This window comes from Pseudomonas sp. NA-150 (assembly GCF_044336365.1).
Taxonomy (GTDB): Bacteria; Pseudomonadota; Gammaproteobacteria; order Pseudomonadales; family Pseudomonadaceae; genus Aquipseudomonas.
This window is the reverse complement of sequence record NZ_CP172305.1, coordinates 1150096-1378974: the sequence shown is the minus strand read 5'-3', so window position 1 is coordinate 1378974 and position 228879 is coordinate 1150096. Positions and strand designations below refer to the sequence as shown.

Annotated in this window: 210 protein-coding genes, 7 pseudogenes and 1 riboswitch (2 of these 218 cut by a window edge); of the genes and pseudogenes, 82 read left to right on the top strand and 135 right to left on the bottom strand. The window is 56.6% G+C overall.

All coding sequences use genetic code 11. The features are described 5' to 3' along the window. A protein-coding gene (locus tag ACF0H7_RS06620) for a response regulator (RefSeq protein ID WP_397451988.1) crosses the window boundary here: on the top strand, positions 1-1098 show its 3' end. Its footprint begins 1221 nt before the window's first position; 1098 of the gene's 2319 nt are visible here — the last part of the coding sequence; the start codon falls outside the window, past its left edge; its stop codon occupies positions 1096-1098. A 99-nt stretch (positions 1099-1197) separates the two neighbouring features. Here ACF0H7_RS06620 and ACF0H7_RS06615 read toward each other — a convergent pair whose 3' ends face one another. Together ACF0H7_RS06615 and msrB are read right to left on the bottom strand one after the other, a co-directional pair. Continuing rightward, on the bottom strand, positions 1198-1683 hold the full coding sequence (locus tag ACF0H7_RS06615; protein WP_397451987.1) for a glutathione peroxidase: 486 nt from the start codon (positions 1681-1683) through the stop codon (positions 1198-1200). 108 nt (positions 1684-1791) lie between these two features. Continuing rightward, positions 1792-2187, bottom strand: coding sequence for a peptide-methionine (R)-S-oxide reductase MsrB (gene msrB / locus ACF0H7_RS06610; protein ID WP_397451986.1), 396 nt, complete (start codon positions 2185-2187; stop codon positions 1792-1794). Positions 2188-2379: 192 nt separating this feature from the next. On the opposite strand from msrB, the gene ACF0H7_RS06605 reads away from it, so the two are divergent. The 3 genes from ACF0H7_RS06605 (at position 2380) to ACF0H7_RS06595 (ending at position 5456) form a co-directional block, all read left to right on the top strand. Continuing rightward, positions 2380-3591, top strand: coding sequence for a pyridoxal phosphate-dependent aminotransferase (locus ACF0H7_RS06605; protein ID WP_397451985.1), 1212 nt, complete (start codon positions 2380-2382; stop codon positions 3589-3591). Between the two features lie 252 nt (positions 3592-3843). Next, the gene (gene htpX / locus ACF0H7_RS06600; RefSeq protein ID WP_397451984.1) at positions 3844-4731 is read left to right on the top strand and encodes a protease HtpX; all 888 of its coding nucleotides are present in this window, start codon (positions 3844-3846) and stop codon (positions 4729-4731) included. A 74-nt stretch (positions 4732-4805) separates the two neighbouring features. Next, positions 4806-5456, top strand: coding sequence for a DUF2959 domain-containing protein (locus tag ACF0H7_RS06595; protein ID WP_397451983.1), 651 nt, complete (start codon positions 4806-4808; stop codon positions 5454-5456). Here the strand turns inward: ACF0H7_RS06595 and ACF0H7_RS06590 are convergent. After that, positions 5433-6098 carry a thiopurine S-methyltransferase gene (locus ACF0H7_RS06590; protein WP_397451982.1) on the bottom strand — a complete coding sequence of 222 codons (666 nt, stop codon included), beginning with the start codon at positions 6096-6098 and terminating at the stop codon, positions 5433-5435. The genes ACF0H7_RS06595 and ACF0H7_RS06590 overlap by 24 nt on opposite strands. Before the next feature lie 102 nt (positions 6099-6200). Here ACF0H7_RS06590 and ACF0H7_RS06585 point away from each other — a divergent pair, with 102 nt between their 5' ends. Next, positions 6201-6968 (top strand): DODA-type extradiol aromatic ring-opening family dioxygenase, encoded by a 768-nt coding sequence (locus ACF0H7_RS06585; protein ID WP_397451981.1) that lies wholly within the window; start codon positions 6201-6203, stop codon positions 6966-6968. A gap of 254 nt (positions 6969-7222) precedes the next feature. Here the strand turns inward: ACF0H7_RS06585 and ACF0H7_RS06580 are convergent. Further along, positions 7223-8939, bottom strand: a pseudogene (locus ACF0H7_RS06580) (DEAD/DEAH box helicase). A gap of 385 nt (positions 8940-9324) precedes the next feature. On the opposite strand from ACF0H7_RS06580, the gene ACF0H7_RS06575 reads away from it, so the two are divergent. Further along, positions 9325-10116 carry a crotonase/enoyl-CoA hydratase family protein gene (locus ACF0H7_RS06575; protein WP_397451980.1) on the top strand — a complete coding sequence of 264 codons (792 nt, stop codon included), beginning with the start codon at positions 9325-9327 and terminating at the stop codon, positions 10114-10116. 93 nt (positions 10117-10209) lie between these two features. Here ACF0H7_RS06575 and ACF0H7_RS06570 read toward each other — a convergent pair whose 3' ends face one another. After that, complete coding sequence (locus ACF0H7_RS06570) at positions 10210-10971, bottom strand: spermidine synthase (RefSeq protein ID WP_397451979.1); 762 nt, start codon at positions 10969-10971, stop codon at positions 10210-10212. Between the two features lie 127 nt (positions 10972-11098). Between ACF0H7_RS06570 and ACF0H7_RS06565 the strand changes: the two genes are divergently transcribed. Beyond that, a complete protein-coding gene (locus tag ACF0H7_RS06565; protein ID WP_397451978.1) occupies positions 11099-12445 on the top strand; it encodes a class II 3-deoxy-7-phosphoheptulonate synthase in 1347 nt (448 codons plus the stop codon). 30 nt (positions 12446-12475) lie between these two features. On the opposite strand, the gene ACF0H7_RS06560 is transcribed toward ACF0H7_RS06565, so the two are convergent. The 3 genes from ACF0H7_RS06560 to ACF0H7_RS06550 form a co-directional block, all read right to left on the bottom strand. After that, the gene (locus tag ACF0H7_RS06560; RefSeq protein WP_397451977.1) at positions 12476-13726 is read right to left on the bottom strand and encodes a winged helix-turn-helix domain-containing protein; all 1251 of its coding nucleotides are present in this window, start codon (positions 13724-13726) and stop codon (positions 12476-12478) included. Between the two features lie 49 nt (positions 13727-13775). Then, positions 13776-13994 carry a DUF1127 domain-containing protein gene (locus ACF0H7_RS06555; RefSeq protein WP_397451976.1) on the bottom strand — a complete coding sequence of 73 codons (219 nt, stop codon included), beginning with the start codon at positions 13992-13994 and terminating at the stop codon, positions 13776-13778. Positions 13995-14103: 109 nt separating this feature from the next. Further along, the gene (locus ACF0H7_RS06550) at positions 14104-14322 is read right to left on the bottom strand and encodes a DUF1127 domain-containing protein (RefSeq protein WP_397451975.1); all 219 of its coding nucleotides are present in this window, start codon (positions 14320-14322) and stop codon (positions 14104-14106) included. 71 nt (positions 14323-14393) lie between these two features. Between ACF0H7_RS06550 and ACF0H7_RS06545 the strand changes: the two genes are divergently transcribed. Beyond that, complete coding sequence (locus ACF0H7_RS06545; RefSeq protein ID WP_397451974.1) at positions 14394-15275, top strand: LysR substrate-binding domain-containing protein; 882 nt, start codon at positions 14394-14396, stop codon at positions 15273-15275. Here ACF0H7_RS06545 and ACF0H7_RS06540 read toward each other — a convergent pair. Further along, the gene (locus ACF0H7_RS06540; protein WP_397451973.1) at positions 15265-16011 is read right to left on the bottom strand and encodes a sulfite exporter TauE/SafE family protein; all 747 of its coding nucleotides are present in this window, start codon (positions 16009-16011) and stop codon (positions 15265-15267) included. The genes ACF0H7_RS06545 and ACF0H7_RS06540 overlap by 11 nt on opposite strands. A gap of 204 nt (positions 16012-16215) precedes the next feature. Here ACF0H7_RS06540 and ACF0H7_RS06535 point away from each other — a divergent pair, with 204 nt between their 5' ends. Together ACF0H7_RS06535 and ACF0H7_RS06530 are read left to right on the top strand one after the other, a co-directional pair. Then, positions 16216-16686: a MarR family winged helix-turn-helix transcriptional regulator gene (locus ACF0H7_RS06535; protein WP_397451972.1), complete on the top strand. Its 471-nt coding sequence runs from the start codon at positions 16216-16218 to the stop codon at positions 16684-16686. Positions 16687-17223: 537 nt separating this feature from the next. Next, positions 17224-18243, top strand: a complete 1020-nt coding sequence (locus ACF0H7_RS06530) for an alpha/beta hydrolase (RefSeq protein WP_397451971.1) — start codon at positions 17224-17226, stop codon at positions 18241-18243. A gap of 68 nt (positions 18244-18311) precedes the next feature. On the opposite strand, the gene ACF0H7_RS06525 is transcribed toward ACF0H7_RS06530, so the two are convergent. Beyond that, positions 18312-18881, bottom strand: a complete 570-nt coding sequence (locus ACF0H7_RS06525; protein WP_397451970.1) for an elongation factor P — start codon at positions 18879-18881, stop codon at positions 18312-18314. Positions 18882-18928: 47 nt separating this feature from the next. After that, positions 18929-20062 carry an elongation factor P maturation arginine rhamnosyltransferase EarP gene (gene earP, locus ACF0H7_RS06520; protein ID WP_397451969.1) on the bottom strand — a complete coding sequence of 378 codons (1134 nt, stop codon included), beginning with the start codon at positions 20060-20062 and terminating at the stop codon, positions 18929-18931. A gap of 118 nt (positions 20063-20180) precedes the next feature. On the opposite strand from earP, the gene ACF0H7_RS06515 reads away from it, so the two are divergent. From ACF0H7_RS06515 to ACF0H7_RS06500, 4 genes are all read left to right on the top strand, one after another. Further along, positions 20181-20558 (top strand): hypothetical protein, encoded by a 378-nt coding sequence (locus tag ACF0H7_RS06515; protein ID WP_397451968.1) that lies wholly within the window; start codon positions 20181-20183, stop codon positions 20556-20558. 6 nt (positions 20559-20564) lie between these two features. Then, entirely contained in the window at positions 20565-21059 is a 495-nt protein-coding gene (locus tag ACF0H7_RS06510) for a GreA/GreB family elongation factor (RefSeq protein ID WP_397451967.1), read from the top strand. A 123-nt stretch (positions 21060-21182) separates the two neighbouring features. Next, positions 21183-21380: a hypothetical protein gene (locus tag ACF0H7_RS06505; RefSeq protein WP_397451966.1), complete on the top strand. Its 198-nt coding sequence runs from the start codon at positions 21183-21185 to the stop codon at positions 21378-21380. A gap of 113 nt (positions 21381-21493) precedes the next feature. Then, the gene (locus tag ACF0H7_RS06500; RefSeq protein ID WP_397451965.1) at positions 21494-22033 is read left to right on the top strand and encodes a DUF1003 domain-containing protein; all 540 of its coding nucleotides are present in this window, start codon (positions 21494-21496) and stop codon (positions 22031-22033) included. Positions 22034-22200: 167 nt separating this feature from the next. On the opposite strand, the gene ACF0H7_RS06495 is transcribed toward ACF0H7_RS06500, so the two are convergent. Continuing rightward, positions 22201-22611, bottom strand: coding sequence for a YciI family protein (locus ACF0H7_RS06495; RefSeq protein ID WP_397451964.1), 411 nt, complete (start codon positions 22609-22611; stop codon positions 22201-22203). A gap of 209 nt (positions 22612-22820) precedes the next feature. Between ACF0H7_RS06495 and ACF0H7_RS06490 the strand changes: the two genes are divergently transcribed. Together ACF0H7_RS06490 and dkgB are read left to right on the top strand one after the other, a co-directional pair. Next, positions 22821-23366 carry a PaaI family thioesterase gene (locus tag ACF0H7_RS06490; protein WP_397451963.1) on the top strand — a complete coding sequence of 182 codons (546 nt, stop codon included), beginning with the start codon at positions 22821-22823 and terminating at the stop codon, positions 23364-23366. A 165-nt stretch (positions 23367-23531) separates the two neighbouring features. Beyond that, positions 23532-24335: a 2,5-didehydrogluconate reductase DkgB gene (dkgB, locus tag ACF0H7_RS06485; protein WP_397451962.1), complete on the top strand. Its 804-nt coding sequence runs from the start codon at positions 23532-23534 to the stop codon at positions 24333-24335. Positions 24336-24432: 97 nt separating this feature from the next. Here the strand turns inward: dkgB and mgtA are convergent, their stop codons facing one another. From mgtA to ACF0H7_RS06470, 3 genes are all read right to left on the bottom strand, one after another. After that, the gene (gene mgtA, locus ACF0H7_RS06480) at positions 24433-27048 is read right to left on the bottom strand and encodes a magnesium-translocating P-type ATPase (protein WP_397453845.1); all 2616 of its coding nucleotides are present in this window, start codon (positions 27046-27048) and stop codon (positions 24433-24435) included. Between the two features lie 598 nt (positions 27049-27646). Then, positions 27647-28924, bottom strand: a complete 1278-nt coding sequence (locus ACF0H7_RS06475; RefSeq protein WP_397451961.1) for a serine/threonine transporter — start codon at positions 28922-28924, stop codon at positions 27647-27649. Positions 28925-29385: 461 nt separating this feature from the next. Then, the gene (locus ACF0H7_RS06470; RefSeq protein WP_397451960.1) at positions 29386-30117 is read right to left on the bottom strand and encodes an aspartate/glutamate racemase family protein; all 732 of its coding nucleotides are present in this window, start codon (positions 30115-30117) and stop codon (positions 29386-29388) included. 339 nt (positions 30118-30456) lie between these two features. Between ACF0H7_RS06470 and ACF0H7_RS06465 the strand changes: the two genes are divergently transcribed. Further along, on the top strand, positions 30457-31902 hold the full coding sequence (locus ACF0H7_RS06465) for an NCS1 family nucleobase:cation symporter-1 (protein WP_397451959.1): 1446 nt from the start codon (positions 30457-30459) through the stop codon (positions 31900-31902). Here ACF0H7_RS06465 and ACF0H7_RS06460 read toward each other — a convergent pair. Together ACF0H7_RS06460 and ACF0H7_RS06455 are read right to left on the bottom strand one after the other, a co-directional pair. After that, positions 31893-33218 (bottom strand): ATP-binding protein, encoded by a 1326-nt coding sequence (locus ACF0H7_RS06460; protein ID WP_397451958.1) that lies wholly within the window; start codon positions 33216-33218, stop codon positions 31893-31895. The genes ACF0H7_RS06465 and ACF0H7_RS06460 overlap by 10 nt on opposite strands. Beyond that, the gene (locus ACF0H7_RS06455) at positions 33215-33904 is read right to left on the bottom strand and encodes a response regulator (RefSeq protein ID WP_397451957.1); all 690 of its coding nucleotides are present in this window, start codon (positions 33902-33904) and stop codon (positions 33215-33217) included. Before ACF0H7_RS06455 ends, ACF0H7_RS06460 begins: the two co-directional genes overlap by 4 nt. Positions 33905-34082: 178 nt before the next feature. Here ACF0H7_RS06455 and dsbD point away from each other — a divergent pair, with 178 nt between their 5' ends. From dsbD to dsbG, 3 genes are read left to right on the top strand one after another with little or no spacing between them, the layout of a single operon-like run. Then, on the top strand, positions 34083-35825 hold the full coding sequence (gene dsbD / locus ACF0H7_RS06450) for a protein-disulfide reductase DsbD (RefSeq protein ID WP_397451956.1): 1743 nt from the start codon (positions 34083-34085) through the stop codon (positions 35823-35825). Continuing rightward, a complete protein-coding gene (locus ACF0H7_RS06445) occupies positions 35825-36664 on the top strand; it encodes a prolipoprotein diacylglyceryl transferase family protein (RefSeq protein ID WP_397451955.1) in 840 nt (279 codons plus the stop codon). Before dsbD ends, ACF0H7_RS06445 begins: the two co-directional genes overlap by 1 nt. Next, positions 36661-37428, top strand: a complete 768-nt coding sequence (gene dsbG, locus ACF0H7_RS06440; RefSeq protein WP_397451954.1) for a thiol:disulfide interchange protein DsbG — start codon at positions 36661-36663, stop codon at positions 37426-37428. Before ACF0H7_RS06445 ends, dsbG begins: the two co-directional genes overlap by 4 nt. Positions 37429-37555: 127 nt before the next feature. On the opposite strand, the gene ACF0H7_RS06435 is transcribed toward dsbG, so the two are convergent. Beyond that, positions 37556-38488 carry a CorA family divalent cation transporter gene (locus ACF0H7_RS06435; protein WP_397451953.1) on the bottom strand — a complete coding sequence of 311 codons (933 nt, stop codon included), beginning with the start codon at positions 38486-38488 and terminating at the stop codon, positions 37556-37558. Positions 38489-38517: 29 nt separating this feature from the next. Then, positions 38518-40104, bottom strand: a complete 1587-nt coding sequence (locus ACF0H7_RS06430; protein WP_397451952.1) for a RimK family protein — start codon at positions 40102-40104, stop codon at positions 38518-38520. Between the two features lie 140 nt (positions 40105-40244). Between ACF0H7_RS06430 and ACF0H7_RS06425 the strand changes: the two genes are divergently transcribed. Then, the gene (locus tag ACF0H7_RS06425) at positions 40245-41366 is read left to right on the top strand and encodes a peptidase C39 family protein (RefSeq protein ID WP_397451951.1); all 1122 of its coding nucleotides are present in this window, start codon (positions 40245-40247) and stop codon (positions 41364-41366) included. A gap of 111 nt (positions 41367-41477) precedes the next feature. Here the strand turns inward: ACF0H7_RS06425 and ACF0H7_RS06420 are convergent, their stop codons facing one another. The 5 genes from ACF0H7_RS06420 to ACF0H7_RS06400 form a co-directional block, all read right to left on the bottom strand. Continuing rightward, entirely contained in the window at positions 41478-42257 is a 780-nt protein-coding gene (locus tag ACF0H7_RS06420; RefSeq protein ID WP_397451950.1) for a 1,6-dihydroxycyclohexa-2,4-diene-1-carboxylate dehydrogenase, read from the bottom strand. 142 nt (positions 42258-42399) lie between these two features. Further along, on the bottom strand, positions 42400-43410 hold the full coding sequence (gene benC / locus ACF0H7_RS06415; protein WP_397451949.1) for a benzoate 1,2-dioxygenase electron transfer component BenC: 1011 nt from the start codon (positions 43408-43410) through the stop codon (positions 42400-42402). A 15-nt stretch (positions 43411-43425) separates the two neighbouring features. Beyond that, complete coding sequence (benB, locus tag ACF0H7_RS06410) at positions 43426-43914, bottom strand: benzoate 1,2-dioxygenase small subunit (protein WP_397451948.1); 489 nt, start codon at positions 43912-43914, stop codon at positions 43426-43428. Then, positions 43914-45281, bottom strand: coding sequence for a benzoate 1,2-dioxygenase large subunit (benA, locus tag ACF0H7_RS06405; RefSeq protein ID WP_397451947.1), 1368 nt, complete (start codon positions 45279-45281; stop codon positions 43914-43916). The genes benB and benA overlap by 1 nt, the downstream gene beginning before the upstream one ends. A 305-nt stretch (positions 45282-45586) precedes the next feature. Further along, positions 45587-46540: an AraC family transcriptional regulator gene (locus ACF0H7_RS06400; protein WP_397451946.1), complete on the bottom strand. Its 954-nt coding sequence runs from the start codon at positions 46538-46540 to the stop codon at positions 45587-45589. Positions 46541-46744: 204 nt separating this feature from the next. Here ACF0H7_RS06400 and ACF0H7_RS06395 point away from each other — a divergent pair, with 204 nt between their 5' ends. After that, positions 46745-47314, top strand: a complete 570-nt coding sequence (locus tag ACF0H7_RS06395; protein ID WP_397451945.1) for a TetR/AcrR family transcriptional regulator — start codon at positions 46745-46747, stop codon at positions 47312-47314. Positions 47315-47435: 121 nt separating this feature from the next. On the opposite strand, the gene fabF is transcribed toward ACF0H7_RS06395, so the two are convergent. The 3 genes from fabF to ACF0H7_RS06380 form a co-directional block, all read right to left on the bottom strand. After that, positions 47436-48710 (bottom strand): beta-ketoacyl-ACP synthase II, encoded by a 1275-nt coding sequence (gene fabF, locus ACF0H7_RS06390; RefSeq protein WP_397451944.1) that lies wholly within the window; start codon positions 48708-48710, stop codon positions 47436-47438. Positions 48711-48737: 27 nt separating this feature from the next. After that, positions 48738-49535: an SDR family NAD(P)-dependent oxidoreductase gene (locus ACF0H7_RS06385; RefSeq protein WP_397451943.1), complete on the bottom strand. Its 798-nt coding sequence runs from the start codon at positions 49533-49535 to the stop codon at positions 48738-48740. A gap of 217 nt (positions 49536-49752) precedes the next feature. Beyond that, positions 49753-50088 carry a ComEA family DNA-binding protein gene (locus ACF0H7_RS06380; RefSeq protein ID WP_397451942.1) on the bottom strand — a complete coding sequence of 112 codons (336 nt, stop codon included), beginning with the start codon at positions 50086-50088 and terminating at the stop codon, positions 49753-49755. A 307-nt stretch (positions 50089-50395) separates the two neighbouring features. On the opposite strand from ACF0H7_RS06380, the gene ACF0H7_RS06375 reads away from it, so the two are divergent. The 7 genes from ACF0H7_RS06375 to rffA all read left to right on the top strand — a co-directional run bounded on the left by ACF0H7_RS06375 (position 50396) and on the right by rffA (position 56584). Next, a complete protein-coding gene (locus ACF0H7_RS06375; RefSeq protein ID WP_397451941.1) occupies positions 50396-51091 on the top strand; it encodes a WbqC family protein in 696 nt (231 codons plus the stop codon). A gap of 135 nt (positions 51092-51226) precedes the next feature. Next, the gene (locus ACF0H7_RS06370) at positions 51227-51859 is read left to right on the top strand and encodes a class I SAM-dependent methyltransferase (RefSeq protein WP_397451940.1); all 633 of its coding nucleotides are present in this window, start codon (positions 51227-51229) and stop codon (positions 51857-51859) included. Then, positions 51859-52524 (top strand): acetyltransferase, encoded by a 666-nt coding sequence (locus tag ACF0H7_RS06365; RefSeq protein ID WP_397451939.1) that lies wholly within the window; start codon positions 51859-51861, stop codon positions 52522-52524. The genes ACF0H7_RS06370 and ACF0H7_RS06365 overlap by 1 nt, the downstream gene beginning before the upstream one ends. Beyond that, positions 52521-53444, top strand: coding sequence for a hypothetical protein (locus ACF0H7_RS06360; RefSeq protein WP_397451938.1), 924 nt, complete (start codon positions 52521-52523; stop codon positions 53442-53444). The genes ACF0H7_RS06365 and ACF0H7_RS06360 overlap by 4 nt, the downstream gene beginning before the upstream one ends. Then, positions 53444-53818: an EamA family transporter gene (locus tag ACF0H7_RS06355; protein ID WP_397451937.1), complete on the top strand. Its 375-nt coding sequence runs from the start codon at positions 53444-53446 to the stop codon at positions 53816-53818. The genes ACF0H7_RS06360 and ACF0H7_RS06355 overlap by 1 nt, the downstream gene beginning before the upstream one ends. 133 nt (positions 53819-53951) lie before the next feature. Next, the gene (locus ACF0H7_RS06350) at positions 53952-55454 is read left to right on the top strand and encodes a hypothetical protein (protein WP_397451936.1); all 1503 of its coding nucleotides are present in this window, start codon (positions 53952-53954) and stop codon (positions 55452-55454) included. After that, positions 55451-56584, top strand: coding sequence for a dTDP-4-amino-4,6-dideoxygalactose transaminase (rffA, locus tag ACF0H7_RS06345; RefSeq protein ID WP_397451935.1), 1134 nt, complete (start codon positions 55451-55453; stop codon positions 56582-56584). The genes ACF0H7_RS06350 and rffA overlap by 4 nt, the downstream gene beginning before the upstream one ends. A 205-nt stretch (positions 56585-56789) precedes the next feature. Here the strand turns inward: rffA and ACF0H7_RS06340 are convergent, their stop codons facing one another. After that, positions 56790-57560 (bottom strand): class I SAM-dependent methyltransferase, encoded by a 771-nt coding sequence (locus ACF0H7_RS06340; RefSeq protein ID WP_397451934.1) that lies wholly within the window; start codon positions 57558-57560, stop codon positions 56790-56792. 198 nt (positions 57561-57758) lie between these two features. On the opposite strand from ACF0H7_RS06340, the gene ACF0H7_RS06335 reads away from it, so the two are divergent. Further along, the gene (locus ACF0H7_RS06335; protein ID WP_397451933.1) at positions 57759-58694 is read left to right on the top strand and encodes a glycosyltransferase family 2 protein; all 936 of its coding nucleotides are present in this window, start codon (positions 57759-57761) and stop codon (positions 58692-58694) included. Continuing rightward, the gene (locus ACF0H7_RS06330; protein ID WP_397451932.1) at positions 58681-59502 is read left to right on the top strand and encodes a phytanoyl-CoA dioxygenase family protein; all 822 of its coding nucleotides are present in this window, start codon (positions 58681-58683) and stop codon (positions 59500-59502) included. The genes ACF0H7_RS06335 and ACF0H7_RS06330 overlap by 14 nt, the downstream gene beginning before the upstream one ends. Positions 59503-59980: 478 nt before the next feature. On the opposite strand, the gene ACF0H7_RS06325 is transcribed toward ACF0H7_RS06330, so the two are convergent. Further along, positions 59981-61198, bottom strand: coding sequence for a hypothetical protein (locus ACF0H7_RS06325; RefSeq protein ID WP_397451931.1), 1218 nt, complete (start codon positions 61196-61198; stop codon positions 59981-59983). Between the two features lie 479 nt (positions 61199-61677). Here ACF0H7_RS06325 and tnpB point away from each other — a divergent pair, with 479 nt between their 5' ends. Both tnpB and tnpC read left to right on the top strand, forming a co-directional pair. Then, positions 61678-61947, top strand: coding sequence for an IS66 family insertion sequence element accessory protein TnpB (gene tnpB, locus ACF0H7_RS06320; RefSeq protein ID WP_397451930.1), 270 nt, complete (start codon positions 61678-61680; stop codon positions 61945-61947). An 18-nt stretch (positions 61948-61965) separates the two neighbouring features. Continuing rightward, the gene (tnpC, locus tag ACF0H7_RS06315) at positions 61966-63495 is read left to right on the top strand and encodes an IS66 family transposase (protein ID WP_397451929.1); all 1530 of its coding nucleotides are present in this window, start codon (positions 61966-61968) and stop codon (positions 63493-63495) included. Positions 63496-63514: 19 nt separating this feature from the next. Here tnpC and ACF0H7_RS06310 read toward each other — a convergent pair. Beyond that, positions 63515-64119: pseudogene (locus tag ACF0H7_RS06310) on the bottom strand (transposase); the annotation flags it as partial. Between the two features lie 313 nt (positions 64120-64432). Here ACF0H7_RS06310 and ACF0H7_RS06305 point away from each other — a divergent pair. Both ACF0H7_RS06305 and ACF0H7_RS06300 read left to right on the top strand, forming a co-directional pair. After that, entirely contained in the window at positions 64433-66046 is a 1614-nt protein-coding gene (locus ACF0H7_RS06305; RefSeq protein WP_397451928.1) for an MBOAT family O-acyltransferase, read from the top strand. A gap of 11 nt (positions 66047-66057) precedes the next feature. Beyond that, positions 66058-67473: a hypothetical protein gene (locus ACF0H7_RS06300; RefSeq protein ID WP_397451927.1), complete on the top strand. Its 1416-nt coding sequence runs from the start codon at positions 66058-66060 to the stop codon at positions 67471-67473. Positions 67474-67507: 34 nt separating this feature from the next. Here the strand turns inward: ACF0H7_RS06300 and ACF0H7_RS06295 are convergent, their stop codons facing one another. From ACF0H7_RS06295 to mtnA, 29 genes and pseudogenes are all read right to left on the bottom strand, one after another. Continuing rightward, positions 67508-67663, bottom strand: coding sequence for a hypothetical protein (locus ACF0H7_RS06295; protein WP_397451926.1), 156 nt, complete (start codon positions 67661-67663; stop codon positions 67508-67510). Between the two features lie 137 nt (positions 67664-67800). Next, positions 67801-69447 (bottom strand): hypothetical protein, encoded by a 1647-nt coding sequence (locus ACF0H7_RS06290; RefSeq protein ID WP_397451925.1) that lies wholly within the window; start codon positions 69445-69447, stop codon positions 67801-67803. 169 nt (positions 69448-69616) lie between these two features. Beyond that, entirely contained in the window at positions 69617-71614 is a 1998-nt protein-coding gene (locus ACF0H7_RS06285; protein ID WP_397453844.1) for a polysaccharide biosynthesis protein, read from the bottom strand. 103 nt (positions 71615-71717) lie between these two features. Continuing rightward, a complete protein-coding gene (locus tag ACF0H7_RS06280) occupies positions 71718-72896 on the bottom strand; it encodes a DegT/DnrJ/EryC1/StrS family aminotransferase (protein ID WP_397451924.1) in 1179 nt (392 codons plus the stop codon). A gap of 17 nt (positions 72897-72913) precedes the next feature. Continuing rightward, positions 72914-73780 carry a 3-hydroxyacyl-CoA dehydrogenase NAD-binding domain-containing protein gene (locus tag ACF0H7_RS06275; protein WP_397451923.1) on the bottom strand — a complete coding sequence of 289 codons (867 nt, stop codon included), beginning with the start codon at positions 73778-73780 and terminating at the stop codon, positions 72914-72916. A gap of 12 nt (positions 73781-73792) precedes the next feature. Continuing rightward, entirely contained in the window at positions 73793-74437 is a 645-nt protein-coding gene (locus tag ACF0H7_RS06270) for an acetyltransferase (protein ID WP_397451922.1), read from the bottom strand. A 56-nt stretch (positions 74438-74493) separates the two neighbouring features. Further along, positions 74494-75087, bottom strand: a complete 594-nt coding sequence (locus tag ACF0H7_RS06265; protein ID WP_397451921.1) for a sugar transferase — start codon at positions 75085-75087, stop codon at positions 74494-74496. A 15-nt stretch (positions 75088-75102) separates the two neighbouring features. After that, positions 75103-76329 carry a glycosyltransferase family 4 protein gene (locus tag ACF0H7_RS06260; protein WP_397451920.1) on the bottom strand — a complete coding sequence of 409 codons (1227 nt, stop codon included), beginning with the start codon at positions 76327-76329 and terminating at the stop codon, positions 75103-75105. 4 nt (positions 76330-76333) lie between these two features. Beyond that, positions 76334-77464 (bottom strand): non-hydrolyzing UDP-N-acetylglucosamine 2-epimerase, encoded by a 1131-nt coding sequence (wecB, locus tag ACF0H7_RS06255; RefSeq protein ID WP_397451919.1) that lies wholly within the window; start codon positions 77462-77464, stop codon positions 76334-76336. After that, entirely contained in the window at positions 77461-78606 is a 1146-nt protein-coding gene (locus ACF0H7_RS06250) for an NAD-dependent epimerase/dehydratase family protein (RefSeq protein WP_397451918.1), read from the bottom strand. Before ACF0H7_RS06250 ends, wecB begins: the two co-directional genes overlap by 4 nt. Before the next feature lie 3 nt (positions 78607-78609). Next, positions 78610-79644 (bottom strand): polysaccharide biosynthesis protein, encoded by a 1035-nt coding sequence (locus ACF0H7_RS06245; protein ID WP_397451917.1) that lies wholly within the window; start codon positions 79642-79644, stop codon positions 78610-78612. 74 nt (positions 79645-79718) lie between these two features. Next, positions 79719-80930: a glycosyltransferase family 4 protein gene (locus ACF0H7_RS06240; RefSeq protein ID WP_397451916.1), complete on the bottom strand. Its 1212-nt coding sequence runs from the start codon at positions 80928-80930 to the stop codon at positions 79719-79721. Then, positions 80927-82156, bottom strand: coding sequence for an oligosaccharide flippase family protein (locus ACF0H7_RS06235; RefSeq protein ID WP_397451915.1), 1230 nt, complete (start codon positions 82154-82156; stop codon positions 80927-80929). Before ACF0H7_RS06235 ends, ACF0H7_RS06240 begins: the two co-directional genes overlap by 4 nt. Beyond that, on the bottom strand, positions 82157-83344 hold the full coding sequence (locus ACF0H7_RS06230) for an EpsG family protein (RefSeq protein WP_397451914.1): 1188 nt from the start codon (positions 83342-83344) through the stop codon (positions 82157-82159). It abuts the gene before it with no gap. A gap of 156 nt (positions 83345-83500) precedes the next feature. Next, entirely contained in the window at positions 83501-84034 is a 534-nt protein-coding gene (locus ACF0H7_RS06225) for a transcriptional activator RfaH (RefSeq protein ID WP_397451913.1), read from the bottom strand. A gap of 373 nt (positions 84035-84407) precedes the next feature. Next, positions 84408-85496 (bottom strand): LPS O-antigen chain length determinant protein WzzB, encoded by a 1089-nt coding sequence (locus tag ACF0H7_RS06220; protein WP_397451912.1) that lies wholly within the window; start codon positions 85494-85496, stop codon positions 84408-84410. A 201-nt stretch (positions 85497-85697) separates the two neighbouring features. After that, complete coding sequence (locus tag ACF0H7_RS06215; RefSeq protein WP_397451911.1) at positions 85698-86765, bottom strand: Wzz/FepE/Etk N-terminal domain-containing protein; 1068 nt, start codon at positions 86763-86765, stop codon at positions 85698-85700. Positions 86766-86884: 119 nt separating this feature from the next. Beyond that, positions 86885-87124 carry a lipopolysaccharide assembly protein LapA domain-containing protein gene (locus tag ACF0H7_RS06210; protein ID WP_397451910.1) on the bottom strand — a complete coding sequence of 80 codons (240 nt, stop codon included), beginning with the start codon at positions 87122-87124 and terminating at the stop codon, positions 86885-86887. A gap of 24 nt (positions 87125-87148) precedes the next feature. Beyond that, entirely contained in the window at positions 87149-87445 is a 297-nt protein-coding gene (ihfB, locus tag ACF0H7_RS06205; RefSeq protein WP_002554561.1) for an integration host factor subunit beta, read from the bottom strand. Positions 87446-87643: 198 nt separating this feature from the next. Beyond that, entirely contained in the window at positions 87644-88315 is a 672-nt protein-coding gene (locus ACF0H7_RS06200) for an aspartyl/asparaginyl beta-hydroxylase domain-containing protein (protein WP_397451909.1), read from the bottom strand. 248 nt (positions 88316-88563) lie between these two features. After that, positions 88564-88845: a hypothetical protein gene (locus ACF0H7_RS06195; protein WP_397451908.1), complete on the bottom strand. Its 282-nt coding sequence runs from the start codon at positions 88843-88845 to the stop codon at positions 88564-88566. A gap of 178 nt (positions 88846-89023) precedes the next feature. Next, the gene (gene rpsA, locus ACF0H7_RS06190) at positions 89024-90715 is read right to left on the bottom strand and encodes a 30S ribosomal protein S1 (RefSeq protein WP_397451907.1); all 1692 of its coding nucleotides are present in this window, start codon (positions 90713-90715) and stop codon (positions 89024-89026) included. A 122-nt stretch (positions 90716-90837) separates the two neighbouring features. Next, positions 90838-91527 (bottom strand): (d)CMP kinase, encoded by a 690-nt coding sequence (cmk, locus tag ACF0H7_RS06185; protein ID WP_397451906.1) that lies wholly within the window; start codon positions 91525-91527, stop codon positions 90838-90840. After that, positions 91524-93747, bottom strand: a pseudogene (locus ACF0H7_RS06180) (bifunctional prephenate dehydrogenase/3-phosphoshikimate 1-carboxyvinyltransferase). Before ACF0H7_RS06180 ends, cmk begins: the two are co-directional and overlap by 4 nt. Positions 93748-93775: 28 nt before the next feature. After that, a complete protein-coding gene (hisC, locus tag ACF0H7_RS06175; RefSeq protein ID WP_397451905.1) occupies positions 93776-94888 on the bottom strand; it encodes a histidinol-phosphate transaminase in 1113 nt (370 codons plus the stop codon). Between the two features lie 15 nt (positions 94889-94903). Beyond that, on the bottom strand, positions 94904-95998 hold the full coding sequence (pheA, locus tag ACF0H7_RS06170) for a prephenate dehydratase (protein WP_397451904.1): 1095 nt from the start codon (positions 95996-95998) through the stop codon (positions 94904-94906). After that, positions 95998-97083 carry a 3-phosphoserine/phosphohydroxythreonine transaminase gene (gene serC / locus ACF0H7_RS06165; RefSeq protein ID WP_397451903.1) on the bottom strand — a complete coding sequence of 362 codons (1086 nt, stop codon included), beginning with the start codon at positions 97081-97083 and terminating at the stop codon, positions 95998-96000. The genes pheA and serC overlap by 1 nt, the downstream gene beginning before the upstream one ends. 145 nt (positions 97084-97228) lie before the next feature. After that, positions 97229-99892, bottom strand: coding sequence for a DNA gyrase subunit A (gyrA, locus tag ACF0H7_RS06160; RefSeq protein WP_397451902.1), 2664 nt, complete (start codon positions 99890-99892; stop codon positions 97229-97231). Between the two features lie 395 nt (positions 99893-100287). After that, positions 100288-101364, bottom strand: coding sequence for an S-methyl-5-thioribose-1-phosphate isomerase (gene mtnA, locus ACF0H7_RS06155; RefSeq protein WP_397451901.1), 1077 nt, complete (start codon positions 101362-101364; stop codon positions 100288-100290). 122 nt (positions 101365-101486) lie between these two features. On the opposite strand from mtnA, the gene ACF0H7_RS06150 reads away from it, so the two are divergent. The 5 genes from ACF0H7_RS06150 (at position 101487) to ACF0H7_RS06130 (ending at position 106295) form a co-directional block, all read left to right on the top strand. After that, positions 101487-102818, top strand: coding sequence for a TRZ/ATZ family hydrolase (locus tag ACF0H7_RS06150; RefSeq protein WP_397451900.1), 1332 nt, complete (start codon positions 101487-101489; stop codon positions 102816-102818). Positions 102819-102881: 63 nt separating this feature from the next. Further along, positions 102882-103580 carry a bifunctional 2-polyprenyl-6-hydroxyphenol methylase/3-demethylubiquinol 3-O-methyltransferase UbiG gene (gene ubiG, locus ACF0H7_RS06145; protein ID WP_397451899.1) on the top strand — a complete coding sequence of 233 codons (699 nt, stop codon included), beginning with the start codon at positions 102882-102884 and terminating at the stop codon, positions 103578-103580. Between the two features lie 4 nt (positions 103581-103584). Continuing rightward, positions 103585-104256, top strand: a complete 672-nt coding sequence (mupP, locus tag ACF0H7_RS06140) for an N-acetylmuramic acid 6-phosphate phosphatase MupP (RefSeq protein WP_397451898.1) — start codon at positions 103585-103587, stop codon at positions 104254-104256. Positions 104257-104407: 151 nt separating this feature from the next. Next, the gene (locus ACF0H7_RS06135) at positions 104408-105148 is read left to right on the top strand and encodes a YciK family oxidoreductase (protein WP_397451897.1); all 741 of its coding nucleotides are present in this window, start codon (positions 104408-104410) and stop codon (positions 105146-105148) included. Positions 105149-105368: 220 nt separating this feature from the next. Continuing rightward, positions 105369-106295, top strand: coding sequence for a GGDEF domain-containing protein (locus ACF0H7_RS06130; protein ID WP_397451896.1), 927 nt, complete (start codon positions 105369-105371; stop codon positions 106293-106295). A gap of 48 nt (positions 106296-106343) precedes the next feature. Here the strand turns inward: ACF0H7_RS06130 and ACF0H7_RS06125 are convergent, their stop codons facing one another. The 7 genes from ACF0H7_RS06125 to ACF0H7_RS06095 all read right to left on the bottom strand — a co-directional run bounded on the left by ACF0H7_RS06125 (position 106344) and on the right by ACF0H7_RS06095 (position 114354). Then, a complete protein-coding gene (locus ACF0H7_RS06125; RefSeq protein ID WP_397453843.1) occupies positions 106344-107096 on the bottom strand; it encodes a TenA family transcriptional regulator in 753 nt (250 codons plus the stop codon). Between the two features lie 71 nt (positions 107097-107167). Beyond that, complete coding sequence (locus ACF0H7_RS06120) at positions 107168-109642, bottom strand: EAL domain-containing protein (RefSeq protein WP_397451895.1); 2475 nt, start codon at positions 109640-109642, stop codon at positions 107168-107170. A 232-nt stretch (positions 109643-109874) separates the two neighbouring features. After that, the gene (locus ACF0H7_RS06115; RefSeq protein ID WP_397453842.1) at positions 109875-111614 is read right to left on the bottom strand and encodes an ABC transporter ATP-binding protein; all 1740 of its coding nucleotides are present in this window, start codon (positions 111612-111614) and stop codon (positions 109875-109877) included. Between the two features lie 70 nt (positions 111615-111684). Then, positions 111685-112287 carry a DsbA family protein gene (locus ACF0H7_RS06110; protein ID WP_397453841.1) on the bottom strand — a complete coding sequence of 201 codons (603 nt, stop codon included), beginning with the start codon at positions 112285-112287 and terminating at the stop codon, positions 111685-111687. A gap of 36 nt (positions 112288-112323) precedes the next feature. Further along, positions 112324-113262 carry a rhodanese-related sulfurtransferase gene (locus tag ACF0H7_RS06105; protein WP_397451894.1) on the bottom strand — a complete coding sequence of 313 codons (939 nt, stop codon included), beginning with the start codon at positions 113260-113262 and terminating at the stop codon, positions 112324-112326. Positions 113263-113505: 243 nt separating this feature from the next. Next, positions 113506-113805 carry a BolA family protein gene (locus ACF0H7_RS06100; protein ID WP_397451893.1) on the bottom strand — a complete coding sequence of 100 codons (300 nt, stop codon included), beginning with the start codon at positions 113803-113805 and terminating at the stop codon, positions 113506-113508. 9 nt (positions 113806-113814) lie between these two features. Further along, positions 113815-114354: a DUF2059 domain-containing protein gene (locus tag ACF0H7_RS06095; RefSeq protein WP_397451892.1), complete on the bottom strand. Its 540-nt coding sequence runs from the start codon at positions 114352-114354 to the stop codon at positions 113815-113817. Positions 114355-114528: 174 nt separating this feature from the next. Between ACF0H7_RS06095 and ACF0H7_RS06090 the strand changes: the two genes are divergently transcribed. Continuing rightward, complete coding sequence (locus tag ACF0H7_RS06090; RefSeq protein ID WP_397451891.1) at positions 114529-115923, top strand: class II fumarate hydratase; 1395 nt, start codon at positions 114529-114531, stop codon at positions 115921-115923. A 98-nt stretch (positions 115924-116021) separates the two neighbouring features. Here the strand turns inward: ACF0H7_RS06090 and ACF0H7_RS06085 are convergent, their stop codons facing one another. Then, positions 116022-116984, bottom strand: a complete 963-nt coding sequence (locus tag ACF0H7_RS06085; protein WP_397451890.1) for a DMT family transporter — start codon at positions 116982-116984, stop codon at positions 116022-116024. A 203-nt stretch (positions 116985-117187) separates the two neighbouring features. Here ACF0H7_RS06085 and ACF0H7_RS06080 point away from each other — a divergent pair, with 203 nt between their 5' ends. Then, a complete protein-coding gene (locus ACF0H7_RS06080; protein WP_397451889.1) occupies positions 117188-117400 on the top strand; it encodes a DUF6316 family protein in 213 nt (70 codons plus the stop codon). Positions 117401-117403: 3 nt separating this feature from the next. On the opposite strand, the gene ACF0H7_RS06075 is transcribed toward ACF0H7_RS06080, so the two are convergent. Together ACF0H7_RS06075 and ACF0H7_RS06070 are read right to left on the bottom strand one after the other, a co-directional pair. Beyond that, entirely contained in the window at positions 117404-118015 is a 612-nt protein-coding gene (locus tag ACF0H7_RS06075) for a tRNA-uridine aminocarboxypropyltransferase (protein WP_397451888.1), read from the bottom strand. Between the two features lie 12 nt (positions 118016-118027). Continuing rightward, positions 118028-118924 carry a LysR family transcriptional regulator gene (locus ACF0H7_RS06070; protein ID WP_397451887.1) on the bottom strand — a complete coding sequence of 299 codons (897 nt, stop codon included), beginning with the start codon at positions 118922-118924 and terminating at the stop codon, positions 118028-118030. Between the two features lie 318 nt (positions 118925-119242). Between ACF0H7_RS06070 and ACF0H7_RS06065 the strand changes: the two genes are divergently transcribed. From ACF0H7_RS06065 to ACF0H7_RS06045, 5 genes are all read left to right on the top strand, one after another. Beyond that, entirely contained in the window at positions 119243-119671 is a 429-nt protein-coding gene (locus ACF0H7_RS06065; RefSeq protein WP_397451886.1) for a hypothetical protein, read from the top strand. 173 nt (positions 119672-119844) lie between these two features. Beyond that, positions 119845-120795, top strand: coding sequence for an agmatinase (speB, locus tag ACF0H7_RS06060; RefSeq protein ID WP_397451885.1), 951 nt, complete (start codon positions 119845-119847; stop codon positions 120793-120795). A gap of 234 nt (positions 120796-121029) precedes the next feature. After that, a complete protein-coding gene (locus ACF0H7_RS06055; RefSeq protein WP_397451884.1) occupies positions 121030-122409 on the top strand; it encodes a sodium:solute symporter in 1380 nt (459 codons plus the stop codon). Between the two features lie 76 nt (positions 122410-122485). Continuing rightward, positions 122486-123211, top strand: a complete 726-nt coding sequence (locus tag ACF0H7_RS06050; RefSeq protein ID WP_397451883.1) for an MBL fold metallo-hydrolase — start codon at positions 122486-122488, stop codon at positions 123209-123211. 191 nt (positions 123212-123402) lie between these two features. Next, positions 123403-123681, top strand: a complete 279-nt coding sequence (locus ACF0H7_RS06045; RefSeq protein ID WP_397451882.1) for a hypothetical protein — start codon at positions 123403-123405, stop codon at positions 123679-123681. Between the two features lie 100 nt (positions 123682-123781). Here ACF0H7_RS06045 and ACF0H7_RS06040 read toward each other — a convergent pair whose 3' ends face one another. Together ACF0H7_RS06040 and rmuC are read right to left on the bottom strand one after the other, a co-directional pair. Next, on the bottom strand, positions 123782-123913 hold the full coding sequence (locus tag ACF0H7_RS06040; protein WP_397451881.1) for a PA1414 family protein: 132 nt from the start codon (positions 123911-123913) through the stop codon (positions 123782-123784). A 228-nt stretch (positions 123914-124141) separates the two neighbouring features. After that, positions 124142-125506: a DNA recombination protein RmuC gene (gene rmuC / locus ACF0H7_RS06035; protein WP_397453840.1), complete on the bottom strand. Its 1365-nt coding sequence runs from the start codon at positions 125504-125506 to the stop codon at positions 124142-124144. Positions 125507-126735: 1229 nt separating this feature from the next. Between rmuC and ACF0H7_RS06030 the strand changes: the two genes are divergently transcribed. From ACF0H7_RS06030 to ACF0H7_RS06020, 3 genes are all read left to right on the top strand, one after another. After that, on the top strand, positions 126736-126960 hold the full coding sequence (locus ACF0H7_RS06030; RefSeq protein WP_397451880.1) for a hypothetical protein: 225 nt from the start codon (positions 126736-126738) through the stop codon (positions 126958-126960). A gap of 342 nt (positions 126961-127302) precedes the next feature. Then, positions 127303-127782: a hypothetical protein gene (locus ACF0H7_RS06025; protein WP_397451879.1), complete on the top strand. Its 480-nt coding sequence runs from the start codon at positions 127303-127305 to the stop codon at positions 127780-127782. Between the two features lie 151 nt (positions 127783-127933). Further along, on the top strand, positions 127934-129205 hold the full coding sequence (locus ACF0H7_RS06020) for an OmpP1/FadL family transporter (protein ID WP_397451878.1): 1272 nt from the start codon (positions 127934-127936) through the stop codon (positions 129203-129205). Positions 129206-129271: 66 nt separating this feature from the next. Here ACF0H7_RS06020 and ACF0H7_RS06015 read toward each other — a convergent pair whose 3' ends face one another. The 12 genes from ACF0H7_RS06015 to cobO form a co-directional block, all read right to left on the bottom strand. Further along, a complete protein-coding gene (locus tag ACF0H7_RS06015) occupies positions 129272-129397 on the bottom strand; it encodes a hypothetical protein (protein WP_397451877.1) in 126 nt (41 codons plus the stop codon). Next, positions 129394-130593 (bottom strand): MFS transporter, encoded by a 1200-nt coding sequence (locus ACF0H7_RS06010; RefSeq protein WP_397453839.1) that lies wholly within the window; start codon positions 130591-130593, stop codon positions 129394-129396. The genes ACF0H7_RS06015 and ACF0H7_RS06010 overlap by 4 nt, the downstream gene beginning before the upstream one ends. A 207-nt stretch (positions 130594-130800) precedes the next feature. After that, positions 130801-131538 (bottom strand): adenosylcobinamide-GDP ribazoletransferase, encoded by a 738-nt coding sequence (locus tag ACF0H7_RS06005; protein ID WP_397451876.1) that lies wholly within the window; start codon positions 131536-131538, stop codon positions 130801-130803. Beyond that, on the bottom strand, positions 131535-132104 hold the full coding sequence (cobC, locus tag ACF0H7_RS06000; protein WP_397451875.1) for an alpha-ribazole phosphatase family protein: 570 nt from the start codon (positions 132102-132104) through the stop codon (positions 131535-131537). Before cobC ends, ACF0H7_RS06005 begins: the two co-directional genes overlap by 4 nt. Then, entirely contained in the window at positions 132101-133153 is a 1053-nt protein-coding gene (cobT, locus tag ACF0H7_RS05995; RefSeq protein WP_397451874.1) for a nicotinate-nucleotide--dimethylbenzimidazole phosphoribosyltransferase, read from the bottom strand. The genes cobC and cobT overlap by 4 nt, the downstream gene beginning before the upstream one ends. Next, positions 133150-133671, bottom strand: a complete 522-nt coding sequence (gene cobU / locus ACF0H7_RS05990) for a bifunctional adenosylcobinamide kinase/adenosylcobinamide-phosphate guanylyltransferase (RefSeq protein ID WP_397451873.1) — start codon at positions 133669-133671, stop codon at positions 133150-133152. The genes cobT and cobU overlap by 4 nt, the downstream gene beginning before the upstream one ends. A 1-nt stretch (position 133672) precedes the next feature. After that, a complete protein-coding gene (locus ACF0H7_RS05985; RefSeq protein ID WP_397451872.1) occupies positions 133673-135133 on the bottom strand; it encodes a cobyric acid synthase in 1461 nt (486 codons plus the stop codon). Next, on the bottom strand, positions 135130-136137 hold the full coding sequence (gene cobD, locus ACF0H7_RS05980; protein WP_397451871.1) for a threonine-phosphate decarboxylase CobD: 1008 nt from the start codon (positions 136135-136137) through the stop codon (positions 135130-135132). The genes ACF0H7_RS05985 and cobD overlap by 4 nt, the downstream gene beginning before the upstream one ends. Continuing rightward, the gene (gene cbiB / locus ACF0H7_RS05975) at positions 136130-137038 is read right to left on the bottom strand and encodes an adenosylcobinamide-phosphate synthase CbiB (RefSeq protein WP_397451870.1); all 909 of its coding nucleotides are present in this window, start codon (positions 137036-137038) and stop codon (positions 136130-136132) included. Before cbiB ends, cobD begins: the two co-directional genes overlap by 8 nt. Beyond that, positions 137035-137685 (bottom strand): 5,6-dimethylbenzimidazole synthase, encoded by a 651-nt coding sequence (gene bluB / locus ACF0H7_RS05970; RefSeq protein WP_397451869.1) that lies wholly within the window; start codon positions 137683-137685, stop codon positions 137035-137037. Before bluB ends, cbiB begins: the two co-directional genes overlap by 4 nt. Next, complete coding sequence (locus tag ACF0H7_RS05965) at positions 137682-138977, bottom strand: cobyrinate a,c-diamide synthase (protein WP_397451868.1); 1296 nt, start codon at positions 138975-138977, stop codon at positions 137682-137684. The genes bluB and ACF0H7_RS05965 overlap by 4 nt, the downstream gene beginning before the upstream one ends. Before the next feature lie 10 nt (positions 138978-138987). Continuing rightward, positions 138988-139599, bottom strand: a complete 612-nt coding sequence (cobO, locus tag ACF0H7_RS05960; RefSeq protein WP_397451867.1) for a cob(I)yrinic acid a,c-diamide adenosyltransferase — start codon at positions 139597-139599, stop codon at positions 138988-138990. 98 nt (positions 139600-139697) lie between these two features. Continuing rightward, positions 139698-139924: riboswitch (cobalamin riboswitch) on the bottom strand. A 158-nt stretch (positions 139925-140082) separates the two neighbouring features. Between cobO and ACF0H7_RS05955 the strand changes: the two genes are divergently transcribed. Further along, on the top strand, positions 140083-141423 hold the full coding sequence (locus ACF0H7_RS05955) for a PQQ-dependent sugar dehydrogenase (protein WP_397451866.1): 1341 nt from the start codon (positions 140083-140085) through the stop codon (positions 141421-141423). 118 nt (positions 141424-141541) lie between these two features. On the opposite strand, the gene ACF0H7_RS05950 is transcribed toward ACF0H7_RS05955, so the two are convergent. The 6 genes from ACF0H7_RS05950 to ACF0H7_RS05925 all read right to left on the bottom strand — a co-directional run bounded on the left by ACF0H7_RS05950 (position 141542) and on the right by ACF0H7_RS05925 (position 146769). After that, positions 141542-142087: a C40 family peptidase gene (locus tag ACF0H7_RS05950; RefSeq protein WP_397451865.1), complete on the bottom strand. Its 546-nt coding sequence runs from the start codon at positions 142085-142087 to the stop codon at positions 141542-141544. A gap of 90 nt (positions 142088-142177) precedes the next feature. Further along, on the bottom strand, positions 142178-142825 hold the full coding sequence (locus tag ACF0H7_RS05945; RefSeq protein ID WP_397451864.1) for a C40 family peptidase: 648 nt from the start codon (positions 142823-142825) through the stop codon (positions 142178-142180). A 75-nt stretch (positions 142826-142900) separates the two neighbouring features. Beyond that, entirely contained in the window at positions 142901-143665 is a 765-nt protein-coding gene (locus ACF0H7_RS05940; protein WP_397451863.1) for an NAD-dependent deacylase, read from the bottom strand. Further along, entirely contained in the window at positions 143659-144363 is a 705-nt protein-coding gene (hda, locus tag ACF0H7_RS05935; RefSeq protein WP_397451862.1) for a DnaA regulatory inactivator Hda, read from the bottom strand. Before hda ends, ACF0H7_RS05940 begins: the two co-directional genes overlap by 7 nt. 219 nt (positions 144364-144582) lie before the next feature. Continuing rightward, positions 144583-145656: an AI-2E family transporter gene (locus ACF0H7_RS05930; protein WP_397451861.1), complete on the bottom strand. Its 1074-nt coding sequence runs from the start codon at positions 145654-145656 to the stop codon at positions 144583-144585. Positions 145657-145713: 57 nt separating this feature from the next. Next, positions 145714-146769: a DUF2066 domain-containing protein gene (locus ACF0H7_RS05925; protein WP_397451860.1), complete on the bottom strand. Its 1056-nt coding sequence runs from the start codon at positions 146767-146769 to the stop codon at positions 145714-145716. Between the two features lie 350 nt (positions 146770-147119). Here ACF0H7_RS05925 and purM point away from each other — a divergent pair, with 350 nt between their 5' ends. From purM to ACF0H7_RS05910, 3 genes are read left to right on the top strand one after another with little or no spacing between them, the layout of a single operon-like run. Beyond that, complete coding sequence (gene purM, locus ACF0H7_RS05920) at positions 147120-148178, top strand: phosphoribosylformylglycinamidine cyclo-ligase (RefSeq protein ID WP_397451859.1); 1059 nt, start codon at positions 147120-147122, stop codon at positions 148176-148178. 23 nt (positions 148179-148201) lie between these two features. After that, positions 148202-148852: a phosphoribosylglycinamide formyltransferase gene (purN, locus tag ACF0H7_RS05915; RefSeq protein ID WP_397451858.1), complete on the top strand. Its 651-nt coding sequence runs from the start codon at positions 148202-148204 to the stop codon at positions 148850-148852. 8 nt (positions 148853-148860) lie between these two features. Beyond that, complete coding sequence (locus tag ACF0H7_RS05910; protein WP_397451857.1) at positions 148861-149577, top strand: DUF3108 domain-containing protein; 717 nt, start codon at positions 148861-148863, stop codon at positions 149575-149577. A gap of 63 nt (positions 149578-149640) precedes the next feature. On the opposite strand, the gene ACF0H7_RS05905 is transcribed toward ACF0H7_RS05910, so the two are convergent. Beyond that, positions 149641-151110 carry an ArnT family glycosyltransferase gene (locus tag ACF0H7_RS05905; protein WP_397451856.1) on the bottom strand — a complete coding sequence of 490 codons (1470 nt, stop codon included), beginning with the start codon at positions 151108-151110 and terminating at the stop codon, positions 149641-149643. Positions 151111-151390: 280 nt separating this feature from the next. Between ACF0H7_RS05905 and ACF0H7_RS05900 the strand changes: the two genes are divergently transcribed. Beyond that, positions 151391-151570 (top strand): hypothetical protein, encoded by a 180-nt coding sequence (locus ACF0H7_RS05900; RefSeq protein ID WP_397451855.1) that lies wholly within the window; start codon positions 151391-151393, stop codon positions 151568-151570. Between the two features lie 78 nt (positions 151571-151648). Here ACF0H7_RS05900 and ACF0H7_RS05895 read toward each other — a convergent pair whose 3' ends face one another. The 5 genes from ACF0H7_RS05895 to cysM all read right to left on the bottom strand — a co-directional run bounded on the left by ACF0H7_RS05895 (position 151649) and on the right by cysM (position 157771). Further along, complete coding sequence (locus ACF0H7_RS05895) at positions 151649-152188, bottom strand: DUF2058 domain-containing protein (RefSeq protein ID WP_397451854.1); 540 nt, start codon at positions 152186-152188, stop codon at positions 151649-151651. Further along, the gene (gene mazG, locus ACF0H7_RS05890) at positions 152185-153009 is read right to left on the bottom strand and encodes a nucleoside triphosphate pyrophosphohydrolase (protein ID WP_397451853.1); all 825 of its coding nucleotides are present in this window, start codon (positions 153007-153009) and stop codon (positions 152185-152187) included. Before mazG ends, ACF0H7_RS05895 begins: the two co-directional genes overlap by 4 nt. Before the next feature lie 99 nt (positions 153010-153108). Continuing rightward, complete coding sequence (gene relA / locus ACF0H7_RS05885) at positions 153109-155352, bottom strand: GTP diphosphokinase (RefSeq protein WP_397451852.1); 2244 nt, start codon at positions 155350-155352, stop codon at positions 153109-153111. Between the two features lie 161 nt (positions 155353-155513). Further along, entirely contained in the window at positions 155514-156869 is a 1356-nt protein-coding gene (gene rlmD / locus ACF0H7_RS05880; protein ID WP_397451851.1) for a 23S rRNA (uracil(1939)-C(5))-methyltransferase RlmD, read from the bottom strand. Then, positions 156869-157771: a cysteine synthase CysM gene (gene cysM / locus ACF0H7_RS05875; RefSeq protein WP_397451850.1), complete on the bottom strand. Its 903-nt coding sequence runs from the start codon at positions 157769-157771 to the stop codon at positions 156869-156871. Before cysM ends, rlmD begins: the two co-directional genes overlap by 1 nt. A 283-nt stretch (positions 157772-158054) precedes the next feature. Here cysM and ACF0H7_RS05870 point away from each other — a divergent pair, with 283 nt between their 5' ends. From ACF0H7_RS05870 to ACF0H7_RS05855, 4 genes are all read left to right on the top strand, one after another. Then, positions 158055-160808, top strand: a complete 2754-nt coding sequence (locus tag ACF0H7_RS05870; protein ID WP_397451849.1) for a response regulator — start codon at positions 158055-158057, stop codon at positions 160806-160808. Between the two features lie 143 nt (positions 160809-160951). Beyond that, on the top strand, positions 160952-161941 hold the full coding sequence (locus tag ACF0H7_RS05865; RefSeq protein ID WP_397451848.1) for a 2-hydroxyacid dehydrogenase: 990 nt from the start codon (positions 160952-160954) through the stop codon (positions 161939-161941). A gap of 34 nt (positions 161942-161975) precedes the next feature. Next, positions 161976-162413, top strand: coding sequence for a hypothetical protein (locus ACF0H7_RS05860; protein WP_397451847.1), 438 nt, complete (start codon positions 161976-161978; stop codon positions 162411-162413). Beyond that, the gene (locus tag ACF0H7_RS05855) at positions 162410-162814 is read left to right on the top strand and encodes an META domain-containing protein (protein WP_397451846.1); all 405 of its coding nucleotides are present in this window, start codon (positions 162410-162412) and stop codon (positions 162812-162814) included. The genes ACF0H7_RS05860 and ACF0H7_RS05855 overlap by 4 nt, the downstream gene beginning before the upstream one ends. Before the next feature lie 123 nt (positions 162815-162937). Here the strand turns inward: ACF0H7_RS05855 and ACF0H7_RS05850 are convergent, their stop codons facing one another. Continuing rightward, the gene (locus ACF0H7_RS05850) at positions 162938-163405 is read right to left on the bottom strand and encodes a TlpA family protein disulfide reductase (RefSeq protein WP_397451845.1); all 468 of its coding nucleotides are present in this window, start codon (positions 163403-163405) and stop codon (positions 162938-162940) included. Positions 163406-163532: 127 nt separating this feature from the next. Between ACF0H7_RS05850 and arsC the strand changes: the two genes are divergently transcribed. The 3 genes from arsC to ACF0H7_RS05835 are packed head-to-tail and all read left to right on the top strand — an operon-like array spanning position 163533 to position 164900. Then, on the top strand, positions 163533-163886 hold the full coding sequence (gene arsC / locus ACF0H7_RS05845) for an arsenate reductase (glutaredoxin) (protein ID WP_397451844.1): 354 nt from the start codon (positions 163533-163535) through the stop codon (positions 163884-163886). After that, a complete protein-coding gene (gene wrbA / locus ACF0H7_RS05840) occupies positions 163883-164488 on the top strand; it encodes an NAD(P)H:quinone oxidoreductase (protein ID WP_397451843.1) in 606 nt (201 codons plus the stop codon). Before arsC ends, wrbA begins: the two co-directional genes overlap by 4 nt. Continuing rightward, positions 164481-164900 carry a DUF2069 domain-containing protein gene (locus ACF0H7_RS05835; protein WP_397451842.1) on the top strand — a complete coding sequence of 140 codons (420 nt, stop codon included), beginning with the start codon at positions 164481-164483 and terminating at the stop codon, positions 164898-164900. Before wrbA ends, ACF0H7_RS05835 begins: the two co-directional genes overlap by 8 nt. Positions 164901-164987: 87 nt before the next feature. Here ACF0H7_RS05835 and ACF0H7_RS05830 read toward each other — a convergent pair whose 3' ends face one another. Then, complete coding sequence (locus ACF0H7_RS05830) at positions 164988-165659, bottom strand: DNA-3-methyladenine glycosylase I (RefSeq protein ID WP_397451841.1); 672 nt, start codon at positions 165657-165659, stop codon at positions 164988-164990. Positions 165660-165677: 18 nt separating this feature from the next. Then, entirely contained in the window at positions 165678-166502 is an 825-nt protein-coding gene (ttcA, locus tag ACF0H7_RS05825) for a tRNA 2-thiocytidine(32) synthetase TtcA (RefSeq protein WP_397451840.1), read from the bottom strand. A 307-nt stretch (positions 166503-166809) separates the two neighbouring features. Here ttcA and ACF0H7_RS05820 point away from each other — a divergent pair, with 307 nt between their 5' ends. Together ACF0H7_RS05820 and ACF0H7_RS05815 are read left to right on the top strand one after the other, a co-directional pair. Beyond that, a complete protein-coding gene (locus ACF0H7_RS05820; protein WP_397451839.1) occupies positions 166810-167412 on the top strand; it encodes a Yip1 family protein in 603 nt (200 codons plus the stop codon). 149 nt (positions 167413-167561) lie between these two features. Beyond that, the gene (locus tag ACF0H7_RS05815) at positions 167562-168056 is read left to right on the top strand and encodes a SprT family zinc-dependent metalloprotease (RefSeq protein ID WP_397451838.1); all 495 of its coding nucleotides are present in this window, start codon (positions 167562-167564) and stop codon (positions 168054-168056) included. Between the two features lie 117 nt (positions 168057-168173). Here ACF0H7_RS05815 and ACF0H7_RS05810 read toward each other — a convergent pair whose 3' ends face one another. Further along, complete coding sequence (locus tag ACF0H7_RS05810; protein ID WP_397451837.1) at positions 168174-169355, bottom strand: CaiB/BaiF CoA transferase family protein; 1182 nt, start codon at positions 169353-169355, stop codon at positions 168174-168176. A 156-nt stretch (positions 169356-169511) separates the two neighbouring features. Next, on the bottom strand, positions 169512-170861 hold the full coding sequence (locus ACF0H7_RS05805; protein WP_397451836.1) for a dicarboxylate/amino acid:cation symporter: 1350 nt from the start codon (positions 170859-170861) through the stop codon (positions 169512-169514). Between the two features lie 342 nt (positions 170862-171203). Between ACF0H7_RS05805 and ACF0H7_RS05800 the strand changes: the two genes are divergently transcribed. Beyond that, on the top strand, positions 171204-172202 hold the full coding sequence (locus tag ACF0H7_RS05800; protein WP_397451835.1) for an AraC family transcriptional regulator: 999 nt from the start codon (positions 171204-171206) through the stop codon (positions 172200-172202). A gap of 105 nt (positions 172203-172307) precedes the next feature. On the opposite strand, the gene ACF0H7_RS05795 is transcribed toward ACF0H7_RS05800, so the two are convergent. The 3 genes from ACF0H7_RS05795 to ACF0H7_RS05785 form a co-directional block, all read right to left on the bottom strand. Beyond that, a complete protein-coding gene (locus ACF0H7_RS05795; protein ID WP_397451834.1) occupies positions 172308-173654 on the bottom strand; it encodes an ATP-binding protein in 1347 nt (448 codons plus the stop codon). Further along, positions 173651-174328 carry a response regulator gene (locus ACF0H7_RS05790; protein WP_397451833.1) on the bottom strand — a complete coding sequence of 226 codons (678 nt, stop codon included), beginning with the start codon at positions 174326-174328 and terminating at the stop codon, positions 173651-173653. Before ACF0H7_RS05790 ends, ACF0H7_RS05795 begins: the two co-directional genes overlap by 4 nt. 126 nt (positions 174329-174454) lie before the next feature. Beyond that, positions 174455-174718: a hypothetical protein gene (locus ACF0H7_RS05785; RefSeq protein WP_397451832.1), complete on the bottom strand. Its 264-nt coding sequence runs from the start codon at positions 174716-174718 to the stop codon at positions 174455-174457. A gap of 184 nt (positions 174719-174902) precedes the next feature. Here ACF0H7_RS05785 and ACF0H7_RS05780 point away from each other — a divergent pair, with 184 nt between their 5' ends. Next, on the top strand, positions 174903-175694 hold the full coding sequence (locus ACF0H7_RS05780; RefSeq protein WP_397451831.1) for a dienelactone hydrolase family protein: 792 nt from the start codon (positions 174903-174905) through the stop codon (positions 175692-175694). Positions 175695-175833: 139 nt separating this feature from the next. Next, a complete protein-coding gene (locus ACF0H7_RS05775) occupies positions 175834-176559 on the top strand; it encodes a 4'-phosphopantetheinyl transferase (RefSeq protein ID WP_397451830.1) in 726 nt (241 codons plus the stop codon). A gap of 1 nt (position 176560) precedes the next feature. Here ACF0H7_RS05775 and ACF0H7_RS05770 read toward each other — a convergent pair whose 3' ends face one another. Together ACF0H7_RS05770 and ACF0H7_RS05765 are read right to left on the bottom strand one after the other, a co-directional pair. Beyond that, positions 176561-178171 carry an ATP-binding protein gene (locus ACF0H7_RS05770; protein WP_397451829.1) on the bottom strand — a complete coding sequence of 537 codons (1611 nt, stop codon included), beginning with the start codon at positions 178169-178171 and terminating at the stop codon, positions 176561-176563. Next, positions 178168-178905, bottom strand: a complete 738-nt coding sequence (locus ACF0H7_RS05765) for a response regulator (RefSeq protein ID WP_397451828.1) — start codon at positions 178903-178905, stop codon at positions 178168-178170. The genes ACF0H7_RS05770 and ACF0H7_RS05765 overlap by 4 nt, the downstream gene beginning before the upstream one ends. A gap of 716 nt (positions 178906-179621) precedes the next feature. On the opposite strand from ACF0H7_RS05765, the gene ACF0H7_RS05760 reads away from it, so the two are divergent. Next, the gene (locus tag ACF0H7_RS05760; RefSeq protein ID WP_397451827.1) at positions 179622-182531 is read left to right on the top strand and encodes a ribonucleoside-diphosphate reductase subunit alpha; all 2910 of its coding nucleotides are present in this window, start codon (positions 179622-179624) and stop codon (positions 182529-182531) included. 173 nt (positions 182532-182704) lie between these two features. Here the strand turns inward: ACF0H7_RS05760 and ACF0H7_RS05755 are convergent, their stop codons facing one another. Further along, complete coding sequence (locus ACF0H7_RS05755) at positions 182705-184324, bottom strand: MFS transporter (RefSeq protein ID WP_397451826.1); 1620 nt, start codon at positions 184322-184324, stop codon at positions 182705-182707. Positions 184325-185080: 756 nt separating this feature from the next. Here ACF0H7_RS05755 and ACF0H7_RS05750 point away from each other — a divergent pair. Beyond that, on the top strand, positions 185081-186328 hold the full coding sequence (locus tag ACF0H7_RS05750) for a ribonucleotide-diphosphate reductase subunit beta (protein ID WP_397451825.1): 1248 nt from the start codon (positions 185081-185083) through the stop codon (positions 186326-186328). 68 nt (positions 186329-186396) lie between these two features. Next, on the top strand, positions 186397-187926 hold the full coding sequence (locus tag ACF0H7_RS05745; RefSeq protein WP_397451824.1) for a hypothetical protein: 1530 nt from the start codon (positions 186397-186399) through the stop codon (positions 187924-187926). 169 nt (positions 187927-188095) lie between these two features. Here ACF0H7_RS05745 and ACF0H7_RS05740 read toward each other — a convergent pair whose 3' ends face one another. The 6 genes from ACF0H7_RS05740 to ACF0H7_RS05715 all read right to left on the bottom strand — a co-directional run bounded on the left by ACF0H7_RS05740 (position 188096) and on the right by ACF0H7_RS05715 (position 197180). Further along, positions 188096-189517 carry an AIPR family protein gene (locus tag ACF0H7_RS05740; protein ID WP_397451823.1) on the bottom strand — a complete coding sequence of 474 codons (1422 nt, stop codon included), beginning with the start codon at positions 189515-189517 and terminating at the stop codon, positions 188096-188098. A gap of 12 nt (positions 189518-189529) precedes the next feature. Then, the gene (locus ACF0H7_RS05735; RefSeq protein WP_397451822.1) at positions 189530-190180 is read right to left on the bottom strand and encodes a hypothetical protein; all 651 of its coding nucleotides are present in this window, start codon (positions 190178-190180) and stop codon (positions 189530-189532) included. Positions 190181-190204: 24 nt separating this feature from the next. Further along, complete coding sequence (locus ACF0H7_RS05730) at positions 190205-191137, bottom strand: PD-(D/E)XK motif protein (RefSeq protein WP_397451821.1); 933 nt, start codon at positions 191135-191137, stop codon at positions 190205-190207. Further along, entirely contained in the window at positions 191130-193868 is a 2739-nt protein-coding gene (locus tag ACF0H7_RS05725) for a Z1 domain-containing protein (RefSeq protein ID WP_397451820.1), read from the bottom strand. The genes ACF0H7_RS05730 and ACF0H7_RS05725 overlap by 8 nt, the downstream gene beginning before the upstream one ends. Further along, on the bottom strand, positions 193865-195331 hold the full coding sequence (locus ACF0H7_RS05720) for an ATP-binding protein (RefSeq protein ID WP_397451819.1): 1467 nt from the start codon (positions 195329-195331) through the stop codon (positions 193865-193867). The genes ACF0H7_RS05725 and ACF0H7_RS05720 overlap by 4 nt, the downstream gene beginning before the upstream one ends. A gap of 226 nt (positions 195332-195557) precedes the next feature. Further along, a complete protein-coding gene (locus ACF0H7_RS05715) occupies positions 195558-197180 on the bottom strand; it encodes a DNA cytosine methyltransferase (RefSeq protein ID WP_397451818.1) in 1623 nt (540 codons plus the stop codon). Positions 197181-197208: 28 nt separating this feature from the next. On the opposite strand from ACF0H7_RS05715, the gene ACF0H7_RS05710 reads away from it, so the two are divergent. The 7 genes and pseudogenes from ACF0H7_RS05710 to ACF0H7_RS05680 all read left to right on the top strand — a co-directional run bounded on the left by ACF0H7_RS05710 (position 197209) and on the right by ACF0H7_RS05680 (position 203790). Continuing rightward, on the top strand, positions 197209-197634 hold the full coding sequence (locus ACF0H7_RS05710; protein ID WP_397451817.1) for a very short patch repair endonuclease: 426 nt from the start codon (positions 197209-197211) through the stop codon (positions 197632-197634). A 351-nt stretch (positions 197635-197985) separates the two neighbouring features. Then, positions 197986-198516 carry a Bro-N domain-containing protein gene (locus ACF0H7_RS05705; RefSeq protein WP_397451816.1) on the top strand — a complete coding sequence of 177 codons (531 nt, stop codon included), beginning with the start codon at positions 197986-197988 and terminating at the stop codon, positions 198514-198516. Between the two features lie 101 nt (positions 198517-198617). Beyond that, positions 198618-198923: a DUF2845 domain-containing protein gene (locus ACF0H7_RS05700; RefSeq protein WP_397451815.1), complete on the top strand. Its 306-nt coding sequence runs from the start codon at positions 198618-198620 to the stop codon at positions 198921-198923. A gap of 71 nt (positions 198924-198994) precedes the next feature. Beyond that, complete coding sequence (locus tag ACF0H7_RS05695; protein WP_397451814.1) at positions 198995-199918, top strand: restriction endonuclease; 924 nt, start codon at positions 198995-198997, stop codon at positions 199916-199918. A 71-nt stretch (positions 199919-199989) separates the two neighbouring features. Beyond that, positions 199990-200118: pseudogene (locus ACF0H7_RS05690) on the top strand (DUF1016 N-terminal domain-containing protein); the annotation flags it as partial. Between the two features lie 221 nt (positions 200119-200339). Next, positions 200340-202907, top strand: coding sequence for an autotransporter domain-containing protein (locus tag ACF0H7_RS05685; protein WP_397451813.1), 2568 nt, complete (start codon positions 200340-200342; stop codon positions 202905-202907). A gap of 67 nt (positions 202908-202974) precedes the next feature. Beyond that, positions 202975-203790, top strand: coding sequence for an alpha/beta hydrolase (locus tag ACF0H7_RS05680; RefSeq protein ID WP_397451812.1), 816 nt, complete (start codon positions 202975-202977; stop codon positions 203788-203790). Between the two features lie 102 nt (positions 203791-203892). Here ACF0H7_RS05680 and ACF0H7_RS05675 read toward each other — a convergent pair whose 3' ends face one another. The 4 genes and pseudogenes from ACF0H7_RS05675 to ACF0H7_RS05660 all read right to left on the bottom strand — a co-directional run bounded on the left by ACF0H7_RS05675 (position 203893) and on the right by ACF0H7_RS05660 (position 207924). Beyond that, complete coding sequence (locus tag ACF0H7_RS05675; protein ID WP_397451811.1) at positions 203893-205083, bottom strand: hypothetical protein; 1191 nt, start codon at positions 205081-205083, stop codon at positions 203893-203895. Positions 205084-205260: 177 nt separating this feature from the next. Then, entirely contained in the window at positions 205261-206016 is a 756-nt protein-coding gene (locus ACF0H7_RS05670) for a methyl-accepting chemotaxis protein (RefSeq protein ID WP_397453838.1), read from the bottom strand. 102 nt (positions 206017-206118) lie between these two features. Then, a pseudogene (locus ACF0H7_RS05665) lies at positions 206119-206850 on the bottom strand (cache domain-containing protein); the annotation flags it as partial. Positions 206851-207021: 171 nt separating this feature from the next. After that, positions 207022-207924, bottom strand: a complete 903-nt coding sequence (locus ACF0H7_RS05660; protein WP_397451810.1) for a LysR substrate-binding domain-containing protein — start codon at positions 207922-207924, stop codon at positions 207022-207024. A 114-nt stretch (positions 207925-208038) separates the two neighbouring features. Here ACF0H7_RS05660 and ACF0H7_RS05655 point away from each other — a divergent pair, with 114 nt between their 5' ends. Next, the gene (locus ACF0H7_RS05655) at positions 208039-209247 is read left to right on the top strand and encodes an MFS transporter (RefSeq protein ID WP_397451809.1); all 1209 of its coding nucleotides are present in this window, start codon (positions 208039-208041) and stop codon (positions 209245-209247) included. Positions 209248-209403: 156 nt separating this feature from the next. After that, the gene (locus tag ACF0H7_RS05650; RefSeq protein WP_397451808.1) at positions 209404-210483 is read left to right on the top strand and encodes a diguanylate cyclase; all 1080 of its coding nucleotides are present in this window, start codon (positions 209404-209406) and stop codon (positions 210481-210483) included. Positions 210484-210492: 9 nt separating this feature from the next. Here ACF0H7_RS05650 and ACF0H7_RS05645 read toward each other — a convergent pair whose 3' ends face one another. The 15 genes and pseudogenes from ACF0H7_RS05645 to ACF0H7_RS05575 all read right to left on the bottom strand — a co-directional run bounded on the left by ACF0H7_RS05645 (position 210493) and on the right by ACF0H7_RS05575 (position 224545). Continuing rightward, on the bottom strand, positions 210493-211395 hold the full coding sequence (locus ACF0H7_RS05645; protein WP_397451807.1) for a hypothetical protein: 903 nt from the start codon (positions 211393-211395) through the stop codon (positions 210493-210495). A 422-nt stretch (positions 211396-211817) separates the two neighbouring features. Next, positions 211818-212702: a hypothetical protein gene (locus ACF0H7_RS05640; protein ID WP_397451806.1), complete on the bottom strand. Its 885-nt coding sequence runs from the start codon at positions 212700-212702 to the stop codon at positions 211818-211820. 61 nt (positions 212703-212763) lie between these two features. Beyond that, positions 212764-213207, bottom strand: coding sequence for a hypothetical protein (locus ACF0H7_RS05635; RefSeq protein ID WP_397451805.1), 444 nt, complete (start codon positions 213205-213207; stop codon positions 212764-212766). A 104-nt stretch (positions 213208-213311) separates the two neighbouring features. Then, positions 213312-214580, bottom strand: coding sequence for an efflux RND transporter periplasmic adaptor subunit (locus ACF0H7_RS05630; RefSeq protein ID WP_397451804.1), 1269 nt, complete (start codon positions 214578-214580; stop codon positions 213312-213314). After that, positions 214573-216093, bottom strand: coding sequence for a TolC family protein (locus ACF0H7_RS05625; RefSeq protein WP_397451803.1), 1521 nt, complete (start codon positions 216091-216093; stop codon positions 214573-214575). The genes ACF0H7_RS05630 and ACF0H7_RS05625 overlap by 8 nt, the downstream gene beginning before the upstream one ends. A gap of 13 nt (positions 216094-216106) precedes the next feature. Beyond that, positions 216107-216802, bottom strand: a complete 696-nt coding sequence (locus ACF0H7_RS05620) for a hypothetical protein (RefSeq protein ID WP_397451802.1) — start codon at positions 216800-216802, stop codon at positions 216107-216109. 55 nt (positions 216803-216857) lie between these two features. Further along, positions 216858-218066 (bottom strand): ABC transporter permease, encoded by a 1209-nt coding sequence (locus ACF0H7_RS05615; protein ID WP_397451801.1) that lies wholly within the window; start codon positions 218064-218066, stop codon positions 216858-216860. Then, positions 218053-218772: an ABC transporter ATP-binding protein gene (locus ACF0H7_RS05610; RefSeq protein WP_397451800.1), complete on the bottom strand. Its 720-nt coding sequence runs from the start codon at positions 218770-218772 to the stop codon at positions 218053-218055. The genes ACF0H7_RS05615 and ACF0H7_RS05610 overlap by 14 nt, the downstream gene beginning before the upstream one ends. A gap of 159 nt (positions 218773-218931) precedes the next feature. Further along, positions 218932-219172: pseudogene (locus ACF0H7_RS05605) on the bottom strand (response regulator transcription factor). Between the two features lie 390 nt (positions 219173-219562). After that, positions 219563-220033, bottom strand: a complete 471-nt coding sequence (locus ACF0H7_RS05600) for a VOC family protein (RefSeq protein ID WP_397451799.1) — start codon at positions 220031-220033, stop codon at positions 219563-219565. A gap of 46 nt (positions 220034-220079) precedes the next feature. After that, positions 220080-220439 carry a YciI family protein gene (locus ACF0H7_RS05595; RefSeq protein ID WP_397451798.1) on the bottom strand — a complete coding sequence of 120 codons (360 nt, stop codon included), beginning with the start codon at positions 220437-220439 and terminating at the stop codon, positions 220080-220082. Positions 220440-220591: 152 nt separating this feature from the next. Then, the gene (locus tag ACF0H7_RS05590) at positions 220592-221842 is read right to left on the bottom strand and encodes an RNA polymerase sigma factor (protein WP_397451797.1); all 1251 of its coding nucleotides are present in this window, start codon (positions 221840-221842) and stop codon (positions 220592-220594) included. A 69-nt stretch (positions 221843-221911) separates the two neighbouring features. Beyond that, on the bottom strand, positions 221912-223231 hold the full coding sequence (locus ACF0H7_RS05585; RefSeq protein ID WP_397451796.1) for an MFS transporter: 1320 nt from the start codon (positions 223229-223231) through the stop codon (positions 221912-221914). Between the two features lie 100 nt (positions 223232-223331). Next, a pseudogene (locus ACF0H7_RS05580) lies at positions 223332-223475 on the bottom strand (SDR family oxidoreductase); the annotation flags it as partial. A 122-nt stretch (positions 223476-223597) separates the two neighbouring features. After that, positions 223598-224545, bottom strand: a complete 948-nt coding sequence (locus tag ACF0H7_RS05575) for an NAD(P)-dependent oxidoreductase (protein WP_397451795.1) — start codon at positions 224543-224545, stop codon at positions 223598-223600. Between the two features lie 191 nt (positions 224546-224736). Here ACF0H7_RS05575 and ACF0H7_RS05570 point away from each other — a divergent pair, with 191 nt between their 5' ends. Further along, positions 224737-225375, top strand: a complete 639-nt coding sequence (locus ACF0H7_RS05570; RefSeq protein WP_397451794.1) for a LysE family translocator — start codon at positions 224737-224739, stop codon at positions 225373-225375. Positions 225376-225385: 10 nt separating this feature from the next. Here the strand turns inward: ACF0H7_RS05570 and ACF0H7_RS05565 are convergent, their stop codons facing one another. Continuing rightward, positions 225386-225667: a LysR substrate-binding domain-containing protein gene (locus tag ACF0H7_RS05565; protein WP_397451793.1), complete on the bottom strand. Its 282-nt coding sequence runs from the start codon at positions 225665-225667 to the stop codon at positions 225386-225388. A 176-nt stretch (positions 225668-225843) separates the two neighbouring features. Here ACF0H7_RS05565 and ACF0H7_RS05560 point away from each other — a divergent pair, with 176 nt between their 5' ends. Continuing rightward, positions 225844-226284 (top strand): PACE efflux transporter, encoded by a 441-nt coding sequence (locus ACF0H7_RS05560; RefSeq protein WP_397451792.1) that lies wholly within the window; start codon positions 225844-225846, stop codon positions 226282-226284. Between the two features lie 94 nt (positions 226285-226378). Then, on the top strand, positions 226379-226684 hold the full coding sequence (locus tag ACF0H7_RS05555; RefSeq protein WP_397451791.1) for a PepSY domain-containing protein: 306 nt from the start codon (positions 226379-226381) through the stop codon (positions 226682-226684). A gap of 95 nt (positions 226685-226779) precedes the next feature. On the opposite strand, the gene ACF0H7_RS05550 is transcribed toward ACF0H7_RS05555, so the two are convergent. The 3 genes from ACF0H7_RS05550 to ACF0H7_RS05540 all read right to left on the bottom strand — a co-directional run. Continuing rightward, entirely contained in the window at positions 226780-227106 is a 327-nt protein-coding gene (locus tag ACF0H7_RS05550; protein ID WP_397451790.1) for a hypothetical protein, read from the bottom strand. A 67-nt stretch (positions 227107-227173) separates the two neighbouring features. After that, the gene (locus ACF0H7_RS05545; protein ID WP_397451789.1) at positions 227174-228316 is read right to left on the bottom strand and encodes an acyl-CoA dehydrogenase family protein; all 1143 of its coding nucleotides are present in this window, start codon (positions 228314-228316) and stop codon (positions 227174-227176) included. Further along, positions 228313-228879, bottom strand: partial view of a CaiB/BaiF CoA transferase family protein gene (locus ACF0H7_RS05540; RefSeq protein WP_397451788.1) — the final stretch only. 594 nt of this gene lie beyond the right edge of the window; 567 of the gene's 1161 nt are visible here — the last part of the coding sequence; its start codon lies beyond the right edge, outside the window — the gene reads right to left on this strand; the stop codon is at positions 228313-228315. The genes ACF0H7_RS05545 and ACF0H7_RS05540 overlap by 4 nt, the downstream gene beginning before the upstream one ends.

The window sequence follows — 228879 nt, the reverse complement described above, 5'->3', positions numbered from 1 at the left end:
CGGCAGATCGTCAGCAACCTGTTGTCCAACGCCCTGAAGTTCACCCGTTTCGGCCGCGTCGATGTGCGCCTCAGCCGCCACGGCGACGGCATCCGCATCGAAGTGCGCGACACCGGTATCGGTATCGCCGAGGACGACCAGGCGAAAATCTTCCAGCCCTTCACCCAGGCTGCGGCCGGGATCACCCGGCAGTTTGGCGGCACCGGCCTCGGCCTGGCCCTGACCCACAACCTGTGCGGCGCGATGAAGGGTCACCTGAGCATTGAGTCCAAAGTCGGTTTCGGCAGTCGCTTCTATGCCGACCTGCCGCTGCCCACCCATGTCCCGGCGCCGCTGCCGGTGAAACTCAGCGGTCGGGTCATCGCCGTCAGCCCGTCGGACAGCGGTCTGGCTGAACTGCTGGGCAGTTTGCTACCCGGTTGGGGAATCGAATACCAGCGCTATGGCCTTGGCGACAGTCTGTTTGGCCTTAACCCCGACCTGCTGATCACTGACTGTCCGGAGTGCCTGTTCGGCCTGCGCCCGGCCATCGAAGTGCCGATTCTGCTGATCACCGCGTACGGCAATTTCATGCCGAGTGAACAGGTCACCGCCCTCGCACCGCTGCAACAACAGGCCCGCCCGCTGGCACGCAACGCGCTGTACCAGACCTTGCGCCGAATCCTGCAACCGGAAGACCTCGATACCGACGAGTTGACGTATAGCGATCAGGCCAGCCCGCGCCGGGCGCGAATTCTGTTGGTCGAGGACAACCCGGTCAATCAGTTGGTGGCCAAAGGCATGCTCAGCAAACTCGGCTACGACGTGGTCGTCAGCGGTCACGGGTCCGATGCGTTGGAGCAATTGGAATTGCACAGCTTCGATCTGGTGTTGATGGACTGCAATATGCCGGTGATGGATGGCTACGAAGCCAGTCGGCAGATTCGCCAGAGCGGGCGCTGGCCAAACATGCCGATCATTGCCCTGACCGCCAATGCGATGCCTGAAGAGCGCGAACGCTGCCGGGCGGCAGGCATGAGCGACTACCTGGCCAAACCCTTCCGCCGCGAAGAACTGATCAGCTTACTGGATCAGTGGTTGCCTGCGGCACGAAGCTGAGATCCCATGTAGGAGCGAACTTGTTCGCGAGGCGGTGTATCTGACACACCGCGTAAAGCCCCTCGCCAACAAGTTGGCTCCTACAGTGTGATATTTCGATTATTTCAGCATCGCTTCGATATCGTCGGTGAGCTCTTGCGGCTTGGTCAGCGGCGCATAGCGCTTGACCAGCTTGCCGTCCTTGCCGATCAGGAACTTGGTGAAATTCCATTTGATGCGTTCAGAGCCCAGCAAACCCGGCGCCTGTTTCTTCAACTGGACGAACAGTGGGTGCGCTTCGGCGCCATTGACATCGATCTTTTTGAACAACGGGAAACTGACCCCATAATTCAATTCACAGAACTCGGAAATCGCGCCTTCGTTGCCCGGTTCCTGGTGGCCGAACTGGTTGCAAGGAAAGCCCAACACCACCAGGCCCTTGTCCTTGTAGCTCTGCCACAGCTGCTCCAGGCCTTTGTACTGCGGGGTGAAACCGCATTTGCTGGCGGTGTTCACCACCAAAACGGCCTTGCCGGCAAAATCGGCCAGAGTCTTTTGCTCACCCTTGATGGTGGTGCACGGAATGGTCAGCAGATTTTCGCTCATGGCGACACCTTCAAGAATTGGATTTTGAATGAAACATAGTGCGCAATTCACTTGCGCGCAATTTAATTCACCCCATCAATACCTTGGCATAAGAGGCCAGCCTTCATTTTACTCCCTTGGAACAAGGTCCAGGCACACCGAGTTGATGCAGTAGCGCAGGCCGGTCGGCGGTGGACCGTCCGGGAACACATGACCCAAATGCGCGTCGCATTTGGCGCACACCACTTCGGTGCGGATCATCCCGTGGCTGACGTCACGCACTTCGATCACTGCGCTGCCTTCGAGCGGCGCGTAGAAGCTCGGCCAGCCGCAACCGGAGTCGAATTTGGTCTCGGAATCGAATAACGCTTCATTGCAGCACACGCAGTGGTAGACGCCAGCGGTCTTGGTGCTGTTGTACTTCCCGGAAAACGGCCGTTCAGTGCCCTTTAGACGACAAACGTTGTACTGCTCTGGATCAAGCATTGCCTGCCATTCTTCACGGGTTTTTTGCAGCTTATCCACGGGTACACCTCCGAATCTTAAAAAGCCCGATCTGTATCTTTTCCACGGATCGGGTGGCACGTATGATTGCGCCTCGTTAGACGCCAGTCTGTCACCCACGTTTCACGCATACAAATCCATTTTCATGGCGTTCTGCTCGGCGACCCAGGTTGTGTGTCTACACTGGCTCGTCCATTTTCGGGATCAATCACCATGCAGGTCAGCAAATCGAACAAGCTCGCCAACGTCTGCTATGACATTCGCGGGCCAGTGCTCAAGCACGCCAAACGCCTGGAAGAGGAAGGCCATCGCATCCTCAAGCTGAACATCGGCAACCCGGCGCCATTTGGCTTCGAAGCGCCGGACGAAATCCTGCAGGACGTGATCCGCAACCTGCCAACGTCCCAGGGCTACAGCGACTCCAAGGGTCTGTTCAGCGCGCGCAAGGCGGTGATGCAGTACTACCAGCAGAAGCAGGTGGAAGGCGTCGGCATTGAAGACATCTACCTGGGCAACGGCGTGTCCGAGCTGATCGTGATGTCGATGCAGGCGCTGCTCAACAACGGCGACGAAGTGCTGATCCCGGCCCCGGACTACCCGCTGTGGACCGCTGCCGTAAGCCTGGCCGGCGGCAACCCGGTGCATTACCTGTGTGACGAACAGGCCTACTGGTGGCCTGACCTGCAGGACATCAAGGCCAAAATCACGCCGAACACCAAGGCCATGGTGATCATCAACCCGAACAACCCGACGGGCGCGGTCTACCCCAAGGAAGTGTTGCTGGGCATGCTCGAACTGGCGCGCCAGCACAACCTGGTGGTGTTCTCCGACGAGATCTACGACAAGATTCTGTACGACGAAGCCCTGCACATCGCCACTGCCTCGCTGGCGCCGGACCTGCTGTGCCTGACCTTCAACGGCCTGTCCAAGTCGTACCGCGTGGCGGGTTTCCGTTCCGGCTGGGTAGTGATTTCCGGTCCGAAGCTGCACGCACAGAGCTACATCGAAGGCATCGACATGCTGGCCAACATGCGCCTGTGCGCCAACGTGCCGAGCCAGCATGCGATTCAGACCGCGCTGGGCGGCTACCAGAGCATCAACGACCTGGTGCTGCCGCAAGGCCGCCTGCTGGAGCAACGCAACCGTACCTGGGAGTTGCTCAACGACATCCCCGGCGTCAGCTGCGTCAAACCGATGGGTGCACTGTACGCGTTCCCACGCATCGATCCGAAAATCTGCCCGATCCATAACGACGAGAAGTTCGCCCTCGACCTCCTCTTGTCGGAAAAACTGCTGATTGTGCAAGGCACCGCCTTCAACTGGCCATGGCCGGATCACTTCCGCGTGGTGACCCTGCCACGGGTCGATGACCTAGAGCAGGCGATTGGCCGTATCGGTAACTTCCTCAAGACCTATCGCCAGTAACCGATTTGTTTCCAAGCACTCCGGCTGGCCGGCGATAAAGATTTCGTAATCGCTATCGCCCGCAATCCGGACTGCTTGAGATAGCGAATACCTGCCATTGCTCTACTCCCCGCCTCTGCGCCAACGGTCCATAATGACCTGGCGACGTCAGACGACACAGTTTGAAATAGTCCCCCGGTTGAATCGCCACCCACATCACCTTATATACCCCGCATCACGTTACACATTCTTCACGAGGAGAAATTCCCAACCATGATGCGCATTTTGCTGTTTTTGGCCACTAACCTGGCGGTCGTGCTCATTGCCAGCATTACCCTGAGCCTGTTCGGCTTCAACGGGTTTATGGCGGCCAATGGCGTTGACCTGAATCTTCAACAACTGCTGGTCTTCTGCGCTGTTTTTGGTTTCGCAGGCTCGCTGTTCTCGCTGTTCATCTCCAAGTGGATGGCAAAGATGAGCACCGGCACCCAGATCATCACCCAGCCGCGTACCCGCCATGAACAATGGCTGCTGCAAACCGTTGAGCAATTGTCCCGCGAAGCCGGGATCAAGATGCCGGAGGTCGGCATCTTCCCGGCCTATGAGTCCAACGCGTTCGCCACCGGCTGGAACAAGAACGACGCACTGGTCGCGGTGAGCCAGGGCCTGCTGGAGCGCTTCTCACCCGACGAAGTAAAGGCCGTGCTGGCCCACGAAATCGGCCACGTCGCCAACGGTGACATGGTGACCCTGGCGCTGGTGCAAGGTGTGGTGAACACCTTCGTCATGTTCTTCGCGCGGATCATCGGCAATTTCGTCGACAAGGTGATCTTCAAGAACGAAGAAGGCCAGGGCATGGCCTACTACATCGCGACTATCTTTGCTGAACTGGTTCTGGGCTTCCTCGCCAGCTCCATCGTCATGTGGTTCTCGCGCAAACGCGAATACCGCGCTGACGAAGCCGGTGCCCGCCTGGCCGGCACCAGCGCCATGATCAGTGCCTTGCAGCGCCTGCGCTCGGAACAGGGCGTGCCGGTGCAGATGCCGGACAGCCTGACCGCCTTCGGCATCAACGGCGGCCTCAAGCACGGCCTGGCCGGCTTGTTCATGAGCCACCCGGCACTAGAAGATCGCATCGAGGCGCTGCGTCGTCTCGGCTGATAAGCTTCAGGCAGCGTGACAGAAGGGCGACGCGAGTCGCCCTTTTTGTTTTCGGTCGCAAAGGAAGCCCCACCATGCGCTCACTCACCATCGTCTGCATCGCCCTCCTCGCCCTCAGCGGCTGCCAGGGTGCCTATTTCGCCGCCATGGACAGCGCCGGAATCTCCAAACGGCAAATGCTCTCCGGCCGGGTCGAGGATGCGCGGGACTCGCAAAAAAACACCCAGAAGCATGTCAGCAGCGCGCTGGAGAACTACCGGGCCGTGGTGCATTTCGACGGCGGCGACCTGGAGAAACGCTACAACGCCTTGAACGATGACCTGCAAGCCAGCGAAAAAAGCGCGGCCGCCGTGCATCAACGCATTGAGGCCGTCGAAACCGTGGCCGATGCGCTGTTCGATGAGTGGCAGGGTGAGCTGGGTCAGTACAGCAATCAGGACCTGCGTGCCGCCAGCGCCAAACAGCTGGAGCGCACCCAGACCGAATACCGCGAACTGCTACAGAACATGAAGACCGCCGAAAGCCGCATCGAACCGGTACTCAGCGTATTGCGCGATCAGGTGCTGTTCCTCAAGCACAATCTCAACGCCGAAGCGATAGGTGCGCTGAAGGGTGAAAGCGGCAACCTGCAAAACAACATCTACGGGCTGCTGAAAGACATGCAGCGCTCCATCGACGGCGCCGATGCCTTCGTTCGCCAGTTACAACGCAATGCCGCGCCGTAGACGATAGACTCGCTCCGCCAGCCGCGTGGCGCCCGCCTGGAGGAACTTTGAGCTGCTGGCCAGGACATCGCGTTCTTCGAGAATTTCCAACTGCCACTCCGCCGCCAGCAATTGCTGAACATTGGCATCCGGCACCGAAAATGGCGGACCATCGATTTGCGTCTGATCGTAATCCAGCGTGACTAACAGCCCGTTGCAGGTTGCCGGCAGAATCCGGGTCAGGTGCTGTGCATAGCGTTCGCGCATCTCGGGCGGCAGTGCGATCAGCGCGGCGCGGTCGTAAAGTCCAGCGCAGTCGGCCACATCATTTACCGTCAGGGCGAAAAAATCCCCGCACCAGAGTTCAATGGATTCAGCGCTGTAGACCTTGAACGGCCCTTGCTGACTGATCTGCGCGGATAGCTGTTGCTCGCTAAAGAACTCCTCGATAGCTTTTTCTGACAGCTCGACCCCCAGCACCTTCAACCCTTGCCCCGCCAGCCAGGCCAGATCGAGGCTCTTGCCACACAACGGCACCAACACCCGAGCGCCCTCGGAAATGCCGACATCCCCCCAAAAGCGCAACAGGTACGGATTGACCTCCGATGAATGAAAGCCAATCTGATTGCTGGCCCAACGCTTGTGCCAAAACTCCGGCTGCATACCTACTCCTGATAATTCGATCAGTTAGTACTAAAACATATATTGGATTTAGATCAATGTTTAGCCTGAAGATGAGCCATCTTAACGCTCAGGACACCCTCTATGTTCCCTAGCTTGTATATCTCTCACGGCTCGCCAATGCTCGCGCTGGAACCCGGAGCGAGCGGCCCTGCGCTGGCCCGGCTGGCCGCTGAAATGCCCCGGCCGCGGGCGATCGTCATCGTCTCGGCACACTGGGAAAGCCAGGAGCTGCTGGTCAACGGCAACCCACAACCGGAGACCTGGCATGACTTCGGTGGCTTTCCGGCAGCGCTGTTTGCCGTGCAATACCCGGCACCCGGCCTGCCGACGTTGACCCACGAAGTCGGCGAACTGCTTAGCGCTGCTGGCTTGCCAGTACGAATCGACACTCGCCGTCCGTTTGACCATGGGGTCTGGGTGCCGCTGTCATTGATGTATCCGCAGGCCGACATTCCGGTGGTGCAGGTATCGTTGCCTAGCCGTCAGGGCCCCGAGCTGCAAACCAGAGTCGGCCAGGCATTGGCCAGCTTGCGCGAACAAGGCGTGCTGGTGATCGGTTCCGGCAGCATTACTCACAACTTGCGTGAGCTGGATTGGCAGGCGGGGCCGGAAAGCGTCGAGCCTTGGGCGCTGGAATTCCGTGACTGGGTTGTGGATAAGTTGGCGAGTGATGATGAAGCCGCGCTGCATGATTACCGGCGTCAGGCGCCGCATGCCGTGAAGAATCATCCGAGCGATGAGCATTTGCTGCCGCTGTATTTTGCCCGAGGTGCCGGCGGTGAGTTCAGCATCGCGCATCAGGGTTTTACGATGGGCGCGCTGGGGATGGATATCTATCGGTTTGGGTGATTAACGTGTCGCTTCATTCGCCAACAAGTTGGCGCCCACAGAGGATCTGTGGCTGGAATGAAATCTGAGCGCCACAACAAACCTGTAGGAGCTGCCGAAGGTTGCGATTGGCATTCGAACGCGGCGACCGGTTCCCAGTCGATCGCAGCCTGCGGCAGCTCCTACAGGAAATTTTTGATTTACCAAAACCAAGCAAAAAAAATCCCCGAACCAGTCGGGGATTTTTTCGTTCAGACGATCAGCTCAAGAGCAGATCAGTCTTCGCGATAGCGACGCAGCTTCAACTGCTTGCCTGCAACGCGGGTGTCCTTGAGTTTCGTCAGCAGACGCTCAAGGCCATCTTCCGGCAGTTCAACCAGGCTGAAGCTGTCACGCACCTGGATGCGACCGATGGCTTCGCGGGCCAGGCCGCCTTCGTTGAGGATTGCACCCAGCAGGTTCTTGGCGGCGATACCGTCACGCGCGCCCAGCGCGGTACGGCAACGAGCACGACCTTCAGCCAGTGGAACCGGAGCGCGACGCTCGCGATCAGCACCGCTGCGCTCTGGACGATCACCCGAAGACGAACGATCGCTACGCTCACGTGGCGCGCTGGTCGGAACCAGTGGGCGGTCACGTTCGATGGCAGCCAGGGTCAACGCTTGACCGTTGGTAGCCTTGCGCAGCAGAGCAGCGGCCAGGGCACGCGGGCTGCAACCGATATCGGCAATCAGGCGATCCAGCAGATCACCGTGAGTCGATTCAGCGTCAGCGACCAGCGGGGTCAGGCTGTTGGTCAATTTCTTGATGCGAGCATCGAGAACGGCTTGAGCGTCCGGCAGGCGAACTTCAGCAACTTTCTGACCGGTTACACGCTCGATCACTTGCAGCATGCGGCGCTCACGAGGAGTCACCAGCAGCAGTGCACGACCTTCGCGACCAGCACGGCCGGTACGGCCGATACGGTGAACGTAGGACTCTGGATCGTAAGGCATGTCCACGTTGAATACGTGGGTGATACGCGGTACGTCGAGACCACGGGCAGCAACGTCGGTCGCGACCACGATGTCCAGACGGCCATCCTTGAGCGAGTCGATGACGCGTTCACGTTGGTTCTGGGCAATGTCACCGTTCAGCGCAGCGGCTTTGTAGCCTTTGGCTTCCAGGGCACTGGCCAGGTCCAGGGTCGCTTGCTTGGTACGCACGAACATGATCAGTGCGTCGAAGTCTTCCACTTCCAGCAGGCTCAGAACAGCCGAGGTCTTCTGGTCAGCGTGAACCAGCAGGTGAGCCTGTTCGATCGCGGTAACGGTCTGGGTCTTGGTCTGGATCTTGACGTGCTTCGGATCGCGCAGATGGCGTTCAGCGATGGCACGGATCGAAGACGGCAAGGTGGCCGAGAACAATACGGTCTGGCGGCTTTCCGGCATGGCCTTGAAGATGACTTCCAGGTCGTCCATGAAGCCCAGCTTGAGCATTTCGTCGGCTTCGTCGAGAACCAGGTGGTTCACGGTCGCCAGGACTTTCTCATCACGACGCAGGTGGTCGCACAGACGGCCCGGGGTAGCGACAACGATCTGCGCGCCGTTACGGATGGCTTTCAGCTGTGGGCCCATCGGCGCACCGCCGTAGACAGCCACAACCGTTACGCCTGGCATTTGCTTGGCGTAGGTTTCGAAAGCGGTCGCAACCTGCAGCGCCAATTCACGAGTCGGCGCGAGGATCAGCGCTTGTGGTTCGCGTTTGGCTGGGTCGATACGATGCAGGATCGGCAAGGCGAACGCAGCGGTTTTACCCGTACCGGTTTGCGCCTGACCAATCATGTCGTGACCGGCCATGATGATCGGGATCGACTGATACTGGATAGCCGAAGGCTCTTCGTAGCCGGTCGCAATGACAGCTGCAAGGATATTCGGGTGAAGTTCAAAAGCGGCGAAGCCGCCGGTTTCCTGGGTCATGGGTCTGCCTCTAAGTGCATCCGCAAAGACCCATGTTCCAAAGCTGCGCGTGCCGTGTAAGACCCTAGAGTCGCCCTGGCTGCTTTGTCGGCGGGGATTTGCGAAAACGTTTGAATGAATGGATCGTAAAGGATAGTCCGCATAGCGAACAAGCAGCCGAAGCTGGCTTCGGGAATTGCGATACCTGTACGAGGGCCCTGTTAAGGCCGGCGCGCACTATACCGGAATTACGCGAAAAAGGCAGGGCTATTTTCAGAAAAGAATCCACCGAGCGTCTATCTGTCACAGGCTTTGCGCAAATTGTGTCCAGTGTCTATTTTGCAAAGGCCTGTGGTTGCTCGGTGCGACTGCTTAAAAGGTTCACTGGTTTGCCGGTCCAATGCTCGTCCGCCCTCCTCCCGCGCGCAAGGATTTTGCCTATGCCTTCATCTACCAACGGTCGAGTCAGCCGCGAACAACGGGGCCATGTCCTGTTGATCGGGCTGGACCGCGTCGCCAAGCGCAACGCCTTCGATGTCGATCTGCTCAATGAACTGAGCCTCGCCTACGGCGAATTCGAACGCAACGCGTCGGCTCGGGTGGCGGTGGTGTTCGCCCATGGTGAGCATTTCACCGCCGGGCTGGACCTGTTGTCGTCCGGGCCGGTGCTGGCCGCCGGCTGGGCCTTGCCGGAAGGCGGTTACGATCCCTGGGGGGTATTCGCCGGACCGCGCGTGAGCAAGCCGGTGATCGTCGCGGCCCAGGGTTACTGCCTGACCATCGGCATCGAATTGATGCTCGCTTCGGACATCAACCTGTGCGCCAGCAACACCCGCTTTGCGCAAATGGAGGTCCAGCGCGGAATTTTCGCCTTTGGTGGTGCCACCCTGCGCCTGCATCAACGCGCGGGCTGGGGCAACGCCATGCGCTGGTTGCTGACCGGCGATGAGTTCGACGCCCATGAGGCGTATCGCATGGGCCTGGTGCAGGAGGTGATGGCCAGCGAGGATCTGTTGCCGCGCGCCGTACAACTGGCCGCGCGGATTGCCGAGCAGGCGCCGCTGGGGGTTTACACCACGCTGGCCTCGGCCCGGCAGGCGTTGCTTGAGGGCGAGAGTGCGGCGGCGAAAAACCTTCCCGAATTGGCGCGCAAGGCGTTGGCGACGGAGGATGCTCAGGAGGGCGTTCGGGCGATGTTGGAGCGGCGGCCGGGCAACTTCAAAGGCCTGTAGGAGCTGGCTTGCCTGCGATCAATGCGGCGCGGGGTGTCAGACACACCGTCATCGCGGGCAAGCCCGCTCCTACATGGGGATTGCCCATACCGATCAAGTCGCGGGGCGGAGGGTGTTGATTAGCGCCTGCAACGAGTAGCCCAAACGCGGCGCAAGGGCTTCGGCGCGAGCGGTCAGTCCCGGCAAATCGAGGGTCTGGTCCAGGTCGGACGGCACGATCAGGATCACGTTGCCTTCTTTTACCGGCAACTCCCAATAGTGGCGATGGTAGAGCCCGCGGAACAATGCTGCGCCCAGTGGCTTGCCGTCATCGCTGGCCCATTGGTTGATCACCAGCCAGCCGCCTGGATTCAGACGCTTCTGACAATCCTCCAGGAAACGCCACGCAAGATGACCAACACCCGGACCGACGTCGGTGTACAGATCGACGAAGATCAGGTCGGCCGGCTCGGCGGTATTGAGCAACTCCAGGGCGTCACCAATACGGATATACAGCCGTGGATCATCGTCCAGCCCGAGGAATTCGATGGCCAGGCGCGGTACATCCGGGCGCAGTTCGATGGCTTCGACATCTTCCAGCGGCAGAAACTTCAGACACGCCTGCGTCAGGGTTCCCGCACCCAACCCGAGGAATAACGCACTTTCCGGTTCGGCATGGCACAACGCGCCGATCAGCATGGCACGGGTATAGTCGTACTCCAGCCAGGCAGGGTCGGCGGTGAAGGTGCAGCTCTGCTCGATGGCGTCGCCAAATTCGAGGAAGCGATAGTCCTCCACTTCCAGCACGCGGATCATGCCGAAGTCGTCGTGCACTTCGGCCAGGATCGTTTCTACGCGCTCGCGCTCCTCAGTCATTGCCACTCCTGACAGACCGCCGGGTGGCGATCGGGAAAACGCGGATTGTCCTCCGTGCGACCATTTGCAGGCAAGCCCGCCGCGCCTGTTAACATGGGCGTCCGACTGCATTGACCTGGATTTCAACATGAACCAACCCTGGAGCCCCGACAGCTGGCGGGCACTGCCGATTCAGCAGCAACCTCACTACCCGGACGCCGCGCACCTGTTGCAGGTCGAGCAAAGCCTGGCGAGTTACCCGCCGCTGGTGTTCGCCGGGGAAGCCCGTGAGTTGCGTCGACAGTTTTCCGAGGTGACCCAGGGCCGTGCGTTCCTGCTGCAAGGCGGTGATTGCGCGGAAAGCTTCGTCGAGTTCTCGGCGGCGAAGATTCGCGACACGTTCAAAGTGCTGCTGCAAATGGCGATTGTCATGACCTTTGCCGCTGGCTGCCCGGTGGTCAAGGTCGGGCGCATGGCCGGTCAATTTGCCAAGCCGCGTTCGGCCAACGATGAAACCATCGGCGGCGTGACGTTCCCGGCCTACCGTGGCGACATCGTCAACGGCATCGGTTTCGATGAAAAAAGCCGCGTGCCCGATCCGGATCGCTTGCTGCAGGCGTATCACCAGTCCACCGCAACCCTGAACCTGCTGCGTGCTTTCGCTCAGGGCGGCTTTGCCGACCTGCATCAAGTGCATCAGTGGAACCTGGATTTCATCGCCAACTCAGCGTTGTCCGAGAAGTACAGCCAACTGGCCGGCCGCATCGACGAAACCCTGGCCTTCATGCGCGCCTGCGGCATGGACACCTCGCCACAACTGCGCGAGACCAGTTTCTTCACCGCCCACGAAGCTCTGCTGCTGAATTATGAAGAAGCCTTCGTCCGTCGCGACAGCCTGACCAACGATTACTACGATTGCTCGGCGCATATGCTGTGGATCGGCGATCGCACGCGGCAACTGGACGGTGCCCACGTCGAGTTCCTGCGCGGGGTGAATAACCCGATCGGGGTCAAAGTCGGCCCAAGCATGGACCCGGAAGACCTGATCCGCCTGATCGACATCCTCAACCCGGACAACGATCCAGGCCGCCTGAACCTGATTGCGCGCATGGGCGCGAACAAGGTCGGCGATCACCTGCCACAACTGATCCGCACGGTTGAACGTGAAGGCCGCAAAGTGTTGTGGAGCTCCGACCCGATGCACGGCAACACGATCAAGGCCAGCAGCGGTTACAAGACCCGCGACTTCGCGCAGATCCTCAATGAGGTGAAGCAGTTCTTCCAGGTGCACCAGGCGGAAGGCACCTACGCCGGCGGCATCCACATCGAAATGACCGGGCAGAACGTCACCGAATGCATCGGCGGCGCGCGTCCGATTACTGAAGATGGCTTGTCGGACCGTTACCACACCCATTGTGATCCACGGATGAATGCCGATCAGTCGCTGGAGTTGGCGTTTTTGATTGCTGAAACATTGAAGCAAGTGAGGCGCTGATTAAACGGATGATCGCGGGCAAGCCCGCTCCTACAAGGGACCGACTGTAGGAGCGGGCTTGCCCGCGATGGCGGCCGCAAATGCCACCCGCAACCGCGCCGCACTCACCCGCTGACAATTGATCTGCACTTCAGCCAACCCCAGCCAATCGGCCATCTGCCGCAGATTACGCGCCAGCGCCTGCATACCCTCTTCATCCAGCCCCGGCTCTTCCTCGTGCACCGCATGCACCGCCAATCGTCCAAGCGCACGTTCAGCCCGCAGATCTACCCGCGCGGCAATCCGTTCGTTGTGCAAAAAGGGCAGCACGTAATAGCCGTATACCCGTTTATCCTGTGGGGTATAGATTTCCAGCCGGTAGCGGAAGTCGAACAACCGCTCGGTGCGGCTGCGTTCCCAGATCAATGAATCGAACGGCGACAGCAAGGCCGACGCCGAGACTTTTCGCGGCAGTTTCACCTCTGGCAGGCAATACGCCGGTTGCCGCCAGCCCTGGACTTGCACCACCTGCAAGGCGCCGTCTTCGACCAATTGCGCCAGCCCCTCGCGACTCTCCGTCGGGGTCAGGCGGAAGTAGTCACGCAGGTCTTTGTCGGTGCCGACACCCAGCGCCGTCGCCGCATGCAACAGCAAACTGCGCTGGGCTTGCGCCTCGCTCAATTCAGGGTGATCAAGAATGGCCGAGGGCAGCACCCGCTCAGGCAAATCGTACAATCGCTCGAACCCGCGCCGCCCGGCCACAGTGACTTCACCGGCCGCAAACAGCCATTCCAGCGCATGTTTTTCCGCACTCCAGTCCCACCAGGGACCGGCGCGTTCCTGGCGCGTGGTCAGGCTGCCCGCGCCCAGCGCACCTTGCTCACGAACCGACTGCAAGACCCGGGCAATGGTTGCCTGTTGTTCGCGGCCGAACGTGGCCATCTGCTGATAAATACCCACGCCCTGCGACGCCTGACGCATGCGCCAACGCATCAACGGGTAAAGACTCAGGGGTAAGAGAGACGCCTCGTGGCCCCAGTATTCGAACAGCTTGCGCTGTTTGCCCTGGCTCCAGGCGGCTTGATCCAGCAGAGGTTGGGCATAGTTGCCCAGACGGGAATACAGCGGCAGATAGTGTGAACGCACCAACGCGTTGACCGAGTCGATTTGCAGCACGCCCAGGCGTTCGATCATCTGTGCGACATGCGTCGCCTTGATCGACACAGGCGTCTGGCGCCCATTGAACCCCTGGGCGGCCAGCGCCAAACGCCGTGCTTGTTTAAGCGATATTTCTGCGGACATTCAGGTCTCCTGATCTGCCCGCAACGCTACCTGATCGACTACACAGTTGTCAGTGGGTAACTGAGCTTTTCCAGAATGGCAGCTCGGCTTCCTGCTGAATGTCAGCGCGACTCATGCCGATGTCTTTCAGCGTGTCATCGCTCATCTTGGCCAATGCCTGACGTGCCTGATGCACGGCGTACCAGGTGGCAATTCGCTCGCCGATGGCCGACAACCAGTGGGTCGACGAGCCAGTGTGTTCAACGTTAAAGCCAGTTTGAGTTTTCATTTGTTTGCCTCCAGTGGGGATGGCCCTAGTGTCGCGCCAGCCCCGGTTTCGCTCCAACAAATGCGAATGATGTCCGGCATCTGGAAGATTGATAACAGGGCCGATGCTGTCAGCGGCGCATCGGATCGCTCCAGAACGGACGCTCGGTTTCCTGCTGGATATCCGCGCGACTCATGCCGATGTCCTTCAGCGCCTCATCACTCAATTTCGCCAACGCATCACGCTCCAGATGCAGCGTGTACCAACGGTCGACCCGTTGCGCCAGCGCCGACCACCAATGGCTCGACGAGCCTTTGTGAATCACGACATAACCTTTTTGACCTTTCATCTGCTTGCCCTCCAAGTGGGGATGGCTTCAGTGTCGCGCCGGGGCTATGATCAATCCAACGAATGTTTCTTATGCAGTGCATCTGGGAGATTGATGAATTGGCCAGTTACCCCAGCATCGATAGCGAGCTGTTACGGACCTTCGTCGCGATTGCCGATGAGGGTGGCTTTACCCGTGCCGGCGAGGTGGTCAACCGCACTCAGTCGGCGGTCAGCATGCAGATGAAGCGCCTGGAAGACGACGTGGTGCAGCGCCCGCTGTTTCAGAAAGACGGGCGCAGCGTCAGCCTCACGGCCGAGGGCCAAGTGCTGCTCGGTTATGCCCGGCGCATCCTCAAGCTGCATGGCGAAGTGTTCAACACCTTGCGCGAACCGCACATGGTCGGCACGGTGAAGATCGGTTCCCCGGACGATTACGTGATGCGCTTTTTGCCGGGCATCCTGCAGCGCTTTGCCCAGGCCTATCCGCTGATCCAGGTGGAAGTGCATTGCGAGCCATCCAAGCAGCTGCTGCAACGGCAGGACTTGGACTTGAGCATCGTCACCCGCGAGCCGGGCACCGAAATCGGGCAGATTCTGCGTCAGGAACGTTTCGTCTGGATGGAGGCCGCCGGCTTCTGCCCCCACGAACAAACGCCGCTGCCGCTGGCGATGTTCAACACGGATTGCTTCTGCCGGGTCTGGGCCTGCAACGCGCTGGACGCCAATGAGCGCGAATACCGGGTCGCGTACACCAGCGGCAGTTTGGCGGCGATCCACGCGGTGGTCAGCGCCGGTCTGGCAATCACCGCGCAACTGGAAAGCCTGCTGACCTCGGACTTGCGCATCATCGGAGCCGCGGAAGGCCTGCCGCTGTTGCCGTCCGCCAGCATTGTCCTGCTGCGCAATCCGAACAATCCGTCGCCGATCACCGAATGCATGGCGGAGTACATCACCGAGGGCTTCAAACTTTAAGGGCGAGGACTACCGCGCAGATCACCAGGAAGCCACAGAACAGGCTGCGCAACAGCCGTTCCGGTAACGAATGCGCCAGCCTCACGCCCCAACTGATGCTGGCCAGACCGCCGATGGCCAGGGGAATCCCCAACTGCCAGTCAACGTGGCCATGCACCGCGTAGGTGACCAGGGTGATGGCGGTGCTCGGGGTCGCCAACGCCAGTGCCAGGCCCTGCGCCGCCACCTGCGAGGCACCGAAGATGCCGGTCAAAATCGGCGTCGCGATCACCCCGCCACCGACACCGAACAGCCCTCCGGTAACGCCCGACCCCACCCCCAGCAACCACAGCCATTGCGGATGACGCAGCTCGGGGCTGAAATCGCCCTTGCGCCAGTACATCTGGATCAGGTTGAACAGGGTCAGGATCACCAGGAACACCACGAACCCCAGGCGCATGTTGTGCGCATCCAGACGCACCGCCCACAAGGACGTCAGCCACGCCAGACAGAAACTGGGGATGATCAACATCAAGGCATTGCGCAGCGAAATCCGGTTACGCTGGTTGTAGCGCCACAACGCCAGCAATACATTCGGCAACACCATCAGCAATGCCGTGCCTTGGGCCAACTGCTGGTCCAGACCAAACAGCACGCCCAGCGTCGGAATCGCCACTAACCCGCCGCCAATCCCGAACAACCCACCGAGGGTGCCCATCGCGGCGCCCAACCCCACAAACATTACAATCTCGATCACACCACCACCCCAATCAACTCATGGGCGCATGCTACGCAGTCCGGCCCTGCCGGGAAATGCGACCTGCGTCTGCAACTTCGCACATTTGCTGAACACAGGATTCACGCTTTGTGAACGGCACCGGGATATCGTTGAAGAATTTATCTGGTGCATTAAAGATCACAGCACTAAATTAGAGCGTAATACCGACACCGAGGACGCACTATGAGCACAGTCGACAACACCCCCGCCACTACGAGCAACCACAAACACCTACTGCTCGACAGTCAGCTGTGCTTCGCCTTGTATTCCACTTCGCTGGCCATGACCAAGGTCTACAAACCCCTGCTGCAAGCACTGGGCCTGACCTACCCGCAGTACCTGGCGATGATGGTGCTGTGGGAAAAGGACGGGGTGACGGTAGGCGATGTCAGCACCCGCCTGCTGACCGATCCAGGTTCGCTGACCCCGCTGCTCAAGCGCCTGGAAACCGAAGGCCTGCTCAGCCGTACCCGTAGCAAGGAAGACGAGCGCGTGGTGCTGCTGCACCTGACCGAGCAAGGCCGCGCGTTACGCGACAAAGCCAACGACATCCCCGCGTGCATCCTTGGCGCATCCGGCAAAACCATCACCGAGTTGAAGGCGATGCAGGCCGAATTGCTCGAGCTGCGTGGGAATCTGCACGGCAACTTGTAAGCCTTATTAGCAGCGGCGGACGTCCAATTCGCGCCGGCGATTGTGGTTCGATGAGCGCCTGAGCACCACGTTGGCGCTCTACGAACTGGAACTCTATAACCGGCGCACCAGCGACCCGGATGATAAAACCATCTAATCCACGCCTTCAGCATGTTGGCTCACACAGGGCCTGTGTCAGGCACAAATCCTCTGTAGGAGCTGCCGAAGGCTGCGATCAATCTATATCGCGAAGGCTGTTCCAGCCTTATCGCAGCCTTCGGCAACTCCTACAGCGTTGAGGTTATCCACAGATTTTTCCTCCAACCACACGACCCGTGACACCCCACTACCTCATCAGCGACCAGCGGTAAAATCTAAAAATACCTATAACAATCAGAATCTTAAAAAATAAAACCGTTGCAAAAATCAGCTCATCAGAATTTTCTTCAAAATTTATCTTGCGCACAAAATACATGCGCGATACATTTATCTGGCACTTAGTTAGCGCGCAAACATTTAGCGCAATAGAAACCCACTTAAACACCCCGAGGTTCCCTCATGAAAACTTTCAGCAAAGTGTTGACCGGTACCCTTCTCGCCCTGTCCATCGGCAATGCATTTGCCGCTGGCGGTTCGGATGTGGAGCACCACACTCAGGCATTCCTCGACGCACTCAACTCAGGCACCGGCAAGCCTATCGAGCAGTTGTCGGTCAAAGATGCCCGCGCAGTGCTGACCGGTGCGCAAGCCGGGGTGAAGTTGACGTTGCCTAAAGCCGACGTCAGCCAGAAGACCATCACGGTCGACGGCCAGTCCATCAGCCTGACCATCGTGCGTCCGGCCGGGGTCAAAGGGACGTTGCCAGTGTTCATGTACTTCCACGGCGGCGGCTGGGTGCTGGGCGACTTCCCGACCCACGAACGTCTGGTGCGTGACCTGGTAGCCGGTTCGGGGGCAGTGGCGGTGTTCGTCAATTACACCCCGTCGCCAGAAGCGCACTACCCGATCGCGATCAACCAGGCCTACGCCGCGACCAAATGGGTGGCTGAACACGGCAAGGAAATCAACGTTGACGGCAAACGCCTGGCAGTAGCGGGCAACAGCGTCGGCGGCAACATGGCAGCGGTCGTGGCGCTGATGGCCAAAGACAAAGGCACCCCGGCGATCAAGTACCAAGTGCTGTTGTGGCCAGTAACGGATGCCAACTTCGATACCGGTTCATACAACCAGTTTGCTGAAGGGCATTTCCTGACCCGCAACATGATGAAGTGGTTCTGGGATAACTACACCACCGACGCCAACCAGCGTAACGAGATCTACGCCTCGCCGCTGCGCGCCACCACCGAACAACTCAAAGGCCTGCCACCTGCACTGGTGCAGACCGCCGGCTCCGATGTCTTGCGCGACGAAGGTGAAGCCTACGCCCGCAAACTGGACCAGGCGGGAGTTGATGTGACCGCAGTGCGTTACAACGGCATGATCCACGACTACGGTCTGCTGAACGTGGTCAGCCAGGTTCCCGAAGTGCGCTCGGCCCTGCTGCAAGCGTCTGAAGAACTGAAGGTGCACTTGAAGTAACCAAACCCACAGGCAAAAAAAGCCCGCAGCGATGCGGGCTTTTGCGTTTCAGCGGTACAAGGTTGCGCTTATTTAGCGCGGCCTTTGTACGAACCGCCTTCACGGGTATCGATTTCGATCATGTCGCCAATTTCGACGAAGTCAGCAACGCTCAGCTCAGTGCCGTTTTTCAGCTTGGCTGGCTTCATGACTTTGCCCGACGTGTCGCCACGAGCGGAACCTTCGGTGTAGTCAACCTGACGCACGATAGTGGTCGGCAGTTCTACGGAAACCAGACGGTCTTCGAAGAAGATCGCTTCGCAGACGTCGGTCATGCCTTCTTCCACGAATGGCAGAACGGCTTCGATGTCTTCGGCGTTCAGCTCGTACATGGTGTAGTCAGTGGTGTCCATGAACGTGTAAGTGTCACCGCTGATGAAAGACAGGGTGGCTTCTTTACGGTCGAGGATCACGTCTTCCAGTTTGTCGTCGGCGCTGTAGACGATTTCAGTCTTGTAACCGGTCAACAGGTTCTTCAACTTGGTCTTCATGATTGCGCTGTTACGACCAGACTTGGTGAATTCAGCTTTCTGAACCAGCCAAGGGTCATTCTCGAGCTTGATCACGGTACCGGGTTTCAGTTCTTTACCAGTTTTCATTACGAATATCCGAATTTGGATGGATTTACAAAAATCTAGGCCGCGTATCATAGCCAATTTCGGTAAAACAAGGCCAGCGCTGCCGCGAGATCGGGTTGCGAGGCTTGTTCCAGACACCAGCGCTCGGCGTGTTGGCTGACTTCCAGCCACTGTTTCTGCAACGCCAACCAGCATTGGCCCATGTCCTGACCCGCATTCCACCCCCGCCAAACATCGCGCATGGCCTGTTCAGCCGCGGGCGAGAGGCCTTTTAGGTAGAGGTCGAGAAAGGCATCGAGCTTGATCCAGTGCGCATCGTCGTCCTGTTCGTAGATGTGCCACAGCAGCGGCCGACCGGCCCATTGCGCGCGAACGAACGAGTCTTCGCCACGCACGGCGTTGAAATCGCAGCACCACAACAGGCGGTCGTATTGCTCCTGTCGGACGAATGGCAACACCTGAACGGTCAACGCACCGCGCACATGCAGGGTACCGGCCTGTAACGCGTCGACCCCGAGCCAACGCTGCAGGTCGCCGAGAATCCTCCCTTCCGGCACCAACAGGTGAGTGTGTTGACTGTCGGCGGCCAGCGTATCCAGCCAACTGGCCAGCCCGGCATTTTCATAGGCGAACAGTGAAATCAGCCGCGCGCCCTCGGCCGCAACCACACCCAAACCCTGGAGAAACTGATGTTGGGCAGCGATGTCCTGCTGGAACGCCTGACGCTGATCGATCAAGCCCGCTTCGCGCAACAGGCCACCGGTCGTCGGGCGAAATCCGGGGAAGAAGAAGATTTTTCGCACACCGTTGGGCTGCGGCGACGGCAAAGCGTGGCAACCCGAGACCCAGTCCTCGGCGCTGAGGTATTCCAGGTTCAGCCACAAGGGCGCCCGCGTACGCTTGGGCATGGCTTCGATATACGCAGCTGGCAGACGACAGGCGAACGCCTCAATCACCACATCCGCAGGTTCGACAGTCTGCCAGTCCTTGCGCCAATGACACACGCTGACGCCGTCCTGCCACTGTTGCTCGGCCTGCGGATCGGCAGCGGGGCACAGACGGGCGAACGGCTGTAGATCATCCACCCACAAGCGCACGCTGAACGGGTACTCGGCCGCCAATTGCCGGGCCAAACGCCAGGTCACGCCGATGTCGCCGTAGTTATCCACAACCGTGCAAAAAATATCCCAGGTGGCTTTCATGCCAGATGTCCGAACCCTAAAGCGCTTGATTGTCGGTCATAACGGCCGGCAAGCTCCAGCTTAGACCGTCTGTCATGCGACAATCAGCGTCATCCACCGACTACACCAGGAAGCCGAAATGTCCACTCATCCCGTGAAATTGATTGTCTGCATTGCCCTGGGCGTCTGGCTCGGACTGGTTGCCACCGCGGCCACCGGTATCTTCGCCTACAACACCTTGGTGATAGGCAAGGTCAATGCCGTGAGCGCGGCCATCGGCAGTATGACCAGCCACAAATCCCGTGCGGAAAATACCGACGCCGAGTCAGACACTTCCAGCATGTTCGAGAAGTACAAACAAAACCTGATGGACACCCAGGCACAGCAAAACCATGAAACGGCCCAGGCCGAACGGGACAAACGCATGAGCGGTCCGAAATGCCAGTTCTGGATGCAGCAGGATCAGACTGCCCCGAGCGAAAAAACCCGCGCCAACGTTAACCAGTTCTGTGGTTGAAAATTGATGCCTGCGCTTCCGAATAAATCCGTGGTCCTGGACCTGATCATCGCCCGGCTCAAGGTCGATCTGGACCTTTTGCAGCGCGCCGCACAAAGCGCCTACGAAACCGCGACCCACGAAGAAAACATCGCCGAAAACAAGTACGACACCTTGGGTCTGGAAGCGTCTTATCTGGCGACCGGACAGGCCCGACGTGTCGAAGAGATTCGTCAGTCACTGGTGCAGTTCCAGAACCTCAGTCTGAAACCCTTCGATGAACAGCGCGGGATTCAGATCGGCGACCTGATCAGCCTCGAAGCCGAAAACGGCAGCCAGCAACAACTGTTTCTTGGCCCTGATGCAGCCGGTCTGAAAATCCAGGAGGACGACCTTTTAGTGACCGTGATCACAACTCGCGCACCGTTGGGGAAAAATTTATTGGGCAAGGCAGAAGGCGATGAGATCGAAATCACCATCAATGCCGCGAGCCAGACGTTTTCGGTAATTAATGTCCTCTGAGACCTATCCGTTTGCAGGGTTGATCCCCTCAACTTTTTCTGGGTATCGTTGGGTGGTCGCTACAATAACAATGGCCTGGACGGATTTTCCAGGAACATGGACTCATAAAAAAGGAGATTTTTCATGTCGAACGTCATCACTTTTCCTGACGCCCATGAACGTGATCGCCTCAAGTCCAGTCAGCATCCCGGATTGCTGTACCTGAGCAAAAAAGAGCGCCTGTTGATCGAAGAACTGCGCATGACCAGCCATGCCGGTCGGCAATACGTGTACGACTACGCGCACATCATGCAGGCGTCGAAGCCTTTGCATCCTGATTGAGTGATGTTCAGCCCGTATTCAGGCGTAACGTCTGGCGGGCATATCGAGGTTGACGACGGGCGCCTATAGTGGGCGGTGATGCCCGTCCGTCTTCATTTGATCAGGAAATTGTCATGACCTCCGTTACGCCCGACTCCGATCCCGTGGTACCGGCCAAACCTCACGACCATCACCTGCGCTTCCACAAAGATCACGCGCACCTGTCCTCGACCTTTGGCAGCGATACCTTTGCGCTCAAGGCCGAAGCCTTTGCGCGGTTTTTCGGCACGCCGACCTTTCTCGGCGCACAAACACTGATCGTGCTGTTGTGGGTCGGGGCCAACATCGCGGGGCTGACGCATTTCGACGTCTACCCGTTCATCCTGCTCAACCTCGCGTTCAGCCTGCAATCAGCGTATGCCGCGCCGCTGATCCTGCTGGCCCAGACCCGCCAGGCTGCGCGCGACAAGGCCAACGCCGACGCCGATGCGCAACACCGTGAAGCCCTGGCGGTGGCCAATGACCAACGCTTGGCCGACGCCGCGCAGAACTCGGCGATGATGCTGGAGTTACTGGAACAGAACACCCGCCTGACCGAACTGACCAAGGCCCTGACTGAACGGATCGAGGGCCTGACCGTGGAAATGCATGATCATTTTGTCAGTAAGCCCTGACTCCACACATTCCCTGTAGGAGCTGCCGAAGGCTGCGATCGACCGCAACGCGGTCGCAATTATTTGGGGCCTATCGCTAAACCGTGTAGGGGCGGGCTTGCTCGCGATTGCGGTGTGCCTGTTAGACCGCGGATCGCGGGCAAGCCCGCTCCTACAAAGGACCCCAATCAGTTGGAGTTCTGCATCTCACTAAACCCCGCCGCCGCTTCCTGCACATCCGCCGGGAAGTCTTCGAATTCCTGCACCTGCCGAACCTCGATGATTTCGTTATCGCCGGCCGGGCAGCGCTTGGCCCATTCGATGGCCTCCTCCCGCGAGTTGACCTTGATCATCCAATACCCCCCCAGCGCTTCGTTGGCTTCGGTAAACGGTGCGTCGATGACCCGTGGCTGGCCGCCGGAAAAAGTCACCCGGGCACCCATTGACGGTGGATGCAGCCCATCCAGGGTCAGCAGTACGCCGGCGGCTTGCAGCTGTTCGTTGTAACGCATCATCGCCGCGACGGCATCGGCTTCGGGCAGTGTGCCAGGGGTCGCCGTTTCGTAGCCCTTGGGAATCATCAGCATCATAAAGCGCATGGTTGTCGTCCTTTTCCAGTGGTTTCTCCCTCAACCATAGCCGAGGGTTTCAGCAAATAGTCGAACCCGGTAGCGCCAATTCGACAGGCGCGAACGTTTATTTTATCGGCTGAGAAAAGTTTATATTGCGACCATAATAAAATAGTTTAATGATGTTTCAGGCCAGATCAGTCGACCTAACCCTGACGCCCAACACGGAGTTCTACGCTATGCCGACCGCTTCTAACGAAGAAAAACTCGCCCGCTGGATTGCCGAGGAACACGCCGCCCGCGCGCGGCTGGGCGACCCAGGCACCACCCCGCTGGCCGACGTCAGCAGCATGATGCCCAACGATTTTTTCGAGCGGATCAGCAACGGCGAGCTGCCCTGCCCGCCCATCGGCGCCTTGATGGATTTCATTCCACTGGAGTGGTCGCCGGGGCGTTTCGTGTTCCAGGGCACCCCCGATGCTCGCCACTACAACCCGTTGGGCATCGTGCATGGCGGTTATGCCGCGACGCTGCTCGACTCGTGCATGGGTTGTGCAATCCACACCCAACTGAAAAAGGGCCTGGGCTACACCACCTTGGATTTGCGCATCAGCTACATCCGCGCGTTGACCGATACCACCGGCCCCGTGCGGGCTGAAGGTAAAGTGATCCACGTCGGCCGTTCCACCGCCCTGGCCGAAGGACGTTTGTACGATGTCGATGACCGCCTGTACGCCATCGGCAGTACCACCTGCATGATTTTCGATCTGACCCAGAAAGTCTGAAGCCGTCAGCTGAAAGCGGTAGAAGACCAAGCAGAAAGAGTCAACGTCCGATTCGTGCTTTGGGAGCAAATATCCCTTTCCGGTTCGGCGGTTTTTCCAGAAGGCTTGAGTGGGGATACTCCGCTCAAGCCTTTTAGATTCCGCCCTTCAACCAGAGAGCATCCCATGACTATTCCTGAACTCGGCCTTGGTACCTTTCGCCTGCAAGACCAGATCGTCATCGACTCGGTAAGCAACGGCCTCGACCTCGGCTATCGCGCAATCGATACCGCGCAGATCTACGGCAATGAAGCCGAAGTCGGTAGCGCCATCGCCGCCAGTGGCGTCCCTCGCGACCAGTTGTTTATCACCACCAAGATCTGGATCGAAAACCTCGACAGCGAGCGGCTGATTCCAAGCCTCAAGGAAAGCCTGGCGAAACTGCAAACCCGCTACGTTGACCTGACCCTGATCCACTGGCCGTCGCCTGAAGGCCAGGTGCCAGTCGCCGAGTTTATGTCGGCGCTGCTGGAAGCGAAAAAGCTGGGGCTGACGCGGCAGATCGGCGTGTCCAACTTCACCGTCGCCCTGATGAAAGAAGCGATCTCGGCGGTAGGTGCGGTCAATATCGCGACCAACCAGATTGAACTGCACCCGTACCTGCAAAACCGTACCGTAGCCGGTTTCGCGCGGATGCACGGGATTCACGTGACGTCCTACATGACCTTGGCGTATGGCGAAGTGTTGAAAGACCCGGTGATCGAGAAAATCGCCCAGCGCCATGACGCGACGCCGGCTCAAGTGGTTTTGGCTTGGGCGATGCAATGGGGTTATGCGGTGATTCCATCGTCGACCCAACGCGCCAACCTGCAGAGCAACCTCAAGGCCCGCGACCTGCGTTTAAGCGATGACGACATGGCGCAGATTGCTGCTCTGGATCGTGGGCAGCGCTTGACCAGCCCACCGGGTTTGGCGCCGCAGTGGGATTGATCGGCGCCTGACGCGTACCTTGTAGCTGCCGAAGGCTGCGATGCGGTTTACATGACACACCGCTATCGCAGCCTCCTACAGGTGACATTTTGAAGCTTTATTGCCAGCCAAAACGCCGGATGTAGAAGCCTTTCACCGCTTGGGTCAGGCCCATGTACGCCAGCAGGATCAGCGGCAGGAACACGAAGTACAGCGACGGCAACGCCTGCAATTTGAAGTAGTGCGCCAGCGGTCCCATCGGCAGGAAGATTCCGACCGCCATGATGACGCCGGTCATCACCATCAACGGCATCGCCGCGCGGCTTTGCAGGAACGGGATCTTCGGGGTGCGGATCATGTGCACGATCAAGGTCTGGGTCAGCAAGCCGACCACGAACCAGCCCGATTGGAACAGGGTCTGGTGATCAGGCGTGTTGGCATCGAACACGTACCACATCAGGACGAAGGTCAGGATGTCGAAGATCGAGCTGATCGGGCCGAAGAACAACATGAAACGCCCCACGTCCGCTGGCTGCCAGCGCTGTGGTTGCTTGAGCATTTCCTCGTCGACGTTATCGAACGGAATGGCGATTTGCGAAATGTCGTACAGCAGGTTCTGCACCAGCAGGTGCATCGGCAACATCGGCAGAAACGGAATGAACGCACTGGCCACCAGCACCGAGAACACGTTGCCGAAGTTGGAGCTGGCGGTCATCTTGATGTACTTGAGCATGTTGGCAAAGGTCCGACGACCTTCCAGTACACCCTCCTCCAGCACCATCAGACTTTTCTCCAACAAAATGATATCGGCCGCTTCCTTGGCGATGTCCACCGCGCTGTCGACCGAAATACCGATGTCCGCCGTGCGCAGCGCCGGGGCGTCGTTGATGCCGTCTCCCATAAACCCCACCACGTGGCCGTTGGCTTTCAGCAAACGCACGATGCGTTCCTTGTGCGTCGGCGTCAGTCTGGCGAAGACGTTGGTGCTCTCGACCGCAACCGCCAGTTCGGCGTCCGTCATGCGTTCCACGTCGCCGCCCAGCAGCAGGCCTTGTTGCTCCAGGCCCACTTCGCGGCAGATCTTCGCGGTGACCAATTCGTTGTCGCCGGTCAGAACTTTCACCGCCACGCCGTGGGCCGCCAGCGCTTTCAACGCAGGAGCGGTGCTTTCCTTCGGCGGATCGAGAAACGCCACATAGCCGATCAAGGTCAGTTCCTGCTCGTCCGCCAGGCTGTAGGTATCCCGCCCCGCAGCCATCGACCGCGCCGCCACCGCCACCACCCGCAGTCCTTCTTCGTTGAACGCCGCCGTCACCTGACGAATCCGCGTCAACAGCTCCTCGCACAGCGCGACTTCGGCCTCACCATGCCGCACGCGTTTGCACACGGACAACACTTCTTCGACCGCGCCTTTGCAGATCAACAGGTGTGGCTGGTCTTGCTCCGCGACCACCACCGACATCCGCCGGCGGTTGAAGTCGAAAGGGATCTCGTCGACCTTGCGGAATGCGGTGCCGACTTGCAGTTCGCGCTGCACTTCAACGTGCTCCAGTACCGCCACGTCGAGCAGGTTTTTCAGGCCAGTCTGGTAGTAGCTGTTGAGGTACGCCATTTCCAGCACGTCTTCCGACTCATCGCCCCACACGTCCACATGCCGCGCCAGAAAAATTTTGTCCTGGGTCAGGGTGCCGGTCTTGTCGGTGCACAGCACGTCCATTGCGCCGAAGTTCTGAATCGCGTCGAGGCGCTTGACGATGACTTTCTTGCGCGAGAGAAATACCGCGCCTTTGGCCAGGGTCGAGGTGACGATCATCGGCAACATTTCCGGGGTCAGGCCCACGGCGATAGACAGCGCGAACAGCAACGCTTCCATCCAGTCACCCTTGGTGAAACCGTTGATGAACAGCACCAACGGCGCCATGACGAACATGAAGCGGATCAACAGCCAGCTGACTTTGTTGACGCCGGTCTGGAACGCGGTCGGCGCACGGTCGGTGGCGCTGACCCGTTGCGCCAGGGCACCGAAATAGGTGCTGTTACCGGTGGTCAAAATCACCGCAGTCGCCGCGCCGGACACCACGTTGGTGCCCATGAACAGGATATTCTCCAGGTCCAGCGGGTTGCTGGTAGAGGCGTCCTGCTGGCGGACGAATTTCTCCACCGGCATCGATTCACCGGTCATCGCCGCCTGGCTGACGAACAGGTCCTTGGCGCTGAGCACGCGGCAATCCGCCGGGATCATGTCGCCGGCCGACAGCACGATCAGGTCGCCGGGCACCAGTTGTTTGATCGGCAACTCAATACGCGCGGCGTTGCTGCTGGCCACCGCCGCGCCGTAGAACTTGCCGAACATCGACGTCGCTTCTTCGCTTTCGCCGCTGCGCATCACGGTGGCGGTGTTACTCACCATCGCCTTGAGCGCGTCGGCCGCCTGGTTGGATTTGCTTTCCTGCCAGAAGCGCAGCAAGGTCGAGAGCACCACCATCGAGAAAATCACGGTGGCGGCTTTCAGGTCGTCGGTCAGCAACGAGACCACGGCCAGCAGTGTCAGCAATAGGTTGAACGGATTTTTGTAGCAGTGCCACAGGTGCACCCACCACGGCAGCGGCTGCTCATGTTCAACTTCGTTGAGGCCGAAACGCTCGCGGCGCTCATCGGCTTCGCTGCTGCTCAGGCCGTCGCTGTGGGTGCCGAGTTTTTCCAGTAACGCCCCCGCGTCACTGTTGGCGGCCATGACCAGGGTTTGCGCCAGAGTCGGCGGCACCTCGCGGCTGACCTTGGCATCGGTCAGGCTGTCGAGCAACGCCAGTCGGCGAAAATGCCGAGCGATATGCCGGGTGCGCAGGAAGCCTGCGAAAAACTCTTTCAAGAGAGTGAGGTTCATAACTATTCCCCTAACGGTAATGCGTAGGGAAAACCTTTTGGCAGGCACAACCAGCCTGAAACGCTGCCGAAATTTGGCAGGCAGGCGTGGCCTCGCCTATCGAAAAGACAGGCGCGTCCGCACAGCGATGCTCGACGCATAGGTCAAGCCATCACGCACTGTTTCAGTGTCGAAGAAAAGGACGTCGAGACAGAACCAGGACGGTTCTATCGGGGTGCCGCTCTCTCGCTAGTCGGCGAGACAACGGCAGGAAGTGCTGCGCGTTATCTTGCCGAGAATGTGCCGGTTATCAGGACCGGCCGACTACTGTCACTCGAACAAGTACCCACTGTGGGTCTCCGCAATTGATGAAATCGGGCGAATCGTACGCTTCGCTTTTGTGAGAGTAAACCGCTGAGAAATTTCTGCCGGGGCTATCAGAAATTTCTTCAGGGCACGTTCAGGAATGTCAGTGCATCAGCGAGTAGAGCAACGCCGAAATCGCCACCACGCCGATCACCGTCACAAACAGATTGGACGCTTTTCCGGCATAACGACGCATCGCCTGCACTTTGCGAATCGCGTACATCGGCATCAAAAACAACAGCGCGGCGATGATCGGACCACCCAGGGTTTCGATCATGCCGAGGATGCTCGGGTTCAAGGTCGCCACCAGCCAGCAGACCACCAGCATCAAGGCGGCGGTCAAGCGGTCCAGAGTCTTCGGCGCCGGACGATACCCGGCCTTGATCACCAGGCCCTTGAGCCCTTCACTGGCACCGATGTAGTGACCGAGAAACGACTTGGCGATGGCGACAAAGGCTATCAGCGGCGCCACGAAAGCAATGGTCGGGTTGCTGAAGTGGTTGGCCAGGTACGACAGGATCGACAGGTTCTGCGCCTTGGCTTCGGCCAGTTGCAACGGCGACAGGGTCAGCACGCAACTGAACACGAAGAACAGCACCATCACCACCATCAAGCCATGGGCACGCGACAGAATCTGCGAACTGCGCTGCTCGGCATGTTGCCCGTACTGACGTTTCTGGTCCATGGCGAAGGCCGAGATGATCGGTGAATGGTTGAACGAGAACACCATCACCGGAATCGCCAGCCACAAGGTACGCAACAACGCCGACGGTTCAGGCAAGGTGCTCGCGGTGGTCAGAATGCCGCCGGTCCAGTGCGGAATCAGGAACACCGCCAAAAACAGCAACGCCACAATGAACGGATACACCATCAGGCTCATGGCCTTGACGATAGCCTTCTCGCCGCAACGCACCACTGCCAGTAATCCAACGATCAACAGCAACGCCAACAGCGCACGTGGCGGTGGCTGCACATGCAATTGGTGCTCGAGAAAACTGCCGACGGTGTTGGTCAGTGCCACGCTGTAAATCAGCAGGATCGGAAACACCGCGAAGAAGTACAGCAGCGTGATCAACGCGCCCGCGGTCTTGCCAAAATGTTCCTCGACCACCTCCGTAATGTCCGCCCCTTCGCGCCCGGACAGCACGAAACGGGTCAGCCCGCGATGGGCATAAAAGGTCATGGGAAACGCCAGCACGGCGAGGATCAGCAACGGCCAGAAACCACCCATGCCGGCGTTGATCGGCAGGAACAAGGTGCCGGCACCAATCGCCGTGCCGAACAGCCCGAGCATCCAGGTGGTGTCGTGGCGGCTCCACGAGGCAAGGCTCGCGGGCACCGACTCAAAACGTTCATCGACGCTATTGGCCTGGTCATTCATCCGGTAGGACTCTCCGAGTTGACGATCAAAAGGCCGGCGATTGTCCGGGATCTGGCTTTAAAATCAAAGGGTTGTCGGAGGGATGGTCGCAGGCTTTGCACAAAAAACGGTTATTTGGGAGGTGTCTGGCACCTGCTGAGGACAGGTCTTACACTGCTGCCGACCGTGTCAAACCTGCCACGCACTGACAACGTCGGGCGCATCGATTAGGCTCGGTATCCGTTCACTTATGCATGGGTCAACAACCAGTGGTTGATTACCTCGCATCATTCTTCGCAGATGCCGGAAGCGTAGGTTTTCGACCTAACCTATGCCAAGCAAAAATCCTCTGTAGGCGCTGCCGGAGGCTGCGATCGATCTACATCGCGAAGGCCGTTCCGGCCTTATCGCAGCCTTCGGCAGCTCCCACAGTAATCGCGCAACCCTGTGCGCAACCAACAGCAGAGCATGCCTTCCGAGACTCAACGACTCAAATGAGCAAACCGTCCGGTAAAGCGCTTGCCCAGCGGGTAGGCCAGGTCGCCGTGCTTGGAGGTGCCCAACCCTAACTCGACCAACGACTCCGCCAGCTTCACCGCCGCACTGACCCCCTCGATCACCGGCAGTCCAATCGCCTCGCTCAGCACCTGACGCAGGTCGGCCATCCCGCCACAGCCCAGCACAATCGCGCCGGCACCCTCTTCGTCGCGGGCACGACGGCCTTCGGCGGCAATGCGTTCGATCAGCTCATCGTCACAGTGCTCCAGCGCCAGCACCGGGATTTCCATGCAGCGCACTGAGGTACACAGCTCACTCATGCCATAGCGTTGCAACAGGTGCTCGGCAATGATTCGCGTGCGACCCAGGGTGGTGATCACCGCAAAACGCGTGGCCACCAGACTGGCAAGATGAAAGCCCGCCTCGGCGATGCCGATCACCGGACCGCTGGCCAACTCCCGTGCGGCGAGCAAGCCCGGATCGCCGAAGCAGGCAATGATGTGCGCGTCGCAGCCTTGCTGCACGCCTTTGGCCATTTCCTCCAACATACCCACAGCAGCGATCGCTTCGTCGAAATGCCCCTCGATGGACTCCGGGCCATGCTCCGGGCAGCACGCCAGAATCTCGGTACCCGGACGCGCCACGGCCTGTGCCGCGAGGCCGATCTTGTGAGTCATCGCCTGGCTGGTGTTGGGGTTGATCACTTGAATGCGCATCGATCGGCCTCGGTTGAGCTGTAGTTTCAAATAAATTGTATACAACTATATGTCATCGCCAACCGGCCAATCCAGCCTTAAATTACCCAGACCAAAACCCGCAAACCCCTTGCACCGCTTGGGCGCGAGCGCACCGCAATTGGGCACAGCGCTGCTGCCTCAAGCTGTCCAAGAGGCCAGTTTTTATCGCGCCAAGCCTTTAAACCCAAGCGATGAGCAGCATTCAAATCCCCCTGAGATTTCATTGGCACACATCGTGCGTACTGCATCGTATACAAACAACGCCACGTCTCGTACGCGAAGTTCAGCAAGACCGGCGCAGCCAAGGGGAAACGATTCATGAATGAGCAACGCCCAGCGGGGTACAGCCCGCGCCTCTACAACGAAGACCTCGGCCCACTGCCGCAGAAGTGGAACTGGTACAACATCTTCGCCTTCTGGATGAGCGACGTGCACAGCGTGGGCGGCTATGTGTTCGCCTCCAGTCTGTTTGCCCTCGGCCTGGCCAGTTGGGAAGTGCTGATCGCACTGTTGGCCGGTATCTGCATCATTCAAGTGATCGCCAACCTGGTGGCCAAGCCCAGCCAACAAGCGGCCGTGCCTTACCCGGTGATTTGCCGACTGGCCTTCGGCGTATTCGGCGCGAATATCCCGGCGGTGATTCGCGGGCTGATCGCCGTGGCCTGGTACGGCGTGCAAACCTACCTCGCCTCCAGCGCGCTGGTCATCGTGATCTTGCGCTTCTTTCCCGAGCTGGCGCCGTATCAACAGGTGACCTTCGCCGGCCTGTCGTACCTGGGCTGGTTCGGTTTCATGTCATTGTGGGTGTTGCAGGCCGTGGTGTTCTGGACCGGCATGGACTCGATCCGCCGCTTCATCGACTGGGCAGGTCCGGTGGTCTACGCGGTGATGTTTGTGTTGGCGGGCTGGATCGTCTGGCGCGCCGGCTGGAGCAACATCAGCTTCACCCTGGCGGAAAAACAGCTCTCGGGCTGGGAGGCCTTCGGTCAGGTGATCATGGCCACCGCGCTGGTGGTGTCGTACTTCTCCGGACCGACGCTGAACTTCGGTGACTTCAGCCGTTATTGCCGGAGCATGGCGGACGTTCGCCGTGGAAATTTCTGGGGCCTGCCGGTCAACTTTCTCGCGTTCTCGCTGGTGACCGTGGTCATCGTTTCCGGAACCTTGCCGATCTTCGGCGAAATGATCCACGACCCGATCGCCACCGTGGCCCGCATCGACAACACCACCGCCGTGCTGCTGGGCGCTTTCGCCTTCGTCACGGCCACCATCGGCATCAACATCGTCGCCAACTTCGTTTCACCGGCCTTCGACTTCGCCAACATCGCTCCGAGCAAAATCACCTGGCGCATGGGCGGCATGATCGCGGCCGTGCTCTCGGTGTTTATCACGCCGTGGAACCTGTTCAACAACCCGCAAGTGATCCACTACACCCTCGACGTGCTGGCGGCGTGCATCGGCCCGCTGTTCGGTATTTTGCTGGTGGATTACTACCTGGTGAAGAAGCAGGAAATCGACGTCGATGCGTTGTTCAATGACACCCCGTCCGGCCGGTACTGGTACAGCAACGGCTTCAACTGGGTGGCGATCAAAGCCTTGATCGCGTCCGGCCTGATCGGCCTGTGCTTCAGCTTTATCCCGTGGTTCCAGCCGATTGCCAACTTCGCCTGGTTCACCGGCTGCGGCCTCGGCGGTCTGTTCTACTACTTGCTGGAACTGCGCTCGCGCGCCACGCTGCCGCTTGCCCTCGGCAGTCAGGCCTGAACGCGTAACGGCATCTGCAATTCGACACGCAGGCCATCGGCCTGACTGTCGAAGCGCAGGGAACAGACACAGCGCTGCACAATCGCCTGAACAATGGCCAGCCCCAGACCGCATCCGGGGCTTTTGCCGTTGCGCCAGAAGCGTTGGGTCAGGTGTTGCAGGTCGTCGCTGGAAATACCGGGGCCGTGGTCACGCACACAGAACCGCGCTTTATCGCCATCGGTCTCCAGGCTCAACACTACCTGCGCATCGGCCGGTGTATGCAACAAGGCGTTGTCGAGCAAGTTGCGCAGTGCGGCGATGGCCAACACGGACGGCATCTCTACCGCTGCTGACGAAATGTCCTTCGGCAGACGCAGCTCGATTCGTTCACGACCGCCCTGTCGCGCATCGTGGATCGCCAGCCTCGCCACCTCTTCGGCGCTGCACTGCACGCCGTCATCGAACGACAAACTGCCCTCAACCCGCGCCAGCAACAGCAATTGCTCGAGGGTACGATGCAGGCGGTCGGCGCCCTCTTCCGCGTGGGCCAACGACCGATCTCGGGCCTCGCCTTCGGTCATGCGCGCGACTTGCAGGTGGGTCTTGATCGCAGTCAGCGGGCTGCGCAATTCATGGGCGGCATCGCCGGTCAGACGACGCTCTCGTTCCAGGGTCTGGGCGATACGCTGGAACAGCTGATTCTGGGTTTCCAATAACGGCTGCAATTCGCTCGGCAGGCCCGGTACAACCAGCGGCTCCACCGAATCGGCGCTGCGTCGCTTCAGCGCATCTCGCATCCGATTCAATGGCGCCAGGCCGCGCCCCACGCCAAGCCACAACAGCGCCAGACTGCCGAGCAACGCCACCAGCACCGGCACCGACGCCGCGAGCAATACCGATTGACGCAGGCCATCGCGCTCGGACTGGCGGTCGGCGGTGGTCACCCGCAAATTACCCATGACCAGGGTAAAGCTGCGCCAGTGATCGCCATCAATTTCCTGATCGTGGAAACCGGTTTGTTGCGCGTCGAGCACCTGATTCGAATTGGCGTGAGTGCGTACCAGCACTTCGCCACGCAACGAGCTGACCTGACAGGCAATCCCGTTGGGCATGCCCAGTTGCTCGGCGGTGAGCGATTGATCGCCGACCTTGTCGGGCATTGGCATTTGCTTGAGCAGGCTCGCCACCATATGCGCCGACGCGCCCAGACGCTGGTCGAGGGATTGGCTGAGCTGGTTACGCAAGTCATACAACATCCACGCTGCGGCAAAGCTCCAGATCAGCAAAAACGCCGCGCCCAGAATCAGACTCAGGCGTACGCGCAAACTCATCATGGTGATTCAGCCTCCGTATTCGCGACATCCGCCGGCCCCAGTCGATACCCCAGACCGCGCACGGTTTCGACGATGCCGTTCCCCAGTTTGCGACGCAGGTGGTAGATGTGCACGTTGAGTGCGTTGCTCTCCACCTCATCGCTGAAACCGTAGACGCTGTCTTTCAACTGCTCGCTGGACAGCACCCTGCCGCGATTGTGTAACAACGCGTGCAACAACGCTTGCTCACGGCGGGACAAGTCCACCACCTGACCTGCCAAAAATGTTTCCCGACTGCTGGGGTCGTAGCTCAGGCTACCGTGTTCGATCAGGTTGACCGAACGCCCGGCGGCGCGACGAATCAAGGTGTGCAGGCGTGCACTGAGCTCGCGCAGGTCAAACGGCTTGAGCAGGTAATCGTCGGCACCGGCCTGCAAGCCATCGACCCGGTCGGTGACGGTATCGCGGGCAGTGAGGATCAGCACTGGCAGTTCAAGGCCGTTTTGGCGTAACTGACGCAATAGCTTCAGGCCATCTTCGTCCGGCAACCCAAGGTCGAGAATCAACACATCGAAATGCGCCGCTTGCAGGATCGCCCGGGTGGCGCCAGCGGTGGCGACACGGTCCACCGTCAGGCCTTGGGCGTTGAGGCCGGCGACAATGCCACTGGCTATCAGGTCGTCGTCTTCGCAGAGCAATACGTGCATGGGGGAGCTCGGGAAATAGGCTATTCAAGCGGGTCGGGATTAAGAGGGGATTATGCATCTGCCCGGCGGTTGATGTGTGTCAGTGGTGGCCTACTCGATGCCGCAGATCCACACCATTAATCCCGAGTTAATCGACACCCGCCACCCTTGCATGGACTTTGATTGTTAAGGCTTTCTCATGCGGATTTTTCTACTGGTGTTCTCCTTGCTGCTCCCCGCTCTGGCTCAGGCCTTTCAGGGCGGTGGTGCCTTCGCTCAAGCGGATTTCCTGCCCGTCGAGCAAGCTTTCGAATTCAGCTCCGAGCGCCTGGACTCGGGAGAAACCAAACTGCATTGGCGCATAACCGATGGCTATTACCTGTACCAGAAACGCCTGAAATTCGACGGTCTGTCGGCGGATGCCCAACCGGTTTTGCCGCAAGGCGAAGCTCATAGCGATGAGTTTTTTGGCGATCAGACCGTTTATCGCCAAGCGCTGGACGTCATTCTTCCCGCCTCCGCCACTGGCCAGGTGAAACTCAGTTGGCAGGGCTGTGCCGACGCCGGTCTGTGTTATCCGCCGCAAAGCAAAGTGCTGGATCTGGGGAGCCATGGCAGCGCTGCCCCGCTGGTCGGCGAAGCCCAGGATCAATCGCTGGCCAACAGCCTGCAACAACGCTCGCTGGGCTGGAGCCTGTTGATTTTCTTCGGTCTCGGCCTGCTGCTGGCCTTTACTCCGTGCTCGCTGCCGATGCTGCCGATTCTGGCGGGCGTGGTGGTCGGCAGTGGCGCCAGTCCGAAACGCGGCTTCGCTCTGGCCAGCAGTTATGTGCTGAGCATGGCACTGGTGTATGCCGGCCTCGGTGTACTGGCGGCGCTGCTCGGTGGCAACCTGCAAGCCCTGCTGCAACAACCCTGGCTGCTGGGCAGTTTCGCTGCGTTGTTTGTGGTCCTCGCGCTGCCGATGTTTGGCTTCTTTGAACTGCAACTGCCAGCGTTTGTGCGGGATCGCCTGGAGAACGCCGGGCGCCAGCGCAGTGGCGGCAGTCTGGTGGGCGCCGGGGTGCTGGGTGCCTTATCCGGGCTGATGGTCGGTCCGTGCATGACCGCGCCACTGGCCGGCGCCTTGCTCTATATCGCGCAGAGCGGCAATGCGCTGCACGGCGGTCTGGTGCTGTTTGTGATGGGCTTGGGCATCGGTGTGCCACTGTTGCTGCTGGTCACGGTGGGCAATCGTTTCCTGCCGAAACCCGGCGCCTGGATGAACATCCTCAAAGGCGTGTTTGGCTTCCTGTTTCTCGGCACCGCGTTGCTGATGGCCCGCTCGTTGCTGGACGAATCGCTGTGGGTTGGCCTGTGGGGCGCGTTGCTGTTGATCGTCGCTTACGCCGGGGTGATGCAGACCCGCCAATTGAAACGCGGCGGGCTAATATTCGGGCCGGGTGCGCTGGTGATCGGTTTCTGGGGCGCACTGATGTTGATCGGTGCGGCCGGTGGCGCGGATGACCCGTTGCGCCCACTGCAGGTATTCAGCGGCGCACGGCAGGCCGCCGCGCACACGGCGTCGGAACAGAACAGCTACACCAAGATCAACGATAACGCGGCGCTGCAACGTGAACTCGACGCGGCCAAGGCGAAGGGCCAGTGGGTGTTGGTGGATTACTATGCCGACTGGTGCGTGTCCTGCAAGATCATGGAGAAGCAGGTGTTCGCCAAACCTGAAGTGCAGGCCGCGTTGCAAGGCGTACGCTGGCTGAAACTGGATGTCACCGACGACAACGACGCCACCCATGCTTTGCTTAGCCGCTACAAAGTGCCGGGGCCGCCGACCTTCTTGTGGATCGGCCCGCAAGGCGAAGAGTTACGCGACCGACGCATCACGGGCGAGGTCGATGCCGAGGCCTTCCTGCAACACTGGCAAACCACCCGGGAGCGTGGCTGATGTTGAGTTTTTCGATTGGCCCCTTCGCGTTGGCGATGAATCACCTGCTGCTGTTGTTGGCGCTGGGCCTGGCGACGCTGGTGGGCTGGTGGGTGGCCAAACGCGGCGGCACCAATCCCGAATCGGCGCTGTTCAGTGTGTTCTTGCTGGGGTTAGTGGCGGCGCGGGCAGGTTTTGTCATCGCCTATTGGCCACAGTTTCGCCACGAGCCGCTGCAAATCATTGATATCCGCGACGGTGGTTTTCTGGTTTGGGTCGGGGTTGTCGCGGTCATCCTTGGCGGCCTGTGGCGTGGCTGGCGTCAGCCCGCGTTGCGCCGTTCGTTGGGGTTCGCCCTGAGCAGTGGTCTGCTGTTCTGGCTGCTGACCGGCATGGGCCTGAGCATCTATGAAAAAAGCGCACAGCTGCCGCAAATGACCTTGCGTAATGAAGCCGGCGAATCGGTGCAATTGGCGGACTTCAAAGGTCGCCCGGTGGTGATCAACCTGTGGGCCACCTGGTGCCCGCCGTGTCGTCGCGAGATGCCGGTGCTGGAAAAAGCCCAGGCCGAGCACGAGGGTGTGGTATTTCTGTTCGTCAATCAGGCCGAAAGCCCGCAGGCGGTTGCCAGCTTTCTCGCCGCGCAAAACCTCAAACTGAATAATGTGTTGTTCGATGGCAGCGGTGCGCTGGCGCAAAGCGTCGGCTCCATGGCCCTGCCGACCACGATTTTTTACTCCGCCGACGGTCGTCTGCTCGGCAGCCATCTCGGTGAATTGTCCACCGCCAGCCTGCAACGCTCGCTCGACAGCCTGGCCACTGACACTTCTACGCATTCGAATTCAAGGATTACCCCATGAAGTTGCATCGTCATTTTTTAGCAGCAGCCATCAGCCTGATCGCCCTGCAATCCAGCTTCGCTCAGGCGGAAGAACTGCCGGCCCCGATCAAGGCGCTGGAAGCCAAGGGCGCGAAAATCGTCGGCAGTTTCGATGCGCCGGACGGTTTGCGTGGCTATGCCGCCCAATACCAGAACGAAGGGATCGCCTTCTACCTGACCGCTGATGGCAAGCACGTGGTGGCGGGCAATCTGTACGACGAGAAAGGCGAAGACCTGAGCAAGGCGCCGCTGGATAAACTGGTCTACGCGCCGATGGCCAAGGAAGTCTGGGCCAAGATGGAACACAGCAACTGGATCGGCGACGGCAGCAAGACCGCACCGCGAGTGGTGTACCTGTTCAGCGACCCGAACTGCCCGTACTGCAACATGTTCTGGTCGCAGGCGCGGCCGTGGGTCGAGTCCGGCAAAGTGCAGTTGCGCCACATCATGGTCGGCGTGATCAGCGAAACCAGCCCGGCCAAAGCCGCCGCGCTGTTCGCCGACAAAGCCCCGGAAACCGCGCTGCACGATCACGAGAAAGCCGGCAGAAGCAGTACGCTGAAACCCTTGGATAACATCCCGAAAGACATTCAGGCCAAGCTCGACGCCAACATGCAGTTGATGACCGATCTGGGGCTGTCGGCCACGCCGTCGATTTTCTACATGGACGACAACGGCCGCCTGCAACAGCAACAAGGTGCGCCACGGCCGGAGATGTTGGGCAAAATCCTGGGGCCTAAGTAACGCCATTTCCTGTAGGAGCTGCCGAAGGCTGCGATTGGTCGGGAACCGGCCATTGTGATCCGACGCCATGAAGGTCCTTCGGCCCTCATCGCAGCCTTCGGCAGCTCCTACAGTTGATTTGCGTACCTCACGCCACCCGCTGCGCCATACGCTTGAGCATCTGCACCATCAACCCGCCAACCCCGACCATCGCCATGCAAAACGCCGGGTAGGAAATCCACCAGGGAATGGTCGCGGTCATCATGCTGTATTCCGACATGCCGCCAATCCCCGCAATCAGGTTCAACGGCAGGAACACCACGTTGATCACCGTCAGTTTGCGCAGCAGTGCGTTCATGTTGTTGTTCACCAAATTGCCCCGCGCGTCCATCAATCCGGCGAACACCGTCGAGTAGATTTCCGCCTGTTTGTAGCACTGCTCGTTTTCGATGATCAGGTCATCGATCAGGTCCATTGTGTGCGGTTCAAACGCCAGTTTCTGCGCATGGTTGCGCAAGCGCGCCAGCACGGTGCCGTTGCCGTGAATCGCATTGATGTAATAGATCAGGCTTTCGCTGAGGTTGAACATCTGGATGAAGTGCTGGTTCTCCAGCGAACTGTTCAGGCGCTGCTGCAATTCGCGCCCGACCATCTTGATCACCTTCAGGTGCCCAAGGTAGTGGTGGACGCTGTTGGCCAGCAAATCGAGCAATACATCGATCGGTTGCTGCAGGGGACGATGCGTACCCAGGTCATTCAGCTGACTGTCATCTTTGCTGATCAGCAACAAACGGCGCTCGCATAACACCAGACCAAACGAGGACACGCCGAAGGAGAAACCATTGTTGCCGGAGTAACTTTCCGGGCTCTTCCAGATCATGAACAGGTTGTTGGCACGGAATTCGATTCTTGATACTTCGTCCGGGTCCAGCGCCGAGGCCAGGGCGTGTTCATCAATATCGAAATGGCTGTGCAACCGCATTCGCTCGCCCACATCGGGAGCCATGAACAGCATCACATCGGCATTAAGGCTGGCCACCGGTAGCAACCGGCCCTCCGCCAGTTGAAAGCTTTTGATCACAGAACTCTCCAGACAACGATCGCAGCGAATTACCAGGCTTGCCCGCGACGCTTGAGCTCCAGGCGGCGGATGAACTCTTCAAGTACCAGGGTGTAGAGATCGTCTTTGAGGTAAGCGTCCTCGATGCCGGCGTCCATGTTCGGGTTGTCGTTGACTTCGATGACCACCACTTTATCGCCAGACTGTTTGAGGTCGACGCCGTACAAGCCGTCGCCGATCAGATTGGCGGTTTTCACGGCCAGTTCGACCACTGCGCGGGGTGCTTCGTGGACCGCCAAGGTGCGGCATTCGCCGTTGATGTCGCTGCCGATGGCCTTGTGGTTGTAGATCTGCCAGTGACCTTTGGACATGAAATATTGGCAGGCAAAAATCGGCTTGCGATTGAGTACGCCGATGCGCCAGTCGTACTCGGTGTAGAAGAACTCCTGAGCCAACAGCAACACCGAATGCTCGAACAACTCGGCGCTGGCCTTGAGCAGGGCTTGCTGGTTTTCGACCTTGATCACGCCACGGGAGAAACAACCGTCGGGAATTTTCAGCACCAGTGGGAAGCCCAATCGTTCACTGATCTGTTCGAAATCCTGCGGTCGATCCTTGTACAGGATTTCAGTGGCGGGCATGCCCAGTTGATGGCTTTTAAGCAGGTCGGCGAGGTACACCTTGTTGGTGCAGCGCAGGATCGACGCGGGGTCGTCCATCACCACCAGGCCCTCGCTTTCGGCCTTCTTGGCGAAGCGGTAGGTGTGGTTGTCGACGCTGGTGGTTTCGCGAATCAGCAGCGCGTCGTACTCGGCCAGGCGTGAGTAATCCTTGCGCTCGATCAGCTCGACATCGATACCCAGGGTCTTGCCGACACGGATGAAACCCTCGAGGGCTTTCTGGTTGGAAGGCGGCAAGGCTTCTTGCGGGTCATGCAGGATCGCCAGGTCGTATCGTGCCACGCGGCGTGAACGCGGTTGACGCCAAATCTTGCGACTGAAGCCGTCCAGCGAGTTGGCGAACTGGTCTTGTTGATCGTCGCGCAACTTGTGCAGGGCACCGGATTTGATCTCGGCGATATGCCAGGCATCGCTGTTGCGGAACTCCACCAACAGGATCGGACTGGGGAAGGCTTCGAACAACTGGCGGGCCAAATCCTGCAACGGTTCGAGATCGGTCTTACCGAAATACAGGCTCAGGGTGAAGCCTTCGGTGTGGCTGTAGGGATGATTGCCGAGGGCTTTTTTCAGGGTCTTGTCCAGGTCATCCAGGGCCAGGCCGTACAGCGATTTTTTGGTCAGCTCGCTGATGGTGCGCACCGACGGAATCACTTTGTGCCCGCGAGCTTCGGCCAGCAACGAACAGTAGTAACCGTGGCCCAGATACTTGTAGCTGCGGCACAGGTTGATCACCTGCACGCGCTTTCCGGCCTCGTTGTCCCTGGGTTTTTCCAGGTATTCCTGAGCGGTAACAACATCTTCACTGGGGAAGTAACTGGCCCAGTCCTCCTTGCGCTCAACGATGATCACCAGTTGGCTGTTGGCCTTGCCGGGGTCGGGCAAGTAGCTGGCGGGGGTCAAGGTCGTGGAGGTGCCGGGCTTGGGTAACGCAGGTAAGTTCGCTTGTGCCGCTGACATGTGATGGGGTCCGTTGGAGAACAAGTCCTTTTCTATTAAACACGGCGGTTTTCAAAAGTCCCGTTTCGTTACGCAAGTTTTACGGCAGGTTTTTTTCTCGACGGCACACTGTGCTCAGGGGAATTTCTCGCAGGATCAGCATGCACATCGACTTTCGCAAAGCCACCGAAAATGACCTCGACGCCCTGCTGGCGCTGGAGAACCAATGCTTCACCCATGACCGCATGAGCTCGCGCAGTTTTCACTGGATGATCAGCCGCGCCCACGCCAGTCTGATCGTCGCCTACGGTGATAACCGGGTGCTCGGCTATGCCTTGCTGCTGTTCCATCGCGGCACCTCGCTGGCGCGTTTGTACTCGATTGCGCTGGCCAGCGACGCACGCGGTCTGGGCCTGGGCCGACGCCTGCTGGCACAGGCCGAACAACGTGCGCGGCAACATGATTGCGCGTACCTGCGGCTTGAAGTACGCCCGGACAACCCGACCGCGATCAGCCTCTACGAGCGCAACGGGTATCGGCGCTTTGCCGAGATCAGCGATTACTACGAAGACCACGCCGCCGCGCTGCGCTTCGAAAAACGCATCCTCGAATTCCCCGACAACGACAGCCGTTCGCTGCCCTATTACCAACAAACCACCGATTTCACCTGCGGCCCGGCTTGCTTGCTGATGGCGATGACTGCCTTGCAGCCGCAACGGCCGATGCAACGGCGCGAGGAAGTGCAAATCTGGCGGGAAGCGACCACCGTGTTCATGACCTCAGGCCATGGCGGCTGCAGCCCGCAAGGCTTGGCGCTGGCCGCCTGGCGACGCGGGTTTCGGGTGCGCTTGCAGGTGAGCGTGAGCGGGCCGCTGTTTCTCAGTGGGGTGCGCAGCGAGGAAAAGAAACAGGTGATCAAACTCGTGCATGAAAGCTTCTGCGACGAGCTGGAACACAGCGATGTGCAGCAGGTGCACAGCGCGCAACTGGACCTGCGCGCATTGATTGACGAAGGCGGCCAGCCGCTGGTGTTGATCAGCAGCTACCGCCTGACCCGCTCCAAGGCGCCGCATTGGGTGATGATCACCGGTTGCGACAAGGATTTCGTCTACCTGCACGACCCCGACATCGACCACAGCCAACACCGCCAGGCCCTCGATTGCCAGCATGTGCCGGTGAGTCATCGGGACTTTGAGCGGATGAGTTGTTTTGGCGGGAATAAGCTGAGGGCGTCGGTGATTGTGTATGCGAGTGAGAATGGGGAAACCGGTACACCGCTGTAGAGCCTGTCATGCTGCTTTTCTGTAGGAGCTGCCGAAGGCTGCGATAAGGCCGGAACGGCCTTCGGGCCGTTGGTTCGCAGCCTTCGGCAGCTCCTACAAATTAGAGGTGTTTCAGCCGAGATCGCCACCACCTACCGGCAAGGTCACACCGGTAATGTAGGCGGCATCATCACTGGCTAAAAACAAGATTGCCCCCGCCTGTTCATCCACTGTGCCGTAGCGCTTCATCAGGCTGCTATCGACGGTCTGGTCAACGATCTGCTGATACCACACCTTCTCCGCCGCACTTTGTTCGGCGGTGTTGCGGGGGATGCGACGCGGCGGTGCTTCCGTCCCGCCTGGCGCGGTGGCGTTGATGCGAATCCCGCGTTCGGCATTCTCAAACGCCAGGCACGCGGTCAATGCATTCACGCCACCCTTGGCCGCGCCATACGGCACGCGGTTGACGCCGCGCGTGGCCACCGATGAAACGTTGACGATCGCGCCTGACTGCTGCTGCAACATAAATGGCAACACCGCATGGCAGCACCACAAGGTCGGGAACAGCGAGCGGCGCACTTCGCTTTCGATTTCATGCTCTTGATAGTGCTCGAACGGCTTGGCCCAAATGGTGCCGCCGACGTTATTGACCAGGATATCGATGCGGCCGAAACGCTCGGCGGCGGCGACCATCACCTGATGCGCGTCGTTGTACTGTTCGAGGTCGGCGGTGAGGGTCAGGACTTCGGCGTGTTGGCCGAGGCTGTCGTTGAGTTCGTGGACCAGTTCGGAACGGTCGACCAACACCAGCTTTGCGCCCTCCTCGGCCATGCGTTCAGCAACGCGGCGGCCGATGCCTTGGGCGGCGCCGGTGATGACGGCGACTTTTTCGGTGAAGCGGTGGTTGGGCATGAAGGGCTCTCCAATATGTGTAGGAGCGAACTTGTTCGCGAGGCGGTGTGTCAGGCAAATCACTTCAAGCTGCTCGCCAACAAGTTGGCTCCTACAGGGGAATGCGCTCCTTTATAGGACCGAACTTGTTCGCGAGGCGGCATCAGGCGCTGGCCGCAAATTTCTCGAAATAGAAATTCGCCGGCTGGGTGCCGCGTTCGCGCAGGTTGAGGCTCACGGCTTCGACCATCGGCGGCGGGCCGCAGAGGTAGATATCCACTTCACCCTCATTCAAATGCGCCGGCTCGATGTGCTGGGTCACGAAGCCTTTTTTCGGGTGCTGACTTTCCGCCGCTGCCACACAGGCGCTGTAACTGAAGTTGGGAATGCGCTGTGCCAGTGTTTCGAGCTTGTCCATCTCCACCAGGTCGAAGTCGTGACTCACGCCGTAGATCAAATGCACCGGGTAATCACTGCCGGCTTCGGCGATCTTTTCCAGCATCGCCAGAAACGGCGCCAACCCGGTACCACCCGCCAACATCAACAACGGACGCTTGATGTCACGCAGGTAAAAGCTGCCCAGCGGCCCGGTCAGGCTGATGCCCTGCCCGGCTGCGGCGTGGTCCTTGAGGTAAGTACTCATCAACCCGCCCGGCACGTAGCGAATCAGGAACGACACCTGCCCGTCCTGCTGCAACGAACTGAACGAGTACGCACGGCTTTCACTGCTGCCCGGCACTTGCAGGTTGACGTATTGCCCCGGCAAGAACGCCAGGGAGCCCAAACCTTCGCCGCTAATCGACAAGCGAATCGCGCTGTCGGACAACACCTGCACATCGCTAATGGCGCCATCGAAACTGGCCTTCTGCGTGCGGCACACTTCCGAGGAAGCCGGCACCCGCACCACGCAGTTGCTCTCGGCACGCATCTGACAGGTCAGCACGAAACCCTGCTCAGCCTCCTCCGCCGTCAGCGCGTCGTCGATGTACTCGTCGCCCAGGCTGTATTTGCCCGATTCGGCGAAGCACTTGCAGGTCCCACAGGCGCCGTCGCGGCAATCCAGCGGAATGTTGATGCCCTGACGATAGGCGGCATCAGCCACCACTTCGCCGGGGTTAGCGTCGATGAAACGGGTGACGCCGTCTTCAAAGTTGAACGCAATGGTATGAGTCATGATCGGGCACTCGCTTCAGAGGTGATAAACGTCGATGACCTGGCGCACGTAATCGTTTTTCAACACAATCTTCTTGGCCTTGATCAGCGGCGCTTCACCGCGGGTGTCGAGGGTGTAGAAGCTGGTGCCGAAATAACTGTCGACGGTTTTGTAACGAAAACTCAGGGTGTGCCAGTTGAAGCGCAGCTTGCACAGCCCGTCAGCCTGTTCGAGGATCTCGATGTTGCTGATGTTGTGCGAGGTGCGGGTGTCCGGCACGCTGGCGCTGGAGCGCTCGGTCTTTATGCGGAAGATGCGATCTTCCAGGCCGCTGCGGTTGCCGTACCAGATCAACGAAATTTCCCGCTGCGGGTCTTGGGTCAGTTCATCGTGATCGTCCCAGGACGGCATCCAGTAGCTTGAGTCAGGGGAATACAGTTCCAGCCAGTTGTCCCAGTCCTTGTCGTCCAGGTAACGCGCTTCACGATAGAGGAAGTCGCGCACGGCATCGTAGGAAATGCTCATCACACCGCCTCCACAGGAATCAATTGCCGAGCCGCTTGTTGTTGCTCAAGGGCTTTGTGCATGGTCGCGAGCCAATGCTTGTGCTGAACCACGAACAGACCTTCGTCCTCGGTGCGTTTGCCGCTGAGGATCGGGTGCAGGTCGATTTCACGCGCCGCATCGTCCGCGCCTTCGATCCAGTGCTTGGCGCCGCGCGACATGTCATTCCACGGCATGGCTTTGGCGTTAAAGCCCAACTGGCAGGAACGGAACTCTTCGAGGTCGTCCGGGGTGGCCATGCCACTGACATTGAAGAAGTCTTCGTACTGGCGAATACGCCGGGCGCGGGCTTCGTCGCTTTCGCCTTTGGGGGCGATGCAGTAGATGGTGATCTCGGTTTTATCCACAGAGATCGGCCGTGCGATGCGGATCTGCGAACCGAACTGATCCATCAGGTACAGGCTCGGGTACAGGCACAGGTTGCGCGAGTTGCCGATCATCCAGTCGGCGCGGGCCTGGCCGAAATCGCGGGCCAGTTCGTCGCGACGCTCGTACAGCGGCCGATCTTCCGGATTCGACCAACGCGTCCAGAGCAGCATGTGGCCGTGTTCGAACGAATAAAAACCACCGCCTTGCTTCGACCAGGTGCCGGCGTCCATCGCACGGATATCGTCGCCGCCGGCCGCTGTTTTACGGCGGTTGCTGGTGGCGGCGTAGTTCCAGTGCACCGAACTGACGTGATAACCATCGGCACCGTTTTCCGCGTGGAGTTTCCAGTTGCCTTCATAGACATAACTGGACGAACCACGCAGCACTTCCAGGCCGTCAGCCGATTGGTCGGCGATCATGTCGATGATTTTTGCCGATTCGCCCAAGTGTTCTTTGAGCGACACCACGTCGGGATTGAGGCTGCCGAACAGGAAGCCGCGATAGGACTCGAAGCGTGCGACTTTTTTCAGGTCGTGGGAGCCTTCGCAATTGAACGCGTCGGGGTAGCCTGCTTCGGCTGGGTCTTTGACTTTGAGCAACTTGCCGGAGTTGTTGAAGGTCCAGCCGTGGAACGGACAAGTGTAGCTGGAGCGGTTGCCGGTTTTGTGTCGGCAGAGCATGGCGCCGCGATGACTGCAGGCGTTGATGAAGGCGTTCAGCTCACCGTCCTTGTTGCGGGCGATGAACACCGGCTGACGGCCCATGGTGGTGGTGTAGTAGTCGTTTTTATTCGGCAGTTGGCTTTCATGGGCGAGGTACAGCCAATTGCCCTCGAAGATGTATTCCATCTCCAGTTCGAACAGGCGCGGATCAGTGAACATCTCGCGTTTGCAGCGATAGATGCCCTTCTCGTGATCTTCCTCAAGCAGGGAATGCAGGTAATCGAATCCCAGGGACATGACCCGGTTCTCCATTGTTATTGTTCGACCGTTGCAGGCTATGCCTGGCGGGGGGCGAACAATATCCACGGAGTGCGGAGGGTTATCCGATTTGTGCAAGATGTTGTAGGAGCGGGCTTGTCGGATCGCCGCACCGCCGCGATGACGGTGTGTCAGATACTGATTGTTCCCACGCTCTGCGTGGGAACGCATCCCGTGACGCTCCGCGTCACCTAGTACCTTATAATTGTGCACAGAGACGCTGAGCGTCTCGGTCTGCATTACCACGCGGAGCGTGGGAACGATCAAACAGCGTCATAACTCCGTCAGCGGCGTTTCAGGGTGACCGAGGGCAACTCGCCAAACTGATGCTTGTAGTACTCAGAGAACCGGCCCAGGTGAAGAAAGCCATAATCGAGGGCGATTTCAGTCAGGTTTCGCACCCGTTGATTCGGGTCTGACAGACTCATCTGAATCCGCTCCAGCTTCTTGCGCCGGATGTAATTCATCGGCGTAGTCCCGGCATGCCGCTCGAACAGCGCATACAGCGAGCGCAGGCTCATGTGACTGAGTCGGGCCAGAGAATCGGCCGTGATGTCCTGCTTGAGGTTCTGCGCAATGTACTCGGCCAGCCGTTCGAACGGCGCCGACTGCACCTCCAGCGACTCGCGGACGACGTTACTGCCCAGCAGCGTCAGCAACTTGCTGGCGATGATCTGCGTGTAATGCTCACGCACCCGAGGCATCACCAGATCAGTCTCCGCCTCCTGACACACCAGCCCCAGCAGCCCCATAAACCCGTCAAGCTCGGCCAGGTTATGCCGACTCGAGGCGAAACGAATGCCCTCGCTGGGCTTGTGCCAGCGCAGATCGGCGCAGGTCGTTTCAAGCACCGACAACGGCAATTTGAGAATGAATTTTTCGCAATCGGCGGAATACAGCAAATCCACCGGATCATCGGGATTGATCAGCAGCAACTCGCCCGGTTCGAAGTAGTGTTCTTTCCCGAAAGCCTTGGACAAACACTGCCCGCGCAACAGGATTTGCAGGTGGTAAATGGTTTCCAGCGCGGGAGAAGTGACGTGCACGCTATCGCCGTAACTGATGCGGCACAGGTCAAGGCTGGCGAATTTACTGTGATTGAGGTTGGCCTGCGGCCTGGAAGAGACAGGCAACTGGATGCAATGGGAACCTACATGCTGGTTAACGTATTCCGACACCGCATAGGGATCGGCTCGCTCAAACACCATGCTCTTATCGTTCAGCAGCCTGCTGTGCATACACGGCTAACTCATGCTCTTCTTATGGCAACGAGCCTACTGGAGATGCACGCCAAACAACAGGCTAATGTCCGATCACCGAACACTGTCTGCGCCGACCTGACCGACGGAGAGTCAGCTCAATAAATGAATGCTGCGCTACTTTGCTCATTCATGACAAAATTATGGTCACCATTTATAGAGCCACGCTCGGAGACTCCGGCAATGCGTTACTCGGAAGACCATAAAGCCCAAACCCATCAACGGATCATCAACGAAGCGTCGGCGCGCTTTCGGCGTGACGGCATTGGCGCCACGGGTCTGCAACCGCTGATGAAAGCCCTGGGCCTTACCCATGGCGGCTTCTATGCGCACTTCAAATCCAAAGATGAACTGGTCGAAAAATCGCTGTCCCAGGCGGCAGACGACCTGTCAGCGCACTGTGAAGAGTTGTTCTCGCAAAAAGAACACCCGCTGGCGGCGTTTATCGACAACTACCTGTCCAACGGCCACCGCTCCGCGCCGGAACAGGGCTGCCCGCTGCCGACCATGTCCTCGGAACTGGGGCAACGCGGCCAGCCCAGCCCAACCACCGACAAAATGATTCACAACCGCCTGAACGCGATCGAAAGTGGCTTGCCGGAAGGTATCGCCAATGCGGCAGAGCTGAGCACGGTGATGTTGTCGACACTGGTGGGCGCGCTGGTATTGTCGCGCAGCGCGCATGACGCCGAACTGGCCGACCGGATACTCGAGACCACACGCGAGTGGTTGAAGGAACAGGCGAAGGCTTAAGCCTGACGTCCGCACAATCCCTGTAGGAGCTGCCGCAGGCTGCGATCAATCTACATCGCGAAGGCCGTTCCGGCCTTATCGCAGCCTTCGGCGGCTCCTACAAGGGTCCCCAATCACCCCATCAATCCTGCCAACGCTTGAACAACACGCTCGCATTCACCCCGCCAAAACCAAACCCATTGGACAGCGCATAGTCGATCTTCATCTTGCGCGCTTCGCCATGCACGATGTCCAGGCCTTGCGCCGCTTCATCGGGGTTTTCAAAGTTCAGCGTGGCTGGCGCGACTTGATCGCGAATCGCCAACGCCGTGAAAATCGCCTCGATCCCGCCTGCTGCGCCGAGCAAATGCCCAGTGGCGGACTTGGTCGATGTCACCGCAATCGAATTCTGATCGCCGAACACCGACTTGATCGCCGCCATCTCGCCTTTATCGCCTACCGGTGTCGACGTCGCGTGAGCGTTCAAGTGCTGAATCTGCGAAGCCTGGATACCCGCCTGACGAATCGCCGCCTGCATCGCACGACGCGCGCCGCTGCCATCTTCCGGCCCGGCGGTCAGGTGATAAGCGTCAGCACTGCTGCCGTAACCCACCAACTCGACAATCGGCGTGGCGCCACGAGCGAGCGCATGCTCCAGCGACTCAATCACCAGAATCCCCGCGCCCTCGCCCATCACAAAACCATCGCGATCACGATCAAACGGACGCGACGCCTTGGTCGGCGTCTCGTTGAACGCACTCGACAATGCCCGCGCCGCCGCGAAACCACCGAGGCTGACCCGATCAATCGCCGCTTCCGCGCCGCCGCAAATCGCAATATCCGCCTCACCGCTATGAATCATCCGCGCCGCGTCACCGATCGCCTGCACACCGGCCGCACACGCCGTCACCGGCGCACCGAGCGGGCCTTTGAAACCGTGCTGAATCGACACATGCCCGGCCGCCAGATTGACCAGGAACGAAGGAATGGTGAACGGCGACAAACGACGCGGGCCACGAGTATCCACAGTCCTTACCGCGTCGGCAATCGCACCAAAGCCGCCGATCCCGGAACCAATGATGGTCGCGGTACGCTCTTTTTCCTCGTCGGACTCCGGCACCCAGCCGGCCTGAGCCACCGCTTCCTTGGCCGCCGCGATGGCGAACATGATGAAACGGTCCATCTTCTTCTGTTCTTTAGGCGCGATAGACTCATCCGGATCGAACCCCGCCTCAGCATCATCGGCGCGCGATGGCACAACACCACCGACCTTGCCTGGCAAGTCAGCCACCACGTCTTCCGGCAGCGTAACCAACCCGGAGCGGCCAGCCAGCAGCCGTTTCCACACCGCCTCTACGCCACTGCCCAAAGGCGAAACCAGGCCCATGCCCGTCACTACGACTCGGCGTCCGTTCATGCAATCACCTCAACCTAGAAAAGAAACTCAAGCAGACGGCTTATATCGCGCCGCCGCACTGCTCAACGACAAATTCGGCCCCATCGCATGACGGGCCGCTACAAACGCATCCCACTCCGCAGGGTTGGACAACGCCGGAATGGTAATCAACTCTTTCTGATCAAAACCGGCCAACGCGGCATCGACCAATTCATTCACTTCCATCACCATCTCAGGCGGAAATGCATTCAAATCCAGACCGCTACGCTCCCAGATCTCAGTCCGCGTCGCACCCGGCAACACCGCCTGAACCTGCACCCCCGCCTCACTGACCTCAGCATGCAACGACTGCGTCAGACTCAACACATACGCCTTGGTCGCCGCATACGTCGCGTTAAACCGCTCAGGCAACAACGCCACCACCGAAGCAATATTCACAATCGCCCCACGCCCGGCTTTGGAAAAACTGTCCGCCGCCGCCGACGCCAAATGCGTCAAGGCCACAACGTTCAACTGAATCATCCGATCCAACCCACCCAAATCCGCCGCCGCCAACGTACCGTCCGACGCTACACCAGCGTTATTCACCAACAACGAAATCGACGCATCAGTGCGCAGACGCTGTTCGACCTTATGCAGATCAGCGCTATCCACCAGATCAGCCTTCAACACCTCCACCTTTACACCTGTTTCATGACGCAGTCGCGTTGCCAGGGTTTCCAGGCGCTGCAAATCGCGAGCAACCAACAACAAATCGTAGCCGCGTTTGGCGAAACGGTCAGCATAGATAGAACCGATGCCAGTGGATGCACCGGTGATGAGGGCAGTGCCTTTTGACGTGGTCATGGGTTTGATACCTGGGTGAGGGAGCGTTTATATTACAATCGTAATTCATGGCGATTATATGACGCTCGACATGGACGATGTCAAGGAAGGGGGCTGAAGGGTTGGCAGGTGGGATGGAGGATAGACTGTAGCGGATGGCGAGTGCGGGGGTCTGACTGAAGGTCTGCAATACAACGAAAAAAGCCGATCCAAAGACCGGCCTTTTAGGCGCAATTTCCTAGTTGATACTGACTTTATCGCGGTTTTTCTCGAGGATTGCCTTACCGATGCCCTTCACCTCGAGCAGTTCGTCAATAGAGGTGAACTCGCCGTTCTCCTCACGGTAGGCAACGATGGCCTGGGCCTTTGCGCTGCCTATGCCGCTGAGCTGTTTTTGCAGGGTGTCGGCGTCTGCGGTATTGAGGTTGACCTTCACAGACTGATCGGCCTGCATGACTGCCTGCGCACTGACCGGGGCGGGGGCTGAAGGCTGAGCGGCAGGGGCCGCGCTGACGGCGACCGAGGCGGTGGTGAAGACGGCGAACAGGAGGGATGAGAGGAAAGCACTGCGCATAGGTGACGCTCCTTGTGAGACTGGGTTGGAAGCAGCAATCCGGGGCTGCTTTTCAAAGGTAGACGATGGGTGGGGGGCGTCAAAGGTGGAAGCGTTACTGGAGATTTTTGCCTTACCGCCGCTTGGAATCGAGTCTAGGGGTGACGGTACCCCGCCAGCATATTAATATGTCGGTTCCCAAAAGTCGGTGAAATAGCGTGCATACCAGTACAAGTAAATTCTCTATTTCACAGATCCTGAAAAAGTCCGGATGGACAGCCGACGCTAGCCTTCTAGTAAAAACAAAGGATCTCAAGGAAGAGTCGCAATGAAAAAAGTAGCTATTCTTCAGTCTAATTACATACCTTGGAAAGGGTACTTCGACATGATTGCATCCGTCGATGAGTTCATTCTTTATGATGACATGCAATACACCCGCAGAGACTGGCGGAACCGTAATCAGATTAAGACACCACAGGGAGTACAGTGGTTAACCGTACCCGTTTTGGTGAAAGGAAAATATCATCAAAAAATCCGTGAAACAGAAATTGACGGTACAGACTGGGCGGCTGCGCACTGGAAAGCGTTAGTACAAAATTACCGTCGTGCCCCACACTTCATGGAAATAGCCGACTGGCTCGAACCGCTTTATATGAACGGCTCATACACCCATATCTCCCAGCTAAATCGACGTTTTATTGAGGCCATTTGCGCTTACCTTGGCATCAAGACGACCATCAGTAATTCATGGGATTACACGCTGCTCGACGGAAAAACTGAACGTCTTGCTGACCTATGCTACCAGGCAGGTGGCAGTGAGTATGTCTCGGGCCCATCAGCAAAAGACTACGTAGTTGAAAAAGTATTCGACGACCTCAGTATAAAACTTAGTTGGTTTGATTACGCCGGGTACCCAGAATATCCACAACAGTGGGGTGAATTTTCTCATGGAGTCACTATTCTGGATCTACTATTTAACTGTGGTAGCGAGTCACACCTCTTTATTAGGCATGTCAACCCATGAAACCGCCCTTGGTCATGACCACTTATCCATCTGCACTGCGTTTCAACAACTGGTGTAAGGAAATATGCCGGGTGGCTAATTTTAAGGATATTTACGGGACCCCATCAATTTCTCTAAATCATCACGAGGTGAATTATGCATGAAACCAAGGCTGACCTTTTACGCGAAGTTGCCAACTACTATTCGGAAAAGCTAGCACTACATGGAGAAACCCCCCGCGGAGTGGATTGGAACGGCGAAGAGGGCCAAGCCTTAAGATTTAATCAACTCTGCAAGGTCGTCAATGGAGCCGATAGCTTCTCTTTGAACGACCTGGGCTGCGGGTATGGCTCCCTTTTCGATTTTTTACGCGAAAACTATTCCACTTTTTCCTATCTCGGTCTCGACGTCTCCGAGGATATGGTTCGTGCCGCTAGCACACGATATCTTGATCAGCATCAAGCGCGCTTCATAGCATCCCCCGAGCCCGATGCGGCAGCAGATTACGGTGTGGCCAGTGGAATATTTAATGTGCGACTCGGACGCACCGACGCTGAGTGGCAAAGCTACCTTGAGGCCACCCTGGACGTTCTGGATCGTACCAGCCGTTTAGGTTTTTCTTTCAATTGCCTGACCTCCTACTCAGACGAAAACAAAAAGCGCGACTACCTCTACTACGCAGATCCATGCCAACTATTCGACCTCTGCAAGAAGCGATATTCAACCCAGGTTGCGTTGCTGCACGATTATGGACTTTATGAGTTCACCATCCTCGTGAGGAAGATATAATGAAAAATAAACTCGTTATTTTTGGTTCAGGTGATATTGCTCAGCTGGCACACTTCTATTTCAGTTCGGACTCTGAATTCGAAGTCGTCGCATTCACCGCTGACGCAGACTACATTGAAAGCCCCACATTTTGCGGACTACCAGTTGTCGCCTTCGAAAGCGTAATGAACGAATTTCCTCCAGAGTCTCACTCGATTTTTGTAGCACTTAGCTACTCAAAACTAAATCTGGTGCGAAAAGAAAAGTATCTAGCCGCCAAAGCACTGGGCTACACAGTTGCCAGCTACATAAGTAGTAAAGCCACGGTATTGAACGAAGGTAAAATTGGTGAAAACTGCTTCATACTTGAAGACAACACTATTCAACCCTTTGTTGCAATAGGAAACAACGTTACGTTGTGGAGCGGCAATCACATTGGGCATCACTCCACACTGTCCGACCATACATTCATCGCTTCACACGTAGTCATCTCCGGCGGAGTCGTAATTGGTGAGCAATGTTTTATTGGTGTCAACGCAACACTGAGAGACCATATCAAAATCGGAGATCAATGCGTCATTGGTGCTGGCACATTATTATTAGCTGACGCGGAACCTAACGGAGTTTATATTGGCTCTTCAACGGAACGCTCCAAAGTACCTAGCAATAAACTGAGAAAGATATGAGCTTAGTTTGGAAAAAACTGGGGCAGCTCTATTCACCGCCAACCACTGGCAGGCACCCAAAGCTGTTATCCCACGCTGCAAACCCGCTACCCGTTCATCTCAAAGGGGACGTTTACCGTATTTTTTTTAGCGGTCGAGACTGCGATAACCGATCCTCTGTGGGTGCGGTGGACATAAATATCGTAGAGCGAAAAATAGTCCAAGATCACAACCTTCCCTTTTTCGAGCACGGACCAAAAGACAGCTTCTACGCTGATGGCGTCAGCATAGGAAACTGCTATACGGTGAATGGCGTTATGTACATGCTATTTATGGGATGGCAGTCTCCGCCCGATCAGCATTGGCGAGGAGACATCGGCAGGCTCATCGTCAACCCTGACCTGACGCTGAGGCTAGACAATGATCTCCCGTTTATGGCCGTCGACTCTACAGATGCGCTAAGCCTGTCATACCCTTGGGTGTACAAGAAAAAAGATGGTGAGTATTGCATGTGGTATGGGTCGACTAGAACTTGGGACGCCGGTAATGGAGAAATGCTCCACGTCATTAACCGTGCCTCGTCTATCGACGGCCATAAATGGGTTCGAGAAGGGTTAGCAATTCCATATCAGATTGGAGTCGCACAAGCATATTCACGACCTACAGTTGCGACAAACCCCCTAGGTGGTTTTGATATGTGGTTCTCCTACCGAAGCGGTAGCGGGGAAAAGTATCGAATTGGTTCCGCAACAACCGGCCACGGAGAAGTCTGGCGTTTGACACTTGAGAACACCGGCATAACCGTAGGGCCAGAAAAATGGGACTCTGACATGATTGAATACCCATTTGTATTCGAGCATAACGGAAGACACTACATGCTCTATAACGGCAACGATTACGGCAAAACAGGTTTCGGCCTCGCTATTAGGGAAGAAATCTGATGCCGCGCATATTCGACTATCTTTATATTTTTATAACAATAGGTTTTACCGTCTATGGCCAGTTAGTTTTGAAGTGGAGAATTTCAAAATTCGGACCTCTTCCTGAAGATATTCTTGAAAAGCTGAAGTTTTTAGTGTCACTGCTATTCGACCCTGTAATATTTACGGGCTTCGCGGCAGGTTTTCTGGCTTCGCTTGCCTGGATGGCGGCAATGACAAAGTTCGACCTAAGTCATGCCTACCCTTTTATGAGTTTGAATTTTGTTGTCGTGATTGTTTTAAGCGGATGGTTGCTGAGCGAGCCTATAACTCCGCAAAAAATATTGGGGATCTCTCTCATCATGTTGGGTACGGTGGTAGCTGCTCGTGGATAAACCTGTGGACTCACGCCGATCCTCACTGACAGGTTCATACCTATACATCTGCGCGCTATTCGCTGTAACCGCCCTCGTAGTGATTTTGTGCAATCTATCACAGCCTATGTGGGAAACAAACGACGACATCGCAATGTCAATGGTTGCTCATGGTTACGGTATCGCAGCTTTCAGCTCCCCAAACATTATATTCTCTAATATTATCTGGGGATATATTGTCAGATTAATCCCCACATTTGATGGAGTGCTCGGCTACTCCACAGCCACTTTTGGAGTATTAATAATCTCCGGTACGGCCATCTTTGCGGGACTGATGAAACTAGGTGCCCACCCGGTAAAATCAGCACTCGTATTAATTCTTATATTTACCCGACCAATTCTTTTCCCGCAATTTACACTTAATGCCGGCCTGCTTATGGTAGCAGCTATCATTTGTTTTCACTTGTATTCAAGAACGACAAGCTTAGTGGCGTTAGTAATCGGTTGCGTCCTCGCATATCTGAGTTACTTAGTTCGAAGCCAAGAATTTTTACTGGTACTTCTTGTTGCTTTACCACTACTTCCTTGGAAACTTCTAAAAAAAACGCGGGCCGCAAAATTTGCATTGGCAATCACAGCCTTCGCTATAGTGTTGTCAGCGATCACTGACTACAAAGCCTATCAGAGTCTTGATTGGCAAGCGTACAATCAATTAAACCCGGCTCGAGCTCATTTTACTGATTTCGGCGCTGGACAGCAGCTCAAAAATAGACCCGATATACTTGACGAACACAACTACAGCCAAAATGATATAAATCTCATTACAAACTGGTTTTTCGTCGATCCTGATATTGCCAATCCAGGCAAACTAAACTCTATGCTCGAAAAATTAGGGCCGTTACCCATCCAAAGCAACTCGCTAACCAACGCCTGGATTGGCGTAAACACTATAATTCACCCCAACCTTCTACCACTTATTATTGCGGCCCTTATATTATTTGTCTGCTGCCCAAGTCGAAAATATTTAGTCACTGCCTGCCTATGTCTGGCAGCAATATTTTGTTTAGGCTTATTGGGGCGCCCTGGAGTATTGAGAGTTTACATGCCTTTGGCCTCTCTACTTGTCATAGTCCCGTTTTTAAGCACACGAAAAAATAACATCTGGCGTGAGCGACTGGCGCTGGCGGCAATATTTTTAATTGTGGCATTCAATACGTACACTGTTTACGCGCAATCGAAGGCATTTGAAGCCTCATCTAAGCAGATAAACCAAGGGTTGAGCGACTTTCCGCCGCAGTCGTTAGTCGTTTGGGGAGCAGGATTTCCTTTTGAGGCCGCCTACGCACCTCTCACTCCATTAGCGTCCTCACTTCGTTTATATGGCCTAGGTGTCTTTACACTTGCCCCCTTTTCAGTTGCATCCCAAGATCAGAAAAATGGCGATGGCATTATCGATCTTCTTAAAAAAGGAATAGCAATTCCAATCGTCGGCACAGAGCAAAATTTCGCGTCACTTGGGAAATATTGCGAAGAGCATTTAAATAGAAAACTGATGCCGTATAAACCTCAGACCATCGACCAAGTTCAGGTAACCTGGATACGGTGTGAGGCCGGCTCAACACTTGGAATAAATCAGCAAAGGACGACCAATAAATGAATCAGCACATCCCGTTTAACTGGCCACACATGACAGGCAAAGAACTTTATTACATTGCTGAAGCCCACTTTAATGGTCGTTTGGCAGGTGATGGCCCCTTCACAAAGCGATGCCATAGCTGGATTGAGGAGCGTACAGGATGCAGTAAAGCTCTGCTGACCCACTCTTGCACCGCAGCACTAGAAATGGCGGCGTTGTTGCTGGATATACAACCGGGTGATGAGATCATCATGCCCTCTTATACTTTTGTATCTACCGCAAATGCTTTTGCATTGCGAGGCGGAGTGCCCGTCTTTGTCGATATTCGTGAGGACACGTTGAATATCGACGAGCGATTGATCGAATCAGCAATTACAACTCGCACAAAGGCAATCGTCGCAGTCCATTACGCCGGCGTAGCCTGTGAAATGGATACAATCATGGCAATCGCCCGAAAACACCATCTAAAAGTGGTGGAGGACGCTGCACAGGGAGTAATGGCCAGCTATAAAGGTCGAGCACTGGGGAGCATTGGTGATCTAGGGGCTTACAGCTTTCATGAAACAAAAAATGTAATTTCCGGCGAGGGCGGTGCACTTCTTGTCAACGACCCCGAATTAGCCTTAAGAGCTGAAATTATTCGTGAAAAAGGTACAGATCGAAGTAGATTTTTCCGTGGCGAGGTCGACAAGTATACTTGGCAAGAATTGGGCTCATCGTTTCTACCTGGCGAACTGATTGCCGCCTTTTTATGGGCCCAATTGGAGGAGGCAGATAGAATTACCCAAGAGCGGATAAATAGCTGGCAGCGTTATCATACCCTATTGGAGTACTTTGAATCAAAAGGACTGTTACGCCGTCCAATCGTACCAGAGGGATGCCAACATAACGCGCACATGTATTATGTATTACTTGCACCTGAGATTAATCGTCAAGCTGTGCTCGACAGTTTCAGAAGCAACGATATTGCGTCGGTATTCCATTACGTCCCACTTCATTCATCACCAGCAGGCCAACGATACGCTCGAGTTCACGGCGAGCTAAAGTTCACTAACAGCCAGTCTGAACGTCTAGTTCGTTTACCACTTTGGGTAGGTCTTACTGACGAACAGCAGGACAGAGTGCTTCGGGTCCTCAAATCGTCTTTATAGTAAACTTTCCCAATGGACTGAAGGGCAGACGAAATTTATTCGTATCTCTTCTGTCCACGGGGGGGGGCCACAAAAAAAGAGTAAGAGAGAATACGTCGAGGATTGCCACTAGTACGGTGAAGTACTAAACATTCGGCGCCAAAATCCGTTCAAGTGGTAAAAATAGAACTTCTCTTCAAACCTTTTTTCGGGTAATACTCAAGCCTTACTTGTTGATGGATTTACTCTCGCAGTAAAGTACCATTGCCTTCCGTGATCCACCACACAGTTTTTGAATAAGGTGCAGGGGAAACATCACCTTTTCGTTTAACAGTAAAGACAGAAACCCGGGAAAACTAGTTTTCATTGGAATTCCCCTTATTCCAGACTGTTTAGTGCGCTCCAACATGCTCAAGGTCAGCTTCTTGGATTCGTTGCGTTTCACAATGAAATTCGAAAGGGGGAATAGCATGTTGGATACGGGGTACGTGAGTCCCGTGACATGCGATACCGTCATGTCCTCTCTGCGAAAAGCTTCAATGGCAGTCTCTCTACTGTAACGCCGATAATGCCCGGCAATCTCATCTTCAATTCCCCAGTGATCCGGAGAACCAGGCACGATAGATATCATCAACCCGCCTGGAGCAAGACAATCTCGTCCGCGCGAGATAAACGCCCTCTCGCCATCGTCGTCAAAATGCTCCATTACCATGCATGAAACCACCAAGTCATACGACGCTACAGGCGCCGCAAGCCAGTCCCCAAGAACCACCTCATATCGTCCTTCAGAGATTTCAGCAGAAAACCGCGTCTGTAGTGATTCTACCGTGCTAGATGAAAGGTCGAATGCTTTCCCATGCCACCCAAGAGAAAGCAATAGGTCCGATATATGGCCGGAACCAGCACCAATTTCAACAAAACACCCAGGTTCGAGCCCTGAAACCCGTTCCTTAAGGTACATAAGCTGCAATAAAGTGCCTGGCGGGAGTACGTCCATGATGTTCTCAGATCTAGGAAATTTGTCCGATTTTCGCACCGCTAACGGATCTAGTCCAGCAGTCCGACGCATCGGTGAGGCATCGTACAGCGTTCTTGAGCTATGCGACGCTCGTCAACTGCCACTTTTCCTCGGTATACTGCCAGGCACATATTATATGCCTAGCCATCAGTTAGGAATGCGGGAAGCAGCTCAGATATGAAACTATCCATAGTAACAACCCTTTATCAATCGGCTCAATACGTACCTGAGTTTCTAGAGAGGGCAAAAGCCACCGCAGAAGAATACGCAGGGACGGACTATGAAATAATTTTCGTAAATGACGGCTCTCCAGACGATAGTTTAGATGTAGTTTTGAAACTGGCTCAGTCAAAAGCAAACGTTGTAGTTCTTGATCTTTCGAGAAACTTCGGACATCACAAAGCAATGATGACCGGATTGTCGTATTCTACAGGCGACCATGTGCTCTTAATCGATAGCGACCTTGAAGAGGAGCCAGAGTGGCTCATTAAATTTGACGCCGCTGCAAAGGAAAGCAACTCGGACGTAGTGTACGGCGTGCAGTCGAAACGGAAAGGAGGTGTTATTGAGCAATTTACCGGATCTATTTTTTATAAACTTTTCCGGACAATTACCGGCATCAATCAACCAGACAACATAGTAACCGCACGCCTCATGTCTCGGCGCTATGTAAATGCACTGATCATGCATAAGGAACGCGAGTTAAACATTGGTGGTCTATGGGTGATAACCGGCTTCAAGCAAACTGCAATTGACATCACCAAACATGACTCAAGCCCCACTACTTACTCGCTTCGAAAAAAAATCAGTCACCTTGTTAACGCAGTAACTTCATTTAGTAGCTTCCCACTAGTATTTACATTTTACAGCGGCCTCATTATTTCCTTAACCGCTATGGCATTCATAATAATTTTGGGCATCAAGTACGCTTTAATTTCAACCATACCAAGTGGCTATACATCCATTATTGCATCTATATGGTTATTTTCAGGACTAATTATTTCGTTCCTGGGTATACAAGGTATATACATATCAAAGATATTTATAGAGATAAAGCAGCGGCCCTACACCATCATCAAAGAAATACACAGGTCGAACAATGAAAACAAATAATATAGTACCCGATAAAAACTACGGAGTTCTTGATCAAATCGTATCTACAACTGATACAGATGAAGCTATTGAGCAAATACGCTCGATAGGTTACGCAGTAGTCCAATCCGGGTTGACTGCAGAAGACCTTATCATTTTTAAGAACGAATTCGATCGCGCCCACACTTGTTATATTGAAAAATATGGCAAAGAGTTTCTAGAGGATAGAGATGAGCAAAATACTATTCGCCTTCCCCTTCTGAGTGAAAGCAAAAGGTTTATTGAAATATCCACCAATCCAAATGTACTCGCAGTGATAGGACAGCTTATAAAGGGAAAATTTATACTTAACCAACAAAATGCAATCATCAACCCGCCGCGAGAGCAATACAACCAGGGTGCGTGGCATCGTGATTTACCCTACCAACATTTCGTTTCAAGCGACCCGATAGCGATAAACGCGCTGTTCTGCCTGGATGACTTTTCGAAAGAGAATGGTGCGACATTTGTGATTCCAGCATCTCATAAAACAGGCTCCTTCCCATCGGAAAAATACATAAAAAATAACGCCATTCAGGTAGAGGCAAAGGCAGGTTCCTTTATAGTTCTGGACTGTATGCTTTATCACGCCGGTGGGTATAATCGCACCCTAGAGAAGAGGAGAGCAATCAATCATATTTACAACATTCCATTTTTGAAGCAGCAAATACAGATCCCTGGGAACATTGACCCTAATACTCTGTCGAGTCTACAAAAAGATATTTTTGGTTTTTCGTATAGCGAACCTAAAACGGTAGAAGATTTTCTTTTATCCCGAAAATCAAAGTAACCAAGCGAATAAAGCAAACCTAATGTAGGCGCCGGCGTACCCTGCGTATAGTTTCAGCACGAGGATCTTCCTTACGGTCCCGCTTGCTCAAGCAGTTGCCGCAAAAGAAAAGTAAGCGCTCCATGAACCCCACATTCAAAACGCTTAGCTGATCTTCGATGCTGTGCTCCCGATTTCCTTCTGGAGCCAGCACCTCATGATGCGACCCGACGCTAAAGTCGAAAATATCTATTTTTACCCCAAGCCTGTCGGCTTTCGAAAATCAATCGTAAGCGCTCCATAAACCCCACCCGATCAAAAAGTTGTTCCTGGTGGTGTGTGACACGCTCGACCTGCTGCAACAGATGAACACACAACTGTCTGCCGACACTCATTTACCAGGACCAACACCGAGCCCAACCGATGCTGCCGCATTCACCAACAAAGTCAACTCCGCACTGCAACTTGCGGGGAAATTGAAGCCCACCACCCTGTAATTCTAGAGGAAAAGATCCGCAGAAAATAATGTCGGGGCGATGAACCACACAACTCCACATGCGACATGAGGGATAAGCGCTGTCCAGCCTGCCCAAGCTCGGTTGAAAGGCTGAGAAAATAGGAAAAATGCACTTTCAGCGTAGAGAAGAAAAATCACTGTTTGTCCTGTCCATGCAAAATTGCCTTGCATCATTCTCGGCCCACTTTCAACGACGCAAAAGCTAATTCCAAGGCCGACGACCAACATAAACCAGGAGAATATTAATCGGGGAGTCAAACGGCGAGTGGCCACAGCGATGCATAGTGTAACAAGAGGGAATAATAGTGCACCAGGCAATTTCGATATGACATCCGAGGCGCCTCCGTAAACTAAAAACGGAGCAAACGCCAACCCATTACCAGCTTGTGGTGATGAGAATGTCATTAGGTACTGAAAAATTAGCGCAGTCACCGCAGGCATTGCGATTAAAATGAAATTATAGACTGCTTGGCGCCGTGATGAAAAAATAAACCGATAAAGCTCAACTGCCGCAGCGCAGGGTAAGAAGACTATCAGGAATGACGGCTTTGCCAAGGCAGACAGTATTATTAGGATTGGCAACGCCAATTTTAGTAATCCTTTGCGCGTGGCACTGTTAGAAATAATGACTGAGTAATAGATTGTCATTATTAGTAGGGATATTAATTTTGACAGGTTTTGTGTGGGATTGTGATAAACAATTGGCGCAACGTATCCATAATAAAAATTATGCTGAAATGCACTTTGGATAAATATATGAGACGCGATAAGTACAGTTGACGGAATCAAAACTAGAATCCAGAATTTTGATTTATTGACTGAAGTTTTGTGGAATGAGTAACACAAAATTGCTGCCATCCCGCCATAACATAATGCTAGCGCTAGAACAGTAGCGTTTTCATAGGAAATGCCAAAAATAAAATGCAGTAATTTAAGTAATAGTTGGTAAAGAAAATGTGGTGATTTAATATCTGACAGTGCGCCTATTTGCTGCGCGTATTCAAGGTGAACCCACATATCGGTAGTTCGAGTGTTATTTACGAGATAGCCGTAAAACGGAACTGAAAACAAAATTGTCGCAATTGCAGCGGATAAAAAAATGTGCGAGTTGCAAACTACTGTTGCTTTAAATTTTGTCCAAGGCGAAAAAGCTTTTTTTTGACCCGGTGCGACAGCTTTATAAAATGAGTTTTTATTCATTTTGTTACCAGTTAAAAAACGATATGGTTTTATAATTTTTCGTATTGGCGGTACGCAGATTACGTTGTTCTGAACACATAGTCCCGGCGTGTCGTGGTGAAGTTAAAACTTGAAGGTATCAGTGGAAGTCCAGGAATCAGAGCTTTTCTGAAAGTGGGCTCTCCCCCATTGCCACCTAGCGTCGAGCCCTAGGCCAAGGCGCAGAATACCTCAACCAAGCGGTATCAGCTACATCTAGGACGTCCATGATGGCCTTATTCATTCGCTGCTGACGCTGCTAAAGCCGCATGACTATCGGACGAGCGTAAGTGCTCCATAAACCCTACATTCAAAACCGCTGCCTAAACCCCGATGCCTTGTTCCCGATTCCCTTCTGGAGCCAACACCTCATGATGCGACACGACGCTAAAGTCGAAAATATCTATTTTTAACCCAAGCCTGTCGACTTTCGAAAATCAATCGACGGCCTGGCTGCCCTAGTGGAGTTGGACATCAAAGTCGCGGTGTTCGACCCCGTGCTTTTCGTGTTCCTAAATAAGCCGCGTAACCGAGTGAAAATCCTTTACTGGGAGCGCAACGGCTTTTGCCTTTGGCTCAAGCGCCTTGAGTCCGAACGGTTTAAAACCTCGCCTGAAGTCACCGACCAAGCGATTGTGCTCACGGTGCAAGAGCTAAACTGGATGCTCGATGGCTTTGACCTTTGGCGAAACCGTCCTCATCAGGTTCTGACACCGCGATTTGTTGCCTGATTCGGTATAATCCTGGGTATGAATTCCATGCCCGAAAATCTTCCTGACGATCCAGTTCTGCTCAAGCAAATGCTTGCGCAGATGCTAGACGAGCGTCAGTTGGATAAAGGAAAAATTGTTCGGTTAGAAGAGCAAAATGCGCTCTTGATTCAGCGCCTGTTCGGTCGTAAGTCCGAGCAAACCGCTGATCCGGCACCGCCGCAACTTGCCCTGTTCAACGAAGCTGAAAGTGTTGCCGAGCCCGTCGACGAATCAGCGGAAGAAGAAGTTGTTGCGCCGACTAAGCGCCGTGGCAAACGCAAGCCATTGCCTGCTGATCTTCCGCGCATCGAAGTCATCCACGAACTGCCCGAGCATGAGTTGACCTGTGCTTGCGGCTGCCGCAAGCACAGCATTGGCGAAGAAGTCAGCGAGCAGCTTGAAATCGTGCCAATGCAGATCCGCGTGATCAAACATGTACGCAAGGTCTATGCGTGTCGCGATTGCGAAGGCGCGCCGGTCACTGCCGACAAGCCGGCGCAACTGATCGAAAAAAGCATGGCTATCCCCAGTGTCCTGGCGATGCTGCTGACCACCAAGTACGTCGACGGTTTACCCCTTCATCGCTTCGAGAAAGTGCTGGGCCGTCACGGCATCGATATCCCGCGCCAAACGCTGGCGCGCTGGGTGATCCAGTGCGGTGAGCACTTGCAGCTGCTTAACTTGATGCGTGACCGGTTGCTGGAAAGTCGAGTGATCCACTGCGACGAAACCCGCGTGCAAGTGTTGAAAGAGCCGGATCGAGAGGCCAGCAGCCAATCCTGGATGTGGGTGCAAACGGGCGGTCCGCCCGACAAACCTGTGATCCTTTTTGACTATTCCACCAGCCGCGCGCAGGAAGTACCCGCACGCCTGTTGGATGGTTATCGCGGCTATGTAATGACCGACGATTACGCGGGCTACAACGCCTTGGCGGCACAACCCGGCGTTGAGCGCATGGGCCGCTGGGCGCATGCGCGGCGTAAGTTTGTCGAAGCACAAAAAGTGCAACCGAAGGGCAAGATCGGGCGCGCCGATATCGCGCTGAACCTGATCAACAAGCTCTACGGTATTGAGGGCGATCTGAAAGAACTCAGCGATGCTCAACGGCACGAAGGCCGTCAGCAAGAAAGCCTGCCGCTTCTGACTCAACTGCGTACTTGGCTGGAAAAGACCCAACCACAGGTCACCACGCAGAACGCCTTGGGGAAGGCGGTCGGGTACTTGGCCAGCAACTGGAACAAGCTGGTGCGCTATACCGAGGCAGGTTACTTGCCCATCGACAATAACGCCGCTGAGCGGGCTATCCGGCTCTTCGTTATTGGTCGCAAAAACTGGCTATTTAGCGACACCCCAAAAGGCGCCAAGGCCAGCGCTCAACTTTACAGTTTGGTCGAGACCGCCAAAGCCAACGGCCAGGAGCCCTATGCGTGGCTGCGCCACGCACTTGAACGCTTGCCTCAGGCAACTTCGGTTGAAGATTATGAAGCCTTGTTGCCGTGGAACTGCTCGCCGGCATCGCCGAGCTAAGTGCACCGCCCCATTTTGATCGGGTGGGGTTTATGGAGCGCTTACGTATTTCCTGCGCGCGGATGGAGGAATAGTCAAAAAGGATATCTGGTTTGTCGGGCGACCGCCCGTTCGCCCCCACATCCAGGATTGGTTGCAGGCCTCTCGATCCAGTCCTTTCAGCACTTGCACGCGGGTTTCGTCACAGTGAATCACCAGACTTCCAACAACCGGTCACGCACCAAGTTAAAGAACGGCTGAAGTGCTCACCGCACTGGATGACCCAGCGCGCCAGCGTTTGACGCTGGATATTGATACCGTGACAGCCTAATACTTTGTCGAAACGATGAAGGGGTAAGCCGTCGACGCATTTGGTAGTCAGCAGCATCGCCAAAACACTAGGGCTAGCGAGCTCTTTTCGATCAGTCGAACGGGTTCGTCGGCAGTGACCGGCACGTTTTCGCAATCGCGACACGCATAGGCCTTTCGTACACGCTTGATCACACGGATCTGCATCGGCCCAATTTCAAGCTGTTCGCGGACTTCTTCACCATTGGTGAGTTTGCGGCAACCGTAGGCGCAGGTCAGTTCGTGTTCGGGGAGTACACGGATGACTTGGACGCGGGGCAGATCAGCAGGCATCGGCTAGCGTTTTCTGAGCGAAGGGGAATAGACCAGATCAGATAAACGCTCGGGTTGAAACGGTGACCACAAGGACATTCTTCAAACAGCTTTGCCCGTAGGGCCGCGTGATCGTCGCTGTAGACGGTTTCGATGAGTGGGTAGTCTATTATGCTGCATTCGCTGAGTGCGAAAGTCGGCATGCCAGTTCGAAGCCGCTTACTAGATGCGCTCATTCTCCGTGTATCAGCACACTCCTTCGGAGGCCATTTCTTGTCTACCTATTTGAGTTTTTTTAAGGTAAAGTTCAGGCCCTTTGCCACCAGATCAACGATTTATGCTTTTCAATTCTCCGCTTTTTATCTTTGCTTTTTTGCCAATTACCTTATTAGGCTATTACCTCCTAATTAATCGCAGGCGGACTGAGCCGGCGCTTGCTTGGTTAGTATTGTGCTCATTTGTATTCTATGGGTGGTGGAATCCTGTCTATGTTTGGTTGATCGCAGCCTCAATGATTTTTAATTTTGCGCTGGGGCAAGTAATAAGTCATCCGACAAAATGGCGAAAGTCCGGATTGGCTTTTGGCATATGCAGTAATTTATTGTTGCTTGGTTATTACAAGTATTTTGATTTTTTTATAAATACGTTGAACGTTGCACTTAGTGAGGATTTCAATCTTCAACATATTGTTTTGCCGTTGGCAATATCATTTTTCACGTTCACGCAAATTGCGTTTTTGGTGGACTCATATCGTGATGAGGCCCGGGAGTATAACTTCCTTCATTACTGCCTGTTTGTCACCTTTTTCACCCATCTAATAGCGGGTCCTATTGTTCATCATAAGCAATTTTTACCGCAGTTTTTAAAACGAGAAAACACTCTTGTAAATTTTAATGACATTGCTGTTGGGCTGACTATTTTCGGTGTTGGGCTCTTCAAAAAAATAGTTTTTGCTGACAATCTGGCCGGCGACGTGGCAGCCGTCTACGGACATCCAGGAGTAGCGATCGCTGTGGCCCCGGATTTTCTAAGCGCATGGATTGGAACTCTTTCCTACGCGCTTCAACTTTACTTCGATTTTTCGGGCTACTCAGACATGGCAATTGGCTTGTCGTTGCTTTTCGGGATCAGACTTCCCGTTAATTTTAACTCGCCTTATAAAGCTACCAATATAATCGAGTTTTGGCGACGTTGGCACATTACGCTATCCAATTTCCTCAGGGACTATCTTTATATATCCCTAGGTGGTAATCGGAAAGGGAAAGTGCGGCGCTACGTCAATCTTTGGTTAACCATGTTGCTGGGTGGGGCCTGGCATGGAGCGAGCCTGAATTTTATTATCTGGGGGGCTTTGCATGGTTTCTATCTCGTTATTAATCACGGCTGGCATGCCTTGCGACGTACAATGGGATTGCACTGTGTGTTGCCTATTTTCAGGGCTCCTGTACGAGCGATCAGTGTACTGGTCACTTTTATTGCCACCCTCTTTGCCTGGGTGTTTTTCAGAGCATACGATTGGTACTCTGCCAAACTTATTCTAGCTGCGCTGGTCGGGGGCTCTGGTTTTGATGTTTCAAAGGTGACCCAAGGGGCGGTACTAGGAATTACGCAGGCTAATACGGTGTTTGCTCAGGCAGAGACTCTTACTGGACTCTCATGGCCGCAAAGAACCTTGGTTTTTTTGATGGACGTACAGAAGGTAAACTGGGGTGTTACGGGGACTCTTTTCCTGTTGGTTGTTCTTCTGATCATTATTTGGTTTATTCCTAATACCCAGCAGATATTCAGGCACTACAAGCCCGCCTTTGGGTGCGGTCCTGATGTAGGCGAGGGGCGCTGGTGCTTTGGGATGTCCTGGCGTGCTGGGCTGATGGTCGCGTTGATATTTTTCGTGGCGCTGTCTCAGCTATTCTCGGCCTTACCGTCCCAATTTATGTACTTTAATTTTTAATGGCCCTTAATATGAGCAAGCCTGTTGTATACCTTTTGAGTGTTCTTTGCAGTTTTGTAACTCTGATCGCATTGTGGTGTGGGTTGTTTGTGTTTCAGTTGGGTCTCCCGACAAAGCACAGCTACTGGACTAATGCACTTGTAATAAATAAAATATTAGCTGCACACAAGGCTGATGGCGAAAAAATGGTTTTTGTGGCAGGCTCCAGCGGAAACTTCAACATTGATGCTGAGCGGATCTCAAAAGAAACCAATATTCGTTCAGTCAACTTGGGAACGCATGCAATCCTTCCCTTAGAGTACATGATCGATCATACAAAAAAAGAGCTGCATTCGGGTGATACGGTTGTATTGGCTTTAGAGTACTTGTATTTCGCTTCGGATGAGCGGCTTAGCGATGCTTATATAGACTACCTGATATCTAGAGATCCCGAATATTTCAAAAATCTTCCTTTGTCCGACAAGGTAGATATGATGAGTTACGTATCACTGAAGCGATTGCTCACTCCAATCAGGGAATCATTTTTTCCATCTGAACCGTCATATGCCTTTAATGTGTATAGCGAGTTTTTTTATTCACCTTACGGTGACTCGCACTCTAATAACATGATTTTTTTGAGTAAGGAAATGCGCGATCAACGCTCGACGGCTCCGCCAGAATATAGAATCCTATCAAATACCGCTGCAAAAAATAACTGGGCGCTCCTCAAAGATTTTGCTGGATGGTGTAAGAAGAATAATATTTCCGTGTTGGCGGTCCCACCAGCAACTATGAAGTTTGAAATTTACGATCAACCTAATTATCATAGTGCGCTGGCGAATTTGAAGGTTTTGTATTCGCGTGCCGGTATAGCTTTCATTGGAAATCCCTATGAAGTAATGCTCGACTCCAATCTTTTTTTTGATACCAATTACCATACTAACCAGATGGGTAAGTCGACCTATACGAATGCCTTGATTGGTTGGCTCAAGCCCTACTTGAAATTGCAGTCAGTGCGTACACCAATTATCGTCGACGAAACGCCAGTAGATCAGGCGCTTCATAACTTCAACGGCTGGATGCCCGTCTCAGGGCTTCGTACTCTCGAAGGACCTTACCCCGACCATAAACTGCCGGTGGTGGCGTGGGGAGCTCCACAAACCAAATTGGAGGTAATTACAGCTAAAAGCGGTATTGCCAAGTTAAAAATTGAGTTTCTGGCAAACCTAGAAGATCAACCGGTCACTGTTCTAATAGACGATGTTCAGGTTTTTTCCAAAAAAATAACAAAGTCTTTGAATTTCGAGAGCGTGGATTTGAGTTTTCCTATGGAGAAAGGAAAGCATGTAATAACCATAAACTCCAGCGATATGTCTTCTAGCGATACTGGTATAAGTTTGCTTTACAAGACGATTTTTTTTACCCCGCCGAATATCACAACCCAATGAATGTTCAGTAGCCCATGCGCCTCTAGCTGGGTCATTATTTACAGATATTTTTGTTGTAATCTTGGGCTGCCCTCAAGGCTGTTTGGTCGGCAATGGTCCCCGCGTAGATATCGAGAACAGATCGTCCAGTTGCTGCAGAGAGTTCGACGGTGCCTTCATCACCTCTGGTGGTGCTGGTGGGGCTGGGCATGTGTATCCACCACCACCTTTTCAGTTGAAGACTACTAAACTTCGCAGCCGCGGAAGTAGACACCTGAAATTCTACGAGATACACAAATTCACATCACAGATGATCGGGCTTATGCAGCGCAAACCATTAACGTCTAATCACATCTCATTTATATTCACACAGCAATAACCCATATCGTTACTTTTTTGTGCCGCCCTGAATTCATTAGGTATCCACTCACAACGAGAAATAATGCCAGGGCTATTTAGTTTCTTGAGAAAAGGGAGCAACTTTCCACCTGTTAAATCACCCCCGTAACCTAGTTCAGACACATACAAAACGTGGATGGGACTTCTATCCGATAGATAAGCAAAGTATGTCATATGGTCCACCACAAGGTTTGCAGTAGAAGCATCTGAGATCCCGCACTTAGCACCCAATGTCTTAATAGACTCAATGTGCGAAGTTGCGCCTAGTACAGGAATAGAGAGCGGCTGACCGTCTATGGTTGCAAGATCAGAGGACGCATGCTTAATGATCGAGGGGGTTACTAACGAAAAAAGCGCAATCAAAGATACTGTTGAACAGGCCATCAAAATAAAATAGGCTGATGCAGAAACACCTGCTAAAGGCCTAATCTGGCGCATTGACTGCAACATCAAAGCTACTAATACCACAGATACTGGGATAAACTGAGTCCCAGCATAAAAATTTTGAAGATTGTAGAACAAAACATTGAATAGATTAGAAATAACCAAAAGTGGCGCTAGAATCGATGTAGCTGTGGTTTTCCGCAAAACTAATTGAGCTAAATAAATTAGCAGGCAGACAAGATGACTACCGAGTACAAAAAAACCGATTAAATAGGCAATACCCGCATTCAAGCTAACTAACCACACAGAATCGCTAACATCAATAGGAGGAAGCCATCCAGATTGAAAATTCGCATTGTATGTCAAATGCAACAAGAACCTTTCAGGAAACATTATTAGATTATTAAGGGCCGCAGAGAAGAAATCCCAAGGATTAGAAAACAGCATATTTGGCAATAAAGTGTTAGATGTCAACATCTTCTGTACGAATGGAGCGTCCCCACAAACGGCTAAAGCACTGGAATCGTGATAAACCTGATAGCACAGGACGATTACAAAAAGCACAAAACTAAAACGTACTAATTTATTGTAGGCTCCCGTTGCCAACCAGGTTGCGAGTAAAACAAACGGAAAGAAGAAAAGGCTCTTCGGATGAGAGTAAAAAAAACAGGACAGCGTGACAGTTAGCGCTATTCCGCCTAAGTTTCTTTTAGTCGCTGATTTAGTCTGTTTTAAGAAAAGCGCAAACAAACAGAGCAATAATAGCGTAATGGTCAGAACCTGTTCTGACCTAGACATCACCCACAGATAAGGAGTTATGCCCAGAGAAGAAAGCGCGACCAGTCCTGCCAATCGATGAGTTGCGGTTTTAACACTTCGTGTTTGTTGATAGCACCACCAGCCAATTAAAGAAAACCAGACGATGGTGCAGACGATGCCACTGACTCGAATCCCAAGAGGTTCCAAATGAGAGTAAATAAGGGACAGCACTATCCCCGCAGGATAAAACACCGCAGAAATCGCTCGCCCTGTAGTACTTGTGCACTGTGGAAAAAATGATATAAGTTCCTGATCCTCCAGAAAAAATCTACCTAAGCTCCATTTTGCCATAACCTCATCCGAATAAATCGGAAGAAAAATTCCGCTCAACAGTGCGCAAAGAAACAAAAACAAAACAGCAACAGACACTTTAGTTATTATAAAGTCTTTCATACTTAACTAACAAAACCCCAGTGCGAACTAATAAAATAACCTTATACCTGTACGCTGCCAATTGCCCCAAAAGCTCGCTTCGAGGTAGGTTCACCGCTGTGCCGGCCCGCCATTTTCATTATCAGTACCTTAGCGCTCGTGACAGCTACTCTTCATGACCACTAGACGACTAAGGCTCCAGACAGCGTTGCTGATAAATCCAGTCAACGATTTCTCCATCTGGCGAATACCCGCTAACGGTTTCACGAAGCAGCTGACGGACTTTGTTGTAATCATCCACCTCTACAGCAGCAAGCAGTTCAGCCACCCGAACTTTAAGTACCTCCCACGAGAGATAATCTTCGTTCGCACTCATAATCATGGGGTGACCTGTCGCAACCACATTGTCTCCGATCAGAAGTTCTTCGTAGAGCTTCTCACCTGGGCGAAGCCCACTGAACTCAATCGATATGTCGCCATGCGGGTTCTTCTCAGAGCGAATGCTCAAACCAGACAGATGAACCATTTTTTCCGCCAACTCAACAATTTTCACCGGCTCGCCCATGTCGAGAACGAAAACGTCCCCTCCTTGGCCCATAGACCCAGCCTGAATCACTAACTGGGCGGCCTCGGGAATTGTCATAAAATACCTGGTAATCTTCGGGTGGGTAACCGTTATAGGTCCCCCCGATTTTATCTGCTTGTGAAATAGAGGGATAACTGACCCTGATGATCCCAAAACATTGCCAAAGCGAACCATCGTGAATCGGGTTTTGTTTACTTGTGAGACGTTTGACTTATCGCCAAACATGACGGGTGCCAGTTCACGACTTAACGCCTGCAAAACCAATTCGGCCAGACGCTTAGTACTACCCATCACATTAGTCGGTCGTACGGCTTTATCCGTGGAGATCAGGACAAAATTCTGGACGCCAGCTTGCAGAGCGGCTTGAGCGGTGTTGAGGGTACCGATTACATTATTCAACACGCCTTCAGCAATATTATGCTCGACCATCGGTACATGTTTGTAGGCTGCGGCATGGTAAACAGTTACGACATGCCAAGTTTTCATCACATCGAACAATTTGGATTGACTGCGAACTGATCCCAGTATCGGTAAGAGCTTAACCGGAAGCGCCTCACGAGCAATCCGCTGTTCAAGTTCGGAAAGAATGCTGTATAAATTAAATTCGCTGTGTTCAAACAGTAAAAGAATCGTCGGTCCCAAGGACAGAATCTGGCGGCAAAGCTCTGAACCAATGGAGCCACCCGCCCCCGTCACAAGTACCGACTGACCTCTAATGCAATGTTCTAGTAAGTTTTCCTGTGCAGGAACAGCGTCCCGCCCCAACAAGTCGGCGATGTCAACTTCTTGAATGTCGTCGACCTTGACCCGACCACTCGCGAGATCCATGAAACCTGGAACGCTTCTGACATGCAGAGGAAAGCCCTCAAGGTACCCAAGAATTTCGCGGCGACGCCCCCTAGTACAAGACGGAACCGCAAGAAGTATCTCTTGCGCGCCTGTAACTTCAATCAAGCGCTGAATATGTTTTGGTTTGTAAACCTGCAACCCAGAAATGACTCGATTTGAAATGCTTTCGTCGTCGTCTATAAATGCGACTGGACGCATCAGCCGCCCCATTCGCAAAGCTGCGACAAGTTGATTTCCTGCCGCACCCGCCCCGTAAATAGCTACCTTAGGTAACCCATTGTCTCTGCTGGCGAAAGGGACGTGCTGTGCGGCGCTGAACCAGTCACCCAAGAAGTACTGACGCATTGCCAAACGCAATCCGCCAATCATGACCATACTCAACCACCAGTAATTGAATATAATAGAGCGTGGCACAACACCTTGGTGGTTACTGTACCAATAAACAACAAAGCCTAGAATAAGCGCCGAAAGAGTAACCGCTTTTATAATCGCAATAAGAGCATCGTTACCGAAATACCGCATCACCGCGCGGTACATACCAAAACGAATAAATAACGGAATTGCAACTATTGGCGCACTCAGAAATAGCCACGTGTGCTCATGTAAAGGGTTGATCAAATCGTCAATCCCTAAACGCACGACGAATGCGGACCAAAGCGCGAACCAGACCAAAACCACATCCGTGGCTACCTGGATCATTCGCTTCTTGCGACGAGGCAATTGTAGCAACCAATTACGCATCCCGTTAATCATCCTTTGCGAACCCATCCGAGCTTTCCCACATCTACATACAAATCCGGGAGCAGCGTCGTTCGAAAACAAATGCTGCTGCTTTACCTGACAAAATCAGCCACACTCAAGCTACTGCAGCTTCTCGCATAACCTCTGACAACACTTCGCAGGTTTTGTTTATTTCTTCTGATGTCAACGTCGGATGCACCATGAACATGAGGCTGTCCTCCCCAAGAGCCTGTGCAACAGGCAACCGTGAGGCCGGACGCCACCCAGTATCGTCAAAAGCCTTCTCAAGATAAACCTCAGAGCAAGATCCGGAAAAGCATGGTACACCGCGAGCCGAGATTTCTCCCAAAATGCGATCGCGATTCCAACCGTCCTTCATTTCATCTGACTTGACAAAGACATAACATTTATAGGCTGCATGGGTGATATCCTGAGGAATAATCGGTACTCTTAGCCCACTCAATTGAGCAGCGCAGTCCCAGATTTTCTGAGCGTTATCTTGCCGTTTCTGGTGCCAATCAGCCATGTATTTTAGCTGAAGTCGCCCTATTGTTCCCTGTACCTCAAGCATTCTCCAGTTGGTGCCAAAACTTTCATGCAGCCAGCGGAAACCCGGGGCATGTTCACGCTCATAAACAGCCTCCCAGGACTTCCCGTGATCTTTAAATGACCACATCCTTGACCATAGTTCGCGGTCATTGGTGGTGACCATGCCGCCCTCACCTCCTGTGGTCATGATTTTATCCTGACAGAAGGACCAGGCACCTACGTGTCCTATTGAACCTACGGCACGACCTTTGTATCGAGCACCGTGGGCTTGTGCACAATCTTCAATAACCTTTAGCTGATGCTCGGAAGCCAACGCCATGATCGGGTCCATATCGCATGGCCACCCAGCAAGATGGACACAGATAACCGCTCGTGTACGGGGTGTCAGCACAGCGCTGATGGTGTCGGCTGTGAAGTTTTGAGAATCCGGATCCACATCCGCAAAAACGGGCACCGCCCCTGCGTTAACAATACTTGACACGGACGCAAGGAATGTACGAGAAGTAACAACTACCTCATCCCCCGCGCCGATGTCTAAACATTGGAGAGCCAAATCGAGCGCGACGGTGCCATTGGCCAATGCAATAGCATATTGGGTATCACTCCAGGCGGCGAACTCCTTCTCAAACTCCCGGCACTCTTGCCCCGTCCAGTAGTTGACCTTATTAGAAAGAATTACATTTCGAACCGCATCCGCCTCTTCATTGGTAAATGAGGGCCAAGGAGCAAAAGGTGAATTAAGCATTATTTTAAAGACCCCAATCAGTATTTGAAAAAACCATGACCTGTTTTACGACCCAAACGGTTTGCGCGAACCATCTTCCGCAACAAAGGATGAGCCCGATATTTCGGATCGCCGGTTTCAGTATGGAGTGTTTCCATTATAGAGAGATTGACATCATTACCTATTAAATCTGCGAGCGCCAACGGACCGATGGGATGATTTGCTCCCAATCTCATTGCCTTGTCGATTTCCTCAGCCGAAGCAACATCCTCAGCGAGAATACCAATCGCCTCATTGATCATCGGTATTAGCATTCGATTAACAATAAATCCGGGGGCTTCATTAACCAAAACCGGATCTTTTCCAAGCTGCCGAGCGAAGCTCATGGCAAAATCGATAGTTTGCTTAGACGTAGTCAAACCAGCAATTACTTCGGCAAGCTTCATAACAGGCGCCGGGTTGAAGAAATGCAACCCTACTACGTTGTCCGGCCTCTTTGTAAGACTAGCCAATTCAGTAATAGATAGAGAAGATGTGTTGGATGCAAGCACGGTATCCAGAGCACACACTTCTGCAAGATTAGAAAAAACCTCCCGCTTTATATCTATGTTCTCAGAAGTCGCCTCAATGATGCAATTCGAGTTATTAAGATCTTTGTAGTCGGCAGTGATAAATATTTTATGAAACGATTTGGCCGCAGCGTCCTCTGTCATTCTTTTTTTTGCGACAAGGCGCGACAGCTGCAACTTTATATCGGCAAGACCTGCGTGTGCGCGCTGTAATGTGCCCCCTTTCCATATGATGGAATCCACGCCTTCATTCTGGGAAAGTAGTTGTACAATACCATTGCCCATCGTACCTGTTCCAACCACAGAAACCTTAATAGCCGACAGTAAAACAGTCATTTTTTACTCTCATCAATCCGCAATAGTTTTGAATGCCTTAGCAGGGCTGCCAAAAAAAACCGTATTTTCAGGTATATTTTTTGTGAGCACACTTCCCATCCCCAGCATTCCACCACGACCAATTGTCAATCCCTGACGTATCGATGCCCCAGTCCCGACCTCAGCGGCCTCACCGATGAGAACATTGCCAGAGATCGCTACCAAGGGCGCGACTGTAACGAAATCTTCTAAGCGCGTTTCATGACCAACCGTGCAGTTTAAATTAATAATGACATGAGCACCGATCTCTATATCAACCGTACATATCGTACCGGCACAGATAATACTACCCGCTCCGACAGATACCTGTTCAGTCATAACAATAGCTGCAGGGTCAATTAGAGTGGCGAAGTCGGGCGAACCTGACAATAGCATCTTGCTCAAAATCTTTTTCCGGACACGAGGATTTCCAACCGCAATTACAAACGCGCAATCATCGTACTTTATCCACTGATCAATCGTATCCAGGACACGAGCACTGGAAAAAACGTGGCCTTGTACAGCAGGGTTGTCATCCAGAAAACCATGAATAACCAACCCTAGCCTCGACGCGAGAAAATGGACTTCCTTGCCAAAGCCGCTGAAACCCACAATTATCAACTTCTTACTGGTTAACATATTCGACTCCATACTTGGCATCTCGTCTAAACATGACGCCTCAGAAAAACGTTTGACTACTCGTCACCAGTGAACTTTGTCATCGTTGCCTCACCTTCAGCACTTATTCCGTCACGGACGATAACTTTTTTCACCGTCAAGGCAATTATCTTCACATCGAGTAAAAAAGACCTGTTGTCAACGTACCAGACATCAAGGCGAAATTTATCCTTCCAGCTTATCGCGTTTCGACCATTTACCTGGGCCCACCCCGTTACCCCAGGCCGAACCTCATGACGGCGGAATTGTTCCTTTGTATAAAGGGGTAAGTACTCTAACAACAAAGGACGAGGGCCTACTAAACTCATGTCGCCCTTTAGGACATTCCACAACTCAGGCAGCTCATCAAGACTGCTTGAACGTAAAAATCTCCCAAAAGGAGTCATGCGCTCAGCGTCAGGGAGTGGATTTCCATGTTCGTCGGTTGCATCGAGCATGGTACGAAATTTTATCATTTCGAAAGGTTTACCATCACGACCAGGCCTGACCTGGCGAAAAATTACAGGTGAACCCAATTTGGAACGGATCTTCCACGCAACAACAGCTATGACAGGCAGTAATGTCATTAGCCCTAGAGCAGATGCGACTATATCGAACAGTCTTTTAAACATCAAAAATCCCATAATTTATTGTTTTTTAGCCAATCGTCTAAAAATAAATCCAAATTTTTTCACACCCTGTTCAAGGGAGAGACTCTGTTCGTAAAACTGTTTTCCGTTGCTCGCCATGCTCTGCAGCATACTTGGGCTAGCGGTCTTTAACATTATCGCCGCTGCTGCTAAAGACTTCGCGCTTTCTGAATCGGCAATTACCCCGCACTGGCTTTCAGTAACAAGCGCTGCCGCGTCGCCATCAACGGCCATTAATAGCGGCCTTCCTGCAGCCATGTAAGCCTGAGTTTTAGACGGAATAGTCACTTCGAATAGTTTGTCTTTTTTCAGATGCACCAAAAGCGCATCGGCCTCTTGAAGGTAGCTTCCCACTTCTGACATAGGGACGGGCGGCAGAAAATCTACGTTCGTTAACGACATCGAGGCCGCCATATCTTTTAATCGCGATGCCTCAACTCCACCACCCAGAAAAATAAACGCAATATCTGGGTGCTCACTTTTGACTAATGCCGCAGCCTTTAAGACGTGATCCAACGCCTGCGCTTTACCCAGATTTCCTGCAAATAAAATTCTAAACATTCCATTCATCGGTAGTTTGGCACTCCCCGACTTATTTGGTTTTTTTAGATCATCTTCGGAGCACCAGTTATAGATTACCTCAATCTTGTCAGAGGGGACGCCGCGTTCGATCAGCAGGCTCTTGAATCCAGGCGACAACACCACTACCTGATCAACATGGCGATAAACCCAATCACAAACGGAAGAAATCAACCCCAAAATCTTCTCATTTGAAAACATACCGGTGGCTCGCAGCGTATCAGGCCACATATCCTGAATGTCATAGACAACGGGTACGCGCCGAAAAGACCGTAGCAAAGACGCTGCGATCCCTACCGTCAAAGGAGGATGATAGGCGTAAATAACATCTGGCCGTCTTGCACCAAACAATCCATAGACCAGCGCAGCGGCAGCGAAGCTGATGTAGTTTAGAATGCGCCCAACACCGCTTTGACCATGACTTGGGTATAAAGGCACCCGTGTAACGCTCACGCCATCAATAATTTCCTTCTGAAGCCAGCGCATTTTAAACCCTGGGTAAATTTTTCCTCCAGGATAGTTTGGAAAGCCCGTGAGCACTTCCACATCAAACCCCTGTGACATCAGCTCACGCGCGAAAACCAAACCCTTAAATGTAGGCTCAGGATCAAACCATTGTGTCAAAAGCAAAACACGTGGTGCCATTCTCTCAGAACCTTTTCCAAACAGTACGCATGACGTAATCACGATAGCTATGAATGATACGAACAACTTTCTCTGCCACGTTCGGCATACTGTAGTCCGCGACCAATCGTAACTCACGCATAATACCACGACCCTGGCTCTCCAGAATCTGGAGCCCCTGAAGCGCGCGTTCCACCTCAAGACCCACCATCATGACTGCAGCTTCCTCCATACCCTCAGGGCGTTCATGCGCCTCCCGGATATTCAAAGCAGGAAAGTTCAGGATTGATGACTCTTCGTTGATGGTCCCGCTATCGGAGAGCACAGCCTTGGACTCAAGCTGCAGCTTGTTGTAGTCCTTAAATCCGAGCGGCTTTAGCAGGCGTACGTTTTCATGAAAAACTACACCCATAGCATCCACTCGTTTCTGGGTGCGAGGGTGAGTGGAAACAATGACCGGCATACCGTATGTCGCGGCTACAGTGTTGAGCACATCGACCAGTTTCAGGAAGTTTTTATCAGAATCGATGTTTTCTTCCCGGTGAGCACTTACAACAAAGAATTTACCGGCCTCGAGTGATAGACGCTCAAGGACATCGGAAGACTCGATTCCTTCGCGATAGTAATTGAGCACTTCAAACATAGGGCTGCCAGTCTTGATCACCATATCCGGCGGTAACCCTTCGCGCAGTAGATAATCACGGGCGATGGAGCTATAGGTCAAATTTATATCGGCCGTATGGTCGACGATTCTGCGATTGATCTCCTCCGGCACGCGCATATCGAAGCACCGATTTCCGGCTTCCATATGGAAGGTTGGAATTTTTCGACGCTTTGCTGGAATGACAGCCATGCAGCTATTGGTGTCCCCAAGTACTAACATTGCGTCAGGTTGAACCTCGGCCAAAACCCGATCTACTGAGATAATCACGTTGCCTATGGTTTCAGCACCAGTGGTTCCAGCCGCATTCAGAAAATGATCCGGTTTGCGAATCCCCAGATCCTGAAAGAAAATTTCGTTTAATTCATAATCGTAATTTTGTCCGGTGTGAACCAAAACGTGATCACAATATTTATCAAGGGAGGCTATCACTCGCGACAACCGAATGATCTCCGGGCGAGTGCCCACGACCGTCATAATTTTCATTTTGTTCATTTTTGTTCTCTGTTCGAGTGCGCCGCTGCCTGTGTACCTACTGGAAGGGCGTAAGTATCCGGTTGCTGACGATCAAAAATTTCATTAGCCCAGAGCATTACAATCATCTCATCTGAGCCAGCGTTGGTGATATCATGAGTCCAGCCCGGCACAGTTTCTACTATTTCGGGCTTATCACCTGTGGTGAATAACTCATAAAACTCTCCACTCATAATATGGCGAAACCGGAAACAGGCGGTGCCCTTTATCACCAGAAATTTCTCAGTCTTCGAATGATGATAGTGGCCACCACGGGTAATTCCCGGATGTGCAGTAAAATACGAAAACTGGCCAGAATCGCGAGTTTTGAGCATCTCAACAAAAACGCCGCGAGGATCCCCGTACTTCGGAACTTCATAGGTAAAGCTTTCAGGTGGGAGATAACTCAAATACGTTGAATACAATGCACGTACCAGACCAGTGCCGACCGGTTCAGTAATGATTGTGTGTCTACTGTCTCGAAAAGCGCACAGCTGAACTGAAAGTTCTCCTACTGTAATCGTATATTGAGGCTCGATATCAACAAATGGCACCAAACCAAGCTCTCCGTCCATGATTGCTACAAAGCGCTTGATCACATCATCAATATAGACAAGTGTTATAGAGGCATCGGGATCGTTGATTTGTATCGGCAAGCCTCGAGAAATATTATGGCAAAAAGTTGCAACTGCCGAATTATAGTTAGGACGCGCCCATTTCCCGAAGACATTTGGCAACCGGAATATAGAAATCGATACGCCTTGACTTACAGCCAACTCTAGAACCGCATCCTCTGCTTCCCGTTTACTACAACCATAAGGGTTGTCGGCCTGGGCTTGAATAGAAGATGTATACACCACCGGGATTCGACGGCCACTTGCAGTCACGGCATCACACAGCGTACGAGTGAGATCCGCATTTCCGGTTTTAAACTCAATCGGGTTTTGAGGGCGATTAATCCCCGCTAAATGGAAAATGAAATCCGCCTGTAGAACCTTCGAATTTAAGCTATCTAACTCGTCGGCCCTACAAAAACGCAGAATCTCGATATCCTTTCGCTCCCGAAGGTGAGCGATTAGATTCTTTCCAATAAAACCATTTGCCCCAGTAATAAGTACTTTCATACCTTATTCCTCAGGTGTTGCATGCTCGCCGCGCTGAATAGCACGCATGAAATTCAGCTTAAGCAGTAGTTTTTGCATCCCCTCGACGTCAAGACGAACCGTATTATGAGAATTGTAATCCTCCATATGAGAGATTTTCTCCTCGCCTTGCTCGACAAATTTGCTGTAGTTCAGATCACGCAAATCGGGCGGCACACGGAAGTAATCACCCATATCCTCTGCACACGCCATTTCCTCGCGGCTAAGCAGGGCCTCATACAGCTTTTCACCGTGCCGAGTTCCTATTACCTGGATTGGATGTTCAGGCTTGCCAACTAGAGCTGTCAGCGCTTTGGCGAGTGTTTCAACAGTAGCACCTGGAGCCTTCTGCACAAAAAGGTCACCGTTATTACCGTGTTTGAACGCATACAGAACCAAATCTACAGCGTCTGCCAACGTCATCATGAAGCGAGTCATGTTGGGGTCGGTAATCGACAGCGGTTTGCCGGCTCGGATTTGCTCAATAAACAGAGGAATAACAGAGCCACGAGATGCCATAACGTTGCCGTACCGTGTCCCGCATATCACAGTGGACTTTTCATCGACATTCCTGGACTTGGCTACCATGACTTTCTCCATCATGGCTTTGGAAATGCCCATCGCGTTGATGGGATATACGGCCTTGTCGGTGCTCAGGCATACAACGCGCTTTACGCCATTCTGTATAGCCGCCTCAAGAACATTATCAGTGCCGATAACGTTGGTTTTAACAGCTTCCATTGGGTGAAATTCACATGACGGCACTTGTTTTAGCGCTGCCGCGTGAAATATATAGTCAACTCCGCGGGAGGCATTCAACACACACTGGTAGTCGCGAACATCACCAATGTAGAATTTAAGTTTTGAATTAGCATAGTGCTTTCGCATATCATCTTGCTTTTTTTCATCACGGCTGAATATACGTATCTCAGCAATTTCCGTATCCAAAAAGCGTTTAAGCACAGCGTTTCCGAAGGACCCAGTTCCCCCAGTGATCATCAAGGTTTTTCCAACAAACATAACGTTCTCCGTGTACTTATTTAAATTAAACGCATGCTTCATATGGTAAGCATGCTAGGTTCAAGCCTTACCACCTAAACATTCGTCTCATAGGTGCTGGATATTTGCTTTGCTGCTATCTCAACTGTCATATGTTGTAGATAATACTGCTGACCGTTAGCGCCACGCGCTAACAGTTCGTCCGCCTTCATTAAAGCGACTTCGCGGAAACGCTGAAATAATTGTTGTTCATTTCTCGGGCTGGCGCTCCAACCTGCTCGCATTCTCGTTTCCAAAAAAACACCGAAATCAGAGGCATCTTCAACATAGGCAAGAATAGGAACTCCCGCGCGAAGGTAGTCAATCGATTTAGAAGGAAATGTTGGGACTTCGGCAGCTCCAGAGTTGAATACCAGACCAATATCAGCACTTGAAACGAACTGCAAATACTCGTCTCGAGGCTTCATGCCCATGTAAACAATCATGTCCTGAATGCCTAGGTGTTTGACCTCCAACAGAATATTTTCTCTCTCAGGGCCATCGCCAAAAATGTAGAAAACTGCTGGTATTTCTTGTGCTTTTGCAAACTGGGCCAACTCAATAACCTTATTGACACCACGACCTCTGACCAGTTGCCCACCAAAAACACATACCAATTCGTCGGTGAAACCTTGAGCCGTTCGAGCCGCTCGATATGATTCTGCGGATCGATACAGCACATCGTTGGGGCCCCACACACTGAGTACTCCGAGCCTATTTTCTGGTAACAGACTATAATTCTGCTTTAGGAATTCGACATTTTTTGGTGACATAGCGCCAATATAGTCGCATCGATTATAAGCGTAGTTTTCGATACGTTTAAGCACTGCCTTTATCGGCTTGGGAATCAAATTAAACTCAGAATCATAAAGCGGAAAGAAATCCCACAACACAAGATAACTCTGTACACCTCTTTTTTTATACGCATTCAAAATCGGATTCATAATTAAAGCAGGCGAAAAATTTATCACCAAATCTAATTTGATCCCCGCCAAATCCTTCAAAACCTTGGAGACAATAATTTTCGGAAAAATAAACCACTTTAAAATTTTTCCAAGGCGCCCGCTAGCAAGCTTATTTTTGGTGGCGTAAACATGTATATCTACACCTGCGATGTTCTTATAAAAGTCAGTTTCCACCTGGCCAGTCCAGTCGAGGAAAACAACTGAGACTTTGTGATCTTTACTTAACTCTCGAGCCAGACCATCAGTTAGCCATGACTGCTTGACATCAAGAGAATATTTTTGGCATAGAATCAAAATATTCACACCGCGCGCCTCTTAAAATACTGGTATACGAATACAAACATCAAAACAAAACAAAACGCATAAGTTGATATATATACACTTCCGATATCAACAGACTTACGCCCCAGCATCACATTATACAACCCAACGAATACAACCCCTTGTAGGGCCTCAAACACCAACGCCTGGCTGTACCGCCCCGCCGCTATCATCGTAAAACTACAAAACAACGCAATCGCTCTAAAATAATCACCTATTAGATACAATGGTAAATAGTTCGCGACTGCCGAGTAACCCTCACCAAAAAGCAAAGAGATTATGTATTTCCTCAGGGCGTACGTCATACACGCTCCGAGAACGAAAATGGCCGAGACACCACCGAGGTGTATCAGCCACTCTCTGAAATTGAAATTCTCCAGTTTCCGAGACAAATACGGGAGCAGAATAACAGCGCAAAACATTCCATAGAATTGCTGAATCGTGTCTGATATCTTAACCGCGGCTTGCCAATAACTGAGTTCAACAGCGCCAAAGTGCTGGCTGAAATTTTCTCGCAGCAGCATGCTGACAACCGGAATAGATACCAGCCCTACATATACAATTAGACAAAACCTGAAGACCTCGAGGAGTCGACGACTCTCAAAAAGAAACCCGAAATCAATACGTATTTTACCGTTGAACGATTTGTATAGAAATACACCCGGCAAAACATAGGACAAAGGGAGTATCCAATAAACCCAAGAACTCAGATTTAGAAAAACCAGGGTAAGAACACAAGTCACAAATAATAATGCCCCTCCTGCATTGGAGAGAACATATCTATTGGTCTTACCTTGCGCCAAGACCACAGACATCAGCACGCCACTGATGTTAGAGAGCATGAACACTGTGAGTATATAAACAATAACCCACCAAGATACCTCCTTATAAAACACGAACTGCTCAAGCTCGGACTTGAAACCAATAACAACAAGGCTCAATAGACAAAAAAATAACAACCCATAGCTAAAAGCGACCGATATCTCACGTTCGTAGGCTTGGGTACTTTTGGCTTGAGAAAGGTTTTTCACTAAGTAGTTATTTGCTCCCCCCAGCGCCAACCCAAAAACAACGGCCAAAAACGACATATACTGAGTCAGGTATCCGAACCCCGCTTCTCCAAACGTGCCTGCCAAGACCCTCAAAACAACCAGAGAACAAAGCGGCTTGAAAATAAATGAGCATCCCATATAGATTGTTTGTTTCAATTATCCACCCAATCCCATATCGGAGCTAAAATCTCGATAATACTTCAGCGTCCTTGCCTCGCCATCATTGTCTTCCCCACCCAACCACCGCTCATATACATTGAAATATGGGGTATATGGATAAAACCCTTCGCCACTCACTTCGTGTAAGTAGACGGCTAAACTCATGCACAAAAAAGCCATACCGTAAACACACCTATCAAATACGCCTTTCTTGTCGATCACCATAAAAACCAAATAGAAAAAAGGCATCAGTGCCAAATACTTCAAGCGATCATGGAAAATCGGGTACTTCCAAAACAAGAGTAAAAACACAATATATATAAAACTAAGATTCAACAGATAACGCTCCACTCTGTTGTTCCAGTCAATATTGAATAAAACAAACCCAAAGAGCCCGCCCATAAAAAACTTGTACAAAAATTCGCTCGCACTGCGCTGATATAAGTCGCCTATCTTAAGGTACAAATCGACTTTGACAGCAATAAAATTAGGCATGTATGGCGTTAGAGGCGAAAGAACGACATCAATAATATTGACTCCCGCCAGATACAAACCACTCAGTACCAACAAAACCAACGCTATGATTTTTTTCGGGATATTCAAAGATGCAGCGATCATCACGACACTTAGCATCATGGAGAAAACATGAAACAGGCACGCCAACAGAACACACAACGCCAGCTTTACTCTTTTACGCTCTAGTAGATAAATTACGCCCAATGATAGAAAAGACAACGATATTGACATCCTCAGCACCCCCATTTGAAGGACCAAGAATAACCAACAACCGTAGATCAATAATCCCTTGACAGCACCACCACCCAGATAATTATTCAATCTTATGAAGGAATATACGTTTAGCAAGCTGACTAAAACTTGCAAAAACCAAAAACCGGTGCCTAGCACCGTTAATAAATATATTAATACGGTCAACCCCACCTCGGAACCATTTTGATAACCTATTTCAAGGGCTTCCGATAGCGACGACGCTGTATTTACCCCCTCAAAAATTGTTCGATACACAAACCAATCGTATCCGGTACTATCTCTCAATCCTGCGATGAAGACGAAATAAATAAAGGCAAAGATGATCGAAAACCCTTGGGTTTTTGACTTCGCACCCAACGTTACGTCCAGCAAATAAAATGGAATCAGCAAACATATGAGAGCAATATAGAAAAACACTAAAACTCCATTTCTAGATTTTTTATCGGGTTGAACTGAGCATCGAAACAACCGTGGAGTAGGCCTGCAGACACGCTACCGCCCCAGGATTTACCGTCGACTTCCTGAGAACGTTGAATTGCCGTTTCTACACGGTTGAACTCTGCCCGCATGGTCCTACAGCCTTTGCTCAATATTTTTCTTAACCAGGCCCAAGCGCCGCTCACCGGCTAGAAAGTCAATGAGAAGGCCTCCTCTCACAGCCCGATCTGTCGCCCCAAAAATTTCCTCGAGCCCTGCAAACGCTTCCTCTTCGCCTGTCGTTGTCCGCGCGTCCCGATCAATCTCATGATATGACGCTTCAATACTTTCAACTCGGGCTTGACGCTCGTTGATGAGTGCATGGCTCACAGCAGGGTGGAACTCACCAAAACCCACTATACCGCTGACTCCTCGCGTGAAGCGAAGGGAGGTCCAGTCTGAGCCGCCAGGAGGGTTGATAAATAAATACCCAGGAAACAAAGACTCTACTACCCATTGACGCTCACCGCGGGACAACCGAGGGAAATTGCATTTAGGTCGATAAATTTTATAGTCCTGCCTTCCTAAATTTCCCTCGGCGCGGTCGTCTTGGCGCGGTTTGCACTGTACGAGGTACCAGGTTCTCCGCGGTGTCCGGTCGATAGCGTCTTCGGGAGACCCAATAGCCATACATTTACCGCCAATAGTACATCTGTTGTATGAGCTCCAGACAGTGAAGCCTCATGCCAAAATCCTGACCGCAAGCTCGACAATCGGGGAGTTCAGATTTGTTTGATGCATTATGCCCACGGCTGCCCGGCATGACCTGCCGGTGATCAATGAATCGACCACTGGACCCTTTACATTATACGTATTGATCATGGGCCAGAACGACCGGGTGAATGAGAGAAACCACACGTCTCGTTGACGTCCCTCATGGTTCACGGACAACTGCATTTGGTTCGGCATGAAACGTGCCCTCTAGGAACCACTGCGTGCTCTGTGAGAGCATGCCCAATCGCCCAGCATATCTGGACGTCCGCAACTTTCCAGCTCACAACGTTTACAAGCTATTGCTTAGTTGTGGACGGACGGAGCCCAACTGGGAGCTGACAATGTGACGAATCAAGGCAAGCATCGCGCCTAACACCAAGCCAACCAAGAGCCCTAGCACGATGATAAAGGCCTTTTTAGGCTTTATTGGACTGTCGGGTAGTTCAATCGGCCCGTCCTGGCGGTAAACCGAAACCGCGTCCGGGTTGACATTGATGGACCGGAAATAGCTTTGCTCAACCTCTAATTTTCGAAGTTTTGGGATGAATGGGTCATCCGACACCCGCTCTTCAAGGTTCTTGATTTCCGCTTTAAGCGCTTCGCTACCACGCATATAGGTCAGAGGACCATCCATATTGGCTGACACATTGGTGGTTTTAGAGGATAGATTTCCTGAAATAATGGGGGGGTTCACCAGCCCGATTGACTCAGCTACTGACAACGCCTCCTGCAATTGGGCGATTGAGTCCTCCCGCGCGTGCTTTCCGTTTTCACGTAAAATGGAGATCTGCTGCTCGATATTTCGTGCCCGAACGTCCGACTCACTCATAACGTTACCAATCATCTCCTTTAGCGCGGCTGCGTTCGCCCGATCTACGAATGATTTCAGCCATAGAGTGGCGTTGGCTGGGTCATTGCCTTGAAGTGAAATGGCATATCTGTTTGGTGAATCGGCCGTAGGAAGCCCAACGGCCAATTGTTTAGAAAATTCCGCATATAGGGCATCTTGAGATCCCTGACGCTGTGCTTCAGTCAAAGAGGGCAAGTAAATATCTGTAAAAAACGTTCTACGCAATGACTCGGCTTGCAAGTTTCTGATGAATACTTCGTACACATCTTTTACGGTATACGGGACTAGCTCAGCGTGCATTGTACGACCATAGTTGAATTCTGCAATGCCGTTTATCGTTGGAGGCAGCACGTAGGCCTTTACTTCATAGACAGGCTTGCTCAAAAATGCATAGGCGGCCGCTATCAGTATCGAAAATACCGTTACCAGCACAATGATGGCTTTTTGTGCCCATATTGAGCGCATCAGCTCGAAAAGGTCGACCTCATTGGATTGGGCAATCATCTGCGTATGTGAGTTTGGAGACACGCTGAAACCTACTTTTGTAGAAAATACGGAATGGTCAGATAAGCAAAGCGGTTGTGATCGTTGGCTAAATTTCGGGAGCTGATTTCATTCGCAACTCCTGGACCACATACGTCATTCTCTGGCGATCTAAATAATGCTTCATTTTGCCAGTTAGCACAGTGATTACAAGCCTTGACAAGTAGGACGCCCCCGATTCACAGCTCAGTTTCCCACACCTTGGCGCTCAAGACGCGGATAGCGAGCATTGAAATATCGAGTTATTGCGACAACAACCCCAATCCCCCCCCCGACGAGCAAAGACAGAATAAGAATCAATGTCTTTTGTGGCTGAACGGATTTATCTGGCAGCTCGACCTCACCGTCCTGTTGGTACACTGACACCCTGCCTGGGCTGACGATCATTCGCTTGTAAAAATTCTGTCTTATCTGCAACTCTCGCAGTTGTTCCACAAACGGGTCATTGAATTTTCGATCTTGAAGATTCTTTATCTGGGCTTTCAGCGCCTTGCTTCCTTGCATGTATACTAGCTGCCCGCCCATATTGGCAGAAACTTCGGCTGGTGTTTCACCTGAAATGATCGGCGGATTTTCCAAGCCAATAGCTTCGGCAATCCGTAAGGCTTCGCGAAACCGGGCAATAGAGTCCTTTACTGTTTTTTCCCCGCTTTCTTGCAGCGTGGAAATTTGCTGCTCCAAACTTCTGGCGCGCACCTCAGCTTCACGAGTCACATTTCGGATCATTTCTTTCTTCGCAGACCCTCCTGCTGAGACGGCATAGCCTTCGGCCCATTCGGCGGCTTGAGCAGGATCAACGCTCTTAGCAACCACTGAGTATCGGTCTGGCGTATCTTTGGTGGGCGCTACGATAGCCACTGCTTTCAAATAGTCAGCATAAAGATCCTCTTTAGGCTTTTTGCTCTGCAATTCATTAAGCGATGGAAGATAAATTTTTTCAAAAAACTCTTGGTGCAATGATGCAGATAATAAAGTTCGGGAGAATACATCGTAAACTTCTTTGACTGTGAACGGTTTTAGTTCGGTCTCGTTCGTTCTCCCGTAGTTAAACTCTGCCATATCATTGTAGGTGGGGGGGCGTAGAAAGGCCTTGGCTTCATAAACTGCATTAATTAGAAATGCGTAAGTGCCGCCGATGAGTACCGCCAGCAAAGCGATACTGATAATTAATTTCTTCTGTGCCCACAAAGAAAAAAAAAGCTTAAGAAAATCAACTTCTGCCGAAGCCCGTTGGGTACCCTTAGTATCCATCATGGAAAAAATCGGTCCTTTTTAGTAGTAATAGCCAAGCAGCCGTATTATTTAGTAGCCTGACCCTTTGTATCAGCATCAAAATAACTAAGCCCACCTTCGCTTCAAAGCAAGCTCAAGCGTCAAACCAACCGAATCGCTTTGCGCTTTTTACGCCACCGCCCAACCCCACCTAAGATGGGACCAATCACCATCCCGATCAGCAAAGCCGCTATCATCAGGACGGCAACAGAAAGCTGCGGAGCAGACCAACCCAGAAACACCAACACGACGGATTGCTGGTTTTCCAAAATGAACAAGGCCTCTGCCGAAATGACCAAGAGGCAAATTAGGACTAACATGACGCGCTTGAGGTTCCGCATCGACCACTCCTTCCGTCGGAGGCGTTAGAAGCCTTCCTCCTCGTCCTCATTAACCCGGTCGCGCAACTCTTTGCCTGGCTTGAAGTGAGGGACAAATTTTCCATCCAGGCTCACCGACTGGCCAGTCTTGGGATTACGTCCGACGCGGGGGGCCCGGTAGTGCAGGGAGAAGCTGCCAAAACCACGGATCTCGATACGATCACCGGTAGCTAGGCATTGTGACATTTGCTCGAGCATGGTCTTGATAGCCAACTCGACATCCTTGGATGATAGCAGCCCCTGATGGGTGACAATTCGTTCGATCAACTCCGACTTCGTCATATTTTTCCCTTCTTTTTCAAGCAGCTAGGTGAACCGCTTCAAAGGTTTTAGCATGACTACAAGGATTTGAACAGTCCAGGCGCGAACTTTCTGAGTACATCGGTTATCACAACCATCCTGCGTGGTCGCGAGCCATCAAACGGCCCCGATCCTGCCAACCGTTCACGCTTTCCGCCCTGTACGCGTAGGCCCAAAAGCCTATTTGACATCTTTCTTTCCGAAAACCCTCCACATGACGAATTTTTTCAGCATTTGCATCTGCGCAACAAAATATTTCGGATCGCGCCAGATATTGATAAAAATAGACTTCAAAAAATTTGTTATCAGAATCGACACAAAATAAACGTCATGAACCCTTCCAGAAAGGTTCTTTCCTGGAAGATGCGAAAGCACTTCTTCATTCATATCGCACTCAATAACGATATGGACACGTGTCTGTGAGCTTTTGTTCTCAACTGCATGCAAAAATGATGTATCCAGCGCCCAAAGTTCACCAGGGAGCATAACTACGCGTTGCTTCGACACATTGAAAAATACGTTATCGTTTGTGATCACCGGCACATGAAAACGAAGCCGTGCGTTACTCGACGCCCCCGTAAGATCTCGATGTGGATGAAGGACCGCCCCTGGGGAGAGGTAGTAAAAAACGCAGATGCCATTTTTCTCTGCCCCCAGAAAATCATAAATACCAGCCACGAATGGGTAAGTAACCGGGTCGATATCCACTTTGTGCCACTGAATGTCTTTGTACTTTCCGCCCTCGTGGACGCTGGACTTATCCTCTTCCAGAAGCAAAGCCAATTTGCTGATCTCTGCTATTTTATCAGCATCGAAAAAATCCTTTTTTACTAAAAAAGTACCCGCATTCATTTCAAACTCCTAAAATAAAACCGCCTTGGGGACACACCCAAACCCCGGACTGAACATTCTCGGCTGCATCATTATCGAATGAGACAGCTCAGTGCGGTACGACTTTGATCACCCTGCTTACTTGCAGCAGGATTTCGACACTAACCAATGCCCTAGTTTACAGCGTGTTCAGTGGCTTGGCCAAATCGGCCCGACACAAAACACCGCCGCATGCCTGACAACCCCGCTGCGCAACAGCATCAGAGCACCTAATGACAAATCACCAACATCCGCCGATTCCACCACCCAGCCGGGTTCCAGCCGAACGGGTAATCATCGGGATCCTCTTTCACATCGCTGGATTTGGCCACGACCTTGAAGCTCTCGGGCCTGCACTCCTTGGCCGCTCGGGTGTAGCAGCGGTCCCAGTCGGAGAACATTCCGGAGCACTCGATGACCAGCCCGCTCTGCCCGCGCACAGCTTTGGTCTTATGTGATGTGGCACAGCCTGCGAGGGCCAGTACGGCGAGCAAGATGAGGATAAGGCGCATGTATTCCCTTATGCAGAGTGATGCCCTGCGACAGCTCTGAGACAAGCCCAGTCTAGCCGCGTATTGAGGGGTTTGTCTGTATCGGAAATATCAGCGAGTAAGGAGGGAAATTTCCTAAGGAATAGCGGCCACAAAAAAGGGCGACCGAAGTCGCCCTTTTTCTATGGTCAATCAGAACTTAGTTCTGTTTTTCCATTTGTGCGCGCAGCAGGTCACCAATAGTGGTAGGACCCGTGCTTTCCGCAGCTTCTGGCTTGGCGCGCAGGCTTTGGATAGCTTCTTTCTCGTCTTCAACGTCTTTCGACTTGATGGACAATTGGATTACGCGGCTCTTGCGGTCAACGCTGATGATCTTGGCTTCGATCTCTTCGCCTTCTTTCAGAACGTTACGCGCGTCTTCAACGCGGTCACGGCTGATTTCGGAGGCTTTCAGGGAAGCTTCGATGTCGTCGGCCAGAGTGATGATGGCGCCTTTGGCGTCAACTTCTTTAACGATACCGCGAACGATAGCGCCTTTGTCGTTGGTCATCACGTACTCAGAGAACGGATCGCTTTCCAGCTGCTTGATACCCAGCGAGATGCGCTCACGCTCTGGATCAACCGACAGGATCACGGTGTCGAGCTCGTCGCCCTTCTTGAAGCGACGTACGGCTTCTTCGCCCACTTCGTTCCAGGAGATGTCGGACAGGTGAACCAGGCCGTCGATGCCGCCGTCCAGACCAATGAAGATACCGAAATCGGTGATCGACTTGATGGTGCCGGAGATTTTATCGCCCTTGTTGAACTGGCCAGAGAAATCTTCCCATGGGTTAGATTTGCACTGCTTGATGCCGAGGGAGATACGACGACGCTCTTCGTCGATGTCCAGAACCATAACTTCCACTTCGTCGCCGACTTGTACGACTTTCGAAGGGTGGATGTTTTTGTTGGTCCAGTCCATTTCGGAAACGTGTACCAGGCCTTCAACGCCTTCTTCCAGCTCAGCGAAGCAGCCGTAGTCGGTCAGGTTGGTAACACGAGCGGTGACGCGAGTGCTTTCTGGGTAACGAGCTTTGATAGCGACCCATGGATCTTCGCCCAACTGCTTCAGACCCAGGGAAACACGATTGCGTTCGCGATCGTACTTCAGGACTTTTACATCGATCTCATCGCCAACGTTGACGATTTCCGATGGATGCTTGATACGCTTCCAAGCCATGTCGGTAATGTGCAGCAGGCCATCGACGCCACCCAGATCGACGAATGCGCCGTAATCGGTGAGGTTTTTGACGATACCTTTGACTTGCTGACCTTCTTGCAAGGATTCCAGCAGAGCTTCGCGCTCAGCGCTGTTCTCGGCTTCAAGGACGCTACGACGGGAAACGACAACGTTGTTGCGTTTCTGGTCGAGTTTGATGACCTTGAATTCGAGCTCTTTGCCTTCCAGGTGAGTCGTGTCGCGCACTGGGCGGACGTCGACCAAAGAACCAGGCAGGAACGCACGGATGCCGTTAACGTCGACAGTGAAGCCGCCTTTAACCTTACCGTTGATAACGCCCTTGACCACTTCTTCAGCAGCGAAAGCCGCTTCCAGAACAATCCAGCACTCAGCACGTTTGGCTTTTTCGCGGGACAGCTTGGTTTCGCCAAAGCCGTCTTCGACCGCGTCCAGTGCAACGTGCACTTCGTCGCCGATCTTGATGGTCAGCTCGCCAGCGTCGTTGTGGAACTGCTCCAGCGGGATGAGGCCTTCAGATTTGAGACCGGCGTGAACCGTCACCCAACCAGCCTGGTAATCGATATCAACGATGATCGCGGTGATGATCGAACCGGCCTGAAGGTTGAGGGTCTTTAGGCTTTCTTCAAAAAGTTCTGCAAAGCTTTCGCTCATTTTAATTCCTGTTGATCAAGGGCGAAGAATACGCCCATCTGCCACGTTCCAGACAACGTGGGTTTCGTTCAAGTAAAAGAAAGCCTGTGGGACTATGACTGGTCTCCCACACGCTTCCTCTGTCATCCGGCGATATCGCGTAATGCGACTTCACTCAAGATGCGTTCCAACACCTGCTCGATCGATAATTCAGTGGAATCCAGCTGTATGGCGTCATGCGCCGGCTTGAGCGGAGCAACCGCTCGCTGGGTGTCACGCTCATCGCGGACACGTATCTCATCTAGCAGACTCGACAGACTAACATCATCACCCTTGGCCTTCAACTGCAAGTAACGACGTCGAGCACGTTCCTCGGCGCTGGCGGTGAGGAAAATCTTCAGCGGCGCGTCTGGAAACACCACTGTGCCCATGTCGCGGCCGTCGGCGATAAGCCCCGGCGCTTCCTGAAATGCACGTTGACGTTGCAGCAAAGCATCGCGCACCGCTGGCAAAGAAGCGACCTGCGAGGCCCCGCTGCCAATGGTTTCGTTACGAATGGCGTGGGTAACGTCCTCGCCTTCGAGGATGATGCGCTGACCGTGGTCATCGGTGCCGGCGCTGAACTGCACGTCCAGGTGCGCCGCCAGCAACTTCAAGGCCTCTTCGTTGGTGAGGTCGACGCCGTGGTTGCGCGCGGCGAATGCCAGCAGGCGATAAAGCGCACCGGAATCGAGCAGGCACCAGCCCAAATGTTTGGCCAGCTTGCCTGCAACCGTACCTTTACCTGAACCGCTAGGCCCATCGATGGTGATGACTGGAGCTTGAATCTTCACGACTGTGCCTCTTGTGCTACACGGATACCGACCTGAGCGCAAAGCGCGAGGAAGTTGGGAAATGACGTCGCGACATTGGCGCAATCATGGATACGGATCGGCGCCGAGGCGCGCAGTGAGGCGACACTGAAAGCCATGGCGATCCGATGATCACCATGCCCCTGCACTTCGCCGCCGGCAAACGCCTGACCGCTGCCACCCACGCCATCAATAATGATGCCATCCGGCGTCGGCTGAGCCTTTACACCCAACGCCAACAGACCATCGGCCATGACCTGGATGCGGTCGGACTCCTTGACGCGCAATTCTTCGGCACCGCGCAGGACCGTTCGTCCTTGCGCGCAGGCTGCCGCCACGAACAACACCGGGAATTCGTCGATGGCCAACGGCACCAGCGACTCGGGAATCTCGATGCCTTTAAGCTTAGCTGCCCGCACGCGCAGGTCAGCCACGGGTTCACCACCGACTTCACGCTGGTTTTCCAGGGTGATATCGGCGCCCATCAGCCGCAGGATATCGATAACGCCAGTGCGCGTCGGGTTGATGCCGACATGCTCGAGCAACAAATCGGAACCTTCGGCAATGGAAGCCGCCACCAGAAAGAACGCTGCCGAGGAAATATCGGCCGGCACTTCAATCTGGGTCGCGATCAGTTTATGCCCTGAATCAAGCGAAACCGTGCTGCCGGCAACGCTCACTGGATAGCCGAAGCCACGCAGCATGCGCTCGGTGTGGTCGCGGGTCGGCGCCGGTTCGGTCACGCTGGTGGTGCCATCAGCATAGAGCCCGGCCAGCAACAGGCAGGATTTAACCTGGGCGCTGGCCATCGGCAGGGTGTAATCAACGCCCTTGAGAACCTGGCCGCCGCGAATGGTCAGCGGCGGACGGCCCTCGGCGGCGGTCTCGATCACAGCGCCCATCTCACGCAATGGATTGGCGACGCGATTCATCGGCCGCTTGGACAGCGAGGCATCACCGGTCAGGGTGCTGTCGAAACTCTGCGCCGCCAGCAAACCAGAGAGCAGGCGCATGGAAGTGCCGGAGTTGCCCAGGTAGATCGGGCCCGGCGCGGCTTTCAAGCCATGCAGACCCACGCCATGAATAGTCACGCGCCCGTGATGCGGCCCTTCAATGACCACGCCCATGTCGCGGAACGCCTGCAGCGTCGCCAGCGCATCTTCACCTTCAAGGAAGCCCTCGACCTCGGTCGTGCCTTCGGCCAGCGAGCCAAGCATGATCGAACGATGGGAAATCGATTTATCGCCGGGCACCCGAATCCGTCCGGACACACTGCCACCGGGGCTGGCGAGAAAAATCAGATCGTTGGCATTCATTGCGTCCACATAGGCCCGACGGGCGAGGATCTTGCTGAAATGCTCACGAGCCACCCGCGCACGGGTAAACACGCCCAATAACTGATGCCCATCCCCCGCATCGACCGCGTCGCGCAAGGCGTCGAGGTCGCTACGGAACGTATCCAGGGTGCGCAACACCGCCTCGCGGTTGGCGAGAAAGATGTCGTGCCACATCACCGGATCACTGCCGGCGATCCGGGTGAAGTCGCGGAAACCGCCTGCGGCGTAACGAAAAATCTCCAGGTTCTCGTTGCGCTTGGCCAGTGAGTCCACCAGTCCGAACGCCAGCAGATGCGGCAAGTGACTGGTGGCGGCCAACACTTCATCGTGGCGCTCGACCTGCATATGCTCGACATCCGCACCCAGCTCGGACCACATACGGTCGACCAGGGCCACCGCCGTCGGATCTGTTTCATCCAGCGGCGTCAAAATCACTTTATGGCGACGGAACAGCTGTGCGTTGGACGCTTCCACCCCGCTCTGCTCGGACCCGGCAATCGGATGCCCGGGCACGAAACGCGGCGGCATTTGGCCAAACGCCAGACGCGCGGCACGCACCACTTTGCCCTTGGCGCTGCCAACGTCAGTCAGCACGGCATTGCCCAGGTCGAAGGTGGCCAACAGCGTCAGCAGTTTTTCCATCGCTAGAATCGGCACGGCCAGCAGGATGACATCAGCGCCCTGACAGGCGAGCGCCAGATCTTCCTCGCCAGCGGTCGACTACCCCCAGTTCCACCGCCAGCTTGCGCGAGTGCGGGTCCAGATCGACGCCGACCACCTCGCCACACAAGCCGCTTTCACGCAGGCCCTTGGCAAACGAACCGCCGATCAATCCCAGTCCGACCACCACCAGGCGACCGATCATAGGGCCAGCTGATTGCATTGACATGACATCAACCACGCGCCAAAACCTGGGTCAGCGCCTCGAGGAAACGCGCGTTTTCGCTGGGCAGGCCGATGCTGACCCGCAGGTGATTGGGCATGCCGTAACCACCCACCGGACGCACGATCACCCCTTCGCGCAGCAGCCCCTGATACGCCGGAGCGCCTTCGCGACCGAGGTCGATGGCGAGAAAGTTGGCCTTGGACGGAATCCAGCTCAAGCCCAGCTCGCGCAAGCCTTGTTCAAGCTGCTGCATGCCGGCTTCGTTCAGGCGACGGCTTTCGGCCACGTATTCCACGTCGTCCAGCGCGGCACAGGCCGCCGCCAGGGCAAAGCTGTTGACGTTGAACGGTTGGCGAACGCGGTTGAGCACGTCAGCCACTGCCGGCGAAGACAGGCCGTAACCAACGCGCAACGACGCCAGGCCATAGGCTTTGGAGAAGGTGCGCGATACCAGCAAGTTCGGGTAAGCGGTCAGGTAATCCAGACCGTTTGGCAGCTCGGTGCCTGCGGCGTATTCGATGTAGGCTTCGTCCAGCACCACCAGCACGTTGTCCGGCACCTTGGCCAGGAACTCAGCCAGTGCCTGCGGGCCGAACCAGGTACCGGTCGGGTTGTTCGGGTTGGCGATGAACACCACGCGGGTGTTGCTATCGATCGCCGCCAACATGGCCGGCAGGTCGTGCCCCCAGTCTTTGGCCGGCGCAACGCGAGCGTCGGCGGACACCGCTTGCGTGACGATCGGGTAGATCGCAAACGCGTGCTCACTGAACACCGCGTTCAGACCCGGCGCCAGGTACGCGCGGGCCACCAGCTCCAGAATATCGTTGGAACCATTGCCCAGCGTTACTTGGTTGACCTGCACACCACAGCGCTCGGCGAGGCGAACTTTCAGATCAAAGCCATTGCCATCCGGATAGCGCGTCAGCTCAGCCAACTCTTTTTGGATGGCAGCCAAGGCTTTCGGGCTGGCGCCCAGCGGGTTTTCGTTGCTGGCCAGTTTGATGATGCTGGCCGGATCGATGTCCAGCTCGCGCGCCAATTCGTCCACAGGCTTGCCCGGAACGTAAGGCGAAAGTTTTTGCACGCCCGGCTGTGCCAGGGCGAGGAAGTCGCCGCTCATGTAGTGCTAACCCCTTTAGAGAACCGCTTTCGGGTAGGAACCCAGCACCTTGAGTGCCACTGCTTCCTGACTGATCCGCTCCAACACCGCTTTGATCAATGGATCACGGTGGTGGCCGACGAAGTCGATAAAGAACACGTAGGTCCATTTACCGCTGCGTGAAGGACGCGTTTCGATACGGGTCAGGTCGATTCCGTTCTCATGGAAGGGCACCAGCAATTCATGCAGGGCGCCTGGTTTGTTGCTCATCGACACGATAATCGAGGTTTTGTCGTCGCCAGTCGGTGGGACTTCCTGGCTGCCGATCATCAAGAAGCGCGTGGAGTTGTCCGGACGGTCTTCGATTTTTTCCGCGATACGGGTCAGACCGTAGAGGCCTGCCGCCATATCGCCGGCAATCGCCGCCGAACTCCACTCACCTTTGACCCGCTTGGCCGCTTCGGCGTTGCTGGCAACGGCGATACGCTCGACGTTCGGGTAATGCGCGTCCAGCCACTTGCGGCACTGGGCCAGCGACTGGGCGTGGGAATAGATGCGGCTGATGCTGTCGGTTTTGGTGTTTTCACCGACCAACAGGTGGTGGTGAATACGCAGTTCGACTTCGCCACAGATGACCATGTCGTGTTCGAGGAAGCTGTCGAGGGTGTGATTGACCGCGCCTTCGGTGGAGTTTTCCACCGGGACCACGCCAAAATTCACCGCCCCGGCGGCTACTTCACGGAACACTTCGTCGATTGCAGCCATCGGCAAGCTGATCACGGCGTGACCAAAGTGCTTCATCGCCGCCGCCTGGGTGAAGGTGCCTTCCGGGCCGAGGTAAGCCACTTTCAGTGGCTGCTCAAGCGCCAGGCAGGAGGACATGATTTCGCGAAACAAGCGCGCCATTTCCTCGTTGCCCAACGGTCCTTTGTTGCGCTCCATCACACGTTTAAGCACTTGGGCTTCGCGTTCAGGACGATAGAAAACCGGCACTTCGCCTTCAGCCAGCGAGGCCATTTTCACTCGGGCAACTTCTTGCGCACAGCGGGCACGCTCACTGATCAGTTCCAGGACTTTCTCATCCAGACTGTCGATGCGTACTCGCAGTGCCTTGAGCTCTTGTTCGGACATTAACCGTGTTCCTTCTCGAACTCTGCCATGTACGCCGTCAGGGCGTTGACCCCGTGGATGTCCACAGCGTTATAGATGGACGCGCGCATGCCGCCGACGGTGCGGTGACCTTTGAGGTTAAGCAGGCCGCGGGCTTCGGCGCCGACCAGGAACGGCTTGTCCAGGCGATCATCGGCCAGACGGAACGGCACGTTCATCCACGAGCGATCGGTTTTGTTGATCGGGTTGCTGTACAGGCCGCTGGCGTCGATGAAGTCATACAGCGTGCGCTGCTTGATGTCGTTGAGCTTGCCGATGGCTTCTACGCCGCCTTGCTCTTTGAGCCATTCGAACACCAGACCGGACAGGTACCAGGCCAGGGTCGGCGGGGTGTTGTACATCGAGCCGTTATCCGCCGCGACCTTGTAGTTGAGCATGGTCGGGCACAGCGAGCGGGCATGACCCAGCAGGTCTTCGCGAATGATCACCACGACGATACCGCTCGGACCGATGTTCTTCTGTGCACCGGCGTAGATCATGCCGAATTTGGACACATCGATTGGTCGCGACAGGATGTCCGAGGACATGTCAGCGACCAACGGCACATCACCGGTTTGTGGAACCCAGTTGAATTCCAGGCCGCCGATGGTTTCGTTGGGGGCGTAGTGAACGTAGGCCGCGTCTCTCGACAGCTTCCACTCGTTCTGACCGGGGATAGCGAAATAGTCATAAGGCTTGGCGCTGGCGGCAACGTTGACGTGGCCGTAGCGGGACGCTTCTTCGATGGCTTTTTGCGACCAGATGCCGGTGTCGATGTAATCGGCGGTGGCGTTTTCTGGCAGCAGGTTCAGCGGAATCTGGGCAAATTGCTGGCTTGCGCCGCCTTGCAGGAACAGCACTTTATAGTTCGAGGGAACGTTGAGCAGATCGCGCAGATCTTGCTCCGCCTTGCTGGCAATGGACATGAACTCATCACTGCGATGACTCATTTCCATGACGGACAGGCCTTTGCCATGCCAGTCCAGGAGTTCTGCCTGGGCACGCAGCAGAACAGCTTCAGGAAGCGCGGCCGGGCCTGCGCAGAAGTTAAAAGCTCGCTTGCTCATATCCACTCTCGTCAATGCTTGGGTCTGTTCGCATGTCGTTGTCGAGGCTGATGCCCGAATCGCAGGCAAGCCAGCGCCTACAGGTCTTGCACCCATCTGTAGGAGCGGGCTTGCCCGCGATCCATACAGTGGGCTGTAGCGTTGCTTAGTCTTGCGATTCTTCTTCGTCGGACGCAGCGTCGGCTTGCAGGTCGTCGGCGGCTTCGTCAATGTCGCCGACGATCAGCACTTCGCCTTCCAGCACTTCGCCTTCTTCCAGTTCGTCGCCTTCAACTTCCGACGGCTCTTGAACCCGCTCCAGGCCGACCAGCGTTTCGTCGCTGGCCAGTTTGATCAAGGTCACGCCTTGGGTGTTACGCCCCAGGCTCGACACTTCATCAACACGGGTACGAACCAGGGTGCCTTGGTCGGAAATCAACATGATTTCCTCACCGTCCAGCACCTGGACCGCGCCGACCAGACGGCCGTTACGCTCGTTGCTGACCATGGCGATGACACCCTGACCGCCACGTTTGTACTCTGGGAACTCGGTGATCGCGGTGCGTTTGCCGAAACCACGCGCCGAAGCGGTGAGGATCTGGCTGCCTTCTTCCGGGATCAACATGGAGATCAGTTTCTGACCTTCCGGCAGACGCATGCCGCGTACACCGCGAGCGGTACGGCCCATGGCGCGCACGTCGGACTCTTTGAAACGGGTGACCTTGCCGCCGTCGGAGAACAGCATGACTTCGCGTTCACCGTCGGTGATCGCGGCGCTGATCAGTACATCGCCTTCATCCAGTTCCAGGGCGATCAGGCCCACGCTGCGTTGACGGCTGAATTGTTCCAGCGGGGTCTTCTTCACGGTACCGTCAGCGGTCGCCATGAAGATGAAGTGACCTTCGGTGTATTCCTCGACCGGCAGCATGGTGGTGATGACTTCACCCTCATCCAGCGGCAGCAGGTTGACCAACGGACGACCACGGGCCGCGCGGGACGCTTCCGGAATTTCGTAGGTCTTGAGCCAGTACACTTTGCCCTTGCTCGAGAACATCAGCAGGGTGGTGTGGCTGTTGGCGACCAGCAGGTGAGCGATGTAGTCCTCATCCTTGACGCCGGTAGCCGACTTGCCTTTACCGCCACGGCGTTGAGCCTGGTAGACGGCCAATGGCTGAGTCTTGGCGTAACCACCGTGGGAAATAGTGACCACGCGCTCTTCTTCGGTGATCAAGTCACCCAGGGTCAGGTCCAGACGTGCATCGAGAATCTCGGTGCGACGGACATCGCCGTATTCGGCGCGGATCAGCTCCAGCTCTTCGCGGATGATTTCCATCAAACGCTCGGCGCTGTTGAGAATACGCAGCAGCTCGCCGATCTGAGTCAGGATTTCCTGGTACTCGGTCAGCAGCTTTTCGTGTTCCAGACCGGTCAGGCGGTGCAGACGCAGTTCCAGAATCGCCTGCGCCTGTTCTGGCGACAGGAAGTACTTGCCGTCACGCAGACCGTACTGTGGATCAAGGTTGTCCGGACGGCACGAATCGGCGCCGGCGCGTTCAACCATTTCCACCACCGCGCTGGATTCCCACGGGGTTTCGATCAACGCGATCTTGGCTTCAGCCGGGGTCGGCGAGGCTTTGATCAAGGCGATAACCGGGTCGATGTTCGACAGGGCAACCGCTTGGCCTTCGAGCAAATGACCGCGTTCGCGGGCTTTGCGCAATTCGAAAACGGTACGGCGGGTGACCACTTCGCGACGGTGACGAACGAAGGCTTCCAGCAGGTCCTTGAGGTTCAGGATCCGCGGACGGCCGTCGATCAGCGCAACGATGTTGATACCGAACACGGCTTGCAGTTGGGTCTGGGCGTAGAGGTTGTTGAGGATCACCTCAGGCACTTCGCCACGACGCAGCTCGATCACGACGCGCATACCGTCCTTGTCGGACTCGTCGCGCAGTTCGGTAATACCTTCGAGTTTCTTCTCTTTTACCAGCTCGGCGATCTTCTCGATCAGACGTGCTTTGTTCAGCTGGTAAGGGAGTTCGGTGATGACGATCTGCTGACGGCCGCCGACCTTGTCGATGTCTTCGACAGTGGAGCGGGCGCGCATGTAAATGCGACCACGGCCGGTGCGGTAGGCTTCGACGATACCGGCACGACCGTTGATGATCGCGGCGGTCGGGAAGTCCGGACCGGGGATGAACTGCATCAGTTCATCGATGGTGATGTCGGCGTTGTCGATCAGCGCCAGGCAACCGTCGATGACTTCACCGAGGTTGTGCGGCGGAATGTTGGTCGCCATGCCCACGGCGATACCGCTGGAGCCGTTGACCAACAGGTTGGGAATACGGGTCGGCATGACCGCGGGGATCAGTTCGGTGCCGTCGTAGTTCGGCACCCAGTCCACGGTTTCTTTGTGCAGGTCAGCCAGCAGCTCGTGCGCCAGCTTGGTCATGCGCACTTCGGTGTATCGCATGGCCGCAGCGTTGTCGCCGTCGACCGAACCGAAGTTGCCCTGGCCGTCTACCAGCAGATAGCGCAGGGAGAATGGCTGAGCCATCCGTACGATGGTGTCGTAAACAGCAGTGTCACCGTGCGGGTGATACTTACCGATCACGTCGCCGACCACACGGGCAGATTTCTTGTACGGCTTGTTCCAGTCGTTACCCAGTTCGCTCATCGCAAACAGAACGCGCCGATGCACGGGCTTCAAGCCATCACGCGCATCAGGCAGGGCCCGACCAACGATGACGCTCATCGCGTAGTCGAGGTAGGACTGTTTCAGCTCGTCTTCGATATTGACCGGGAGGATTTCTTTGGCCAGTTCGCCCATGAGAAGCCTGATTCCTTTTTCTGGTGAAACTTCGTCACATCCATGCGGGACGAACGAAGTCCGCCACTGCGGGCATTTGCCCTGCAGCGACTTACGACAAATCTACGAGTTGTGGCATGGATCTGCGCAGTAAACGCAACCGCATCGCGACACACTGGAAACCGCCGAATGTTATCACAATCGCGATCAGGGACCTATCCCTTGAAAGCCTGCCGAACCACTAATCGACCAATGATCGGCCTTTATAGCGCCTCTGAGGGGCTTTCACAGCTGATCGCTCCGTGTCGCTGCACAATTTTCCTGTAGGAGCTGCCGAAGGCTGCGATCTCGAGGCCGGAAGGCCGTTCCGGCCTTATCGCAGCCTGCGGCAGCTCCTACAGGGGGTGTATGCACTATTAGTGCAGGCGCTTACGGCACATCAATTGGGCCATTTTCGCGGTGTCGGGGCGTTCGACGATGCCTTTTTCGGTGACGATGACATCGATCAGGTCAGCCGGGGTGACGTCGAACACCGGGTTGAATGCATCGACGTCGGCGCCGACGCGCTGGCCGCCGACTTCCAGCAGTTCACGGCCGTCACGCTCTTCAATCGGGATGTCTTCGCCGCTGGCCAAGGCCATGTCAATCGTGGAACTAGGCGCCACCACCATAAACCGCACGCCGTGGTGCATCGCCGCGACGGCCAGTTGGTAAGTGCCGATTTTGTTCGCCACGTCGCCATTGGCGGTGATGCGGTCGGCGCCGACGATGACCCAGGTGATGCCCTTGGTGCGCATCAGGTGCGCGGCGGCCGAGTCAGCGTTGACCGTGACGGGGATGCCTTCGTTGGCCAGTTCCCACGCGGTCAGGCGCGAGCCTTGCAGCCAGGGACGGGTTTCATCGGCGTAGACACGCTCGATCATGCCTTCCAGATACGCCGCGCGAATCACCCCCAATGCAGTGCCGAAGCCACCAGTGGCCAGTGCACCAGTGTTGCAGTGGGTCAGCACGGTTTGCAGGTTGCCCTGGTGCTTGCGGATCAGATCGGCACCGAGCTGGGCCATGGTCAGGTTGGCTTCACGATCGCTCAGGTGAATCGCCACCGCTTCGGCTTCCAGCGCCTCAATGGGCGATTCAGTACCCTTCAAACGCTGCAAGCGTTCACGCATGCGGTTCAACGCCCAGAACAGATTGACTGCCGTAGGCCGCGATTCCGCGAGCAAACTGAAATCTTCTTCCAGTGCTGCTTTCCAGTCGCCACCCGCAGCAAACCGGGCACGCGCCGCCAGCACGAGGCCATACGCAGCACTGATGCCAATCGCCGGCGCACCGCGCACGACCATCGAGCGAATCGCCTCGGCCACGCCCGCTGCCGTGGTATAGGCAAACCAGGTTTCTTCGAACGGCAATACGCGCTGGTCGAGTAAATGCAGGGCGTCATCCCGCCAATCGATGGCTTTCACCTTCTCCGCAGCCAATAGTCGATCGCGCATCTCACACCCCTTTCTTATATAGAAAGCCACAAGAATCAAAAGCCGCCGATTATAGCGAGCCGCCCGCGAAGACGCTCGGGTATACTTCGCCGTCCCCATATCGATGCATCTGGATGCCTGCCATGCCCAACACCGCTGCCCCGCTCGACCTCCTGTTACTGCCCACCTGGCTGGTACCGGTCGAACCCGCTGGCGTGGTGCTCAAGGAGCATGGGCTGGGTATTCGCGATGGCCTTATCGTTTATATCGGCCCGCGTGCCGAGGCGCTGAAGCTCGCGGCAGCGGAAGTTCGTGAACTGCCCGGTATGTTGCTCAGCCCTGGCCTGATCAACGCCCACGGCCATGCGGCGATGACGCTGTTCCGTGGCATGGCCGATGATTTGCCGCTGATGACCTGGCTGGAACAACACATCTGGCCCGCTGAAGGCCGCTGGGTCAATGAAGATTTCGTCCGTGATGGCACCGATCTGGCCATCGCCGAACAGTTGAAAGGCGGCATCACCTGTTTCTCTGACATGTATTTCTACCCGCAAGTTGCCAGCGAACGCGTGCACAACAGCGGCATTCGCGCGCAAATCACCGTGCCAGTGCTGGACTTCCCGATCCCCGGCGCGCGCACCACGGATGAAGCGCTGCACAAGGGCGTCGAGCTGTTCAACGACCTCAAGCATCACCCGCGGATCAAAGTCGCCTTCGGCCCCCACGCGCCGTACACCGTCAGCGATGAAAACCTGGAGAAGATCCGGGTGCTCGCCGATGAGCTGGACGCGATGATCCACATGCACGTGCATGAAACTGCCTTCGAAGTCGATCAGGCCGTAGCACAGAACCAGGAACGACCGTTGGCCCGACTACAGCGTCTCGGCCTGTTGAGCCCGCGCTTCCAGGCCGTGCACATGACCCAGATCAACGAGGAAGACCTGGCCCTGCTGGTAGAAAGCAACGCCAGTGTGATCCATTGCCCGGAATCGAACCTGAAACTGGCCAGCGGCTTTTGCCCGGTGGAGCGCCTGTGGCAGGCCGGGGTCAATGTCGCGGTCGGCACCGACGGCGCGGCGAGCAACAACGACCTGGACCTGCTCGGCGAAACCCGTACCGCTGCCCTGCTGGCCAAGGCTGTCGCCGGCTCGGCTACCGCACTGGACGCCCATCGCGCCCTGCGCATGGCCACACTGAACGGCGCCCGGGCCATGGGTATCCAGGGCGAAACCGGCTCGCTGGAGCTGGGCAAGGCTGCGGACATCGTCGCCTTCGACCTGTCCGGGCTGGCGCAACAACCGGTTTATGATCCGGTCTCACAGCTTATTTATGCCACGGGCCGCGATTGCGTCGCCCATGTCTGGGTCGCCGGCAAACAGCTGCTCGAAAACCGGCGCCTGACGCGAATGGATGAAAACGCCTTGTGCGAGACCGCCAAGGCCTGGGGCCTGCGCATCTCGGGGCAAACAGAATAAAGATCGTGCAAGCACTGACGCTTGAACGGATCGCCGGCTTTATCAAGGTTTAGGGGAACACTCATGAGCAACGTCGACCACGCAGAAATCGCTAAATTCGAAGCCTTGGCGCATCGCTGGTGGGACCGCAACAGCGAGTTCAAACCGCTGCATGACATCAATCCGTTGCGGGTCAACTGGATCGACGAGCGGGTCAATCTGGCCGGCAAGAAGGTCCTCGACGTCGGTTGCGGCGGCGGCATTCTCAGCGAAGCCATGGCCCTGCGTGGCGCCACAGTGACCGGCATCGACATGGGCGAAGCACCGCTGGCGGTGGCGCAGCTGCATCAGCTGGAGTCTGGGGTGACGGTCGAATACCGGCAGATCACTGCCGAAGACCTCGCTGATGAAATGCCGGAGCAGTTCGACGTGGTGACCTGCCTGGAAATGCTCGAGCACGTTCCGGACCCGTCGTCGGTGATTCGCGCCTGCTTCCGCATGGTCAAACCGGGCGGCCAGGTGTTTTTCTCCACTATCAACCGCAACCCCAAGGCGTACCTGTTCGCCATCGTCGGCGCCGAGTACATCATGGGCCTGCTGCCGCGCGGCACCCACGATTTCAAGAAGTTCATCCGCCCGTCCGAACTGGGTGCCTGGAGCCGCGAAGCCGGCTTGCAGGTCAAGGACATCATCGGCCTGACCTACAACCCGCTGACCAAGCATTACAAGCTGGCGTCCGACGTCGACGTCAACTACATGATCCAGACACTGCGAGAGGCTTGATCCCATGCGCTTGAGAGCGGTTCTTTTCGACATGGACGGCACGCTGCTCGATACCGCGCCGGACTTCATCGCCATCTGCCAGAGCATGCTGGCCGACCGTGGCTTTCCAGCGGTGTCGGACAAGCTGATTCGCGATGAGATCTCCGGGGGCGCCAAGGCCATGGTCGCCGCGACCTTCGCCCTGTCGCCGAACGAGCCGGAATTCGAAGCCCTGCGCCTGGAATTTCTTGAACGCTATCAAGTCGCCTGCGCCGTACACAGCAAGCTGTTCGACGGCATGGCCGAGCTGCTGACCGATATCGAGAAGGCTGGCCTGATCTGGGGCGTGGTGACCAACAAGCCGGTGCGCTTTGCGCAGCCAATCATGGAGCAGTTGGGCCTGGCCGAGCGCTCGGCGCTGCTGATTTGCCCCGACCATGTGACCCACAGTAAGCCACACCCCGAGCCATTGATACTCGCCTGCCGCATGCTCGATCTCGACCCGGCCAGCGTGCTGTTCGTGGGTGATGACCTGCGCGATATCGAGTCCGGCCGCGATGCCGGGACCAAGACCGCTGCCGTGCGTTATGGCTACATCCACCCGCACGACAATCCGGATCACTGGGGTGCGGACGTGGTGGTCGATCATCCGCTGGACCTGCGGCGGGTGTTGGATAATGCGCTCTGTAGTTGCTGATTTTTTGGGCGCCTGCCGCATATCCTTTTAGGAGCTGCCGCAGGCTGCGATAAGGCCGGAACGGCCTTCCGGCCATTGAATCGCAGCCTGCGGCAGCTCCTACAGATCGCGGTGTATTTGCGGTTTTTGTTATTTCTGTTGAGGGTTCTTCATGTTTGATTACTCCGCTCGCCCTGAGCTGCTCAAGGATCGAGTCATTCTGGTGACCGGTGCAGGCCGCGGCATTGGTGCCGCTGCCGCTAAAACGTATGCGGCCCACGGCGCCACCGTGTTGCTGCTGGGCAAGACCGAAGCCAATCTGAGCCAGGTCTATGACGAGATCGAAGCGGCGGGCCATCCGCAGCCAGTGGTGATTCCGTTCAACCTGGAGACCGCCCTGCCCCACCAGTACGACGAACTGGCGGCCATGGTCGAGAACGAGTTCGGGCACCTCGACGGCTTGCTGCACAACGCGTCGATCATCGGTCCGCGTACACCGATGGAGCAGTTGTCCGGCGAGAACTTCATGCGCGTAATGCACATCAACGTCAACGCGATGTTCATGCTCACCAGCACCCTGCTGCCGTTGCTCAAGCTGTCGCAGGATGCGTCCGTGGTGTTTACCTCCAGCAGCGTCGGCCGCAAAGGGCGCGCTTACTGGGGTGCCTACGGGGTGTCGAAGTTCGCCACCGAGGGCCTGATGCAAACCCTGGCCGATGAAGTCGACGGTGTCGCGCCGATTCGCGCCAACAGCATCAACCCCGGCGCCACCCGCACCAGCATGCGCGCCCAGGCGTATCCGGGGGAAAACCCGGAGACCAATCCAACGCCGGAAGCGATCATGCCGGTGTACCTGTACCTGATGGGCCCGGACAGCACTGGCATCAACGGTCAGGCATTCAACGCTCAGTAACCTTCTTCTCTAATGGCCACGGCGTGACAGAATTTTGCCACCGCCCGTGGCGCGTTGAAATCAAGTCAAAATACTGCCGTGAGCAGCCTGCCGTACTACTGACGTATGAGCGTTAAGCCCCTGAATCCACATGAGTTAAAGTTTAAATGAACTGATTGGCATGATTTTCGCTCTAACTCCGTTAGCTAAGACCGCTTTTTTGTGTTTTAGGGAGTAGAGAATGAGTCCCCCCAGCCAGATCCACGCCGTTGAATTCGACAGTGCTAAATTGCAACGACTAGGGTTTGGTCAGCAACAGAACACCCTACTGCCGCCGGCCACCTTGCAGCAGTTACACCTCGAACTCGGCCTGCAATTGCAGACCAGCCTTGAAGCGGAAAAAATCCTCGCGACCTTTTTTTACGGCATCCAACGGCTAATGCCGCTTAACGCCTTGAGCTACGAACAACGCAGTGCCGACTTGCTGTTGAAATTCGGCGAGCGCACCCACCACCGGGCGAGCTACAGCTTGAGTCATGAAGGCGAGCACCTGGGCGAGTTGGTGTTCCAGCGCAACCTGCGTTTCTCCGAGCTGGAGTTGGCGCAACTGGAAACGCTGCTCTCGTGCCTGCTGTTCCCGCTGCGCAATGCCTTGATGTATCGGGCCGCGACCCAAAGCGCATTGCGAGACCCGCTGACCGGCACCGGCAACCGTATTGCCATGGATCAGACGCTGTCCCGGGAAACCGAGCTGGCGCGTCGGCACAAGCACCCACTGTCGTTGCTGATGCTCGATATCGACCACTTCAAACGGGTCAACGACACCCACGGCCATGCCACTGGCGATGAAGTGCTCAAGGCCGTGGCCGAGTCGATCAAAAGTCAGTTGCGCAACGTCGATATGGTGTTTCGATTTGGCGGCGAGGAGTTTCTGATCGTGCTGTCCAACACCTGTCGCGAAGCGGCGGCGATGGTGGGTGAGCGTCTGCGCTATGCCGCGCTGCGCCTGACTCACCCGGCGCCCGAGCACCCAATCGAACTGACGGTCAGCCTCGGCTGCGCGACGCTATTGCCAGCGGAATCGGCGGACAGCCTGTTACGCCGTGCTGACAATGCACTGTACGTGGCCAAGCGCGATGGACGAAATCGTCTGGCGATGGCGGGTTAAGCTCGATTAGCTCAGAGGCTTAACCTGCGTGCAACGATATTTGAACAATCAGCTTTCGACCAACACCATGCGCTCACGCGGCTGCGAGGTCTTCTCCTGCTGCATGCAGCGTTCCAGGAACAGGAACATATAGTCGTAGCTTTTGCTGATGGCCTGGCGCAGCTCGGTCTGCAATTGAACGCTTGGATTGTTACCTGCCAGCGTGCAAATGATTTCCAGGGCTTCCCAAGGATGTGAATCGTCATATTGCGCGTGCATCTTCAGCCACTTCATCGCGCCCTTGCGCTGCTCTTCCGGGAATGACGCGGCATAGACCCCGTTGGAACAGACGATGGCCGACCATTCACCGGTCGCCCCTTCGATGGCGTAGTTAGTCGCGGCGATGGCAATGATCAATGAATCAGACGAGCAGGTGTGCCAGCACCAATGACTCAACGCATGCAGTTCCGGGGCTACCTGCTGGGCCTGCAAGTCTTCCAGGCTGACGCCATGGGCCTTGCTCCAGTTCAGCCAGTAATCGGCATGGTTGAGTTCGACGCGGATGTTGCGCATCAACCAGCGACGCGCCATGTCTTCGCCGGGATGACGGGCAAAACGGGTTTTGATCAGGTTCTGCGCCATGTACACGGCGAACTGCTCGACCACCGGCCAACCGCCGATCAAGTACTGACGCATGGTTTTCGAGCTCAGGCGGGCATCGCGCATCCGCTGATAGAGCTCATGCTCGACCACTCGACGCTTGGCTTCACTGCAATCGACGATCAATTGCTGTGCCCACGCCGGATAACTGGTTGCTTCCATGAGCGGACCGGCTCTGCTGAAAGTATCGATCACTGTTAGGGCTCCTTTTTGAATGTGATTATTCAATCGTTTCAGCGGAATGTTCCAGGCGTCTTGAACAGCATCGGAGTCGGACGAGCCGGTCTGGAATGCAAACACTCACACGTGAACAACTGCGGGCGCTCAATAGTGTAGCCCTGCGCAAAATCAACACCGATTTCAAGCAATGCCTGCTCGATTTGCGGTGTTTCAACAAATTCGGCAATGGTCCGTTTGCCCATGACATGTCCGATATGATTGATCACTTCCACCATGGCGTGGTTGATCGGATCATCGAGCATGTCTTTGACAAAGCTGCCATCGATCTTCAGAAAGTCTACAGGTAAATGTTTAAGGTACGCGAACGACGACATCCCGGCACAAAAGTCATCCAGGGAAAACAGGCAACCCAAGCCTTTTAACTCATTAATAAAACGGATGGCGCTGCCCAGATTGGCGATGGCGCTGGTTTCGGTAATTTCAAAACAAATCAGATCGGGAGGTATTTGATGGGTGTCGAACTGCCCCTTCAAGTACTCAAGAAACGCGTCGTCACCAATGCTGGTGCCTGACAAATTGATAGCACACATCGCCATCGGTCCGGTGTGTCTGGCTTCGCGCAAGCACTGCGCAATGATCTTGAATACGTTGTGCACCACCCAGCGATCCAGGGTGGTCATCAGGCCATAACGCTCGGCGGCCGGAATGAAACTGTCCGGCAGGATCATCCGTCCGGTTTCATCGCGCAGGCGCAGCAAAATCTCGATGTGGCCACCAACATGCCCGTTGGGGTCGGTGCCATGGCCGAGTGTGGCGATTTCCTGGGAATACAGACAGAAGCGGTTTTCCTCCAGCGCCATGTGCAGCCGCTGAACCCAGGCCATTTCGCCATAGCGCAACGACAACTCCGAATCGTCGGCGTGGTAGACCTGGACCCGATTGCGCCCCTTCTCCTTGGCCATGTAGCACGCCATGTCGGCAGCCCGCAGCGAGGCTTCCAGCGTGGTCGGACCATGGTTGATATGCACCAGCCCGATGCTGACCGTGGTAACAAAGGGCCGGCCCTTCCACACAAAGTGCAGGCTTTGCACGGTCTGGCGCAGGCATTCAGCTATTTTTTCCGCCACGTCCGGCGGACAGTTCTCCAGCAAAATGCCGAACTCATCGCCGCCCAGCCGCGCCAGGGTGTCGCCCTCGCGCAGGCCTTGTTGCAGCAAGGTGCAGATGTGCCGCAGCAACTCATCGCCCGCCGCATGGCCGCTGGTGTCGTTGACCAGCTTGAACTGATCAAGGTCGAGAAACAGCAATGAATGGCGGCTGACCTGCCGCGTCAGGTTATTCAGCGCCTGTTCCAGCCGGTATTCGAACTCTCGGCGGTTGGCCAGGCCGGTCAAGGCGTCGTGGGTCGCCTGCCAGGAGAGGTTGGCGATGTATTGCCGTTCCTGGGTCATATCGTGCAGCACCAGCACAGTGCCGCTGGTTTTGCCGTCGGTGCGGATCGGCGAACCCACCAGCGCCACCGAAACAGTACTGCCATCCAGGCGCTGGATCAGTCGTGAATGTTCGCTGCCACCGCTGAGTTTGCCGCTGAGAATGTGCTCGATCAGGGTGAAACTGTCTTTCTGGTCGTTCTCGTCCAGCAGGTTGAACAGCGCGGCGAGCGGTAACCCGTGGGCCTGTTCGCTGCGCCAGTGAGTGAGGTGTTCAGCCGCCGGGTTCATGTAGGCAATCGAGCCGTCGACATCGGTGGTAATCACGCCATCACCAATCGACTCAAGGGTGATCTGCGCCCGCTCCTTTTCCTCTTGCAGCGCACTGGCGAAGGCGTGGCGCTGGGTCAACAGTTTGTGGGTACGCAACAGCGCCAGCAGAATCAACACCACGGCGACCGCCATGTTAGTGATCAGCAGAATACGCAGAATGACCCGGGAACCCTCGCCCAGCGCATCGCTGAAGGCTTTCGCCGCCGGCGTCACGCTTTCGTTGATGGCACTGATTTGCGTCTTCCACACCTGAACATCCGCCGCCGTGGCGGTGTGCCGGACAAAGTTGGCGTGCATTTGCTGGGCGACATCATCCAGTCGCAGCAGATAGCCGTCGCCGACTTTCCACAACTCGATGGCTTTTTCCAGGTAGCTGAAGTGGCGGAAGTTCAGGTACAGCCAAATGATACTGGGCGCGTCGTCCGGGTGATTGCCGCCTTGCAGCAGGCCAGCGCGCGCGCCAGACAAGTCCGGCACAGGTTTATCGAGCGCCACCCGCAAGTCGTGGCCGCCTTGAGGAATCGCAATGGCTTCCTGGTACTTAAGGTAGTTGAGCTCATCTCGGCTGTTGGCATACAGGTTGAGGTAGTAAATGGCGTCTTTCTGCCCTTTAGACCACAAACTCTCCCCGGCAACATATCCCCGCACGGCCGACAACATATACAAGCTCACGCATCCCAGAAGCGCCTGGAACAGCACGACAGCGATAAATGGCCAAACGATCCCCAAAAGACGGGGGTTTTCAAGAATCCGCTTTTGCTTCATGGGTTCCCTTTCATAAGCAATCCTGTATGCACCATGTCGCACCAGTAACAACAGCCTTCCCTGAGACTAGGCTAAAAATCCGACAACACCGCCGAGCTTTTCTCACTTTTGAAACGCGCTACCGCCCGACGCAGCCGCGTACCGGCCACATCAAGCAGGAATATGGGAAAAGTAGAATGTTGCGGGCGCTAGACTTATGCATAAATCGGTCTTGGGCAAGATCCGATTGCAATTATATTTGCTGCAGATGACCGTATAGCTTTGCGTACAGGCCGCCATCGGCGATCAATTGCTGGTGATCGCCATCTTCAGCGATGCGCCCGCCATCGAACACCAACACACGATCTGCCTGCTTCACCGCTGACAGGCGGTGGGCAATGATCAGCGTGGTACGGCCGCTGAGAAAGCGCGCCAGGGCCTGGTGCAGGTTGTATTCGGTCGCGGCATCGAGGGCCGAGGTGGCTTCGTCGAGGATCACCACTTTGGGATCGGCCAGCACCATCCGCGCGATGGCCAGACGCTGCCGCTGGCCGCCAGACAGGCGCACGCCAGAGCGGCCGACAATGCTGTCCAGGCCCTGTGGCAACAGGCGAATGGTGGTGTCGAGCTGGGCAATTTCCAACGCGCGCCAACAGGCTTCGTCGCTGCGCTCACGGCCCATGGTCAGGTTGGCGCGCACTGTGTCGTTGAACAACGCAGGGTGTTGCAGCACCACCGCGACATGCTCTCGCACGGTCTCCAGACCGATGTCTTGCTGGGTGGCTCCGCCAAAGCGAATCGTGCCGGCCTGCGCCGTGTACAGACCCAGCAACAATTGCACGAGGGTGCTCTTGCCGCCGCCGCTGGCACCGACGATGGCGACCTTCTCCCCCGGCGCGATGGACAGGTTCAGTTGGTCCAACACCAGGTCTTCGCCATAACCGAAACTCAGGCCACGCACCTCGATACCGACTGTTTCCCGGCCTTTGAACGGATCAACGCCCCCGGGGTACTGCGGCTCGTCGGCGCGGGCCAGCATTTCATTGATCCGGGTCAGCGCACCGCCGGCGGCATAGAACGCATATTGCAGATTGAGCAGCTGTTCCACCGGGCCGATCATGAACCACAGGTAGCTGAACACCGCCAACATCTGGCCGATGGACAGGTCGGAGAACAGCACCGTGAGCATCGCTGCCGCGCGGAAGATATCGATACCGAACTGAAACAACAGGCCACTGGCGCGGCTGGAGGCGTCGCTTTTCCATTGCGAAGCCACCGCGTAATCGCGGACTTCCTGCGCTTTCAGACCCAAACGACCGAGGAAGAAGCCCTGGCGGTTGCCGGCACGCACTTCCTGAATTGCTTCGAGGGTTTCGGTGAGCGCCTGGGTGAAGCGCGCGGTGCTGTCGTTTTCCAGCTTCTTCAGGTGTTTGACCCGCTTGCCCAACTGCACCGTGGCGTAGATCACCAGCGGATTGAACAGCAGAATCAACAACGCCAGCTGCCAGTGCATCCACATCAGAATGCCTGCGGTGCCGACCAGCGTCAGCATCGCCACCAGAAAGCGGCTCAGGGTTTCGCCGACGAACTTGTCCAGCGTGTCGAGATCGGTCACCAGATGGGTGGTGACGGTGCCGCCGCCAAGGCTTTCGTACTCACCGAGTGAGATACGCTTCAGGCGTTCGATCAAACGGATACGAATGCGGTAGACGATGTCCTTGGCCAGTCCGGCGAACAGCCGGGCCTGCACCACGTTGAACACCAGCGAAGCGAGTCGCAGGCTGAAGGTCACCACTAACATCAGGCCGATGTAGCCCACCGCCTTTTGCAGGCCGTCGGGCAACGCATGGTTCATGACCTTGAGCGCTGAATTGCCGTGACCGAGCAACACTTCGTCGACCAACAGCGGCAACAGCAACGGGATCGGCACGCTGCACAGTGTGGCCAACACCGCTACGCCGTTGGCGATCCACAGGGCTTTCTTGTGATGCATCGCCAGCCGGCGAATTTCCGCCCAGCTCAGTCGGTCGGTACGCGGCACCGATCCTGGTGGACCCGGTTGCTCATGCACAGGCAGCGCGCTCCAGCCAGCGGCCGAGCAGCGGAGCGAGTTCATCGAGGGGTTGGTAACCGTTGGTCAATAACGCCAGTTGACCGTTGCGCTCAGCGAGCAAGGTCGGGAAACCGGCGATCCCCAGATCCTGTACCCAGGTGAAATCCGCTGCGGTGGCCGTCGCTTGTTCGGCACTGTCGAAGGCTTCGGCAAACTCGATTCGCGGCAAGCCCGCCCGTTCGGCCAACGCCACCAGCACGCACGCCTGGGTGGTGTCACGACCTTCGGCGTAGAACGCCTGCTGGATCAAGTGCACCAGTTGCCACGCACTGTCCGGGTCCAGACTGCGCGCGGTGACAATGGCGCGGCACGCCGGCTCGGTGTCGTAAACGAAACCTTCGGGCAACGCGTCTTCAAAGCGAAACGGCTGACCAGTGGATTCGGCCACCGAATGCCAATGTTCAAGAATGTAGCGCCGTGTGCTCGGCTCCAGCGCCGATCCACCGCCCGTGCGCAAACCGCCCACCACCAGGTGCAGTTCCACGCCTGCCGCACGCGCTTGCTCCACCAGCGCTTCGGCCACAGGCGCGAAGCCATAACACCAGGAGCACATCGGGTCCATGACGTAGAGCAGACGGGTTTTCATGGCTCAGGCCTCTGTTTCCAGTCGGTAGTTGCGGCCAATCGGGTGTGGCTGATTACGCGCCTTGGCCAGTTCGATCTGCTTCTGCCGGTCGATGGCGCTGCGGCGAGTCTTCTCGCTCAACTTATCCCAGCAGTGCGGGCAACTGATCCCGGCGACGTAGTGTTCGCTGACGCGGTCTTCGACACTGATCGGCGTCCGGCACGCATGACACTGATCGTAGTCGCCTTCGCTCAAATCGTGACGCACGGTCACGCGGTTGTCGAACACGAAGCAGTCACCCTGCCACTTGCTTTCTTCCTGCGGGACCTGCTCAAGGTATTTGAGAATGCCGCCTTTAAGATGATAGACCTCGTCGAAGCCTTGGCTGAGCATGAAGCTCGAGGCTTTTTCACAACGAATACCGCCGGTGCAGAACATCGCAACCTTCTTGTGCACGGCCGGGTCGAAGTGTTCTTTGATGTAGTCGGGGAATTCGCGAAAACTGGTGGTTTTCGGGTCGATGGCGCCTTCGAAGGTGCCGATCGAGACTTCGTAATCGTTGCGGGTGTCGATCAACAGCACTTCCGGATCGCTGATCAGCGCGTTCCAGTTCTCCGGATCGACATAGGTGCCCACCTGTTTGTTCGGGTCCACGCCGTCGACGCCGAGGGTGACGATCTCTTTCTTCAGCTTGACCTTGGTCCGATAGAACGGCTGATCGTCGCAGTACGATTCCTTATGGTCGATATCGTCCATGCGCGGATCGTTTTTCAGCCAGGCCATCAAGCCGTCGATGCCTTCACGACTACCGGAGACGGTGCCGTTGATGCCTTCTTCAGCGATGAGCAGGGTGCCTTTGATGCCGTTGTCGATCATCGCCTGCTGCAAGGGCTCGCGCAGGGCAACGTAATCGGTGAGGGTGACGAACTTGTACAAAGCGGCCACGACAATCTGTTGAGTCATCTACGTCTCCAGGTGGGTGCTCTCGCAAAGAGCCGACCCGCTATCAATGCAATAAAAAACGCGCCGGCGAGCGGCGCGTTGGGTGATTCTAACAAAACCGTAGGGGTGTGACTTAATTCAGGTCAGACACAGGTGCCTGCAGAGCACACAACCCCCTGTAGGAGCTGCCGAAGGCTGCGAACCAATGGCCGGAAGGCCGATCCGGCCCTATCGCAGCCTTCGGCAGCTCCTACAGGTTTTATATCAGTGCTTGCTACCACCCGCACAGGTCGGCGAAGCCGGCGCGGCGCCGGTTTTTGCCCATTCTTCCGGGGTGTAGGTGTGCAGCGCCAGGGCGTGGAACTCGCCCATCAAGTCACCCAGCGTGGCGTAAACCTTCTGGTGGCGTTTGACCGAGCTCAAGCCGGCGAACTGGTCACTGACCAGCACTGCCTTGAAATGGGTCTGCAAGCCACGGCTGTGCATGTGGCTCTCGTCGAGCACTTGCAGATGCTGGGGCTGCAAGGCGGACAATGCCGCCTCGATACGCTGTTGCATGTTCATGACCTGAGCTTAAGGCTTCTTGGCTGGCGCTGGGGCTGCAGCAGGTGCCGCGGCTTTGCCCGGGTTCAGTTGCGCAGTCATATCAGCCAGCAATTTGTTGACCACCGGTACAGCGCTTTCCAGTTTGCCCTGGGCCAGTTGGTTCGACTGCATCAGGATTTCAGGCATTTTCGCCTGGACTTTCTTGCCCAGCGGCGACTGGTAGAACGCGATCAGGTCTTTCAGCTCGCCTTCGGTGAAGTTCGAGGTGTAGAGCTTGACCATGTCCGGACGGATTTTTTCCCAGCCGATAGCCTGGTCCAGAGCGGCGGAAGCCTTGGCTTGATAGGTCTCAAGCACGGCTTTCTGCGAGTCTGGTGCTTTGCTTTCTTCAAAGCGCTGCTGGAACATCTGCTGAACCTGCATGTAGACGCCGGTGCCCATTTTGTCGGCGTGGGTCAGCTTGAGGATGGTCTCAGCATTGGCGTTGTGGCTGGCAGTGTCGGCAAATACCTGGCCGCTGGCACATCCCAGAGCAACTGCGATACAGAGGGCACGAAGACGGGTCATCGAGTTTCCTTATCATCTAACTGGCGAGGCTGAACCCCAAGGCCGAACATTCTGCGCCCATGTTCACGTGCGGCTCAAGCCCTGACGGGCCAAGCGGTCAAAAAGTCTACCTATGGAACCTCTGTAACCTATCTGGGCCTAAACTGCGCATTCAAACCTTAGAGGAGTGCTCCGATGAGCCGTATCGAAACCGACAGCATTGGTCAGATCGATGTACCCGATGACGCTTACTGGGGAGCCCAGACGCAACGCTCGCTGATCAATTTCGAGATTGGCGACCAGCGCATGCCGCTGGCGGTACTGCACGCCCTCGCCCTGATCAAGAAAGCCGCGGCCCGGGTCAACAACCGCAATGGCGATCTGCCAACCGACATCGCCAACCTGATCGAACAATCGGCCGACGAAGTGCTGAGCGGCACGCTCGACGAACAATTCCCATTGGTGGTCTGGCAGACCGGCAGCGGCACCCAGAGCAACATGAACGTCAATGAAGTGATCGCCGGGCGCGCCAACGAGTTGGCCGGCAAAGGCCGTGGCGGTAAGCTGCCGGTGCACCCCAATGACCATGTGAACCGCTCGCAAAGCTCCAACGACTGCTTCCCCACCGCGATGCACATTGCGGCGGCGCAGGCGGTCACTCAGCACCTGCTGCCGGCGATTGCCGAACTGGCCGACGGGCTGGCCGATCAGTCGGCACGCCACATGAAGCTGGTCAAGACCGGCCGCACCCACATGATGGACGCCACGCCGATTACTTTCGGCCAGGAACTCTCAGGCTTCGTCGCGCAACTTGAATACTCTGCCCAAGCCATACGCCACACATTGCCTGCGGTCTATGAGCTGGCACAGGGTGGCACCGCAGTGGGCACCGGCCTCAACTCGCCTAAAGGTTTCGCCGAAGCGGTAGCGTCCGAATTGGCCAGCCTTTCCGGCCTGCCGTTTATCACCGCGCCGAACAAGTTCGCCGCGCTGGCCGGTCACGAACCGTTGACCGCCTTGTCCGGGGCCTTGAAAACCCTGGCCGTGACCCTGATGAAAATCGCCAACGACCTGCGTCTGTTGGGCTCCGGGCCGCGTGGCGGATTGGCTGAAGTCAAATTGCCCGCCAACGAACCTGGCAGCTCGATCATGCCCGGCAAGGTCAACCCGACCCAATGCGAGGCCTTGTCGATGCTCGCCTGCCAGGTGCTGGGCAATGACGTGACCATCGGTTTCGCTGCCAGCCAGGGTCACCTGCAGTTGAACGTGTTCAAGCCGGTGATCATCCACAACCTGCTGCAATCGATCCGCCTGCTCGGCGATGGTTGCAGCAACTTCCAGGAACATTGCGTGGCCGGAATGGAGCCGGACGCCGAGAAAATGGCTGAACACCTGGAGCGCGGCTTGATGCTGGTGACGGCGCTTAACCCGCATATCGGCTACGACAAATCGGCGAAAATCGCCAAGAAGGCTTACACCGAAGGCCTGACCCTGCGCGCAGCGGCGCTGGCGCTGGGGTATTTGACCGATGCCGAGTTCGACGCCTGGGTGCGGCCGGAGAACATGCTGGAGGCGGGTAGTAACGGCTGATTGAGATTCTGTAGGAGCGGGCTTGCCTGCGATTGGCTTAACGCGGCGTGTCAGGCAGGACGCCATCGCGGGCAAGCCCGACTCCTACACATTTGGCCTCAAACCCCAGCCATCAACCGCGCTCGCCGTGCGCGCAGCCCGGCAATCAACGATGGACCAAGGGCAACCAGCGCTGACCCCACCACCACCAACACCGCCCCGCCGTAACCCAGGCTATTGATGTCTTCGGCATGCACAAAGTCAGGCCACAGCCATGCCGCAGTCGCCACGCAGCCAAAGGTCACCAATGGCGTGATCGCCAGGGTCGCACTGACCCGCGAGGCCTCCCAATGCGCCAGCGCTTCGGCAAACGCGCCGTAAGCCACCAGCGTGTTCAAGCAACACGCCAGCAATAACCACCCTTGCAACGGGCTGAGTTCCAGCGCTTGCAGCGGATGCGCCCACGGCGTGACCAACAGCGCGCAGAACAGGTAGATCACCATCATCACCTGCGGCGATTTCCACACCGTCAACAGTTGCTTCTGGCTCAAGCCATAAAAAGTCCACACCGCCGACGCCAGCAGCACCATCAACACGCCGGCCGTGTAATCGCTCAACGACGTCAGTAATTCCGCCAGCCGCTGGTTAAAGAACAGCCCAAAACCGAGCAATAACACCATCAGCCCGACGCCCTGGCCGATGCTGAAGCGTTCCTTGAACAGGAAGATGCTGCTGATCAGCAACAGAATCGGCCCCATTTGGATCACCAACTGCGCCGTGCCGGGGCTGAGAATCCTCAGGCCGGCCAAGTACAATAGGTAATTGCCCAGCAGGCCGAATACAGACAATCCGACCAATACCTTGCCCTTGCCGCCCAACACTTTAAAGCTTGGCAGACCGCCGCTCAGGGCCTGCCAGACAAACAGTATCGAGCCGGAAACCACCAACCGATACCAGGTCACTGTCACCGGATCCATGATCAACATGACTTGCTTGAGTTTGACCGGCAGGACGCCCCAGAGCACCGCTGTCACCAGCGCAAGTGACAGGCCATACAACCAGCGGCCGGAAGAAACATGCATGAAAAAATTCTCGGTGGGACACGACAAAGGAAGGTGCGCATTCTAGGCTCGGATACGTTCCGTAACACAGGGACAGTTGACGCGAGAGTTGAGTCTCAATTGTGCGTTTACTAAGAATGACGGCGTAAGCTACATTGTCATCATTCAACCGAGGCCACCCCGCAGTCTTTCCAGCCGTAGACGGCACCGTCCAGGAAATGATCATGTTAGCCATGCGCGAGCAAGACCCGTCACCCACGGTTCACTTCCGCAGTAACCGTGTTTCGTTGGTCAATGGACAGTTTTTCTTCAGCACCCGGGAAAACACCCTCGAAGGTCCGTTTTCTACCCGCACCGATGCCGAACGGGAAACCGAGGCGTACATCTCTCGGATGCAACGGGCCAAGCTGGCTCAGCCATCTTCGCTGAACGGCTGACACTCACAGCGGATCGGATCGCTGGTGGTTACGCTGATAGGTGTCGTCACCCATCGCGGCAATCTGCCCGTCGATCAGCGCGTCGAACGGCCTTAACAAGGCCTCGAAGCTGCGGGGCGCTTCCAGTGTCTGCAAGGCCTGGACAATCGCCTCGACCGTAGACAAGGCGCCCGGCCCCGGCGCTTTGCGCAGTCGATAGCGCGAAGGCGTCGCGTCCACCAGGCTGACCCGTGGCAACGCCGCCAACAGCGGATTCAAGTGCAATAACTTGCGGGCTTTCTTCCAGGTGCCGTCCGGCACGACCAACAGTATTGAATCACTCGCCTCCTCGGCCGAGTAGGCGCTCAACGGTTGTGCATCGTCCGCGGGAAACAACAGGCGCGCCTGATAACCCGGCGGGCTGAGCAACGTGCTCAGGTCAGCAAACACCTCGCCCACCCGCAGTTCGGCATTGCTCAGCCCCAACGCGGCAAACCGCGCCGTATTCAACGCGTGGTTGACCTCACTGGGGTGCTGCAAAATCAATACGCGGGTGCGGCTGTCCAGGTGCGGGATCAGTGCGCACAGGCAATGGCTTTCGGGGCGCAGGCAACGAGGGCAATGGACGCGGGACATGCGGTAAATTCCTCAGCTCTGCTGATTGAGCTGGGCCTTGAGCAGATCGCGAAAGGTCTGGATCAAGGGTTCACGACTGCGGCCACGGCGCACGATCATCGAGAACGGAGCCTGATAACCGAAGGTCGCCGGTAACAACACGCGCAAATGGCCCGAGTCAGCCCAGGCTTGCGCGTAGTGTTCCGGCAGGTAGCCGATGTAGGCGCCCGAGAGCACCAAAATCAGTTGCGCTTCCATACTCTCCACCGTCGCCGCGCTGTGCTTGAAACCGTGCCGCGCCAATTCGGCCTGGCTCCAGTAACCACGTCCGACCATGCGCTGTTGGGTGATGACCTGCTCGGGAATGCGTCGCTCACCAAACAGCGGATGACGACTACTGCAATATAGCCAGTGCTGCTCGCGATACAACGGCTGATACAGCAAGCCGCTCATGCGCGTGGAAAACGCACCGATGGCCAGGTCGAGGCGGTTGTCCTGTACCCCGAGTTGCAACTCGTAAGGGCTCATTACCGACAAATGCAAATGCACCGCCGGGTGTTCCTGGCTGTAAGCACCGATGGCTTCGGCGAACGGCAAGGCGCGATCACTGACCGTGGAGTCGATCACCCCCAGATTCAGCGTACCGCGCAGTTCGCCCTTGAGCGCCGCCGCGTACTGCTCGAACCCTTCCAGTTCGCCCAGCAGACGCAATGTTTCCTGATGAAACAACTCGCCCTTGCTGGTCAGGCTGAACCCACCCCGCCCGCGATGACACAACACCAGGCCCAGCGCCGCTTCGAGCTGGCTCATGTAGGTGCTGATGGCCGAGGTCGACAGGTTGAGTTCCTGCTGCGCGCTGGCGAACCCCTGATGGCGCACCACGCTGGCGAAGATCCGCAAGAGTTTCAGGTCAGGTAGAGCGTTGGCCATGGGGGTCCTGTCGACGTGGGTGGGGAAACGGCGTCAGTCTAACCAAGGTGTGTGAGGGCGCACGGATTATTTGCTTCAAGTGAGCATGGCGTCGCCAACGCAGCCCTGCTGGCGATGCAGCCGATGCCTCATCACTGGGTATAAGCGCCCGAGTAGCCGAAGTCACTACTTGGACCCTTAACATTAAACATTTTTATAAACACACCCTTCATAAAACCCTTCGAATCAAGTTTATTGACGACACCTATCGATGCTGCTTACGTGATTTTGCCGTAACAATTACGTTGCGAATTAATTAACCATACAGGGACGAACACCATGAAACTTGAACACACTCAGCAAGTAGCGAACTACCGTGTGATGACTCAACAGTTTGTATTGCCTTGCGCGGCAGAACCGTTGCCACAGCAGGTGATTTACCTGCCGCCGCCCAACATTCTGCCTTCTCCATTTCCGACCTATGAAACACTTGTCGTTTCTGGCGTGGAAGCCGAAATTGCAATGGCCTCTCCGATGACCGCCGGAGACTGGGTGAACTTATCCGTCAGTTACGAAGGTCATGGCGCCATCTTTGTATCCCATCAGGTCAGTTTCGATGATCAACTAAACCCGACGATAAAATTCCCCCACATTGGCGGACAAGGCTTTGTTGGCCTTCAGGGAAAACGCGTGCATTTTGCCTTCGCCGTTGAACGTAATTTCGAGCTAGTGGCCGTTTCCGATTCATTCGACGTTACGCTTCTGTAACCGATTCAACCTCCCCATGCCAGCCATGGGGAGGCTCTTTTCCCCCACCTGCCAAGCCCTCCAGCCCATTACTTCAGAAATTCCTGAACTAAGTATTTGCTCTCACCGATTCTTCCCCGCCTCGTCTGTTTGCAAAAATCCGCTCAAATCACAACAACCGATGAGGCAATCCCGTGGACAAGATTTTTCACCAACCACTGGGCGGCAACGAAATGCCGCGCTTCGCCGGCATCGCCACCATGATGCGACTACCCCACCTGCAATCGGCCGCCGGCCTGGATGCTGCCTTTATCGGCGTCCCGCTGGACATCGGTACTTCGCTGCGCCCTGGCACACGTTTCGGGCCACGTGAGATTCGTGCTGAATCGGTGATGATTCGCCCGTACAACATGGCGACCGGTGCTGCTCCCTTCGATTCTCTTTCCGTGGCCGACATCGGCGACGTGGCAATCAACACCTTTAACCTGTTGGACGCTGTGCGCATCATCGAAGAGTCCTACAACGAGATTCTTGAACACGATGTCATCCCCCTGACGTTGGGCGGCGACCACACCATCACCCTGCCAATCCTGCGTGCGATCCATAAAAAGCACGGCAAGGTCGGTCTGGTGCACATCGACGCCCACGCTGACGTCAACGATCACATGTTCGGCGAGAAAATCGCCCACGGCACCACCTTCCGCCGCGCGGTAGAAGAAGGCCTGCTGGATTGCGACCGTGTGGTACAGATCGGTCTGCGCGCACAGGGTTACACCGCCGAAGACTTCAACTGGAGCCGCAAACAAGGCTTCCGTGTGGTTCAGGCCGAAGAGTGCTGGCACAAATCCTTGAGTCAACTGATGGCTGAAGTGCGTGAGAAAGTCGGCGGCGGACCGGTTTATCTAAGCTTCGACATCGACGGTATCGACCCAGCCTGGGCACCGGGCACCGGCACTCCTGAAATCGGCGGTCTGACCACCATTCAAGCGATCGAGATCATCCGCGGCTGCCAAGGCCTCGACCTCGTCGGTTGTGATCTGGTAGAAGTCTCGCCGCCGTATGACACCACCGGTAATACCTCACTGCTGGGCGCCAACCTGCTGTACGAGATGCTCTGCGTACTGCCGGGCGTGACACACCGCTAAAAGCGTTTGGCGTCGGTGGGTTTCCCCTGTGGCTGGGCCTGTCCCAGAAACCACAGCGGTATACGCACCAGACGATCCACGTAGCAAAGGTCAAAATAGAGCTGACGCTGTAGATTCAAGACAAACTGCCTGATCCATCCCGGCACGCGGCGGGCTGCCTGCAACACCCGCCCGCCACGTCGCTGCGCCTGATTTGTGCTTCAACATAAAAAAAAGATATTCGGTGATCCTCCCATGGCTTTAGACATATTCGTTGTTCTCATCTATGCCGCTGGCATGCTGGTACTCGGTTGGTACGGCATGCGCAAGGCAAAAACCCACGAAGACTACCTGGTCGCAGGGCGTAACCTCGGCCCCACCTTGTACATGGGCACCATGGCCGCCACCGTGCTTGGCGGCGCATCGACAGTCGGTACTGTGCGTCTGGGTTACGTTCACGGGATTTCCGGTTTCTGGCTGTGCGCAGCCCTGGGCCTGGGCATCATCGCGTTGAACCTGTTTCTCGCCAAACCGCTGCTCAAGCTGAAGATCTTCACCGTTACCCAGATCCTCGAAAAGCGTTACAACCCGATGGCCCGTCAAGCCAGCGCGGTGATCATGCTGGCGTACGCGCTGATGATCGGCGTGACGTCGATTCTGGCGATCGGCACCGTGATGCAAGTACTGTTCGGGCTGCCGTTCTGGCTGTCGGTATTGCTCGGTGGTGGCGTGGTGGTGATTTATTCGGCGATTGGCGGCATGTGGTCGCTGACCCTGACCGACATCGTGCAATTCGTGATCAAGACCGTCGGCCTGATCTTCATCCTGCTGCCGATCTGCATGTACCGTGTCGGGGGCTGGGACCAACTGGTCGCCAAGCTGCCAGCCGCCAGCTTCAGCTGGACCACCATCGGCTGGGACACCATCATCACCTACTTCCTGATCTACTTCTTCGGGATCCTGATCGGTCAGGACATCTGGCAGCGCGTGTTCACTGCCCGTACTGACAAGGTGGCGAAATACGCAGGTTCGGTTGCCGGCGTGTACTGCATTTTCTACGGCCTGGCGTGTGCCCTGATCGGCATGGCCGCTCACGTGCTGCTGCCGGATCTGGATAACGTCAACAACGCCTTCGCCGCCATCCTTAAAGTCTCGCTGCCGGACGGTTTGCGCGGTCTGGTGATCGCGGCTGCACTGGCTGCGATGATGTCCACCGCCAGCGCTGGTTTGCTTGCCGCTTCCACCACCTTGACCGAAGACCTGCTGCCACGTCTGCGCGGCGGCAAGCAATCGAGCCTGGGCATCAACCGCCTGTTCACCTTGCTCACCGGCATCGTGGTATTGGGTATCGCGCTGGTAGTTCACGACGTGATCAGCGCCCTGACGCTGGCCTACAACCTGTTGGTTGGCGGTATGCTGATTCCGTTGATCGGCGCGATCTTCTGGAAGCGTGCAACCACCTCCGGGGCGATCAGCAGCATGGCGCTGGGCTTCCTGACGGCGCTGGGTTTTATGATCAAAGACGGTCTCGACGCCAACACGCCGATCTACTACAGCCTTGCGGTTGGTTTGATCAGTTTTGTCGTGGTTAGCCTGGTGTCGCCGCGTCCAGTGAGCACGGCCCAAGTAGCCTGATATCTTTTCCCTTAAATGGGTGGGCTGCCGGGCATGGCAGACCACCCATTTTTTTTGCGCCAAGGAAAAACGCCCGATGAAAATCGTCAGTCGTGACCAATGGTTCGAAGTCAAACCCCTGAGTGATGGCGTCAGCCTGATCCATGAGCCGTACATCCGCCCCTTCTACCGCTGCAACCTGTGGCATATCCGCGGCCGCGACAAAGACTTGCTGGTGGACAGTGGTTCAGGGCTGGTCAGCCTGCGCGAACAACTGCCGTGGCTGACTGAGCGACCGCTGTTGGCGGTGGCCAGTCATTGCCATTTCGACCACATTGCCGGGCACCATGAGTTCCCCGAGCGACTGGTCCACCCCGCCGAAGCACAGATCCTTGCGCAGCCCGATGGCGACAACACCCTGGCCACCGCCTTCGTCGGCGACGACATGTTCGACGCCCACCCGGATTGCCCGCTGTGCTACGCCGAATACCGGGTCAAGGCCGCGCCCGCCACCCGCTTGATCGAAGAAGGCGATGTGCTGGACCTCGGCAACCGCACCCTGCAAGTGCTGCATACACCGGGACACTCACCTGGCGGCATCAGCCTGTGGGAAGCGACGACGGGTACGTTATTCAGCGGCGACATTATCTACGACGGCCCGCTGATCGAAGACGCCTACCACTCCAACCTCGACGACTACGCCACCAGCCTGGAACGCCTGCGCCAATTGCCGATCCGCACTGTGCATGGCGGGCACTTTGCGAGCTTCTCCGGAGAGCGCTTGCAGGAGATGATTGATCAGTGGTTGCGTGAGCATCGTTGACGCAATCCCCTGTAGGAGCGGGCTTGCCCGCGATGGCGGTGGACTTGACACACCGCATCAGACTAATCGCGGGCAAGCCCGCTCCTACATAATTAGGCAACACGGGCTAGCGCGTGAGCTAGCCTTATAAACAGATCCCTGCTTCCAGCCGTACAGGGCTGATTTACCGTACTGGCACCAGCAGGCGCTTTATGGAGCGGTTAGCAATACAGCAACGCGTCTACGACACCCTAGGGGTGATGCTGATCGACAAAACTGAAATTCGCGAAGAAGCCACGCTCAAGGACCTGGCGCTGGAAGATTTCGAAATCGAGGATTTTCTGGATCAGCTGGAATTCGATTTCGGCATTGTTTTCCCCACGCGCATCAAAGACCGAATCTACAAAGTGCCAGAGCATCTGACCCTGCAAATTCTGGTGGATGTGATTTTAGTCTTGAGGGAAATCGAGGAGCGCACGCGGCTCGAATAAGCACGGGCGCATGAATGCACGGAATAATTCCAGACAGATAGGCCAGGTCCTGCGGTTGATCCTTCAACAGGAGAGCCGGGCCTCAATCACCTGCAGATGATTACCGACGCGGACGTTGTTGACGTCGTTTGTCGTCATCCGTGCGAACGGGAATCGGTTGCAGTTTTGGCCGTTCGATCAGGCCGAGGGCGACACCGAGGTCATGGAGCCAGTCTTGCAATTTACTATTCATACGCGCCCCCTTCAGGGAAAAACTCGCGACTGACAAAAACGTTAAGCCGCGTCCTACTGATCATAGTTCTATGTCCTACTTTACGCCTGCTACCAAGTGTCGCGGGAAACAATTTATGACCAATAGCTTCAGAGTATTAAATACTGAGCGCTGAGCGTTCGGTCAATCAGACCTTAGGTGGGCGCGAAACCGATGCCACCGCGCCTACAGGTATCACGACACCCACTCCTACTCCGGCAACTGCAACAACCCCTCCTCATCGGTCATCGCGCGTTCGAGCAGCTCGGCTGGCAGGCTCTTGCTGGCCCGGGCGCCGAGCAGTTTCAGTTGCTCGCTGCGACTGACCAGATTACCGCGGCCTTCCGTCAGTTTATTGCGCGCGGCACCATAGGCCTTGTCCAACTGTTGCAAGCGGTTGCCGACTTCATCGAGATCCTGAATGAACAGTACAAACTTGTCGTACAGCCAGCCGGCCCGCTCGGCGATTTCCCGTGCGTTCTGACTTTGCCGCTCTTGTTTCCACAGGCTGTCGATCACACGCAGGGTGGCGAGCAAGGTGGTTGGGCTGACGATCACGATATTGCGATCGAACGCCTCTTGAAACAGGTTTGGCTCGGCTTGCAACGCGGCGGAGAACGCCGCCTCAATGGGCACAAACAGCAGCACGAAATCCAGACTGTGCAAGCCTTCGAGCCGTTTGTAATCCTTACCGGAAAGGCCTTTGACGTGACTACGGATCGACAGCACGTGAGATTTCAACGCTGCCTGGCCAATGACCTCATCGTCCGCCGAAACGTACTGTTGATAAGCCGTCAGGCTGACCTTGGCATCCACCACCACCTGCTTGTCGCCCGGCAGCATGATCAGCACGTCGGGCTGGAAGCGCTCGCCATCCGGCCCTTTAAGGTTGACCTGCGTCTGATACTCGCGGCCTTTTTCCAGCCCGGCATGCTCCAGCACACGCTCCAGGATCAACTCACCCCAATTGCCCTGAGTCTTCTGCCCCTTTAACGCACGGGTCAGGTTGGTGGCTTCATCGCTCAAGCGCTGGTTGAGTTGTTGCAGCCGCTCCAGCTCCTTGCCCAGCGAGAAACGCTCGCGGGCTTCTTGCTGATAGCTCTCCTCGACGCGCTTTTCGAAGGACTGAATGCGCTCCTTCAGCGGATTGAGCAACTGCCCGAGTTGCTGCTGACTGGTCTCGGCAAAGCGCTGCTCACGCTCGTCGAAGATTTTCCCCGCCAATTCGGCAAACTGCGCCCGCAGTTCATCACGCGAGCTCTGCAGGTCGCTCAACCGCTGCTGATGGCTTTCCTGCTGCTCACGCAGTTCGGCTCCCAGAGCCCCGCATTGAGCGTCCAGGCGCCGCAGTTCGGCTTCTTTGCTCGCCCGCTCCAGACTCCAGCCTTGCGCTGCCTCATGGGCGCTGTCGCGCTCCTGGCGCAGCAATTCGACTTCGCGGTGCAACGCGGCGAGATCGGCCTGTTTGGCGGCATTGGCATGACTCAGATCGCTTATTTCATCGCGACTGGCATCAAGCTGAGCACTCAGGCCGTCCTGAGCCATTTGCGCATTACTCAGGCGTTCATCGAGCAGCGCGACATCTGCCTGTTGTTGTGCCAGCCGACGCTGCAGTTGCCAGGCCAGGGCCAGTAGCGGCAAGGCTGCGGCGCCAAGGCCGAGCAGCAGGCTGGTCAGGTCCAGTGCCATAAAAACTCCAGTTATTCCATCACTACAGACGCGCCCGGGAGGTTCCTGGCACGCGCATTATGGACGCAATCTCACGCCGATTGCCGGGTAGCTCAACAAGGCGCGCGACTCTACGCGATTTACCCGCACAGTAAAGTCCGCGCTTTTCAGTTTTTTCGAAGGGGTAAAAATGTGCAGTCACTCGAAAGGATTAATTCCAAAACGTAATATTAAAAACGCTGATAGACGATCATTTTCCGTTTGAATAATATTTTTTTTCGACAAAATACGTCGCACCCGCGAGCTAGAGCAAGCGCTCGGGACAATCCACAGAAGCTGTGGATAACTCAGTGGACAACCCCCCTTTAACTTTCGCAAAGCCACACAGAATGGGGCCTGCGCTCAAACTGTCGATTTTTTCACCAGTGAAAAAAAACGATGTTTTTCATTGACTTAATAATTCACTACCGGCTATCCGGCCCAACACACAAGGTGTGACATCCATGTGACAGCTTCTTGGCCGCGTGTGCACAAGATGATTGCCATTGGTTATAACGCCCATTTCTTTTGCTACCAACGCTTTTCAACGGCCTGTGGGTGCTGCATAATCTTCGCCCCCTAACGAAAAGCCTCCTATCCAATTCCTTAGGTGGGCTTGCTATCCCTTTCGCGATCCGTTACTCTGCCCGCCGTTAGTACCAAGCTGAAAGTCAATTCTGGTCGAAAAAGTCCCCCGGCACGTCCTTTCTCACTGTAAAGCTCAGTGTGAAAAGCCCGCCGACCACAAGGGATCGACCACCTCGATGGTTTCCAGGCACTTACTCGACACACGACCTTCCCCACAGACTGGAAGGGTGTTTCGCAGAATTCGTGCTCTGACCCAACCAACCTGCAGATTGATCAGGATCTCCACCTCTGGCCTCGAACCTTTGCCAGTGTTGTGCCGCCTGCCCTCCTAAGTACCTACCGGTCAGCCCAAGCGCCATACGATAAAGCGCGCTTCAAACTGGCTGCTTTGTTCCAGTCAGGTTCTTCGCCCTGTCAGTTTGCCCTTGAAGCACTGGCCCGCGTTTACTGGAACGTTTTATTTTTGCACGGCCTTATTGCCGTGTCGTTTGCAGGAAACACCCATAACCATGAATACTCATATCCAGACTCAGGATGCCATTCGCACCCTAACCAACGCTTTTGCACCAATGAACTGCCTGATCATGGCCGCTCGCAAAGGCTGCTTCAGCTTCACCATCGTCAACGAACACGGCATCGCTCGTCACAGCGAACGCCTGTACCCCGATCAGTACTCCAGCGCCGAGCCGCTGCAGGCCGTGATCGAGCGTACCCGCCAGGCACTGGTTGCCTGATGAGTTGACGCCAGCCGCCGGCTGACGCAGCCCTCCAAGAGCCTCGCCCTAAAAAGCGGGGCTTTTTATTGCCCGTGATTTGTCCTTTGTATCGGCTATTCCGGCCAGCGTGGTATGCCGCGTAATTGATCACTTAATGAGCTGAGCTAAGCACCAAGGGATATATAGGAAGCGGGCGGCGGGCACAAATATTTTAAAAACAGCCCTTTACGTTCGAAATATGACACTACACTTCAACTCAAGCGGCGATGGTCGCTTCCGGCGGGCCCGACCCAAATCACTGCTGCCAACACCTGGGCCCAGCCGGCCATTATTACTTGATCAGGGATGTACGAGGACTTTATGGGAATCGCTGCAAACGAGCTGTGCCGCCATGTGATCCGCCCAACGCTGATCTACCTTGGCTGTCACTGCCCCAACGCCGAATCCCTGTTGCTCGGCATCGCCGCCAGCCAGTCTGCCCTGGGCGACGCGCTGGACAGCCGCCGGGGCCACGGGCTCTATCGCATTACCGAGCTACGCCATCAACACCTCTGGGACGACTACCTGGCCCGTGATCCGGATCGCGCCAGCCTGGTTCGCGGACTCGCCAGCCAGCATGCGTTCCTTAAAGGACCGCACCTGGAACTCACCGTCAATCTGCGTTATGCCACTGCCATTGCCTGGTTGCTGATCGAAGCACAAGGCACTCCCCTGCCACCCGACAACGACATCATCGGGATGGCCAGAATCTGGCGACAAACTTTCCAGCCGCAAGGTCGGTTACGCGACTTCGCTGCGGCTTGGCAAAATTGTATCGCCCCGCTTCACTCGGTTGCCTGAGTCATCAAGCATATCTGCAGGATCCCCGTAGATCGACGCAGCTTGGACAAATTGTCCTACAAAAAGGCTCTATCTCGGGCAATTCAAGCTATGGCGCTGCGACGAAAATGTTGGTAATTTCCGCGCGGTGATCAACAAGGAGTTTCTAATAATGAAAAAAGTAATGCTCAAGACCACACTTAGCCTCGCTGTAGGCCTTATCTCTACTCAGCTCTTCGCAAGCGGCTTTGCCCTCAACGAACAAAGCGTCAGTGGGATGGGTACTGGCTATGCAGGCCGCTCTTCTTCTGCCGAAGACGCCAGCACCGTAGTGGGTAACCCTGCCGGTATGTCCAAACTCAAACGCCAGGAAGTCAGCATCGGCGTTGCCGCGATCGACGCCAGTACCGACATCAAGCATGCCAGCGGCCAACCCGGCAGCACCAACGACGGCGACATGGTCCCGGCCACTTTTGTTCCGATGGGCTACTACGTCAAACCAATCGATGATCACTGGGCTTTCGGCCTAGGGGTGTACGCACCGTTCGGTCTGGTTACCGACTACGAAAAAAGCTTTCAGGGCCGCTACTACGGTGACAAGAGCAAGGTCTCGGTCATCACCGTCCAGCCCACCGTCAGCTACAAAATCAACGACTATGTGGCGGTGGGCTTCGGTCCGACCTTCAACCACATCAAGGGTGAGCTGACTTCCGCCCTGCAACTGAACCCTGCCGGCACCAACGATGGCAAGGCGCGGATCAATGGCCAGGACAACGCCTGGGGCTACACCGCCGGTATTCTGGTCACGCCGATCGAGAGCACCCAGGTCGGCCTGACCTACCACTCCAAGGTCACCTACAAGCTGGAAGGCAACACCAAGTACAGCGGCGCAAACCCGGCTTTCGCGTTTAACGGCGGGAAATACGACGGTAGCCTGGACCTGGACACCCCGGAATCCGCGGACTTCTCGGTGACCCACAAGCTCAACGACGACTGGACCCTGTACGCAGGCAGTACCTGGACTCGCTGGAGCCGCCTCAAGGACATTACTGTTCAGAACGAAGGTGTTCCAGCGTTCCTCGGCGGCAACGCAGGTCCTCTGGGCCGAATCTCCGAGCAAGAAAACTGGCATGACACCTGGGCGCACGCCATTGGTGCTGCTTACCGCTTGAACAAACAGATCGTGCTGCGCGCCGGCTATTCGGTTGACCAGTCTCCTACCAACAACACCGATCGTTCGGTGCGCATCCCAACCGGTGATCGCCGCATCATCAGCTTCGGTGCTGGCTGGAGCCCAACCGAAGACATGACCATCGACGTCGCTTATTCCTACCTGAAGGAAGAAAGCGTGTCGATCAACGACACCGGCAAGGGCGCACCTTACAGCGCCAGCTACCACAACAGCGCCAACGGTTTCGGTACGTCTTTGACCTACCGCTTCTAATTCGCTGAACAAAAAAGCCCCGCAGCCAGTGATGGATGCGGGGCTTTTTCATGTCGGGGATTACGCCTATTGGCAGATGCTCATGCCCAACTGTAGCGCGGACAGGCCGACCTGCTGCCAGCCCCACCATGCCAACGCCAACAACACGACGCCGAGGGTCACGCCAGTGCTCCACGACCAGACTCTGTTCACACAATGGCTCCTTGCAGTTGCAGCCGCGCCACTGGGCGCTCACGCACCGGCCAGTTCAAGGCCGCAGCCAACAGGCTAAGCAGGATCGACACCTGCCAGATCAAATCGTAGCTCCCCGTGCGGTCATAGACCACCCCACCCAACCAACCACCAAGGAAGGCGCCCAACTGGTGGAACAGGAACACGATCCCGCCCAACATCGACAGATTACGCACGCCAAACAGCGTGGCGACCGTACCGTTGGTCAGAGGAACCGTGGATAACCACAACAGCCCCATGGCCACGCCAAACAGATATGCGGTGGTTTCAGTGACCGGATTCGAGATAAACAAACCGATCACTACCGCGCGAATCAAGTACAGGCCGGTCAAGATCCGCGGCTTGGACAGACGTCCGCCGAGCCAGCCGGCGGTGTAGGTGCCGAACACGTTGAATAGCCCAATCAAGGCCAGCACGGTGGTCCCTACTTTTGCCGGCAGGTGTTGATCCACCAAATAGGCCGGCAGGTGCACGCCGATGAACACCACCTGAAAACCGCAGACAAAAAAGCCCAGCGCCAACAACCAGAAGCCCGAGTGGGTACAGGCTTCATGCAGGGCTTCGCGCAGGGTTTGATCACCCTCGGCGCGGGCCAGTGGCACGTCTTTCAACATCGTCACCAGCGGCACAATCAAGGCCACCAGCAGCCCCAATACCAGCAGCGCGGCCGACCAGCCCAACCACCCCAGTAGCCCGAGGGTGGTCGGCAGCATGGCAAACTGACCGAAAGAGCCGGCGGCGCTGGCAATACCCATGCCCATGCTGCGTTTCTCTGGCGGCAAGGCGCGCCCTACCACGCCCAGAATCACCGAAAACGACGTGCCGGACAGACCGATCCCGATCAACACCCCGGCGCTCAATGACAGCGACAACGGCGTGCTGGACAGGCTCATGAAGATCAGGCCGACGGCGTACAGAACGCCACCGATGAGAACCACCTTGGCCGCGCCGAAACGATCGGCCAGCGCCCCGGCAAAGGGTTGAGCCAGGCCCCACATCAGGTTCTGGAAGGCAATGGCAAAGGCAAACACCTCGCGGCCCCAGCCGAATTGAGCGCTCATCGGCGCCAGGAACAGACCAAAGCCGTGACGCACCCCCAGGGACAGCGCGAGGATCAGCGCACTCCCCACTAAAATCCAGCCACTGGTACGCCACATCGAGGTCATTATTATTCTCCAGCGGAAATAGGCGTATATGCCTGTATTTCGAGGGGGATGAAACTACGCCTGTAGTTAGCGGGCTGTCAATGTGGACGCGAATCTTGTAGGAGCGTGGCTTGCCCGCGATGCAGGCGCTTCGGTTTGTCTGATACACCGCAGAGATACCATCGCGGGCAAGCCCGCTCCTACAAATGGCATTGCGACCTATGCCAACGCCAACCCGACCAACACCGTCACTTCCAGCAACTCGAGCAATGCACCAGCGGTATCGCCGGTAGTGCCACCGAGGCGGCGCAGCATCAGATGGCGCAGCCAGAAGAAAACCAGGCCCGCCACCAGCAGCGCAATCACACCAGCGACACCCGCCAACAGCACACAGCCCACAGCACTCGCCAACAGCACCTGTTTACCCAACCGGCGCGGCAGGTGATCCGCCAACGCCTGCCCCAACCCTCCGGCGCGGACGTAAGGCGTGCACAGGAACAAACCAAGCAGGGCGCTGCGGCCAATCACTGGCGCGAGAATCAAGCCCAGGTTGTGGTGGTTTTCGATCAACGCCAGCAGTGCGCAGAATTTAAGCAGTAACACCAGCACCAGCGTGACCACCGCAATCGGGCCGCTGCGTGGGTCTTTCATAATGGTCAGGGTGCGTTCGCGGTCGCCGAAGCCCCCGAGCCAGGCATCGGCGCTGTCGGCCAGACCGTCGAGGTGCAATCCACCGCTGAGCAGCACCCAGACGGTCAACAGCAACGCCGCGTGCAACATCGGCGGCGCAGCGACCAATAGCGCATTCACCGCCAACAGGATCAGCCCGAACAGCAAACCGACCACCGGATAGAACAATAACGAACGACCCATTTCCCGGGGCTCTGGCATTCCCGACAGGCGGATCGGCAGGCTGCTGAGAAACTGCAGGGCGATCCACAGCGGCAACGGCTTCATTCGCTCAGCACACCGTCGGCGCCGACCAAAATCGAAAGCAATGCGGCGTGTGCGGCTTCGACTTGCAACAATTGCTCGCGAGGCAGGCCACGCGCCTGGGCCAGCAACAGGCGCATGACCCCGCCATGACTGATCAACAGCACCCGCTCACCGGCATGCGCCGCATACAGACGCTTGATCGCTGCCAGCACCCGAGCAGAGAACGCAGTCAGCGGTTCGCCCTGGGGCGGTGTGAAGGTGTAAGGATTGGCCCAGAACAGGCCCAGGGCTTCGGCGTCGGTCTGCATCAATTGCGCAGCGCTGCGCCCTTCCCACTCGCCGAAGTGCAATTCTTGCAGGTCCGCGTCCAGCTGTAAGGGCAGACCCAACTGTTGCGCCAGCTCTTCGGCGAAACGCGCACAGCGTTGCAGCGGCGAGCTGACGATCCGATCCCAAGGCCCCGCCTCGACCACCGCCGCGCGCATCTGCGCCCAACCGGTATCGGTCAGCGCATCGTCCAGACTGCCACGCAGGCCGCCACCCAATTCGGTTTCGCCGTGACGCAACAGGTCCAGACGCAAGGTCATGCCGGACGATCCGCTACCGCCGCTTCAGCGAAGGTCGCCATGCCGTTGTGCAGTTCGCAGGCCAGACGCAACAGCGGCACCGCCAACGCTGCACCACTGCCTTCGCCCAGGCGCAAGCCCAGATCCAGCAATGGCTCGGCCTGCAGGCTTTCCAACAAGTGACGATGACCGGGCTCTGCGCCACGATGACCGTAAAACAGCCAGTCGCGACACGACGGATTCAACTGCACCGCGACCAGCGCCGCGACGCTGCAAATGAAGCCATCGACCACGACCGCGAGGCCTTCTTGCGCGCACGCCAGGTAAGCGCCGACCAGCGCGGCGATCTCAAATCCACCGAGGCAAATCAGGCTGCGCAGTGGGTCGCCAGCGTGCTCCGCGTGCAAGGCCAAGGCGCGCTGAATCACCAGCGCCTTGTGGGTGACGCCGGCTGCGTTCAGCCCTGTTCCCGGCCCGACCAGCAATTGCACCGGGCTGTCGAGCAACGCGCAGGCCAGGGCACTGGCCGCGGTGGTGTTGCCGATGCCCATTTCGCCGCCGACAAACAATTCAGCACCCGCGGCCAACGCACGGCGCACGCTGTCACGTCCGGCTTCCAGCGCCTGCTCACCCTGCGCCTGGGTCATCGCCGGGCCTTGAGCAAAGTTTGCGGTACCGGCGCCCAGGTTCAGGTGACGCACGCCCGGCAAATTCAGTGGCGACACGGTGCCCAAATCGACCACTTCCAGTTGCGCCGAAAGCTGACGCGCCAGCACGCTGATCGCCGCGCCTCCGGTAACGAAGTTGTGCAGCATCTGCCCGGTGACTTCCTGCGGGAACGCCGAAACGCCCTCTGCCACCACACCATGGTCGCCGGCAAAAATCGCGATCCACAGCGAGTCGACCCTGGGTTTGACCCGGCCTTGCAAACCGGCCAGGCGCACCGCCACATTCTCTAACTGGCCAAGGGAGCCAGCCGGTTTCGTCAGTTGTTGCTGGCGCGCCAGGGCTTCTTCACGCGCCGAAACATTGATCGCCTGCGCGGGCTTCAGCCACCAGGAGTTACTCATAATGCAGGTCCTTTCAAAGTCAGCGGCAAGCCAGCGACGGTCAACACCACGCGCTGGCAACGTTCGGCCAGGGCTTGATGCAGCCAGCCGGCTTCATCGACATAACGGCGGGTCAGCTCACCGAGGGGCACCACGCCCAACCCGGTTTCGTTGCTGACAAAAATGATTTCGCCTGGCAGCTCGGCCAGGCAATTCAACAACGCCTCGCGCTCGTGGCTCAGGCGTTCGGGATCTTCCAGCATCAACAGGTTGGTCAGCCACAGCGTCAGGCAATCCACCAACAGGCAACGGTCGTTATCGGCGTTTTCGCGCAGCACCCGGGCCAGTTCGATCGGCTCTTCGATCAAACCCCAATGCTGCGGGCGGCTTTGTCGATGCATAGCCACGCGCTGAGTCATTTCGCCATCGAGGGGCTGGCTGGTGGCGATGTAAATGACGTCGAGGCTGGTTTCAGTAGCGAGGCGTTCGGCCAGTCGGCTTTTGCCAGAGCGAGCGCCACCAAGGATGAGTTGTTGCATGTCAGTTGCCCTCCAGACCACACAGGCTGCGCAGCAGCGGACCGTCGAGGTGTTTCTCCACGAGGTCTGCCAGGCGTTCGATATCCCGCTCGCGCAACGCGTGATAATCGACCTGCTGCACATCTTGCAAACCGGCCCAACGCAACAGGGCGCTGCAGGCGGGCGGCGACTCGAACAAGCCGTGCAGGTAGGTGCCGAGGATTTGTCCATCGGCACTTTGCGCACCATCGCAGCGGCCATCGTCCAGGTGCACGACTGACTGCTCCAGCGCCGCGCCAGACGTCACCCCGGCATGAATTTCATAACCACTGACCGGCGCATCTTCCAGCGCCAGGCGGCCGTGGACATTACGCAGTTGCTTCTCTTCTTCAAGCACGGTGCTCAGGTCCAGCAACCCGAAACCAGCACTCGAGCCGGCCGCGCCTTCCAGCCCCAGCGGGTCATGCACCTGCTGACCGAGCATCTGTAAACCACCGCAGATGCCCAGTAATTTGCCGCCGTAGCGCAGGTGCCGACTGATCGCCACGTCCCAGCCCTGGCCGCGCAAATACGCCAGATCGCTGCGCACACTTTTCGAACCCGGCAGGATGATCAGGTCCGCCGGCGGAATCGCCTGACCCGGCCCGATGAATTGCAGGTTCACTTGCGGATGCAGACGCAGCGGATCGAAATCGGTGTGGTTGCTGATGCGCGGCAACACCGGCACCACCACGTTCAACACCTGCTCGACCTTGTCGCCCTGGCGTTGATCGAGGCCGTCTTCAGCCTCCAGGTGCAGGTCCATCACGTATGGCAACACACCCACCACCGGCTTGCCGGTGCGCGCTTCGAGCCAGTCGAGGCCCGGTTGCAGCAGCGCGATATCGCCACGAAAACGGTTGATGATGAAACCTTTGACCCGCGCTTGCTCGCTGGCTGACAACAGCTCCAGCGTTCCCACCAAGTGCGCAAATACGCCACCGCGATTGATGTCGGCGATTAGCAGTACCGGGCAGTCCACCGCTTCGGCAAAGCCCATGTTGGCAATATCGCCGGCGCGCAGGTTGATCTCCGCCGGCGACCCGGCGCCTTCCACCATGACCACCGGATACGCCGCGCTCAAGCGTTGGTGCGAGGCGAGCACCGCCTGCATGGCGATGGCTTTGTAGTCATGATACGCCACCGCATTCATGGTGGTCACCGCACGGCCATGGATGATGACCTGCGCGCCGGTATCGCTGTTGGGTTTGAGCAGCACCGGGTTCATGTCGGTATGCGGTTTGAGTCCAGCGGCCTGAGCCTGTACCGCCTGCGCCCGACCAATCTCGCCGCCGTCTGCGGTCACGGCGCTGTTGAGCGCCATGTTCTGCGGTTTGAACGGCACCACGCGCACGCCCTGTCGAGTCAACCAGCGACACAACGCAGTCACCAGCGTGCTTTTACCGGCGTCGGACGTGGTGCCCTGCACCATCAGCGTGGTCATCGCAGCACCTTGTCGAAGGCGTCGAGCACCTGTTCCAGTCGCTGCCAGTCCGCTTCTTCGGCGGGTAAACCGAAACGCAAGCTGCTGTGGTGCGGGCTGCCGCTTTGCATGAACAGCCGCAGCAGAATCCCGCGTTGCGCGCAAAATTCGTGCAGGTGCACCGCCAACGGCGTAGTCAGCCATTGAAACAGGGCGCAACCGCCCACCGGGCTCAGACTGTGGCGCGTCAACAATGCCGCCAACCGTTCGCTGGCCTGTTCGGTGCGCGTGCGTTGCTGGTGATGCCCTTCCAGATCGCTGAGGCAGACCTGCCCGAGAATCCGGGTGGGCCCACTGACCGCCCACGGACCGATATGCCGCTCCAGCAGTTTCAGCAGCCTCGGCTCGGCAAGCACAAAGCCCAGGCGAACGCCGGCCAGGCCAAAGAACTTGCCGAACGAACGCAAGACAATCAGCCCGACACGCCAGGTTTCGGCACTGAGACTCAGCTCGGGCGTGTTGTCCATGAACGCTTCGTCGACCACCAGCCAGCCACCGCGCTGGGCCAGACGTGCGTGCCATCCCAACAGGCGCTCCGCAGGAATATTCACGCCGGTCGGGTTATTCGGATTGACCACCACCAGCACATCAAGGCTGTCGAGGAAGAAATCGACTTCGTGCTCCAGCACTTCACGCACCAGAAAGCCGTTGCTGCGCCAGGCGGCGGCATGCTCGGCATAACATGGCGAAACCACGCCGACCTTGCCCGCGCGACGCAAGCGCGGCAAGGCTTGAATCGCCGCTTGCGAGCCTGGCACCGGCAACACCTGCGAGGCACCGTAATAAGCACGGGCCGCCAATTCGAGGCCGTCATCGTTTTCCGGCAGGCGAGCCCAGGCCCGCAGCGGAATCTCCGGAATCGGCCATGGCCACGGCGCGATGCCGGTGGACAGGTCCAGCCAATCACCTTCCTCGATGCCGTACTGCAACGCTGCGAGCCGCAGGCGACCGCCATGCTCAAGCATAAAATTCAGCCCCCACGCACAAGATCAGTAACCATAACCAGACCCCACGTTGGACCAATTGCCAGCCGCGATCAATCGATCCGGCATCAGCGGGAACACCTTCACCGAGTTGCGCACGCTGGTGCAACTCACCATGATAAATCGCCGCGCCGCCCAGCTCCACGCCCAGCGCACCCGCACCCGCCGCCATCACCGGCCCCGCATTGGGACTGTCCCATTTCGGCGCCTGGGTTCGCCAGCAGCGCAAGGCCAGACGGGTTTTTCCCAGCAAGGCGTAGGTCAATGCTACCAGCCGTGCGGGAATGTAATTCAAGACGTCGTCGATCTTTGCCGCCGCCCAGCCGAAGCGTTCGAAACGTTCGTTGCGGTAGCCCCACATCGCATCGAGGGTATTACTTAAACGGTACAACACCACGCCGGGCGTGCCGGCGACGGCAAACCAGAACAGCGCGGCAAACACCGCATCGCTGCCGTTTTCCAGCACCGACTCAGTGGCCGCGCGGGCTACTTCGGTGGCGTCTAGTTCAGCGGTCTGCCGACTGACCAGATAACCGACCCGCCGCCGCGCCTCGTCCAGATCATCGCCGCGCAACGCCTGCGCCACCGGTTCGACGTGCTCACCCAGACTGCGCAGGCCCAACGCGCAATACAGCGCCAACACATCCACCAGCCAATCGATATACGGCAGCCAGCTCAAGGCCGTTGCCAGCAGGGTCAACGGAATCACCGCGATGAACCAGGCGGTGACGCCATGGCTGCGCCAGCCACGCCCGGCACTGTTGAAACGCTGCTCAAGGCGGTTGGCGAAGCGTCCGAACGCCACCAGCGGGTGCGCCCGTTTCGGCTCGCCGAGCAGCGCATCCAGCGCAACCCCGGCGACGCTCAGTAACGCCACGCTCATCGACTCACTCCCCATTGATTCTCATACAGCATGTCACTCAACGGCCGCTCCTGCGCCCAGCCTTCCAGCACCAGCATCGGCGCCGGGTAGAATTCCGCGACCGGTCCCAGACACAAAATCGCCAGCGGCTTGGCCCCGGCCGGCATGTTCAGCAGTTCAGCCAGCGCCTGGGGTTCGAACAACGACACCCAACCCATGCCCAGCCCTTCCGCGCGCGCCGCCAGCCACAAGTTCTGGATGGCGCAGGACAACGACGCCATGTCCATTTCCGGCAAGGTGCGGCGGCCAAAGATATGCCGTTCGCGATCATCCATCAGTGCCGCGACCAACACTTCCGCGCAATCGTTGATACCTTCGACCTTGAGTTTCATGAAGTCGTCGGAGCGCTCGCCCAACGCCTCGGCGGTACGAATCCGCTCTTGCTCGACCTGCGCCTGAATCTGTCCACGCAACGCCCGGTCGCTGATACGGATGAAGCGCCACGGTTGCATCAATCCGACGCTGGGGGCGTGGTGCGCCGCCTCGAGCAAGCGCGCCAACAACTCGGGCGCCACTTCGCCGCCGCTGAAATGGCGCATGTCACGGCGCTCGGCTATCGCTCGATAGACTGCTGCACGTTCGTCGGGGCTGAAGGCCTGATCATTCATGGTTTAAGAAGCGCCGCAACCGCTTGGGGGTTGGAAGGGAAATAGAAGTGCACGTAAGAAGCGGTCATCCGCCCGTCACGATAGACCGCCTCGGCGCCGCGCCCACCGTTGGGGCTCACGCCACGGGCGATGGGCTGCAGCTCGGTGCTGGTCAGCGAGTGATGATACGTGTGGCCACGCAACAGACCTTCCGGCAATTCGACCGCTTGCAGTGCCAGTGCTGCCAGGCGTTTCTGCATCACCGCCTCACCGCTGAGCAAGCCCACCAGTTCGACCCGCTGGCCTTCGACATCGGTCAGCGCATCCAGCAAATACAGCATGCCGCCACACTCAGCCAGCAAAGGTTTGCGTGCCGCGTGATGCGCGCGAATCGCCGTTAACATCGACTGGTTTTGCCCCAGGGTCAGGTGGTGCAATTCCGGGTAGCCGCCGGGCAAATATAGACTGTCGGCGTCGGGGATTTCGCTGTCGTGGATCGGCGAGAAGAACAACAGCTCGGCGCCCATGGCCCGCAGCAGGTCGAGGTTGGCGCCGTAGATGAACGCAAAGGCCTCGTCGTGGGCAACCGCGATCCGCACACCGGCCAACAATGGCTCGGCCTGGATAACCTCGGGGGCTGAAAACTCAACTGCGGGCGGCAGCGCCACTTCGCAAGTGCTGGCCAAGGCGCTGGCCGCCGCATCGAGACGCGCATCAAGGTCATTCAGTTCACTGGCCTGCACCAGGCCCAAATGCCGACTCGGCAATTCGATCCCGGTTTCCCGTGACAAGGCGCCGTACCAGCGCAAGCCCTCGGTCAAACTGCCTTCGAGCAATTGCGCGTGGCGCACGGTACCTACCCGATTGGCCAACACCCCGGCAAACGGCAAGTCCGGTTGATAGCGCGCCAGCCCCAGCGCCAACGCGCCAAAGGTTTGGGCCATGGCGGTGCCGTCGATCACGCCCAGCACCGGTACGCCGAAATGCCGCGCCAGATCGGCGCTGGACGGCGTGCCGTCGAACAGGCCCATCACGCCTTCGATCAGGATCAAGTCGGCTTCACCCGCCGCTTCCCACAACAGGCGACGACTTTCTTCAGCACCGACCATCCACAAATCCAGCTGATATACCGGTGCGCCGCTGGCACGTTCGAGGATCATCGGGTCGAGGAAGTCCGGACCGCACTTGAACACCCGCACCTTGCGCCCTTGGTTGCGGTGCAGGCGGGCCAGTGCGGCGGTGACGGTAGTTTTGCCCTGGCCAGAAGCCGGCGCGGCGATCAAGACCGCCGGGCAGTGACGCGCTGCTCTCATGAACAGATACTCATAGCTCGATGCCTTTCTGCGCGCGGATGCCGGCCTGGAAGGCATGCTTAACCACGGCGATCTCGGACACGGTATCGGCCAGGTCGATCAATTCTTGCTTGGCGCCACGACCGGTGACCAGCACGTGCTGCATCGGCGGCCGCGCTTGCAGATCACTGAGCACTCGGTCGAGGTCGAGATAGCCGTGCTTGAGAGCAATGTTCAGCTCATCCAGTACCACCAGGCCAATACTCGGGTCGCGCAGCAGTTCACGGGACACTTCCCAGGCAGCTTCAGCGGCGGCGATATCGCGCTGGCGATCTTGAGTCTCCCAGGTAAAGCCTTCGCCCATCACGTGGTAGCGCACTTGCTCGGGGAAACGGCGGAAAAACAGCTCTTCCCCGGTGGCGTTGCGGCCTTTGATGAATTGCACCACGCCACACTGCATGTCGTGGCCCATGGCGCGGGCGAGCATGCCGAACGCAGAGCTGCTTTTGCCTTTACCGTTGCCGGTCAGCACCAGCAACAGGCCGCATTCATTCGGTGCGCTGGCGATGCGCTCATCGATTATGGCTTTTTTGCGCAGCATGCGCGCCAGGTGGCGTTCGTCACGCTCAGTGGTTTCGGTCATCTCAGCTCTCCGCTTGAGGGTACGCGATAGCAAACGGAAGCAGACGACATGAACTGCCAGCACGGCCAAAGGCCCTGCGCAGAGCATCGCCCTCCGTGGTGCTGTTGAATGGATCAGGCCGGTCTCCGGACTCATGAGTGGGCTTTTTTTGCCCCACCGTACGCCTTCCCACGTCATGACAGACGCAGTGGCCCAATGCACGGCTTCGACTCATTTACCGTTGCGGGGGCAGTGTCGGAATCGAGCGCCCGAGGCGTCCTCACCGACTTCCCTGTTTCACTCCGGCAATCATTGATCGCGGAGCACCTGAAACACGCGCGAAGGGTAGAGGGTTGGGGGTAGAGCGTCAATCAAAGCGCCACGCGCAAAGGGATCTCAAGCAAAAAATCCCCTCGAACTACACTGACGGCCTGTCGGCATGGAACCTCGACGCTTTGGCTCCCTCTACCTTATGCGCCTCCCCGACTTTCATGGAGATCGACCATGTTCAGACTCAGTCCTCAGCTGTCCGCCCTGCTGTTGCTGACGGCCAGTATCACGGCCTGCGCCGATACCTCGCGCCTGCAGGTCTCCGATGGCACCGGGCCCACCCCGATGTTGCCGGCACCCACGACCTCACTGATGCCGACCGTGAACATCGCCCCGGCCGTGGGCTGGACCAAGGAGGCCAAACCCCTCGCAGCGCCGGGCATGCAGGTCGTCTCGTTCGCGAAAGACCTCGACCACCCACGCTGGCTGTACGTGCTGCCCAATGGCGATGTACTGGTAGCAGAAAGCAACTCGCCGCCCAAGCCCGATGATTCACCCGGCATTCGAGGCTGGATCACCAAGAAAGTCATGAGCCGCGCCGGAGCCGACACACCGTCGGCCAACCGAATCACCCTGCTGCGCGATCTCGACCACGACGGTGTCGCCGAAACCCGCACAGTATTTCTCGATAACCTTAATTCACCGTTCGGCATGACCCTGGTGGGCAATGACCTGTACGTCGCGGACACCGATCGATTGCTGCGCTTCCATTACGAAGAGGGGCAAACCTCGATCAGCGCGCCACCGACCATCGTCACCGACCTGCCAGCCGGTACGATCAATCACCACTGGACCAAGAACGTGATTGCCAGCAAGGACGGCAAAAAGCTTTACGTCACAGTGGGCTCTAACAGTAACGTCGGAGAAAACGGCCTGGATAAAGAAGAAGGCCGCGCGGCAATCTGGGAAGTGGACGCCGCGACCGGTACGCACCGGATTTTTGCTTCCGGCCTGCGCAACCCCAACGGCATGGACTGGGAACCGCAGACCGGCAAGCTGTGGACCGCGGTCAACGAGCGCGACGAACTGGGCAGCGACCTGGTGCCGGATTACGTCACCTCAGTCAAAGACGGTGCCTTTTATGGCTGGCCGTTCAGCTACTACGGTCAACATGTCGATACCCGTGTCGAACCTGCTCGACCGGACATGGTGGCCAAGGCCATCGCCCCGGACTACGCGGTCGGCCCGCACACCGCATCGCTGGGCCTGGCCTTTGCCGACGGCAAGCTGCCAGCACCTTTCAGCCAAGGTATGTTCGTCGGTCAACACGGCTCGTGGAACCGCAATCCGCACAGTGGTTATAAGGTGATTTTCATCCCGTTCACCAATGGCAAACCCAACGGCATGCCGGTTGATCTACTGACCGGCTTCCTGAATGCCGATGACAAAGCCCAGGGGCGGCCGGTGGGCGTGGTCAACGATCAACATGGCGGGGTGTTGGTGGCGGATGACGTGGGAAATGTGATCTGGCGGGTGTCGGCGGTGAAGGCTCAAACTGCTGCTTCGTTACCCTGATCTCGGCGGTGTGGCCCTCTATTTGTAGGAGCCAACTTGTTGGCGAGCCGTTTGACGCGGTGTATCAGATACGCCGCCTCGCGAACAAGTTCGCTCCTACACCGGCCGACGGGGCAGGCTACGGGTTATGCGCCAAATGCTGAGGCTGTATCACCCGCTTGGCGTTCAGGTAGGCTTTCTGCCAATAGGGTTTGTCCAGGTAATCGAGACGCACCGTACCGCCCGTTGCCGGCGCGTGAACGAAACGACCTTCACCGACATAGATGCCGGCATGGCTGACCACTGAGCCACCGCCTGTAGCGAAGAACACCAAATCGCCCGACTGCAGCTGATTACGGCTGATGTCCTGGGCCTTCATAGTGATCATTTCGTGAGTCGAACGCGGCAGGGTGATGCCCGCAGAACCGCGGTACACATAGCCGATCAACCCGCTGCAATCGAAACCGGAGTCCGGCGTATTGCCGCCCCAACGATACGGCGTGCCGACCAGGCCAATCGCACGGATCAGCACGTCTTCGGCAGCAGGAGAGGAAGGTTCATCGGAAGGCGCGTAAACCACCGGTTGCACAACCGGTGGTTTGTAAGCAGCGGGGGGATGTCCGGCACAGGCACTGATCAGTGCAGCCAAAATCCCTATTGACCCAACGCGTACCATCATCGACATAAACACAACAACCTGATCTGGATGCGGCTTACTCTGCCGTGAGCCGGAGCTGCGTGTAATAAGCCAGTGGCTGCTTACACGCTCCGGGAATTACTGATGCTGGGTCTGAATTGTAGTCGGAGCCATCGCTAATGCACGTTTGGCTTCAATAAAGGTCTTTTTCCAGTACGAATCGTCGAGGCTGTCGATACGCACACCGCCGCTACGAGTACTGCTGGAGTGGATGAACTGGTCATCACCCAGGTAGATACCGGCGTGGCTGACACGACCGCGACCTTTGGTACTGAAGAACAACAGGTCACCCGGCTTGAGGTTGTTACGCGCAACCAGTGGGGCCTTTACGTTGATCATTTGGCGCGTCGAGCGAGGCAAGGTCATGCCCGCCTCTTCTCGGAACAGGTAACCGATGAAACCGCTGCAGTCGAAACCGGCTTCAGAGGTGCCGCCTGCACGGTAACGCGTACCGATCAGGGCCATGCCGCGTTCGAGGATGCTGTCGGCGAGGCCTGGCATCTGGTACGGCTTGCTGTCGGCGAATTCGGCCAGTTCTTTCTCGGTGATCAGTTCTTCGTCCGCTACGGAGTCAGTCCCATTAGCGAGTTGTGCAGAGCGAACAGACTGCGCAGTAATGGCATTCTGTACTTGCTGCTGCTGTTGCGAGGCTGGCATCTGGGCCGCGCAACCAAAAAGTAGTGTAACCAGTGCGAGAGGCACGAGGGGTGCGAAGCGATTTAGCATGGGCACGACCGTGGCTGATATGTAAAGAAGACGAGACTATGCCTACTATCATCCTCATTTGCAAATTCAATCGAACTAAATGTGACTTACCAGTTCCTCGAGAACTTCTAATGCTCTACACCCGAGAAATACGTCCATGGACCCACTGTGGTCGGTCCGCGTCGGGTTGATTTCCGCTGTAAAGCCCCCGGACACCCGTGTTCGCAGGACCGGCTCGTGTATGTAGGGAAAGCTGGCGGTGGTGCCGATGCTCAGTACCGCGTCGAAACCCTTGTCCATTTCCTGATACAAAGTTTCCAGCGCCCGCTCGGGCAGCATCTCTTCGAACAACACCACTGGCGGACGCAAAATACCCTGGCATTGCTTGCACAAGGGTGGCAATGGTCGCCGCAGATGTTCACTCAACTCAGGATCGATTTCCCCACACGACTGACAAAACAACGGTGCCAATTGCCCGTGGATTTCGATCAGGCGCTCGGGTGGGCTGCCGGCCGCGCGATGATAGCCATCGACGTTTTGCGTCAGCACCCAGCACTCTGGTTTGATCCGCTGTAACTGAGCGATCGCGTAATGCCCGGCATTCGGTTGCGCACCGAGACACGCCCTGCCCAGTTGGGCAATGTATTTCCAGCACAACGCCGGGTCGCGACGCAGCATCGGCCCGGACAAGGCCATTTCAATAGGCAGCCCGTCTTCGGTGCTGCCGTTATAAAGGCCGCCCACGCCGCGATAGGTGGGCAATCCCGAATCGGCTGACAAACCGGCGCCGGTAATGATCAGAATCCGCTGGGCGTGACGAAGCGCCGCCGCTGTTTGCATCAGCAGCGCCCGCTCTACCATCCGAGTGTTTCTTTCAAGAAAGGAATCGTCAGCTTGCGTTGCGCTTGCAAGGAGGCCTGATCGAGTTGCTCCAGCAAATCGAACAGCGCACTCATGCTACGGGTCCCGCGAGTCAGAATGAAATGCCCGACTTCGTCGGTGAGGTGCAGACCCCGACGCGAGGCGCGCAGTTGCAGCGCACGCAGCTTGTCTTCATCGGACAGCCCACGCATCTGGAATACCAGGGCCATGGTCAGGCGGGATTTGAGGTCGGGCAACTTGACCGGCAATTCCCGAGGCGACTGCGAGGCAGCGATCAGCAACCGGCGACCGCTGTCACGCAGGCGATTGAACAAATGGAACAGCGCCTCTTCCCACTCCGGCTTGCCGACGATGGCCTGCAGGTCGTCCAGACACACCAGCTCGTACTGCTCCAGGTTGTCGAACAGCTCGACGCCCTCGTCGATCACTTCAGCCAACGGCAGGTACACCGCCGGTTCGCCCATTTGCTCGAAGCGCAGGCACGCGGCTTGCAACAGGTGAGTACGCCCCACGCCGTCCTTGCCCCACAGGTAGATCAGGCTTTCGGTCCAGCCAGCGTCGGCGTCGCAGAGTCGCTCGACATAGCCGAGTGCTGCGGCATTGGCGCCGGGGTAATAATTGACGAAGGTGGCGTCATCACGCAGACGCACACCCAAGGGCAGCTGAATCGGTTTCATGCTGGCTGAACGGTTCAGACGAACCGCTAGGGGCCTCTGTGTAAAGTGTGCAAAGTTTATACCCGTGACGCCGGAGGCACAATGCGGCAGACAAACAAGCAAAATCAAAGGTTTGCGTGGATTCGGTTGCTGCACATCTGTTACACCGCGTCAAACAATTCGACGTAGGAGCGAACTTGTTCGCGAGGCGGTGCCTCAGACATACCGCGTGGCGTCCTGCTACAAATCCGGATCTTCCATCCCGCCGTAAATATCCGACTCTTTATAGAGGTCACGGGCATGGCGCACCACAACCATGATCACTGCGGCCACCGGCAACGCCAGCAACACCCCGGTAAAGCCGAATAACTCACCGCCAGCGAGGATCGCGAAGATCACCGCCACCGGGTGCAGACCAATACGGTCGCCCACCAGCAACGGGGTCAACACCATGCCTTCCAGGGCCTGACCGACCATGAACACCGCGAGGATGCCGAGCATCGGGTACAGATCACCGCCGAACTGGAACAAACCCGCAACAATCGCCGAGCCGATACCAATCACGAAGCCCATGTACGGCACGATCGCCGCCAGCCCCGCCACCACGCCGATCAACAAGCCCAACTCCAGGCCCACCAGCATCAGACCCGCGGCGTAGATCACGCCCAGCGCCATCATCACCAGCAGTTGCCCGCGAATGAACGCCCCCAGCACTTCATGACATTCGTTGGCCAGTTTGACGATCTGTTCTTCGCGATGACGCGGCAGCAGGCTACGGATCTTGGCCATCATCAGGTCCCAGTCGCGCAGCAGGTAGAAACACACCACCGGGATCAGCACCAGATTGGTCAACCAGCCAATCAACGCCAGACTGGACGCCGTGGCCTGCGCCAGCACCACGCTGACGATGTCGCTGGTCTGGCCCATGTGCTCGGAAATCGCCGCTTTGACCTTGTCGAACTTCCAGAAGCCGTCCGCCAGACCGAGCTTGGCCTGAGTCCAGGGTAGCGCGGTGTGTTGCAGCCAATCGAGCATCTGCGGCGCCAACTCATAAAGGCGGAACAGTTGCTTGGCCAGCATCGGCACCAGGACCAACAGCAAAGTCATGAAAACCAAGGTGAACAGCCCGAACACCACCACCACGCCCAAGGTCCGCGACAGCCCGAGCGTTTCCAGCCGATCCACCAGCGGATCCGCCATATACGCCAACAACAGGGCAATCAGGAACGGCGTCAGAATCGGGTGCAGCAGGTAAACAAACACACACAGCAGGACAAACCCGCCAAGCCAGAACAAACGCCGTGATTCAGCCATTACCGCCCCACCCCAAAACCAAAAAAAATCCAAACCCAATATGCCGACGCCGAGGCGTTACCAGCGGAAATTCAACTGCGGCAGCGATGGTGGCTGCACCACGGGCGCCGCACCTGGAGCGGCCGGTGGTTGAGCCGCCACCACCGGCGCCGCTACCTCGGCCGCCGGAACCTCCTGCAGCTTGGCCAGCGACAATTGCGAACGCAGTTGATCGGCGTTGGCGTTGACCTCGTAGGTGACGCGATCACCGTCGACCGTCTTCAACTTGGCACCGAACGGATCGAGCAAACGCCCCAGTTGGGCATAGTGCTCCAGCGACATGCCTTGCACGTTGAGGACCAGGCCACTGGAGGCGCCAGCCTTGACCACAAAGCGTGGCGCCAGGCGCTCGCTGACCGCCAGCATCACCGCGTCGGCCAGTGCCGCGCTGTCAGCACCGGTAGCGCTGCCCTGCTCATGTTGATTGCCCAACCAGATATGCCACGTCGCCTGCCATTGACCATTCTCTTCATGGGCGTGCACCGCCAACAGCGCATCAGCACCATAGCGCTCGGACGCGGCCTTCAACGGTGTCGGGTCGCTGCCATCCAGGGTTTTCGCGCTGCCGATGCCCTGCTCGCCCAAATCCGCGAGCGGCAAGCGCAACGGCAGGCCGCGGTGCTGCGCCGCACGTTTTAAAGGCGCAGCCGTCGCCTGGCCGTCGCCCACCAGATTGGAGCCTTCGGTTGTGTCGTTCAGCCACCAGCCCAGAATCGCCGGCCGATTGGTACCCCACAACGGCATACCCGCCTTGCGCAGCACAGCGTCGGTGCTGGCCGGGTCGAAATCCACCAGCAACGATTCCGGCGGACCGGCTTCATAACCGTATTTACTGATGATTTGCTGCGGGTCCTTGCGCACTTCGGCCAGCCCCGGACTCTGCAAGGCTTTCACATCGCCGGTCAGGCGCAGGATCATGGTATCCAGCGCACGCTGAGTGGCCTGGGTGCGTTCGTCAGGGGTCTGCCCACTGACGGTTTCACGGACTTGATACAAATGGGTAACGGTTTCGGCGAAGCTCGGCAGGCTGAGCAAGGACAAACAGCCCGCAAACAAAAATTTAGAAAGACGCATGGATGATTCCCGAAGGGCAAAAAGCGGCATGAAAAAGACGTGTGAAAACGACTGATGAAGCTCAGACCACACATCGGGTCGATTCATTCACACAAAATCATAGCTACACCTTATACAGACACCGACAAACGAGCCAGCTTGAGCGTCTGCAGCAATTTATTTCCGCTCGATGAGCCTGCCCGTCGGCCTAAGGATGGCCGCTGCACGGTAAGCCTGATAAAATCGCGCGCCTTCACAGACTGACAATGGCCGTGGCCGCCGAAAATGCAGCGTTATTCTACGCGCCGCCTTTCGAGACGCCCCGCCGCCGCGTCGGTCGATTTCCCGAATCCCCCCTAAAGGCCTGGATTATGAGCAAGCAACCCTCCCTGAGCTACAAAGACGCCGGTGTAGACATCGACGCCGGTGAAGCATTGGTCGAACGCATCAAGAGCGTCGCCAAGCGCACCAAGCGTCCGGAAGTCATGGGCGGCCTGGGTGGCTTCGGCGCCCTTTGCGAAATCCCGGCCGGCTACAAGCAGCCCGTACTGGTTTCCGGCACCGACGGCGTTGGCACCAAGCTGCGTCTGGCGCTGAACCTGAACAAACACGACACCATCGGCATCGACCTGGTGGCCATGTGCGTCAACGACCTGGTGGTTTGTGGCGCCGAGCCGTTGTTCTTCCTCGATTACTACGCCACCGGCAAACTGAACGTCGACACCGCCGCTCAGGTCGTGACCGGCATCGGCGCTGGCTGTGAACTGGCCGGCTGCTCGCTGGTGGGCGGCGAAACCGCTGAAATGCCGGGCATGTACGAAGGCGAAGACTACGACCTGGCCGGCTTCTGTGTTGGCGTCGTGGAAAAAGCCGAGATCATCGACGGCTCAAAAGTCGCTGCCGGCGACGCCCTGCTCGCCCTGCCATCGTCCGGCCCGCACTCCAACGGTTACTCGCTGATCCGCAAGATCATCGAAGTGGCTGGTGCCGACATCGAAAACATCCAGCTCGACGGCAAGCCGCTGACCGAGTTGTTGATGGCGCCGACCCGCATTTACGTCAAGCCTCTGCTGCAACTGATCAAGGAGACTGGCGCGGTCAAGGCCATGGCTCACATCACTGGCGGCGGTCTGCTGGACAACATCCCGCGCGTTCTGCCAGCCGGCGCTCAAGCGGTGGTCGACGTCGCCAGCTGGCAGCGTCCAGCGGTCTTCGACTGGTTGCAGGAACAAGGCAACGTCGCTGAAACCGAAATGCACCGCGTGCTGAACTGCGGCGTCGGCATGGTCATCTGCGTGGCTCAAGAGCACGTCGAGTCCGCGCTGAAAGTCCTGCGTGACGCTGGCGAACAGCCTTGGGTCATTGGCCAGATCGCCACTGCTGCAGAAGGCGCGGCCCAGGTCGAGCTGAAAAACCTCAAGGCACATTGATGCCAGACGGGATGCCAGAGCACATGCCTGCCACCTGTAACGTCGTGGTTTTGCTGTCGGGCTCCGGCAGCAACCTGCAAGCCATGATCGACAACCTCCAGGGTGTCGATCACCCGGCTCGGCTGCGCGCGGTGATCTCCAACCGCGCCGACGCCTTCGGTCTGCAGCGCGCCAGCGACGCGGGGATCGACACCCGCGCTCTGGATCACAAGACGTTCGACGGTCGCGAGGCCTTCGACGCCGCGCTGATCGAACTGATCGACAGCTTCCAGCCACAACTGGTGGTACTCGCCGGTTTCATGCGTATCCTGAGTGCCGATTTCGTTCGCCACTACCACGGTCGCCTGCTGAACATCCATCCTTCACTATTGCCGCGCTATAAAGGCTTGCACACTCACCAGCGAGTACTGGAAGCTGGTGACCGCGAGCATGGCTGCAGCGTGCATTTCGTGACTGAGGAACTCGACGGAGGTCCACTGGTCGTACAGGCAGTCGTCCCGGTAGAGTTAAACGACTCGCCGAGCACTTTGGCGCAGCGCGTGCATGTGCAGGAACACCAGATTTATCCGCTGGCAATACGCTGGTTCGCCGAAGGCCGATTAAGCCTTGGTGAACAGGGCGCAATACTGGACGGCCAGTTACTTGGGGCCAGCGGCCACTTGATTCGAAACTAGGAGATATTATGCGTCGCGCTTTGCTCTTCGCTTTCGCTTTGCTGGCACTGCCCGCTGTGCAGGCCGCAGACCTTCAGCCCTACACCGCAAGCTACACCGCAGACTGGAAGCAACTGCCCATGAGCGGCGGCAGTGCCGAACGCAGCCTGACGAAAAACGACAACGGTACGTGGACCCTGAGCTTCAAGGCTTCCATGATGATCGCCAGCCTGACCGAAGGCAGCACCTTCAAGGTCGACAAAGGTACGCTGTTGCCGCAAACCTATAATTTTGAACGCGGTGGGCTAGGTAAAAGCAAGAAAATCGACCTGAGCTTTGACTGGGCCAGCAAGATGGTCACCGGCACTGATCGCAACGATGCGATCAAGCTGCCACTGAATAACGGCATCCTCGACAAGTCGACTTATCAGTTGGCGCTGCAGAACGACGTCGCCGCTGGCAAGAAGAGCATGAGCTACCAGGTCGTGGACGGTGACAGCATCGACACTTACGATTTCCGCGTCTTGAATGCGGAAAAGGTCAGCACCAAGGCCGGCCAGGTCGAGGCGATCAAAGTCGAGCGTGTGCGCGATCCGACGCAAAACAAACGGATCACTGAAATGTGGTTCGCCAAAGACTTCGACTACCTGCTGGTTCGCCTGCGTCAGGTCGAAACCGACGGCAAGGAATACAACATCATGCTGCTGAACGGCACGGTGAATGGGCGTGAAGTTAAGGGTAGTTAAGCTGCCTGGGTTCATTCCGTCATAAAAAATCCCGCACGTAGCGGGATTTTTTATGGGCGCCGATCAGCGCTGCCCTGCATCAGCCCCAACAAAATAATACGGACAACGCCCCACTTTCATGATCCGCTGTACCGTCAACGGCGCCGACGGCGGTTCTGCGCCTTCCATGATCGCCACGTTGCCGGGGTTGGCGCCTAGGTAGTGGGTTAGCTCCGCTGGTGTCTGCAAAATCAGCAGCTGGCTTTGGGTATAGAACACGCTGGCGCCGGCCACGCGTTCGTTGGGCTGGTACAGCACCACGTGTTGCCCATCCGCGCGCAGGCTTTGGATCTGGGTCATCAACGGCAAGAAGGACAGGTGACGATCCAGGTGTGGAAACAGCCAAAGGGCCGCCGCCAGGTAGGCCAGTATTACGCTACCCAGCACGCCCGCGGTAAGACTGCGACGGCGCTGGTAGAGCGTGCCAGCGAATGCTGAATCCAGTGAACGCTCGCGCAACCTGTCGAACAGCACGTGTCCATATTCGGCCGCCAGCACCGCCGCCGCCGGGGTCAGGGACATCAGGTACACCGTGCGTTTGCTGGACGCGAGGGTCAGCAGGGTGAATTGCGCCAACAGCCAGACGCTGAAAAACAATCGATAGCGGTTCTGCACCAGGCTTTTGCGGAAATGCCAAACGCCGAGGTAGACCAGAATGTTCCACGGCAAGAACGCCTGAGGCAGCTTGAGCAGGTAGTAATAGAACGGCTCATAGTGACCGGCGTCGGTGAATGAGCCGCTGAAGCGACCCACGCTGTTGGCCCACAGCACTTCCCCCACGGCCTCAAGGCCAGCGCGCTGATACAACAGGCTGAGCCAGACGGTCAGCGGGATCAGGCCCACTAGCGTCAGCAACCCCGGACGCCACCAATTGCCGAAATAAAAGCGCCTGTCGATCAGGCTTTCGCTGAGCAGATACGCAAAAATCACCACCCCCGGCATCGCCAGCCCCAACACGCCCTTGGTCAACGTAGCGATGGCGATGCCCAAGACGAACAGCCCCCAACTGCTGGCGGACGGTTGTTGCGTCGTTTGTTGCTGACGGGCGAGGAAGTAGCTGAGCAACGCCAGGGTCACGCCCAGGGTCAGCAACGAATCCTCACCCACCATCCGCGCGTTGTTCCAGTAACTGCTCATGGTGACGAGCATCACGGCGGCGGTCCAGGCGATCGCTGTGGGGCGTCCATAACGGCGCAGGAAATTGAACAACAGCAGCATCGTGAGCAGCGCGGCAAAGGCTGAGGTCAGGCGTACCGCCAAGGGCGAGGCGCCGATAATGCGAATCGCCGAAGCATCCAGCCACAGGCTCAGGGGTGGTTTTTCCAGAAAAGGCTCGCCGAACAGTTTGGGGATAACCCAATCGTTGTCCAAATGCATGGCCATGGCGATCCCGGCGACCCGAGCCTCTGTAGAGCCTTGCAGTTGATGATTACCGAGCATGAAAAAGAACAACAGGCAGCCAATCAGCAATAACGAGCCAGCGGGTCGAGACATATGCGGTGAATACCAGAGGAAAGGGCTACGCGGAAAAACTCACGCATATTCCGAGGATACGCTGGGGATTCTTAACCACGTCTGAACGCAAGCGTTTCAGTTTGTCAGCCATTTTGGCCGATAAACCCTCAGGTCGCGGATTTCGCGGTGCACAGGGATTGTGTCCGTTTTGGCAAAACTGTATTGCATTTGGCATGTATTTACTTAGCAGGCTAACAAAATATATAACAGACACCTGCGACGCGTTGCCGCAGTTACCTAGAGTCAGGAGCTTGCAAAGATGACCGTAAAAGTTACTGAACGCGACCCTTCCCACCTCTCCCACGAAGCTCAGGCCGCTGGCCTGCAAATCTGGGATGTTCATCAACAGGATTTGTTGGTAGGGATGTTCCATAACGAGACGGACGCTCATCAATACAAAGCCGAACTGGAAGACCTGGAAAGCAAGCGCACCACGTAGGACGCAGTTTCGGAATCGCTGGAAAAACAAAACCCGCCGAGGCGGGTTTTGTTTTGTTCGGTCTGACCTTGAAGTCGATTACCACATCAAGTCGTCAGGCACCTTATAGGCTGCGTACGGATCATCGCCATCCGCCTCTTCGGTCGGCTCATTGAGCAACACGATCCGCCGTGGATCGCGCTCCTGAATTTTCACCGCCGCCTCACGTGGGATAATTTCGTAACTGCCGCCATGGTGCACGATGGCTAGCGAGCCGCTGCTGAGCTTGTTGCGCATCAGGCTGTTGACCGAGATCCGCTTGACCTTCTTGTCGTCGACGAAGTTGTAGTAGTCCTCGGTGGTCAGCTTCGGCAGCCGAGAGACTTCGATCAACTGCTTGATCTGCGCGGTCCGGGCCTTTTGCTCGACCTTTTCCTGCTGCTGACGATTGAGCTCCTGATCGCGCTTGACCTTCTCGGCCGCAGCCTCCTGGGCGGCGCGCTTCTGCGAGTCATCAATCTCGATCTGGCCCTTGTGCGCCAGACGCTGTTCTTTCTGCTTGTCTTTGCCGACCTGTTTGGCCTGCTTTTGGTTGACCAGACCTGCTTTGAGCAACTGGTCGCGAAGGGAAATGCTCATGATGCGTTGTTTTCCTGACGTTTGGCTTCGCCCCACAGAGCGTCCAGTTCTTCGAGGCCGCAATTTTCTATGGGACGGTGGGTCTCGCGCAATGCCTGTTCGATAAATCGGAAGCGTCGTTCGAATTTGCGGTTGGCGGCGCGCAAGGCGCTTTCCGGGTCGACTTTAAGGTGCCGGGCCAAATTGACTACCGAGAACAGCAGATCGCCGACTTCATCGGCAATCCCCTCGGCGTCGTTATCGGCCATGGCTTCAAGCACTTCATCCAACTCTTCGCGCACCTTGTCCAGCACCGGCAAGGCGTCAGGCCAGTCGAAACCGACCTGAGCGGCGCGCTTCTGCAACTTCGCCGAGCGCGACAACGCCGGCAATGCCGTGGGCACGTCATCCAGCAGCGACAACTGCTCCGGAACCTCGGCCTTGGCCGCGCGCTCTTCGGCCTTGATCTCTTCCCAGCGTTGCTTGACCTGGGCCTCGCTCAGACGCGGCGTCTCCAGCGGGGCATACAAATCGCCGGTGGGAAACACGTGGGGATGGCGACGAATCAGCTTGCTGGTGATGCTGTCGACCACGCCGTCGAATTCAAAACGCCCTTCTTCCCGCGCCAACTGGCTGTAATACACCACCTGAAACAGTAAATCGCCCAACTCGCCTTGCAGATGATCGAAGTCACCACGCTCGATGGCGTCAGCGACTTCGTAGGCCTCTTCAAGGGTGTGCGGCACGATGGTCGCGTAATTCTGCTGAATGTCCCACGGGCAACCGTACTGCGGGTCACGCAGGCGGGCCATGAGGTGGAGCAGGTCTTCAAGCTTGTACATTGGTTGTTCCCAATGACTGTAGGAGCGGGCTTGCCCGCGATCGACCGCACGGCGGTCGCAATCCAATCGCGGGCAAGCCCGCTCCTACAGGGGGCGTAATCACGGTGTACGATTACGCCGCGTCTCAATGATGTTCGGCAGCTGGGATATACGCCCCAGCAACCGCCCCAGCGCGTCCAGGCCCGGGATCTCGATGGTCAGCGACATCAGCGCAGTGTTGTCCTCCTTGTTCGAGCGAGTGTTGACCGCCAGTACGTTGATCCGCTCGTTGAGCAACACCTGGGACACGTCGCGCAGCAAACCGGAACGGTCGTAGGCGCGGATCACGATGTCCACCGGGTAGGTGAGCACCGGCACCGGGCCCCAGCTGACCTGAATAATGCGCTCGGGTTCGCGCCCGCCCAGTTGCAACACCGAGGCACAGTCCTGACGGTGAATGCTGACGCCACGGCCCTGGGTGATGTAACCAACGATGGCATCGCCCGGCAACGGTTGGCAGCAACCGGCCATCTGCGTCATCAGGTTGCCGACGCCCTGGATCTGGATATCGCCGCGCTTGCCCGGCTTGTAGCCCGTGGCCTTGCGCGGAATCAGTTCCAGCTGTTCGTTGCCGCGTTCCGGCTCGACCAGTTGTTGCGCCAGATTCACCAGTTGCGCCAGACGCAAGTCGCCGGCACCCAGCGCCGCGAACACGTCCTCGGCGGTCTTGTAATTGGCTTTTTCCGCGAGTTTCTCGAAGTCCACCTGCGGCAAGGCCAGCCGCGCGAGTTCGCGCTCCAGCAACACCTTGCCGGCGGCGACGTTCTGATCACGGGCCTGCAACTTGAACCAGTGAACAATCTTCGCCCGCGCCCGCGAGGTGGTGATGTAGCCCAGGTTCGAGTTCAGCCAGTCGCGACTTGGGGTGCCGTGTTTGCTGGTGATGATCTCGACCTGTTCACCGGTCTGCAGGCTGTAGTTGAGCGGCACGATGCGCCCGTTGATCTTGGCGCCCCGGCAGTTGTGGCCGATTTCGGTGTGCACCCGATACGCGAAGTCCAGCGGCGTCGAGCCCTTGGGCAAGTCGATGGCATGGCCGTCGGGGGTGAACACGTAGACCCGGTCCGGCTCGATATCGACCCGCAGCTGATCTGCCAGGCCACCGATGTCGCCCAGCTCTTCATGCCATTCCAGCACCTGACGCAGCCAGGAGATTTTCTCTTCGTAATGATTGGAGCCGGATTTGACGTCGGTGCCCTTGTAGCGCCAGTGCGCACACACGCCCAGCTCGGCCTCTTCGTGCATGGCATGGGTACGGATCTGTACTTCCAGCACCTTGCCTTCCGGACCGATCACCGCGGTATGCAACGAGCGATAGCCGTTCTCTTTCGGGTTGGCGATGTAGTCGTCGAACTCTTTGGGGATGTGTCGCCACAGGGTGTGCACAATCCCCAGCGCGGTGTAGCAGTCGCGCATTTCCGGGACCAGCACGCGAACCGCGCGCACGTCGTAGATCTGGCTGAATTCCAGGCCTTTGCGCTGCATTTTGCGCCAGATCGAATAGATGTGTTTCGCCCGGCCGCTGATGTCGGCCTTGACGCCGGTGGCCAGCAGTTCGTTTCCCAACTGCCCCATGACATCACTGATGAAGCGCTCACGGTCGAGGCGGCGCTCATGCAGCAGCTTGGCGATCTGCTTGTACTGGTCAGGTTCGAGGTAGCGGAAGGACAAGTCCTCCAGCTCCCACTTGATATGACCGATCCCCAGACGGTGGGCCAGCGGTGCGTAGATGTCGAACACTTCGCGAGCGACGCGGTTGCGCTTTTCGTCGGACAGGTTCTTCACCGCCCGAATCGCGCAGGTACGCTCGGCGAGTTTGATCAACGCGACACGCACGTCGTCGACCATCGCCACCAGCATTTTGCGCAGGTTTTCCACTTGCGCCTGGTTACCCAACACCAGCGATTGACGCGGGCTGAGGCTGGCACTGATCGCCGCCATGCGCAGCACGCCGTCGATCAGTTTGGCAACGGTGGGACCAAAACGTTGGGCGACATCCGTCAGCGAGATTTTGTCCTCGCGCACGCCACGGTAGATCACGGCGGCGATCAGCGAGTCCTGATCCAGTTTGAGGTCAGCGAGAATCTCCGCGATTTCCAGGCCTGCCTGAAAACTGGAGGTACCCTCTGCCCATAGATTCTTGGCGGCGTTGTCCTGTTGCTCGATTTCACGGGCAAACTCGCAGGCCTCTTTCAAGGCCTGGCGGTCCAACGCCAGGTCGACGCTGACGACATGATCAAGCCATGCATCGAGGTTGATACTGCCATCGGTGTTGATCGGCTGGTGCGTTCTCACCTGAACCATGTTGCTTACCTTCCCTACGGCGCGATGAAATGCGCCATCAGTCGCTGGCCTTCTTGAGCAAACGCTCCTTGCTGGGCATGCAAGGGCTGTGCGTTCGCGGGCCAGTCGGATTAAACGAGATTCCCTGTAAACGGCCGACTCATTTCCCTGAGCCTTGCCAGTTACTTACTCGCTTCAAATAACGCCATCGCCTCGACATGGGCGGTTTGCGGAAACATATCGAGAATTCCGGCACGTTTTAATCGGTAGCCCTGCTTGATCAATTCGACAGTGTCCCGCGCCAAAGTTGCCGGATTGCATGACACATAAAGTAACCGTTCGGCGCCCAAAGTCGAGAGCTTGCGCACCACTTCAAAAGCACCGTCGCGTGGTGGATCCAAGAGTACCGCAGAAAAGCCTTTTGCGGCCCAGCTTGCTTCGGCCAACGGCTGCGACAAATCCGCCCGAACGAATGTCACGTTGTGCAAATCATTACTGATTGCATTGCCCGTTGCACGTTCGACCATCGTCTCGACACCCTCCACCGCCAGCACTTCGCGAGCGATTTTAGCCAGCGGCAAGGCGAAGTTACCCAGCCCGCAGAATAGATCAAGAATACGCTCGTCGGCACGCGGCGCCAGCCAGTCCAATGCCTGGGCGATCATCGCGGCGTTGACCGCAGCGTTGACCTGAATGAAATCTCCCGGCCGATACGCCAGTTGCAAGTCCCACTGTTCCAGCCGGTAACCCAGCGTCTGACTCGGGTCGAACGGTTGCGGCTCACCTTCCCCATGCAGCCACAACTGGGCCTCATGTTCGGCGCAAAACGTTTGCAACAGCGCCAGATCAGCCTCGTTAAGCGGCGCGGTATGGCGCAGCAACACCGCCGTCGACGAACCGCTGAACAACTCGACATGCCCCAGTACCTGAGGCTTGCTGAAACGGCGCAGCATCGCCGGCAATTGCGCCATGATCGGTTGCAAGGCTTGTACCAGTACCTGGCAATCGTCAATGCCGACGATGTCCTGGCTGGATGCCGCGCGGAAGCCGACGTCCAGCCGTTTGGCCTTGGCGTCCCAGCGCACGGCGACCCGCGCCCGGCGACGGTAGGCGAACTCGGGGCCGGTCAACGGCGCAGCCCATTCGTCGGGCTCGACACCGGCGACCCGGGTCAATTGCTCGGCGAGCATGCGCTGTTTCAGGGCGAGCTGTTCGTTATGGGGCAAATGCTGGAGACTGCAACCACCGCAACGCCCAAAATGCGCGCACGGCGCCGGGCGACGCACCGGATTGGCGGTGAACACGCGCTCGGTGCGGGCTTCGACGATCTTGCCGTGGGCATTGAGCACCCGCGCTTCGACCTCTTCACCGGCAAGACTGCCGGCAACGAACCAAGTCTTGCCGTCGACAAAGGCAATCCCGCGCCCGTCATTGGCCAGGCGCTCGATGGTCAGCCGTTGTTTTTTGCCGGTCGGCACTTGCGGCGCCTTGGTGCCGCCCGTGGGCTGGAAGCGCAGACCTCTTTCGTGCTTAGCCATCAGTTAGGCGCATCGTAGACGCCGGTCGACAAGTAACGGTCGCCACGGTCACAAATGATCGCGACCATGACCGCATTCTCGACTTCCTGAGACAAACGCAACATACCCGCCACGGCACCGCCAGACGACACACCGCAGAAGATGCCTTCTTCGCGGGCCAGTCGGCGGGTGGTTTCTTCGGCTTCGAGCTGCGCCATGTCAACGATGCGATCCACGCGTTCAGCGTTGTAGATCTTCGGCAGGTACTCCTGCGGCCAACGTCGAATCCCTGGAATCGCCGAGCCGTCCATCGGTTGCAGGCCGATAATCTGGACTTGCGGGTTCTGCTCCTTGAGGTAACGCGAGACACCCATGATGGTGCCCGTGGTGCCCATGGAACTGATGAAATGGGTGATGGTGCCGCCGGTCTGCTGCCAGATTTCCGGGCCGGTGCCGGTGTAGTGGGCTTCCGGGTTATCGCCATTGGCGAACTGATCGAGGACCTTGCCCTTGCCATCGGCCTGCATGCGCTCCGCCAGGTCGCGGGCACCTTCCATGCCCTCTTCCTTGCTGACCAGAATCAGCTCGGCGCCGTAGGCAGTCATCGCTGCCTTGCGCTCGGCACTGGAGTTGTCGGGCATGATCAGGATCATGCGGTAGCCTTTAATAGCAGCGGCCATGGCCAAGGCAATGCCGGTGTTGCCGGACGTCGCTTCGATCAGGGTATCGCCCTGATGGATCTGCCCGCGCAACTCGGCACGGGTGATCATCGACAGCGCCGGACGGTCCTTGACCGAACCCGCAGGGTTATTCCCTTCGAGCTTGAGCAGCAAGGTGTTGGTGGTGTTACCTGCCAGGCGTTGCAAACGTACCAGCGGGGTGTTGCCGACGCAGTCGGCGATGGTTTGATACTGCAGGGTCATGGCGTCTTCGCAATCCAGACTGCGGGGGCGCCTATCATAACGGCAAACGGATAAACCCCATATCACGCAAAGTATGTTGCCTATTCCTGAAACGCATAAGCCGTTGAATTGTAGAAGCGAGCTTGCTCGCGATCAGCTTGATGCGGTGTGTCAGCAATGCCGCTATCGCGAGCAAGCTCGCTCCTACGTGATAATGGCTTGGCGCGGTGTACCTGCCCCGCCACCAACTCGCTACACTGCGAGACTATCGATCGCGGGAAGCGGTCATGCCGGAGAAAAGGGCGTGCTGAACAAGCTGGGTATCAAAGGCCGTGTGCTGCTATTGACCATTGTCCCCGCGTTGCTGATGGCCGTGGTGCTGGGCGGCTATTTCACCTGGATGCAGCTGTCCGACCTGCAAGTCCAGCTGATGCAGCGCGGAGAAATGATCTGCGAAGAGCTGGCGCCGCTGGCCGCCCCGGCCTTGGGCCGCAATGACCGAGTACTGCTCGAACGCATTTCCGGGCAAGCGCTCGAACAAGCCGACGTTCGCTCGGTGACGTTCCTCGACGCCGACCGCAACGTATTGGCCCACGCCGGCCCGAACATGATCAACTCGGCACCCACCGCCACCAGCACCCATTTGCAACAACACACCGGCAACGACGCCACGCGCTTTCTGTTGCCGGTCTACGGCCGCCAGCGACACCTGACCGGCGACATGATCCCCGACGAAGCCGATCGCCTGCTGGGCTGGGTCGAGCTGGAACTGTCCCACACCGGCACTTTACTGCGCGGTTACCGCAGCCTGTTTGCCAGCCTGCTGCTGATCGCCACCGGCCTGATCCTCACGGCCATCGTCGCCCTGCGCATGAGCCGCACCATCAGCGTGCCGATCAGCCGTATCAAGCTCACCGTCGCGCAACTCAAGGACGGCAATCTCGAAGTGCGTCTGCCGCCACTGGGCAGTCTGGAGCTGGATGAGCTGGCCTCGGGCATCAACCGCATGGCCGCGACCCTGCAAAATGCCCAGGAAGAATTGCAACACAGCATCGACCAGGCCACCGAAGATGTGCGGCAAAACCTGGAAACCATCGAAATCCAGAACATCGAACTCGACCTGGCGCGCAAAGAAGCCCTGGAGGCGAGCCGGATCAAATCCGAATTCCTCGCCAACATGAGCCACGAGATCCGCACCCCGCTCAACGGCATCCTCGGCTTCACTCACTTGTTGCAAAAAAGTGAGATGACGCCACGCCAATTGGACTATTTGAGCACCATTGAAAAGTCCGCCGACAGCCTGCTGAGTATCATCAACGAGATTCTCGACTTCTCGAAAATCGAGGCCGGCAAGCTGGTGCTCGACAGCGTGCCGTTCAACCTGCGCGACCTGCTGCAAGACACCCTGACCATCCTCGCCCCCGCCGCCCACGCCAAACAGCTGGAGCTGGTGAGCCTAGTGTACCGCGACACGCCCCTGTCGCTGTTGGGCGATCCGCTGCGACTCAAGCAGATCCTCACCAACCTGGTGAGCAACGCCATCAAGTTCACCCGCGAGGGCACCATCGTCGCCCGCGCCATGCTCGAAGACGAACAGGAAGACAGCGTGCAACTGCGCATCAGCGTGCAGGACACCGGCATCGGTCTGTCCAGCCAGGACGTGCGTGCGTTGTTCCAGGCGTTCAGCCAGGCCGACAACTCGCTGTCGCGCCAACCGGGCGGCACTGGCTTGGGGCTGGTGATTTCCAAGCGCTTGATCGAACAAATGGGCGGCGAAATCGGCGTCGACAGCACGCCCGGCGAAGGTTCGGAGTTCTGGATCAGCCTTAATTTGCCGAAAACCCGTGACGATATGGACGACTTGCCCGCCCTGCCATTGTTGGGACGCCGCGCCGCCGTGCTGGAAAACCACGAATTGGCGCGTCAGGCCTTGAGTCATCAACTGGAAGATTGCGGCCTGGAGGCGATCGTCTTCAACAACCTGGAAAGTTTGATCAATGGCGTCACCGCTGCACATCAAACCCCGCAAGCCATCGACCTCGCCGTGCTGGGCATTACCGCCCACGAACTGCCGCCCGAGCGCCTGCGCCAACACATTTGGGACCTGGAAAACCTCGACTGCAAAGTGCTGGTGCTGTGCCCGACCACCGAACAGGCGCAGTTCCAGTTGGCGGTACCCAATGCGCAAAGTCAGCTACAGGCGAAACCGGCCTGCACGCGCAAACTGCGGCGCGGCCTGTCCGAATTGATCAGCCCGAACAAACTGCGCAGCGACACTGCCGAACCGATGTCCAGCAGAGCGCCGTACCTGCTGTGCGTGGACGACAATCCGGCCAATCTGTTGCTGGTGCAAACCCTGCTGGAAGACATGGGCGCCAAGGTGGTGGCGGTCGACAGTGGTTACGCCGCCGTCAACGCGGTGCAGAAAGAAACCTTCGATCTGGTGCTGATGGACGTGCAGATGCCGGGCATGGACGGACGCCAGGCCACAGAAGCGATCCGCGCCTGGGAAGCCGAGCGGCAGCGGACTTCGCTGCCGATCGTGGCCCTCACCGCCCACGCCATGGCCAATGAAAAGCGCGCCTTGTTGCAAAGCGGCATGGATGATTACTTGACCAAGCCCATCAGTGAACGGCAGTTGGCCCAGGTGGTGCTCAAGTGGACCGGCCTGGCGCTGCGCAATCACGCCCCGGAACGGCAGAGCGAAAACGCCCGCGGCTCGATTGACCTGCAAGTGCTGGATCACGAAGAAGGTTTGCGGCTGGCGGCTGGCAAGGCAGACTTGGCGGCGGACATGCTGGCGATGCTGCTGGCCTCGCTGGACACCGACCGCGAAGCCATCCGCAGCGCCCGGGACGCCCACGACAAGCTGGCACTGATCGAGCGCGTCCATCGCCTGCACGGCGCCACCCGCTACTGCGGCGTGCCGCAACTGCGCGCGGCCTGTCAACGCAGCGAAACCTTACTCAAGCAAGATGCACCGGAAGCGGATGCCGCGCTGGATGAACTGTCGATGGCGATAACCCGCCTCGCGCTGGAAGCGCGGGTGAGTGCTTGATCTGGGGCAGTAAATGGCAAATCCGGATTCGTTAGTGTAGGAGCGGGCTTGCCCGCGATGGCTGCTTGTCTGGCACACCGCGTCAGGCGTATCGCGGGCAAGCCCGCTCCTACAGGTGATTTGCGACAACTGAGGGATCTTCCATGCGCACACTGGTATTCAGCAGCCAAACCTACGACCGCGACAGTTTCCTCGCCGCCCGCCCACCGTCTGGCCTGGAACTGCATTTCCAGCCCGCGCGGCTGAATCTGGACACCGTTGCGCTGGCCGATAGTCATCCGGTGGTCTGCGCCTTCATTAATGACGACCTCAGCGCGCCGGTGCTGGAACATCTGGCCGCCGGCGGCACACGCCTGATCGCCCTGCGCTCGGCGGGTTACAACCATGTCGATCTGTCGACCGCCAAACGCCTGGGCCTCAGCGTGGTCCGCGTGCCGGCTTACTCGCCTCACGCCGTCGCCGAACACGCGGTGGCCTTGATCCTCGCGTTGAATCGCCATCTGCACCGCGCCTACAACCGCACCCGCGACGGCGATTTCAGCCTGCATGGGTTGACCGGCTTCGATCTGGTGGGGAAAACCGTGGGTATTGTCGGCACCGGGCAGATCGGCGCGACCTTCGCCCGGATCATGGCCGGTTTCGGCTGCACCTTATTGGCCTACGACCCCTTCCCCAATCCGCAGGTACAAGCCCTGGGCGCCCACTACCTGAGCCTGCCGGAATTGCTCACTCAGTCGCAGATCATCAGCCTGCATTGCCCGTTGACGCCGCAGAGCAAGCACCTGATCAACGCCACTTCGTTGATGCAGATGCAACCCGGCGCCATGTTGATCAACACCGGCCGTGGCGCGCTGGTCGACACCCCGGCGCTGATCGACGCGCTGAAAAGCGGGCAATTGGGCTATCTGGGTCTCGATGTGTATGAAGAAGAGGCGCAGTTGTTCTTCGAAGACCGCTCCGACCGTCCTCTGCAAGACGACGTATTGGCCCGTTTGCTGACCTTCCCCAACGTGATCATTACTGCGCATCAGGCGTTCCTGACCCACGAAGCCCTCGGCGCAATCGCCCAGACCACCCTGGACAACATCGCCGCCTGGACCAACGGCACGCCACAGAACCTGGTTGAGGGTTAAAAACTGATAGGATGCGCGCAGATTTGGAGGACCCATGGTCGAACACGATTTCCGCTACAGCCTGTTGAACCCGCAACACACCCTGACCGAGGTCCGCGCGCTGGCCCCGGGTCGATATCAAGTCACCGGCAACGGCGGCTCGATCCAGGCCAATGACATACTGCTGGTGACCCTCAAAGGCAGCAAGGACTTGTCCATGCGCCTGAGCGTCGACAAAGTCCGGCACCTGATCAACCCGCGTGGCCAATGGGTCGCAGTGGCGCATGGTCCGGCGTTCGGTGAGTTGGCGATCCACGAATGGCAGGTCAACTGCAACGCTTGCGAAACTCAGCTGAAATTCGAGTTCGCGGTCGATGCCAAACTCGGCACCAAAGCGCAAAAGCCGGCAGCCGCCGCGCGAATTGCCGAGCTGGGCTGGAAAACCGAAGGCGACAAGCACTTTTGCCGCAAATGCCAGGAGATCGCCGCATGATGCGCGCTGTCCTGCTTGGATTGCTTGGAAGCACCCTGCTGGGCTGCGCTGCTGAACCGTCGCCGGTGAAAACCGACCACAGCTACTTGCTGGAATGGATTGGCGAACGTCCGCTGGTTGATCGCAGCCACCTGACCATGACCCTGGGCCATGACGGCCGCGCCTACGGCAACGCCGGCTGCAACCATTGGTTCGCGCCGTATACGCTGGACGGTCAGAAAATGATCTTCGGCATCGTCGGCAGCACCCGTCGCATGTGCGCACCGGCACTGATGGAACAGGAACAACGCTTCCTCGACTCCCTGACCAAGGTGCAACGCTGGGACATCTCGCCGATCGAGCAACTGCGGTTGTGGCCGGAAGAAGGCAAGCCGCTGCGGTTCTGGTTGGAAGACAGCTGATTTAGCCGATGCCGATACTGTAGGAGCTGGCTTGTCGGATCGCCGCACCGCAGCGATCCGCTTAATGCGGTGTGCCAGGTAAATGGCAATCGCGGGCAAGCCCGCTCCTGCGGGCGCAACCGTTTAACCCTCGCCGCGCAATTCCGCCAGCTTCTTGCTGACCCCCGCCGCCGTCTGCTCACCCAGCAACTGTTCACGCACTTTGCCTTTGTCGTCGATGATGTAGGTCACCGGCAGTGCTTCGCTATGGGGCAGGTCATAGTGGTCGGCCGGGTCTTGCGCCAACACCGTGAAGCCGATCCCCAATGCCTTGATAGCTGACTTCAAGTCTTCGCCCTGCAAGCCATCGAAGTTAACCCCGAACACCGTCACCTGTTTGTCCTTGAGCTGGGTGGACAACGCGTTCAGTTCCGGGATTTCCGTGCGGCATGGCCCACACCACTCCGCCCAGTAATTGATCACCAACCAATGCTTGTCGATCTGTTCGCTGGCAACCTTGTGCCCATTCTGATCGGGCCCCAGGTCCGCACCGCACCCACTGAGCAGCAAACTACCGAGAAGCGCCACTACTGCTGCGATTCGCCTTGTCATGTGACCTTCCTCACTCGAAATATTCACCCTCACTGCGACCCATTACCGCTCAAGTTGCCGGCAAGGTTCTGGAGCGGACGCCGCCTATGTAGAATAGCTGCCACCTTACGCCAGATGCGACCCGCAAATGACCGACCTGACGCTTTATCACAATCCGCGCTGCTCGAAATCCCGCGGGGCGCTCGAACTGCTCGAAGCCCGTGGCCTGACGCCCACCATCGTGCGTTATCTGGAAACCCCGCCGGACGTCGCGACATTACGCGATCTGGTAAAGAAATTGGGGACCGGCGCGCGTGAATTGCTGCGAACAGGCGAAGACGAATACAAAACCCTGAACCTCGCCGACCCGGGCCTCAGCGACGAGCAACTGATCGCGGCCATGGCGGCCCACCCCAAACTGATCGAACGCCCGGTGCTGGTCGCCGGTGACAAAGCCGCTATCGGCCGCCCGATCGAGAAGGTGCTGGAGATTCTGCCGTGAGTGGGTCGTACATCCTGGTGTTGTTCTACAGCCGGGGCGGCGCCACCAGCGAAATGGCGCGGCAGATTGCGCGCGGGGTCGAGATGGGCGGCATGGAAGCGCGACTGCGCACCGTGCCGGCGATTTCTGCCGAGACCGAAGCCGTAGCGCCGAGCATTCCTGAGCAAGGTTCTTTATATGCCACGCTCGATGACTTGAAGAACTGCGCAGGTCTGGCCCTCGGCAGCCCGACGCGCTTCGGCAACATGGCGGCACCGTTGAAGTACTTCCTCGACGGCACCAGCAACCTGTGGCTGACCGGCGCGCTGGTGGGCAAACCGGCCAGTGTATTCACCTCCACCGCCAGCCTGCACGGCGGCCAGGAAACCACCTTGATGTCGATGCTGTTGCCGTTGCTGCACCACGGCATGCTGGTCACCGGCCTGCCCTACAGCGAAGCAGCCTTGCTGGAAACCAGCGGCGGCGGCACGCCTTATGGCGCCAGTCACCACGCCGGTGCAGATGGCAAGCGCGCACTCGATCCGCACGAGATCACCCTGTGCCGAGCCCTGGGTCAACGCCTGGCGAAGACTGCCATCCTGCTGGAGACGCCTCGTGGCTAAACAGCCGAAAGTCCTGCCTTCAGCGCTATGGCTGGAGCCTCGGGTGCAGCTGACTCGGGTGGCGAGCCTGATCTGTTTTCTCGGGTTGGCACTGTTGTTGGCGGTTTATTACCTGGTGTTCGCCGACCTGCACGGCGCGCGGCCCTGGGTAATTCTCAGCATCGAACTGGCGCCCTTGCTACTGCTCACCCCCGGCATGCTCAGCGGCAGCGCGCGCGGGCATTCGTGGACCTGCTTTGTGGTCAACCTGTACTTCATCAAGGGTGCGCTGGCGATCTACGACCCGAGTCGTAGCGTGTTCGGTGCTCTGGAAATGCTCGCCAGCGTGGCGGTGTTTACCAGTTCGTTGCTGTACGTGCGCTGGCGCTTTCAGCTCAATCGCAAGCTGGCGGGAGAAGGTGCATCAGCCTGATTTTGTAGGAGCGGGCTTGCCCGCCTTGGCGGTGGGTCAGATATACCGCTATCGCGGGCAAGCCCGCTCCTACAGGTATCAGCGGTGTCAGTGGTTAACGGTATACGCCAACATCATCGACAACTGACACATCGGCCGGCCGCTTTCGACGTGCCATTGGTTGAACGCCGCTTGTACCGCCGCCAGGTCCTTGAGACTGGTGGGTGCCTTGTCGATGATCTGCTGCGCGTTAAGTCCCGCGACCATGTCGTAGGTCGGGATAAACGTGTCTTTACCCACCATGCGCAGAAAACTCGGCGCTGACATCCCGCCCAACTGATGCCCGTGCTTGGCCAGGTATTTCCACAGGCCCACGATATCGGTCACCGGCCACTCGGCGAGGAAGTTGCCGAAGCTGCCGTGTTCCTTGCTGATATCCAGCACCATCTGCGCGTTGCGCGGCACACTTTTCAGCTTGCCCAAGTGGCGAATGATTCGCGCATCCTGCATCAGGCGCTCCAGGTGCTCAGCGCCCATCAACACTACTTTTTCCGGATCGAAGCGGAAGAACACTTCCTCGAAGGTCGGCCACTTGGCGTCCACCAGGCTGTGCTTCAGACCCGCACGAAACACCCGCTGGGCCAGTGCCGAGAGGTAGCGGTCATTGCTGATCTTGCGCAACTGCGCCGGCGACCTGGCGTCCGGCAGGTGGGCTTCCAGTGCGGCGGCCGAACCGAAGCGATTCAGGTTGTATTCGTGAAGCCATTGGTAATCGCGCATGCGGACAGAAGGTTCCGATCAGATGTTCACGACATTGACGAAGCGCGAGGCGGCGGTTTCGTCGATACGCAGGTTGGTGAAGTCGAACAGGTTGCGGTCCGCCAGTTGCGACGGGTGCACGTTCTGCAGACCACGGAAGATGCTTTCGGTCCGGCCGGGAGACTTGCGCTCCCACTCCAGCAGCATGTCCTTGACCACCTGACGCTGCAGGTTTTCCTGGGAGCCGCAGAGGTTGCACGGAATGATCGGGAAGGCCTTGAGATCGGAATAGGCCTGGATGTCTTTCTCGCTGCAATAGGCCAGCGGACGGATCACCACGTTGCGCCCGTCGTCGGCGCGCAGCTTGGGCGGCATGGCTTTGATCGAGCCGTTGAAGAACATATTGAGGAAGAAGGTTTCGACGATGTCATCGCGGTGGTGACCGAGGGCCATCTTGGTCGCGCCGATTTCGTCGGCGAAGGTGTACAGCGTGCCGCGACGCAGGCGCGAGCACAGCGAACAGGTGGTCTTGCCTTCCGGGATCAGTTCCTTGACCACTGAATAGGTGTCTTTTTCGACAATGTGGTACTCGACACCCAGCGCTTCGAGGTAGGCCGGCAGTACATGCTCAGGGAAACCCGGCTGCTTCTGGTCCATGTTGACTGCGACGATCTCGAATTTGACCGGCGCCACCTTTTGCAGGTGCATCAGCACATCGAGCAGGGTGTAGCTGTCCTTGCCGCCAGACAGGCAGACCATGACCTTGTCGCCGTCCTCAATCATGTTGAAATCGGCCACGGCTGCGCCCGCGAGCCGGCGCAGACGCTTCTGCAGTTTGTTCTGATTGACTGAAAGGGTGCCCATGGCGCTGATATCCGCTGACGGTGACTCGGAAAAGGCCCGCATTTTACGCGACAAGGATCGTTGACGCATGCCGATTTGCCGCGAAAACATAGGTTGAAGCCAGTCATGCGACTAAATAGCGAGTCGCGATTAACAGCGCCCTGTAGAGCGCGAATTACTCTAAAGCGCCGATGCGCCGGTCCCTATACTGCGACATAAGGTCGCATCCATTCCCTATACCGAGGCTGTGGCCTTACACCTGCCGTGGCACTTGGCCCGACAGGCGCTCCACTGGGGGGCGACGGTAAAAATAAGAGGAGTGACCGGTATGATGAATCACGTTTTGGGTCTTTTCACCCATCCTGATAGAGAGTGGCAACAGATTCGTGGCGATAAGGAAGAGTCTATCAGCCACATGTACCTCACCCACACCCTGATTCTCGCAGCCATTCCTGCGGTTGCAGCGTATATCGGCACTACCCAGGTCGGCTGGGTCATCGGCAGTCGAGCACCGGTGATGCTGACCCACGAAAGCGCGATCTGGATGACCGTGATGTCGTACATCGCCATGCTGGGCGGTGTCGGTGTCATGGGCGCGTTCATTCACTGGATGGCGCGTACCTACGACGCCAGTCCAAGTCTGGCGCGTTGCGTGGCCTTTGCCACTTATACCGCGACGCCGCTGTTCGTCGGCGGCCTGGCAGCGCTGTACCCGCACATGTGGCTGGGTATGGTGGTCGGCGTGGCAGCCATCAGTTACACGGTTTATCTGTTGTATGTCGGCTTGCCGACGTTCATGAACATTCCGTCCGACGAAGGCTTCATGTTCTCCAGCTCGGTGCTGGCGGTGGGCCTGGTGGTGTTGGTGGCGATCATGGCGTTCACCGTGGTGCTGTGGGGCGTCGGGGTCGGTCCTGAATACACTAACTGACTGATCGCAGCATTCTTTGCAATAACGAGCCGCCTTCAGGGCGGCTCGCTCGTTGTTGATGACCCATTTTCTATGACCATTGAGCAGCTTCAGTTTTTTAAAGGTCAGGGCTTTGCGGCATACTTGTCGCTTCAGGAGAGCCTTGAAGAATGCCCGAACAACTCAATACCCGTGTCGAGGCCTGCTTTGAGCAAGCCGAAGCGTTTTTCAAACGCACTTTCAAACGTCCCGTGGTCAGCTTTCAATTGCGTGGCCAGAAAGCGGGCGTCGCCCATCTGCACGAGAATCTGCTGCGCTTCAACCCCCAGCTGTACCGGGAAAACATCGAAGACTTTCTTAGGCAGACCGTTCCCCACGAAGTCGCCCACCTGATCGCCCATCAATTGTTCGGCGACCGTATCCAGCCCCACGGCGAGGAATGGCAGTTGATCATGCGCGGGGTCTACGAACTGCCGCCCAATCGCTGCCACACCTACGCGATCAAACGCCGTAGCGTGACCCGCTACATCTACCGCTGCCCGTGCCCGGACAGCGATTTCGCGTTCTCGGCGCAGCGCCATTCGATGGTGCGCCAGGGCCGGCGCTATTTGTGCCGGCGTTGCCGGTCGACGCTGGAATTCAGTGGCGAGATGCGGGTGGAATAGCGATATCAATTTTTAAATGCAGGAGCGGACTTGCCCACGATTTGTTTGACGCGGCGTGTCAGGTGAAACGCCATCGCGGCGGTGCGGCGATCCGACAAGCCCGCTCCTACAGCTTGATCAGGCTACAACCCCAGCGGCCCGCAACTCCGCAATCCGCTCAGCGCTATACCCCAACCCCAGCAATACCTCTTCACTGTGCGCACCGAGGCCAGCGCCAATGTGCCTTGGCTCAGGCAAGCCCGCGGAAAACTTCAGCGGGCAGGCAATTTGCGCCTGGGAACTGCCGTCCCCGCGCGGCACGTGGGTGACGACTTGCCGCGCTTGCAACTGCGGATGCTCCACCGCCTCCGCCACGCTCAGCACCGGCTCGACACACGCATCAATCCCGGCAAACAACTGACTCAATTCCTCGAACGAGCGCTTTTCAAATTCGATGCTCAATTCGAGCTTCAACGCTGCCTGCACCTGCGGCTCCGCTGACAATCCCTGAGCCGCCAGCTCCGGCCGCCCCAGCACATTGCACAATGGCTGCATGAACGCCGGCTCCAGACTGCCGACAGCAAACCAGCGTCCGTCACGGCTGCGGTAATAGTCATAAAAACTGCCGCCGTTGAGCATCTGGGTTTCCCAACCCGGCTCGACACCACTGGCCAGATAACCCGCCCCGGCCATGGCGTTGAGGCTGAACACGCAGTCGGTCATGCTGACGTCCACGTATTGCCCCCGCCCCGTGTGTTGCCGCGCAACCACCGCCGCCAGCAACCCGACCACCCCATGCAACGAGCCGCCCGCCACGTCCGCCGCCTGAATACCCAGCGGCAGCGGGCCACTGTCGCGGCGTCCGGTGTGGCTGGCGATCCCGGAGAGCGCCAGGTAATTGATGTCATGCCCGGCACGATCGCGATACGGACCGGTCTGCCCGTAACCGGTGATCGACACGTAAATCAAGCGCGGATTGATCGCTTTGAGTGCCTCGTAGCCCAGGCCCAGACGTTCCATCACCCCAGGACGAAACTGTTCGAGGACGATGTCGTATTCCGCCACCAACTGCCGGATCACTTCCAGCGCCTGAGGCTGTTTCAGGTCCAGCGCCAGGCTGCGTTTGTTGCGATTGAGGTAAGCGTGGCCAGCCGAAATCCCCTGGTCATGGGGTGGCAACAGGCGCACCAGGTCCAGGCGCGTGGGCGACTCGATGCGCAGTACCTGCGCGCCCATATCCGCCAGCAACAACGAAGCGAACGGCCCCGGCAGCAGGGTGGAAAAATCGAGGATCTTCAGCGATGACAGTGGGCCCGACATGAGTGCTCCCTTCAACAACCTGACCAGTGTCCTGCAGAGTAGGCAGCCCGGTGTCGCGATTCAATGGCCGCAGCCTTCATGGCCGCTGACCAATCCGCTCAGATCGCACGCATAAAAAAACCCATCCGAAGATGGGTTTTTCATCACCGCCCCGCGTTAAACAATTTTATGCGGGGTTTGGGTGGTAGGGATCGGGGCTTCGTTCACGCCCAAATCGTCTTCCGGACCAGTGTGAGTGATCGTACGACCACCCGACGCCAGCTCTTCGTGCATCTGCTCGACGTCCAGCTCCTTGACCCACTTGGCCACGACCAGCGTCGCCACGGCGTTACCGACCAGGTTGGTCAGTGCGCGCGCTTCGGACATGAAGCGGTCGATACCCAGGATCAGCGCCAGACCGGCAACCGGCAGATGGCCAACGGCCGACAGGGTGGCCGCCAGCACGATGAAGCCGCTACCGGTGACGCCAGCAGCGCCTTTGGAGGACAGCAACAGCACCACCAGCAGGGTGATCTGGTGCGTGATGTCCATGTGGGTGTCGGTCGCTTGAGCGATGAACACCGCAGCCATGGTCAGGTAGATCGCGGTACCGTCGAGGTTGAACGAGTAACCGGTCGGAATCACCAGACCCACCACCGACTTCTTCGCGCCCAGACGCTCCATCTTGACCAGCATGCGCGGCAGAACGGATTCCGAAGACGAGGTGCCCAGCACGATCAGCAGCTCTTCACGGATGTAACGGATGACCTTGATCACGCTGAAGCCGTGAGCGCGAGCGATGGCGCCCAGCACCACCAGCACAAACACCAGGCAGGTGAGGTAGAAGCACAGCATCAGTTGACCCAGCTGCACCAGCGAACCGACACCGTAGGCACCGATGGTGTACGCCATGGCACCCAGAGCACCCAGTGGCGCCAGCTTCATGATCATGTTGATGATGTTGAACATCACGTGGGCGAAGCGATCGATGAAGTCCAGCAGCGGTTTGCCGTAGGCACCCAGACGGTGCAGGGCGAAACCGAAGATCACCGAGAACATCAGCACCTGCAGGATATCGCCGGTAGCGAACGCGCCGAAGATGGTGTTCGGGATGATGTTGAGGATGAAGCCAATCACGCTCTGGTCAGCACCGGCAGCCACATAAGAGGCGACCTTGGAGGCATCCAGGGTGGCCGGATCAATGTGCATCCCAGCGCCTGGCTGGATCACGTTGACCACGAACAACCCCACGAGCAGGGCGATGGTGGAGACGATTTCGAAGTACAGCAGCGCATAGCCGCCGGTCTTGCCGACCGATTTCATGCTCTGCATGCCGGCGATACCGCTGACGACCGTACAGAAAATAATCGGAGCGATGATCATTTTGATCAGTTTAATGAACCCGTCACCCAGTGGCTTTAGCGCCACGCCGGCTTGCGGGTAGAAGTGGCCGACCAGAACGCCGATAACGATGGCGACGATGACCTGCAGATACAGGGATTTGTAGAGTGGCTGACGAGTCGTCATTGCAAAGTTCCTCAAAAGCACCGTTGCACACCCATTACCAGGTGCACACGACACTTAAAGCGCTTAACCCTCCTGCACTGGAGGGATTTGTTTTGTCGAGTTGCGAGGGCTTAACTTTCGCAAACCTCTGCGCGCTCTATCGCAAACCCTGTGCCATCTTCTTCAACACCGCTACACACCACGGAAACCGTGAAGCGACGCCAAAGCCGGCGTCTTTACCAGGCATAAATGTGGCGGATTTCCGCCCATTAGCGCAAAAATATCACCTGCATTGGCGGGTATCCGCCTTGTTCGTTGCCTGAGCGCTGACTAACATCGGCCCGTCCACGGATGAGTAACCCTATGCGCCAACGCACCATCGCCAGTCATTTCGCCAGCGCCGCCCTCGAGGGAGCGCGACGGCAGGGCTTCGAGTGTTCAGCGCTGCTGCAACAGGCCGGTATCCAGCCCGAACTGTTGGACGAACCCCGTGCCCGCATCGCCCCGGAACAATTCGCCCGCCTGATTCAAGTGGTGTGGCAGGCGCTGGACGATGAATACATGGGGTTCGGTCACGGCCCGAGCAAACGTGGCACCTTCGCCATGATGTGCCACGCACTGATCCATTGCCGCAGCCTCGAACGCGCGCTGACCCGTGGTTTACTATTTTATAGCCTATTCCCGCACGCCCCGCGTTTGAGTTTGAGCCGCGAGGGCGATGAGGTGCGCCTGACCCTCGACGATTCGGCCCTGCCGGATCCGGATCACTTTCTCAGTGAATGCCTGCTGGTGATCTGGCATCGCCTCGGCAGTTGGCTGATCGGCCAGCGCATTCGCCTGGAGCAGGTGACCTTCAGTTATGCCAGGCCCGAGCATGGTGACGAATACGACCTGTTGTTCCCCTGCCCGCTGGTGTTCGACGCCGGCAGCACCAGCCTGCTGTTTCATGCACGTTACTTGAGCCTGCCGCTGTTGCAGGATGAACGTACGCTAAAACACTTCCTCGAACGCTCCCCCGCCGACCTGCTGGCCCGCCCCGACGACGGCGACAGCCTGAGCAGCCAATTGCGCCGCCTGCTCAGCCGCGACTGCAGCCGCTGGCCAGATCTGGAGCACGTCGCCGAACAACTGAGCATCAGCCCACAAACCCTGCGCCGGCATTTGCGGGAAGAAGGCACCAGCTTTCAGGAATTGAAGGATCAACTGCGGCGGGACATGGCGATCTATCACTTGAGCCATGCCGAACTGTCCTTGCAACAGATCGCCGAACAACTGGGATTTTCCGAGCCCTCGGCGTTTCACCGGGCGTTCAAGAAATGGACCGGACTGACGCCGGGGGCGTATCGCGCACAGGAGATCTGAGGAAGTAGCGATTTTCCTGTAGGAGCGGGCTTGCCCGCGATTCGCTTGATGCGGTGTGTCAGGCATACCGCCATCGCGGGCAAGCCCGCTCCTACAAGGTGGAATTTACTTCGCGACGAAGTGAATCCGAAACGCCGCCCCGCCCAGCGGCGAGTCACTCAGGGTCAGGCGCGCGTTGTAGCTTTCAATGATGTCCTTGACCACCGCCAGACCGATACCTTGCCCCGGATTCTGCCGATCCAGCCGTTCGCCGCGCTGAAGGATCCGCGCGCGCTGGTTTTCCGGGACGCCGGGGCCGTCGTCCTCGACGCACAGTTCATCGCCGGTAGTGGACGGACGCAAGCTGACGCGCACCCGGCTCAGGCACAGGCGATAGGCGTTTTCCAGCAAGTTGCCGAGCATTTCCAGCAACGCGCCCTGCTCCATGGCGATCTGATAGTCGCCCGGTAGATCGATCAACACATCAACCCGCTTATCGCGATAGACCTTATCCAGCGTGTTGCACAAGCTTTCGATCACCGGTTTGAGCGTCACATGGTGCCGCACCAACCCACTCTTGCGCAGGCTCGCGCGCTGCAACTGGTAGTCGATTTGCTGGCTCATGCGCTCAATCTGCGATTGCAGAATACGCGCCTGGTCCAAGTCTTCCGGGCGTTTGGCGATGGTTTCGCTGACACCTTGCAGCACCGCCAACGGCGTTTTCAGGCTGTGCGCCAGATCGCCCAACGAGTCGCGATAACGGATGCGCTGTTCGCGTTCGCTGCTCAACAAACGGTTCAACGAATCCGTCAGGCGCAGCAATTCCCGTGGGTGTTCTTCACTCAAGCTTTCCCGCGAGCCGGCTTCCACCTGGTCCAACTCCTGACTTAAGCTGCGCAATGCGCGCAAGCCCCAGGTCAGCCCCGCCCATAGCAGGGCGAGCAACACCAACAACGCCGCGCCGAAGCCCAGGTAGAGCTTCTCGCGCAGGCCAGAAATGATTACTTTGTATTCGCGCACCGGCTGCAAGGCGACGATGCTGAACGCGGCGTTTCGGCCGCCAAGCAGCTTGATCTCGACGTCATACACGAAGTATTCCTGACCGTCGGATTCCTTGATTTTGTGAAACTCGCTGCCCGATCCGTCGTAGCGCGGGTAGTAGTTGATATTTTCCTGCTCAGTGGCCCGCGAGCGCCAGACCAGCCGCCCGTCACGGTCGTAGATGTAGCCGAGCAAACGGCTGTCCGGCAGGTTGAACTGCTCGCCCGGTAACAACAGCGGCATCAACAAGTGGCCGTCTTCGACCCGGGCCGCCGAGATCAATGTGGTGACGTCCGACGCCAGACGTTGCTCGATGGCGTCTTCCAGCGCCAGGCTATAAGCGCCTTGCAAGGCAGGCAGCAGCGCGATCATGAAGATGACGGCCAGGATGACAGCCGCCAGCATCAAGCGAACGCGCAGCGAGCGAATCACGTACAGCGCTCAGTGAACAGGTAGCCCAGACCTCGAACGGTTTCGATCGGTTTGAAACCATTCTGGCCTTCGAGTTTGCGGCGCAGGCGGCCGACCAGCACTTCGATCACGTTCGGATCGCGCTCGTCGTCGTCAGGATAGAGTTGTTCCATCAGTCGCTCTTTGGCCACCACTTGTTGATGGTGACGCATCAGGTATTCGAGGATCCGGTATTCGTAGGCGGTCAACGCCAACGGTTGTTCGTCGAGGGAAGCATGCTTGCGATTGAGGTCCAACAGCAAGGGACCGGCGACGATGGTCGATTGGGTAAAGCCACTGGAGCGGCGCAACAAGGCGTTCAGGCGGGCTTCCAGCTCTTCGAACTGAAACGGTTTGACCACGTAGTCGTCGGCACCGGCGGCCAGGCCTTCGACCTTGTCCTGCCAGTTGCCGCGCGCGGTGAGAATCAGGATCGGAAACGCCTTGCCCTGGGAACGGAACTGGCGAATCAGGTCCAGCCCGCCCATGCCCGGCAAGCCCAGATCGATGACCGCCAGATCGTGGTTGAACTGGGAGGCCTGGTACAACGCCTCCTCGGCATTCGGTACCGCTTCGACCACATGGCCATTTTCGGCAAGACGTGTCTGCAAGTGATGGCGCAACAACGCCTCATCTTCGACCACTAGCAGTTTCATGAGGCTCTCCCGGGCAAAATCATACCTCTCAAGACTAAGACTAATACTACGTGACCTATAGAACCTCGCCCAGACCACTGAGTGTGCGGTCTGGGCAGTAAATGTCCAGTGCCAGGTTGCGCTAAATCAAATGACAAAATTGGCCGGCTGCTGTGGGTCAAGCGCGCCGCGCAGCATGGCTTGACTCAGTGGCACGCCGTTGTGGCTGCCACACACACTTGCGCTGGTCGGGTAATAATGAAACTCGGCGGTCTTCAGGTCGGCCGTGGCCTTGTTCAGCCGCACCCCCACCTTGCCTTGAATCGAGGCGTTGGTACCGTCAGCGGCGTGAACGGCAGCGCTGCCACTGAGAAAAGCCAAAGCGAAAAAAAGCTTGTTGAAGGTAAGCATGGCGATGTCCTTCCTGCACAAGATGCTATGGGGGTACGCCGTCAGACTAATCACCAGGCGCTGAACCCACCCTGAACACCTGCCTGATCGCCTGCCGCTGGACAACGGATCGGCCTGCCATTGCGACAATCGTCTAACCTGTTTGAGCGAATCCCTGTGTCGAATCAGCAAAGGAGAAGCTCCCATGCGTATCTGCATAGCACTGGCAATGATGGCCCTGGCCAGCCTGGCCCAGGCTGCGGTCAAGACCGAAACCCTGCATTATCAAAGCGCCGATGGCAGCAAACTGGTGGGGTACTACGCCTACGACGACACCATCAAAGGCCCCCGCCCCGGCGTGCTGGTGGTGCATGAATGGTGGGGCCTGAACGAATACGCCAAAGGCCGGGCCAAGGCGCTCGCCGCGCTGGGCTACAGCGCGCTGGCGGTGGATATGTATGGCGATGGCAAGCACACCGAGCACCCCGCCGACGCCATGTCGTTCATGATGGCGGCGATGAAAAACAGCGACGCTGCGGCACAGCGTTTCGACGCCGGGCTGGCACTGCTGAAAAAACAACCGCAAACCAACCCGGATAAGATCGCCGCCATTGGTTACTGCTTCGGCGGTGGCGTGGTGCTCGATGCAGCCCGGCGCGGCGAACCGCTGGTCGGCGTGGTGACCTTCCACGGCATGCTTGCCACCAAAACCCCGGCGCAACCCGGTGCGATCAAGGCGAAAATCCTGGTGGAGCATGGCAACGCCGACACCTTGATCACCCCGGACAGCGTGGTGGCATTCAAAGCGGAGATGGATAAGGTCAAAGCGGATTATGAGTTTGTCGGCATCGACGGCGCCAAACACGGCTTCAGCAACCCCGACGCCGATCGTTTGGCCAAAGTCAAAGGCGCGCCGGACATCGCCTACGACAAAAAAGCCGACGAAAGCTCGTGGTCGGACATGCAGGCGTTTTTCAAGAAAGTCTTCGGTGTCTGACACAATGCAGATGCCTATGTAGGAGCGAGCTTGCTTGCGATGGCGGCGTACCTGACAAACCGCTGATCGCGGGCAAGCCCGCTCCTACCATTAGATTTGCGCTGTACCTGATGCCATCCGAAACGGCAAAATGCCGGGCATGACTCAACCGATAACCCTTCCCGCCTGTTGCCCCACACTCGACAGCCACTGGCCGTTGCCGCAAACGCTGCCCGGCGTGGCGCTGGTCAGTTCTGTGTTCGACCCGAAAAAACTCATCGACGGCGATTTCCAGCACTGTGGCATCAAGTGCCCCGCCACTATCCAGCGCTCGGTGGCCAAGCGTCAGACCGAGTTTCTGGCGGGGCGTTTGTGTGCTCGCGAAGCCCTGCGGCAATTGGACGGCCGAGGCTATGTCCCAAGCATCGGTGAAGACCGCGCGCCGATCTGGCCTGTGGATATCTGCGGCTCGATCACCCACAGCCACGGCTGGGCGGCGGCGATTGTCGGGCAGCGCCAGCAATGGCGCGGGTTGGGCATGGACATGGAACACCTGCTCGCCCCCGAACGGGCCAAACGCCTGGCCGGTGAAATCCTCACCGCCGATGAGCTGCAACGCATGGCCGCTGGCGCCGATGAACAGCTCGGCCTGTGGGTAACTCTGACTTTCTCCCTGAAAGAGAGCCTGTTCAAGGCGCTCTACCCCATCGTGCACACACGCTTCTATTTCGAAGACGCGCAACTGCTCGACTGGTCCGACAACGGCACTGCGCGCCTACGCTTGGACATTGACCTGTCCCGCGAATGGCACAAAGGTCGAGAACTGGACGCGCAATTCAGCGTGCAGGACGGTCAATTGTTGAGTCTGGTCAGCATCGCCGCCTGATTCAGGGCTTTTCCTGCTGACGCGGCCAGGCCAGGCTGAAACAGGCACCGCCCAGATTCTTGCTGTGGCTGATCAATGCCCGGCCGTTGTGCCAATGGATGATCCGCCGCACGATCGATAACCCCAGGCCGTGGCCACCCGAGGCCCGGGTGCGGCTGTCATCCAGGCGCATGAACGGCGTGAAAATCCGCTCCCAGGCACTTTCCGGCACACCGGGGCCGTCGTCTTCGATATCCACCCGACAACGCTGCTGCCCGACCTGATAACTGACGCTGACCCGCGACTCCGCGTGGCGCATGGCATTGCCCACCAGATTCTGCAGCGCCCGATGCAGGTAGCGCGGCTCGGCCTCGACCCACGCGCCATCGTTGTCCGCCGACGCCAGGCATTGCCCGCGACTGACCGTGACGTTGGCCCGCAGCGGCGCCAGCTCGGCGATCACCTGATTGACCAGCGCGTCGAGGTCGATGCGCTGGAAATTCAGGGTCGGCGAGCCCTGCTCCAGCCGCGCATAAGTCAGCATCTCGTCCACCAGCTTATCGAGGTCCTGAATGTCGCTGTCCATGCCGATCATGTATTTCTGTCGGGCTTCCGGCGTCGGCGCGTCGCCGATCATCTCCAGCCCGAAACGCAGACGCGCCACCGGCGTGCGCAGTTCATGGGACACCGCGCGCACCAGCTCGCGCTGCATCGCCAATGACCGTTGCAAGTGCTCGGCCATGCCATTGAACGCCGACGCCAGCCGCCCCACCGAGTCTGCGCCGGACGGCGGCACCCGGGTTTCCAGGCTGCCCTTGGCGATGCGCGTGGCCGCGGCTTCCAGACCGCGCAGCCGTCGCTCCAGCCGTCGCACCAGCAAATACACCACCAAACCAATCATGCACAGCCCGAGAAAACCGATCAGCACCAGCAACTCTGGCGGATAAGGATTCATCTGGAACAACGGCCCGATTTCCAGCACCCACGGGGTATTGGCCATGCCGGCGAACACGCGGATCGAGTCGCCGCCCTTGCCCAGCGCCATCACCGTATCGCCCTCATTCACCCGACGCCGCTGGTCATCGTCGAGGTTGGCCTGGTCGAGGCGGGCCAGTTGCATGTCGAAGCCGAAACCTTTCTCTGCCTTTATAGCGTCCAGACGCTGCGGCTGCTCATTCACGGGAACGCGCACCAGCTCGTCGATCAACAGGTAAATCGTCGCCCGCGCCAATTGCTCGCTGATTTGTTGCACTTCACCGATCAACACCAACTGCTCGGAATCGCTGACCAGGCAAAACACCTTGGCTGCATGCGGACCGGTCTGTTCGACCACCACCTGCCCGCGCATCATGCGCGCGCGGTCGCTGCTGTCGATCCGGGTGTCGCTGATCGATTGCAGGCTCAGGGGCATGCCCAGCAGGCGTTCCCAGGTGACCAGGGCGCGGCGGCGGTCGATGGCAATCATCGGCCGCAAATTGTCAGCCATCAGCGTGAAGGTGCCGTGGGCTAGACGCTCGCGGTACTGGTCGCTGCGCACCTGATTGACCAGGTGCAGCGTCAGCACCCCGAGCAGGGCCACCAACACCAGCACGCCAAGCATGCCGCCATAGATGCGCAGGAAGATCGAGTTCATGGGAGCAGGTAGCACGTCACGTCTTGCGCCGCTTCCGGCACGAAGAGATAACCTTTGCTGCGAATGGTTTTGATCAGGCGCGGATGAATCGGGTCGTCGCCGATTTTCGGGCGAATGCGCGAGATACGCACATCGATGGAACGGTCCTGGCCGTCGTAGCCGAAACCGCGCAGGGCGGTGAAGATTTCTTCGCGGGACAGAATGCGCCCGGCGTTGGCCACCAGCAGCCACAACAGGTCAAATTCGGCACTGGTCAACTCGATGCTGTTGTCCTGCAGCCAGGCCTCGCGCAAGGCGTTGTCCACCACCAGCGGGCCGAACACCAGGCGCCGAGGATTCCCGGCCACTTCCGGCTCAGCGCTTTCGCTGCGGCGCAACAACGCGTGAATACGCGCCAGCAACACCCGTGGATGCACCGGCTTGCAGACGAAGTCGTCGGCGCCCATGTCCAGGCCTTGAATCTGGTCGGTGTCATCGGTGCGCGCGGTCAGCATCAGGATCGGGCCGTCGTAGCGGTCACGCACCTTGCGGCAGATGCTCAGGCCATCTTCGCCGGGCAGCATCAGGTCGAGAATCACCAGATCCGGTTGCTCGGCGATGATCCGCGCTGCCGCCAGTGCGCCGTCGCCCTCGATGGTCACCCGCAGGCCGTTGCTTTGCAGATAGTCCTGGGTCAATTCAGCCAGGCGCTGGTCATCCTCGACGATCAATACCCTCCAGCTTTCTTGCTCCACGGGGCACCTCTCCTGTGTTTTTCTTATTAATAGGCACCGATGATATCGAGGAAACCAACGGACGTATTGTTCGATCTGGCCGGCCCACCCATTGACCGTTCGTCTTAGCACAGCTCATGCCAGATCGACCTTGTGATGTGCGATTTTTGTGATAGGGTTCGCGCCCGCAAAAACCCGCTCAAATCGTAAAAAACAGTGACAGCCGGTGTAGTCCAGCAGTTATGCGGCCTACACGCTGCTTCACGATTTCATACATGAATTACCCACAGATTTATCCACAGGTCCACGTTGCATTCCAGAGCCAAAACGCTTTATCTTGTAGCTCGGCTCGGAACCAGACCCTAGATGTAGGGTTTCACGCCAAAAACCAAACACAATTCGATCAGGAAATTCAAGCGGTTTTCTTGTAGGTCTTTGGTGTAAACCCTGCATTTTTCAGTAGACCAAACCACTCACGTGGATGGCAACCGCTCTACCTCTGAGATCGAGGTAAACCGGTACAAGTGTTGCAATAAAATACGAGCATCCTTCTTATAGATTTCCGGTTGTCGGGTTTTTGACCCCAACCTACGACTTCAAAGCCAGGGAATGGCGCAACAGCCTTTCCTTATCCGTTTTGAAGTCTTTGGACTGACGTTTGTCAGTCAACTGCCTCAAGACGGAACGGTGGGCACGCATTCAGTGCCCAAACAAAACTAGAGAACGTGGAGACACCCATGCAAACCGACACAACTCGCGAGAAGCCGCAGGCCACTGCACAGCAGGCTGGCGAATCCCTTCAGGATCTGTCCGCTACTGCGCCTGGCCAGCTGCGCGTGATCAAGCGCAACGGCACTGTCGTTCCTTACACCGATGACAAAATCACCGTCGCTATCACCAAGGCTTTTCTTGCTGTTGAAGGTGGCACCGCTGCTGCCTCGTCGCGCATCCACGACACCGTTGCCCGCCTGACCGAACAAGTCTCTGCCACGTTCAAACGTCGCATGCCGTCCGGTGGCACCATCCACATCGAAGAAATCCAGGACCAGGTCGAACTGGCCCTGATGCGTGCCGGCGAACAGAAAGTCGCTCGCGACTACGTGATCTACCGTGATTCGCGCGCCAAAGAACGTGCTGTTCGCGCGCCGGAAGAATCGCTCGACGCCCACCCGTCGATCCGCATCACCCGCGCCGACGGCAGCTTCGCGCCGCTGGACATGGGTCGCCTGAACACCATCGTCACCGAGGCCTGCGAAGGTCTGGAAGAAGTCGATGCGAACCTGATCCAGAGCGAAACCCTGAAAAACCTCTACGACGGCGTTGCGCTGAAAGACGTCAACACCGCACTGGTGATGACCGCGCGTACCCTGGTAGAGCGTGAGCCGAACTACTCCTTCGTGACCGCTCGCCTGCTGATGGACACCCTGCGTGCCGAAGGCCTGAGCTTCCTGGAAGTGGCCGACAGCGCCACTCACCACGAAATGGTCGACCTGTATGCCAAGGCACTGCCTTCGTATATCGCCAAAGGTATCGAGTTCGAATTGCTGAACCCGATTCTGGCCACCTTCGACCTGGAAAAACTGGGCAAGGCGATCAACCACGAGCGCGACCAGCAGTTCACCTACCTGGGCCTGCAAACCCTGTACGACCGTTACTTCATCCACAAGGACGGTATCCGCTTCGAACTGCCGCAAATCTTCTTCATGCGCGTGGCCATGGGCCTGGCGATTGAAGAAAAGCAGAAAGAAGACCGTGCGATCGAGTTCTACAACCTGCTGTCGTCCTTCGACTACATGTCGTCGACCCCGACTCTGTTCAACGCCGGTACCCTGCGTCCGCAGCTGTCCAGCTGCTACCTGACCACCGTGCCGGATGACCTGTCGGGCATCTACCACGCGATCCACGACAACGCCATGTTGTCCAAATTTGCTGGCGGTCTGGGCAACGACTGGACCCCGGTTCGCGCATTGGGCTCGTACATCAAGGGCACCAACGGCAAATCCCAGGGCGTTGTACCGTTCCTCAAAGTAGTGAACGACACGGCTGTGGCCGTTAACCAGGGCGGCAAGCGCAAAGGCGCGGTCTGTGCCTACCTGGAAACCTGGCACATGGACATCGAAGAGTTCATCGAGCTGCGCAAGAACACCGGTGATGATCGTCGTCGTACCCACGACATGAACACCGCCAACTGGATCCCTGACCTGTTCATGAAGCGCGTCTTCGATGACGGCCCGTGGACCCTGTTCTCGCCATCCGAAGTGCCGGACCTGCACGACCTGACCGGCAAGAAATTCGAAGAGCGCTACGAGTACTACGAAGCGCTGACCGAATACCCAGGCAAGATCAAACTGTTCAAGACCATCCAGGCCAAAGATCTGTGGCGCAAGATGCTCTCGATGCTGTTCGAAACCGGCCACCCATGGTTGACCTTCAAAGACCCATGCAACCTGCGCAGCCCGCAGCAGCACGTCGGCGTGGTCCACAGCTCGAACCTGTGCACCGAAATCACCTTGAACACCAACAAGGACGAAATCGCCGTTTGCAACCTGGGCTCGATCAACCTGCCGAACCACATCGTCAACGGCAAGCTGGACACCGACAAGCTGAAACGCACTGTCGATACCGCCGTGCGCATGCTCGATAACGTGATCGACATCAACTACTACTCGGTGCCGCAAGCGAAGAACTCCAACTTCAAGCACCGTCCGGTTGGCCTGGGCATCATGGGCTTCCAGGACGCGCTGTACCTGCAGCACCTGCCGTACGGTTCCGACGCTGCCGTCGAGTTCGCTGACCGTTCGATGGAAGCTGTCAGCTACTTCGCGATCCAGGCCTCTTGCGACCTGGCCGACGAGCGCGGCGCTTACGAGACGTTCCAGGGTTCCCTGTGGTCCAAAGGCATCCTGCCGCTGGATTCGCAACAGATCCTGATCGAACAACGTGGCCAGAAGTACATCGACGTTGACCTGAACGAAACCCTGGACTGGGCGCCAGTACGTGCCCGTGTGCAGAAAGGTATTCGTAACTCCAACATCATGGCCATCGCACCGACCGCCACCATCGCCAACATCACTGGCGTATCGCAGTCGATCGAACCGACCTACCAAAACCTGTACGTGAAGTCGAACCTCTCCGGCGAATTCACCGTGATCAACCCGTACCTGGTTCGCGACCTCAAGGCGCGCGGTCTGTGGGACTCGGTCATGATCAACGACCTGAAGTACTACGACGGTTCCGTACAGCAGATCGAACGCATCCCGCAGGAACTCAAAGAGCTCTACGCCACCGCGTTCGAAGTGGAAACCAAGTGGATCGTCGACGCCGCCAGCCGCCGTCAAAAGTGGATCGACCAGGCTCAATCGCTGAACCTGTACATCGCTGGCGCCTCGGGCAAGAAGCTGGACGTAACCTACCGCATGGCTTGGTACCGTGGTCTGAAAACCACTTACTACCTCCGTGCCCTGGCCGCGACCAGCACCGAGAAGTCGACCGTCAACACCGGCAAGCTCAACGCAGTGTCGAGCGGCAACCACGGCGACGACTCCATCCTGGCTGCTCCAAAGCCAAGCGAGTCAGCTCCAGCCGGTCCAGCGCCAGTGCCTAAAGCCTGCGCGATCGACGAGCCGGATTGCGAAGCTTGCCAATAAGCTGAGCAGTAAATAAAAACGGGCGCCCTGGTGGCGCCCGTTTTTTTTGTACTGTAAACACGTCTCTGTAGGAGCTGCCGAAGGCTGCGATAAGGCCGGAACGGCCTTCGCGATGTAGCGCCTACAAGGGGTTTGTGCCTGACACCGGCCCTGTGGGAGCTAGCAATACTTCTTCATGCTTTATCCAGATCAATCCCCCGCGTCTCTTTCAAGCAGAAAAGCCCCGTCACCAAACTCACCCCCGTCACCAGCACCGGGTACCACAGCCCGTAGTAAATATCCCCGGTGTACACCACCAACGCGAACGACACGGTCGGCAGAAACCCACCAAACCAGCCGTTGCCGATGTGATACGGCAGCGACATCGAGGTGTAGCGAATACGTGTCGGGAACAACTCGACCATCACCGCTGCCAACGGGCCGTAGGTCATGCAGGCGATAAGAATCAACGCGACGATGATCAGCACCACCATCGGCTGGTTGACCTGCACCGCATCGGCCTTGGCAGGGTAGCCGGCATCGCCCACGGCTTTGCGCATGGCGACTTCGTCATAACCAGCGATATGTTGCTCGCCGACATTCACTTGTACGGCGCTGCCGGCGGCGGCTTGCTCCGTGCGATACGGCAGGCCCTGCTTGACCAGGAAGGTTTTGACCTTGTCGCACGGGCTGTCGAATTTGGCCTTGCCCACCGGATCGAACTGGAAGGTGCAAGTCGCAGGATCGGCGATCACCGTGATCGGCGACTGGCTGCTCGCGTGATCAATCTGCGGGTTGGCGTAGTGGCCCAGGGCTTTGAACAGCGGGAAGTAGAACACCGTGGCCAACAACAGCCCCGCCATGATGATCGGCTTACGCCCGATGCGGTCCGACAACGCACCAAACAACACGAAAAACGGTGCGCCGATCACCACGCTGATGATCAGCAAAGTGGTGGCCTGCCCCGGGTCCATCTTGAGAATCTGAGTCAGGAAAAACAGCACGTAAAACTGCGCGGTATAAAAGGTCACCGCCTGCCCGGCGTTGATGCTGAACAGCGCGGTCAGGACGATTTTCAGGTTGGCCCAGTTGCCAAAGGATTCACGAATTGGCGACTTGCAGGTTTTGCCTTCGGCCTTCATTTTCACGAACGACGGCGACTCGCTCAGGCTCATCCGAATCCAGGTCGAAATACCGACCAGAATGATCGAAAGCAAAAACGGCAAGCGCCAGCCCCACGTCTCGAACTGATCACCGGTGAAGTAACGGCACCCCATCACCACCACCAAAGACAACAGCAGGCCGAGGGTCGCGGTCGACTGAATCCAGCCGGTGTGCCGCCCACGCTTGCCGAGAGGCGCATGTTCGGCCACATAAATCGCCGCCCCGCCATATTCGCCGCCCAACGCCAGGCCCTGCATCATGCGCAGGCACACCAGAATCACCGGCGCAGCAATCCCGATGCTGCTGTAGGTCGGCAACAATCCTACGGCGAATGTGGAAAGGCCCATCAGCACAATGGTCATCAGAAAGGTGTATTTTCGCCCGATCATATCGCCCAAACGGCCGAACACCAACGCGCCGAACGGCCGCACCAGAAAGCCGGCGGCAAAGGTCATCAAGGCAAAGATAAAGGCCGTCGTATCGTTCACGCCGGCGAAAAATTGTTTACTGATCACTGCCGCGAGCGCGCCATACAGAAAAAAGTCATACCACTCGAAAATCGTGCCCAGGGACGACGCAAAAATGATCTTGCGCTCCTCCTTCCTGGCATCAAGAGGGGCGGCGGCGTGCTGCTGGATGTAGTCCGACATGCTTGAGGTCCTCGGCCCGTGGGCCCACTGTTTTTGTTGTTATTCGATTGTCGGAGGCGCGATTGCGGGCAATACCGCGCAATCCTCGGAGCGACCCCATAGTTCTAGTCGAGAAAGCTCATTCCAGCCTGCCGAAACCCTACGCCCTACAACGATAGTCGTAGGGCACCGAAACATCGATCCATGTCAAAACGTCGCGTTGACCCTTAACTGCCTCCACTATATGATGTGCCTCTGTCTCGCACAGACCACTAGATAGAGTATCCAGCATGGAAGCCGTGCAGAATTTGCAAGAAATGTGTGTTGGGTTTGCTCGTCATATACAGAGCGTTAATCAAGCGCCTGTGGTGCGCGGTACTACGCTCGGCATCTCCAGGGCGTGTCTGAAAATTTCCCTGCCGAAAGCCATGAACCGGTATACTTCCGTCCCCCCGGAGGAGGCGCAACCATGATCAAAACTTCGCGTTTTTTCTCGTTGAACCGACCGAACCCTCACGGGACGCAGACCTCCAAATTAGATGCACTCCCCTCCTGCACGCCCCTGTAGGAGCGAATTTATTCGCGAGGCAGTCGTTGTGATCCATGAAAATCCACGACCGATGAATGGCTGAAGCCCACTACCGCTTCCGACAGCAAGACCGAGGGCCCGCCCTCAAGAACTCATACATTCGCGTCCCGCACCCTGATGCCGGCGACGCTTTAGATATCCACCGACCAGTCCACCCCGACTGGCCCTCACGCAGGAGACGCACAACCATGCTGAGCTGGGACGAATTCGATAAAGAAGACGGCGAAGTAGTCGCCAAAGCGACCAACGCCGGTCACGCCAACGAAGCCAACATGGACCGCCTCGACAGCGCCGGTGGCGCCGCGGCCAAAGAAGCCCGCGCCGTGACCGCCAGCGACTCGGCCGCGATCATTCGCGCCAAGGCCGCCCTGGACAGCCTCGACGTCGCCGAAGGTCTTGCCGAACTCGAAGGCGCCAGCGCCCGCGTCGCCGTTGACGAAAAAATGATGATCAACTGCCGCGCCGACCTCAACCAGCTCGTGCCATTCAAGTACGACTGGGCCTGGCAGAAGTACCTCGACGGCTGCGCAAACCACTGGATGCCGCAAGAAGTCAACATGACCGCCGACATCGCCCTCTGGAAAGACCCGGAAGGCCTGACCGACGACGAACGCCGCATCGTCATGCGCAACCTCGGCTTCTTCTCCACCGCCGACTCCCTGGTTGCCAACAACCTGGTACTGGCCGTGTACCGTCTGATCACCAACCCGGAGTGCCGCCAGTACATCCTGCGCCAGGCCTTCGAAGAAGCGATCCACACCCACGCCTACCAGTACTGCATCGAATCGTTGGCCATGGATGAAGGCGAAATCTTCAACATGTACCACGAGATCCCATCGGTCGCGAAAAAAGCCGCCTGGGGCCTGAAATACACCCGCTCGATCTCCGATCCGAAGTTCGAAACCGGCACCGTCGACACCGACAAAGAACTGCTGCGCAACCTGATCGCTTACTACTGCGTCCTGGAAGGCATCTTCTTCTACTGCGGCTTCACCCAAATCCTCTCCATGGGCCGCCGCAACAAAATGACAGGCGTCGCCGAGCAGTTCCAATACATCCTGCGCGACGAATCCATGCACCTGAACTTCGGCATCGACGTGATCAACCAGATCAAAATCGAAAACCCACACCTGTGGGATGCCGAAATGAAGGAAGAAGCGACCCAGATGATTCTGCAGGGTACGCAACTGGAGATCGAATACGCACGCGACACCATGCCGCGCGGCGTGCTGGGCATGAACGCGGCGATGATGGAGGACTACCTCAAGTTCATCGCTAACCGTCGCTTGAGCCAGATTGGTCTGAAGGAAGAGTATCCGGGGACTGTGAACCCGTTTCCTTGGATGAGCGAGATTATGGATCTTAAGAAAGAGAAGAACTTTTTTGAGACTCGGGTTATTGAGTATCAGACTGGTGGGGCTTTGAGCTGGGATTGACATTTAAAAATCACACAAACAAAAAGGTCGCCATTGAGCGACCTTTTTTATAGAAAATGATATTCCCTATGCATATTGATATCACAGAACATTTGAATTTAAATGACGAAGAACTCCAAGAGTTATCAACAGCAGAGCTCTCCGATTTTTTAACAGCCAAAACCAACTTAATTCTCAAAATTCCACTCCCCCATGTAAACAATTCAAACTCTTACATAGACATAATATCTAATTATATCGATGCTTCATACTTTGTCGAAAAAACCGCATCCTATTTTAAAACCACAACATTGAAAAAAGACTGGAGCAAGGGATACCAACCACAGTATCTACTTACCGTAGTAGACTTCGACAACACTTTGTTAGCAAATCATATAAAAGACTTCATGTGGGCCTTTCAATATCCCGAGAACGAAGACGATCACGATAAATTCCACGATGTGAGATCTGAAATAAATCTATTTGAGGATGATATCACTGACACAAAACTGCAGTATCCTGAAATAGCTGATGAGTATTTTGCAAATTTAATAAACGGAGCGTACTACGAGCTCGATACAAGCATATTCAAGCACCAACTCTCATTCTTCCCAGAAAGAAACTATGGTTATTGGAAGGCACCTTCCTATAATGGAGAGGAGAATGGAATTATGGTTTCGAGCAATGGCTGGATCGTTCCGACTCAAATAACCATCCAAGATGCTTTTAAATCACAAAGCCAAGACGGAGACATATCACTGCTTAACTCGCAATTTCTGACCCTCAACGCACAATCAATAATTATTACCGAAGGCTCTGTGGTTTTAGTTCCTTTAGGGAAAATTCTCCAAGCGCTCGCATGCATAGAAAGCACCGCCATAACAGAGGAAAAATATACTCAAAAATTAAACTGGGATGGAAATATATTTAGTCAAGCCCCCTCAACTGTAACTCTCTTAGAAAAAAATACGACACTAACCTCCATTCAAACCGGTGGACTAAGTTTTTACACATCAGAATTTTTAGATTTTATTGTAATAAAAACCAAACTTGCACAAATTGTAATTTTTGACATTTTAGAATTAAGTAAATCAGAATCCGAAAGATACATTGGCGCCGCCAGACAACTGTTCTCTTCATTTGACGACAATATAGACTCTCCCTCGGCCATTTCTCTTCCATGGGAAAAATTAGACGATGAAGCATTTGAACAGATCTGTTACGACATAATTTATCACAATTCAAAATTCGATAATAAAACAATAAGAAAACTCGGAAAATCTAGATCTAGGGACGGTGGCAGAGATATTGTTGTTCATACAGTAGCAAAGCTTGGTGAGCGTCCACGCAAATATATTTTTCAGTGCAAATTTTCTCTTCCAACCAAAACAATTGGAATCAGCAACATCGGATCAATTACAGACACGATCGAACAGTACGGCGCCGAAGGGTACGGCATAATGTGTAACTGCTATATCGATGCATCTCTTTACGATCGCTTAGATGCAATAGCTGAGCACCGAAAAATGAATACCGAAACTTGGTCGAAATTTGAGGTGGAACGATTTATAGCCAGACGTCCAACTATAAAAGCACGTCACTTTGAAATAAATACCTAAATCTCATATAAATATATGATCACATAATCTTCTCGGGTCAAGCCCTGAATGACGCGGAGTACCAGCAGAAGAATCTGTACAGTGTGGATTTATTGCACATATTTTAAGCCGCCATCTGACGGCTTAAAAACTTAGTAGAACATTAATAGACTCAAAAATATCGATATATTTAGAGCGCAAAATAGCCCTCTTTGATCATATGGCGTCTTATCTTCCATATCTCAATGCTTTGCCTTTCAGTTGGGAGCTTATTCGGCATCTGGGACGCCAGTTTTAACAAGCTGACCTGCTTGGGGCCAAGCTGCTCCTTCTTAATCCCCCACGCCAGCATACGCGCCCACTCGGCAGCAGGAACATCAATCACCAAGATCTGGATTTCAATTCCATCGTCAGTTTTCTGAACATCCTTGGACTTCTTAGACTCTTCAACCGCAGTACTAACATCTAACAACGTTTCCACAAAACCTGCCTGGAACGGAATGCTGACATCTTTGACCTGTTCCCAGCAAGCCTGCATTTTTGCCCACTCAGTGACGTTATCCTTCGGTCTATCCGGATCCGTTAACACTTCAAAGACTCTCTCAGCGATGTTCGCGAGCTGCTTAAGCAAAGGTTCGGGAACCCGCTGTTGATCCCAAATCAAGCGAAGATGCAGCTGTTTACCCAGTGCTTGTTCAGCAATCATATTATGTAGCTTTGCGATTGTGTAAGTAACTATGTTCGCTCGGTAACCGCCCTGATACCATGGTTGCTGGCTCACTAATGATTCAGTTCTGCGGAATATAATTGCCAAGGCTATAAGGCCTCTAAAATACTCCTCATTATATATTTTCCCGTCAGCCGCCCAACCTTTAGAAACAGCATCTGCAAAAAATATAAAGTTCTTTTGCGCCCCCATACTTACTCTATATGGAAGCTCCTTCCAACTATTTTCATATTTAGCGACGTCGGTCTTGCTGAACAATTGACCTTTTGGATTCTGAAGTAGAAACTGACTTTTCTGAGCGGTCGAAAGCTTAGCTTGCTCATTAAGGTATTGTCCCCGTGCCCTCTCATAGAACCAATGTGTCCCGTACTGAACTCCGCCCGACGGAGAGGTAAAGATACGGCGTGAAAATTCTTCCAAACGCACATGAAAAGGATGATTGGAGAAAAAGTCCGCATCGCTGACCTTATTTTGACTATTTGCATAACGTGCAATTTCAGGCGTCAAAGCTCCAGCTTTATCCGGTGGCAAAACAGATAATTTCATCTGAACCATCACCTTTGAAAGGTCTGCCGAATCCTTCCTCCCAGAACCGCCACGTTTTGCGAAAGCCAGCGATGCAGTTGTCTGTCCACCGTTAACAATTTGGAGGTTCGTAGCATTTAGAATTCGTAAGCCGCGTGATGTCTCCTCTATAACAATATTTTCTGCGGTCGCCGCAATACCGTTATTAAATGCGAAGAACATATCGGGCTGTGTACGTATTGTATTTTGAATCGCAGCGTTTACCTTTCCTTTAGTGCTTAGGAAGGTGCGGACGTTACCCTCTAATAATCGGCTACCGTACTTATCATAAATATCTGCAAGAGAATCACCGGGAATCATACAAAGGTAAGCCTAATACTCGCCTTCTGACTGCGCCGCTGCAAGACAAGGTAATCCCTTGCCCTCTACGTTTGAGAAATCAACAACAAGGTCATCGCGGCCTGTCGCGGACATATACGCGGTATGGAAACGATTTATATCCCAAATATGTAGCTCAGCCGGTATTCCTTTAACATTTTCTTCCAGCCATCCTTTTTGTCGCGTTTTAAGGAGTCCATTGCTGACAAAATAGAACCTGTACTTAGAAATCTTTGTATGCCAATCCATCAAATCGCAAGCAAGTCCATAACCTGGCTGGCTTTCATCCACTGTTCCGTCTGTCAAGTTACCATCTAGAGCCTCCTCTAGGAAAGAGCGAAGCAACTCAAATGTCCTTTTTACATCCTGGGTAACAAACGAACTTATCTCATCATCATTATAAAATTCAGCTATCACTAACGATAGAGAACTATCTGTATCATCAAAAGAGTAGCCATCTACTCGTAATTTCTTTTTATTACTTACCCCTTCAAAGCGGCAGCTCTCAAATACCAACATTTCCTCAGCATCAACAAGTCGCTCTCCGCACTCATCGACAAACCCAGCGCTAATAAAATTTTTGGCGAACTCCGCCTTAGCTCGCACTGTCTCTATTATATCTCTATGAAAACTCTCGATATCCAAGATCCATCTCCTTGAAAATAATCGTCATGAAATTTTAAATGGACCGCATACGGTTAAATCCACTTTATAAACTACGTGAGCGACTCCCTTGGGTACATCAGAAATCGTAATTCTGGGGAAGTCAGCCCTGATGTCGTAACTGTTAACATCACGTACAACAACGTTCAGCTCGTCATATTCAGGCCGATGGATATACCCCGCTTTGAATAACGTTCTATCGAACGTAGTCCTTGCATTGAAATCAGCCGATAATTCTAGTCGGACGTCCTCAACAAGTGAGTTCAAGGTAAATGCCCCTTGAGAGGAGCTTGTACAATTCCCGAGCTCAATTACGACAAGAATAATTGGTCGTATTTTGGTATCTAGCTGCTTTTCAGATGAAATTAATGTCGAGCTAGAGCCAGGGCGAAGCGTTTTAACTTCCCAGGCCTGATTTTCTATCTGAAAATCTTGATCGGAGAGATAGGGGCCTACCCAACTGTTAACCGCCGGGCCAGTCCCCAAAATTGGAATAAGTTTTACCAAGTGCACCAACTCACCACAGAGGCCTCTAACCTCACTATCACTCAAAAGGCCAAGATTCCCCCGTTCAAATAGCTGTCTCCAACTTGATAGACGCTTCAATACAAAATCTAAAGATTGATCTACGTTCAACGGACGAGAGGATTCGATTAAGTCTTCACACAAGAACGAAAAAAATTCAAACAGTTTGCTGTCTTCAAGTATCAAAAATAGCGACCACCTTCCATCATCCCGCGCTACAGAAATCAATTTGACCGACTTCAAGTCGCTTTGAAACGCTGGCTGTTCTTTACAGATTAATAAAAGGGTGTAACGCCCCTCATTATCAATACCCAAATAGAAATCAAGCACGTGTAGTGCATCGATTCTACGAAAACCTGAAGCGCCCCCTGCAGAGCTCAACGCCTCCCAAAGCAATTTTATTTTATTAGGCATCTTCATCATCCTGATCATCATCGTCGTCAGTTTCTGGGCCTGATGCTTCTCCAGATAACATATTCCGTAGCTCGACCAGATTAATTCGATACGCGACGCGGTGGCTCGCAACATCGAGCGCGGGAAAACTCAACCCAATGGCAACCAGCGCATCGCAGTCTGCTGGCAAAGCATAAAGTTCACTTGACTCACGCTGTTTTGGCTGGATCAGATGAATCAATAGAAGAGGATTTTGCCGTACTTCGGTATATATCTTCCCTGGAAAACCCCTTGATGTATTAGCGCTGTCAGATCGATATTGCCGCTCGGCATCTTCAATTTGCAGCTTAGTTAATCCAATTTTTTCATCTGCTGCGGATCCGACTCTTAACTTAGCACCGTTCACCAAGAGAGCACGAGTGTCGGCGTCAACGACGATAGTACGTTCGCGCCTCTTCACGTTCAGCCCCTCTACAAAATCGAAGGGGTTTCCATCGCCGCTGGGAATTGCTACATCCCAACTTCCAAGTTTCAAATCTGTAGATTTCTCAATAAACTCAGCCAAGCTAGCCGTTTGTAGTTTTACGCTTAATGGGTGATTGACAAACGACCTCAAGAACTTGACGATTAAAGATTTAGAAACTCCTCTCCACACAGGAAACAAATAACAACCATCTGCCTTAGGTACAGACATCATCACTTCACTAATAAAGCGCTGAGCTCCTTTATAATTGGCAGACACTATAGCCGGATCTTTTAGCAATCGGGGAGACTCTAAACTCTCTTGTGTGATAGAGATAATCTCAACAATCTCATCCGAGTACCGCATTTTGTTTCGAGCAGTAATCATTAAGGACTCAGGGTGAGACCTAACTCTAAGCCCAAAATCTATAGGCTTAAGCCGAGAAACCTGCATGCGATGTACTTCGCTCCTCAGCTCATCAGTAGCTTCAGATATATGCGCATACCAATCGGCCGTTTCGCTCGGCATCCAGACTCTACACAGGTCTTCGTAACCGACTCGATATCCAAACCAACGTCCCATTTGAAGAAGCGCATCGTACATCTTTGTGCTGCGATAAAAATAGCTTATGCACAATCCTTCTAATGTTAAACCGCGGGCCAAACTATTGCCACCCACGGCTATTACTCTGAGTCCATGCTCTTTATATGACGAATAGTCTAAACTAGCCGGGCCGCTCTTCTGGTTCACCGCCGTTATTTGAATTGGCAGGGTCGCTGACAGAAGCGAGCCTTGGACTTCATTCCAAGTAATCCCCGCATTAGAAAAATTCTTTTGGAAAACCTGATGCAAATCAAAAATGGTTCTGTTACGAAGAGCTTCATTTAATGGAAGAGATGCGTAGTTTCGAATATCGCCTTGCATCAACCGAATCTTGAGATCCAATATATCTCGAACCTGGTTCTGAACAAGCGTGAAATGACTAACATTTACTAGCATAGACCGATGCTTCGGCATGCCTTCACGGAGATCCATCAGCGCATTTACGATAAAAAAGCATCCTACGGCCTCCAGCAGGCTTTCTGGCACGCCGTCAACTATACTATTTGAGTCTAATTCTTTCGGAAAACACTCCTCGGCGTCGTCAATTTCCTTCACACAGTTAAGATCTGAGTCTTCCCCAAAAGTTCGACGAGCCCCTACGTAGTTAGTAGGCGCATCAAGCGCATATATGAAATCCCGAGGAAAGAGATCATCACCTTCCATATCTGATGTAGAATCAGGATTAATGAACACGTTTGCAAATGGTGTAGCAGTAAATCCGATATAACTAGAACGTGGAAAGACCTTCAACAACCCGCGTATACCTGCGTTTATTGCTGTAGCTTTTTTCGGATTTGTGTTGATAGAAGCGTTATCCGCCTCATCGTCAATAAGTAGTAATGGAATATCAATTCGCCCAGCAGAGCCGGCATTGTAAGTAACCAGCCAGTCTGCTAAATTTTCGAGGATCTTTTTATTTTTCTTGACCACCAACAAAACAGGCTCTTTATAATCTTTCAGTTTGAACCCTAATTGATTAACCGTGGCAGCTTTAAAATCCCCTACCGTAGAAGTGAATACTCCCGCTGATCGAGCGGCGTCGATTAATCCAACACCTATTTCTTTACGATGGCGCTTTCTATGATTCACAACGCCAGAGCTATCCAAACCTACAAAACCAGAGTCAAGTCGCTCTTGGGTCTGACGCCGCAAACTTTCCAAGGTCCCAGTGAGCAAAATAATTAATTTGTAACCACTGTCGGCAGCTTTGCAAATTAGACCAGTGTAATTAGACGTTTTCCCAGATTGCACATCCCCCATTACTAACCCCCGTCGAGGCCACCCAGTAGTACCTTGGGGATCCCCCATCAGATCAAGAATTTCATCTGTGACTTTATCCAGGGAATTAACGACTTTTGGGCCCCAACCTTGCTTTAGCAGATCGGTTTGGTAACGGCTCCAGTAGAATGGGTCAATCTCGGCTTGACGAGCCCGCAACCAAGGATTGTGCTCGTCGTATACGTAACTACCTAGTCCCATGTCCAGCGTGAGGGCCTCATGGAGACGCTTGATAACTGCCTCAAATTCAACCTCTGAAACCGCAAAAGCCGGGAGAACCCTCAGCATAGTGGCTAAATCTAATATCTCAGCCTCAGTAGGAACTCCTTCTACAGTTAACGTAGTTATTACACCCAGCTCTAATCGTCGAGCATTCGCAGACACTGCCATCCTTGATTTTTCATTCACGACATATATTCCTCAATTATTCTTTTTGTTAATTCTGGATGCAAACTAAAAGGCTCAATCAGATGCAAAGTAGCAAGAATTCTTTTCCTAGATACTGAATCTGTCGCCATATTAGAGAAAAGTTCTCGCGCCAATATGTAAATCTTGTCAGTGACACTATCTGCATTAAAGTCTGGACGAACATCCGCAGCCATTCGGGAGTAAAGAGCGTCTGCAGGAAAAGTACTCTCAATCACACTTAACACCAACTTAAAGGCAGACATTTCTTCAGGAGATAAAGTTCGGCAGTATTCTTTAACTAGTGGATGATCGCGATTAATATCATAACGAAATCCATCCCTATCCAATATTTCGTGCCACCCAGGAACTATTTCCGAAGACTCAACCTTTCGCCCTTTGAAAGCTATTGTTCGTCCACTTACAGCTCTGATTCGCTCAACGGTTCTCTTAAGATTAGCTCTAACAGCCTCAGGAGGATGCGCCGCGGATTTTTTAATATCTAATGTCCATAGATGATCAAGTGAGTTAGGTATATCTACCCTAACCCTTGCCAACTTGCTCAGCTCATCTTTTCGAGCTAAACGAAACCAAGTCCCCCAGATAATCAACCGTCTATTACGATAAATATAAAAGCCCTGCTGATTTCTAACACCTTCATTCCCCCCCGCTAATAGCACTTCTTGAGTAGACAACTTACTCGCGTGCGGTAAAATGAATGGCTTTACTAGTACTCTTTGACCCTCCACACTAAAGCTATCATCATCCAAAGGCTGGGTTGATTTGTGACTGCTAAAAAACGGATCCACTGCGGCTAAAGGATTGCCATTGATGGACATATTAACCCTATGCTTACTACCCTCTTTAATCAAAAACCGGTGGAAAACTAGAGAAAGATGCTCCCGTGCATAAAGCATTTTGTCACCTAGCGCCGACTCCGCCGAAGCCTCTCCAGCCGTCAACTTATCTAGATTTTGCCACAGAACGATGGTACCCGAACGCTGTCCCATCAACTCAGAGAAATGAGGAACAGCCTCGTAATCCACTGAGTCCAAAGCTAGCATTACCCAAGATCCCTTTTTGATAACAACATCAAGATCCCAACAGAAAGCACTTACAACATTGCCTTGTTTAGACACCACCGTCATACGTCTACATTGAGATAGAGATGCGGTCTTTAACCCGAGACCATAGCGCCCCATATCGTCAATGCCACGAGCGGCCAAGGGATTTGTGCTGCCGTGCCTCATTGCACTTTCCAAAACCTCCGGTGACATTCCCACCCCATTATCGATCAATGCAATGTACGGATCAACGAATGGTCTAAACTCAATATTAATATCTTTGGCTTTTGCAGAAAGACTGTTATCGATCAAATCAGCAAGCGCGGACTCGAGCGTATATCCGATCGACCTCATTGACTCCAAGAGAGACGCGGCATGAGGCGGATGCTGAATTTCTCTCATCGCACGACCACCACCATCCTGAACATGCACCAATCGACGTGCCCAACCATCACTCCTTGCCTCCCTTAGTCATTTCATAAAGACGAGGTCCGCCCACCTCACTAGGACAGCGCTATCTTTGATAGCATGAAGGCCATCCGCCATCATTTTTCGCACAATTTAATATTAGATGCAAGTAGCTAGATCCAACCTAGGCGATAATTTCTCTAGGTCAGCTTTTAGAAATTTAAATGGTACCTGTCCTCTCCGAGAGTGTAGCTGATGAATAGTTCTTCCCATTTATAATACGCTCTACAACATGGGCAATCTTGCTTGCCAACAGAGGTGGAACCGCATTGCCGACTTGATGGTATTGCTGAGTTCTATTTCCGAGAAAAAAATAGTTATCCGGAAATGTTTGCAACCTCGCAGCTTCCCGCACCGTTAAGCTTCGGCATTGATGAGGATCATAATGGATGAAATAGTGGCCGTCTTTTGATATGTGGCTTGTAATGGTAGATGACGTCTGTTTTTTTAGCTGCACGCGAAACCGATCACTGAACTTTCCGGTCTTCCAGTTTTTATGCTCAGGCGCCAAACCTGGCAAATCAAATTCTAGATGACCTTTAGGCGAGGCAGAGTGAACCTGCCCGAATGCGGAAGCATATACATAACGTTTTAAATCACTAGTCATATGACTCCGAGCTTCATGGTTCAGCCATACACCCATGCGTGGATCTAAAAACCATGAGTCGAGCTCAGGTGTCTTGGTTTTACCTCGCCAATTATCCTTTTTCTTGACACGTAACCCCCCATTATTTAGTGCTCCGCCGGAAAACGAGTCACGTATGATTTTCAGTTCCATTTCGAGCGAGAGATCCTTTCTACCCGACGAAACCAAGTCAAGGTGTAGCCTTTCAAGATGCCCGAGGACTTCCTTACACCAAATGTCTGGGGTATCTTTTCCCCGAGATATGGTGCTGCGCAATGGTGGTAAGTCTCCGATCATCTCACCCACGGTAGGGCCTACTGAGGGAGTCAATTTATGATCATGCATACCCTCAATGTAGTCCTCAGAGACTCCGACCAATATGACCCGATGCCGTCCTTGAGGAATACCATATTGCTCTGCGCGAATAACAAAATTACTGAAATCAAGTTTAGTTGGATCCATGCCAGCTTCAAATACGTCATCAGACACCAATGAGCATATTCTATATTTAGCACCGTTCTCGTTAACGATGCCTAATGCGGTATCAGGGTCCGCTAGGTCCTGCAATATTTGTGGAAATATTCGCTCCCCGCCAATTTTGGAGGAAAGAATGCCCTTCACATTTTCCATCACAAAAACTGCCGGCTTTTTCCGTTGTATGATTCTTAAATACTCTCGATATAAAAAATGGCGATGATCATCCTCTGCTTTATATTCTACATTACCCTTATTTCTTGCTCGGCCAACGATAGAGTACGCTTGGCAAGGAGGCCCTCCGATTAGAACCCAAGGCTTTGTTGTGTCCAATCGTTCTTCGAGGATTCGATCCAGCTCCTCGTTTCCTTCCGGGGTTCCGAGCTTTATTTGACGCGCCTCTTGATCTGCCTCCACCCATTGTTTATAGCTATTTGACGTCCACGGCTTATCTACTCCAGCCGTTTCACAAAACCTATAGTAATCTTCCAAGGCGTCTGGATTATTTTTTTTCAAAGCCCTATAAAAAGCTCTAAGACGAAGCGTCGATCTAGCGAACGGATCCATCTCCGCAGAAACTAATACTTCAAAGCTGTTTCCTTCATTGAGTGAGGAGAATCCTTCACCAAGACCGCCAGGCCCAGCAAATAAATCCACGACCTGCAAAGAGTTATCAAAATTCATACGCTAAATCTGCCAAAGGTAAGCCAAAGTGGATGTCGTAGACCCCGCAACCAGATCGAAGATGATGGCCGCCATACGTGGTAGCAATACACGTCCCGAGCTGCTGGTGAGGAGGTTTCTTCATGCTCATGGCTATCGATTTCGAATACATCGCAAAGACCTCCCTGGAAAGCCCGACATTGTACTGCCCAAATTGCGGACCTGTATATTTGTCCACGGGTGCTTTTGGCATCGACACCTAGGGTGCCGATACGCTACTACACCGAAGACTCGACAAGAATTTTGGGACGAGAAATTTTTACGCAATGTGGCAAGAGACGCCGAGAACATCGAGGCGTTGAAAAACCTAGGATGGCAAGTAGTTATCGTTTGGGAATGCCAGCTCAGGAAGGATGGAGAGGGTCTCCTTGAGCTGCTTCATCGGTTACGCACCGGTTCAAAAATGGTCACGTGACACCAGCCCGACATCATCAATCCTCGCTTACTTCATGATTGACGTCAGTTCCACTTCTCCCTAACCTGCCCCAGAGCCTAAGAAACTCGTCAACCAGAGCGGTCCTCCGCACCCGACAGCCATGCGGCTTTTTTGCGCCAGCGGTTTGCTTACGCCTGCAAGAAAGACCCCGTTATGTCGGGAGTGGGCGAATACAAGACCCGAAAGGGGAATATGTCCGGCCCGTCTCTGGTGGGTTTCTTAGCTCCCGGCACCTAATTCAATGCCCTAAGAAAGCATCCAGAGGTCAAAAAATGCTCAATCCACACGCAAGCTCCGCCCGCCATTTGCTCTCCTATCCGGAGGCACGACATGGCTGAACCCTTGGATTTCACCACATTCCTCCGACACCACCGACAATTGCGAGTGCTCTTGCTGGAAACCCAGGCGTGGTTCAGTGCCCGCGATCTGGGTAAGTTAATCGGATGGCCGATAAATGAACGCACTACCTGCAAGCTTGATCCTGACCAACGTCGCACGCTAACGCTGACCCGTCATGGTCTCGTCCAGGATGAGTTCATGCTGAGCGAGTCAGGGTTGTACGCAATGCTGGTTCATCACTATCACCCGGAGAATCGCAGCCTGCGGCACTGGATCACCAACGAAGTCGTCCCCGCCTTGCGTGACGCAGAGCAATCTCCAGTCGATGAGTCGCCCAATCTGAGTGTGCTGCAGTGGCCAGGCTTGTCGTTGAGCATGCTTCATTGGCAATGCGAGCCTTGGATCAGACTGCGGGATTTACCACAGGTGTTGCCACATCCTGAATTGAACCCGAGTATGCAACCCAACACACCGTCACGCTTTGGGTGGCGAGCCGTTTCGAGAATGTTTTTTCCACGCTGACTGACGCCCTCATGCCCCGCTATTCGGTTACAGCGCATGGGGGATTAACCTTGGCTCATTCCGGGTTTTAGCTCTCTCACCAAATTCGAGGTCGACGAACAATGCCCAAGCCTCTAGCCCGAATCCTGACCGTACTTGGCTTACTCGTCGCCGCCTGCAACCTCCACGCCTCCGAACGCTGCCCCTCCGGCCTTATCAACGAAGGGGACACCCCCTCCCAAGTCATCCAGAAATGCGGCGAACCCGCCCAGCGCGCCGTCACCCCACCCGCCGAGGACAGTGATGGCAACGTTCTGCATAAAGCCGTCACCGTCGAGCAATGGACCTACGGCCCCACCAACGGCATGTATCGCCACCTCCGCTTTATCGACGGCAAGCTGATGCAAATCAGCAGCGAACGAAACTAGCGCCGTCCCCCGATAGACATCAAATACTCAGCGACGTATCGTCGTAGCGGCCTTTCAACATCAGCGATCCCATGTCCAAAAAATCCTCGCTCTTCGACGATCTATTTCTCATCGCCAGCAAGCTCCCGTGGTGGGTCAGTGTGCTTATCGCCGTGGTTTCGGCCCTGTACCTGCACTCCGTCGCCACCGCTCCCGCGCCTGTTTACACGGACTTGCATCAACTGAGTTCGATGGTCTTCAGCACTGCCGCGAGGACCTTTGCCACCTTCGGCCAGTACCTGCTGCCGTTGGTGTTTCTTGGCGGTGCGGTGGCTTCGGTGTTGGGTCGGCGCAAACGCCGCAATCTCCTCGCCGCCATGACCCTACCCGGTGGCAAAACCATCGAGAACATCACCTGGCAGCAGTTCGAGTTGCTGGTCGGTGAGGCGTTGCGGCGTCAGGGTTTCAGCGTTCAGGAGACCGGCGGCAATGGCCCGGACGGTGGCGTTGATTTGGTGGCGCGCAAGGACGGGGAAAAGTATCTGGTGCAGTGCAAGCAGTGGCGTGCGTTGCAGGTCGGGGTGCCGACGGTTCGGGAGCTGTACGGCGCGATGGCGGCTGAGGGGGCGACGGGTGGGTTTGTGATTACCAGCGGGCGCTTTACCGGGCCGGCGAAGGCGTTTGCCTCGGGGCGCAATGTGCGCTTGGTGGATGGCGAGTTGCTGAATAAGTGGATCGCGGCAACCCGCAAGCCGGGGCCGCGGCCGACGTCGGAGGTGGTCAAGGAGCGGGTTGAACCGGTGGTGGCACCTGCCGCGCCGAAGGTTGTGCCGGTGGTTGAGACCAAGCCGGTGATTGAGGCTCCAACCAAACCGGTGGCGCCTGCGTGTCCGCATTGCAGGAAGCCGATGGTGATTCGGGTGGCGCGCAGTGGCGCGAATGCCGGGGGTGATTTTTGGGGGTGTGCGGCGTATCCGAAGTGTAAGGGGATTCGGCCGATTTTTAAGCCGATGTAGGGATTATCGCTTGTTCATCTGAAGGCCGTTCCGGCCTTATCGCAGCCTTCGGCAGCTCCTACAGGTGGGTGTTGCGTGGTTTTACCCGTCGCAACCTGTTTCGTATGCGCCAGTTTTACGAGGCTTACCGCTTCGACGAAAAAGTCTCACCACTGGTGAAACAGTTGCCCTGGACGCAGAACCTGATCATCCTCAGCCAGATCAGTTCAAAGATGTTAGTCCTTCCAGGCGGTGGAGACGGATCTGACATCCTCGCGAACAAGGTCGCTCCTACAGAACGCCAGAAGCTCCACAACTACCGAAATAGAGCCTCCACCGCCCTAAAGTTTCCCCACCCCCTGCCGCTACACATTCCGGGAATATACGAGCCGCCCACTGTGCGGCGACTGGATGTCACTTATCTCGGGTGTTTATGAATCACATGTTCAAGAAAACCGTACTGGCTGTTGTTATCAGTGCGGCGTCTTCGCACGCCTTCGCAACGGCTGGCTATAACGTTGGCACAGGCCCTACCACGTTCACAGGAACGATTCCCGGGACGATGACGCTGACGGGGCACCGGGTTCAAGTCGACAGCTCTGACATCCTGGGCGTGAAGGTCTCACAGGCTGCGGTCCAGGGGTCGATCCTCAATCAGGCTGATATCACCTTTACTACCAGCACTTTTCGCACGGCGACTGGTTTGGGCATTGATTCTGGTTTCAGTTCAGGGCTGACCGCCGGCAGTACCGTCGCTGGCGATGTGATCAACTCAGGGACGATATCGTTCACTGGCGTGCATGGTGCTGAAGGCTTCGAGATTGGCAATAGCGTGATTTCGGGGTCGGTGATCAACAACGGCGTGGTGCGTATTGTCGAGCAGGTCGGCGCGGGCTATGGCGTTGAGGCCATGTACCTGCATGGCACGTCGATCGGTGGTGATCTGATCAACAACGGCACTCTCGACAGTCAGGGCGATGGCTCCACGGGCTTGATTCTTGACTCGCACTTCGGCGTGACGCTGAACATCGCCGGTAAAATCATCAACACCGGAACGATTCGGGCTACCGGCAACAATGCTTTGGGCTTCGACGTCGAGACACCCACCAGCCCTCTCAGAATCGAGAACTCGGGGCTGATTGAAGCCAACGGTAACGGCGCTCTAGCGGTCTCGCTGTCGGTGCACTCGGTTATCGACTCCCTGAACAACAGCGCAACGATCAATGCCATGGGCGCCAACGCAGTGGCCGTGGATGTCGACGGCGCCACCTTCACCCAGACTTCGCCGTCAGGCCAGCGCGGTCTGATCAACACCGGCACGATCCAGTCCCAAGGAGTGGGCATTCTGGTCGGGCATACCTACACAACAAGCGCCTTCGAGATCAACCAGAAGGCCGGACTCATCAGCGGCGTGGGCACGGCGATTGACGGCGGCAATCTGGCAACGCTGAACTGGACCGGCGGCGCGATCGTCGGTGATCTGCTGAATTTGACCGCCACCAACATTGCCGGGCAGGCCAATTTCACCGGCCAAACGATCGACAGTAATGTGGCGATTTCCTCGGGCTCGCTGAACCTCAAGCAGCAAGGCACCCGCATCACCGACAACCTGCATGTCAGCAGTGGCGCGGGCGTGGATATGTTGCTGTCCGACCGTGTGACGCCCTCCTCGCCTTACCTGAACGTTGGTGGCACGGCGACGTTTGACCAAGGTTCGAAAGTGACCTTGAGCGCCAACCCGGGCGATTTTACGCCAACCGCCAACGGCACCCAGTACACGCTGATCAGGGCCAATACGCTGGTCAACAACGGCCTGGCCGTGAGCAGCGCTTCGTCACTGTTGAGTGTGTCGAGTTATACCGTCGACGGGCATGATGTGAATGCCGTGGTCACGGTGAAGAATGACAACGACGTCAATCAGGGTCTGGCCAATGCCAGCGCTTCGCCGACCACGCAACTGTTGGTCAACACCTTCAAGAACGGCGTGATGGGCAAGCTGCCGGGCAACGACCCGGTGTTCCAGGCCTTCGCTAACACGGCGAGCAACGAAGAGCTGGCCAAGTTGGGGGCGAGCCTGGCACCGGACGTGAGTCGTGGTGCGGTGGACGCTGCCGTGTCGAGCCAGGGCATGTCCAACAATGCGATCCTCGGCCGTGTGTCGGGCTTGCGTTCGGGTCTGTCGTCCGGTGATGTGCTTTCGGAAACCGGGGTCTGGGTGCAAGGCTTGAACAGCAGCCTGGATCAGGATTCACGCGACGGCGTAGCAGGTTATTCGGCCAACGCCAGCGGCATCGCCGTGGGCGCTGACGGCAAGCTCAACCCAAACACCACCGTCGGCCTGGCGTACTCGTACCTCAACACTAACGTGACCTCCGCCACCGGCAATAAGACCGATGTGCAAGGCAACGCGCTGTCGCTGTACGGCAGTTGGGCGTTGAATCGCTGGTTTGTCGATGGTGCCGCGAGTTATGGCCGCAACGACAACGACAGCAAGCGTTACGTCGCCGGTACCGCCGCCAAAGGCAGCTACGACAGCGACGTGTTGAGCCTCAGCGCATTGGGCGGTTACACCTTTGACGTGAGCGAACATCTGCAAGTCGAGCCACGTGTGGCGGCACGTTACGCCAATGTGCAAATCGACAGCTTCAACGAACACGGCTCTTCGGCGGCGTTGCACAACAATGCGCAACGCTTCGAAATCGGCGAGTTGGGAGCAGGGGTTCGCTTGATCGGCAACCTGCCGTTGCTCAATGGCACGCTGGAACCCGAGGCAACCCTCATGGCGTACCATGATTTCATTGGCGATCAGGTCAACCAGACCTCCAGCTTCCAGGCAGGCGGTTCGGCCTTTGTGGTCAGCGGTACGTCGCCGGTGCGTGACACTTACGAAGGCAGCGTCGGTGTGAACTATCAGATCAATGCCTTTACCGTGGGTGCCAATTACACCTATCAGGCGAAAAGCGGGTTTGATTCCGACACTGTACTGCTCAAGGCCAAGTACGCGTTTTGAGGTTCTAGACGTGTTGAAGCCCGCGATAATCGCGGGCTTTTTCTTATCTGGCTGTCAGAGGAAGACCATGTTCAAGCAATGGATCGTCGCCGGACTCGTGGTCATGGGCCTCGGTGGTTGTGCGAGCCGAGTGGACCTGCGCGAGGTCGTACACGGTTCTGCCCTCACGCCGACCGTGCTCGCCACGACACCTTACGCGCTGCAAGCGTTGTTGCCCGGAGCCGGTGTCCACAGGCATTTACGGGTGTATATCGAAGGCGATGGACATGCCTGGGCAACCCGTACCCAACCCAGCACCGACCCGACGCCGGCGATTTCATTGACCGCCCGTTTGGCCGCCAATGATCAGCAGCCGTCTGCCTACCTTGCGCGCCCCTGCCAGTTCGTCAGCGGGCCGAATTGCACTCAGGAGCTCTGGACCGAAGGCCGCTTTGACCGCACGGTAATGAGCGCGATGAATGCGGGCCTGGACTTTTTGAAACAACGATATGGCGTCGAGCAGTTTGAGCTGGTTGGTTACTCTGGCGGCGCGGCTGTTGCGTTGGTGTTGGCGGCCACCCGTAGCGATGTGAAGCAGGTGCAGACACTCGCGGGCAACCTCGACCCGCTGCTCTGGACTCAGATGCTGGGCCTGTCACCCCTGAAAAACCCGGTGACGCCCCTACAATTCCACGACGCGTTGCGGCACATTACGCAGCGACATTTTATCGGCCTCGATGACCAGGTCGTACCCCCCGCTATTGCGCACGCCTATGCGGAGCAATTGCAGGGGGATTGTCTGCAGATGGTGTCAGCCAAAGCCACCCACAGTGTGGGGTTTGAGCAGCTTTGGGCGGAGTATTCGGATAAACCGGTGGTTTGTGGCAGGACTGATGGACTTTAGCTGCCTAAGTCTGCGATTAATCTACATCGCGAAGGCCGCTCGGGCCATATCGCAGCCTTCGGCAGCTCCTACAGGGGTTATGTGTATTGCCTGACCGCAGGGCTACTCCGGCAATGCCACCGCCACTCCACCCGGATGCTGCTTCACCGCGCTGTACGGCACCACCGACCAATCCGGGCTTTCACACGAGCGCATCACCCGGGCGAACGACGGGCCGAAGTAGATGCCGTTGGGGCGCAAGTACCAGGCGGGGAAGTTCCAGATGTCCGGGTCGCTGAAGTCGCAGCTGTCTTCGTCCTCGGCGGCCGGTTTTTTCATGTCGTCGCTATGAAAAGTCTGTAGTTGGCTGACCAGCCAGGGTGCGAAGTATTTACTGCGGTAGTCGGAAAAGGTGTCGAAGGTGACGTCCGACGGGTTTTGTCCGTTGTGGGTTTCGTGCTCGTCGTAGCGAAAGGCTTTGCCCTCGCCGACCCACAGGATGTCTTCCAGCAGCAGTGGCTTGCCGGTCGTGACATCGAGGTTCAGCGGCGAGTCGCCAAAGTCCGGGTGGGCGCCGCCGCAGTCGTAGCTGGTGAAGATGCTGACGCTGACGATACTCGGCGACAGCAGCTCAGGGGTGACCGTTTGCAGGAAGTTACCACCAAAACGGCTGCCCTGAAGCAGGCAGGCGTGATAGCTGGTGACTTCATTCCACAGGCGGGCGCGCAGTAGTTGGTTGATCCGCGCTCGTTCCGCGTCGGGGTAGCCGTCGGTGACTTCGAACATCGAGATTTTCGACTGCGGTTCAGTCCACCATTGCAGGGTGTGGCCCATGAAACTCTGGGTTTTGCCGGCCTGCAACGGCAGTTGTGTAAGGCGCAGGTAGTCGTAGGGTGACTGCGCGTAGATCGCTTGCCAACCGGCGTCGGCCGTGGCGGCAGGTGGCGGGACCTGCAGTTCCGTCAGTTCGACTTTGAGGGGTTTGCCTTTGGCGGTTTTCCATTCGCCACTCAGCCCGGCATTCGCCGTTTGCCGCAGGTGCAGTTCCGGCAGGACTTTTCCGCTGCTGTCGTCCAGACCTTCTTTCAATGTCAGCTCTTTGCCCTTCATCACGCCGCTGAGTGCCAGATCCGTGTGGTACTTCTCGTAGAAGTAGCGCCCGAGCACTTCGCTTGGCAGGTTCAAGTCCAGTTCCACCACGATCGGCGTCTGCCCCAGCGTGCCGGTGTAGAGGTGTGGCGCTTCTTTGGCGTAGAGCGCGAGCGGCGAGAACATGCAGAGGGCGATGAGCGAGCGGGACAATCCCTGGAGCATGGCGCGGTCCTTGGGCGAGCAGGTGGCTGGAGTATGGCTAGGTTATGGCCGGGAGTGAAACGGCAGCTGCAAAATTTTCGGTGTCGGTCTAAATGCCCTCGCCAACAAGTTGGCTCCTACATAGGAATGCGATCCTCTGTAGGAGCTGCCGAAGGCTGCGAAGAGGCCATCAGCCATTCAAATACGGAACTGCTTCACCAGCCCGCCGAGGCGATTGCCGAGGTCGGTCAGGCTACGCGAGGTATGCGCACCGCTTTGCGCATCGCCGGCCACGTCATCAGCGGCCTGGGCGATTTGAGTCATGCTGCGGCTTACCTCTTCGGCCACCGAAGTTTGCTCTTCGGCGGCGCTGGCGATTTGCGCGTTCATGTCGTTGATGGTGTCGATCAACTGGCCAATCGCATCCAGCGACACACCGGCCTGGTTCGCCAGTTGGCCAGTGGTGCGCCCGGTTTCGCTGGAGCGGCCCATGGCAACCACGGCGTCCTGCGTGCCTTTTTGCAGCAGGCTGATCATTTCGTGGATTTCCTGGGTGCTTTTTTGCGTGCGGCTGGCCAACGCGCGAACTTCGTCGGCGACCACGGCAAACCCACGCCCGGCATCGCCCGCCCGTGCAGCTTCGATGGCAGCGTTCAACGCCAGCAGGTTGGTCTGTTCGGCAATCGAGCGAATCACGTCGACCACACTGGCAATCGACTGCACATCCTTGTTCAGGTTATCCAGCGAGGAACTGCTCTGGCCGATGTCTTCGATCAAGGTGTGGATACTATTAATGCTCTGGTTGACCACGCTCTTCGCCTGACCGCCCACATCACTGGTCTGCCTGGCGGCTTGCGAGGCGCCCTGCGCGCTGGCCGACACTTGCTGCGCGGCGGTGGACATCTCGTGAATCGCGGTGGCCACTTGATCGGTTTCCTGACGCTGACGGTCCATGGCCTGCTCGGAGCGCTGTGCCTGGGAGGACATATCGCCTACCAGCGACGTCAATTGCCCTGTCATCTCGGCGATTTGTCGTACAAGGCCATGGATCTTTTCCACGAACAGGTTGAACGAATTCGCCAGCGCCCCCAGTTCATCGTTACTGGTCACCGGCAGCCGACGCGTCAGGTCGCCATCGCCCGCCGCAATGTCATCGAGGTTCTGTTTGATCGCCAGCACCGGCTTGACGATGCTGTTGCCCAGCCACACGCCAACCACTGCCACCAACAGCAGCAAACCGGCGGCCAGGGCGAGGATGTACGCGGTGTACACACCGATGCGGCTGTAGCGATCGGTGGCAATGGCCTGCACCTGGACTTCGATGTCATCGAGGTTCACCTGGGTACCGAACACCAGGTCCCATTTGTCGAGGAACACCGTGTAGCCGAGTTTCGGCACTGGCTTGTCGCTGCCCGGGGTCGGCCAGTCGTAGCGGAAGTAGTGGGCGCCTGACTTGCCAGCGTCGACCAGACCGCGAATCACGTAGACGCCATTGGCATCTTTGGCGTCGATAAAGCTCTTGCCGATATCCAGGTCTTTGTTGGCCCAGAACACCCGAATACTGGCGGAGTTGTAACCGTAGAAATAACTTTGCTTATCGTAAATCAGGGTCTTGAGCACGTTGACCGCTTTATCCCGCGCAGCCATATCGCCGGGTGCCGAGGCGTCATAGATCGGCTGGATCGCCGCCTGGGCAATTTCCAGATAGTGCTTGAGTGAGAGTTTGCGCTCGTCTACCAGCAGCGTGCGGGTCTGCTCGACTTCTTCCGAGGCCAGCTTTTGCAGCACCAAAAAGGTGATGCCGCTGATCACGGCGGCCAGCAGCAGGCTCGGGATGATCGCCAGAAGAATAACTTTGCTACGTAGATTCAGCGCCACGATCGGGTCCGTCCCACTCAGGAAGTATTGAGGTAATGTTTCAGTCTATCGACTTCGGCAGCAAAATATTGAGTTGTAACGTCATTTGACGGTCAGCACCGCTGACAATTGCGCCACCAACGTGTGCACTTTGGGCAGTGATTCGCGGCTGCGCGGCCAGGCCAGGTACAGGGTCAGGCCCTGGGTCGCCAAATGCGGCAGGATCACCACCAGTTCGCCGCGCTGCAACTGTTCCTTGATCAACCATGTAGCCAATTGGGCGATACCGTAGCCCGCGCAGACCGCCGCCATCTGTGCTTCGCCATTGCCCAGCACCATGCGTGTAGCGCCCGGCGGTGATTGCTCGACGCCCTCGGCGAACAACCAGGGGCTGACACTGCCATCGGCTTTGCCGTACAGCACGCTGGCATGATCGGCCAGCGCTTCGGTCGTGGTCGGGGTGCCATGGCGTGCGAGGTAGTCCGGTGCGGCGCAGAACACCAGGCACTCTTGGCCGAGGCAGCGATGCCCTACCGCCGCGGGCCAGATGTCCTGCCCACCAATGCGCACCGCGAGGTCGATGCCCTCCTCGAGTAAATCGACGAAGCGATCGGTGAACGATACGTTCGGGCGTAATTTCGGGTGCTGGGCCGCAAATGCCAGGATCAGCGGCAACACCTGCAAGCGCCCGTAAGACGTCGGCAGATCGATACGCAGGGTGCCGGACGGTTCCGCACGCTGGGCCGCAAGCACTGTTTCCGCGTCTTCCAAGTCTTCGAGGATTCGGGTGCAGACACCGTAGTAAGTGGCGCCTGCCTCTGTCAGCGCCAGACTACGGGTGGTGCGCTCGAACAGGCGCATGCCCAGGCGATTTTCCAGCCGCGCCACACTTTTGCTCACCGCAGAATTGCTCAGGTACAAGCGCTCGGCGGCGGCGGTAAAACTGCCCGCATTGGCGACGGAGACGAAGGTGGCAATGCCTTTCAGGCGGTCAGTGGGCGACATGGGCAAGCGCTGCTATTGATGAATTGAGTTCCATAATGCGTGGAAAAATCACCCGCGATAAGAATCCGTTTCTCCAATAAGCTGCCGTTCTTCTTTTTACCCTGAGTGATGGCGATGCCTGCCCTGGATTCAACCGCCTCTACCGCCTCGCTGAACCCCGTCCGCGCCGGCGGAGCGAATGTGGCCATCGCGATTCTTGCGCTGGCGGGTTTCGTGATCGTGACCACGGAATTCCTGATCATCGGCCTGTTACCGGCGATGGCCCGCGATCTGGGGATCTCGATTTCCAGCGCCGGGCTGCTGGTCACGCTGTTTGCGTTTACCGTGATGCTGTTCGGCCCGCCTCTCACGGCGTCGCTGTCGCATCTGAACCGCAAGCAGGTGTTCATCGCCATTGTGCTGATCTTCGCCGCCTCGAATGCCTTGGCGGCGTTGGCCGGCAATATCTGGGTGCTGGCCCTGGCGCGCTTCATACCGGCGCTGGCATTGCCGGTGTTCTGGGGCACGGCCAGCGAGACCGCGGGTTTGCTCGCCGGTCCCGAGCGCGCCGGACGCGCGGTGGCGCAGATCTACCTGGGTATTTCCGCCGCGTTCCTGTTCGGTATTCCGCTGGGCACGGTGCTGTCTGATGCCGTCGGCTGGCGCGGTGCGTTTTGGGCGCTGTGTGTACTGTCACTATTAATGGCCCTGTTGTTGTGGACCTGCATGCCATCCATGGCACCCACTCGGAAAGTTCGCCTCGCCGAGCAGGCAAAGATCCTTACCAACGTCGCCTTCATCTCGCATTTGCTGCTGTCGGTCCTGTTGTTTACGGCCATGTTCACCGCCTACACCTACCTCGCCGATACCCTGGAACGCATCGCCGGCGTGTCTTCGGCTTGGGTCGGCTGGTGGTTGATGGGCTTTGGCGCGGTGGGTTTGATCGGTAACTGGCTGGGCGGGCGGTATGTCGACCGCAGCCCGTTAGGTTCAACCGTGGCCTTCGCCCTGCTGCTGGCGTTGGGCATGAGTGCCAGTGTACCGTCCGTCGATTCCTGGCCGTTGCTCGGAGCGGTGCTGCTGGTGTGGGGCGTGGCGCATACCGCTTTGTTTCCGATCTGCCAGATCCGCGTGATGAAAGCCGCACCTCAGGCTCAGGCACTGGCCGGAACCTTGAACGTCTCGGCCGCCAACGCAGGGATCGGCCTTGGCTCGATCATCGGCGGCCTGACCATCGAACAATGGGGGCTGGGGATGGTCGGCTACGTCTCCACCTTACTGGCAGGCCTGGCACTGCTGATGGCGTGGATCACAGCCCGGGTCAGTGCAACGCCTGAATCCTGAACACAGGCTTACTGAGGAACTGATAGCAGCGTTTTTTTTTCCGATAATGGCAAAAGGCTCTTCCCTGCGGCGTAACAACCAAGCGACACTCGGGAATGTCGTAATTGTGGGCGGGCTTTTTGTCCCTACAGGACAAGAAATCGCCAAAAGGGAGCTATGAACAGCCATTCAGGTAAGGGAATTTCCTTCGCCAAACGCATCTATTTGCCGCGCGCGTTCGGCTTGGGCCTAGGCACGTTTTGCGTGGCTGCGGCTCTGTATCCCCTGAACCCCTCCGCGTGGGTATGGGTGGTGATGCTGCTGAACGGTTTCGTCTGGCCGCATGTGGCGTACCAAATATCCCGCCGTTCCCCTCAGCCGTACGCGGCAGAGCGGCGCAATGTGCTGCTTGACTCGCTGTTCGGTGGCTTCTGGGCCGGCGCCATTGGCCTCAATCCGCTGCCAACCGTGTGCATTCTGGCGATGATGGCCCTGAATAACATCGCCACGGGTGGTCTGCGCCTGTTCTGGCATGGCTGCACTAGTCAGTTACTGGGACTGGTGATCGCGTACCTGTTGTTGTCGCCGCCGTTCGTGTCGATCAATACCCCGCTGCAGCTCTATACCTGTCTGCCGGTGTTGGTGATTTACCCCATCGCGGTGGGCCTGATCTGCTATCGCCTGGCGCTCAAACTGTCCGAACACAAGCATGTACTGGGCAAACTCAGCCGTACCGATAGCCTGACCGGCTTGCTCAACCACGGTGCCTGGAAGGACCTGCTGCAAATCGAGTTCGACACCTGCCGTGCCCTGGCCCGCTCCACCACCATTGCCCTGATCGATATCGATCACTTCAAAGACATCAATGACACCCACGGGCATATCGTTGGCGATGACGTGCTCAAGCAATTGAGTGTCGAGCTGATCAAAAACCTGCGCGACACCGACCTTGCCGGGCGCTACGGCGGCGACGAATTCTGCGTCATCCTGCCCAATACCCAACTCAGCCAGGCCACTGAAATCCTCGACCGCCTGCGCATCATCGTCAGCAACTACCGCGACCTGCGCTTCCCCTCGCTGGGCATGAGCCTGAGTATCGGCGTTGCCCACTACGGCCCGCACCTCACCGACGCAAGCATGTGGCTCAACGAAGCCGACAAAGCGTTGTACGCGGCAAAAACCACCGGCCGCAATAAAATCAACTTCGCCTCCCTGGAACTCGACACCTGCTCGCTGCTGTCCTCCAATGCAATCTAAGCCCCGTCACTAACGCCCGGAACGCATCAGGAAGTCGGCGAGACTGGAGACTCGGCCCATGCTGTAACGCAGGTAATCGGTAACGATTCGGCGCAGGGCTTGTTTCAGGGTTTCGGGTTGGCTTGGGATGGTTGCGGGTTGACGGATGTTTTTTAGCTTTCCGTTGGTTTTGTTTTTTAGCAGTACCGGGGTATCCCCGGTGAGATCGTACTTTTCTTTGGACCGAGTGTTTATAAAGTTATTTTCTATATATTCATGCTTCTCAAATTTCGCGCCCAATGGCGGTACTTCCGCACCCTTGGCAGAGAATCTATTGATGACTTGCTCCATGAATTCGAAGTCACTATAGCGCATCGGCCCATAGTCCTTATCCAACGAGAGACGTATGAACCCGTGATCCAGCTCCGTGGTTTTCAGCGCCTCGCTGGCCAAGATACGCTTTGCTGTTGCAGCGTCCTTGTCAGTAAAACTGTAGAACATCATATGCCCTTCTACGTCGAACGCAGTTCCTTTATTATGGGGAGCCATGTACCTCCCATTATCGTGCTCCCGATAATCAGCCAAATCAAAACCCAACGAATCGACGTACCCCAAGTCAGCGCCCTGCTCTTGGGCAAATTCGTAGACCTTACCCAGTAGCTGTCTATCGCCCACTGTAAGAAAATTAACCATAGGCGAAGAATTTAGAACGCCGGGGGTCACGTTTGCCACCCTGGGAAGCCTATAGTTCGGATCATTAGTAAGCCACAAGCGCTGCCTTAGTAAAGCTTGACCACTGATGGATACCGACGAAGAAAGCAAGCCCGACTTCTGGGCATTGGCAGTCGAGGATAGCTCAGGTTTTGGTGAGGCACTCTCCCGAACTGAGGGGGATAGCAGATTGGGCTGTACCGAAAAATCTTTAATATTCATATTAATTCCTTATCTCAAAAAACCTCTGACGACCGCATCGCCAGAGGTATTCAGACAAATCTCTACCTTCTCCCCTAGGCTCCCCGGAAACATTGTCGTATTCCACAAAACATTCCTCTATCGCGACATCATCATCGCCCCCTCGGATAATCCGAAGACATCGGTCGAAACACTGAAGTTGCCTTATGCCCCGGCATCAACATCGATACCGGCGCCATGGATTTAGTCACGGAAAAATCTCCCGCAACACTCGAAACAGACACCAACAACAAAACCGCAGGCAATAGTGTTCTCATAGCGAAATACTCAATTTTCGAAGTTTTAAAATTATTAACCGTTACGTTTACAACCAGAAAAAGCACTCATTATCCGATACAGGCACCTCGTTCAGATCAATACAGTTCACGTCTTGAGATGATGAGTTAACGCCCGGAACGCATCAGGAAGTCGGCGAGGCTGGAGACCCGGCCCATGCTAAAGCGCAGGTAGTCGGTGACGATTCGGCGTAGTGCTTGTTTCAGGGTTTCGGGTTGCGTGGATTGCGCATTTACGGCTTTACCTTTGTTTTTATTTGACGTTGAACCCGACTTTTTCTTGGGATCAAGATATCTTTCCTGGGAGAGGCGCTCAACGACGTCTCTTTCCCACTTGTACTGAGAAAACCGTCCATTCAATGACGACACTTTATCTCCTCGGGCAGAGAACTTATCTATCATTGCTTCCATAAATTCGAAATTCGGATGATTCAACCCCCCATACTGAACATTAGTCTTCTGCCGTATAAATGCCTGATCCAGCCGGGAGGTCTTTAGCGACTCACTGGCTAAAATACGTTTGGCGGTCGCGGCATCTTTATCGGTAAAATCGTAAAAAATTTTACGACCCTCAATATCGTAGATTCCTCCAACGCTTTGAGGTTGCTTGTATTTTTCGTTATCCGACTGTCGATAACGACCCAGCGAAAATGCCAGGTTATCCACATAGCTCAAGTCGGCCCCTTCCTCTTGGGCGAACTCGTACATATCGGCGAGCACCTGACGATCTTCTTTATTTAAAAAAAACGCACAGGACCCGGTTTGCGTTTTAAAATTAAACTCCTTGATAACTTCGGGTTCAAAATTCAGATTTTTGCTAAAGAACACGCGCGTCATCAATAACGTTCTTCCACTGATGGAAACAGATTCTCCAGGCCTGTACGCAGAGACTTGTTTGGTTGCAGGCTCGCTGACCGAGTTGCCTGTACCATTTGACATATGCAAAGGTTCAACCAATTGAACATCAGGGGATCGCGAACCTGCAATATACATACTGCTCTCCTTATCAATAGGGAAACATCACGCCTTAATGGGAGACGTGATGTTTTACACCTTAGTAGTAGCTGTAATTGAACGTCATCGTATCTTGGCCAGCCGGCCGACTATTCTGCTTCCCGTCCTGCGCGTGATGCCGAACGTACAGAGACACACCCACATCAAATCGCTGCGTATTGAATCTCTCAATCTTTATCAGCGCGTTCGGGCTGGCATCAATGCAATTATTCAACCCTCGCTGACTGACAGACATAAAGCAAACTTCGACCGTCTCCCCGATACTATTCGGAAAATAGGTAGTCCGCAGTTGAATAGAGTTCAACCGAGGCGTCTTCCACCCCCGACCCGGAAAGTCCGCCATCCTCATCGTGTACATCGCGCCGCCGGCAACCCCCGGCCGCGTAATTGAAAACGGCGTCACCGATCGGGTGATCGATTGATCCGCCATCACAGCGCCGGATACCGACACCAACAACAAAACCGCAGGCAATAGTGTTCTCATAGCGAAATACTCACTTTTCAAAAAGATTCATTTAAAAAACAACGCATTTACAACCAGAAACAACACCCGTTATCCCGATACAATCCCTCCCTATTAATCGCTACTCAATTCGCTTTATCGGTTCGAACAAACCCAGGAAACAAACCAAACACTTCAACTCCTTCCGTCGTCGATTGCCCCAGTGAAACGCTCACTCGTCGGCCATGGGTTTCAGGGGTGCGTCGGAAGTTGACGAAGTGCTGGCCCTGCTGTTCGTCGATGGCGTCGTGGGGGACGATCAGGGCTTTGGGGTTTTGGTAGGTGATGATCGACAACCGCGCGCTCATGCCAAGGCGAATGTGCTGTTGTTGTGCGGCGGTCAATGTCGGAAGGGCGACGCTGAGTTCGTAGGACGCGCCGCTGCCCTCGAATTCCGATTGCAGGACTTGCGAGCCAACGGTGGTGACGTTGCCGTTGAGCAGGACGCCGTCAAATCCGCTGCCGGTGATGTCGACCGGCAGGCCTGCGCGCAGTTGGTTGATGTCACTTTCGTCGACTTTGGCCACGACCTTCAGTTGTTCCAGATTGGCCAAGCCCATGAGCGACTGCCCTTGACTGACGCGGGCGCCTTGTTGCACGGGGCGCGCGTGGGTGTCGGAGCTGTTGCCAGGCAGGCTGACGACAATGCCGGCGAACGGCGCTTTAACCTCGCGCTGCCCTTCCAGCGCCTGCAATGCCTGGTGCTTGGCCGTGGCGTTGGCTAACTGCATGTCGGCAATCTGTCGATTTTCGCCGCGGCCTTTGTCCTCGACTTCCTTGAGCTCGGCTTGCGCGGCTTTGACGTCAAGGCGCTGCATCTGTACTTGCTGCTGCAACGCGTCCAGCTCCATGCGCGGCACGATTCCGCGCTCGTGCAGAACGCGGGTTTCCTCGAGTTTGCGTTGGGTGTCATTCAGATTCAGCTGGCCGGTGCTCAGCGCCCTGCGCGCCCGGGCCATGTCCTGGCCGCTGGCCCAGCCCTGCAAGTCCTGCACCGCGCGACGGGCCTTGAGCAGTTCCGCCTGGGCTTCCCGCAGCTGGATTTGTAACTGCGCGGTGTCCAGCCGCAGCAACACTTGCCCGCGCTCGACCTGCTGCCCTTGCACCACCGGCTTGTCCAGCAACGTGCCGTCGAAGGGCGCGCTGATGGTCAGCGACATCCCCGGCTGAATCCGTCCGGCCAACCCCAGGCGCTGCACCAGTGGCGTGGGGCTGACAGGCAGCCACTGCTCCTGGTGGGTGATGGCGGATCGGGCATCAATGTAGAAAAACAGCCCCACGGCACTCAGCAACACACTACTCGCCAGCCCCACTGCCTTGGTCCGACGATTGCCGGCGAAAATTCGTTCAATCATTGAGGGCGATCTCCCAACTCTGCAATGTCATGCCTAGGCGCTCATCCAGTTGCGTCTGCGCGTTGAGGTAAGCGATCTGTGCGTTCAGCGCGGAGTTTTCCGCCTGGCGTAAATCGCCCTCAAAACTCAGGACCTGGAAGTTACTGGAGCGCCCGACCTGTAACTTGTCGCGCTCGATGTCCAACTTGCGTCGCGACAATTCGCGCAGGCGCTGGGCGATTTCGTACTGGCGCCAGCGGGTGCCCATGTCGCGCACGGCGTCGCCCACCTCGCGCTCCAGCATCTGCCTGGCTTCAGCCTGACGGAGGGCCTGGTCTTGCACCGCAACGTGCGCCCGCACCACCGCTTGGCGCGCGCTCAAATCACCGAGGGGGATTTCCAGCTGAATGCCGACATAACTGCCCCAGCGCTGCTCGGCCTGTCGCGGTTCGATGTCGAGGTGGCGATTGCGCGCCTGACTCGCGCCCCCCACCAGCGACACATCCCAGAGCTGCTGGTCTTGCGCGAGCAACAGATTGATGTCGGCTTGTTCGGCCGCCAGCAATTGCTGCAAATAGTGCGGTTGCCGGGTCAGCGCCAGTTGCAGCGCTTGCTGTTGATCGATGTCCAGGCGCTTGGCATCGACTGGCTCACTGGCCCGCAGCACAGTGCCCAGATCCAGCGCCAGCAGGCGCAGTAACTCCCGGCGGCTGGCGTCCAGTTGATTGGCGGTTTCTTCGGCGCCCAACTCCTGGCTGGCCAGATCCGCTTCGGTCTGCACTTGCTCGAAGGGCGCCATGCGTCCGGCAGTGATCAGCGCCTGGTTTACTTCCAGCAATTGCCGAGAGCGGGCCAGCGCAGTTTGCGCGATGCGTTGTTGTTCCTGCGCCCGTACCAACTCGCGGTAAGCGGTGACAATCTGGGTGATGGTCTGCGCCACCGTGGCGTTCAGTTGCAGCTTATTGCTGCTTTCACTCAAGCGCGCCAGGCGTCGCGGCGCCGTCACAATGTCGCGCCCCGCCCCGCGCAGCAGCGGTTGAACGATGCCCAGTTCGAGGCCGTTGTCGAGCTTGCGTCCACCCCGGTCCGCGCGGTTCAAATGCTGTGCCCACGACAGGCTGAAACGGGTGCCCCACTCGTTGGTCACCGTGGCCGAGGGCGTCAGCGTGTAATCGCGATGACGCTCATCATTGCCTCGATTGGCCTGGGCTTTATGGGTAATCCGCGTACGCGGGGTGAAGGCATCTTCCGCTACGCGCAAGTCGAATTTATGCGCAATGCGTTGCAGGTACGCGCTGCGAATACTGCGGTTATCGCGCAAGCCGAGGTACACCGCGTCAGCCAGGCTTAGCTCCAACCGCTGCTCTGACAGCGCCACCACCCTGACCAACGCCATGCTCGGCTGCGCAGGCCGCAACGATTGGGCGCTGCACAGGGTGTGGGCACTGAACGCCAGCGCGGCCGGAATCCACAGGCGCCGACGTCGTGAAACCGCGCCCACCTGCAGGCCTTTATCGCGACTGGCCTTATTCATTGCGCAGGCACGTTCATTCGCCCGCCTCGAGGCTGGCCACCACGTTTTGCGGGGATTCCTCGGCAAGCATCCTCCACAGTGGTTCGTGCAGTTTCAGCTTGCCGTAGAGTTCCTCCTCACGATGCAGATGCTCGACCTGCACCTCGCGATAGCCAAACAGATAGATACTCTGCTCCACCGGCAGCAATGAATCGAAGTGTTCGATCAGCCCCAGAAACACCAGCCGCCGCTCCACTGTTTCGCGGGTCGTGGCGATCAATTTGACAAAAAAGCGGCTATCGGATGCCCGCAGCTCCTCGAGGGCGGCATAGCGTTCGGCCAGGTTGTAGGTCCGCGTGTCGTCGTAGACCACTGCACACAGGGTTCTCCTCGGCAGACCCGCGAACGGATTCTTGGCAAATGCCCGGCGATGATGACGGGCCAGGGCGAACCTTATCGAGCGCTCCGTCAGCAGCCGGCGTAGCGGGTCAGCGCTGTCAGGCAGCACTTGCAGGTCCGGTGCTTGCCGACCCTGCTCCGCCACCTGGGTCGCAAACGCGGCCAGTAGCCCGGAAGGTCCGCAGATTCTCGACTGCAGTTCCTGTAGTTGCGGTTTGGACAGCGCGAACTGCCGCGCAGCCAGCGTCAGGCAATCCGTTGGCAGGCACTCGGCAAGGCTACCGAGTTTGATCCGGCGAGGTGTTTGAACGATTGCATCAGCGGTGGTCATAAAACATCACTCCAGTTGTGAATAACAAAGACATCCAGGTCTTGTGTCGCGGCGGTCACTCGTCCCGCAGCGCCGTGATCGGCGACAGCCGCGACGCCGAAATCGCCGGGTACAGGCCAAAAAACACCCCCATCAACAGAGAACTGCCGATACCCAGCGGCAACGACAGGGGCGAAAGGCTGAACTGCCAGCCAGAAAACCAGGCAAAACCGTAGGCCGACGCCACGCCAAGCACGGCGCCCAACGTGGCACCGACGATAGAAAGGGCCACGGCCTCAAGCAGAAACAACCGACGGATATCTCGCGGGCGGGCGCCCAGGGCCATGCGCACGCCAATCTCGCGGCGGCGCTCGATAACGTTCATCAGCATCACGTTCATCACGCCCACACCGCCCACCACCAGGGAAATGCCGCCCAACCCCGCCAGTAACCAGGTGAAGGTGTCGGCCTGGCGTTGCAGCCCTTCCAACAATTGTTGCGGTATCTGTACGCTGACTTCACGGCCGTCCAGCCGCTGTTTCAATTGCGCTTCCAGCGCCACGGCGGTGGCGGCAAGGTCCGCATCGGCGACGACCCTGGCCACCAGGTTGCCAATCTCGGCGGATGGTCTCAGGCGACGCAGGCTGTCAAGGGACACCCACACCGACTCGTCCGCCAGGATCGGCAACAAGGTGTTGTCTGACTGGCTGGCGGCGATGCCGATCACCTGAAACAGGTAATGGTCGATTTGCAGCACATCGTTGACGTGCAGCGGCCGGCCCCGCACCCGCAAGTCCTCAGCCACGCGCGCGCCGACCACAATGAAGGTGGCGCGTTGATCGAGGGGCGAAATGAAGCGGCCGCTGTGCAGGCGCAGGCCCATGATGGCGGCCAGATCAGTCGTGGTCCCCACCAGGCTTGCGTCGGCGTGGACACCCTCGCGACTGACGCGCACCGACTGCTGAGTCAGCGGTGCCAGATCGGACACCTGCGGCAACGCCTGGCGGATTGCCTGAACATCGAGGGTGATGGGCAACGGACGCTTGTTGTCGGCGCTGAACGGAAAACTGGCGACCAGCGTGTCGGTGCCCATGTCCTTGAAGGTACGCAGGGCCTCATCGGCGGCATTGCGACCGACGTTGAGCAACGCGATGATCGAGGCACTGCCGATCACAATGCCGAGCAAGGCCAGCACTGATCGGCGACCCAGCAATCGCAGGCTGTCGATGGCCTCGACGAACACTTGCGACCCCGTTGGCGCAGACATCGACTCAGCACCGGCCATGCGTGGCGCCCTCCTGCAATTGACCATCGATCACCCGAATCCGCCGCTCGAAGCGCTCGGCCAGCGCGGTATCGTGGGTCACCATCACCAGCGTCACCCCACGCTCGCGGTTCAACTCCAGCAGCAGCGCCATAATCTCCTCGGCGGTATGGCTGTCCAGATTGCCGGTGGGTTCGTCGGCCAGGATCAGGCTGGGGTTTCCCACCAACGCACGGGCAATGGCCACCCGCTGACGCTGCCCACCGGACAGGTCGGCAGGCTTGTCATGGGCCTTGTCCGCCAAACCCACCTGCTGTAACTGTTGCAGTGCCTGACAACGCGCTTCCCGTCGCGGCAAACCGCGATAGCTCAGCGGCAAGGCCACGTTGTCCATGGCGCTCAGCCGTGGCAGCAGGTTGAACGCTTGAAACACAAAACCAATGTCACGATTGCGCAGACGGGCCAGCACGTCGGCATTGGCGTTGAGCATGTTGTGCCCGGCAAACATCAAACGGCCCGACACGGGCGACTCCAGCAGCCCGAGAATATTCAACAAGGTACTTTTGCCCGAGCCGGACGCTCCCACCAAGGCGGAGGTTTGCCCGCGCATAAGGGTCAGGTTGATATCGCGCAGCACCAGGACCGCCTGCCCACCCCGCGAGTAACTCTGGCTGACGTTATGCAACCTCAACAACTCGGAAGCGCAAGATTCAATTCCATTATTCATTGCCTACTCCCCCTTATATTCATACAGACAGCCGACTGCGCACCCCTTCATCGGAGTACCCAACTTAAACTTGCCATTAAGCGCAAGACGACCTGACTGTTACGCCCTCGAAATCAACCGTTCACAACAGAAACCTTACTTCTTCGATCTTCATTATGATCAAGTTGATATCGAGCACAATCCGACAGATGTAGGGGATTTAAGATTATTTCAACTCGCGCTCGGACATATGCTCGGCCATGAGCGCAGCACGGGTCTTGACCCCGCTTTTTTTTAGCAGCGACGACACGTGATCGCGAACGGTATAGCCGCTGATATTCAGGGTTTCGGCGATCTGCTTGTTGGTTTTCCCGCGCAGCAGAAGGCATAGGACGTCGCGCTCTCTCCGTGTTACCCGCATAGGTTTCAACCCTTTTATTGTCGATGCAACTCAAACAAACATGTAGGAAAATTCTTACAAGCAACGCTTTCCCGCTAAAGGTTCAATCGGCTTGCCGAGCATTTAATTTAGAATTTTTTATTAAGTAATCACTAAAACAAATGCAAACAGATTCACCATCGATTGATCGCGAGAGGAATTTTCCTACATAAAATAAAGACACAACACACAGAAAAAACACCTCACCCAGTGAAGCGTTTCAACATCAGTTGTATAGACAGGGACAATAAACTTCGCGAATAACAATTACAATCATCTGTTACAAATATCAGCGTAACAAAACAGCGCTTTGGTTGTCCGCGACACAGGAGGCAAACCCGCACAGACGTGCGGGTTGCGGGGGGATGGCGATCAGGATTGCATCTGTTTGAACGCTGCTTCGGCGCGTTTGCCGATTTCCTCGGGGGTCAGGTCTTCCTTGTGGGTGCTGATCAGCCACAGATGACCGAACGGGTCTTTCACCGTACCCATGCGGTCGCCGTAGAACTGGTCTTGCACCTCGCGCTCGACCTTGGCCCCGGCATCGACCGCGCGCTTGAATTGCACGTCGACATCCGGCACGTACAGGTGCATGGCAAAGGTGCTTTTGCTCTGCGGGTCCGGGCTGGCGAAGCCGCCTTGATCGCAGGGATCACTGAGCATGACCCTTGAGTCGCCGATCTGGATTTCAGCATGCCCGACTCGACCGTCCGGCGTGTCGAGGCGAAAATGTTCGATGGCACCAAAGGCCTTTTTGTAGAAATCGATGGCCTTGGCTGCGTCCTTGACGCCCATGTAGACGGTCAGGCTGTGGAAGCCTTCCGGAATTGGTTTGACGCTCATATCCACGCTCCTTTTGTGACGATATGGGTAGGAATGACTCAGGCGGCTAGCTCGCCTGTTGTTGCAGGTTCAGTGTGCGGACCGGGCGAACCTCGACGCTACCGACGCGTGCCGCAGGAATTTTCGCAGCGACTTGTAGGGCATCGTTTAGATCCCGGGCATCGATCAAGTAGAAACCGGCCAACTGCTCCTTGGTTTCGGCGAACGGCCCGTCGGTGATCGAGACCTTGCCGTTGCGTACCCGCACCGTTGTCGCGGTCTGTACCGACTCCAGTGGCTCGGCAGCCAGCATGTGGCCGCTTGCCTGCACCGACTGCGCATACGCCAGGCACTCGTCATCCCGAGGGCTGTCAGGGTGCGTGTGCAAGGTGTGTTCGTTGCTGTAGATCAGACACAGGTATTTCATGACGTCCTCCCCTTCGGGCTGCTGAGCCCTGGTTTACTGGATAGTCGTTTGCCGTTGTCGGAAATCGACAGGAACTTTGCAGAAAATTCAGGTCCCGACCGGTGGTTACGCTGATATACCGCGTGAGCCAACGTGTCGGCGAAGAGGCCCTGTCATGCACGACCCAGCTCATCCAGACAGCGCTGTAAAAAATGGCGATCCACGCGCTGCCGGGCGCGTTCAATCGCTTTGATATACGCCTCGCGCGCGTCGTCGATGCGCCCCAGACGGCGACATAAATCGGCCCTCGCCGACCATGCCAGGTGATAGTCCTGCAACTCGCCCGCGGCCAATAGCCCATCGACCAGCGCAAGCCCCGCCTCGGGCCCATCGCGCATGGCAACCGCCACCGCGCGGTTGAGTTCGACCACCGGGGAATCGCTCAACCGCGCCAGCACGTCGTACAGCCCGACAATTTGCGCCCAATCGGTTTCATCGGCGCCAGGCGCATCGGCGTGCACCGCAGCGATGGCGGCCTGCACGCTGTAGACGCCAAAACGCCCAGAGCGCAGTGCCTTCTCGACCAGGACTTCGCCTTCGTTGATCAACGAACGGTCCCACAGGCTGCGATCCTGCTGATCGAGCAATACCGGCTCGCCATTGACCGACAGCCGCGCCGGACGTCGCGACTCGATCAGCAACATCAGCCCGAGCAACCCCACTACTTCGGGTTCCGGCAACAGATCGAGCAACAACCGCCCCAGCCGCAAGGCCTCGGCCGACAGGTCGCTGCGGATCAACTCCTCGCCCGAGCTGGCAAAATAACCTTCGTTGAACACCAGATAGACCACTCGCAACACCGCCTCCAGCCGCTCGGGCAATTCAGCGTGGGCCGGCACTTCGTAAGGGATGCGCGCATCACGAATCTTGTTTTTCGCGCGCACGATGCGTTGCGCCACGGTGGACGGTGTGGTGAGGAAGGCGCGGGCGATTTCTTCGGTGGTGAGGTCGCAGACTTCGCGTAACGTCAGGGCGACCTGGGCGTCGCCGGTCAAGGCCGGGTGACAGCAGGTGAAGATCAGCCGCAAGCGGTCATCTTCGACGCTGTCCGGGTCAGCGGGGGCGGCCTGCAATTGTGTTTCCAGATGCAGGGCCAGCTCGCTCAGCGACGCATCGAAACGCGCGCGCCGACGAAGACTGTCGATGGCCTTGAAGCGCCCGGCAGACACCAGCCAGGCGCGGGGATTGTCGGGCATGCCGGCGGCGGGCCACTGTTCGACGGCGGCCATAAAGGCGTCCTGCAACGCCTCCTCCGCCAACTCGAAATTGCCCAACAAGCGTATCAGCGTTGCCAGCACCCGGCGTGATTCGCGCCGGAACAACGCCTCGACCTCGCTGTGCACTGACTGATGGTGAGTGTCCATGCCCTTGCCTCGAACGGTCCTCGAGCCAAAAGCGTAGCGCCGCTTTTCCTCACGCTGGCGCCAAAGCGATCAGCGCCCGGTATTTGCCCTTATAACGCCATCAACTTGCAGGCCACGATGCAGGCCGAAAAACGCTGCCGTCAGCAACCCCACACCGCCCATGACCACGCAATAGCCGACGCACACCCACGGGCTCCAAGGCATCAACGCGATCAGCATCAACGGCGTGGTTGCGCCCCACAGGGCGTAGGCGATGTTGTAGGTGAAGGAAATTCCCGAGACGCGAATCTGCGCGGGAAACAGCCCGACCATCACCGAGGGCACCACCCCGACAATCCCGCACGCCAGGCCGGCAATGGCATAGGCCAGGCCCGGTGCGATCCAGTCGAAAATCAGGCTGGCGTACAGCACCGCAACCCCCATGGGCAGCAGCAGGCTATAGAGAATCACCCCGCGCCAGGCGCCGATGCGGTCCACCAGCATCCCGGCCAGCACGCAACCGATGTTGAGGAACACAATGCCCAGCGCACTCAGGCCAAACGTATGACTGGCGGTCATGCCGAAGCGCTGCTGCATCACCGTTGGTGTGATCACCACCAGCACCACCACCGCCGAGGTCAGCACGCAGGTCAGCAGGGCCGCCGGCAACAACGCCTGACGGTGCTCACGCAACACGGCGCGCAGGGGAAACTCACCCAACGCCTCACGTTGCGCGTGCATGGCCATGAACACCGGAGTTTCGCTCAGCCAGCGACGCAGCCAGACGCCGACCACCCCGAACACGCCGCCCAGCAGAAAGGGAATACGCCACGCGTAATCGAGCATCTCGGCCGGGCTGAACACCCGCGACAGCCAGGTCGCGATCAACGCGCCCAGCAGATAGCCAAAGGTCAGCCCGGCCTGCAGCACACCCAGCGCATACCCGCGATGGCCCTTGGGCGCATGCTCGGCAACGAACACCCAGGCGCTCGGCACCTCACCGCCAACTGCCGCGCCCTGGAGGATGCGCAACGCCAGCAATATCAATGGTGCCCAATAGCCGATCTGAGCGTAGGTCGGCATCACCCCGATCAACAGGCACGGCAGCGCCATCAACAGAATGCTCAGGCTGAACACCCGCTTGCGCCCCAATCGGTCGGCAAAGTGCGCCATCAAAATCCCGCCCAGCGGCCGCGCCAGATAACCGGTGACGAAAATCCCGAAGCTTTGCAGCAAACGCAGCCATTCCGGCATTTGTGGCGGGAAAAACAGCTGGCTGAGGGTCAGCGCAAAGAACACGAAAATGATGAAGTCATAAATTTCCAGCGCCCCGCCCAAGGCGGCAAGGCCCAGGGTCTTGTAGTCGGCCCTGGACAGCGGCTGGGGGCGTGGTCGGAGAATGGCTGTCATAGAACATCCGCAAACGGCAGGCAGTTAAGGGTCGCCGAGCAATGGCTCGGACACAGGGCGCGAAGCATAGCAAAGCCTGTCGCCGTGAATGGTGGACAGCTTATCGTCCCGGCACAGCGGCCGAACCCGCCAACAATCCACCATCAATATTAAATTCCGTGCCCGTTATGTAGGTGGCCTCATCGGATGCGAGCATCAACGCAACGGCCGCGACTTCGTCAGGTAAACCAAAACGCTGCAAGGGTACTGGCGACCACACGCATTGTGGCGCTGCCGAAGGCCGCGATGTGGACGGTAAAGCTGAGACCACGTTGTGGTCTATCGCAGCCTTCGGCAGCTCCTACGGATATTGTGCTGTTTACAGGATCAAGCGCCTTTGGCGCGACGCTCCGCCACTTGTGCAAGCACCGCCAGGTCCATGTTGCCTTCGCCGTGGGCCATGGCGTCGAGCAGGTTTTCCCGCACCAGTTCTGCCGTGGGTAGCGGCACCGAGACTTTCTCGGCAGCCGCGAGGATCAGGTTGACGTCCTTGAGGCCCAACGACGCTTTGAACGCAGCGGGCTCGTAAGTGCGTTTCGCCATCAGCGCGCCGTAGCCCGAATAGACCGGTCCGGTGAAGATGGTGTTGGAGATCAGGTCAATCAGGTCTGCTGACTCAATGCCATAACCGTTGACCAGCACCGTGGCTTCGCCCATGGCCTCGACGGCGGCGACCAACAGGAAGTTGGTCGCCAGTTTCATCGCGTTGGCGCTGGAGGCTTTTTCACCCAGGCGCCAGGTTTTGCGCCCGATCAGGTCCAGCAAAGGCTGCACCTGATCGATCGCCGTCGCGGGGCCGGCCGCCAGAATATTCAATTGACCGCTGGCGGCAACGTTCGGACGCCCCATCACCGGGGCGGCGATGTAGGCCACGCCTTGCGCCTGGTGCAAGGCGGCCAGCTCTTCGGCGAACGCCACCGCGACCGTCGCCAGGTTGACGTGGATCAGCGGCGCTTTGAGGGTTTTCAGCAGGCCGGATTCCAGCAGCACCGAGCGCAGTGCCTGGTCGTCGGCGAGCATGCTGAATACGATGTCGGTCGCGAACGCTTGCTGCGGGTCGGCAGCCGCTTTCGCGCCCAGTTCGACCAACGCGTTTACCGGCGCCGGCGAACGGTTCCAGACCCAAAGTTCATGACCGCTTTTGAGTAGATTGCTGGCCATGGCCTGGCCCATGCTGCCGAGTCCTACGAAGCCGATTTTCATGTGCCTGCTCTCTCGCGGAAAAAATAGTCGGCACAGAGTGCGCTTGTCCGGCGACAAGAAAAAGACCGACATTTGTCGGAGGCTGTTTCGCCCGACAGACCGCCCTCCGTGTAGGAGCCAACTTGTTGGCGAGCAGTTTGACGCGGAGTTGCTGACAAAGCGCCTCGCGAACAAGTTCGCTCCTACACGCTAATGGCTCGACGCGGTCTGTCAGGCACACCGCGTCTGACATACACTTCAGCGACCCTTCAAGGAGTCTCGGTATGAATGCCTCGCTGCTGTTGGCTGTACTTGCGTCCGGTTTTATCTATGGCATCACTCCCGGCCCCGGCGTGCTGGCGGTGTTTGGTATTGGCGCGGCGCAGGGCCGGCGGGCGGGGGCGGCGTTTCTCAGTGGGCATTTGCTGGGTGACGTGATCTGGTGCAGTACCGCGCTGGTGGCGATTGTCGGCGCTCGGGTGATTGGCAGCACCGCGTTCGATGTACTGGGACTGTTAAGCGGCTTGTACCTGTTCTGGCTCGGTGCGCGGGCGATTCGTGCCAAGCGCAGCAGCGTCGATCAACCACAAGGCGTCGCGCGCCAGCCGTTCTGGCACGGCGTGACCTTCGGCCTGACCAACCCCAAGGCCTACCCGGTGGCCGTCGCCACCTTTACCGCGCTGATTTCCACCCGCGCCGAACTGCTGGATTGGTCGATGTTGCCGGCCATGATTTTCCTGAGTTTCATCGGCGGAATTGCCGCCTATGCCATCGTGGTGGCGATCGTCGGCGCGCGGCATGTACGGTCACTGTATGTGCGGCACGAAGTGGCGATTACCCGGATCTGTGGCGTGATGTTTATCGGCTTTGCGATCAACGCTCTGTTCCACGCCGTGCCTGGTTTGCTGCCGCGCAGGTCTTAGGTGCCAGGTATTAGCCCTTTGGCGTCGCCACTGCTTCCTGCTCCAGCCAGGCGAGAAACTCTTTCACCGGCGAGCGCCGTTCGTGGCCTGGATTCCAGGCCGCGACGTAACGCGCACCCGGCAGGCTGATCTCGGCGCGATACGGCACCAGCACGCCATTGGCCACGCTGTCGGCCACTAACACGCTGCTGGCCAGTTCCAGACCATGCCCGGCGCGTAGTAAATCCACCCGTTGATTGCTGGTTTCGATCCGCACATTGAACTGCGACCAGGCGCGATGAAAGCGCCCCACCCGCGGCCTCGAACGCACGCAGGGCGGTCAACGGGATTTTTGAAAACACGGAGCCGTCCTGTGGATTAGCTGAATTGAATCGCGCTCAATTTATCTCATTTTCCTACGTGGAAACGCGAATGTATTCTACGCATCAGTAAAGCCATCCTGCCCCTCGGGGCTATCGGAGTCATCCCATGCAAGGCCCGTCACGCAAAGTTCTGCAGGCCATTCTTTATGAAACCGGCGGCGTGTTTTTCCTCTCCCCGACCCTGGCGCTGATGTATGACGAAGGCCTGGTGTATTCGGGCGCGCTGTCGTTGCTGATGTCCACCACCGCGCTGCTGTGGAACATGCTGTTCAACTACGGTTTTGAATACTGGGAAGCCCGCCAGCCCCAGCGTAGCCGCACGTTCCTGCGGCGCCTGATTCATTCGTTGGGTTACGAAGGCAGCCTGACCTTAATGTTGGTGCCGTTGATTGCCTGGTGGCTGCACCTCTCATGGCTGACGGCGCTGGCGACAAACCTGGGATTGTTCGTGTTCTTCTTTTTCTATGCGTTTGCCTTTCAGTGGGCCTTCGACCGGGTGTTCGATGTCCCTCTGTCGGCGAAAGACGCAGCACAATGTTCCGTATGAAAGCGGCCTCTCTGGCGTAGGCAATTTAAGCGTGAGTTAAGTTGCGATGGTTACCTTGGCTGCAACTAAAACGATGTACCCAAGGAACATTTTGATGAAAAAGTTACTCGCCGTATTCGCCGCCCTGACCCTGACCACCGCTGCCAGCGTCGCCCATGCCGGCATCGGCCCCGACGAAATCGTGCGCTTGCACAAGGCCGGTACCGTGATGGATTTCGAAGAGCTGAACAAAGCGGCACTGGCCAAACATCCCGGCTCGACTATCCACAGCACTGGGCTGAAAAACAGCAACGGTCGCTATGTGTACAAGGCCGAAATGCGCGACGCCAAAGGCGTTGAATGGGACGTGAGCCTGGACGCCAAGACCGCTGAGGTGTTGAAGGACAAGCAGGACACCTAAGTCCCGCTCTCTACAAGGAGCCAACTTGTTGGCGAGGCTCTAAATGGCCTACCCGGAACACCGTCTCGCGAACTAGTTCGACCCTTGTATCTCGACTATCGCTGCGGCGCCCTGTTTGAAGGTGACCCATCAGGCACTGAAAACGATGGCTGCTGACGAGTAGGGTAACCGTTGCCAATCCCGCCGTTTTCCAATGTAGGCGGCCTCGGGTTGCTGGTGGGATTGTCTCGCTGGACCGAGGGCGTGGTCGACACCGTGCCCTGTCGGCTATTGGGGTTGGCAGCGCGCACGGCGCTGTTATACGGATTGTTGTCGCTGGCGCTGCGACTATCGATTCTGCTTGCCGCCCAGGCACCCGTCACGCCCAGCGCCAGCCAACCGCCCAGTGCCAGGCTTGCGATACTTCGCTTGAGACTATTCATCACCGACCTTCTCTTCGATAAAGGCTTAGCGTTGCCGATCAGCCTTTATCTTGCGCCTTCTTGCGCGCTATTTCGAAGCGTCGAGCAAACTGCGAGAAATAATGATTTTCTGCACCTCCGAGGTGCCCTCGAAAATCCGCAGAATCCGCGCGTCACGCACAAAGCGCTCCAGCGGCAGATCACGAATGTAGCCATATCCGCCGTGCAGTTGCAGCGCCGCATCGGTGACAAAACCGGCGCATTCGGCCGCCACCAGTTTCGCCGTCGCCGACTCCAGGCTGAAACGCTCGCCGCTGTCACGCCGGGCAGCGGCTTTCCAGGTAAGCATCCGCGCGCTTTCCAGTTGCGCGTACATATCGGCCAAGCGCCATTGCGTGCCCTGATAAGCCGCCAGTGGTTTGCTGCCGATCTGCCGCTCACGCACCCAGCTCAAGCTGCATTGCAACGCGGCATTGGCGATGCCCAGCGACATGGCCGCCACTTCGACCCGCCCCCGGTCCAGAACCGCCATCGCCGTATTGAAACCCTGCCCTTCGACACCCAGCAGCGCCGACGCCGGCAGCCAGCAATCGATCGCCAGTTCGTAAATGGTGCTGCCACGCAGGCCCATGGTTTTTTCCGGGCTGGAGAAGCTGATGCCCTCGGTGCCCTTGGCGATCACGAACGCGCTGATGCCCTTGTGCCCGGCGTCAAGGTCGGTCTTGGCGTACAACACGATGAAGTCCGCTTCACGGGCGTTGGTGATGTAATGCTTATTGCCACGCACCCGCCAGCCACCATCTTCGCGCACCGCCCGAGTGCGCATGTCTGCCGGGTTCGAGCCGGCCGCCGGTTCGGTCAGGGCAAACGCGCCGAGCCATTCGCCGCTGGCGGCACGTGGCAGCCACTCATGTTTTTGTTCCTCGCTACCGCCCAACAGAATCGAGTCGGTGGCGAGGAAGTGCGCGGTCATCGCTGAGGCGGTCGACGCACAGGCACCGGCTACCGCTTCGACCACCCGACTCATCGCCAGACTGCCGATCCCCAGACCGCCGTATTCCTCCGGCAAGTTGATGCCCATGCAGCCGAGGTCGCCCAGTGCCTTGATGCTGTCGGCGCAGAAGGTTTCGCTTTCGTCATAGTGTTGCGCCAGCGGCTGAATCACTTCGCGCGCCACTTGCTCGGCGGATTCAATGACAGCGAGCTCTACTTCGTCCAATTCGAAATTCATGCGACTGCTCCGGATTTACTCAGGCCGAATGCCTGGTTGTCAGCGCCCAACTTCGGGGCTTGGGTGGTGACGTGGGGTTTTACACCGTTGAAGAACACCGGCTGTGGCACCATCGGCAACTCAGCGCCCGCCGGCAGGTACTGCAATTGACGAACGCGGGCGTGTTCGCTGCTGGCCGCGTCCGCCAGGTTCCATACCGGCGAAGACGGCACGCCGGCATCCAGCAGCAGATTGCACAGCGACTCGACCGAACCCAACTGAGTCCAGGCCTCGATTTCGGCGCGCAACGCAGACTCGTTGCAGGTCCGCTGGCCGTCATCAATGAAGCGCGGGTCCAGCGCCAGCTCGGGCTTGCCCATGCATTCGCACAAGCGCTGGAACAAGCGGTTGCTGGCCACCGCGATCACCACCAGACCGTCGGCGGCGCGGTAGGTGTCGAAGGGTGTCGAGACGGGATGACGATTGCCCACCAGGCCCGGCGCCACGCCATGGGCATACAGATTGGCCAGGCCCGTCATTTGCAAACTGAACAATACGTCGAACATCGCAACGTCGATGTATTG

Bases quoted from the DNA above. Each gene is read 5' to 3' on its own strand.
- cobT (WP_397451874.1), bottom strand. From the start codon at position 133,153: ATGAGTAACTCCTGGTGGCTGAAGCCCGCGCAGGCGATCAATGTTTCG.
- ACF0H7_RS05730 (WP_397451821.1), bottom strand. From the start codon at position 191,137: ATGCCTAATAAAATAAAATTGCTTTGGGAGGCGTTGAGCTCTGCAGGG.
- ACF0H7_RS05670 (WP_397453838.1), bottom strand. From the start codon at position 206,016: ATGGACCGTCAGCGTCAGGAAACCGATCAAGTGGCCACCGCGATTCAC.
- ttcA (WP_397451840.1), bottom strand. From the start codon at position 166,502: ATGGGCACCCTTTCAGTCAATCAGAACAAACTGCAGAAGCGTCTGCGC.
- rffA (WP_397451935.1), top strand. From the start codon at position 55,451: ATGAATCAGCACATCCCGTTTAACTGGCCACACATGACAGGCAAAGAA.
- hda (WP_397451862.1), bottom strand. From the start codon at position 144,363: ATGAAACCGATTCAGCTGCCCTTGGGTGTGCGTCTGCGTGATGACGCC.
- bluB (WP_397451869.1), bottom strand. From the start codon at position 137,685: ATGAATGATCAGGCCTTCAGCCCCGACGAACGTGCAGCAGTCTATCGA.
- ACF0H7_RS06040 (WP_397451881.1), bottom strand. From the start codon at position 123,913: ATGAATAGTAAATTGCAAGACTGGCTCCATGACCTCGGTGTCGCCCTC.
- ACF0H7_RS06555 (WP_397451976.1), bottom strand. From the start codon at position 13,994: ATGAAAACTCAAACTGGCTTTAACGTTGAACACACTGGCTCGTCGACC.
- ACF0H7_RS05685 (WP_397451813.1), top strand. From the start codon at position 200,340: ATGTTCAAGAAAACCGTACTGGCTGTTGTTATCAGTGCGGCGTCTTCG.
- ACF0H7_RS05620 (WP_397451802.1), bottom strand. From the start codon at position 216,802: ATGACCACCGCTGATGCAATCGTTCAAACACCTCGCCGGATCAAACTC.
- ACF0H7_RS05780 (WP_397451831.1), top strand. From the start codon at position 174,903: ATGCGTATCTGCATAGCACTGGCAATGATGGCCCTGGCCAGCCTGGCC.
- ACF0H7_RS05810 (WP_397451837.1), bottom strand. From the start codon at position 169,355: ATGTCGGGCCCACTGTCATCGCTGAAGATCCTCGATTTTTCCACCCTG.
- cobD (WP_397451871.1), bottom strand. From the start codon at position 136,137: ATGCTTGAGCATGGCGGTCGCCTGCGGCTCGCAGCGTTGCAGTACGGC.
- ACF0H7_RS06280 (WP_397451924.1), bottom strand. From the start codon at position 72,896: ATGCTTAATTCACCTTTTGCTCCTTGGCCCTCATTTACCAATGAAGAG.
- ACF0H7_RS06565 (WP_397451978.1), top strand. From the start codon at position 11,099: ATGAACCAACCCTGGAGCCCCGACAGCTGGCGGGCACTGCCGATTCAG.
- ACF0H7_RS06465 (WP_397451959.1), top strand. From the start codon at position 30,457: ATGAATGAGCAACGCCCAGCGGGGTACAGCCCGCGCCTCTACAACGAA.
- ACF0H7_RS06090 (WP_397451891.1), top strand. From the start codon at position 114,529: ATGAGCCGTATCGAAACCGACAGCATTGGTCAGATCGATGTACCCGAT.
- ACF0H7_RS05900 (WP_397451855.1), top strand. From the start codon at position 151,391: ATGACCGTAAAAGTTACTGAACGCGACCCTTCCCACCTCTCCCACGAA.
- ACF0H7_RS06375 (WP_397451941.1), top strand. From the start codon at position 50,396: ATGAAAAAAGTAGCTATTCTTCAGTCTAATTACATACCTTGGAAAGGG.
- ACF0H7_RS06395 (WP_397451945.1), top strand. From the start codon at position 46,745: ATGCGTTACTCGGAAGACCATAAAGCCCAAACCCATCAACGGATCATC.
- ACF0H7_RS06070 (WP_397451887.1), bottom strand. From the start codon at position 118,924: ATGGCCAACGCTCTACCTGACCTGAAACTCTTGCGGATCTTCGCCAGC.
- ACF0H7_RS06545 (WP_397451974.1), top strand. From the start codon at position 14,394: ATGCAGTGCATCTGGGAGATTGATGAATTGGCCAGTTACCCCAGCATC.
- ACF0H7_RS06080 (WP_397451889.1), top strand. From the start codon at position 117,188: ATGTTAGCCATGCGCGAGCAAGACCCGTCACCCACGGTTCACTTCCGC.
- ACF0H7_RS06285 (WP_397453844.1), bottom strand. From the start codon at position 71,614: ATGATTAACGGGATGCGTAATTGGTTGCTACAATTGCCTCGTCGCAAG.
- ACF0H7_RS06515 (WP_397451968.1), top strand. From the start codon at position 20,181: ATGTCCACTCATCCCGTGAAATTGATTGTCTGCATTGCCCTGGGCGTC.
- ACF0H7_RS06470 (WP_397451960.1), bottom strand. From the start codon at position 30,117: ATGCGCATTCAAGTGATCAACCCCAACACCAGCCAGGCGATGACTCAC.
- ACF0H7_RS06335 (WP_397451933.1), top strand. From the start codon at position 57,759: ATGAAACTATCCATAGTAACAACCCTTTATCAATCGGCTCAATACGTA.
- ACF0H7_RS06125 (WP_397453843.1), bottom strand. From the start codon at position 107,096: ATGGAAGCAACCAGTTATCCGGCGTGGGCACAGCAATTGATCGTCGAT.
- dsbG (WP_397451954.1), top strand. From the start codon at position 36,661: ATGAAGTTGCATCGTCATTTTTTAGCAGCAGCCATCAGCCTGATCGCC.
- ACF0H7_RS05585 (WP_397451796.1), bottom strand. From the start codon at position 223,231: ATGACAGCCATTCTCCGACCACGCCCCCAGCCGCTGTCCAGGGCCGAC.
- ACF0H7_RS06115 (WP_397453842.1), bottom strand. From the start codon at position 111,614: ATGCATCACAAGAAAGCCCTGTGGATCGCCAACGGCGTAGCGGTGTTG.
- ACF0H7_RS06030 (WP_397451880.1), top strand. From the start codon at position 126,736: ATGAATACTCATATCCAGACTCAGGATGCCATTCGCACCCTAACCAAC.
- ACF0H7_RS05740 (WP_397451823.1), bottom strand. From the start codon at position 189,517: ATGATTCCCGGTGATTCTCTTGCAGATATTTATGATAAGTACGGTAGC.
- ACF0H7_RS05865 (WP_397451848.1), top strand. From the start codon at position 160,952: ATGCGCACACTGGTATTCAGCAGCCAAACCTACGACCGCGACAGTTTC.
- ACF0H7_RS05625 (WP_397451803.1), bottom strand. From the start codon at position 216,093: ATGAATAAGGCCAGTCGCGATAAAGGCCTGCAGGTGGGCGCGGTTTCA.
- relA (WP_397451852.1), bottom strand. From the start codon at position 155,352: ATGGTTCAGGTGAGAACGCACCAGCCGATCAACACCGATGGCAGTATC.
- ACF0H7_RS05720 (WP_397451819.1), bottom strand. From the start codon at position 195,331: ATGAGAGAAATTCAGCATCCGCCTCATGCCGCGTCTCTCTTGGAGTCA.
- ACF0H7_RS05640 (WP_397451806.1), bottom strand. From the start codon at position 212,702: ATGTATATTGCAGGTTCGCGATCCCCTGATGTTCAATTGGTTGAACCT.
- ACF0H7_RS06245 (WP_397451917.1), bottom strand. From the start codon at position 79,644: ATGTTTGTTGGAAAAACCTTGATGATCACTGGGGGAACTGGGTCCTTC.
- fabF (WP_397451944.1), bottom strand. From the start codon at position 48,710: ATGAACGGACGCCGAGTCGTAGTGACGGGCATGGGCCTGGTTTCGCCT.
- arsC (WP_397451844.1), top strand. From the start codon at position 163,533: ATGACCGACCTGACGCTTTATCACAATCCGCGCTGCTCGAAATCCCGC.
- ACF0H7_RS05700 (WP_397451815.1), top strand. From the start codon at position 198,618: ATGCCCAAGCCTCTAGCCCGAATCCTGACCGTACTTGGCTTACTCGTC.
- ACF0H7_RS05650 (WP_397451808.1), top strand. From the start codon at position 209,404: ATGAACAGCCATTCAGGTAAGGGAATTTCCTTCGCCAAACGCATCTAT.
- ACF0H7_RS05895 (WP_397451854.1), bottom strand. From the start codon at position 152,188: ATGAGCATTTCCCTTCGCGACCAGTTGCTCAAAGCAGGTCTGGTCAAC.
- ACF0H7_RS06535 (WP_397451972.1), top strand. From the start codon at position 16,216: ATGAGCACAGTCGACAACACCCCCGCCACTACGAGCAACCACAAACAC.
- ACF0H7_RS05745 (WP_397451824.1), top strand. From the start codon at position 186,397: ATGCATATTGATATCACAGAACATTTGAATTTAAATGACGAAGAACTC.
- cbiB (WP_397451870.1), bottom strand. From the start codon at position 137,038: ATGAGCGTGGCGTTACTGAGCGTCGCCGGGGTTGCGCTGGATGCGCTG.
- ACF0H7_RS05680 (WP_397451812.1), top strand. From the start codon at position 202,975: ATGTTCAAGCAATGGATCGTCGCCGGACTCGTGGTCATGGGCCTCGGT.
- ACF0H7_RS06105 (WP_397451894.1), bottom strand. From the start codon at position 113,262: ATGACTCAACAGATTGTCGTGGCCGCTTTGTACAAGTTCGTCACCCTC.
- ACF0H7_RS06350 (WP_397451936.1), top strand. From the start codon at position 53,952: ATGTCAATGGTTGCTCATGGTTACGGTATCGCAGCTTTCAGCTCCCCA.
- ACF0H7_RS06265 (WP_397451921.1), bottom strand. From the start codon at position 75,087: ATGTTTAAAAGACTGTTCGATATAGTCGCATCTGCTCTAGGGCTAATG.
- ACF0H7_RS06500 (WP_397451965.1), top strand. From the start codon at position 21,494: ATGACCTCCGTTACGCCCGACTCCGATCCCGTGGTACCGGCCAAACCT.
- ACF0H7_RS05645 (WP_397451807.1), bottom strand. From the start codon at position 211,395: ATGAATATTAAAGATTTTTCGGTACAGCCCAATCTGCTATCCCCCTCA.
- ACF0H7_RS06370 (WP_397451940.1), top strand. From the start codon at position 51,227: ATGCATGAAACCAAGGCTGACCTTTTACGCGAAGTTGCCAACTACTAT.
- ACF0H7_RS06065 (WP_397451886.1), top strand. From the start codon at position 119,243: ATGAAACTTGAACACACTCAGCAAGTAGCGAACTACCGTGTGATGACT.
- ACF0H7_RS05965 (WP_397451868.1), bottom strand. From the start codon at position 138,977: ATGAGAGCAGCGCGTCACTGCCCGGCGGTCTTGATCGCCGCGCCGGCT.
- ACF0H7_RS06550 (WP_397451975.1), bottom strand. From the start codon at position 14,322: ATGAAAGGTCAAAAAGGTTATGTCGTGATTCACAAAGGCTCGTCGAGC.
- hisC (WP_397451905.1), bottom strand. From the start codon at position 94,888: ATGAGCGGCGACTTCCTCGCCCTGGCACAGCCGGGCGTGCAAAAACTT.
- ACF0H7_RS05910 (WP_397451857.1), top strand. From the start codon at position 148,861: ATGCGTCGCGCTTTGCTCTTCGCTTTCGCTTTGCTGGCACTGCCCGCT.
- ACF0H7_RS06085 (WP_397451890.1), bottom strand. From the start codon at position 116,984: ATGCATGTTTCTTCCGGCCGCTGGTTGTATGGCCTGTCACTTGCGCTG.
- ACF0H7_RS05905 (WP_397451856.1), bottom strand. From the start codon at position 151,110: ATGTCTCGACCCGCTGGCTCGTTATTGCTGATTGGCTGCCTGTTGTTC.
- ACF0H7_RS06360 (WP_397451938.1), top strand. From the start codon at position 52,521: ATGAGCTTAGTTTGGAAAAAACTGGGGCAGCTCTATTCACCGCCAACC.
- ACF0H7_RS05655 (WP_397451809.1), top strand. From the start codon at position 208,039: ATGCCTGCCCTGGATTCAACCGCCTCTACCGCCTCGCTGAACCCCGTC.
- ACF0H7_RS06110 (WP_397453841.1), bottom strand. From the start codon at position 112,287: ATGTGCTCCTGGTGTTATGGCTTCGCGCCTGTGGCCGAAGCGCTGGTG.
- ACF0H7_RS06495 (WP_397451964.1), bottom strand. From the start codon at position 22,611: ATGCGCTTTATGATGCTGATGATTCCCAAGGGCTACGAAACGGCGACC.
- ACF0H7_RS06570 (WP_397451979.1), bottom strand. From the start codon at position 10,971: ATGACTGAGGAGCGCGAGCGCGTAGAAACGATCCTGGCCGAAGTGCAC.
- wecB (WP_397451919.1), bottom strand. From the start codon at position 77,464: ATGAACAAAATGAAAATTATGACGGTCGTGGGCACTCGCCCGGAGATC.
- serC (WP_397451903.1), bottom strand. From the start codon at position 97,083: ATGAGCAAGCGAGCTTTTAACTTCTGCGCAGGCCCGGCCGCGCTTCCT.
- ACF0H7_RS06430 (WP_397451952.1), bottom strand. From the start codon at position 40,104: ATGTCAGCGGCACAAGCGAACTTACCTGCGTTACCCAAGCCCGGCACC.
- ACF0H7_RS05760 (WP_397451827.1), top strand. From the start codon at position 179,622: ATGCAAACCGACACAACTCGCGAGAAGCCGCAGGCCACTGCACAGCAG.
- ACF0H7_RS05550 (WP_397451790.1), bottom strand. From the start codon at position 227,106: ATGAATAGTCTCAAGCGAAGTATCGCAAGCCTGGCACTGGGCGGTTGG.
- ACF0H7_RS06325 (WP_397451931.1), bottom strand. From the start codon at position 61,198: ATGAATAAAAACTCATTTTATAAAGCTGTCGCACCGGGTCAAAAAAAA.
- ACF0H7_RS05820 (WP_397451839.1), top strand. From the start codon at position 166,810: ATGATGAATCACGTTTTGGGTCTTTTCACCCATCCTGATAGAGAGTGG.
- ACF0H7_RS05815 (WP_397451838.1), top strand. From the start codon at position 167,562: ATGCCCGAACAACTCAATACCCGTGTCGAGGCCTGCTTTGAGCAAGCC.
- ACF0H7_RS06020 (WP_397451878.1), top strand. From the start codon at position 127,934: ATGAAAAAAGTAATGCTCAAGACCACACTTAGCCTCGCTGTAGGCCTT.
- ACF0H7_RS06590 (WP_397451982.1), bottom strand. From the start codon at position 6,098: ATGCAGCCGGAGTTTTGGCACAAGCGTTGGGCCAGCAATCAGATTGGC.
- ACF0H7_RS06150 (WP_397451900.1), top strand. From the start codon at position 101,487: ATGCCCAACACCGCTGCCCCGCTCGACCTCCTGTTACTGCCCACCTGG.
- ACF0H7_RS06560 (WP_397451977.1), bottom strand. From the start codon at position 13,726: ATGTCCGCAGAAATATCGCTTAAACAAGCACGGCGTTTGGCGCTGGCC.
- benA (WP_397451947.1), bottom strand. From the start codon at position 45,281: ATGTCCCTGGGATTCGATTACCTGCATTCCCTGCTTGAGGAAGATCAC.
- ACF0H7_RS05615 (WP_397451801.1), bottom strand. From the start codon at position 218,066: ATGGCCGGTGCTGAGTCGATGTCTGCGCCAACGGGGTCGCAAGTGTTC.
- benB (WP_397451948.1), bottom strand. From the start codon at position 43,914: ATGAGCATTTCCTACGATGCCGTGCGCGACTTCCTCTATCGTGAAGCG.
- ACF0H7_RS05800 (WP_397451835.1), top strand. From the start codon at position 171,204: ATGCGCCAACGCACCATCGCCAGTCATTTCGCCAGCGCCGCCCTCGAG.
- ACF0H7_RS06615 (WP_397451987.1), bottom strand. From the start codon at position 1,683: ATGAGCGAAAATCTGCTGACCATTCCGTGCACCACCATCAAGGGTGAG.
- tnpC (WP_397451929.1), top strand. From the start codon at position 61,966: ATGAATTCCATGCCCGAAAATCTTCCTGACGATCCAGTTCTGCTCAAG.
- dkgB (WP_397451962.1), top strand. From the start codon at position 23,532: ATGACTATTCCTGAACTCGGCCTTGGTACCTTTCGCCTGCAAGACCAG.
- earP (WP_397451969.1), bottom strand. From the start codon at position 20,062: ATGAAAGCCACCTGGGATATTTTTTGCACGGTTGTGGATAACTACGGC.
- ACF0H7_RS05945 (WP_397451864.1), bottom strand. From the start codon at position 142,825: ATGCTAAATCGCTTCGCACCCCTCGTGCCTCTCGCACTGGTTACACTA.
- ACF0H7_RS06330 (WP_397451932.1), top strand. From the start codon at position 58,681: ATGAAAACAAATAATATAGTACCCGATAAAAACTACGGAGTTCTTGAT.
- ACF0H7_RS06260 (WP_397451920.1), bottom strand. From the start codon at position 76,329: ATGGCACCACGTGTTTTGCTTTTGACACAATGGTTTGATCCTGAGCCT.
- ACF0H7_RS06530 (WP_397451971.1), top strand. From the start codon at position 17,224: ATGAAAACTTTCAGCAAAGTGTTGACCGGTACCCTTCTCGCCCTGTCC.
- ACF0H7_RS06425 (WP_397451951.1), top strand. From the start codon at position 40,245: ATGCACATCGACTTTCGCAAAGCCACCGAAAATGACCTCGACGCCCTG.
- rpsA (WP_397451907.1), bottom strand. From the start codon at position 90,715: ATGAGCGAAAGCTTTGCAGAACTTTTTGAAGAAAGCCTAAAGACCCTC.
- ACF0H7_RS06380 (WP_397451942.1), bottom strand. From the start codon at position 50,088: ATGCGCAGTGCTTTCCTCTCATCCCTCCTGTTCGCCGTCTTCACCACC.
- ACF0H7_RS06045 (WP_397451882.1), top strand. From the start codon at position 123,403: ATGGAGCGGTTAGCAATACAGCAACGCGTCTACGACACCCTAGGGGTG.
- ACF0H7_RS06010 (WP_397453839.1), bottom strand. From the start codon at position 130,593: ATGTGGCGTACCAGTGGCTGGATTTTAGTGGGGAGTGCGCTGATCCTC.
- ACF0H7_RS05660 (WP_397451810.1), bottom strand. From the start codon at position 207,924: ATGTCGCCCACTGACCGCCTGAAAGGCATTGCCACCTTCGTCTCCGTC.
- ACF0H7_RS05695 (WP_397451814.1), top strand. From the start codon at position 198,995: ATGTCCAAAAAATCCTCGCTCTTCGACGATCTATTTCTCATCGCCAGC.
- ACF0H7_RS06365 (WP_397451939.1), top strand. From the start codon at position 51,859: ATGAAAAATAAACTCGTTATTTTTGGTTCAGGTGATATTGCTCAGCTG.
- ACF0H7_RS06050 (WP_397451883.1), top strand. From the start codon at position 122,486: ATGAAAATCGTCAGTCGTGACCAATGGTTCGAAGTCAAACCCCTGAGT.
- ACF0H7_RS05575 (WP_397451795.1), bottom strand. From the start codon at position 224,545: ATGTCGGTCTTTTTCTTGTCGCCGGACAAGCGCACTCTGTGCCGACTA.
- ACF0H7_RS06290 (WP_397451925.1), bottom strand. From the start codon at position 69,447: ATGAAAGACTTTATAATAACTAAAGTGTCTGTTGCTGTTTTGTTTTTG.
- ACF0H7_RS06225 (WP_397451913.1), bottom strand. From the start codon at position 84,034: ATGGCTATTGGGTCTCCCGAAGACGCTATCGACCGGACACCGCGGAGA.
- dsbD (WP_397451956.1), top strand. From the start codon at position 34,083: ATGCGGATTTTTCTACTGGTGTTCTCCTTGCTGCTCCCCGCTCTGGCT.
- ACF0H7_RS06100 (WP_397451893.1), bottom strand. From the start codon at position 113,805: ATGAACATGCAACAGCGTATCGAGGCGGCATTGTCCGCCTTGCAGCCC.
- ACF0H7_RS05850 (WP_397451845.1), bottom strand. From the start codon at position 163,405: ATGACAAGGCGAATCGCAGCAGTAGTGGCGCTTCTCGGTAGTTTGCTG.
- ACF0H7_RS06250 (WP_397451918.1), bottom strand. From the start codon at position 78,606: ATGAAAGTACTTATTACTGGGGCAAATGGTTTTATTGGAAAGAATCTA.
- pheA (WP_397451904.1), bottom strand. From the start codon at position 95,998: ATGTCCGAACAAGAGCTCAAGGCACTGCGAGTACGCATCGACAGTCTG.
- ACF0H7_RS05630 (WP_397451804.1), bottom strand. From the start codon at position 214,580: ATGATTGAACGAATTTTCGCCGGCAATCGTCGGACCAAGGCAGTGGGG.
- benC (WP_397451949.1), bottom strand. From the start codon at position 43,410: ATGACTCATACCATTGCGTTCAACTTTGAAGACGGCGTCACCCGTTTC.
- ACF0H7_RS06445 (WP_397451955.1), top strand. From the start codon at position 35,825: ATGTTGAGTTTTTCGATTGGCCCCTTCGCGTTGGCGATGAATCACCTG.
- ACF0H7_RS06055 (WP_397451884.1), top strand. From the start codon at position 121,030: ATGGCTTTAGACATATTCGTTGTTCTCATCTATGCCGCTGGCATGCTG.
- mazG (WP_397451853.1), bottom strand. From the start codon at position 153,009: ATGTACAAGCTTGAAGACCTGCTCCACCTCATGGCCCGCCTGCGTGAC.
- ACF0H7_RS06460 (WP_397451958.1), bottom strand. From the start codon at position 33,218: ATGATGAGTTTGCGCGTACGCCTGAGTCTGATTCTGGGCGCGGCGTTT.
- ACF0H7_RS05635 (WP_397451805.1), bottom strand. From the start codon at position 213,207: ATGAGAACACTATTGCCTGCGGTTTTGTTGTTGGTGTCGGTATCCGGC.
- ACF0H7_RS05805 (WP_397451836.1), bottom strand. From the start codon at position 170,861: ATGACGACTCGTCAGCCACTCTACAAATCCCTGTATCTGCAGGTCATC.
- mtnA (WP_397451901.1), bottom strand. From the start codon at position 101,364: ATGCGCGATCGACTATTGGCTGCGGAGAAGGTGAAAGCCATCGATTGG.
- ubiG (WP_397451899.1), top strand. From the start codon at position 102,882: ATGAGCAACGTCGACCACGCAGAAATCGCTAAATTCGAAGCCTTGGCG.
- ACF0H7_RS06340 (WP_397451934.1), bottom strand. From the start codon at position 57,560: ATGGACGTACTCCCGCCAGGCACTTTATTGCAGCTTATGTACCTTAAG.
- ACF0H7_RS06455 (WP_397451957.1), bottom strand. From the start codon at position 33,904: ATGCACGTATTGCTCTGCGAAGACGACGACCTGATAGCCAGTGGCATT.
- ACF0H7_RS06025 (WP_397451879.1), top strand. From the start codon at position 127,303: ATGGGAATCGCTGCAAACGAGCTGTGCCGCCATGTGATCCGCCCAACG.
- ACF0H7_RS06120 (WP_397451895.1), bottom strand. From the start codon at position 109,642: ATGAAGCAAAAGCGGATTCTTGAAAACCCCCGTCTTTTGGGGATCGTT.
- ACF0H7_RS06210 (WP_397451910.1), bottom strand. From the start codon at position 87,124: ATGCGGAACCTCAAGCGCGTCATGTTAGTCCTAATTTGCCTCTTGGTC.
- ACF0H7_RS06195 (WP_397451908.1), bottom strand. From the start codon at position 88,845: ATGCGCCTTATCCTCATCTTGCTCGCCGTACTGGCCCTCGCAGGCTGT.
- purM (WP_397451859.1), top strand. From the start codon at position 147,120: ATGAGCAAGCAACCCTCCCTGAGCTACAAAGACGCCGGTGTAGACATC.
- ACF0H7_RS06595 (WP_397451983.1), top strand. From the start codon at position 4,806: ATGCGCTCACTCACCATCGTCTGCATCGCCCTCCTCGCCCTCAGCGGC.
- ACF0H7_RS06275 (WP_397451923.1), bottom strand. From the start codon at position 73,780: ATGACTGTTTTACTGTCGGCTATTAAGGTTTCTGTGGTTGGAACAGGT.
- ACF0H7_RS06305 (WP_397451928.1), top strand. From the start codon at position 64,433: ATGCTTTTCAATTCTCCGCTTTTTATCTTTGCTTTTTTGCCAATTACC.
- ACF0H7_RS05955 (WP_397451866.1), top strand. From the start codon at position 140,083: ATGTTCAGACTCAGTCCTCAGCTGTCCGCCCTGCTGTTGCTGACGGCC.
- ACF0H7_RS05590 (WP_397451797.1), bottom strand. From the start codon at position 221,842: ATGGACACTCACCATCAGTCAGTGCACAGCGAGGTCGAGGCGTTGTTC.
- ACF0H7_RS05925 (WP_397451860.1), bottom strand. From the start codon at position 146,769: ATGCGTCTTTCTAAATTTTTGTTTGCGGGCTGTTTGTCCTTGCTCAGC.
- ACF0H7_RS05705 (WP_397451816.1), top strand. From the start codon at position 197,986: ATGGCTGAACCCTTGGATTTCACCACATTCCTCCGACACCACCGACAA.
- htpX (WP_397451984.1), top strand. From the start codon at position 3,844: ATGATGCGCATTTTGCTGTTTTTGGCCACTAACCTGGCGGTCGTGCTC.
- ACF0H7_RS06525 (WP_397451970.1), bottom strand. From the start codon at position 18,881: ATGAAAACTGGTAAAGAACTGAAACCCGGTACCGTGATCAAGCTCGAG.
- ACF0H7_RS06510 (WP_397451967.1), top strand. From the start codon at position 20,565: ATGCCTGCGCTTCCGAATAAATCCGTGGTCCTGGACCTGATCATCGCC.
- ACF0H7_RS06605 (WP_397451985.1), top strand. From the start codon at position 2,380: ATGCAGGTCAGCAAATCGAACAAGCTCGCCAACGTCTGCTATGACATT.
- ACF0H7_RS05775 (WP_397451830.1), top strand. From the start codon at position 175,834: ATGACTCAACCGATAACCCTTCCCGCCTGTTGCCCCACACTCGACAGC.
- ACF0H7_RS06215 (WP_397451911.1), bottom strand. From the start codon at position 86,765: ATGATGGATACTAAGGGTACCCAACGGGCTTCGGCAGAAGTTGATTTT.
- ACF0H7_RS05600 (WP_397451799.1), bottom strand. From the start codon at position 220,033: ATGAGCGTCAAACCAATTCCGGAAGGCTTCCACAGCCTGACCGTCTAC.
- ACF0H7_RS05855 (WP_397451846.1), top strand. From the start codon at position 162,410: ATGATGCGCGCTGTCCTGCTTGGATTGCTTGGAAGCACCCTGCTGGGC.
- ACF0H7_RS06300 (WP_397451927.1), top strand. From the start codon at position 66,058: ATGAGCAAGCCTGTTGTATACCTTTTGAGTGTTCTTTGCAGTTTTGTA.
- ACF0H7_RS05750 (WP_397451825.1), top strand. From the start codon at position 185,081: ATGCTGAGCTGGGACGAATTCGATAAAGAAGACGGCGAAGTAGTCGCC.
- ACF0H7_RS05595 (WP_397451798.1), bottom strand. From the start codon at position 220,439: ATGAAATACCTGTGTCTGATCTACAGCAACGAACACACCTTGCACACG.
- mupP (WP_397451898.1), top strand. From the start codon at position 103,585: ATGCGCTTGAGAGCGGTTCTTTTCGACATGGACGGCACGCTGCTCGAT.
- cobO (WP_397451867.1), bottom strand. From the start codon at position 139,599: ATGACCGAAACCACTGAGCGTGACGAACGCCACCTGGCGCGCATGCTG.
- ACF0H7_RS05555 (WP_397451791.1), top strand. From the start codon at position 226,379: ATGAAAAAGTTACTCGCCGTATTCGCCGCCCTGACCCTGACCACCGCT.
- ACF0H7_RS06270 (WP_397451922.1), bottom strand. From the start codon at position 74,437: ATGTTAACCAGTAAGAAGTTGATAATTGTGGGTTTCAGCGGCTTTGGC.
- ACF0H7_RS05545 (WP_397451789.1), bottom strand. From the start codon at position 228,316: ATGAATTTCGAATTGGACGAAGTAGAGCTCGCTGTCATTGAATCCGCC.
- ACF0H7_RS06295 (WP_397451926.1), bottom strand. From the start codon at position 67,663: ATGCCCAGCCCCACCAGCACCACCAGAGGTGATGAAGGCACCGTCGAA.
- ACF0H7_RS06400 (WP_397451946.1), bottom strand. From the start codon at position 46,540: ATGCACAGCAGGCTGCTGAACGATAAGAGCATGGTGTTTGAGCGAGCC.
- rlmD (WP_397451851.1), bottom strand. From the start codon at position 156,869: ATGGCTAAGCACGAAAGAGGTCTGCGCTTCCAGCCCACGGGCGGCACC.
- ACF0H7_RS05770 (WP_397451829.1), bottom strand. From the start codon at position 178,171: ATGAACTCGATCTTCCTGCGCATCTATGGCGGCATGCTTGGCGTGCTG.
- ACF0H7_RS06385 (WP_397451943.1), bottom strand. From the start codon at position 49,535: ATGACCACGTCAAAAGGCACTGCCCTCATCACCGGTGCATCCACTGGC.
- ACF0H7_RS06575 (WP_397451980.1), top strand. From the start codon at position 9,325: ATGCCTTCATCTACCAACGGTCGAGTCAGCCGCGAACAACGGGGCCAT.
- ACF0H7_RS05985 (WP_397451872.1), bottom strand. From the start codon at position 135,133: ATGACCACGCTGATGGTGCAGGGCACCACGTCCGACGCCGGTAAAAGC.
- ACF0H7_RS05940 (WP_397451863.1), bottom strand. From the start codon at position 143,665: ATGGTAGAGCGGGCGCTGCTGATGCAAACAGCGGCGGCGCTTCGTCAC.
- purN (WP_397451858.1), top strand. From the start codon at position 148,202: ATGCCTGCCACCTGTAACGTCGTGGTTTTGCTGTCGGGCTCCGGCAGC.
- ACF0H7_RS05930 (WP_397451861.1), bottom strand. From the start codon at position 145,656: ATGGCTGAATCACGGCGTTTGTTCTGGCTTGGCGGGTTTGTCCTGCTG.
- ACF0H7_RS06200 (WP_397451909.1), bottom strand. From the start codon at position 88,315: ATGAATGCGGGTACTTTTTTAGTAAAAAAGGATTTTTTCGATGCTGAT.
- ACF0H7_RS06130 (WP_397451896.1), top strand. From the start codon at position 105,369: ATGAGTCCCCCCAGCCAGATCCACGCCGTTGAATTCGACAGTGCTAAA.
- cobC (WP_397451875.1), bottom strand. From the start codon at position 132,104: ATGACCTTGCGTCTGGACCTGTTGCGTCACGGCGAAACCGAATTGGGT.
- ACF0H7_RS06095 (WP_397451892.1), bottom strand. From the start codon at position 114,354: ATGACCCGTCTTCGTGCCCTCTGTATCGCAGTTGCTCTGGGATGTGCC.
- cysM (WP_397451850.1), bottom strand. From the start codon at position 157,771: ATGACCCTGCAGTATCAAACCATCGCCGACTGCGTCGGCAACACCCCG.
- ACF0H7_RS05675 (WP_397451811.1), bottom strand. From the start codon at position 205,083: ATGCTCCAGGGATTGTCCCGCTCGCTCATCGCCCTCTGCATGTTCTCG.
- ACF0H7_RS05830 (WP_397451841.1), bottom strand. From the start codon at position 165,659: ATGCGCGATTACCAATGGCTTCACGAATACAACCTGAATCGCTTCGGT.
- ACF0H7_RS05560 (WP_397451792.1), top strand. From the start codon at position 225,844: ATGCAAGGCCCGTCACGCAAAGTTCTGCAGGCCATTCTTTATGAAACC.
- ACF0H7_RS05610 (WP_397451800.1), bottom strand. From the start codon at position 218,772: ATGAATAATGGAATTGAATCTTGCGCTTCCGAGTTGTTGAGGTTGCAT.
- ACF0H7_RS06420 (WP_397451950.1), bottom strand. From the start codon at position 42,257: ATGCCCAACCACCGCTTCACCGAAAAAGTCGCCGTCATCACCGGCGCC.
- ACF0H7_RS06355 (WP_397451937.1), top strand. From the start codon at position 53,444: ATGCCGCGCATATTCGACTATCTTTATATTTTTATAACAATAGGTTTT.
- ACF0H7_RS05570 (WP_397451794.1), top strand. From the start codon at position 224,737: ATGAATGCCTCGCTGCTGTTGGCTGTACTTGCGTCCGGTTTTATCTAT.
- ihfB (WP_002554561.1), bottom strand. From the start codon at position 87,445: ATGACGAAGTCGGAGTTGATCGAACGAATTGTCACCCATCAGGGGCTG.
- ACF0H7_RS05715 (WP_397451818.1), bottom strand. From the start codon at position 197,180: ATGAATTTTGATAACTCTTTGCAGGTCGTGGATTTATTTGCTGGGCCT.
- ACF0H7_RS05755 (WP_397451826.1), bottom strand. From the start codon at position 184,324: ATGTCGGACTACATCCAGCAGCACGCCGCCGCCCCTCTTGATGCCAGG.
- ACF0H7_RS05790 (WP_397451833.1), bottom strand. From the start codon at position 174,328: ATGAAACTGCTAGTGGTCGAAGATGAGGCGTTGTTGCGCCATCACTTG.
- ACF0H7_RS05860 (WP_397451847.1), top strand. From the start codon at position 161,976: ATGGTCGAACACGATTTCCGCTACAGCCTGTTGAACCCGCAACACACC.
- gyrA (WP_397451902.1), bottom strand. From the start codon at position 99,892: ATGGGCGAACTGGCCAAAGAAATCCTCCCGGTCAATATCGAAGACGAG.
- mgtA (WP_397453845.1), bottom strand. From the start codon at position 27,048: ATGGCCGCCAACAGTGACGCGGGGGCGTTACTGGAAAAACTCGGCACC.
- ACF0H7_RS06585 (WP_397451981.1), top strand. From the start codon at position 6,201: ATGTTCCCTAGCTTGTATATCTCTCACGGCTCGCCAATGCTCGCGCTG.
- ACF0H7_RS06475 (WP_397451961.1), bottom strand. From the start codon at position 28,924: ATGAATGACCAGGCCAATAGCGTCGATGAACGTTTTGAGTCGGTGCCC.
- ACF0H7_RS06005 (WP_397451876.1), bottom strand. From the start codon at position 131,538: ATGAAGCCGTTGCCGCTGTGGATCGCCCTGCAGTTTCTCAGCAGCCTG.
- ACF0H7_RS05950 (WP_397451865.1), bottom strand. From the start codon at position 142,087: ATGTCGATGATGGTACGCGTTGGGTCAATAGGGATTTTGGCTGCACTG.
- cobU (WP_397451873.1), bottom strand. From the start codon at position 133,671: ATGCAACAACTCATCCTTGGTGGCGCTCGCTCTGGCAAAAGCCGACTG.
- ACF0H7_RS06490 (WP_397451963.1), top strand. From the start codon at position 22,821: ATGCCGACCGCTTCTAACGAAGAAAAACTCGCCCGCTGGATTGCCGAG.
- ACF0H7_RS06075 (WP_397451888.1), bottom strand. From the start codon at position 118,015: ATGTCCCGCGTCCATTGCCCTCGTTGCCTGCGCCCCGAAAGCCATTGC.
- ACF0H7_RS05785 (WP_397451832.1), bottom strand. From the start codon at position 174,718: ATGCTTACCTTCAACAAGCTTTTTTTCGCTTTGGCTTTTCTCAGTGGC.
- ACF0H7_RS06135 (WP_397451897.1), top strand. From the start codon at position 104,408: ATGTTTGATTACTCCGCTCGCCCTGAGCTGCTCAAGGATCGAGTCATT.
- ACF0H7_RS06505 (WP_397451966.1), top strand. From the start codon at position 21,183: ATGTCGAACGTCATCACTTTTCCTGACGCCCATGAACGTGATCGCCTC.